The organism is Caulobacter sp. S45, assembly GCF_009765965.1.
Lineage (GTDB): Bacteria > Pseudomonadota > Alphaproteobacteria > Caulobacterales > Caulobacteraceae > CAHJWH01.
In genome coordinates this window covers 1,040,337-1,267,668 of record NZ_LMUL01000014.1, presented here as the reverse complement: position 1 = coordinate 1,267,668, position 227,332 = coordinate 1,040,337, and the positions used below count along the sequence as shown (strand labels likewise).

Sequence of the window (227,332 nt, the reverse complement as noted above, 5' to 3'; positions counted from 1 at the left end):
CAGAATAGCCATCCGTGGATTTGGCTTTTTTGCCCGGCTTTTCGCTAATGGCCGCCCGGCTCGGGTGCGCAAGATAAGTCGGACCCGGCTTGGGCTTGGGTGTGTTGGCATGCGTCTGCGCGATGGCCGCGCCGCTGAAAAGCAATACGGCCGTCCCGAAGAGGGCGGGGAGGGTCTTGGTCATCGCTTTGCCTTTCCTATAGCAAATTACGTCCTGGCCGGCGGTTCTGCGGCCCCGATCTATCGCGCTCAGCGCGAGCCGCCCGATGCGAACAGAACCTCGCCGGTGACCCACTTGGCCGCATCGGAGGCCAGGAAGAGGACCGGTCCCACAAGGTCTTCCGGCTGTCCGAGACGGCCCAGCGGCGTCGTCGCCACCAAATGCTTGACCATGTCGCCGTCGAGAACGCCGATGGCGTGCGCGCCTTCGGTTTCTGTTGCGCCGGGGCAGACGACATTGACGCGGATTCCGCGCGGACCCAGCTCGTTGGCGAGGACGCGCGATAAGGCGACCAGGGCCGCCTTCGAAGAGGTGTAGGTGGAGCTCATCGGTCCCGCGTTTGAGACGCCGGCGGTGGCGATGTTGACGATCACGCCGCCCGTCGTTCCAAACTGCTTGACCGCTTCCTGCATCGTCAGGACCGGCCCAAGCACATTGGTGTCGTAGATGCGACGAAACTCGGCTTCCGTAACGACCTCGAAGGGCTCGAAGCGATAAAGACCGGCGTTGTTGATCAAGATATCAGGCCGACCGAACACCTGAGCGGTCGTCTCGAACAGTTGCTGGACATCCGCCGGTTTTGAGACGTCCGCACCGAAGGTCGTCGCTTCGCCGCCAGCGTCCGCGATCGCGGATGCGACCCGCTCCGCCCCGGCGCGATCCGCCAGGTAGTTCACGACGACTTTCGCCCCAGCCAGCCCCAGCCCTTTGGCTATCGCAGCGCCGATGCCTTTGGAGGCGCCGGTGACGATCGCGACCTTGCCGGTGAGTTGAGCCATTTCGCACGCCTTTTGATTGCCTGTCTGCGCAGTGGTATCAGACAGAAACCTAGTGTAAATTAGGCACTTTATTGGCACTTAGTGTCTTCGAGGTGACCCCGTTGGCCAGTCTTGACGTGAGAAAGATCCGAGGCGACCGCATACTGCTCGACCTTCTGTCAGATAAATGGACGATGTCCGTGCTCGGGTCCCTGTGCGATCACGAGTATCGGCGAAGATTCAACGCGATCCGTCGGGACGTTCCGGATATTTCCCAGAAGAGCCTTGTTCAGTGTCTTCGCCGGCTTGAGCAAAATGGGTTGATCGCTCGACGTGTGCTGACAACCCGTCCTCTCGGGGTGGAATACGTCTTTACGGAATTGGGCATGACGCTAGAGCATCCCGTTGCGGCGCTGTTCGATTGGACTCTCAGGTATGGCGACGCCGTCTTGGCGGCCCGGGGGGAAGCGGAGGCCGCTCCATCCGACGCCGTCATCCCCGAGCTCGACGGATGAGGTCCACGCTGCCGGAGGGGGCGGCTGTAAGCGGCCTCCCATCACCGGCGCATCTGTCTCCTCACCCGCCGGAGAACGCCAGCACCGCCTCTCTGATTTTGGCCTGAGCGAAGTTTCCGACTTGAGCCAGCTCAACGTGGGGCAGATTGGGCATTTCATCGGCCGCCACAACCGCATCCACGATGACAGGACCGTCGCAGGCCAGCGCCTGGGCGATGACGGCCCGCAGCTGATCGGGGCGATCGACCTTGAAGCCGCGACCGCCGCAGGCTTCGGCCAAGGCGGCGAAGTCGGGGTTGGGAAACTGAATGCCCTTCTCGTACGGCGGCAGGCCGATGGATTCGGCCTCCAGGTGGATCAGGCCGAAAGCGGAGTTGTTGTAGACGACGACCTTGATCGGCAGCTTGTGGTGCACGGCGGTCATGAACTCGCACATCAGCATGTTGAAGCCGCCGTCGCCGCAAAGGGCGATGACCTGCCGCTTGCGGTCGTGGACCTGGATGCCATTGGCCTGGCCCAGCGCCGTCCCCACGGCGGCGTTGTTGAACGAGCCGATGATCCGCTGCGATCCACTCTGGCGGATCCAGTTGGCGGACCAAAGCGTGTTCAGCCCGGTGTCGAACACGAAGACGGCGTCGTTCGCGGCGAGGTCTCCCACCGTCCGCGCGACCGCCTGCGGATGGATGCGATCCCGGCTGCGCGCGGGATCGGACTGCTTGTCCAGCATTGCATCCCACTTGTGGCGCGCCCGGGCGGTCGCGTCGAAGAAGCCGGCGTCGGCTTTGCTGGCGACGCGGTCTAGGAGCAACCTGAGGGTCGGCAGCACCGACCCCACCGCGGCGAAGGCCGTCGGCGCGCGTCGCCCCAGCGCCTCGGCGCGCTCGTCGATCTGCACCACCACAGGCTTGGTCGGCAGGAAGTTCGAATACGGATAGTCACTGCCCAGCATCAGCAGCAGGTCGCAGGCCATGACCGCGTCGTACACCGCCTTGGTGCCGATCATGCCAATGCCGCCCATCCAGCGCGGGTCGTCATAGGCCATAATGTCCTTGCCCTTGACGGAATGGATCAGCGGCGCTCTCAAGCGGTCGGACAGCGTCCGCAGCTCATCGGCTGCCCCGTGGCAACCGGCGCCGCACAGGATCACCACCTTCGTCGCCTGATTGATTAGGCGGGCGATCTCGGCGATGTCGTTCTCAGTCGCCGCGATCTGCCCGCGCGGCTTCAGGGTCGCGATGCTCGCCACCTCGGCATGGCCACGGCTGCTCAGCACGTCCTGCGGCAGCGTCAGGTGCGCGACGCCGCGGCCGGCGTAAGCCGCCGCGATCGCCTGATGGATCAGCGCCGGCGCCTGCCCCGCGGACAACAGGGTCTCGGTGTAGAGCGCCACGTCGCGGAACAGAATGTCGGGCTTGGTCGTCTGAATATAGTCTGTGCCCTGGAACTGTAGCGGCATGTCGCCCGAAAGCGCCAAGACCGGCGCATGATCGCGGCTCGCCTCGTAGAGGCCGGCGACCAGGTGGGTGCTGCCTGGTCCGGTGGTGCCGGCGCAAACGGTCAGCCGTCCAGTGAGCTTGGCTTGGCCCGCGGCCGCGAGCGCGGCCCCTTCCTCATGACGCACGCCGATCCACTCGATCGAGCTGCGCCGGACCGAATCGGCGAGCGGATTGAGAGAGTCGCCGATCAGGGCGAAGATCTGTTGGACGCCGACTTGTTCGAGCGTGCCGACGATCATGTCTGCGACAGTTTCAGACATCGTTGTTTCCTGTGGCGGTCATGGGGGGGGGACGCTCCGTTAGACGAACGTATTGCGCAGTGTCCCGAGGCCCGCGATCGTCACCACGACCTCGTCGCCAGGCCGGAGGAACTGTGGTGGGTCGAGGCCTAGTCCGACACCCGCCGGGGTGCCGGTGGCGATCACGTCGCCCGGCCGCAGCATCATGCCCGCCGATAAGGTCTCGATGAGGCTTGGGATGTCGAAGATCAGGTCCCGCGTGTTCGCGTTCTGGCGGAGCTCACCGTTGACCCAGGTCTGAAGCAGCAGGTCGACGGCCACAACCTCATCCGCGGTCGTGATCCACGGCCCCATGGGACAGAAGGTGTCGAGCGCCTTGCCGAGGAACCACTGGCGATGTCGCTTCTGACGGTCGCGCGCCGTCACGTCGTTGACGATGGTGTAGCCCCAGACGTGGGCCATGGCGTCGCTGCGAGCGATGTCGATCCCGGGTCGCCCGATCACGACGGCCAATTCACCCTCGTAATCGACCTCCGAGGTCACTGACGGATGGGTTTGGACGGCCGCGCCGGTGCCGACCACGCAGCTCGCGGGCTTGGTGAAGACCGCCGGGTAGTCGTTGTTATCTCCGTCCTTGGCGGGGCCGTCGTAGCCGCTTCGGGAGAACTCCTGAGCGTGGTCCCGGTAGTTCTTTCCGACGCAGAAGATGTTTCGCCGGGGCCGCGGAATCGGGGCGACCAAGCGTACGCCATCGAGGGCGACGCCGACGCCGCGCGCCTGCAGCGAAGGGCCGAGCTCGTCGTACCGGGTGATCAGATCCACCATGTCGGCTGCGGCGATCGGATGTACGGTGTGGTCGTCTTCGATCCAGCCGACTTGCTCGCGCCCGTCATCGTCGAAGGTGGCGAATTTCATGATCGACCCTTTCCTGGAGAGTTCGAGCTCAGGCGAACAGAAGCCGGCGATCGACGCCGAAGAGGGCCCTTAGACGCGGTGGAGTTCCAGGCGCCGAGCCGCGATCGCCGCCACGCCGTCATTTGGGCCCATACTGCATCTCGCCGTTGCCGAACGACCAATCCTCGCGGTTGGCCTCGACCAGATTGATCCAGATGTCCTGCTTCCGCACGCCTTGCTTGGCGTGAATCTCGTCGGCGATGTATTGGAAGAATTGCTTCTTGACGTCGGTTGAACGGCCAGCCACCCACGTGATCTGGATAATAATCAGGTCGGGCGTGTAGTCGATCCCCAGGTAACCCTCCTCGGGGTAGATGATCTCGTCCGGCTCGTGGCGGGTGATCATCTGGAATTTGTCCGATGGCGGCACTCCGCCAACGGCGACCATGGCGTTGTACACAGCTGCACTGACATCGCGCACGCGGTCACGCGATGCAGTCTTGCTGATATCAATTCTGGCTAGCGGCATGACGGGGGCTCCCGTGGTTTAACCTGCCTAACCTAGGCTCGACAGCCGGCCGCGTAAAACGCATAATACTGGATATTAGTATGAGGCGTGAGCATCATGATCGACAACCTCAGGGCCCTGGCCGCCGTCGTCGACAGCAAATCGGTGACCAAGGCGGCCTCGAGGCTGCACCTGACCCAGTCCGCAATCTCGCGCCGCATTCAACAGCTGGAGGAGGCGCTGGGCGGGGCGCTCCTGGACCGAACGCAGCGGCCGCCGAGCGCCACGGCTTTGGGACGGCGGGTCTATGAGCAGTCGCTGCCGATCCTGCGCGGGGTCGACGAATTGCTGACGCTCACCCACCAACACGCGGAGCCGACCGGGATGCTGCGGTTCGGCATCTCGCAAGCGATTGGTGACGCCATCCTGGTCGATGCGGTGGAGGAGTTTTCCGGGCACTTCCCGGCGCTCGACCTGCGGGTCCGCGCCGGTTGGGGAGCCGGACTCGCGGCCCTAGTGGCCTCCGGCGAGATGGACGCCGCGATCATCATGCTGCCGAGCGGCGACCGGCCGGCTGCGCCCTTGATGGGATGGACCATCGCCACAGTGGATGTCGTCATCGTTCAGAGCCGGCGCCGACCGCGGGTGGGCGAGGCCGTCAGCTTGGCTGACTTGACCGGGCAAAATTGGATCTTGAACCCGGTCGGGTGCGGTTATCGAGCCGGTCTCGAGCGAGCGATGGGCGAGCGGGGGGGCCTGCGCGTCGCCATCGACACCTATGGAACGGAGATTCAGCTTCGGATGATCGCGTCCGGCTTAGGGTTAGGGATGGCGCCGCGAAGCGTTCTGCGGGCCAGCGCCAACCGCGACGAAATCTCGGTGGTCGACGCGTCCGGGTTCGCGATGCAGCTCGACCTTTGGGTGGTGCATTTGCGCGACCTCGGCAATCTCAAGCGCCCGATCGAGATGATGGCGACGATGGTGGCGGACGGCTTCGCGCGCTACGCGGCCCCATAGCCCGGATCGCCGGAGCAAGGCGCCGCCAGGGCGAAGGCTTATTAGGCGGCGTCGGGAGGACGCACGGCGGCCTTGCGCATGACGATCTCGGTGCGTCCCAGCACGCGCATTTCCTCCGGGGCAGGCGCGTCGACAAAGCCCATCCGCCGATAGAGACTCAGCGCCACCTCCAGGCGGTTGAAGGATTGCAGGTAGAGCCAGGGACCGCCGCGCGCTTCGGCGAACCGTAGGCTCGCCACGACGAGCGCCCGTCCCGCGCCATGCCCCCGCGCGCGCTCCGTCACCACAAGTTTGCAAAACTCAAAGCCGGCCGCGCCCAGTCCCTTCACCGCAACGGCGCCGACGACGACGTCGTCCACTCTGGCCAGCAACGCACAGCCCCCGCTTTCGCCATAAAAGGTCTGAGGATCCGCCATCGCTCGCAGATCCTCAGGTTCAGGCGCGACGCCGACGGTTGATTTCAGCCAAGGGATCCAGAGCGCGCCAAACGCCGCGGTCTGATCCGGTCCGACGGGGTCGATCTGGAGCGCCATCGTTTGACCTCGTTCCCCCAATCCGGGACCGGCACCCTGCGTCGCCGGTCGGACTAGGCGGCGACGAGCAAGACGTCGATGGCGTGGACGAACGCGGCCAAATCGATGGGCGCACGGGCGGTGACGATCTTGCCGTCGGTGACCGCTGGTTCGTCGACAAATGTCGCGCCGGCGTTCTCCAGATCCGGCTTGATCGTCCACCAAGCCGCGGCGCGCTTTCCACGGAGGAGCCCGGCATCGGAAAGCACCCAGGGACCGTGGCAGATTGCGGTGACGATCTTGCCTGCAGCCGCAGCCTCCTGAACGAAGGCGATCACCTTGGCGTCGTTGCGGAGCGTATCCGGATTCCAGACGCCCCCTGGGATGACCACGACATCGTAATCCGTCGCGGAGGCACCCTCCAGATCTCGATCGAATTTGATCCAGCCGCCGGGCGCGATGAAAGTTATCGTGAAGATGTGGGTCGCACGCATGGCCGGGACCTGGAGGCCAAGATACTCCGGGTAACTGGGCATCTTGGGTGCGATCAAGTCCACTTGCGCACCCCGCGACCGGAAGTAGTGCAGCACAGTGGTCAACTCGATCTCCTCGACCCCGTCCGTGGCGACGACGGCGATCTTTCGGCCGGCATGTAAGGTCGGGTCGTCGGGCGCCAACACCCAAATATCGCGGATCGCGCCGTTTTCCGGCGCGTCGAGCATTTGAGCGTTAGACAAGCCGGGCAGCGCAGGCGACGCCGCAACGTTCAGAAGCGCCTTCAAAGGTGAGGTGGTTTTTTGCGAGCTCAAGTGCATCTCCTGGGGTAACGATGATCACCGACGGCGGCTGCGCCCGCCGAACGGCAGTGCGGCTCGCAGCCTTAGGCTCGCGCCGCCGCCTTTTGATTTAGCCAATAGTGCGGCTGGCCGACGAGCGACCTCAGCCGGCCTTGGAGCATATGCGGTTGCAGCGCCAAGTATTGTTGACGTCTAGGAAAACACTACGCCGCCTTTGGAATCGCGACAAACGTATAGTTCTCATGCATAGCATGAGCGATGAGCGTTCCTACGGGGTCGACGCCGAGGCGTTCCCGCGACCCCGTCGATGCATTCGAGATTGAGGCGCGCTCGAGGTCGCCGATCGCGATCAGCGCTTAGCCGCCGGTCGGGCACCGCCCGGAAGCTCATGGTCCATGCGCATTGAGAGCGCATACCCAACCGCTCGGCTGCGCTCACGGGCGCGATGGGTCATTTTGGGGATGCCACGATTGAGGCGTGCTCTGGTGTCTAGGCTAGTGAGGCGACGATCCGTTCGCCTCAGCGTACCGCGCTTGCGCGTACAATGTCAGGCTCGACCGTTGACCCTGTCGATCACGGGCCTTTTGGTGGATCTCGTCGGCCAACTGGCGAAGTTCGGTTTGACCGAGCTGCTCGCAACCCGCCAGCACATATAGCCTGAAGTTTGCGGCTTCGCTGGTTTCGAAGTTTCGTTGCAAAGTAAGTGCATGGCCCATGTCAAATCTTCCGCGAGATAAACAGGACGGCACGCGCTTTGGTTGCGCCCAGCTGCTCGAAAGGTTGTTGACCATGGGGTTGGTTGAGCCGGGAGGTTCTAGTCACTATGGCTGTCGAGGATCAACAAGAGAAAACCCATGTCGGCTCAACCGCCGGGATCGACGCCAAATCCCAGCTTCACGCCGCCGGCAATAGCTTCGCTCGTCGCCCAAAGGACTGAAGCGGCGGCGTTATCTTGGGCTGTGGGGCTGGGACTGATGGGCTTGCGCTTGTAAAAGTAGAGGCCGGTCTTATCAGCGACGTCTGGCGAAGCGGTGAGATAGATGATGGTGTCCGCCCCTTGTTGTGGGGTGACGGCGAACAGTTTCGCCAGCGGCGCCAGGGCTTGGATAAGGCCGCCGGACTGGCTGGCGAAGCGGGTGGCGACGAACCCGGGATGGAGGCAGTTCGCTGTAACGCCGGTTCCCATGAACCGCCGCGCCAACTCGCGGGTGAAGAGGATATTGCAGAGCTTTGATGTCCCGTACGCACGAATGCTGGAATACGACGTCGTAGATTGAAGGTCGTTGAAATCCAGTTTTCCAGACGTGTGAGCGGCTGAAGCGGTGCTGACGACACGCGCGCCCGGCGTCGCGACGAGTCGATCGCGCAGGGCCTGGGTCAAGACGAAGTAGGCCATGTGATTGACCGCAAACGTCATCTCTAGGCCGTCAACGGAGACCTCGCGGCGGCCGAAAACCGCTCCGGCATTGTTAATAAGGACATCGATCCGGGACTCCGACGCGGCGATCGCCGCACCGACCCGGCGCGTCGCTTCGATGCTGGAAAGATCGGCGAGATGCACACTGTGCTGAGCGTCCGGACCGGCGACCTTAAGCTTCGCGAGGGTTCCGGCGGCCCGCTGCGGCTCACGCGCGATCAGGACAATTCGGGCGCCCCGGTTGGCCAAGGTCTCGGCCGCCACCTGTCCGATGCCCGACGTGCCCCCGGTCACCACCACCACATCGCCCTGCATCGTCATTCGCCCTCGAGCCCATACGCTCGTGCTAGAGCATGAGGGCCTGCCGAAGAATTAGCCATAGCTCAACCGCAAGGGAGGTTGGGCTCGTGTGAGGCCGATTCGTCGTTCTCGCACGGCTTAACGCGGGCTTTGCATCGGCGCGGCGTCCCGGTGCTGGCGCTGGAGCGCCGGGACGGCCGTAGTGACTCTGGACTGGCCATAAATTTGCCCGGGAACGCGATCCGCGCGTTGACGGGCCTTGGGCTGGGCGATGCGCTATATCTAGGCGCGAGGTAAGTCATCCGTCGTGGCAGACGCGCCAATGCCTACGCGGTGAAAAGATTTCGCGCGCCCTATGAATCGCCGCGTCAGCGGGGCCTATGAGTCTACCGGGTGGGCGTTTCGGCCCCCGCTTCTGTCTCTGGCATCCAGACATCACCGATGTCGCTGACATAACGTTCCGCTCCCGGCGTGCCCTCCTCGCCTTCGCGTAGATATCGTACGGTCGGTTGACGCAGCGCCTCGAGCGCCTGAAGCGCTTCCGCGACCCTGCCGGCCACATAGCGACAGTCGTTCTCACCCGGGCCGCGATCTCGTCGTCCTGAAGGCCGCCAACCCCGGTGTGGAACGCGGAAAGTTCATCGGTAAATTCTTCGAGGAGAATTTTGGCGATGCAATCAGCGCCTCGGCCATCTCGTTCATCCGTGTGGGTTAGCATGAATGCTTCATTAAGTCTCAGAAGCCCGTAGTAAACTTTCGCACCGACTCGGCGGCGAGCCCCACGCCGGAACCAGAAGCGTCTGAGGCCCCTTTCTGTACGGGGCGGAGAGCAAAAATGACCGCATCGGTTGAGGGGAAAGTCCCCAAATTCTTCTGATCGTGGAAGATCAGGTCTTGCTGGCGATGGTGCTCAGAGACGAACTCGAAGACGGCGGTTACCGTGTCCTTGAGCTAGCCGTTCGCCACCAGGAGGCGATCGCTTTAGCGCAGGAGATGAAGCCCGGCCTAGCCCTGGTGAACATCGAGCTTGCCGATGGTGATGATGGCGTAGCGCTTGCGTGGGACTTGAAGGCTCTCAATATCCCCGTCCTATTTATCAGCGGGCAAACAGATAAGGCGCGACTCGCAAAGGCCGTGGCGATCGCGTCGCTTGCCAAACCCTATAGCCCGGAGGACATGGTCGAGGCCGTCGATTACCTGTTCCGTCACGAGCATGGCGATGAGTCCCGCCCAGGTCCTTTAGGCCTAGAGATGTTCGATATCGTCTCCAAGGATAGCGCTCCCGCCATGATCTGATGGACCCGGTTGGGAAAATCGTCGGATATTTTGAATTTGTCTGACGCCCCGTCTCGAGGCGAGAGCTGTCGCGCGATCTCATCTCTACCGTTAAGCTTGTGAACACTGCTGACGAGCCCATTTCAGGGGCAGGGAAGTCAGGGGTGCGGCCGGGTTCTCGGCGCTCCTCGTGTCATCCGTTGTCTTCTCGATCCGCTCACCAACCAAGCGATGGTCGTCGCGGACGTCCTACCCTGCCGAGGGCTGGACCTTAATCTGTGCCGTGTCCCGGCAATGGAGTGCTGGTCATGTCGTCCGATATCCGCGTTCAGGGAGCGTCTGCCGACATCGTGTATCCCGCGGCCATCCCATTCGCTTTGGTGCACCTCAGCTGTTTTGCGGCGATCTGGACGGGCGTCACCTGGCGCGCCGTCGCGATTTGCGTGGCGCTCTATTGGCTGCGGATTTTTGCGGTCGGCGCCGGATATCATCGGTATTTCTCCCATCGCGCCTATTCGACCAGTCGGACCTTCCAGTTTCTCCTCGCGTTTCTGGCCCAGAGCAGTGCGCAGAACAGCGTCTTGTGGTGGGCTGCAAAACACCGCCACCACCATCGTTACGCAGACACCCTGGAAGATTTACACTCGCCGGTTCGCAGGGGCTTTTTCTACAGCCACGTCGGGTGGATCTTCGATCGAAAGCATGACGGAACGGACTTCGTCAAAATCGAGGATTTCGCCCGCTACCCCGAGCTGATGTGGCTGCACCAGCTTGAGCTGGCGCCTGCCGTGATTGTCGGAATTCTCTGCTTTCTCTTCGCCGGTTGGTCGGGCGTGGTGGTCGGGTTTTTTTTGGAGCACCGTTCTTGTCTACCACTCGACCTTCTGCATCAATTCGCTCGCGCACGTGAGCGGCAGGAGACGATATCTGACGGGAGACGAATCTCGCAACAACTGGGCCCTCGCAATCTTCACCATGGGGGAGGGGTGGCACAACAATCATCACGCCTATCAAAGCAGTGTTCGCCAGGGTCTTAAGTGGTGGGAGTTCGATCCAACCTTTTACATCTTGTGGATACTGTCACGCCTTGGCGTCGTGTGGGATCTGAAAATGCCGCCGTCTGAGGCGCTGCGTAAAGAGCAACGTCTCAGCGCCCGTGTCATCGAGCGGACTGCAGAGCGGCTTGTGGTTCACTTCAACGCCGATCGGATCGCGAGCGGCATCGTGGCGGCGCTCCACGATCTTGAGCTCGTGCAACTTCGCGTCGTCCTGACCGACGCGCACCGCACCTCAGCCGAGGTCCTGTCGACGCTGCACCTGTCTGTGGTGCCCAAACGCGCGGAGATCGACGCCTTGGCGAAGACGATGTACTCCAAAGCCAGAGCCTCAGACGAGGTCGTGGACCGCGCCTACGAGCTCCTGCTTACCGCCGTGGGGGCCCGTCTTGCTCTCCAGACCGAACTGCCGATCTGAACGCACGGCGTGCCCGCGGCGTGGCTACGCGGCCAGCTGAATCGCATCTGTGAGCACGACCTCAGGAACGACCTTCATGCTTCGCAGCCACATGGCGACTGGGTGGTTGCCCTTCTTACCGATGCTCTCTTCGACGACCTTGGAGATTCGTTCTTGCTGCGCTCGAAGGTGGCCCTCAAGCAGCGCGCCGCGCGTGATGTAGCCAGCGTTCACGCCAGGCAGCGAATGGTTCATGAGGAGATGGATGTCCAAGTCCGGAACTTGAGCGATCTGCGCGAGCGTTCGATAGCTCTGGCGAAGATCGTTGCCCCACTTCGATAGGTCCGAGCGATCCTCCTTGTGCTCGACGAGGTGCCCCGAGGCGCTGTCGGCAGGGAACAGCCAAGCCAGCGCCTGCTCGGGGTGTAGGGTCCGCCCGAGGCGCAGAGTGCGGACGACGCATCGGACCATCGCTCGCGACAATGGAATGTCGAACGCCTTTATCTCGCCGCCCTTGGGCTTTGGGATGTGAATGATCCTCCGGCGCAGATCCACGTGTTCGATCCGGACCGTCTTCAACGCCGTCGGCCGTGAGCCGCTGAGCAGCAACAGCAGGTGGTACTCGCGACGTATCGGGTTATCGAGCGCGTACGCCTCCTCAAGCCATTTTCCTGCAGCGCGATCGGACATCCCCGTGTCACGGCGGTGTTCCTTGTTCCAGTCCACAGCGGTCACCGGATTGACCGGGGGAAGGTCGGGATTTGATCGGTAGGCGTGATTGTAGATCGCGCGAAGGCTCCGCATCGCCCCGTTGGCCATATAGGGCCCGTGTTCGGCCGTGATCTTCTCATGGCGCTGGGAGACCAGCGCCGGCTGCCTGCCGAGGCGGCCCAGCGGCTGATCCAGCCAGTCCTTGAACAGGCGCTCAACGTGATCCTTGTAGTTGGCGATGGTGCCTGGGCTTCGGCCCTTTCTGACCATGTGCGCGTCGCGGTACTTGTCCCAGGCCTCGCGAAGGGTGACGGCGCCCCGTTTCGGCTTGGCGTCGTCGCCTGGCCGCTGTCCGCGCGCGATGCTGCCGAGGGCCTCCTTCGCCTTCGACCTGGCGTCACGAGTCGAGATGTCGCCAAACTCGCCAAGTTTCGTCATCGCCCGCAGTTCGCGCACCCCATCCCGCCAAAACTCGCCCTCCACGAAGAACGTTTTGGACCGTTTTCCGACTTTGACGAAAAAGCCTTTCAGCTCGGTGTCGCGCGCTGAGTATTGGCCGGCCTCAGCGTACGCGAGGCGGGCGACCACCTTATCGTTGAGCGACAGACTCTGGTTTGGCATCACGATCTCGCTTTTTTTGCGCCTGAAATTAGCCGGGGATTAGCCGGGGGAACCTCCTCGATGCGGATGTTTCGGGCCTAGTCACGCTAAAGTAACCGAAACTACGACAAAGCACGAAAAACCGTAGTTGAGACAATACATTAAGTGACGGAAAAGATCAATATCGGTTATGATGGCGTAGGTGCGGATATTGTACTTGGTAATACTACGAATCTGAGGGTCGGACGTTCGAATCGTTCCGGGCGCGCCAACTTCCCGCCGTACGCCGCCAAAAACCGAATCCTACCGCCGCGGGTACAAGCATCAAAAATTCGATGGTGGCTGTGTCGTAGGTGCGGCGGTTTAGGATGGCGTTTTCGTTCGCATCGTTTGGGGGTCTTGGCGCGACCGCATGGGGCTAGATTGCGCCATGAGCGGACTCTCACCGGCCGGCAGAATGTAGACATCCATAAACGACAATTGAGACGTTTAGGGCCCTATTGGTGGGACCTTGCGTGACGCCTTCAGTCGATGTCATACAGCCTCGGTAGGCCTCAACCCGCAGAGACGCCGCGATATCGCTCGACCGCCCAGTCGATGAAGACGCGCAGACGTGGCGAAAGCTGACGGGAGCCGGAATAGAGGATGTGGACCGGCAGGGGCGTCGGCGGAAAGTCCGGCAGAACCTCGACCAGGGCGCCGGACGCGAGCTCCGCCTCGACCCGATAGCGCGGGACCTGGATCAGACCCAGCCCCAGGCAGGCCGACGAAACATTGGTCTCGGGCCCTGTCGCCGTCACCACGGCCGGCAGGAGCAACTCGCAGACCTTGTCCGCTGAGCGAAAGACCAAAGGGATGATCTCGTTGGCGTGCGGCGACATCAGGCCGACCATCTGATGGCCGTCGAGGTCGTCGGGACTGTGCGGCGCGCCGAACTGGCCTAGGTATCCCGGGCTGGCGAAGGTGCCCCGCTCCAGCGTGGCCAGGCGGCGTTGGATCAAGGCGCTGTCCCCCAAGTCGCCGGTGCGCAGGACGCAGTCGAACCCCTCTCGGATCATATCCAGCGGCTGGTGCGCCTCGCCGATATGCAGGCGGATGCCGGGATACATCTGCAGGAAGCCGGGCAGGCCCGGCAGCAGGAAATACCGCGCCTGGGTGCCGTGGACGTCGATGCGGATCAGGCCTGACGGCTTGGCTCCGGCGAAGGCCCCCTCCGCCTCCTCCAGGTCGGCGATCAGGCTGACGCAGCGCTGGTAGTAGGCCTCGCCGTCCAGCGTCGGACTGACCTGGCGCGTCGTCCGCTGCAGCAGCCGCACCCCAAGGCGCGCCTCCAGGGCCTTGACCGCGTCGGTAACCGACGAGCGGGGCAGGCCCAGGTCTTCGGCCGCCTGGGTGAAGCTGCGCCGCTCCACGATGCGGGTGAACGCGCGCATGGCGTCGAAACGATCCATTGTTCGCACTTTCGAATAGTGATGGCGGATCGTGGAGGATTATCCGCGCCGATGGAAGGCGTAACCTGCCTTCATCAGCTGCCGATGACCGGCGGCTCGCACCAAGGAAAAGCATCATGACAACCCAGTCCAGCAAGGTTGCGATCGTCACCGGCGCCGCCGGCGGCATTGGCGCGGCGGTCAGCGCGCGCCTCGCCCGCGACGGTTTCACAGTCGTCGTCAACTACGCCTCCAGCGCCGCCCCGGCGGAGGCCCTGGCCGCCGCCATCCAAGCCGCTGGCGGCCGCGCCATCACCGCCCAGGCCGACATCTCCGACGCGGCCCAGACTGCCCGCATGTTCTCCTCCGCCGAGACCGCGTTCGGCGGGGTGGACGTGCTCGTCAACAACGCGGGGATCATGCAGCTGGCCACGATCGGCGACAGCGACGACGCCTTGTTCGACCGTCACATCGCCGTCAATCTGAGGGGCACGTTCAACACCCTGCGCGAGGCGTCCCGGCGTCTGCGCGACGGTGGGCGGGTTATCAACTTCTCGTCCAGCGTCACGGGCCTGCTGCAGCCGACCTACGGCGTCTACGCCGCCACCAAGGCCGCGGTCGAGGCCATGACCAGCATCCTCGCCAAGGAGCTGCGGGGGCGGAACATCACCGTCAACAGCGTGGCTCCTGGGCCCACGGCGACCAAGTTGTTCCTCGACGGCAAGCCGCAGGCGGTCGTCGACCACCTGGCCAAGCTGGCCCCGCTCGAACGCCTCGGCCAGCCGGAAGACATCGCTGATGTCGTCGCCTTTCTGGCCGGCCCGGATGGGGCTTGGATCAACGGCCAGACCTTGCGCGCCAACGGCGGGATCATCTGATCCGAGCCCGGCGTCCCGCCGCCCATTCCCTCCAAGCTGCAGATCAAAGGAACCACGCCATGTCTAAGCAAGTCATCCTTGTCACTGGCGCCTCGTCGGGCTTCGGCCTGATGACCGCCCAGTCGCTGGCCCAGGCGGGCCACACCGTCTACGCCTCCATGCGCGAGACTGAGGGTCGCAACGCGCCCCAGGTCGCGGCTATCGCCGCCTGGGCCGCCGAGCAGAAGGCTGATCTACGGACGGTCGAGCTCGACGTGCAATCCGAGGCCTCCGCCCAGGCCGGTGTCGCCGCCGTCATCGCCGATACCGGCCGGCTGGACGTCGTTGTGCACAACGCCGGCCACATGGTCTTCGGTCCGGCGGAAGCCTTCATGCCCGACCAGTATATCCAGCAGTACGACGTCAACGTCATGGGCGCGCAAAGGGTCAACCGCGCCGCGCTGCCGCACCTGCGTGGCCAGGGACGGGGCCTCCTGGTCTGGGTCGGCTCGTCCTCGACCCGCGGAGGGACGCCGCCGTTCCTGGCGCCTTATTTCGCGGCCAAGGCGGCGATGGACGCCCTGGCCGTCTCCTACTCCACCGAGCTGGCCCTATGGGGGATCGAGACCACGATCATGGTCCCCGGTGCATTCACCAAGGGCACCAACCATTTCGCCCATGCCGGCGCTCCCGCCGACAAGGACCGGGTCGCGGAATACGAAGCCGGCCCCTATGCCGGGATCGCCGATCGGGCGCTGAAGGGCCTCGCCGGCCTGGAGCCCGCCGACGCCGATCCGTCGGAAGTCGCCCGCCAGATCGTGCGCGTCATCGACATGCCCTTCGGCAAGCGGCCATTCCGGGTCCATGTCGATCCGTCGCAGGACGGGGCCGAGGTGGTGAATGCGGTGGCCGACCGCATGCGCCGCGAGATGTACCGCAACATCGGCCTTGAGGCGCTGCTGTCGCCGCGCCTCAAAGGATAGGGAGTTGGGGACCGGCGATGCGCTTTGCGGCCGCATCGCCGGAAACCGGGCTTTAGCGGAGCTTTGCCTGGCTTGCGCAAGCGCCGCGACAAAGCGCCGATACTCCTCCGAGTGCAGCGCGGTCACGGACTGCCCATCGCCGCTGAGGTTGCGACCGGGGCGTAGAGCCACCGTTCAATGATGCTAAGTTGGCGTCATTTCGGGGGCTGATCGTCGATTTCCAACACGCTGCTCAGAGTCCTATGGCGCGCTGCAAGAGTCCGCAACGGGTCGCCGGCACGTATGAGCATGACTCCAGAAACTCGCCCTTTGGCTAGGTCCGCTATGCGGCCACGGTGGCGAGTCCGGTTGACCTCCAGCTGTGGACATCAGGCTGTGGTCTTGGGCCATCTTCACGCCCGCCAGATGTCGTCTTTCTGGCAGAAGGCTGATGGCGGCTATGGGCGCCAAACGGCCGTTACATTTCGAATCTCGCCCGCACCTTCCCAAGGCCAAGGCGTTACTGGGCACAAGGTCTACCACGCAGACTGGTTCCGCCAGGCCCTGAGCAGGCTCGGCATCACCCCGCGCATTCCGTCGAAGGCGAACCGTAAAATTCAACTCGATTACGACAAGACACTCTACCGCCCGCGCCACAAGATCGAGAATATGTTCGGCAGGCTCAAGGATTGGCGGCGCGTCCACACCCGCTACGATCGATGCGCCCACATCTTCATGTCCGACACCTGCATCGCCGCCGCCGTCACCTTCTGGCTCTGATCAATGAGTGCTGATCCTAAGCAACCGTCAAAGGGATTCATTTTTGCTCGGTTTGAGTATGAACAAGAATGGACTGCAGCCCGACACGACCCGGACCCGTGAGGCGGTTGAAGATGAAGTTCGTGTTGGACCCCAACAAGCCGCTTGTGAACGTGTCGCTGTCCGTTTCCATTCGGACGGAAGGATCCTTGTAGAGCCAACCAAGCGGTTGGACCTCGATGGACTCGCCCTCCGCGAGCGTCTTCTCAAATACGTTGCCGTGCCCGTGCAGCCAGACGACGCCCTCTTCTGCACCAGCGCTGAATCGATCGAGGAAGGTTCCTGTTTCACCCATGGCCCTGTTCAGGAGTCCGGAAACCATCTCGAAGCCGTAATCGACAGTGTCCGTTGCGGCCAGAAATTGGTGGGCTCGGACATGCATGGTCTGACCCGGAGCCAAGCGGATCGGGACGATGTGGCCGACGGCGCTCCGGCTGAAGGCGATGCACCCTGGCCCGCTGGCCTGAAGGATGAACATCTGGACACCTGCGACGAACCGCTTGAGGATTCCATGCATCGGCTTGAGGCTGATGTGGATATCGGGGTGCTTCCAAAAGAGGATGTGCTGTTCGAAGAATACCGGGCGCTGGCTTACGTCGACGGTCAAGACGGGCGCGAGTTCTCCATCCAAATGATAGCTCACGCCTGCAGCGACATCCGCACCGACTTTTGTCACTATAAGTTCAGGCAATTGCGACACAAACATTTCTCCTGCGGCGATCACTAATTTTTACAACAAGCGCCGTCAGAAGCTGAACGTGACGCGACTTTCCAGACGAGCATCGCCGGAGCGGGTGTAGCCAACGCTTCGTAGCGCCCAGGCGCCGTCGAGGGTGGCGGTCAGGTGGGTGGTGAGCTGATAGTCTGCACCCAGACCCGTCGAGATCGGGGCCGCATCGATCTTGGTGCTCCGATCCTTGCCGTAGCCGGCGTCGAGGAAGACATAGGGGGACAGCTGGTCGGAGACCCGGCCAGTTCGTCCGAGCAGAGCGAAACTGGGTGCGCGCAGCTCGTTACGGCTGACCACGCCGGCGTCGAAAGCGCCATCATCCAGCGTGTAGCCTCGAACCAGGCTGTTATTGCCAAGGCCGATCTGCTCGGTCAGCGGCAGCGCTACGGCTGAATACTGACCGATGAGGGTGTTGGAGAGGCTGAACCCAGCCAGGCCGAACACCGGCGGCAGTAGGGTGTATCGGTTGAGATCAAACGAGAGATAGGCGTACCGGGCCTCATCGAACCGGCCCTGAGAGAAGCTGGCGAAGGCGGCGGCGGTGTTCTGATCGTTGACCGAACCCGGGCTGATATGGGCGGTGATGTCGCCGGAGGTTCGGCCCCACGCGTCGGTCTCCTGCTGGGCATATCCGACCGTGACCTGGAACACGTCGAAGGACGATCCCGCCTGGACTGCGCCGTCGAACAGGGTGCGGCTGGTCTGGCGCTTGGCCTCGACCCCGATCACGCCTTCGCCGGGCAGCACGCTCCAGATGTCGGAGAGGGCGCTCCGATAAGCCAGGGTTCCTTCATAGGTGGTCTGGCGGACCAGGAAGTCCTGGGCGGGCTCGGTGGACTGGACATAGCTGACCGAGGCCTCGATGTCCTGACGCGCCAGGGTCGGGATGATCAGTCGGCCGGCATGGCTGACATAGGCCGGATCTGGGGAGGTGTTGAACAGGCGCCCGCCGTCGAACAGCTCGTCGTTGGAGCCGGTGAACTGGTAGGAGACCAGGATGTCGCGGGTGTTGGGCAAGAGCGCTTGAAAGCCCGTGAAATAACGGTCCATACCGGTCCGGGGACTGCCGGAATCGCTATAGCCCACATAGGCCGACCAGGGTTTCGACGGTGTAGTCTGCAAGGCGAGGTCCGTGCCGCCGAGCGTGGTCGCCGGGGTGAACATGGCCTCCGTCTTCCTGAAGGGGAAGCGGTTCAGCCAGTCGAGATCCTGGGCAAGGCGGTTGGTGTCGATCGGCTGGCCCGGCTCTGCGCGCACCCGGCTTTCGATATAGAGCGCATCATTCGCTTCTGCGCCCGGCGCGGTCTTCTGGGCCAGGCGGAACTCCAGCACCCGGATCTGGAGCACGCCCGAGGTGATCTCCTGGGGCGGCGTCGCCAGGTTGACGAAGGGAAAGCCGGCGTGGCGGTACCGATTGGCGATCTCGGCCTCGATCTGCGCGATCAGCTTGCGTGAAATCGGCTGACCCAGGAACCCGGCCAGGTGGCCGGCGTCGCCGTTCAGCCGGGCTGCGCGGCTGACGTCCACGCCCGTCGTCGTCGGCTCGGAGAGCGCCGGGTCATTCGCGCCCAATATCACAACGCCCTTCAGCATCGCCCCGATCGGCGTGGCGTCCTGATCGGAGGGGATCAGGTTGGCGGGAGCGATCAGAGGCGTCGCCGGCTGGGGCGCGGGCGGCAGGTTACGCTCGATCGCCTGGGCCAAGACCCGGCTGGGCGAGGCGAGCAGGCCGGTGGCCAGCACGACGGCGAGCGAGGCGCCGCAGAAGTGCGTCTTGCTTTGAATCGTCATGGATCTGGCGCTCACTTCGAGGCCACGAAGCGAATGCCGGGGCCGACTTGCAGGTTGGTTGGGTAGGGTGCGCCGGGACAGCCGACTGACGACGATGCGCAGGCTGGCGCTGTCTGGTCGGGTGTTTGGGCAAGAGAGATTAGACGCAGCAATCCTATCTGTGGCGTCACACCCGGGACCAATCCGTTCAGGGTGGTGAAGCCGCCCGTCTCCGGCAGGACCCCCGCAACCGTCGTCAAGGTTGGGATCGGGCCGACTGAAGCCGCAGCGGCGGACACGGTCCACGCTCCCGGGGAGGTGGAGGCGACCGTGTAGTTCGGGTCCGTCAACGCGCCGAGCACCGTCAGGACATAGGCGCCCGCCGGCGTGCTGGAGGTGATCCCAAAGCTATTGCTGAGGCCGCCCAGAGCGGTGGTCGTATCGCCGTTTTGAAGGCCCGCCACGGAGAGGCCTGGATTGGCCGGGCTTGCGCCGCTCGTGGAAATGCCGCCCAGGGCCGCGACCGTGATCGACGCCCGGTTCACGGTGAGCGCGCCGGGCGTGTAGCTGATCGCGTAGTTGCTATCGACCGCGCCGGAGGCGGTGACGGCGTAGGTCCCGGCGTTGGAGCCCGAGCCGGCGGTCCCATTGTAGGCGGTTGCGGTGGTGGCGAGGTTCGGCGCGGTGCTCAGGTTTGAGGGCGTGTCGCCGTTGGCCAGGCCGGTATAGCTGGCCGACAGGGCGGGCAGGGTGGAGGCGCCGTAGGTCGTCGACGCGTTGTTGGCGGCGATGGTCAGGGCGGCGGGGTTCACGGTGAGCGAGCCGGGCGTGTAGCTGATCGCGTAGTTGCTATCGACCGCGCCGGAGGCGGTGACGGCGTAGGTTCCGGCGTTGGAGCCCGAACCGGCGGTTCCGTTGTAGGCGGTCGCGGTGGTGGCGAGGCTCGGCGCGGTGCTCAGGTTCGAAGCGGTGTCGCCATTTGCCAGACCGGTATAGCTGGCCGACAGGGCGGGCAGGGTGGAGGCGCCGTAGGTCGTCGAGGCGTTGTTGGCGGCGATGGTCAGGGCGGCGGGGTTCACGGTGAGCGAGCCGGGCGTGTAGCTGATCGTGTAGTTGCTATCGACCGCGCCGGAGGCGGTGATGGCGTAGCGCCCGGCGTTGGAGCCCGAGCCGGCGGTTCCGTTATATGCCGTCGCCGTGGTGGCCACAGTCGGTGCGGTGGCCAGGCTTGAAGCGGTGTCGCCGTTGGCCAGGCCGCTGTAGCTGACGCCCAGCACTGGCAAGCTGGAGGCTCCATAGGTCATCGACGAACTGCTTGCGGCGATGGTCAGGGCCGCTGGGGTCACGGTGAGCGACCCAAACCGGTAGCTGATGGCGTAGTTGGAGTTGGCGCCGCCGTCGGGGACAACGGTGTAGCTCCCGACGTCGGAGCCCGAGCCTGCACGTCCGTTATAGGCGCCTGCCAAGATGGTCACGAACAGATCCGCGATGAACTTGGAGGGCGTGTCGCCAGCCACAAGGCCGATGTAGCTGGCGCCCAGCGTCGGCAGCCTGGAGCTGCCGTAGGTTACCGACCCGCTGTCGGCGGTGATGGTCAGGGGCGCCGGGTTCACGGTCAGGTGGCCGCCTGCGGCGATGGACAGCGCGTAGCCGTCCTGCACCGCCAGGGTTCCGGCGGCCGCGACGATGGCGTAGGGGCCGCCGGCCACCGAGGCCGTCTGGCCTGAACCGGTGGAGCTGATGGCGGGCGCGCCGGAATAGACTGCGGCTGCGGTGTCGCCCAGATAGGCGCCGCTCACCCCCGGCTCCAAGCCGGTGATCGTATAATGGGATTGCAGGTCCGCGCTGTCGTCCTGACCATAGGTCTTGCTGTCGCTGGTGGCGGTTAGCGTCAGGGTCGGCGCGAGGGCGAAGACGTAGCGGTCGCCCGAGGCGGTCACCGGGGCTCCGGCGGCGGTGTTCCAGACCGCCGTATTATTGCTGTTCAGGCCGTCGAACGTGTCTCCGGTCGGGTTGGCGGAATAGACCAGCCAGTTCCCGCCGCCCGAGGTGGTGAGGGCCGCCGCGCCGGCTTGGTTGACGAAGCTGCCTGGGGTGCTGAGCGAGATGTCGGCGCCCGACCCCGCTGCGATCGATCCGGCGGCGGCCAGGGTGAGCGGGCCGGCGGCGGTGAGGCTGAAGCCGCCCCCGGCGCTCACCGCCTGATCGACGGTGAAGCCACCGGTGTTGGTGGAGGTCAGGACCACAGGCGTGTTCGCGAGCGCCGTCTGCAGGGTGGAGAGCGCGCCGGCCCCGAAGGTGGCGGCGAGGTCGGTCTGGAGCGCGCTGTAGCTCGCGTCCCCGGTCGTTTCGCTGACCGTACCGGCGGTGAAGGCCGGCAGGGTCAGGACCCCGCCGCTGACCGTGGCCGCGTCGGTGTAGCTGAGCGCGCTGACGGCGGCGACCGTCACGCCGTTTCCGGCGGTGGTGGGCGGCGCCAGGCTGTCGCCGACCCTGTTCGGGCCGGCGGTCGAGAAGGTCCCCGCCGGCACGGCCAGGTAATAGGAACCGTCCGCCCCTACCGAGGTCGTCCCCTGGCCCAGCAGGACCCCGCCGGAATACAGGCCCACCTGCGACGCCGCCGCCGCGCTCAGGGTTCCGGCGACCGCCTGGACGCCGTTGGGGAAGAAGGCCGTGAGATAGGGAAAGAGCCCGCCCGTCCCTCCGCCGAAAGCGGCGCCCAGGTTGGACATGTAGCTGCCGGAATTGCTCTTAAACTGCGCCGTCGTCAGGCCCGTCCCGCCTTCCGGACTGGCGCTCTGGCCCGTGGTCTGAGTATCCCAATAGCTCGTCGAGACCGTGCCGCCGGCGTCCCCGACCAATCCGCCGAGGTTGCCTAAGTTGCCGCTCTCCGAGACCGGGCCCGTGGCGTAGCTCGTCAAGACAGCGCCTTGGTTGGCTCCGACCAACCCGCCAAGGAAATTCGCTCCCGAGACCGCGCCTGTAGCGTAGCTTGTCGAGACCGTGCCCGAGGCTACGTTGGCTCCGATCAGGCCGCCGACGGTTTCAGTTCCCGAGATCGCGCCTGTAGCGTAGCTCGTCGAGACTGGGCCGCCATTGATTCCGATCAGGCCGCCCATACCGACGCTCCCCGAGACCGCGCCTGTGGCATAGCTCGTCGAGACGGCGCCGAGGTTCTCCCCGACCAGCCCGCCGAGGTCACCCGTCCCCGAAACGGTCCCTGTGGCGTAGCTCGTCTCGGCCGTGCCCGCGTTGGCCCCGATCAGGGCGCCGACGCCAACGTCGCCCGAAACACCACCGCCCACGAGGCCGAGGTCGCGCACCAGCCCGCCGCTGTTCACTGTGCCGATCAGGCCGACATCATCATCGCCCGAGTTGATGGTCAGGCCGGTGATCGTCTGGCCCAGGCCCTCCAGCTTGCCGCTGAAGCTCGAGACCACTGGGTCGGTGAAGGTCGTGGTCGAGGTCAGCGGCGTGGCCAGGGCGTAGGCGGTCGTATTGCCCGCAGGGGCGTAGGCGCCGCCGATCCCGGCCAGGTCGGTCATGCTGTAGACCAGGTTGTAGGCTTGGCTGTTGATGGTCAGCGCCTGGCCGGAAACGCCTTCGCCCGTTCCGACCGCATAGCTGAGCGAACCGGTGAAACCGGCGGAGGTGAGGCCGAAGCTCAGACCGCCGGTCTGGGCGCCGGTGGTGTTCGAGGTGGGGCTGGTGCTGAAGCCGAGGACGACCTGGCCGCCGCCGGTGACATTGATCCGCGCGTCGATGTTCAGCGCGTCGGCGGCGTTCAGGGTCAGGCTGTTGGAGCCTGTCAGGGTGATCGGCGCGCTGACGGTGATCGGCGCGCCCGTCGCCGTCGTGGCGATGGTCAGGCTGTTGGCCAAGGTCAGGCTTTGATCGACGGTGAAGCCCGAGGCGTGGGCGGAGGTCACGGTCACAGGCGCGTTCGCAAGCGCCGTCTGCAGGGTGGCCATTGCGCCGGCGCCGAAGGTGATGGCGAGGTCGGTCTGCAGCTGGCCGTAGCTCGAGTCCCCGGTGGTCTCGCGGACCGTACCGGCGCTGAAGGCTGGCAGGAGCAGGATCCCACCGCTGACCGGGGCCGCGTCGGTGTAGCTGAGCGCGCTGACGGCGGCGACCGTCACGCCGTTTCCGGCGGTGGTGGGCAGCGCCAAGCTGTCGCCGACCCTGTTCGGGCCGGCGGTCGAGAAGGTCCCCGCTGGCACGGCCAGGTAATAGGAACCGTCCGCCCCTACCGAGGTCGTCCCCTGGCCCAGCAGGACCCCGCCGGAATACAGGCCCACCTGGGACGCCGGCGCCGCGCTCAAGGTCCCGGCGACCGCCTGGACTCCGTTGGGGAAGAAGGTCGCGAGGTAGGGAAAGAAGCCGCCCGTCCCTCCGCCGAAAGCGGCGCCCAGGGTGGACATGTAGCCGCCGGAATTGCTCTGAAACTGCGCCGTCGTCAGGCCCGTCCCGCCGTCCGCGCTGGCGCTCTGGCCCGTGGTCTGGGTGTCCCAGTAGCTGCTTGAGACCGTGCCGCCATCGTCGGCCCCGATCAGTCCGCCGACGTTGCTGGCGCCGGAGACCGCGCCCGTTGCGAAGCTCGTCGAGACCAGGTCCCCCAAGCCAGAACCAATTAGCCCGCCGACAGAGTCGCTTCCCGAGACCGCGCCCGTGGCGTAGCTTGCGGTGACCGAGCCAAGGCCGTTTTCCCCGATCAGCCCGCCTACAGAGCTACCGCCCGAAACCGCACCCGTGGCGTAGCTTGCTGAGACCGAGCCAGCGTCGTTGATTCCGAGCAGCCCGCCTACAGTGCTACCGCCCGAAACCGCGCCCGTGGCGTAGCTTGTCTTGATCGTGCCCTCCTGGAACCCGACTAGTCCGCCGACGTTGCTGGCGCCGGAGACCGCGCCCGTGGCGTAGCTCGTCTCGACCGTGCCATTGTTGCCCGCGACGAGCTCGCCGACGGTTACGGCGCCCGAAACCTCGCCGCCGACAAGGCCGAGGTCACGCACCAGCCCACCGCCGGTCAGCTCTTGGATAAGGCCGGCGTTTGTATTGCTCGTGACGATCGTCAGGCCAGTGATGGTCTGGCCCAAACCCTCCAGCGTGCCGCCGAAGTTGGAGACCACGGCGCTGGTATAGGTCGTGGTCGAGGTCAGCGGCGTGGCCAGGGCGTAGGCGGTCGTATTGCCCGCGGGGGCGTAGGCGCCGCTGATCCCGGCCAGGTCGGCCATGCTGTAGACCAGATTATAGGCCTGGCCGTTGATGGTCAGGGCCTGGCCGGAAACGCCTTCGCCCGTTCCGACCGCATAGCTCACCGAACCGGCGAAGCCGGCGGAGGTGAGGCCAAAGCTCAGGCCGTCGGTGGCCGAGGCGGCGGTGTTGAAGTTGAGCGTAAGCTGGCCCGCCCCCGCGACGGTGATCGGGGCGTTGATGGCCAGGGCGCCGACCGCGTTCAGGGTCAGGCCGAAGCCGCTGGACCAGGTGATCAGGGCGTTGACGGTGATATTGCCCGACCCGCCGGAGCCGGTGCTGGTGTCCTCGACCACATTGCCGGTGGCCAGCGAGGCTTCCAGCGTCCCGACATTGGCGCTGGTGATGGTGATGTCGCTGGGGTCGAGCAGCCAGGTCCCGCCGTGGGTGTTCACGCTTGCCTGGCCGATGTCCAGGGTCTGGCCCGAGGTCTCGATCTGGCCGGGCTTTGCGCCTGCGCCCTGGGCGTCCAGGGTCCCGGCTATGCTTGCGGTCCCGCCCTGGCTGACCAGCCAGATCCGGCCGCCCTTGCCATCGACGCCCGTGGCCTCGATGGCGCCCCCGGTATTGCCGGCCAGGGCGAAGATGTTGCCTTGCTGGGCGCGAAGCTCCGCCGCCGCCGCCTGGATCAGGCCCGAGGTGGTGACGCTGCTCGCGGGTCCGCCGAGCTGGACCGACAGCAGGCCGCCGTCGTCGTTGGCCGAGTCCGTCAGGGTGACGCTCGATCCCGCCGCCAGGCCGACCGTGCCGTTGGCCGCGGTGAGCGCGCCGGAATTGGTCACCGTCGTGGCGATCAGGGCGATATTGCCGCCGAGCGCGCCGACCTTGCCGAGGTTCACCACGCTGGCGGTGGAGCTGCCCGTGAAGCCGAGGGGGCCGCCGGCCAGGAAGCTCGAATTGGCCACGTCCAGGGTAGAGGCGACGAAGCTGCCGCCCGTGTTCACCACGCCGGTCTTGCCGATGATGATCCCGTTGGGATTGATCAGATAGACCGAGCCGGTGGCGCTGAGCAGGCCGTCGATGGACGAGACGCTGGCGCCCGTCACCCGGTTGAGGGTCGCGCCCGAGCCGTTGTTGATCCGGACCGCGCCGCCCTGGCCGATCGAGAAACCCTGCCAGCTGATGACACCCTTGGCCGAGGTCTGATTGACGGTGAGGGTCGAGGCGGTCGAGCTGATGCTGGCCGAGCCCGCCGTCACGACACCACCCGTCGGCAGGACCGGAGCCGACCACGCCGAACCTGCAGCAGTGCTGAGGGCGAGAACAGAAGTGGCCAAGAACAGAGCGCCGCGCCCGCCGAGACGTTTGCCGATAATTGTCATGCGAACCCCATACGTCGGCGGCATGCCTCCGCCGAACGCGCTAAAACTACGATTGGGATTTCTGACGTCTTCAAACGCGACCCAGTTGCGGTCAAGCTAGACCGCTTTCCGCTCAGGTTGGGCGCGTTTTGGAGTAGGGTTGACCGCCCCGTGGAGTAGGTGGGCGGCCCCGGTCAGGTCGGATGCGCCGTGTGGTGAGCGCGGTCGTGGGTAGGGAGGGGGCATGCTCGGCCGGAAAACCCCGTCCCAACCCGTTCAGGCGATGCTCGCTTAGAAAATCGCGTCACGTTCAGATTTCTGTGTCGGTTGGGCGTTCGAGCTGGCGACCTTCTAATGTATTGCACACTTCTCATAAACATTATGGATATCATCAATAAATTCGCATTTGAAAGATATGTAAAAATTGGCTCCTACCTGAATTTATACATCGAGCTACTCTATGCGATGTTCCACCCTACCCTAAAACGGCCCCGACGTAGGCGCAAAGGCGGTTACATTCAACGCAGCCTTTGGGGGGCGTTGAAGGAATTCCTATGACCAAACTGCTTATTCCGCTTGTCTCGCTCGCCGGCGCTCTGGCCTTGGCGCCGACAGTGCAGGCTCAGACCTATTCGAACCATATCTATAACTCCACCTCGGCGCCGGATAAGTGCATGGGCGTGAAGGAAACCGATCTCAGCCATCCGTTCATGGCCAAGTGCGCCGGCTACCCGGCCGAAAACTGGGCGACCGGCCCTGCCAACGGACATGGCTTCGTTCGCCTTCAGAGCCAGCGCACGGGTCCCGGCGTTTGCCTGGGCGTGGCCGCGGCGGACACCAGCACCGTGAAAATGGCGTCGTGCGCCAGCGTGAAGAACCAACAATGGATGCTCACGCCCACGGACCAGCCCGACACCTACACGGTCACCAGCCAGCTCCTGGGGCCCGGCGTCTGCCTGGGAATTCGCCCGAACACGGACACCACCGAATTGAATATGAACGCTTGCCACAACTATCCGGGTCAAATCTGGGTCATCCACCAATAACGGCGGAAATATTCGATAATTCGCCCTTAAACGGAGTTCGGCAACGTGTCATATACTTTCAAGATCACCCAAGCTCGCCTTTTCGCCGCCGTTCTGCTGATGCCGCTGCTTTCGGCTTGCAGCTACACCATGAACCAAAACCCCTTCATGGAGAGCGTTGTGCAATCGGCGCCGCTGGGCAATGGCAATGTCCTCAACGTGGGGTACAAATTGCCGGATGACGCCGCACAGTGTCAGCTGGTCAACGAAACCAGCCGTAACTGGGCCATGGCGGGAGCGGAGGGGCAACTCAAAATGGGCGGCGGTCGCCAAGTCTTGCAGGACGAAGCGGTTGATTCCGTCAAGCAGCGGCCTCAGGACGGCATCAACTACGTCGCCCTGACGATCCCCAACGGAGCGGGCCTCGGTATCGTCAACGTCACCGCCATGCGGGACGCTAAAACCAGCTACTTCCACTGCACCAATCCCCCGCAACCGCACTAAACAGCCTATTTCCACCCTCTCTTGAATGCCGATAGCGGGGCGTTATCGCACGCCGATTGACGCCCCGAAGTCGGCAGCCGAGCGCGACCCCCGCCGACCGCACCGCTGTTAGCGGCGCGATGTCTTCGGCACGACTGACACTATACTGAAATCCCTCTTGCATCGCCCCGGCCACCAGCGGCCGAGCTTCAGAAGAGCTCCCTGTCATGTTGAAGACATTCACGGTGATCGGCATCGCCACGTCGGTCGCGTTCACCTCGATCGTTCTCGCACCAATGGCCGCGATGGCCCAAACCGCATTGCCAGCGGACACTACGGGTCGCCCCTCGCCGGGAATTTCCGGGCAGTTGATCAGGCCGGCCCGTGGCAACCCGATGGTGAGCGCAGTGGGCCCGGCGATAAAGGCAAAGGCCAAGAAGCACACGACGAAGCATACGAAGGTGAAGTCGAAGCACGAAAAGTAAGTGCTGGACGAGACCCGCGACGCGGCGCCCGCGATGACGCCCACCAAGGAAAGATTCAGCGCGCTCGACGCCTGCCGAGGCTTCTGCGCCGTGGCCGTCGTATTCTATCACATGGACGCGCTGACCCATTTCCATGGCTGGTCGGTGGTCAGGAACGCGTTCCACGCCGTCGACTTCTTTTTCGTGCTGAGCGGTTTCGTGATCGCCAGCGCCTACGGCCATAGGCTCCGAACCGGCGCGCAGCTACGCCGGTTCTCCATCCGGCGGTTCGGCCGGCTCTATCCGCTGCACGCCGCCGTGCTGGCGGCCTATGTCCTCATAGAGCTGTGGGCGCTGGCCCATCAACAGGACGCCTTCGTCGACGACCACAGCATCCCTGGCCTGCTGGCGAGCATCGCGCTGCTCCAGGGGTTCGGCTCTCTGGCCCTGACCTGGAACTATCCGGCTTGGAGCATCAGTGTCGAACTTTGGATCAATCTTGCGTTCGGCCTCTACGTCTGCTGGCTGGGGCGACGCTCGGTCTGGGTTTCGGCCGCAATCATGCTGATCGCCGGGGGCTACGTCATGATCGCCAGGCAGATCAACGCCCCCCTGCTCCACACGGAATCGGTCGCCGCCTTTACGGATGTGGCGCAATCGGTGTTCGGCTTCGTCGCGGGAACCTTTGTCTACGGCGCCTATCTGCGGATCAAGCAGACCCAGTGGCGCCCCGGCCTGGCGTCGGAGTGCCTCGCCGTGGCTGTGGTGGTTCTGGAGTTCGGTTTCGGCGAGAGGTTTCCCGCGCCCTACGCGTCGCCGCTGTTCTGCGCCGTCGTGCTGATCTTCGCCTTCGAGTCCGGGCCGATCAGCGCGCTGCTGCGCCACCGCGCCTGCATCGGCTTGGGGACCGTCTCCTATTCGGTTTATCTGACCCACTCGCTCTATCTGCTGGGCATGGGGGCAGTCGTCCAGACGATCGCCAGCCACCTCGGGCAGCCGGGGAGCGTCTCGGTAGACGGCTCCGACCTGCTCAACCTCGGCGGTCCGTGGGCGATGGACGCTGCAGGCCTTGTGTGCGTGGCCATGACAATCGCGGGCGCGACCCTGACCTATCGTTTTATCGAAGAGCCGGCGCGGCTTTTCTTCAACGCGCTCTCTGATGGGCGCCGGCGGACTTCTATTCCCGCCCAGGCCGAAGCTGTGACCACGGCCGCCTGACCACTAGAAAGAGACAACCATGAGCCGAACAATCATCTCAGTTTCGTTGAGCAAACTTGCCATGATCGGCGTCGCGACGTCGGTCGCGTTCGCCCCAGTCGCTCTCGCGCCGATGGCCGCGACGGCTCAGCCAGCGGCGGAGGCGGCGCCGAAGCTGGCGAACAAGGCTGCAGCGGCCAAGGTGTTGGAATGCTCCAAGGAGGCTCGCGCGAAGGGCTTGCACGGCAAGCCAAGCCAAAAATTCGTCCTCAAATGCGAGAAGGGTCAAATGTGACGGCGCCTTGCCGTCTCTGAAAATCTGTCCTCGATCGTCGCCTGATCAGCTCAGGAGGTCGAGCTTTTCAGCCATGGTCACGGCCATGCCTCGGCCGGCGACCCCCAGCTTGCGGAAGATGTTCTTCAAGTGGAACTTCACGGCGTTCTCGTTGAGGTCGATCGCCCGGGCGATCACCTTGTTGGAGCCGCCACGGACCAGCTCGCGCAGAATCTCGTGCTCGCGCGGGGTCAGGGTGGCGAGAAGGCGGGTCTTCGCATCGCCGGGTGTCAGCTCTCCAAAGCCGCTCAGCAGATCGGCGACGTGTTCAAGCGTCGCGGGGGAGAGGTGCGCCACGCTGCGCCGGCGGACGAGATCGCGCAGCCGTTCGGCCATGGCCGGGCCCTCGTCGATGAACATGCGCCGCTCGCCTTCGCCGCGGGTGCGTTCGACGAGGCCAAGCAGGGTCTGCGCGGCGGCCTCGTCCTGGCCCTGGGCGGCCAGGGCCAGGACCCTCAGCGTCTCGGCGCGCAGCTCCGAACGGATTCTGCCCTGCCGGCGTGCTTCACCGACCACACTCTCGAGTCCCTTCAGAGCCTGGTCCGGCAGGCCCTCCATGATGTTCAGGCGCGCCCTGGTGATGGCATGCTCGTCCCGCACCGCCCAGTTGGCGGCGAGGCCAGTCACCAGGCCGGCTTCGACCTCGGCCAAAAGGGCGCCAGCATCGGCAACCCGGCCGGTCCGGCCCAGGAGGTTTGCGCGGCAAGCCGTCAGGAACAGGTTCAGCTGCGGCAACGCCCTTGAGTGCAGGAGTTCGGTCGCTGTGACGAAGGTGGCCTCGGCGGCTTCGTCATCACCTCGGGCTAGCCAAAGCAGGGCCGATGTACTGTAGCCGCTCGCATAGAGCTCGGACCATCCCTCCGATGTCGAGATAGTCGTCAAGTTCTCGGTAAGCAGATCGGCCGCCCGGGTGAGGTTGTTTCGTGCATAGGCTATTTGAGCCATCAGGGTCTGGACGATGGAGGGCAAGGAAACGTTGCCACGGAAGTGATCGAAGACCAGTTCCTCGGCCGTGTGCAAATGATTGCTTGCCTCCGACAACCGCTCTTCCACTATGGCGATGGATCCCAGGTGTATGTGCATGAAAACACACCCGTACGGATTAAGGGCCTCGCGGAAGTATCCTAACGCTTTCTGCCCGCAGAGCTTGGCGGACTCGATTTCACCTCTACGCAGGTCGATCACGCACTGGAGGTTATTCACAATGGCGCTGAACCAAGGGTCGGTGTCCAGGCTGCGTGAGCACAGCGCCTCCAACGCCTCCTGCTTCTCAGCGGACAGGAGCTCATCGCTGTAGGTGGCGCGAAGCGCCTCGACCACCAGGAGATCGCTCCTAAGCCCCTCGTCGCTCAGCGCCCCGTCTTTCACCATGCGCCGCACCTGCTCGAGCTTGCGGTCGCCGGCTGGAAATTTGCCGGCCTGGAAAAGCGCAAGGGCGTCGACCAGGCGCAGACGGGCGGAGGCTTCGATTTCCGCAGGGGTCAGGAGGGCGAAGAGGGCGCGGGCGCGCGAGAAACCTTCCTCGAGACACAGGCGCACGCAGCCGGCGTCTTCGATCAGAGCGACCATCCGCTTGCGGTCCTGGGCGGCGCGGGCATGGCGGACGGCGTCAAGCAGCGAACCCTCGGTCTCGAACCAGGCCGAGGCGCCCTCGTGCATCTGCACAAGTCTCGCCGCCCCGAGCTGGCCGCGCCGAGACGCGAGGAATTCGGCCATCAGATTATGATGCCGCCACCAGGTGCGCGCCTTGTCCACTGGAATGAGAATGATATTGAAGCGCCGCAACTCCTCCATCATCAACGCCGAGTCCATGGCGCCTCGCGCCGCGTCGGCGGCGCTACTGTTGAAGCGGTCGAAGATCGAGGTCTCCAGCAGAAATGTCTGCAGGTGAACCGGCAGCTGCGCGAGCACCTGGGTGGCCAGGTAGTCGCCCATGTCGTCTACGGAGCCGGAGAAAGCCTGGAGCAGGCCCGCGCCACCGCCGTGATTACGCACCCAGACGGCCGCCAGTTGGAGGGCGATGGGCCATCCCTCCAGGCGCGCGGTGAGATCGACGATCTCCTCATCGGGCAGGTCTTCGCGGAGCAGATCGAAAGCTTCGTTTAGTGAAAAGCGCAGCTGTTCGGACCCCACCTCGCGGATCTGGCCCTGGGCGCGCAACTGCGGCAGCGCCAGCCCCGGTCGCGAACGGCTGGCCAGCACCAGATGCACGCTCTCCGGCATCCGGCGGACGAACAGGTCGAGCAGCGCGTCCGTCTGGCTGTTTTGGGCGAGATGATAATCGTCGAGGATGAACACCACCGGCGTCCGGTCGCGGTCGAGCTCAGCCAAGAGGGCGGTCAGGGTGGAACGCAGATTCGGCGCTTCGGCCGACTGAAGCCTCGTGACTTCCAGGGCTTCGACCCGAACGCCGGCGAAGGCGGCGGCCAGGATGACGGCGGCCAGAAACTCGGCGGCCGCCCCGCAGTCTTCATCCAGGGTCAGCCACACCGCCCGCACGCCGCGAGCGGCCATGCTGTCTCGCCATTGGGCGAGCAGGGTGCTCTTGCCATAGCCGGCGGGCGCCTGGACCAGGACCAGGCGACGGTGCAGCCCCTCTTCCAGCGCGCCCGTGAGCGCGGGACGTTGGATCAGGTGCACGTGCTGCTGCGGCGGGCTAAAGCGGGAATCGCCAATTCGCGCCGCTGAATCCATCCGCTTGTCGTCCACCGCCAATGACCAGGACGATCTTATGGGGATTACCTCGTGGTATGTGAAGGCACGGGGATCGCACATGCGACGCTGCGACCGCGACACCGACGGCGGAGCGGAGGTAAAGGTAGATCGTTTTCCGACCAGATTGGACGTGATTTGGGGTAGGACCGACTGAGCTGTGGAGTAGACTCGCGATTTGGATATGGGTAGAAGGACCCCGACCCTGGCTTCACCTCGGCCAGTTTGGTGTGCTTTTTGAAGTTATTGCGACGACCCGACCTACGAGGTCATTTTAAAAAATATGGGTCTCGTACTTTAGCTGGCCTTAAAGATCAGCGGATTTGTAATATTTAAATTGTTATTTAAGGCAATGATCAATTGGTTATTGCGAAACCGCAGCATCGCCATTTCGAGGTATAGTTTAGTGCCACTCCATATCAGGATCATTACGCCTATCGTCACCGAGGGCGTGCGGACGCTCGACGATATCGAGAGCCTGCAGAGCGATGATCTGCGTGTCTCCCAAACCCTGATCGACATCGGCCCAGCCTCCATAGAAAGCGAGTTCGATGGGGCCCTTTCGGTGCCGGGACTGCTCGCCCGGGCCATCGAGGCCGAACAGGAGGGCGTGGATGCGCTGGTCATCGACTGCATGGGCGATCCAGGCCTGAAAGCAGCGCGCGAGGTCCTGTCCATCCCTATCCTGGGACCGAGCGAGACCAGCATGCACATCGCCGCCATGCTCGCCGGACGCTTCAGCCTGATCACCGTGCTGGAGAGCGTTCGACCGATGCTCTCCGACCTGGCGAAAATCTACGGCGTCTGGGAAAGACTGGCCTCGATCCGGGTCGTCGATATTCCCGTGCTGGAGATCGGCGCCGATCTGGGCCGTCTGAACGCCGCCTTGGCCCATCAGGCCGCCGAAGCCGTGGCGCATGACGGCGCCGACGCGATCGTGTTGGGATGCACCGGCTTTTTCGGCTGCGCTGAGTTCATCGCCGCCGAGCTGGCCGCTCGGGGCCTTTCCGTACCGGTGATCGATCCGATTCCCGCGACGGTGCTAACTGCGGCTGCGCTGGTCCGCGCCGGGCTGACCCACAGCAAGCGTACCTATCCAACCCCACCGCAGAAGCAGCTGAAGGGCTTCTCACTGCCGGAGTTCCGGCGCTGACCGCAGCGGTTTCGGCGCTTCGGCGATGGCCCCGGGCAGAATCGCGTTCCAGCCGGCCCAACAATGGGGGGCGGGACCTCTGTATCATCTCAACGCTCGTGATCAATCAACCAGGATCTCGTTGAGCTCAATACAGTACAAATGAGGCGTCGACACAGAACGAAATTCAAAGGAAGCTTTGCGGAGCGACTGCCCTCCGTCGGCTTGGCGTTTGCCGCCTTAGGCGCGGCGCATGGCGCCCAAGCGCAGACGAATGCAACGCCAACACCGCAAGATTCAACGGTGGCGCCCGCGTCCGGGTCCAGCGCCTCGGTGGCTGAAATCATTGTCACGGCCCAGCGGCGGGAGGAAAACCTTCAGCGCGTACCCGTCGCCGTCACCGCCTACGACGCCAAGGCGCTGGAGCAGCGGCAGCTCGGCAGCGTGGCGGACGTCGCGCAGACGGCGCCCAACGTCCAGTACACCGCAGGCGTCCTAGGGTCGGGAGCCTCGGCCAACATCACCATCCGCGGCATCGGCCAATACGACTCCATCACCACGACCGACCCGGGCGTGGGGGTCTATCTGGACGGCGTCTATCTGGCCCGCACGACCGGCGCCTCGCTCGACCTCGGCGACGTGGAGCGCGTGGAGGTTCTGCGCGGCCCCCAGGGCACGCTGTTCGGCCGGAACACGATTGGCGGCGCCCTGAACATCACCACCCAGCCGCCGACCGACACCTATGGCGGGCAGGTCGAGGTCACGGTCGGCAATCTGGATCGCTACCAGGGACGCGGGACCTTGAACCTGCCCCTGATCGACGATCGTCTCGATCTGCGCGTCAACGCCCTCTACACCCAGAACGACGGCTACGGCAGAGCCACAGTCGACAACGGCGCGACGGCTGACCTGGGCGAGCAGCGCGAGTTCGCCGGACGGGCCGAACTGCTGATCAAGCCGATGGCCACCACCCAGGTCCTGGTCAGCCTCGATGGCACACGTTCGGTCGGGACCACCGACCCGGTGGCCATGGTCGCCTTCAACCCGGCTCAGGTGGTCGCCTACCCGTTGAACGGGACCGCTCCCATCGGTCCGCAATACGTGACCACCAACCTATACAATCTCCACTACAATATCCCCCCGACCGACGACCTGAACGTGTTCGGAATCTCGGTCGCCATCACCCAGGAACTCGGCGCCGGCCTGACGCTCAAGTCGATCAGCGCATATCGCCGGCAGTCGGAGGTTTCAGGCCAAGACTATTCCGCTTCACCAGCGCAGTATCTCAGCCAGTTCATCCACGAAACATCCGGGCAGGTGAGTCAAGAGTTTCAGCTGCTCGGAACCTCCCTGGGGGGCAAGCTTTCCTGGGTTGGAGGCATCTACTTCTTTACAGAATCCGACACCTTCGACAGCGCTCTGATCGAATTCGACACGCCAGCCGACATCCCCGTGAGCAACCGCACCGACAGCTACGCCGCCTATGGACAGGCGACCTATCGTATCACCGACAAGCTCTCCCTGACGGCGGGTCTGCGCTTTACCGACGAGAGAAAGTCGATAGAGGCCACAAATGTATTCGGCGGCTCCGTGCTCGTTCCCCCGTCGTCCCGCGCGGTCGTCTATACGAATGTTTCGCCTAAGGGCGCCATCGCGTATCAGTTCACAGGCCAGTTCATGGCCTACGCCTCGATTTCACAGGGATTTCGAAGCGGAGGATTCAACGGCCGCCCCTTCTCGATCGCCGATCTGGTCCCCTATGCGCCGGAGACCACCACCGCATACGAGGTGGGGCTGAAGAGCGAGTGGTTGGACCAACGACTGCGGCTGAACCTGGCCGGATACTTTACCGACTATAGAAATATCCAATTAACCGCGACCGAGCGGGAGGGAAACAACTTCACAGTTGTCACGGGCAATGCAGCGACAGCCCAAATCTATGGTTTCGAGGGCGAGTTCGAGGCGAGGATCAGTACGTCGCTGACGCTGTTGGGCGGTCTCGGTCTGACCAACGACACGCTGCAGCAAAACCCAGGCTTCAACTTCGGCTCCCGGATCTTGCCGAACGCTCCGAAGGTCACCAGCAGCGTCGGCTTCAACTATGTGAAGCCAATCGAGCGCCTGGGGAATGCGGCTTTGTATATGACTGCAAGCTACCGCTCCAGCACGCTGCCTCAATTCGATCCGACACCCAGGACGCCAGCCTATACTTTGGTCAACGCCGAGATGACCTTCACCCCGACTGGCAGCCCCTGGAAGTTCACCCTCTATGGCAAGAATCTCGGCGACGCCCGCTACTGGGTTTTCGCCGAGACCACGGGGGTCGGTCCGACGGTGGCGTGGTTCGGCCGCCCTCGCGAGTTCGGCGCGAAGCTGGCCTACAAGTTCTAGCGGCTCCGTCATCTGCGGACGAAAGCAGGCGCGACAGGTCCAGCACGATGGCGGGCGGCGCGGCCGAGAGGGGGGCGGCCTCCAACGCGAACGCCGCCTCCGTCGCCCGGATGGGGACGAACTGGTTCATCTCGCCCGATGGGCGCCGGGGGGCGTTCGGTGAGGGGGAGCAGGGAGGCGGAACATGCGGTCAGCTCACGTCGACAGCCTTGTGTGACAGAGTGCGCCGGGGCGTGACCCTGTGAAAACCCACAGGTACGGGAGAGGGCGGCGGCTTCTAGTCTTGCAGCGTCGTCGCAGCCTGTTTCGGGAGAGGGGGATGTCGTTATCCGACCAACCGCCCGAGCGAGCCGCCCTGACGGCCCGCGAGGCCGAATGCATGCGCCTGGCCGCCTTGGGCCTGACCACAGCGGAGACCTCCCGCCAACTCAGCGTGGCCGAGCGCACGGTCGAGTTCCACCTGTCCAACGCCATGCGTAAGCTCGGCGCGCCGAACAAGATTCGCGCGGTGGTGTTGGCTGTGCAGCAGAAGCTGATCATCTTGTGACAATCGGGCCGCGACGGCCAGTCGCCGCTCAAGCTGCCTCACAGCCCTGCGCGCCGCCTAGGGTAGGGGCCATCACCGTCCAGACCGCAGCGCTCGAGCACCCCAGGCTCCCGGCCTCATGCTCAATGGGCTGAAGCGCGAGAAGCCGATCGCTGATCAGATGGCTACCCCGGCTACGTCTGTGCGGGCTGATCACCTATAGATTTCGCTAGAGGCCCCGCGCGTATTCGGGACTCGCCCCGTCACGCTTGCAGCCATCGCCACCCGCGCAGAAATTTCGGGCTCCGGCTTAACCTAAGGGGCCACCTCAAAACCATTGCGCTCCAGCTATTTACAGCAATTCCAACCAACCAAGCGGCGTGGTTGACGCGATACAACTTGGCCTTTACCGTTTCGAGGTCTCCGCTGGATGAGCCTACATATGATCGGCGTTCTCGCGACCTATATCGCCGTAGCAACCACTCTTGCCGCGGCCTTAGGCGGGGCCGGCGTGTCTCCGAGCGCCGAGCCGCCGCCTCCAAAGACGACCCTCCAGGGCGTCACAGTTACGGCTGCAAAGCCGTCAGCCCCCAATGCTGATGTCCGTGGTTCAATCGACCAGTTCAGTGGGGCTGCCGGCGACGGCAGAATCGCTCGCTGGGCGGCCCCGGTTTGCCCGTTGGCCCGCGGCCTGCCGAGCGGCTTCAACGGTTTCATCGAGGACCGTATCAAAGCCAATGCGACATCCGTCGGCGCGCTTGCGGGCGGCCGCCGTTGCGAAACCAATATATTGATCCTGTTCACGCCTAGTCCGAACGCCCTTGCCGCCGCCTTGGTCAAAGAGAAGCGCATCGTCCTGACCGGCGCCGGGGATCGGTCTTCGACCGGCAAGCTGGACAGGTTTGTCAAGGACGAGGACGTGGCGAGGGTCTTTAGGGAGACCGAGGTGGCGCCCGCCACCGCCGGCGGAGGCGGCGCGGGCGAAGCGGTGGACATGTCGGCCGCCCTCAGCCTGTCATACGGCTATCTCGCAGGCGCAACCGGGACATCGGGTGGTTCGGCTAATCAGACCACAGGAGCCCGCCAGTTCGGCGGCGGGATCGCATCGCGGCTCGACGGTGCGGGAAATGCCGCGCTGGAGCGGGTGATCATAATCGTGGACAGCCGCAGGACGGCTAATCTGACAGCGGGCCAGATCGCCGATTATCTCAGCTTGGCCGCTCTTGCGGATGTACGCGAGCCCAAGACGCCCTTCCAGCCGAAGACCATCGCTAATCTTTTTCTAGCCCCCAACGACGTCGATGCACTTACGAACTGGGACCGCGCCTATCTGAAGGCGCTCTACGCCGGCGCCGGCGGCGCGCTTAACCGCAGCATCCAGATCACCCGCATGGCCTCTTACGTGAAGCAGCATTAGCAGAACGCCGCCGTACGGGCCCGTTCCTCAAATCTGGTCCGACGGTCCCGATCGGCGTAAGCGATCGCCCAGCATGGTTTGGGAGAGCGAGATCGCATGACATTGCCCCGGGGTCTGGTCGCCTTTCCCATCACGCCCATGGACGTGGACGGCCGCGTGGATTGCGTGACGCTTCGGCGGCTGGTGCGCCGGCTGGTGGACGCGGAGGTCGACGCGATCGGCGTGCTGGGCAGCACGGGCTCCTATCCTTATCTCACGCGCGAGGAACGACGCCGCGCCCTGGACGCCGCGCTTGCCGAGGCCGATGGGCGAACGCCGGTGATGGCGGGCGTAGGTGCGTTGCGGACCAATGACGCCATCGCCCTGGCCCAGGATGCGAAGGCCGCCGGAGCGCACTCGGGCCTGCTGGCGCCGGTCTCCTATACGCCGCTCACCGAGGACGAGGTGTTCGTCCACTTCCAAGCTGTCGCGCAAAGCACGGATTTGCCGCTGTGCATCTACAACAACCCTGGCACGACTCACTTTTCCTTCAGCGAGGCGCTGATCGAACGCCTGAGTTGGACGCCCAACATCGCGGGGGTGAAGAACCCGGCGCCCGAGGCGGTCGCGGCGCCGGATAGCGTAGCCTCGCTCCGCGGCCGCGTTCCCGCGCATTTCTCGATCGGTTACAGCACCGACTGGAATGCCACGGAGGCGCTGATCGCGGGTGGAGACGCGTGGTACAGCGTCCTTGCTGGCCTGTTCCCCAGCCTATGCATGGATATCCGTCGCGCTGTTCAGCGTGGCGAGCTGGAGCAGGCCCGTCGTCAAAGCCAGCACTTGGAGCCGTTCTGGTCGCTGTTCAAGGCATATGGCGGCCTCAGAGTGGTCTACGCGGCGGCGAACATGATCGGCGTCTGTGACGCCATCCCGCCGGCGCCAATCCTGCCGTTGTCGGGGGAAGCGGCGCGTCAAGTCGCCGATGCGCTGAGAGGCGCGCTTCTGCGGCCCAACTGAGGCCGGCTGGCGATCGAAGCGTGGGCGGCGGTATGGGGTCCCGCCTATTGCGACTCGTAAGCCGGATCGGGGAGAGAGTTCGCGTGTTGAGCCGGGGCGGTCCGGGCGGTATTCATCACCATCGCAAGTAAGGTGTAGTATCCGCATATGCCAATTAGATCGACAAGACCCTGCTCGCCGAGAAGTAATGCAGCCTGCTCATATGTCCTGTCTGAGATCGCCCGCTTAGCTGTGAGTTCATGGAACAGGTCGTAGGCGATCTCCTCCTCGGGGGTGAGCTCGGTGGGTCTTCTGCGGTTGGCTATCGCGTCGATTTTCGCTGTCGATAGGCCGGCGGCGAGCGCCGTTGGTTGATGGATCGCCCATTCCACCGGTGAATTCCATTCACGCGCGACAAGAAGAATGACGAATTCACTGAGATGTGGGGCAAGCGTGCTTCGGTATCTGAGATGATCGCCCATCAACTTGGCGTTGATCATGAGTTCCGGGCTACGCAACAACGGCACGAATGGCCCGAAAACGGGAACGCCCCGTGTGCGCAGGAACTCAGCCGCGGCGTCTCGTTGAGGCGGGCTCATCCGATCGTCCGCGATATGGGGCAATCGGTCTGAAGGCGGATCGTTGTCTGGCGATCTGATGTGCGATTTCCCAACGCCGTCGATTTTGGAAGCCGATCGAATGGTAGCGCGAGTCGGGCGCGCGATCTCACCGCCTTTGTAAGGCGAAACGAAAGTCGAGCGCAGTCTAGATCGAACCAACCAAACAAGCTCGCCAACGCCGGATCCGACGCGGACGGTTGAGCTCGAGGCCCACCTCGCCTGAGTCATGAAAGGTACGTGTCAGGAAGTACCGTCACACTTGTGTCAACGGGGGGAACTTCCCGGTCTTTTGGGCGGACTTCAGGCGAGGGGGACCAAATGATATTCCGGGGACACAAGACTTTATTGGCGGCTCTAGCGGCGACGACCGCGCTGACCGCGATGGGGAGCGGGGCGTGGGCGCAGGCGGCCGCGGCGTCGGAAGGCGCGCCTTCGGCGGGTCAGCCTTCGCCGACACCCGATCCTGCTGCGTCGCCCACGGCGGCGACGCCGCCCGCCAACGACGCGACGACCTCAAACGCCGCCGCCAAGGGGCCGGCGACGCTCAGCGAGATCGTCGTCACCGCCGACCGCAAGAACAGCTATAGCGCCGACTACGTGCAGGCCGGCAGCTTCCGCGGCGCCCGCGCCCTCGATACGCCTCTGACCATCAGCGTGGTGCCGCGCGAGGTCTTGGAGAGCCAGCAGGCCCAGAGTCTGCTCGACGCCCTGAAGAACACCGCCGGCGTGACCCAGGACCAGACCTCGACCGTGGTCTACAGCAACATCGCCATCCGCGGCATCAACGTGGACAACCGGGAAAACTATCGCCTGAACGGCAGCCTGCCGATCCTCAACCTCACCGACCTGCCGTTGGAGGATAAGGACCGGGTCGAGGCCCTGAAGGGCGCATCGGCCCTGTACTACGGCTTCACCACGCCTTCGGGCATCATCAATCTGGTGATGAAACGTCCGACAGCCCAGCCCTATCTGGAAGCCGACGCCTTCGGCAACGATCACGGCGAGGTCGGGGCCCACGTCGATATCGGCGGCACCTACGGCATGTTCGGCGCGCGGGTGAACGCGGTCTACGCCGACGTCGATTCCGGCCAGCAGTTCACCTACGGCCACCGTTCTCTTTTGTCGGGGGCATTCGACTTCAAGCCGACCAACCGGCTGACGATCAGTTTCGACGCCGAACATATGGAGAAGTCGGTCAACGAGCCGGGCGTCTATCGCTTCACCTCGATCCCGGCCTCCACCTTGAACAACCTGTATCCCAGCGTCAGCCTGCCGCAGCTGCAGGACCCGTCGAAGAATATCGGCCAGAACTGGGCCCTCAACCGCACCATGGAGAACAACGTCCTTGGTCACGTCGAGTACAAGCTATCCGACGCCTGGGTCGTGACCCTGGACGGCGGCGACTCCTATCTGACCCGCGACCGTCATTTCAACACCATCAATCCGATCAATCTCACGACGGGCGCCGGTCAGGCCACGATCAGCCTCCAGCATTCCTATCTGGAGAACAAGAACATCCGTGGCGAGATCGCCGGCACCTTCTATACGGGCCCGTTCCTGCACGAAATCCTGTTCGGCGCCGCCGACAACTACAAGACGCAGTTTGCCCCGACCTCCGATATCGCCGACTGTAAGGGCGGCGTCGCGCTGAACGCGACGGGGGGGCTGGCCTCGACGTCGCCTGCGAGCTGCGCGACGAACTTCTTCAATCCGACCCAGTTCCCAGCGACGCCATTCCCGAACCAAGTGCAGTCGTCGCCGGGCGGAGACACCACCTTCATCTCCGACATCGGCTACTATGTGTTCGATCGGATCTCCTACAACAAGTGGCTGACGGTTCTGGGCGGTATCCGTTACTCCGACTATACCGAGGGCGACGCCATCACCGGCGTGAACACCTTCCACGCGACGCCGACGGCCTATTCCTGGGGCGTGGTGTTGAAGCCGCAGCCCTGGGCCAGCATCTACGGCACCTATATCGAGGGGCTGGAGACCACGCCGCTGGCCCCCACCACGGCCGCCAACCCCGGCGCGCAACTTCCACCCACCACCAGCACCCAGTATGAGGGCGGCTTGAAGCTGGAGCCGATCCGGGGCCTGCTGTTCCAGGCGGCCTATTTCGACATCACCCGTGGCGCCAACTTCGTCAACGGCAGCAATGTCTACGTCCAGGACGGCACCTATGAGTATAGGGGTGAAGAGTTCAGCCTGACGGGCGAAATCAACCGAAACGTATCGATCTACGCCAGCGCCCTGCTGCTCGACGCCCGCCAGGTCACGGGATCTCCCACTCTGTTCACCTACAAGTCGGGTGGCGCGACCTTCACCAACACCTCGATCGCGCCGCCAGCAGGGGTCACGCCAACTTCCATCTCGCCGACCACGGTGGGCAAGGTGGTCGAGAACACGCCGCGGGTGACGTTCTCGGTGGCGGGCGAGTACCGTTTCGTCAACTGGGTCCCGGGCCTCTCGGTGAACGGCGCGGTCTACTATGTGGATCGTCGTGCGCTGAACGCCCTGAACCAGGCGTTCGCGCCGGGCTACACCACGGTGAACCTGGGCGCGGCCTACGTCACGCGCCTGTACGACCACCAGACCACCTTCCGCATCAACGCGGACAACGTGGGCAACCGGCGCTACTGGGACTCTACCGGCGGCTCGCTGTTGTCGCAGGCGCCTCCGGGCGACGTGCGGTTCCAGGTCTCCTCGAAGTTCTGACATAGTTCATCCCCGATCAGGACAAGGACAGCGAAGTCATGAAGCGTTCCATCCCGGTTGCTGTCGTCAGCGGCATCTTGACCGTGATGGGCGCCCGTGGCCTCGCCGCCCAATCCGTCCCATCAGGTGCGGGTTCACCTGCGTCTTCAGGCCATGAGCCGCCGCCGCGCGAGATCAAGGCGGTGGGCGAGTTGAAGCTCCACGACTTCGCCGCCAAGTGGATGATGCAGCAGGACGACCTGCCGGAGGTCGGCCACTACGCCGCCGCCAATGCGGGCCTGTCGCCGCCGTCGCCCTCCAGGCCGCGCGTGGTGTTGATGGGCGACTCCATCACCTACCACTGGACCGCCGAGGACCTGCCGACGCCCCCCTGGATGGAGGTGGTCAACCGTGGCGTCGTCGGCCAGAACACCTCCCAGATGCTGCTGCGCTTCGAGGACGACGTGGTCGCCCTGAAACCCGCGGCCGTGGTGATCCTGGGCGGGGCCAACGATCTTCGGGTCTATGTCGGCGATCCGGCGGCGGCCGAGGCCGGGGTGCTGGCGCGGATCGAACGCAACGTCGCCGCCATGGCTGATATCGCCAATGCGAACGGGGTGAAGGTGGTGATCTGCGCCATCACCCCCTTCGGCGCCGATCACAGGGGGCTGCAGCGCGACCCGGCGACCCTCCGCGCGGCCAACGCCTGGCTGAAGACGTTCGCGGCCTCGCGCCATTATCCGTTCGCCGACTACTACGGCGTGCTGGCGGACGCGTCGGGCGACATGCCCGCCAGCCTGTCCAAGGACGGGCTGCACCCCACCGCCGAAGGCCACCACCGGATGTGGTCCCAGCTCCAGGCGGCCCTGGAACAGCTGAAGCTGCGTTGAGCCGTCAAGGCGTGCCCGTATGATCCCTTGCGCAGACCTGAGCCATGCCGGATCGACCTACCGCATCGTCGACCTGCCGGCGCTCGCGGGCGACGGCTTGGCGCGTCTGCCCTGGGTGCATCGGATCGTGCTGGAGAACCTGCTGCGGTGCTCGAGCGAGGATCCGGCGATGCGGGCGGTGGCGGCCGACTGGCTGGCGCGCGGCTCGAGCCAGGCGGAGATCGCGTTCCACCCCGGCCGCATCCTGATGCACGACACCACCTGCGGCCCGGCCCTGGTGGACATCGCCGCCTGCCGCTCGGCCGTGGCGGAAGCGGGGGGCGATCCTGCGCGGCTGAACCCGGGGTTGCCGATCGATATCTCCACCGACCATTCCCTGGCGGTGGACGCCTACGCCACGCCCGATGCGACCGCGCGCAACATGGCCCGCGAGATGGGCCGCAACGCCGAGCGCTACGCCTTCATGAAGTGGGCGACCAAGGCCCTGTCCAACCTCACCGTATATCCGCCGGGCGCCGGCATCATGCACACCATCAACCTGGAGCGGCTGGCCACGGTGGCCACGACCGAGGTGCGGGGCGGGGTCGCCTGGGCCTGTCCCGACACCCTGATCGGCACCGACAGCCACACCCCGATGATCAACGGCCTGGGCGTGCTGGGCTGGGGCGTGGGCGGCCTTGAGGCCGAAAGCGTCATGTTCGCCATGCCGGTGATGATGCGCGCGCCGAGCGTGGTCGGTGTGCGGTTGACCGGGCGGCTGGGGGAGGGGGCGCTGGCCACCGACCTGGCGTTGGCCGCGACCCACTTGTTGCGCGGCGTCGAACTGTCGGGACGGTTCGTGGAATTCTTCGGTCCCGGCGTCTCGACCCTGTCGGTGGGCGAGCGGGCGGTGGTGGCCAACATGGCGCCCGAGTACGGGGCCTCGTCCGGCTATTTCCCGATCGACGGGCGGTGCCTGGACTACCTCGCCGCCACCGGCCGGTCGGCCGGGCACGCAGCCTTCGTGGAGGCCTATGCGCGCCGCGCCGGGCTCTGGTTCGACCCGCAGGCCGAGCCTCGGTACGACCACGTCTTGCATCTCGACCTGGATACGGTCTGCGCGACCCTGGCCGGTCCGCGCCGGCCGCAGGACCCGGTGGCGCTGGACGGCATACGCGCGGCGCTGGGCCTGGACGCCAAGCCTGCAGCCACGGCGCCAGGGGCGGTCCCTCAGGGCGCCGTGGTGATCGCGGCGATCACCAGTTGCACCAACACCTCCGATCCCCGCCTGGTGGTGGCGGCAGGTCTGTTGGCGCGCAAGGCTCGGCGCCTGGGCCTGACGCCCAAGCCCTGGGTCAAGACCTCGCTCGCTCCCGGCTCGCCCACAGCCGAGCGCTATCTGCGCCGCGCGGGCCTGTTGGAAGACCTGGAGGCGGTGGGGTTCGGTATCGTCGGCTACGGCTGCACCACCTGCATCGGCAATTCGGGGCCGTTGGGGGCGCTGGCCCAAGCCGCGATCGAGGCGGGAGCTGTCGCACCCGTGGCGGTGCTCTCGGGCAACCGCAACTTCCCCGGCCGGGTGCATCCCCAGCTCGACCTGGCCTTCCTGGCTTCGCCGCCGCTGGTGGTGGCCTGCGCCCTGGCCGGCGATCTCGACCGCGACCTGGCGCGCGATCCGCTCGCCCACACCTCCAGCGGCGCGGCGGTCCATCTAGCCGACCTGTGGCCCTCGGGGGCGGAGATCGACGCCGCGCTGGCGCTTGCGCTGGACCCCGGCGATGTGGACGCCGCCTATGGCGCGGCGGAAGCCAGCGCCGCCTGGGCGCAACTCCAGGCGCCGGACACGGCGCTCTATCCCTGGGACCAGGCCTCGACCTACCTGCGCCGGCCGCCGTTCGCGAGCCTGTCCGAGCGCAGCCGGCTCGGCCGCTACACCGCCCATCCGATCCTGGTGGTCGGCGACGACATCACCACCGACCACATCTCGCCCGCCGGCGCGATCCCCCGCGCCAGCGCGGCGGCGGACTATCTGGTTGCGCGCGGGGAGGCGGCCGACGACCTGAACGTATTCGCCTCGCGGCGAGGCAATTGGGAGGTGATGCTGCGCGGCCTGTTCACCAATCGCAGCGTCAGGAACCTACTGGACCCAGCCATCCCTGCCGGCTCGACCGTGCACGCGCCCACCGGCGATATCCTGCCGCTCTGGCGCGCGGCGGCCCGCTACCGGGGGAACGGGGAGCCGGTGGTGCTGGTGGCCGGCGAGCGTTACGGCATGGGCTCGTCGCGCGACTGGGCCGCCAAGGGCGTGGCCCTATTGGGCGTGCGGGCGGTGCTGGCGTCGAGTTTCGAGCGCATCCACCGCTCCAACCTAGTCAACATGGGAGTGCTGCCCCTGCGCCTGCCGACCGGGATCACGCCGGCTACGCTGGGCCTGCGAGCCGGCGACCGGCTGGAGGTCCACGCCGAGCAGGTGGGCATGCATGGCCAGGCGCCGATCGCCATCCACCGTCGCGAGGGCGGCGTGGAGCGTTTCGTCGCCCAGATCGCGGTCGAGACTTCGCTGGAGCTGGAGACCCTGGGCATGGGGGGGATACTGCCGATGATCCTGCAGCGCGTGTTATCCGACCGGGAATCGCATCAGCGCGGCTGAGCGGCCGGCCGCCATTTCCGAAGCAACCGCGCTCGGCTTTGCTGGTCCATGTCGACCAGCATTCCGGGACCTACCCGGATCGTCCTCACCCGTCCCGGGTCGACGGCGAACTGGTGGGTCGTGGCCCTTACGTCGGTTCGCACGGGCGTCATCTCATGGCGACTGAGGATGGTCTGCCCCTCCTGCGATAGCAGGAAGTCCAGGAAAAGCTTTGCCGCGTTTGGATGTTTCGCGGATTTGGAGATGATCGCGACAGGCAGCGCCGACAGAAGATAATCGGAGGGGAGGATGACGCCTACGGCCGCGTCATGAGCCTCGCGCTCCATCGCCGAGGAGCCGACTATATTGTAGCCGATCAGGACTTCACCTTTGGCTATGGCGTCCAGCATATCGTAGGAATTCGCATATAGGCGGACGTGAGCGCCTGCCATCTGATGTACGAGGTCCCAGGTTTCGGGCGTAGCCCGCACATCGTGGGATAGCACCAGCAGCCCGATTTCGCTCGAATTGGGGTCGTAGGTCGCGATCCTCCCATCGTAGATCTTCGGCTTCTCCTTCAATAGGCGGGCGAGCTCGAAATGGTTTTTCGGCACGTCCGACAGGGGGACCTCCCGGCGATTGTAGGCGATGACGAAGGGTTCGACGGAGGGGGCGTATCCCTGATCGTTCCAGACCGCCCAGCCGGGGATTCTGGTCTTTTCGGGTGACGAATAAGCCTGGGCGTATCCGTCGTTGATCAACTTGGCTTGGAGATCGACCGCCGTCGTCCAGATGACGTCGGCGCTCGGCTGATGTTTGGAGGTTTCATGGAGGAAAAGGTCTGTCAGCGCCGATGATCGTCCGTTGGTGTATTTGACGATCACGTGGGGGTAGAGCTTGTTGAAGGCGGTTATCAAGTCGCCGGCGACGTTCTGATGCAGGGTGGTGTAGAAGGTCAGTCTCGCCTCTTTGTCGGCGGCGGCGATGATCCTGTCGTAGGCTGCGGGATATCCGACGGGGCGCGAAAAGCCGAAGGTGGGGAACGCCCACACGAGCGCCAGACTCAAGGCGGCGCCGGTAAGGTGTAGGCTCGCCCCCAGTCGCGTCGGCCACATGCCCGATCTCCTTGCGCCCTATGAGGCGGAGCCTAGGCTCGTTTCATGCCTGGGGCTGCTTTTCGCCAGGCCCACGGTGGCGAGATGGCGATGCATCAGCGCCGAGGCCTCTTCACGACGGTCTTCCAGCAGCAGGTCGATGATCGCGATGTGTTCGCGACAACGCTCCAGCGCATCGTCCCTGTTCAGCTTCTGGCGGTGCTCCATCAGGCGCCGCAGGCGGTTCAGCCGGATCAGGGCGTCGATGAAGAAGCGGTTGCCGCTGCATTCGATGATGGTCTCGTGCAGGCCGCTGTTCAACTCGAACACCCGCGCATCCGAGGCGGTGTGGATCTCGCCCCGGATCAAGGCGAGTTGCTGACGGCGCCTCTGCTCCAGGGCGGGCGCGTTGAGCACGAAGCCCGGTTCCAGGATGGCTGCGGGTTCGATCGTCAGGCGGAAGCGATAGCTGTCGCGGTAGCCGGTCATCGAGGTGAGCGTCGGCAGGAAGGCCCAGCCATGCCCGGGCATGCGCTCCATCCAGCCCTCGGCGCTCGCCCGGCGCAGCAGGACCGTCAGCTGCGCGCGCGTGGCGCCGTAGCGGCGGAGCAACTCGGTCTCGGTGATCCGATCCGGCAACCGTTCGCCCAGGCGATCCTCGATCAGTCTCGCATAGAGCGCGTCGTCCTGCGGCGGGGCGTCGGTCTGGGGTGGGGGAGGCTCGCCCCCGGCGACCACGAAGCCGCGTCCATCGGTCGGCCGAACCAGCCCCCTGCTCTCCAGCAGGTGCAAGGCCCCCTTCACCGGCGTACGCGACACCCGCAGCCGTTCGGCCAGGCCCCGCTCGGTCAGGCGGGCGCCTTCGCCCAAGTCCTCGTTGCGGATGAGGTCGAGGATCTGATCGGCGAGCCGGCGGGTCAGGGCCGTGGGCTGAATCTGCATCTGCGCGCTCATGACCCTCCCTGCTTGGCACGAACGATCAGCCAGTCAAGCCATTTTGGAACTTTTTGGATGTGAAATACCACACATGGTATATTTTTCTTGTTAAATGCCAATATTGCCATCATACGAGGCGCCGCGAGATGGAGGTGACCGGCAAATGCAAATCCTCGTGCTGCCCGGAGATGGCGTCGGCCCGGAGATCACCGAGGCGACCTTGCAAGTGCTCGCCCACGCGGACCGCGTGCTGGGCCTGGGCCTGGCGTTCGAACAGCAGGAGATCGGGCTGGCCAGTCTGAAGGCCGTTGGAACCACCTTGCCGCCGGCGGTGATGGCGCGAATCCCCCAGGTCGACGGCGTCATCCTGGGGCCCGTCTCGCACTACGAATACCCGTCGCGCGTCGAAGGCGGGATCAACCCTTCGGCCGAGCTTCGGACCTGTTTCGAGCTCTACGCCAATATCCGCCCGTGCCGGTCGCGACCGGACCTGACCGTCCTGCGCAAGCCGATGGACCTGGTGATCGTGCGCGAGAACACCGAGGGCTTCTATTCCGACCGGAACATGTTCGCGGGCTCCGGCGAGTTCATGCCGACGCCCGACATGGCGTTCTCGATCCGCAAGGTGAGCGCGCTCGGCTCCGCGCGGGTGGCGGGCGCCGCCTTCGAACTGGCGCGCGGTCGTCGCCGCAAAGTCACCGCCGTGCACAAGGCCAACGTGCTCAAGCTCTCGGACGGCCTGTTCCTGCGCGAAGTGCGTCGCGTCGCCGAGGCGTATCCCGATGTGATCCTGGACGAGATCATCGTCGACGCCGCCGCCGCCCTGCTGATCCGCACGCCCGACCGGTTCGACGTGATCGTCACCACCAACATGTTCGGCGACATCCTGTCCGACGAGGCGTCCGAGCTGACGGGCAGCCTGGGTCTGGGCGGGTCGATCAACGCCGGCGATACGGTGTGCGTGGCCCAGGCGCAGCACGGTTCGGCGCCCGACATCGCCGGCCAGGGTCTGGCCAACCCGACATCGCTCATCCTCTCGGCGGCCATGCTGCTGGACTGGCGAGGGAGACGCGACGGGAACGAGGCGCTTTACGGCGCCGCCCACCGCATCGAGGCGGCCGTGGAGCGGGTGCTCGACACGCCGTCCGCACGCACCCGCGACATCGGCGGCTCTTCCGGGACGAAGGCCTTCGCCCAGGCGGTGTGCGACGCCTTGGAGGCCGGGTGATGGGGCGTCCGCAATTCCACTCGATCAATCCGGCCACCGGCGCGGAGTGGGCCCGCTTCGACGGCCATTCGGCGGCTGAGGTCGAACGGGCGCTGGCCCAGGCCGCGACCAGCCAGGCGGCGTGGCGGGGCAGGTCCATCGGCGAGCGTACGCCGTTGCTCAGGCGTATCGCCGAAGTCCTGCGCGCGGAAAGCCAGCGGTGGGCCAGATTGATCAGCGACGAGATGGGCAAGCCACTTAGCGAAGCCGTCGGCGAGATCGAGAAATGCGCCTGGACCTGTGACTTCTATGCGGACGCGGCGCCGGCGTGGCTGGCCGACCAGACGGTGGCTTCCAACGCCACCCACAGCGCCGTGGTGTTCGACCCGCTCGGCGTAGTGCTGGCCGTGATGCCGTGGAATTACCCGTTCTGGCAATTCTTCCGCTTCGCCGCGCCCGCGCTGGCGGCCGGAAACGGCGTCGTGCTGAAGCATGCCGCCAATGTCCCGCAATGCGCCCTAGCCATCGGGGACATATTGGCGAAGGCGGGTTGTCCCGATGGCTTGGTCCAGGTCCTGCTGATCGAGCCGGCCCAGGTCGCCGGACTGATCGCCGACCCACGGATCGCGGCGGTCACCCTGACGGGCTCCACCGAGGTTGGCGCCATCGTCGCGGGCCAGGCGGGAAGCGCGCTCAAGAAGCAGGTGCTCGAACTGGGCGGGTCCGATCCGTTCATCGTCCTGGCCGACGCCGATGTCGAGCGGGCCGCCGAGGTCGCCGTCGCCGCCCGGTTCGTCAACAACGGCCAGTCCTGCGTCAACGCCAAGCGCTTCATCGTCGTGGACGCTGTCGCCGAGCGGTTCGTCGCCGCCTTCGTGCGCGGGGTTGCGGCGTTGAAGGTCGGCGACCCCCTGGCGGTCGACACCCGGATTGGCCCGATGGCGCGCGCGAACCTGAGGGAGCACCTTCACGACCAGGTCGTACGTACGCTGGCGGCGGGCGCGGAGCTAAGGTTGGGCGGCGCGCCGATCGACGGTCCGGGTTTCTTCTACCCGCCAACGGTGCTCGATCACGTGACGCCTGCCATGGCCGCGTTCAGGGAGGAGACGTTCGGTCCAGTCGCGGCCATCGTCCGCACGCCCGACACCGACGCCGCCATCGCCCTGGCCAACGATACCGAATTCGGTCTGGCGGCGGCGTTGTGGACCGCGGATGTCGAGGGTGGCCGTGCGCTGGCCCGTCGGATCGACGCGGGCGCGGTGTTCATCAACGGCATGGCCGCCTCGGACGCGCGCCTTCCCTTCGGGGGGATCAAGCGTTCCGGCTACGGGCGCGAGCTTGGCGAGTACGGCCTGCGCGAGTTCGTCAATGTGAAGACCGTGTGGGTGGGTCCCGCCCAGGCGGCCGCTCCGTCCATTTCGAAAGTCGATGCATGACCGACCTCGTCCGCCCCGCCATTCTTCGTCCCTCCGAACTGCCCAGTCGTGAGCGCGGCGGCGGGGCGAGGACGATCCCCTTGGTCAACGCTCGCCTGGGCTCGCGCAAGACGCTGAGCGGGATCACCGAGTTCGATCCCGGCGCCGCCATCGCCCTGCACATCCACAACTGCGAGGAGACGGTGATGGTGCTGGAGGGAAGCGCGGTCGCCGAGATCGAAGGCGTCGAGCATGCCCTGGCCGCGACCGATACGACCTGGATCCCGGCGGAGACGCCGCACAGGTTCCGCAACGCCTCGGACACCGCACGGATGCGGATCTACTGGACCTATGCCTCGATCGACGCCACGCGGACGGTCATCGCCACCGGCGTGACCACCCGCATCGACGAGGAGCACGGCGTCGCCCCCTGAACATACTTCTCAGCGGGCGGTCTGGCCGCCGTCGATGACCATGACCGTGCCGGTGATGTAGCTGGACGCGGGCGAGGCCAGCAGCAGGGCCAGGCCCTGGATTTCGCTGGGATCGGCGAGGCGCTGCTGGGGCACCAGTTCGGCGAACGACTTGGCGACCTCCGGTTCGCGGTGCAGGCGGCCGCCGGCGATGTTGGTCAGGAAGGGGCCGGGCGCGATGGCGTTCACGCAGATCTTGTAGGGCGCCAGGTCCATGGCCGCATGGCGCACCACATTGATGATGCCAGCCTTGGTGGCGATATAGCCGTAGCCGACATTGCCCTCAGAGCGCAGCCCGGCGATCGAGGCGGTGACGATGATGCGCCCGCTGCCCTGCTTCTTCATATGGACGGCGGCGGTCTGCATGGTGACGAAGATGCTGGTCAGGTTGATGTGGAGCACCTTCTCCCACATCTCAGACGGATAGACTTCCAGCCGCCACTCGGGGAAATGGAAGCCCGGCCCGGAGGTGATGCCGGCGTTGGCGAACACCGAGTCCAGCTTGCCGTGACGCGCCGCCACCTCGTTGATCACCGCGCGCAGGCGATCCAGGTCGCCGATATCGAGCTGTATGCCTTCCACCGAGCAGCCGCGCTCCGCCAGACGCGCGACGTGGATGTCCAGGTTGGCCTGGTCGATGTCGGTCATCACCACGTGGGCGCCGTTGTCGGCCATGGCCTCGGACATGGACAGGCCCAGGCCGCTCGCCGCCCCGGTGATGAAGGCCACCTGGCCCCTCACATCGAAGATCGCTTCCGCCTTCATGGCATCCTCCGGGTTCGCGACCGCTGCGGCCGTCTCTATTCCAAGCGGAGGCCGCGAGGGTGATCCCCCGCGGCCCTCCATATCGTCTTGGCCTCAGTGCGGCTGGGGCAGGCCGAACAGCACGTCGAAGCGGATCACGGCGCGCATGCCCACCGACCAGGCGTGGGTGTCCTTCGGGTCCGGCACCGTCTCGCCGAGCTGGTCCGGGTTCTGGACGTACTGGACGAAGGGGAAGATGTTCAGGCCAGGCGCCACGGCGACGCCATAGTTCACCTCGAAATCCGACTCGTCGCTCATCTTGTAGTCCGCGATCCCGTGAGCCTTGGCCAGGAGTTCGCGATCCTCCCGCTGCCGGTTGTCGATCACCTTATAGGAAAGCAAGACATTGAACGTGTCGGCGGCGCGTTGGGAGAATGGGCCGGTCAGAATGAAGCCGGCCATGTACTGTTGCTGATCGTCCTGCAATCCTGTCACGTCCCAGTCGCCGCTGAAGAACAGCGAAAGGCCGCGATTGCTTTTCGGATTGTCGGTGAAGCGCCAGACGGTCTGTTGCAGGCCGGTGAATATGCCGAAGGTTCCTTGGTCGAGGAACGGCGCGCCGGGATGGGTGGGAGCGGCCAACAGCTTGGAGTTCAGGAACTTGTCCGGGAACTTGCCGCTGTCGTAGTAGCCGCCGATGTGGAAGTTGGTCGGATACATGGAATCGACCGGCGACGTGACGTAGCCGAGTTGCACCGGGAAAAAGGCGCCAGACGCCTCGTTGAAGCCCCAGTCCCGACCGGGCCAGCCGAGGTGGGTCTCGCTGGTGGCTTCCAGCGGCTGGTTCTCGTAGACGCCGCCTTTGAAATACCAGTGATCCGCCGGGTGGATAGTGATGAACCCACCCCATGAGCCGACTTCATAAGGCGCCTTGTTGGAGTTCAGCGCGAACCCGTTGGAGTTGCCACAGGAAACGCTGAAGAAGTTACAGTACCACTGGGCCTGGTGAATGCCGGGCGAGAGATAGGGCGTGGCGGTATAGCCGGCTTCCATGCGGCCCAACGTGATCTGCAGGGCGTGATTGAAGAAGCTCTGGCTGTAGTAGAGGTTCACCAGGCGGACCTGATCGCCGAAGCCATAGGGCGTGAAGGTCTGCGAGCCGGTCATGTTCTCGCCAGCCAGCGTGCTGCCCAGCTGATGGCTGAAGGTGAAGTCGATCAGGCCGCCGTTGAGGCCGAAGGCCTTGCCGGTGTCGACGTCGGTGCCCCAGTAGCCCAGGTTGAAGATGCCGCTGCCGCCCTTGTGGCCGCCATCGACGACGCTGAGGTCCGACAGCTGGGTGGCGCCGTGCAGGTAGACGCCATGGCTGGCCAGCGACTGGCCCACGGGCGCGCCAAAGGTGGCGAGGTTGAAGAAGTAGCCGGGGTTTTCGCCGGCGACCTGGAAGGCCTGGCTGGTGGGGGTCGGCGTCTCGCCAGTGACGCGGACGTCGCTGAAGCCGCCTTCGGGCGTGGTCTTCTGGCTGGGCGTGGTCGCGTAGGGCGCTGTGGAGGCGGGGGCCTTGGACTTGTCGCCCTTAACGACGACGGGCGGCATCGCCTTGGACGGCATCGGCTGGGCCGCTTCCGGCGGCTGTGCCTCGGTCGGAGCGGTCTGCGCCAACGAAACGGCGGGCGCCGCCACCAAGGCGAGCAGGCTCATGGAAGCCGAGGCGAGAAGCCAGCGGGCCCTGAGGCGCGGACGATCGGATGCTGAGATGGACATGTAGTTCCCCCGTTTTATAATTATGAAGGCGATTTAAGCATCTTCATTTGTTGTCGTCAGGTTAATTCTGTCGCCGGGGCGACGCCCGCCATGGGTCGAGATCGGATCGAATAATTCACAACCACTTGATTAGCAGTCTTTTTTTCCGGATTCGGCCCGGCTGCTGAGCGGTGAATGGGACGATTCGACGCTTAAGATGTCGGCGGCCAGTCTCCCAGCCGCCGACTGTCTTCAGAGCGCTTCGCCCAGCATCAGGCCGCCGAGAGGCATCGACGCATCGGTATTGCTGGAGATCAGCGTCCCATTATCCGCCGCCAACACCTGCTTGCGATAGAGCGGCGTGATCACCGCGGCGACGACGACGCCGATCCCCAACGGGATGGTGGCGATCATGAACAGTTGCTGTGTCGGCAGGTGTTTGCTGATCAGGAAACCACCGGCCAGCGGCCCGATGGTGGCGCCGACCCGCGCCGCTGCGAAACAGAAGCCGACGCCGCGTCCGCGCACCGGCGGCGGAAACAGCGGCCCTTCCGCCGCGATCAGGCCGAACTGTAGTCCGTAGAGGCAGAAGCCGGCGATCACCACGATGGCCATCAGCATCGGCAGGGCCATGCCGGGTACGCCGATTGCGAACAGAGCGGCGACGCCGCAGAGGAACAGGATCGGCACCGGCAGGAAGCCCAGCCGATCGATCGGCGTCATGATGGCCAGGCCCCCGGCCACGCCGCCGAAGATGAACAGGCTGGTGGCGATCGCCGCGCCGCCCGGGCCGGCCGCAGAATGGATCAGCAGGGTCGGCAGCCAGGAGTTGGTGAAATAGAAGGTCATCAGCGACAGGAAGTTGGCGGCCCAGATCAGCGGGGTCAGCAGCTTAAGCCGGCCGGCGAACAGGGCCGAGGTGGGCATCGGCTTGACCGTGTGAGGACGCTTCGCCACGAAGGCGGTCTCAGGGCCGATCTCCACCGTGGGAGCGAAGCGGCGCAGGATCTTGACCAGCCGCTCCCGCGCCTTCGGCCGGAGCACCAAGTAGTGGATCGATTCCGGCAGCAGGAAGGCCAGGGCCAGGGCCAGGGCGATGGGGCTGAGGCCCGCAACCCAGAACAGTATCTTCCAGGTATAGATCGGCATGAACTTGGCCGCGACCAGTCCGGTCAGCGCCCCGCCGACCGGCGAACCGGTGAACATGATCGACACGACCCTGGCGCGGAACCGGCGCGGCGCGAACTCGGAGATATAGGCCACCGTGGTCGGCATCACCCCCGCCACTCCGATGCCGGCGATGAACCGGAGCACGATCATCTGCTGGAAGCTGGTGGCGATCACCGAGGCCAGGGTGAACAGGCCGAAGAAGACGCTACCCCACAGCATCACCCGCTTGCGACCGAACTTGTCGGCCAGGAAACCGAAGACCGGGGTGCCGATCAGGCCGGCGAACAGGGCGGCGCTGAACAGGGCGCCGAGCGCCGTCGGGGAAATGTGGAACGACTTGATCAGTCCTGGAGCTGCGAAGGCCGCAACCGTGATGTCGAACCCGTCGATCATCACCACCAGGAAGCACATGAAGATGATGCCGACGTGGAAAGCGCCGATCCGCTTCTCGTCGATCAGACGTTCTACGTCGACCACTTGGGAAGACATGTTATTTCCCTATCTCCCTATGACTTCACCCCGCACCGCAGGTCGCGCCGTTCGGCGTCTTTTTATTCTGTATTCTGTGCTGGCGAAGGTTGGGCCGCCGCTTACACGCATCGAAGTATGGAGGCTTCCAGATGCGCCCACGACCGTCTGTCCTCTAAGCGCGTGGACACACGCAATGCCGCACCCTGTGGGCGGGCGCGCTTCAGCCCGCCAGCAGGCCCGCGACGGCGGCGGGGGTCTCGACATGGAGGTTGTGGCCGCCAGGGAGTTGCGCCGCGGCCGGGTCGAAGGCGCGCATCTCATCCAGGCCGACCATGGGGTCCTCGGTCCCGCACACCAGATGTATCTCCGCTCCGGAGGCCTTGGCGGCGGCGATCAGGGCTGGGGTCTCTGGGCCGACCACGCGCACGGTCTCCGGGTCGCAGGCCAGCCGCCAGCGGCCGTCCTCGTCCTGTACGATCCCGTGTTCGACCACCAGCGCCTCGGGGCGCGCCGCCTTGCTCATGCCAGTGACCAGCAGGAAGCGTTCGGCGGCGGCTTCGCGCGTGTCGAACCAGCGGACGGGGTAGGGACGTCCCATCTTGGCCGTCTCCTCCGCCGTCCAACCCATCTTCATGCCGATGGTGACGAGCCTCTCCACGGTGATCCCGAACCAGCCCGAGGCCAGGATCAGGCCGACGGCCCCGCCCATGGAGTGGCCGAGGATGCGCACCCGCGCGCCGGGCGTCAGCAGCGCCGCCACGTCGGTGGCGTGGCGACCCAGGCTGTAGTTGGTCTCACGCGGCGAGCGGCCGTGGCCCGCGAAGTCCGGGACCACCACACGCAGACCTTCAGGCAAGGCGGCGCGCACGCCGTCCCAGGCCGCCCCGTTCACACCCAGGCCGTGCAATAGCAGCACGATCGGCGCGTCGTCGGGGCCTTGCTGCTCGGCGTAGAGCACTGCTCAGAGGCCCTTGAAGTCGGGTTTGCGCTTTTCCAGGAAGGCGTTCATGCCCTCCTTGTTGTCCTTGGTCTGGATCAGGATCGACTGGCCCAGGCGCTCCAGGATGCGGCCGGTCTCGGTGTCGACGTTCTGGCAGCTGTTGATGATGTGCTTGGCCACGCCCATGGCTTGGGGCGCGCGGGTGGTCAGCATGCGGGCGAAGGCCAGGGCCTCTTCCCACAGCGTCTCCGGCGGATGGACCCGGGTCACCAGGCCGATGCGCTGGGCCTCTTCCGCCTTCACCGGCAGGGCGGCCATGACCATCTCCTTCAGCCGGCCGATGCCGATCAGTTGGATCATGCGCGAGCAGGCGCCGGACGCCGGCAGCACGCCGAGCTGGTTCTCCGGCAGCAGGAAGCTGGCGTTGGTCGAAGCGATACGGAAGTCGGCCGCGATCGCCATCTCCACCCCGCCGCCGGCGGCGATGCCGTTGACCACCGCCACGATGGGCTTTTCGAGGTTCTCCATGTCGTCGAACATCTCGTGGTTGGCGCGGACATAGGCGCGGTACTGCGGCGTGGTCAGGTTGTTCTCGTAGTCGAGCCCGGAGATGTCGCGCCCGGCGCAAAAGGCGCGGCCCGCGCCCGTCACCATCAGCACCTTGATGCGTTCGTCGAAATTGGCGCGCCAGACCACGGTGCGCATCTCGCGGATCATGCGCTCGTCGAAGGCGTTGAGCTTCTCCGGCCGGTTCAGGGTGATGAGGGCGATGCCGTCCTCGACCATCTCGAAGGTGATGGCGCGCAGATCGTCGACCAGGTCCAGGAAGCCCTGAGGCTTGCCGTTCTCGTCGATCTCGACGGTCTGGGCGGGTTTGTCGGTCATGGGGCTGGGTTCCGTCAGGGTGCGGGCGGCTCAGGCCGCGCCGTTGATCATCTCGTAGCGGCCGTCGGTGGTGCGCTTCAGCTTGCCGGCGGCCATCAGGCCGTCGAACTGGCGCACGATCTCGCGCCCGTCGCGCGAGCCCAGGCCGGTCATCAGCTCCACGAAGCGCAGCGGGCCCTTGGACAACAGGCTTTCCAGGGTCTGCGGTTCGGCAGGTGCTGCGCCCAACACCGGGGTGGTGGGGATGGTGAACTCGAAGCTACCGCGCTGGGCGAAGGGGATGGTGCAGTCGAAGCCGGCCTTGGCCCCGGTGCGGCTGCCCGCCAGCGACGGGTCCAGCGGCACGGCGCGGAAGCCCGAGGCGGCGACGATGTCCTTGTCCGCCTGGAAGCGGGTGGCCAGCGCCCAGTCGATCTGTTCGTTGGAATTGACGTCGATGTCCTCGTCGACCACGAACACGTGCTTGACGTCGCCGATGGAGCAGAACACCGCCGCGATCGCGTTGCGCGCCTCGCCGGGATAGCGTTGCTTGATCGAGACGCGCACGTTGTACATGCCGCCCGAAGACGCGGTGGCGTGGACCGCCACCGGCTCGCGCACCGCCAGCCGCAACACGTCCCAGATCGCCGCCTCGGTCTTGGCCGAGCCGAGGTTGGAGGTGTCGGTGCGGCCGAGGTTCTTGCCGCCGATGGTCACGGTCTGGAACAGGGCGTCGTGGCGCTTGGTGATCGCGGTCAGGTGGAACAGCGGGTTGCGCTTGACCGAGCCGTAGTAGCCGATGAACTCGCCATAGGGACCTTCGGGCTCGACCAGGCCGCGCGGGTCGAGATAGCCTTCAAGCACCATCTCGGCGTCGGCCGGCACCCAGACGTCCTGGGTCACGCACTTGACGATGGGGACGGCCTGGCCGCGGATGGCCCCGATCACGTCGAACTCGTTCATCGGCACGGTGACCGCGACCGCCGCCAGGAAGTCGCTGGTGTGGCTGCCGACGGTGAAGGCGACGGGCATGTTCTCGCCCTTGGCCATGGCCTTCTGGTAGATGGCGCGCAGGTCGCTCGGCGCATTGATGTCGATGCCGGCGGTGGTCATGCCTGTCAGCATCATCCGGCGGCAACCCAGGTTGGTCCACCCGCTATCGGGGTCCACCGCATAGTCGATGCTGGACGAGATGTAGGGCGCGCCGTCCAGCTGGTGCTGCAGGTTGACGGGCAGGCTGGTCAGGTCGGCGTCGGCGCCGGTCAGCACCACCTGCTGCACCGGGGCCTGTTGGCGGGTGACCTCGATCGGCGCGATCGGCTTGGCCAGGCGGTCGCGCAGCACCTTGGGGAAGGTGAGGGGCGTGGCCTCCAGCGACATCGCCAGCCGCGAGCGCGAGCCCATGACATTGCCCACCAGCTCGGCGCGTTCAGGTCCCACGGCGGTGAACCAGACCGCCTCCTCGGTGGTGTCGAGCACCTCGGCCACGTCGCACAGGTCGATGGGGGCGTCGTGGACCAAGCATTCGCCCTGCTGGACCATCCGCTCGACCAGGGTGCGAAGGCGGAACTTCTCGACGTCGACGGTCATGCAACGGCTTCCTTCAGATAGGCTGCGCGGACCAGGGCCTTGGCGATCTTGCCGGGTCCGCTCTTGGGCAGGGGCTCGGCGACCAGGCCGATGGTCTTGGGAATCTTGTAGCCGGCGATCAGGGTCCGGCAGTGCTCGATCAGTGTAGGGCCGTCGATGGCGGCGCCGTCCACCGGCAGCACCACCGCGCGGACCTCTTCGCCCCAGCGCTCGCTGGGCACGCCGAACACGGCGGCCTCGGCGACGGCGGGGTGCAGCAACAGGGCGTTCTCGACCTCGGCGGGATAGACGTTCTCGCCGCCGGTGATGATCATGTCCTTCTTGCGTCCGACGATGGTGAAGTGGCCCTGGTCGTCGTAGACGCCCAGGTCGCCGGTCCGATACCAGCCGTCGTGCATCGCCTTGGCCGTAGCTGCTTCGTCGCGCCAGTAGCCGGCCATGACGTGTGCGCCGCTGACGGCCAGCTCGCCGATCACCCCGGCCGGCTGGGCGTTCCCGTCGTCGTCGATCACCTTCAGGTTCACGTGCAGGACTGGCTGGCCCACCGAGTTCTGGCGGGTCGGATTGTCCGGGTCCACGTCGTGGGGATATTGCTGGCAGACGAGGCCGGCCGCCTCGGTGATGCCGTAGGCCTGCACCAGATGGCAGCGCAGCGCGGTCTTGGTGCGGTCGTACACCGCGCGTGGCATCGGCGAGCCGCCATAGCTGATCAGGTCTAGCGACCCCACATCGTGGCGCGCGGTGTTGGGGTGCTTGGCGATCATGTCCAGCAGGGTCGGGGGCAGGCTGGCCTTGGTGATCCCCTCGCGCGCCACCGTCTCGGCGAAGGTCGCCGGCTCGAAATGCGCCGTGACGTGCAGGCCGCCGACCATCGACACCGCCCAGATCGCGAAGGCGTCCACCAGGTGGAACATCGGCGCGGAATGGAACCAGACGTCCTGGGCGTTCAGGTTCAGCGCGATGATGGAGTCCAGCGAGCTGGCGATCAGGTTGCGCTGGGTCAGGCAGGCGCCCTTGGGCTCGCCCGTGGTGCCCGAGGTGAAGAAGATCTGTGCGACATCGTCCAGCCCGCTGGGGACGGCCTGTTCAAGCACGATGTCGGCGCCGATCAGCTGTTCGTAGGCGGATTCGGAGCCCGGCGGTCGATCGTCGTCCCAGGTGATCGCTTCGACCCCCTTGGGCGAATAGGGCAGGGCCTGGAACAGCAATCGCGCCTCGACGCGCGCCAGGATGCTGTCGATCTCGGCCGAGGCGAGGCGGATGTTTAGCGGGACCAAGATTATCCCGGCCTGGGCGCAGGCGAGCGCCACCTCGATATAGCGGAAGCTGTTGCGCGCGAGGATCGCCACCCGGTCGCCAGGCCTCAGACCATTAGCCTGAAGGGCGCCGGCGAGGCGCACGACGCGTCCGGCCAGTTCGCCATAGTCCATCCGCGCGACGTTGTCGCGAATGGCGGGCGTCTTGCGATAGTGCAGGGTGGCGCGCTCCAGGATGCGCGCGAGGCCGTCCATCGATCGAAATCTCCCTGTCGGCGGAGCGTAGTCCGCCTGGGGAAGTCGGGTAAGCACTCGTCGCCTTCCGGCGCCGTCGCCCATGCACCGCTTCTTTTCAGCCATCACCTCTAGCCAGGGGGTCCGGAGCCGGATGTCCCTGAAAATGAGGGACATGAAATAACCAGGTCTTTGGACCAAGCATATTGATCAAATTGAATTTGACAAAAAATTCAAATCCGACCTGAATATTAAAGGTGCATCGGATTGGTGAATTAATTTCAAAATTTATCTCTGAATAAGTTCACGGTTTCGATCTGAGTGGAAGTGGCGTGCCGCAAATTCACTTAGATCGCGTTATGCGTGTGCACAATGACTTGTGATCTGCATATCCTGTTCACGCTCAGAAAATGCAAAGCAAATCCATCGGGATGTGAAGCGGATCGGTGATCCGGCCTAGCTGTCGGGTGGGCGGATACTGCGGTCACACACAGTTGCGACCATCCGTCATTGAGCGGTTCTTGCCATGCCGTTGGAAAGGGCGTTAGCTCACACTCACCTAAGCCCGACCTCGCAACAGAACGAGGCGGTGCGGTGGAGGAAGAGTGAGAATGCCCGAACTGACCCCCGCCACCCAATTCGCCTACTGGAGCCACAACCCGGCCGGTATGGCCAGCGTGATCGACGCGCTGGGGGAAGACGATTTCCCGGACGCGTTCGGGCGCACCCTGTCCTCGGTGGTGCCGGCCAAGCTGTTCTCGGTGTTCCGGCTCGATGACCAGCAGCGCATGCGCTACATGTTCGCCGGCGGTCATCTGGACGAGGACGACAACGACGAAGCCTTCGCCCGCAGCGCGTCCGCGCGCTACGCGGACAGCTATTGGAAGCTGGATCCGGCGCTCCGATCCATTCTCGACGACGGCGACTGGAACACCACTGTCCGTACCCAGGCGTGGGACGCCATACCGCCTTCGGAGTACCGGGCCTTCTGTTACGAGCGCGTCCATGTGCGCGAGCGGCTGCTGATCTGCCGCCGCTTCGGGGCGGAGACCATCATGGTCGGGCTCTACCGCACCAGCGACGAGGCGCCGTTCGAACCGGACTGCTTCGACCGCTTGCAGGGCGCGGCCGAGATGCTGACCAGCATATCCTGGAAGCATTCCAAGGTGATGGCCAACACCCACAGCCGCAACCTCCTGCCCGGCGACGGGGACGTGTCGCGCCAGCTGGCGGCCACCAACGGCCAGCTCAGCTCGCGCGAGGTCGAGGTCTGCACCGGCCTGCTGCTCGGGCGGTCGACAAAGGAGATCGCGCGCACCGTGGGTGTGATGCCGTCCAGCATCGTCACCTTCCGCAAGCGCGCCTTCCTGAAGTTGAAGATCGCCACCCGCCAGGACCTGGTGCGACTGTACGAGCGTTCGCTGGACGCCTGAGCGGTATCTGGGCTTAAGCCCAGGCGCGGCGGTACAGCGCGACCATCTCGTCCACCGACGGGACCAACGGGTTGTTGCCGGGCGACCCGGAGGCCAGGGCCTGCTCGGCCATCAGCGGCAGCAGGGCTTCCCAACGCGCCGGGTCGATGCCGTGGGCCTTGGGGCTCGGCACTTCCAGGTCGCGGTTCAACTGGTCCAGCTCGTCCACCAGCCGCGCGACCGCGGACTGGTCGCCTTCGCCATCGCGGGCGACGCCCATGGTCCGGGCGCATTCGGCGTAGCGTTGCAGGGCGGCGGGCGCGGAATAGGCGGTCACCACCGGCAGCAGCATGGCGTTGGACAGGCCGTGCGGCACGTGGAAATGCGCGCCGATCGGGCGGCTCATGCCATGGACCAGCGCCACCGAACTGTTGGAGAAGGCCAGGCCCGCTAGCGTGGCGCCCAGCATCATCGCCTCGCGCGCCGGCCGGTCGTGGCCGTCGCTGCACACCCGGCGCAGGTTGGGCGCGATCGCCCGCATCGCCTGCAGCGCCAGGCCGTCGGAGAACGGGTTGGCGCGACGCGAGACATAGGCCTCGATGGCGTGGGTCAGGGCGTCGATCCCGGTGTCGGCGGTCAGCCGGCGGGGCTTGGTCAGGGTCAGCTCGTAGTCGACCAGGGCGGCGAAGGGCAGGTAGGCCAACCCCGCGCACAGCATCTTCTCGTCGTTGGCGTCGTTGGCGTCGTTGGCGTCGTTGGCGTCGTCGGTGATGACGGTGAAACGCGTCGCCTCGGAGCCGGTGCCGGCGGTGGTGGGGATGGCGATGATCGGCAGGCCCGGCGTGTCCTGGAGGTGCGGCGTCTTGTAGTCGCGCATCCGGCCGCCGTGGGCCGCCAGCACCGCGATCGCCTTGGCGGTGTCCATGGGGCTGCCGCCGCCGAAACCGACCACGCAGTCGTGCTGGCCTTCCTTGAGCGCAGCCAGGGCGGCGTCCACGCAGGCCAGAGTCGGTTCGGGAACGGTGTCGGCGAAGACGCTGAACACCACGCCGCGTGCGTCAAGGCCTTCGGTCAGCGCCTGGACGCGGCCGCTGTCCTGCAGGAAGCGGTCGGTGACGATGAACGGGCGACGAAGGCCCAGGCTCTCCAACGTCTCGGCCAGCAGAGCCGACGCGCCCGCGCCGATCCGCAGCACCCTGGGCAAGGCGATAGAAGCCGCCATCGTCGTCCTTCCGAGATCGCGCTCCGCAGGTGGTGGAAGCGCTGGGGCCGAGTATACGTCTCAGCCGGCGGGGGCGAGCGCGCGTTCGGCCTTGGCGCGGGTCCAGTCGGCCAGCTCGGTATGAGCGACCCGGGCGGCGTGCTCGATGAAGCCGGGCTCCTCGGTGCGGGTGGTGATCTCCAGCCGCAGCCCATTGGGATCGAAGAAGTAGATCGACTGGATGAACTCGTGGTCCACCAGGCCGCGCACCTCCACGCCCGCCGCTTCCAGCTTCTGCTTGAACCCCAGCACGGTGTCGATGTCGTCCACCTCCATCGCGAAGTGCTGGACCCAGTCGGGGGTGTTGGGCGACGGCTTGGGCATTTCGCCGGTGCCCAGGTCGAAGAAGGCGACATAGGACCCGTCGCCCATCTCGAAGAAGATGTGGGCGTAGGGGATCGACTCCCCCGAACTCGGCACCGCGTCGGGCATCATGCAATGCACCAGCGGAAGACCGAGGATGTCTTCATAGAAGACCCGTGTTTCCTCTGCGTCCCGGCAGGGAAAAGCGAAGTGATACAGGCCGTTGATCTTTTGAAGTTTCGCCACGGTGCGTGAACTCTACGAAGCCTCGCCAGCGTCCAGAATAGGATTTTTCGCGACCGCTACCGTCCCCCTTGAGTGGGGACGCGCGCTTATTGCGCGGGCCGCCGAGCCTGGGTCGCGAGGATCGCGGCGATCAGTTCGGGGTGGGTTTGGGGAACGTCGTGGGCGGCGTCGACGGCCTCGACGCTCCAGCCCGGCGTGGTCTCAAGCCGGGCGGCGATGCGATGGAACACCGGTCTCGGGTTCTGCAGGCAGCGCACGAAGTGGCGATGCGGCCAGGTCTGGGTGGTGCGCGTGGAGGTCCAGGGCCGGTTGAAGGTCGCGAGCGGCTGGGGCGTGTAGGGCCGCTCCGGGTCGGCGATCTCGGCGAGGTGGTAGGGCAGCGTGCGGCCGCCGTCGTGGGCCTCGGCGGCGAGGCGCTGGTTCTCCGCGCCCTGAGGCCCGACCACGTCCCACAGCGACTGGCCGGGTTCGGGCAGGAAGGCGTCGAGATAGACCATCGCCCCGATACGCTCGATCTCGCGATCCGCCGCGCCGGTGACCACCATGCCGCCGTAGGAGTGGCCGACCAGCAGCACGTCCTTCAGCCGCTCGTAGCGCATCAGCGCCGCGACGTCCTCGATATGGGTGCCGAGGTCGACCACCTCGGCCGGGATGTGGTGGCGCGCGCCGACGCCGGAGAGCGTGGGGGTGTAGACCTCGAACCCATCCTTGCGCAGGCGCCGGGCCACGTCGCGCCAGACCCAGCCGCCGCCCCATGCGCCGTGGATCAGGACGATCGTGTCCATGCTCAGGCGGCCCGCCGCAGGGCCGAGGACTTACGGGCGAACTCCACCGTCTGGGCGGCGACCAGCTTGAGCTGGGCGGCCGCGCTGTCGTCCACACAGCGCCCTTCCTCGTCGAACAGGGGCAGGGCGGCGTTGATGGTCACGCCGAGCGGGGTCGGCCAGGCGCGCAGGGCGTGGGCGATGGTGCGCAGCGTCACCAGGGTGGTGCCGCAGGCCTGCCAGCCATAGGCGGTGACGATGCAGCCGAAGGCGCGGTTGTCCAGATAGACCGGCGTGGTCTTGGACAGCGCCTCCAGGGTGTCGAGCGCGTTCTTGATCAGGCCCGAGATGCTGCCGTGATAGCCCGGCGAGCCGACGATGATCCCATCGCAGCGCGAGACCGCGTCGATCAGCGCGTGCTGTTCGGGCGTGTGCACCGTGGTGCCCGCGCCGTAATGCGGCAGGGCGCACAGGAACGGGCCGTCGAACAGTTGGGTCGTCGCCCCCAGCGCCTCGGCGGCGTCCAGGGACAGTCTCACCGCCCGCTCCGTCGAGGACCCCGGCCGCGTACTGCCGCCGAGGCCCACGATGAAGGGCGCGTCTTCGCTCTTGCTCATCCCGTGGTCCTACGCCACGGGCGCGAGGTTGTCCTGCTTGGTCTTCTGCTTGGTTTCCTTGCGTGCCCGCAGCGGCTCCATCACCTGTTCGGCGAAGCGATGCATGTTGGCCTTGGTCATCTCGGCCGGCATGGTGCCGAACTGCAGGTTGGCCAGGAAGTGGCCGAAGCGGATGTTGTCGTGATGCTCGGCGAGCTTCTCGCGCACCGTGTCGGCGCTACCGCAGATGATGATGCCGTCCTTGATCGCCTCTTCCAGCGTCGGCGTATGGCTGACATTGCCACGGCCCATCAACCGCATCAGCGAGTTGACCGAGGTGTAGCCGGGCGGCAGCAGCATCGGCATCGGCATCTTGGCGAAGATGGTGCGGAAGGCGTCGAAGTGGGGACGCGCCTCCTTGATCGCCTGCTCGTCGGTCTCGCCGACATAGACCGGCACCGACCAGCCGAGCTGGCTGTCGTCGGCTTCGTAGCCGTAGGTTTCGGCCTGCTGGCGATAGGCGTCGAGGAACTTCTTCACCTGCACCGCAGGGCTGAAGGTCTGCAGGTAGGTGTACTTGTGGTCCGGGTGGGAGGCGAACTCGATGGTTTCCTGCGAGCCCTGCGACGGTATCCAGATCGGCGGATGCGGCTTCTGGTAGGGCGTCGGCCAGATATTCACATACTTGAAGTCGTAGTGCTTGCTCTCGTAGTGGAACGGGCCGGGCTGGGTCCAGGCCTTGATGATCAGGTCGTGGGCCTCGTGGAACCGCTCGTGCGACTTGGCCGGGTTGGTCCCGAAGGCGTGGTATTCCGCCCCGATGCCGCGCACCATGCCGGTGATCAGGCGCCCTTTGGAGATGGTGTCGATCATCGCGTGCTCTTCGGCGAGCGTCAGCGGGTGATCGCGCAGGGGGATGGCGCTGCCCAGGATGGCGATCTTGCAGTTCTTGGTCTCGCGGGCCAGGATCGAGGCGATCACGATCGGCGAGGGCATCATGCCGTAGGCGGTCTGGTGGTGCTCGTTCACGCACACGCCGTCGAAACCCAGCTGGTCGGCGCGGACCAGGTCGTCGATGTATTCCTGGTAGAGGCGCGCGCCTTCCTTGGGATCGTACAGGCTGTTGGGCAGCGTCACCCAGGCCGAGTCGTACTTGAGCCGTTCCGCCTGATCGATGGCGGCGTAGGGCATCAGGGTCATGAAATAGTATTTCATCACGCGGCTTGCTCCATGATGAAGGATTGAACGGCCTGGCTGAACGCCTGGGGTTCGTCCAGGTGCAGCAGATGCCCGGTCTTGGGCACCACGGAGAACTTGGCGCCCTTGACCAGCGCGGTGATCCCTTCGCCGTAGGGTCGCGGCATGACCACGTCGTCGTCGGCCCAGATCACGTGGGTCGGCACGTCGATGCGATGCAGCCACTTGTCCAGGTTGGGATCGTACATGCGCGGCTCCCAGGCCAGCAGGGCCAGGGTCTCGTTGTTGCGCAGCATAGCCTTGAGTTGGTCGGGCGAGGGCTCGTGGGCGGCGAAGGCCTTGGCGACCTCGGGATTGCGGAACATGTGGCGCACGAAGTCGTCGCGGGTCCACAGGAAGATGTCTTCCTTCTTGATCCCCTTGAGCCGCAGGCCGGCCGCGCCCGCCACCGTCAGCGAGGCGATGTCGGAGGTGTCGCGCACCGCCATCTCCAGCGCGATCCAGCCACCGAGCGACTGGCCGACCACGTGCACGCCGCCGAGGTCCAGCCCCTTGAGGTAGTCCAGGTAGAAGTAGGCCATGTCGTGGATGTTATCGAGCCAATCGGGGCGTTCCTTGACGCCGAAGCCCGGATGCTCGGGCACGATCACGCGGAAGGACTTGGCGAGCTCGATCAGGAACGCCGCGGGCTGCTCGCCGGCGAACATGTTGGCCGCGCCGCCGGCGCCGTGCAGGAACAGCAGCGGCGGACCCGCGCCGAGTTCCCAGGTGGTCAACGCATAGCCCTTGTGGGTCTCTTCCTTGACCGTGACTTGACTGGTGCTCACGTCGTCTCCCGCTATGTTCCGGATCTTGGCGGCCAGAAACTCGAAAGCTCTGGCCGATCCTTGGCGTTGCGGCCGCCGTGCAGGTCGAGATCGGCACAGGCGACCATTGTCAGGAAACCTATGCGCATAGGTTGGCCGCCTCTGTCCTCCACAGGCGGGGACAGTCCCCAAGCGAGGAGGACAGCACCGCTTTCCGCCGTCGGCCTAAGGTTGGCGACAACGAGATGACCGGTTCGCGCGCCATGCGACGGACGGCGTGGGAAGGAACCATCCAGGATGCGTGTACTGGCGTCTGGCCTGCAGTTTCCCGAGGGACCCGTGGCCATGCCCGACGGGTCGGTGCTGCTGGTGGAGATGGCGCGCGAGACGCTGAGCCGGGTGAGGCCCGACGGCCGTGTCGAGGTGGCGGCCAAGGTCCCCGGCGGTCCGAACGGGGCGGCGGTCGGGCCGGACGGGCGCATCTATCTCTGCAACAATGGCGGTATGGGTTGGGTGCGCGACGGCGCCTTCCTGCGGCCCAAGCTGACCGGGGCGAGCTTCAAGGGCGGTTCGATCGACGTGGTCGACCTGTCGACCGGCAAGCTGGAGCGGCTGTATGACCGCTGCGGCGCGCACCTGTTGGGTGGCCCCAACGACCTGGTGTTCGACCGTCACGGCGGCTTCTGGTTCACCGACAACGGCAAGCGCCGCGAGCGCGACCTGGACTTCGGCTACATCTACTGGGCCAAGGCCGATGGTTCGGAGATCCGCGAGGTGGTGGGCGGGCTGATGACGCCCAATGGCGTCGGCCTCTCGCCCGATCACAAGACGCTCTACATGTCGGAGACCATCACCGGTCGGCTGATGGCCTGGGACGTGACCGGCCCGGGCGAACTGCGCAAGCGGACCTGGCCAGCTTTGCACGGCGGCGACGTCGTGGGGTCCGATGGCGGGCGGGGCCTGTTCGACAGCCTGGCTGTCTCGGCCTCGGGACGGGTGTGCGTGGCCACCCTGTACCGCGCCGCCGTTTCGGAGTTCGACCCTGCCACCGGCCTCGTGCGGCGCGAGGCGGTGCCCGACATGCTGCCCACCAACATCTGCTTTGGCGGGGCCGACATGTGCACGGCCTGGATCACCCTGTCCCACGAGGGACGGCTGGTGGAGACCCAGTGGCGCGAACCTGGCCTGCGGCTCGAACACCAGACCCTTCCCGGCGAATAGGAAACTAAGGACCCGACTCATGATCAAGGACCTGAAGGGCAAGACCGCCGTGGTCACCGGCGCCGGCAGCGGCATCGGGCGGGGCATCGCCCATCGCTTGGCCGAGCGCGGGGTGAACATCGCCCTGGCCGACATCGACGCGGGCCAACTCGACGCGGTGAAGGCCGAGGTCGAGGCCAAGGGGGTGACGGCGCGGACCTATGTGCTGGACGTGTCGGACCGCGCAGCCGTCTACGCCGCCGCCGACGCGATGGAGCGCGACTTCGGCAAGCTGCACATCGTCTGTAACAACGCCGGCGTCGGCTATCCGGGCCGCCCGCTGGACCAGACGCCGGACAACGACATCGACTGGGTGTTCGGGGTCAACGTGTTCGGGGTGATGAACGGCATCAAGGCCTTCACCCCCAAGCTGCGCGCCCATGGCGAAGAGGCGCACATGGTCAACACCGCCTCCACCGCCGGGCTGCAGAGTCGGCCGGGGATGCATCACGGCCTCTACTCGGCCAGCAAGATGGCGGTGGTGGCCCTGTCCCAGGGGCTGGCGGAGGCGGTGGACGGCAGCAAGGTCGGGGTCTCGGTGCTCTGCCCCCAGGCGGTGGACACCGAAATCTACCGCTCCCACCGCGTGCGTCCCGACCGCTTCGGCGGCGCCACGGTCATGCCCGAGGGCCAGGTGATCGCCGCCGCTCTGAAGCAGGGGCTGAGCGGGGATCAGGTCGGCCTGTTCGTGGTCCACGCCATCGAGCACGGCGAGTTTTTCATCCTGACCCACCCTGGGTTCCGCACTCGGGTCGCCGAATGGCACCAGCGGGTCATGGACGGTTTCGACGCGGCGGTGGGCATAGCCGACGAGGTCGGCGTACACGCCTGACCACTGTCGAACCCCGGTCCGCCCTCGGGGTCGGGCGGGCCGGGCTTTTTATTGGCGCCTTGAACGAGGCGTGAGGCCGGCCGACACGCGTCGATGCTCGATCGAACGCGTCACGGACGAAGCCGAATATGTGTAATGTTATATCATCGCATCGCCTCGGCGTCAGGTCGACGCCACCGAGCTTGGCCTTTGGCCGCGCCTCTGTTAGCGCCTGGACTTCCGCAGTAGGGAACAGGGGTTCGGCATGTCGCGTACGCTTCGGGCTTTTCTAGTCACGACGGTCCTGTCCTGCGGCGCGATCATCGGTCCTGGGGCCTTCGCCGCGACCGCTTCCGTCTACGATCCGGTACGCGCCTTCGCGCCCATCGACCTGCCCGGGCCGGTGAACGCTTACCGTTCGTCCAACGGCGCGCCGGGACCCAGCTACTGGCAGAACCGCGCCGACTACGACATCCACGCCACCCTGGACACCTCGACCAAGCAGATCCACGCCAGCGAGACCATCACCTACACCAACAACAGCCCCGACGTGCTGGCGACCCTGTGGGTGCAACTGGACCAGAACACCTATCGCCGCGATGCGCGCGGGACCCTATCCAACGATCATCGCCGCCACGCCGAGTTCACCGACGGCTACGCCATCGACTCGGTCGAGGTCGAGCGCGACGGCCAGCGGGTGAAGGCCGACTGGCTGGTGTCCGACACCCGCATGCAGGTGACGTTGCCCGAGGCGCTGAAGGGCGCGGGTGGCAAGATCAAGCTGCACGTCAGCTACCACTACACGGTGCCCGGCCTGTTTGGCGGCCGTACGGCCTGGATGGCCACGCCCAAGGGCGAAATCTACGACATCGCCCAGTGGTATCCGCGCATGGCGGTCTATGACGACGTGCGCGGCTGGGACCCGCTGCCCTACCTCGCCCAGGAGTTCTATCTGGAGTACGGCGACTTCGACTACGCCGTGACCGTTCCCGCCGACATGCTGGTCGCCGGCACCGGGCTGCTGACCAACGCCGACGAGGTGCTCACCCCCCTGCAGCGCCAGCGCCTGGCCCAGGCGCACGCCAGCGATAGCACGGTGATGATCCGCACACCGGAGGAGGTGGGGAGTGGACCTGCCGCCTTCGGGACCAAGACCTGGCGCTACCACATGAGCAATACCCGCGACGTGGCCTTCAGCGCCTCCAGGGCCTTCGTCTGGGACGCCGCGCGTATCAACCTGCCGGACGGCAAGACCGCGCTGGCGGAATCCTTCTACCCGGTGGAAAGCGTCGGGCCGGGCAATTGGGGCCGGTCGACCGAGTACCTGAAGGATAGCGTCGAGCACTTCTCCAAGCGCTGGTATCCCTATCCGTATCCCGCTGCGATCAACATCGCCGGCGGCGCCACGGGCATGGAATATCCGGGCATGGCGTTCGACGGGATCGACGACAAGGGCAAGACCCTGTTCTGGATCACCGCCCACGAGATCGGCCACACCTGGTTCCCGATGACCGTCGGCTTCGACGAGCGCCGGGACGCCTGGATGGACGAGGGCTTCAACACCTTCATCGACACCTTCGAGTCCGACGATTTCGCGAACGGGGTCTACGGCCCCAAGCGCGACAGCGAATACGCGCCGGGCGGCGGCAATCCGGTGGACGAGATCCTGCCCATCCTGGCCGATCCCGACGCGCCGCCGATCCTGACCCGGGCGGACTCCATCCAGGAGAAGTACCGCCATCCGGTGACCTACTTCAAATCCGCCCTCGGCCTGCGGCTGCTGCGCGACCAGATCCTGGGGCCGGAACGGTTCGACCCGGCCTTCCGCAAGTTCATCCGCGACTGGGCCTTCCGCCATCCCAAGCCATCGGACTTCTTCCGCGCCATGAGCAGCGAGACCGGCGAAGACCTGTCGTGGTGGTGGCGCGGCTGGTACTTCAACAACTGGACGCTGGACCTGGCGGTGACCGGGGTCCGCTACGAGGGCGGCGATCCGGCCAAGGGCGCGCACGTCACCCTGGCCAACCTGGACCGGCTGATCATGCCCGCCACCCTGGAGGTCAAGTTCCAGGACGGCCGCACTCAGCGCATCGCTGTGCCGGCCGAGACCTGGATCCAGCGTGGCGATGCGATCGTGAGCCTGGACAGCACCACGGCCATAACGTCGGTGACCATCGATCCCGACCATGTGCTGCCGGACAAGGACCGCAGCAACAACGTGTTCAAGCCGGCGGCGGTGGGGAAGGTTGGAGGCTGACGACCCAATATCTCCTCCCCTGCGAAGCGGGGGAGGAGAAGGTCGATGAGGCGTCGCGTCGCCACTAGCTCGCCGGTTTCGCCATCCCGCTCTTCGCCACCTTGGGATGCGGCTGAAGCTCCGCCGTCGTCCAGCCGCCGCCGAGCGCGCGGACCAGGTCGATGCTGGCCACCAGGCGCTGGGTGCGGATCTGGATGTCGGCCTGCCGGGCCTGGAGTTCGGCCGTCTGGGCGGTGACCACTTCGAGATAGTCGGAGGCGCCTTCGACATAGCGCCGCGTGGCCAAGCCATCGGTCTGGACGGCGGCGTCGACCGCCTCCTGTTGGCGGGCCTCGGCGCTGGCCAGGCGGTTGGCCAGGGTCAGCTGGTCTTCGACCTGCTGGAAGGCGTCCAGCACGGTCTGGCGATAGTTGGCCGAGGTCTCGGCGAACACTGCCCGGGCGCGGACCACGTCGGCGTGCCGCCGGCCGCCGTCGAACAGCGGGAGCGACACGGAGGCGGGGCCGACCGCCCAATAGCCAGCGGCGGCGTGCAGGGCGGAGCCGATGCTCTCGTAGCCGCCAGCGCCGGCCAGGGTGACGGTTGGGTAGAGGGCGGCGCGGAATACGCCGATATTGGCGTTGGCCTCGGCGACCCGGCGCTCCGCCGACGCGATGTCGGGACGGCGTTGCAGCAGGCTGGACGGCGCCTCCACCGGAACGTGAGGCGGGGCGAGTTGGTCCTTCTGCTCCGCAATGGAGAAGCGCGAGGCGGACTCGCCGACCAGCACCGCGATGGCGTGCTCGAGCAGCGCTCGGTTGGCCACGGTCTGTTCGAACTGCGCCTGCACGTCGCCGAGCTGGGTCTTGGCGCGGCCGACATCCAGTTCGCTGGATGCGCCGCCTTCGTAGCGTTGCGATGTCAGCGTCAGCGCCTGGGTGTAGTCGTCGATGGTCTGGCGCAGGACGTCGATCTGGGCGTCGAAGCCGCGAAGGTTGAGATAGGCGTCGGCGAGCTGCCCCTGCAGGCTGAGGCGGATCGAGGCGAGATCGGCGGCGCTGGCCTGCGCTTCCGACTGGCTGGCCGAGACCATATTGCGGACCCGGCCCCACAGGTCGAGCTCGTAGCCGGCCGAGGCGCCGAGGGTGAAGTCGTGTTCCGGAAGACTCGGGTAGTGGGCGTGCTCTGCGGTTCCGCCGAGGTCGATCTCCGGCAACAGGCTGGCGCTCGCACGCTTGGACAAGGCGACAGCCTGGTCGTAGCGCGCCAAAGCCGCGGCGAGGGTGAAGTTGTCGTGGTCGATGCGGTCTTCCAGCGTGTCGAGCTGGCTGTCCTCGATCACGTTCCACCAGCGGCCGCGCGGGGTCGCATCCGCCGGGGCGGCCGGAGTCCACGGGCCGACGTCGCTATAGGCCTCGGTCGGCGCCGCCGTGGTCGGCGGGACGTAGGGGGGCGCCAGGTTGCAGCCAGACAGCAGGCTCGCCAGCAGCCCGGAAGCCAGGAGCGGGAGGGGGAAGGCCTTACGCATTGGGGGCCTTGCCTGCTGCGTGCGCCGGCTTGACGTGATCGCCGGTCGCGATCGCGTCCGAGGGGCTGTCGATGACCGTGTCCTGGTCGCTCAGGCCCGCGCCGATGGCCAGCTCGGCGCCGAGGTCCTGGGCGATCTGCACCGGGCGGATGGCGACCTGTCCGTTGTGGTCGACCACGGCGACCGCGGTGCCTTCCTTACGGAACAGCAGGGCGCTGGCGGGGATGCGCACGGTTGTGCCGGCGGTGGCGGTCTTGGCCTGGGGGATGTTGAAGTTCACCTGGGCGTAGGCACCCGGCTTCAGCAGGCCGTCCTTGTTGTCGAACAGCAACTGGATCAGCATCGCGCCCGACTGGGCGTTCACTGCACCGGCGAGGCGGACGACATCGGCGGTGAAGGTCTGGCCCGGACGATCGGGGACGGTGAACTGGGCGGTGACGCCCGGCTTGATCGCGGCGGCGTAGTTCTGGGGCACGCTGACATAGAGGCGCAGCCGGCTGTTGTCGGCGACCGAGAACAACGGGGTCGCCCGCGCGTCTCCGGCCACGATCAGGGCGCCGATGTCGGTGGAGCGGCTGGTGACCACTCCGTCGAACGGCGCGACGATGTGCTTGAAGTCGGTCAGGGTCTGGAGCCGGCTGACGTTGGCGCGGGCCTCGTTCTCCTCCGCCTGGCGGGCGGCCAGCGCGCCACGGTTCTGGTCGGCTTCCTGCTGCGAAACGGCGTGGACCTTGACCAGGCGGTCCCAGCGCTCGGACGTGGTGGAGGCCAGCGAGCGCTGGGCGTCGGCGGTGGCCAGGGCGGCGGTCGCGGCGACCAGCTGCTGATCGACGTCGGGCGTCTCGATATCGGCCAGGACCTGGCCGGCTTTCACGTGATCGCCGATGTCGGCGTACCAGCGGTGCAGGTAGCCGTTGGTGCGCGCATAGACCGGCGCGTCCGCCCAGGCCTGTAGCCGGCCCGGCAGCGACAGCGAGCTGGAGATGCTGGATTTCGGGTGGACCACCACGACCGTGGGGATGGCCGACTCGGTGTTGATGGCGGTGAGATCCTTGTGCGCCGCCAACCGGCTGCTGGCGCCCAGGACGATCACGACCAGCAACAGGCCGCCGACGCCCAACCCGACGAGCTTCAGCCGCCCTGAGCTTATGGGCGTCTGTTGCACGGCGGCGTGGCCGGGCGGGAAGCCGCCATGGGTGTCGTCGGAGGAGATGTGGGTATTGGGGGACATGGGTGCGTCAAGCATGGGCCAATCCTTGGATCGGAGCGGTGCGCGTCCGGCGCTTGCGGCTGTGGACGACGGCGAACACGGTGGGCACGAAGATCAGGGTCGCGATGGTGGCGAAGGACAGGCCGCCGATCACGGCGCGTCCGAGCGGGGCGTTCTGCTCGCCGCCGTCGCCCAGGCCAAGCGCCATGGGCGCCATGCCGATGATCATCGCCAGCGCGGTCATCAGCACCGGGCGGAAGCGCACGGTTCCGGCTTCCAGCGCAGCGAGTGCGGCGTCCCCGGTCGCGGCTAGCCGCTCCCGGGCGAAGCTGATCACCAGGATGGAGTTGGCGGTGGCCACGCCCATGCACATGATCGCCCCGGTCAGGGCCGGCACCGACAAGGTGGTGCCGGTGGCGAACAGCATCCAGGCGATCCCGGCGAGGGCCGCGGGCAGGGCCGAGATGATCACCAGCGGGTCGGTCCAGGACTGGAAGTTGATCACCACCAGCAGGTAGATCATCACGATCGCGCCCAGCAGGCCGAAGCCCATGCCGGAGAAGGCGGTGTTCATCGTCTCGTACTGGCCGCGCAGCACCACCTTGACGGTCGCTGGGCGCTGCTTGTCGAGCTTGGCCAGCACCTTCTTGACGTCGGTGGCGACGGCGCCGAGGTCGCGGCCCTGCGGCGTGGCGTAGACGTCCACCAGCGACTGGATGTCGTACTGGGAGACGACCGCCTGGGCCGATCCACGGGAGAGCGAGCCCAAGGCGCCGAGCACCTGCGGATCGAGGCCGCCGACCCGTCCGGTGACGGGGATGTTCTGCAGCTTCTGCAGGCTGTCGACCATGTATTCCGGCGTCTGCGCCACCAGGGGGTAGGACACGCCGTTCTTGGGGTTCAACCAGAACACGGGGTTGGTCGTGGCTGTGCCGCCGATCGAGGTCGCCACGCTGGAGGTGACGTCGTTCTCGGTCAGGCCGAGTTCGTTGATCCGGGTCCGGTCGACCTCGAAGTCCAGTTCCGGATAGCTGGCCGGCTGCTGGATACGGGCGTCGGCCACGCCGTTGATGTCGCGGATGCCCTTGAGGATCTTCTGGGCGTAGGCCTGGTCGGCGGCCAGGTCGTTGCCGACCACCTGGACGTCGATCGGCGAGGGCGAACCGAAGTTCAGGATCTGGCTGGTGATGTCGGCGGGCAGGAAGGCGAAGTTGGCGGTGGGGAACATCCGCGGCAGCGACTGGCGCATCCGCTTGACGTAGTCCGCCGTCGGGCGATGGCCTTCCTTCAGGCTGATCAGGATGTCGCCGTCGTTCGGGCCGATGGTGCCCGAGGCGTTGTAGATGGTGTTGATGCCGCTGGTGGACAGGCCGATGTTGTCGACGATGGCGCTGAGCTCGGACGCCGGGATCTGCTTGCGCACCTCGTTCTCGACCCGGATGAACAGGGCCGAGGTTTCTTCGATGCGCATGCCCACCGGCGCGCGGACGTGCATGGCGATCGAGCCGGAATCCACCGTCGGGAAGAAGTTGCGGCCCAGGAACGGCACTAGGCCCAGGCTGGCGATCACGAAGATCATGAAGCCGATGATGAACACCTTGCGTGCGCCGAGCGCGCGGGTCAGCAGGCCGGCGTAGACCGAGCGCACCTTCTCGAAGTTACGTTCGAACCCGTGCTGGAAGATCACCAGCGGGTTGCGCGAGCGGGTGTTGACCTGACCCGGGCCCGAGTGCGGCTGGTGCGGCTTCAGCAGGTATTTGGCCATGGTCGGCACCAGCGTCCGCGAAAGCAGAAACGAGGCGATCATGGCGAAGATCACCGACAGCGCCATCGGCACGAACAGGAAGCCGGACACGCCCGGCAGGTAGAACATCGGCACGAACACGATGCAGATGCAGAGCAGCGACAGGAAGGCCGGGACCACGATCTGGTCCGCGCCGTCCAGGATGGCGGTCTGGACTTCCTTGCCCTGCTCCAGGTGCCAGTTGATGTTCTCGATGGTCACGGTGGCTTCGTCGACCAGGATGCCCACGGCCAGGGCCAGCCCGCCGAGCGTCATCACGTTCAGGGTTTGACCGAAGGCCGACAGCGCCGCGATCGCCGCAAGCACCGACAGCGGGATCGAGGTGGCGACGATCAGGGTCGAGCGCCACGAGCCCAGGAACAGCAGGATCATCAGCGAGGTTAGGGCGGCGGCGATCACGCCCTCACGCATCACGCCCTCGACCGCCGCCTTCACGAAGATCGACTGGTCGTTCAGCGGGGTGATCGTCAGGCCCTTGGGCAGGCCGGGGGTCAGCTCGGGCAGCATGGCCTTGATGCCGGCGACGATATCGATGGTGGAGGTGGCGCCGGACTTCAGCACCGTCATCAGCACCGAACGCTGGCCGTCCACGTGCACCACGTTCTGCTGGGGTGCGGAGCCGTCGCGGACATGCCCGACGTCGCCGATGCGGATCACCGCGCCGTTGACGGTGCGGATCGGCAGGGCGTTGAGCTGGGCGACGGTGCCGGGCGCGTTGTTGAGTTTCAGATTGTACTGGAACGCGCCGATCTTGACGAAGCCGGCGGGGGTGATCTGGGTCTGGGCCGAGATGGCGCTGCCGACGTCCTGGGCGGACAGGCCCTTGGATTGCAGTGCGTGGGGATCGAGGTCGACCTGGATCTGGCGAATCCGGCCGCCGAAGGGCAGCGGGATGGCCGCGCCCGGCACAGTCACCAGGCGCGTGCGGATGAAGTTCAGGCCGGAGTCGTAGAGCTGCTGCTCGCTAAGACCCTTGCCGGCCAGGGCCAGTTGCACGATCGGCACGGTGGAGGCGTTGTAGTTCAGCACCAGCGGTGGGGTGGTGCCCTGGGGCAGCTGGCGCAGCAGGGTCTGGGAGATGGCGGTGATCTGGGCGTTGGCCAGGCGGACGTCGGCGCCGGGTTGGAAGTAGATCTTCACCACCCCGATGCCCTGCAGCGAGGTCGCCTCGATATGTTGGATGTCGTTGACCGTGGTGGTCAGCGAGCGCTCGTAGGGCGTGACGATCCGGCCGGCCATGTCGTCGGGCGACATGCCCGTATAGGTCCAGGCCACCGCGACCACGGGCACCTTGATGTTGGGGAAGATGTCCGTTGGCGTATGCATCGCCGCCAGCACGCCGACGATCAGGATCATCGCCGCCATGACGATGAACGTATACGGCCTCGACAGCGCAATGCGGACGATGGCGGTCATGGGCAGGCTCGTTCCACTGGTGGTCGCGGCGGCGGGAGTCGATCGACTCCAGCGCTCGGCGTCGACGCGTTTGGTCCATCTCGACGACGATGTAAACCTGATATTGCACCGGCAGGTGGGCAATCGGCCCACTCAGCGGTCATTTGTGGGCGGCCGGGCACAGGGCTGCGGCGACGGCGCCTATACGCGACGAAGATTGCGCAATAGTTGAGCAACCGTCTGTTTGTCGGACCAAGAGGCGCGTGGATCGGTCGGCCCATGGGATGAAAAAGGGGGTTACTTCGCCCCGAGACTGGCCTCGATAGAGCTGACGCAGCGCAGCAAGGTCGCCCGCAGCGCCTCGCGACCGCGCTCGAAGCGATGGGTCGGGGCGCCTATCGACAGGGCGTAGCGGTCGACGGTTCCCGTCCGGATGACCGTGCCGACGCCGCACACGCCTTCGGTATGTTCCTCCAGGGACTCGGCGACGCCGGTGGGCCGGATGGCTTCGATCTGGGTCAGCAATTCGGCGATCGAGACCGGGGTGCGCGGCGTGCGAGCTTCGAAGGGGGCGTTGAAACAGCGCGCGATCTCGTCGTCGCTCAACTGCGCCAGCATGGCCTTGCCGTGGGAGGTGCAATACATCGGTAGGGCCGCGCCCACCCTGAACACCACGCGCAGCATCTGGTCGGATGGACATTGCTCGACCAGGATCGAGTTCTCCCCCCGCATGACCGACAGATGCACGGTCTCACGGGTGTGGCGCGCGGCCGCTTCCATGTGGGGGCGGGCCAGGGTGAGTACGTCGGTGTGGGCGGAGGCGGCGAGGCGCGCCAGGGCCGGTCCCAACCGGACCCCGTCGGCGGTGGAACTGACCAGTTGCTGGGCCTCCAGGGCCTGGACCAGCCGCTGCACCGTGGTTCGTGGCAATCCGGTGTCGCAGGCGATCTGCGCGTGGGTCCGGCCGCTGTCGCGGTTCTCCAGCGTTCGGAGCACGGCGGCGGCGCGGGCGATCACCTGCTTGCCCGTGTTCGTTTCGCTTTCGTCGGCCATGAGCGTCCCCAGGAGGCGACCAATTATTTGCGTCCTGACATCTGCCTGACATCTAGCGGCCCTAAACTCAAGCCCGAACGATGGGCTATATGCCCGCACAGTGGGCGGCTTCGTTCTCCCAATCCGCGATGGGCCGGTATCCATCGCGCGCGTTCCGGTCGTGTGGGTGTCCTGGTCGTCCGGTCCTGCACGTGGAATGGTGCCCCCACACCGAGGGCCGCCAGGCGTGAACGCCGCCATCCATACGATCTGCGACGCGGCCGGCGCCGACGCCTCGGCGTCGGAGCATGAGACGCGGCATCCGCGTCTGGTCCTGGCGACCACCATCCTGGCCTCCAGCCTGGCGTTCATCGACGGCTCGGTGGTCAATGTCGGGCTGCCCGCGATCGGCCACAATCTCCACGCCGCCGCCGCCGACCTGCAATGGGTGATCAACGCCTATCTGTTGCCGCTCAGCGCCCTGCTGCTGTTCGGCGGCGCGCTGGGCGATCGGTTCGGCCGGCGGAGGCTGCTGGTGATCGGGACCGCGTTGTTCGCCATCGCCTCGGCCGCCTGCACCTTCGCGCCGAGCCTGCCCTGGCTCTTGCTTGGACGAGGCTTGCAGGGTGTCGGCGCGGCGCTGCTGATGCCCAATAGTCTGGCCATCCTGGGCGGGGCCTTTTCCGGGGAGGCGCGCGGCAAGGCGATCGGGACCTGGGCGGCGATCGGGGCGGTCACCGCCGCCGCCGGCCCGGTGCTCGGCGGCTGGCTGATCGACACGGTGGGCTGGCGCTCGATCTTCCTGTTGAACCTGCCCCTGGCGCTCGCCGCCATCGGTCTCGCCCTGCGTTATGTCCGCGACCCGCCGCGTCAGCGGGAACGCCCGCCGCTGGACCTGCTCGGCGCTCTGCTGGCGACAGCGGCGCTGGGCGGCCTGACCTGGGGCCTGACGGTCGGCTCGGGTTCCAGGGGCTGGACCCTTCCGGCGATTGTCGCGGCCGTGGCCGGCGGCGCCCTGATGCTGGCCTTCCTCAAGGTCGAGCAGCAGAGGGGGGAGCGGGCGATGATGCCGCTCGCCCTGTTCGCCGCGCCGAGCTTCGTCGGGCTCACCGCGCTGACCTTGCTGCTGTACGGCGCCCTGAGCGGCCTGCTGGTGCTCGCGCCCTATGTGCTGATCCGGGCGGCGGGCTATTCCGCCACGGCCGCCGGCGCATCGCTGCTACCGTTTCCGCTGGTGCTGGCGTTGACCTCGCCGGCGATGGGCAGCTTGGCCGGGCGCATCGGATCGCGCATCCCGTTGACCGTCGGCCCGCTGGTGGTCGCGGTCGGTTTCCTGCTGGCCCTGCGGATCGGCGCGGGTGGGAGTTATTGGACCACTGTGCTGCCCGCCATCCTGGTCATCGCGTTCGGCATGGCCGGGGCCGTCGCCCCCCTCACCACCGCCGTGCTCGCCGCCGTCGATCCGGCCCATACCGGCTCGGCGTCCGGCTTCAACAGCGCGGTGGCGCGTACCGGCGGCCTGGTGGCCACGGCCCTGCTAGGCAAGGTGCTGGCGTCCCAGGGCGCCGGCCTGACCGGGGCGTTCCATGTCGCGGCCGTGGTATGTGCGGGGGCGTCGCTCGCGGCTGGGGCGAGCGCGTTCCTGCTGATCCGGGGGCGGTCGTGATATCCTGCACCAGAGGCGCCGCCGGTCGGGGGAGTGAGCCGATGAGCTATTGTTCGCACGAGGGCGGCGTCCGCGACGTGAAGCCCAGCGCCAAGGGCTGCGAGGAATGCCTCAAGCTCGGCGAGGTCTGGCTGCACCTGCGGCTGTGCCGGACCTGCGGTCACGTCGGCTGTTGCGACGATTCTCCGAACCAGCACGCCACCAAGCATTTCCACGCCACCCGTCACCCCATCATCGAGGGTTACGATCCGCCCGAGGGCTGGGGTTGGTGTTTCATCGACGACGTGATGCTCGACCTTTCCGACAACATGACCCCGCAGGACGGCCCGATCCCGCGCTACTATTGAGGTCATTCGGGCAGGAGGCCCTCCCATGCCGACGCCGGCCAAGATCCTGCTGCAGACCACCATTCCCACGACCGAGGACGACTGGTCGATCGGGCGGTTCAGCCTCCTGCAGGCCTATCTGAGCGGGCTTGCGGACGAGGCGGGCGAGCCGTTGTTCGAGGTCCACGCCCGCGACCGCACGCCGCCCGGTGCGCCGGACCCGATGCTCTCCGCGCTCGACCGTTCGGACTACGCGGCGATGTGGCTGTTCGCGGTCGACACCGGCGCCGGCCTGACCCAGGAGGACTGCGAGGCGATCTCCCGGTTTCGGCGCCGGGGTGGCGGGCTGATGGTCACCCGCGATCACATGGACCTGGGCTCTTCGGTCTGCAATTTGGGCGGGGTGGGGGCGGCGCACTTCTTCCACTCCACGCACCTCGATCCCGACGCGAGCCGGCGTCGGATCGACGATCCCTATACGACCGCCATCTCGTGGCCGAACTTCCACTCCGGCGCCAACGGCGACTATCAGGAGATCGCGCCGGAGGGGCCGTTGCATCCCGTGCTGGCCGCGCCGGACATGGCGGAGGGGCGCGTCCGCTTCCTGCCCTCGCATCCCCACGAAGGCGGCGTCGGCGCGCCGCCGGACGATCCGACCGCGCGGGTGATCGCCGTCGGGACCAGCCTCGCGACCGGCAGGCCGTTCAATATCGCGGTGGCGTTCGAGCGCTCGCCGGACGGCGGACCGGCCGTCGCCCAGTCCACCTTCCACCATTTCGCCGACTACAACTGGGACCCCTCGCGGGGCGCGCCCAGCTTCGTCGGCGAGCCGCCGGGAAACACGCTCGCCGGCTCACCCGAAGCCCAGGCGTCCGTCAAACGTTATGTGAAGAACCTGGCCCTGTGGCTGGTTGGGCGCGATCTCGGCTGAGCCTAGTCAGTCCGGCATCTCGATCCAGGCGAACGGGATGTCGCCGGCGGTCAGCATCTCGTCCTGATCGGACTCCTCGCTCCAGATCCATTCGCCGAGTTCGAAGGCGCTGACAGCCACGATCACCGCGGCGTTTCTCGGTCTTCGATAGGCGACGACGATCTCCTTGCCGTTACGCGGTGCGGTATCGATCGGCTTCCAGGACACGAGCTACCTCCCGACGGGCGGGGACTGGGCGTTCACGCCCTTATGTTCCGAGCATTGAACTCAACCGATTTCGGCGCGGTTCGCAACCGTGATACCATGTGGAGGGTTCTGACGGGCGTATCCACGAGGACTTGGCGATGTTGCGACCTCTACGCGGCCTCCTGATCGGTGCGGCCTGTCTCGCCGCCGGATCGGCCAGCGCCAAGGATCAGCCCGACCGCAAGCCGAGCCAGTGCTTCCGCAGCCGCGACTACCAGGGTTTCCGTCCAATCGACGCGCACGCGATGTATATCCGGGTGAACGTGCGCGACATCTACCGGATCGAGTTTCAGGACGAGTGTCGCGAGATCACCTATCCCGACGCCCGGCTGATCACGGTGATCCGGGGCAGCGACCAGATCTGCGGGCCGCTGGACTGGGACCTGAAGGTCGGCCAGAGCCCGCCCGACATCCCCGTCCCCTGCATCGTCAAGAGCCAGACCCCGCTGACCGCGGCCGAGGCGGCGGCCATACCCGCTAAGCAGAGGCCGTAGGCGCTGCGCGCTCTTTGGGACATCGGTTCAGCAATTGGACGCGCCTAACTTCGGAGATGGATGGGGAGCGGACCTTAGGTTAGCTTGAAACTGATAAAGTCGAGATCGACTAAATCCTGGCCACCCAAATCATCCTCGCCATATGTCGTTGCTTCGATGGTGGATAGGTAACCGCCGTCACCCCAGAGTACGACCATCATACCGTAGCGCGTTCCAGGCACCTCGAAATGCGCGCCTTTGTGCGTGATAGTTAGCGGCTGTGCTACGGCCTTATCCACGGTAGTTCGGGTGTAGAAGCCGACAGTCGTGTTGACGCGATCAACGACACGGCAGGCGTCAATCTGACGTCTGAAATCACTCGCGTCGGAGCCAAATCCTTCTGCTATGGCGCTCAACGCGCGGCGTTCAAAGTTTGTGAGTTGAGGGAAGGGCGGCACCGCCGGAGAGCTTGCCAAGGGTTCGCTAAGCCATCCACGGCGGTCGGGGAGGTCGATCATCTCCCTATTGTTTATTATGCGCCGAATGTCTGCAACGGGTCGAAACCCGCCATCGCCATCCCGCCCAGAAGCTGACAGTACCTGGCTTATGGGTCACGCCCTAGCCGATGCTCTCGCGCACGCGGCCGTAGTCGGCGCCCCAGGCGTCGGTCATCTCGCAGCGCACGTCCCATAGCGCGGGAAAGAAACGGTGCTTCACCCCAGCCTGCAGCAGGTCGACCGAGCGGCCCTTGAGCGAGGCCGAGCCCATCCCGATCGAGCGGTGGATCAGGAAGATGTGGTGGGCGCGGAATTTCTGGAACAGCTCGTCGAACTCGATCAGGCTTTCAGCCACCACATAGGCGTCGTCGTGGGCGTAGCCGGCATCGTAGATGTCGCGAACCGTGCGCCCTTGCAGGTAATGCTGCTCGAAGGTCGGCCAGAGCAGCGGCGGCATGTTCAGCAGCACACGGAAGCCCGGCGATTCCTGGCCGCTGCCGTTGCCGAGCTGCAGCCGGATCTGCTGGTATTCCTTGGGCGACATGGTCTCCAGCAGGTCCAGCTGCTGGGTCATCAGCCGCACGATGCGGTTGCAGCGCCCGAACAGGGTCACGACCCGGTGGGTCTCGCGCGCGGCCATGTGGTCGTCGATGTCGAGCAGGGTGGAGGCGACGAGCTTCATCCACAGCTCTTCGACCTGATGCACGATCTGGAACTGGAGTTCGTCGGGGTTGACCAGGTCCTGCGGCGACTTCTGGCACTTCAGCAGCGCATCGGTGCGCAGGTAGAGTTCGTAATCGAGCTCCGCCGGCGCCGCCATCATGCGGTGGAACTTCTCCCGATCCATTTCGAACCCTCGCCACCGCCGTGGGCTTTTCGCCCGTTGGTGAAAACGTAACATCCACGCGTGGAAACATTGGTCCAAAGGTCTGGGTGGACGAGAGACTGAGGCGCTATCGTTCTGCATAAATTGGATTTGGAGAAACGCCGTGGATCGCCTCGACCATGCGCTGCTGCTGGCCCTCGAAGCGGAAGGGCGTCTATCGTTCGCCGATCTCGGCGAGCGGGTGGGGCTGTCCAAGTCCCCCTGCTGGAAGCGCGTCCACGCCCTGGAGCAGACCGGCGTCATCTCGGGCTATAGGGCGGTGATCGATCCGCTGCGACTTGGGCTCGACACGGCGGCCTTTGTCCAGATCGTTGTCGCCTTCGACCAGCACGACGCCTTCGAGCAGGCGGTGAGAAAACATCCTCGCATCCTGTCGGCCCACGCCACCGTGGGCGAGGCGGACTATCTGCTGCAGGTGCTGGCGCCGGGGATGGCCGCGCTGGACGACTTCCTGCGCCAGGAACTGTGGCGTCTGCCCGGCGTGCAGCGCTTCACCACCACCATCGCGATGCGGACCATTAAGCCGATGGGCTCGATCACGGCCAATGCGCCGCCGGCCAAGGCGCAGAGGGTCTAAGCTTCCACTCCGCCCAATCCAGCTAGTTGATCGGGCGACGCGTCCTGGTGATTTCCTCGAGGGCCTGGCGCCCGGCCGCTGTCAGCATGAAGCCGTCCGAGGTCTTGTAGGCCCACTGGATGGTCTGCGCCGCCGCAAGCCAGCGGTCGCACTCAGGCAGCTCGGCCAGGATGCCGCGGTCGATCGCATCGAGCACGGCGAAAGCCTTGTCTTGGTCTTGCATCCGCATCCATCAGGCCCGCGGAACGATCCCCGGTCGTTCGTCCGACAATAGCGTGATGGTTTGATTTCCGCCAGATGACGGTTTTGCGACCAAATCCTAGCCGTGATCGCCTGAGTTGTCGGTCAGGTGGACCGTCTTCAGCCCCAGCCGGGCGCGCATCTTGGTCGCCTGCCCGGCCGTGACCGCCGAGGCGCGGTTGCCCCAGGCGTTGCGGATATAGGTGGCAACGTCGGCGATCTGCTGGTCGGTCAGCTTCCAGGCGAAACTGGGCATCGACAGGGGTGTCGGGCGCGTCGGCGTCGGCGCGGTACGGCCGCCGGCCAGGATCAGATGCAGCAGGCCGTTGGGATCGCCCTGCTGGGCGACCGCGTCGTCCTTGAGCGGGGGGAAGATGCGCGGCTGGCCGCCGCCTTCCTGCAGGTGGCAGGAGGCGCAGGCGTCGCTGTAGATCGCCGCGCCGCGCTTCATCGCGCCCGGATCGGGATCGTAGGCCGCCGCCGATGGGCTGGCCGGCTGGTCCTTGAGGTAGGTGGCGATGGCGTGCAGGTCGGCGTCGTTCATCAGCGAGGTGGAGTAGGACACCACCTCGCCCATCGAGCCGCCGGCGTTGGCGTGGGCGTTGCGGCCGGTCTTCAGGTACTCGACGATGTCGTCGGAGCTCCAGCGCCCCAGCCCAGTGCGCATATTGGAGGTCAGGTCCGGCGCCACCCAGTTGTCCAGGTCGCCGCCGTGCAGGGGCACGCCGGTCTTGTCGCCGGCGAGCGCGTTCTTGGGCGTATGGCAGGCCCCGCAGTGGCCGAGCCCAGTGACGATGTAGGCGCCGCGATTCCACTCCGCCGACTTGGCCGGCTCCGGCTTGAAATCGCCGGGACGGAAGAACAGCAGGTTCCAGCCCCGGATCATGAAGCGGATGTTGAGCGGGAAGGGCAGGCCATTGGCCGGGGGCCGGTAGCTGACGGCGGGCACTGTCTTCAGATAGGCCAGCATGGCGTCGGAGTCCGTGCGGGTGGCGCGGGTGAAGTAGGTGTAGGGCAGGCCGGGATAGAGCCGCATCCCGTGCGGGCCGATCCCGCTGTGGATGGCCTGGTAGAACTGGTCCGGTGTCCAGGCGCCGATCCCGGTGTCGGGGTCGGAGGTCAGGTTCTCGGTGTAGATGACGCCGAACGGGGTGTTCAGCCCATAGCCGCCGGCCAGGGGCTCTCCGCCGTCGCGGGTGTGGCAGGACACGCAGTCGCCCATCTTCACCAGGTACTGGCCCTGGCGGATCTGGTCGATGTTCGGCGCCCCGTCAGGGATGGGCTGGGTCAGCAGTTGGGTCGGTGTCGCGACGCCGGGTGCGGTCGAAGAAGCGTTGATACGCCCCTGGCTGAGCGCCAGGCTTGCGACGCCGGCGCCCGCCAGCCCGATCGTCGCCAGGCCGACGACCGCCGCGATCCTGTTCATGCGCGCCATCGTCCCCTCCTCAGGCCTGGACCAGCGGGCCGGGGTTCTTCAGGTAGTCGGACTTGATCTTGTCGGCCGCCATGTAGGCCAGAGCCGCCAGGGTGCCGGTGGGGTTGTAGCCGGCGTTCTGCGGGAAGGCGCCTGCGCCCATGACGAACAGGTTGGAGACGTCCCAGCTCTGCAGGTACTTGTTGACCACGCTGGTCTTGGGATTGTCGCCGGTGATGGCGCCGCCGGTGTTGTGCGTGGTCTGGTAGGGGACCACGTTCCACGAGCCCTTGCGGTAGTTCTTCTTGATCCCCGAAGCGCCGTCCATGGCCAGCCCGACCTCGGCGGCCTTGTCGACCATGTAGGCCGACATCTTCCGCTCGTTGTCGGTGAAGTCGAAGGTCATGCGCAGCATCGGCCGGCCCAGGCTGTCGCGATAGGTCGGGTCCAGGTCCAGGTAGTTGCCCCGGTGCGCCATCACCGAGCCGTGACAGCTGATCAGCGAGGAGCGCAGGTAGTTCTGCGCCGCCGCCTTCTTCCACTCCATCCCCCATTTGGGCGTGCCGTCGGGGGTGTAGATCATCTCGATCGGGCGTCCGCCGGTGGTCATGCTGGCGATATAGCCGCCGCCGATGAAGCCCAGGCCCGAGTGATCGAAGTTGTCGCCGTTGAACTCGTCGATCACCGAGGCGAGCGCGCCGGCGCCGATGAAGGGGTTCATGATCTTGTCTTTGTAGAAGACGTTGACCGAGCCCATGGTCTGGTAGGCGTAGTTCTTGCCGACCACGCCCTCGCCGGTCTTGGGATCGTAGGGCTTACCGATGTTGGAGAGCAGCATCAGCCGTACGTTGTGCAGGATGTAGGCCGACAGGATCACCATGTCGGCGGGCTGGAAGAACTCCTCGCCCGCGCTGTTCACATAGGTGACGCCGGTGGCGTGCTTGCCGTCGGAGGTGGTCTCGACCTTAAGCACCTCGCACTCGGTGCGCAGGGTGAAGTTCTTCTTGGCCATCAGGTAGGGCAGGATGGTGGTCTGCGGGCTGGCCTTGGAATAGTTGCCGCAGCCGAATTTCTCGCAGAAGCCGCAATAGGTGCATTCGCCGAGCTGCATGCCCAGCGGATTGACATAGGCCTTGGACACGTTGCCGGTCGGGTGCGGGAAGGGCTTGTAGCCGAGTTTCTTGGCGGCTTCGGCGAACATGGCCGGGCTGGCGGGCCACGCCAGGGGCGGGTTGGGGTATTCGGCCGAGCGCGGTCCCTCGAACGGATTGCCGCCGTCCTGGATCTTGCCGTTCAGGTTGCCGGCCTTGCCGCTGGTGCCGCAGAGCTTCTCGAACGTGTCGTAGTGCGGCTCCAGCTCCTCCCACGAGACCGGATAGTCCTGCACGGTCATGTCGTTGGCGGTGACGGCGGCCTTGCCGTAGCGTTCCAGGTTGTGGCTGTAGGCCTTCAGGTCGCTGGGTAGGAAGCGCCAGATCTGGCCGTTCCAGTGCGCGCCGCCGCTGCCCACCCCAGTCCCGAGCAGGAACGAGCCCAGCCGGCGCATCGGCAGCGCCTGCTGGTCGGTATTGTTGCGGATGGTCAGGGTGTCGTCGGCGACGTTCTGGAACAGGTGGTGGCGCCACATGTAGCGCAGCTCGTCCTGGGCGAAGGTCGGGGCGAACTCGGTGGGCGTGTCGCGCCAAACGCCGCGTTCCAGGGCCACCACGTTCAGGCCGGCGTCGCAGAACTGCTGGCCCATGATCGCGCCGGTCCAGCCGAAGCCAACCAGCACCGCGTCGACGGAGGGGAGTCGGGTCGCCATCGCTCAGGTCTCCGACCAGCCGGGCCGGCCCTTGATGCTCACAGGGGGATAGGGGACGCGCTCGTTATGGCGGCCGACCCATTCGCGGTAGTCGTAGTGTGCGCCGGGGAAGCCGATCATCTTCCAGGCGCCCATGTCCTTGTTGCCGCCGTAGATCGGATCGGAGAAGTAGCCCTCCATCGCGTTCTGCAGGAACATGGTGAAGAACATTTTCCCGTCGGCGCTATCGAGCTTGGCGTCCCCGCTCTCCAGGCTTTTCAGCACCTTGTCCTGGTCCTCGACGGCCAAGTCCTTGAACAGCTTGCCGTTGTAGGCGCCGCGCACGTGGCCCTCGATGGCCGGGATGGTCAGGCGATAGACCTGGGCTGGGGACAGGCGGCTCTGATAACCCTGCTCGGCCACGCCCTTGGGCCAGGGGCCGCCGAGGAAGTAGTGGTCGCCCCGGCCGTAGGGGCCGGCGAGCTGGCGGTCGATGAAGATGTGGACATTGGCCTGGGTGGCGCTCGGGCCGGCCGGGTCGGGCGGGATCAGCCGATCCAGGGCCGGTTCCAGGAACGCTTGTTCCAGCGCGTTGAAGAAGGTGTAGCCCGTGCCGCCCTCCGCGATCGGAGGGGCGTCCGCCGCGCCGCCGCGCCAGGGCATGGTCCCGCTATAGGTCCGAGGGTCCGCGCCACGCTCGCCGTCGTGAAGGGTGACTGCGCCCGCCGCGCCCGCGGCGCCGGTCAAGGCTCCGGCCACGAGCAACCGACGCCGGTTGATGCCGTTGTCGCTCATAGCCCCCTCCCAATTTTATACGTTCCTCGCCCAACGCACGACTAATGCTTAGGTTCCCGGTCGCCGCGACTGCATGGACGCTAGATGAATTACCGACACGCTTTTCACGCTGGCAACTTCGCCGATATCGCCAAGCACGCTATCCTGCTGGCCGTCCTGGCGGCGATGAAGCCCGAGCGGGTGTTGGACACCCATGCCGGAGCGGGGCTCTACGACCTGGACGGCGAGGACGCCCGACGTACGGGTGAGGCGGAGTTGGGCGTGGCGCGGCTGATGGCCGACGTCGGGACGCCGGAGGTGTTCGCGTCGCTGAAGGCGGCGGTGGCGCGGGTCAATCCGGATGGCGGCCTGCGCTGGTATCCCGGTTCCCCGCGCCTGGTCGTAGACGCGTTGGCGCCCGGTGCGAGCTACGCCGGCTTCGAGCTGCATCCCGACGCCCATGCCCAGCTCGCCCACGCCCTGCGCGCGCCGCCAAAAGGCGTGCGGGTCGAGACGCTGAAGCTGGACGGCTACGACGAGGCGGCTCGACGTACGGCGGCGGATGGCGGGCGCACCCTGCTGCTGGTGGACCCGCCGTTCGAGCGCGCCGACGATTACGAGCGTGTGCTGGCGCTCACGGCCGCTCTGAACCCGGCGACTGGCGCGCTGATCTGGCTGCCGCTCAAGGACCTGGAGACGTTCGACGCCTTCCTGAGCCGGCTGGAGGCGCAACGACCGCCGTCGTTGAGCGCCGCCCAGGTGCGGATCAAGCCGCTGGACAATCCCATGCGCATGAACGGCTGCGCCCTAGTGGCGGTGAACCTGCCCGATGTGGATGGGGCGACCGGGACGGTGTGCGCATGGGTGGCGGACAGGCTCGGCGGCCCGGGCGCTCGGGGGCTGGTGGAGCGGCTGGCGGGCTGAATGTGAACCATCGCCACCGTGTCCGCGTTACACTTCCCCTGGCGCGGTTTTGGCGCCACAAGCGGTGTGTCATGCCCGGTTTCAAGTTCATCGACATACTGCTGGACAAGCTGTTCGAGCCGCCGAAAGGCAGGCGCGGTCATGTCGCGCGCGCGGCGCCCGCGGCTCTGCTGCTGGCGACCGGCGCGGGGGCTGCGGTCTGGTGGTGGACCCAGTGGGCCCGCGGCCGGGCCGAAAGCGAAGCCGCCGATCGCGCCGCCCACCCCGAACGCGAAACCCCGACCGACGAGTGGACCGGCCCCGAAGGCTGAGCGGCTAGGCCGGACGCGTCGTTTTCGCGCCGTTCTTTGCAGTCGAGTCCTTCAGCTCCCATCTAGGTCTGGAAAGGCGGGCTCGTGTCCGTCGCGAACGGAGGTCGGTCGTGGGTCGACGCAGCGTTTCCGAACTTGAGGCCATCCGTGTCCGCGTGGCGCGCATCGGCAAGCTTTCCGACGGCATTGTGCGCCTGGGGCCGTTCAGCCTGGGTCTGGACGGGGTGCTGGCCTGGGCGCCGGGGCTGGGCGAGCTCTACAGCGCCGCCGCCGGGACCTATATCATCGCCCAGGGTGTGCGCGCGGGCGTGTCCGTACCGGTGCTCGCCGCCTGTGGCGCGCTGATGTTCGGGCGCACGGCGGTCAGCGCCATCCCCTTCGCCGGTCCGCTCGCCGCCGACCTGCTCACCACCCACAAGTGGTCGACCCGGTTGGTGATCGCCGCCATCGACCGTAAGATCGCGCGCGGGGACGTGGCGCAGGACGCCGTCTCGCCGATCGTACGCAAGGGCTGGTGGGCGCGGCGGCAGGCCCCGATCGTGGCCATGGCTTAGGCCTCCCTTCCTGCGTGCTTCGAGACGCGCTACGCGCTCCTCAGCATGACGCAGGTTTTTGGAAGCCGTCCCTAACGCTCGTCATCATGAGGAGCCCGCCTCGGCGGGCGTCTCGAAGGACGCAGCACGCCTGAGCCTTCCTCACGCCGCCGCCTGTGAGTAGCCCAGCTTCGCGTTGAGCTTTTCCAGCAGTTCGATGGCGGCTTGGGCGATAACGGTGCCCGGGGGGAAGATGGCGGCGGCGCCGGCGTCGCGCAGCGCCTGGAAGTCGGACGGCGGGATCACGCCTCCGACCACCACCATGATGTCGTCGCGCCCGGCCTTGGCCAGCTCGGCCTTGAGCTCGGGGACCAGCGTGAGATGGCCGGCGGCCAGCGAGGATGCGCCGATGGCGTGGACCTTGGCGGCGATGGCGTCGTGGGCGGTCTCGCCGGGGGTCTGGAACAGCGGGCCGATCTCGACCTGGAAGCCGAGGTCGCCGAAGGCGGAGGCGACCACCTTCTGGCCCCGGTCGTGGCCGTCCTGGCCCATCTTGGCGATCATGATGCGCGGTGGAGAACCGTCGGCGGAGCGGAAAGCTTCGACCATGGCCTTGGCGCGGTTGACGGTGAAGTCGTCGGCCCCGGCCTCGCGCAGGTAGACGCCCTTGATGGCCTTGATCTGGGCCTTGTGGCGACCGAACACCTTTTCCAGCGCGTCGCTGATCTCGCCGACCGTGGCCTTGGCGCGGGCGGCCTGGACCGACAGTTCCAGCAGGTTGGCGTTGGAGGCCGCGCCCCTGGTCAGGGCGTCGAGCGCAGCCTGCACCTCGGCCGGGTCGCGTTCGGCGCGCAGGCGGCGAAGCTTCTCGACCTGCTGCTGGCGCACGGAGGTGTTGTCGACCTTGAGCATGGGGATGGTCTCCTCATGCTCGGGCTTGTAGCGGTTGACGCCAACCACGCTCTGGCGGCCGCTGTCGATGCGGGCCTGGGTGCGGGCGGCGACCTCCTCGATGCGCAGCTTGGGCGCGCCGGCCTCGATGGCCTTGGCCATGCCGCCAAGCCTTTCGACCTCCTCGATATGGGCGAGCGCGCGCCAGGCTAGATCGGCGGTCAGCCGCTCGACATAGTAGGAGCCGCCCCAGGGGTCGATGGTGCGGGTCAGCCCGCTCTCGGTCTGCAGGAACAGCTGGGTGTTGCGCGCGATGCGGGCCGAGAAGTCGGTCGGCAGGGCCAGGGCCTCGTCCAGGGCGTTGGTGTGCAGCGACTGGGTCTGGCCGTTGGCCGCCGCCATCGCCTCCACGCAGGTACGCGCCACGTTGTTGAACACGTCCTGGGCCGCCAGCGACCAGCCCGAGGTCTGGGAGTGGGTGCGCAGCGACAGCGAGCGGGGGTCCTTGGGATCGAACTGGCGCATCAGCCTGGCCCAGAGCAGGCGGGCGGCGCGCATCTTCGCCACCTCCATGAAGTAGTTCATCCCCACCGCCCAGAAGAAGGACAGGCGGGGCGCAAAGGCGTCCACGTCCATCCCGGCGGCGACGCCGGCGCGCACGTACTCGATTCCGTCGGCCAGCGTGTAGGCCAGTTCCAGGTCGGCCGAGGCGCCAGCCTCCTGCATGTGGTAGCCGCTGATCGAGATCGAGTTGAACTTGGGCGTCTCCTTCGCCGTGTAGGCGAAGATGTCGGCGATGATCCGCATCGAGGGCGTGGGTGGGTAGATGTAGGTGTTCCTGACCATGAACTCCTTGAGCACGTCGTTCTGGATCGTGCCGGTGAGCTTGGAATGGGGAACGCCCTGCTCCTCGGCGGCGGCGATGTAGAGCGCCAGCACCGGCAGCACCGCGCCGTTCATGGTCATCGACACGCTCATCTGGTCGAGCGGGATGGCGTCGAACAGGGTGCGCATGTCCAGGATGGAATCGACCGCCACGCCCGCCATGCCGACGTCGCCGGCCACGCGCGGATTGTCGCTGTCGTAGCCGCGGTGGGTGGCCAGGTCGAAGGCGATCGACAGGCCCTTCTGACCCGCCGCCAGGTTGCGGCGATAGAAGGCGTTGGACTCCTCGGCCGTGGAGAAACCGGCGTACTGGCGGATGGTCCACGGGTTGGTGACGTACATGGTCGGGTAGGGGCCGCGCACGAACGGCGCGATCCCGGGATAGCCGTCCAGGAAGTCCAGTCCCGTCAGGTCGGGCGGGCCATAGGCCGGCTTGACCCCGATCCCTTCGGGCGTCTCCCAGGTCGCGCCTGTGGGCGTGGATGCCGGCGGCAGGACCAGATCGTCGAAGCCGAGCCGGGTGAAATCGGGCGTCATTCGACCTCCGCCTCGTCCTCAGTGAGATCGGCTTCCAGCAGGGCCAGCCAGTCGGGGTCGGCGGCGTCGACCTCCTGCACGTCGTCGGTGAAGGCGATCACGGTGCGGCCCTGGGGCAGCAGCAGGCCCAGCACCTGGAGTTGTTCGCCTCGCTCGGTCTCATGCTGCTCGGCTTGGACGATCAGGGCGGCGAACTCCTCGTCCGCCTCCTCGTCGGTCCAGATCACCGGCTGGGGTAGGGGCTCCTCGAACGCGACCGCGTTATGGGTGTCGCCTAGCGCGAACACGGCGCGGCCGGCTTCCACATCGGCCTGGGTCGCCACCCGGCCGTGGAAGGTCCGGGCCTTGGCCCAGGTCTCGGCGGTGAAGCCCTGAGGCTCGGGAACGGCTTCGCTCATGGAGTGGCTCCCTGTTGCGCCTGGCGCTCGCGCTCGAACGGTTCGGCCGCTCGCCACGGATGCAGGGCTTCGCAGACGTCGTCCTCGCCAGCCAGGCGCACTTCGGGGCCGGGCTTGGCGAAAGGGCTGGGATCGACGTGGAGCGTCTCCACATCGGTCTCCGACAGGTTGGGGAACAGCGACACGCCCACCATCCCGGTCTTGCGGCTGGCGAGGTCGGCCTCGCGCTGGGCGCGGGCCTGGGCGGCGGTCCTGGCCACCCAGCCGGACCGGAGGGTCGCGGCCATCCCGCCCCGGCGCTCGATGTCCTGCAGCACCTCCCAGCCGGCGCGGGCGAGCTGGTCGGTCTGGGCTTCCAGGAACCAGCAGCCGCCGGCCGGGTCCTCGACGCGGGCGAGGTGGCTCTCCTCCATCAGCACCAGCTGGGTGTTGCGGGCCTGGCGACGGGCGAGGGCGCCGGCGCGGCCGAGCGGCTGGGTGAAGGGCTCCAGCACGATGGCGTCGGCTCCGCCCACCGCCGCGCCGAACCCCGCGGCGGTCAGGCGCAGCAGGTTCACCCAGGGATCGAGCCTGGACAGCATCCGACGGGAGGCCCGGGCCTCGATGCGGATCGACGCACCGCTCCCGAACGCCGCCGCCAGCCGGGTCCAGATCGCGCGGGCGGCGCGATGCTTGGCCAGGGTGGTGAAGTACTCTGCGTCCGCCGACAGGCCGACGACGATGCGGGGCAAGGCCTTGGCCGCGCTCAGCCCCTCGTCGATCATGGCGCGGACATAGGCGACGATGCTGGCCGCCATCATGCCCAGCTCCAGCGCCTCGCCGCCGCCGGCCTCGTGCGCGACGCGGCCGGACGCCAGGAAGAAGGTCGCTTCAGTATAGGTGGGGGCGAGGCGGGCGGCGGTGCGCGCGGCGAGCCGCACATGGTCGGCCAGCGGACCGGGGCTGGAGCCCTGCTCGGCGAACGTCCCCAGCGGATCGAGATGCAGCGCCAGCCTGGCGCGCGGGGCGGATCGGGCCAGGGCGTGCAGCCAGTCGCCGGCCTGCGGGCCGAGCCAGCCGGCGTCCAGCGCTGTCGGCGCCAAGTCTATCTCCACCTCGGCCAGCACCCGCGCCAGATCGGCGGCGGACGCGACCGCGACGCCCGTCCCGCCTGTCGGATCGATGCGCACGAGCAGAGAGTTGGCGCCGTTCTGTAGGTCGCGCAGCGCGTCGGCGTTGGCGCTCACCGGGTCGGAATGGTCGATGATCGTGCGCACGTCCCAGCGGCCGGGCCCCTGGCTGCGCACGGCGTCGAAGCGCGCCGCGTCGTCCAGCGAAGCCCCGTCGTCTTGGGCGGTGTAGAGGGGCCGGGTCTCAAGGCCGCCCGGCGCGTGCGTGGTCAACCCGTCCAGGGGGGCGCCTTTCAGCGTCTTCTCCACCAGCGCCAGCCACGCTTCCGGCGAAGGTTCGGGGAAGTCGGCGGCGAGGGGGGGATGAGCGTCCAAAGGCTAAGGTCCGGTCGAATTTGTCCCGGCCTAATCATACCTCCGGCCATCCATCGTCAAGTTCGACGGGAAGTTGGAAGAGTTTTCCCCGAACGGGGGGGCGCGAAAGGCGGTCGCCTCAGCGCCGCTTGGATCGCTTCAGCAGCGGCTGGAGCTGGGAGTCGACCATGGTGAAATCCCATTCCTTGCCCGGCGCCTGGGCCAGCTTCTTGCCATTGGCGACCAGGGTGGGCGTGCTGTCGATCTTGTCGACATTGGCGGCGTGGTCGACCCGCGCGTTGAGCGCGTCGGCGGCGGCCTTGTCGGAGATGCAGGCGTCGAACTGAGGCTCGTTCAAGCCGTTGGCCTTGGCGATGCGGACGAAGATGGCCTTCAGGTCGCCCTTGCCGCCGTAGATTTCCGGCTGGGCGCGGAACACCTGTTCGACCACGTCGAAATACTTGTCCTTCCCGGCGCAGCGGGCCATCAGGAAGCCGATGGCGGCGACGTTCTCGGGCTCGGTCAGGAACTCGCGGAAGACGTAGCGCACCTTGCCGGTGTCGACGTACTTGGCCTTGATCTGCGGGAAGACGTTGGCGTCGAAGCGCGCGCAGTGCGGGCAGCTCGCCGAGGCGTATTCCACCAGCGTCACCTTGGCCGTGGGCGAGCCCATGACATATTCCGAACCCATCCACTTGTTGGGCAGTAGGGCGGCGATCTGGGCCGGCGACAGCGTTGGCTCCGGCTTTGCCTCGGGCGGCTTTGCCACGGGCGGCTTGGCCGAAGAGGCGGGCGCAGGAACGGGCTCGATGGCCTGGGCGCTCGTCACCAAGCCAGCAAGGGCGAAGGCGGTGAAGGCGGCGAGGGCGAAACGGGGCGCGCGCATACTTGGGGGTCCTTGCGATCCTCAGCGGCTCATAGCACTCGCAGGCCCGCGGTAAAGCCGGGGCGTGTGGGAAAGCGCAGGCCGTTTCCTTTTCGCCGCTTTGCCAAGCTGGATCGAAGCCGCTAACCCGCCGCCATGATGTCGGACGAGATCTCGGATCGGGGCAGGATCGTGCGCGGGCAGGCCCGGCCGGAGATCGGCGAGCTGTTCGTCTCGTCGAGCGGGCGGATGTCGCATGCGCCGTTCATTGCGGGGCTAGCCGTCCTGATCGGGCTATTCTGGCTCTACGACCTGCATGTGGGCGGATGGATGCGCACGGCCACCGGGTGGATGGTCGACCTGTTGCTGTTCTTCTCCGCCTGCTGCCTGCTGTCCAAGCGGCTGCATGATCGCGGACGCGCGGGCTGGTGGGCGGGGTTGGCGCTATTGGCGTTCCACCTGGCCTGGCCGAGGCCCGAGGGCGTGGTGGGCTGGGTCGCCCTGGTGCTTGTCGCGGCGTTCGCGGTCGATCTGGTCGCGCTGCCGGGGCAGGCGAGCCACAATCGCTTCGGGCCGCCGCAACCCTAGAGCGGCGCCTCGGCGTCCTGGACGGGCCCGAACACGCGGTTGAAACTGGACTTCAACGCCGCGTCGGCCTCGTCCAGCGTCACCGGCAGGCCGAGGTCCACCAGGCTGGTGACGCCATGCTCGCGGATGCCGCAGGGGACGATGCCGTCGAAGTGGCCGAGGTCGGGCTCCACGTTCAGGCTGATCCCGTGAAAGGAGACCCAGCGCCGGAGCTTGACCCCGATGGCGGCGATCTTGTCCTCGCGCGCCGGCACGCCGCCTTCGCGCCGCTCGACCCAGACGCCGACGCGGCCGGGCCGCACCTCGCCCTTGACGTTGAATTCGCCCAGCGCCCCGATCACCCAGCCTTCCAGGGCGCGGACGAAGGCATGCACGTCGCGCTGGCGGGCCCGCAGGTCGAGCATGACGTAGGCCACCCGCTGGCCCGGCCCGTGATAGGTGAACTGGCCGCCCCGCCCGGTGGCGAACACCGGAAACCGTTCCGGCGTCAGCAGGTCGTCGGGCTTGGACGACACGCCGGCGGTGTAGAGCGGCGGGTGCTCCAACAGCCAGACCAGCTCGCCCGCCCGTCCTTCGGCGATGGCGGCGACGCGCGCTTCCATCGCCTCGACGGCCTCGGGATAGGGGACATAGCCCTTCGAGACGGCCCAGCCTGCCGGCGCATCATCGGTCCGCAAAAGGGTGGGGGAAACGAACGGGCTTAACTCGGAAGCAATCATAACGCTGCAGTTTGGCGCCACGTCCTGTCGGCGCAAGGCCGCAGGGTGTGGGGTAGGCGTACTTTGAGCCAGATCGAATCGGTCCAGGTCGAGATTTCGGTGCTGCTGGGACGCAGCACCCTGCCGATGCACCAGTTGCTGCGCATGGGCCGCGGGGCGGTGATCCCGCTGGACGCCCACGAGTCCGACGAGGTCTGGATCCTGGCCAATAATCACCCCGTCGCGCGGGGCGAAATCCAGATCAGCGAGGACAAGATCGCTATCAGCGTCACCCGCGCCGCCGATGTGTACGACTTCATCGCCGGCGGTTCCGGCTGATCCAGCCCGTCCAAAGGCGCGGCATCTAGGCCGCGCCCCTTCACACGGGCGGCGGGGTTTGCTACTGGCCCCGCTCCGAAACGCGCGGTCGTGGCGGAATGGTAGACGCGCAGCCTTGAGGTGGCTGTGGGGCAACCCGTGGAAGTTCGAGTCTTCTCGACCGCACCAATTCCGGACAGTCTATCCCTGACCCAGCGGCCTTTTGGCCCTGGGCAGGTGCGATAGCCAAATCGACCCCTCCCCTTCCTGTGGCGGGCTTCTTGCTCCGATGCGGTCGGCGATGACGCCACCGTGCCAAGTTGGGTCGAATGAAGCTGCATCCGCGACTTTCCCGGGCTGCCGTGGAACTGGTCAAACGGTTCGAGACCTTCGAACCGCAGGCCAAGCCGACGGCCCATGGGGGCTGGACCCTCGGCTACGGCCACACCCGCACCGCACGGGAAGGAGCCAGCGTCTCGCGCCAGGACGCCGAGGCGCTGCTGCTCTATGATCTGAGCGCGGCGGCGGAGCTCGTTTCCCAAACCGTGTTCGCCCCGCTCAACGTCGTCCAGTTCGACGCCCTGACCGCCTTCGCCTTCAACGTCGGGCCTGAAAATTTCCGTGGATCGAGCGCCCTGGCGCGGGTCAACGCCGGCGCCTATCTGGACGCCGCCGACGAGATCGAGCGCTGGCGGCTGGCCGAACTTGGGACCGGCGCCCAGGTCGTCGACACCCTGGTGCGCCGCCGCGCGGCGGAGAAGGCGCACTTCCTCAGCCTGCCGCCCGGCGCCTCGACCTCGCCTTCGGCCATGCTGCGTCCGCTGACCGGCCCGGACGCCGGCCCGATCGTCTCCGGCGATCCCGACGCGGTCCAGGTCGCCGCAATCCATGGGGGGGGCGTCGCGCCCGAAGCCGCCAGCTCTCCCTCGGCCGTGTTGACCGCCGCCAACAGCGTGCAGGCCCGCCTGCGCGAACTGATCCCCGATGCTCCGTTCGAGGCCGTCCACTCCGCGCCGCCGCCGCCCAAGCCTGCGGCGATCCTGGAGCCCCATGAAGCTCCCGCCCCATTCTTGACCGCGCCCTTGGCGGAGGTGATCGGCGTCGCCGCTCCCATCCTCGCCGCCGGCGGTCTGGTCGAGCACGCCGAGCCCCCGCCGCCGCCGTTCGCCAACGACCATGGCCCGGCGACTGTCGATCCGCTTTCGGAGGACGGGCTCGACGGACCAATCCAAGGCGAGGCGTCCGCATCCGAGCGCGCAGTCACGCCCCCGGCCAAGGCCAGCGTCAAGGCGCGGCCCCCGCTGCTCCGCTTTGCACCGCATATCGTGGCCCTGATCGGCTTGGTCCTGTTCGCAGGCGCGGTGGCGATGATCCTCAAAGGGCAGCCGAACCTGGTGAGCCTGGGTATGGGGCTGGTGGGCGCCGTGGGCATGGCCGGCGCGCTCTACACGCTGATGGGCCGATCAAGTATTTGATATACCAAAGTTGTTTTGTGTCGCTTTGGCGACACGCAGAGGAAAGCTTCAAATGTTGCAGGGGCGCGTCTGAGAAAAACTAGCTTCCTCCCCTTCGTGCATGGCTTAGCTTGCACTGCACAACAGACGCATCTCGCAACGCTATTGCGGGAAAGCGGCGAGGGGAAAAGGCTTTGACTCGAACTCTGAAGGCGACGGCCGTGAGCGCCCTGGCGCTCGGCATCGCTACGTCCGCGGCGGCGGCGGAATCCAATGCGCCCGCGTCGTCCAGCACCTTGTCGGAGGTGGTCGTCACCGCCCAGCGGCGCGAACAGTCCGCCCAGGATGTGGGGATCGCCATCTCCGTCATCAGCGGCGAACAGCTTGCGCTGCGGGGCGTGACCACGGTCGCAGGCCTGCAATACCAGACGCCGGGGCTGGAGATCACGCCCGCCTTTGGCGGCGGCCAGCCCAACTATCGCCTGCGCGGCGTGGGTTTCGACGACTACGCCTCCAACAATTCCTCTCCGGTCGGCGTCTATGTCGACGAGGTGGCCTATCCGTTCCCGCTGCAGACGACGGGCCAGGTCTTCGACGTCTCGCGGGCGGAGGTGCTGCGCGGGCCGCAGGGCACGCTGTACGGGCGCAACACCACCGGCGGCGCCATCAACTTCATCACCAACCGGCCGAGCGACGCGCCATCCTTCGGTATCGACGGCGAGTACGGCAGCTATGGCTACAGCCGGGTGGAGGGGTTCGTCTCCGGTCCGCTGACCGACACGCTGAAGTTCCGCATCTCCGGCGTTTCCGAGCAGGGCGGCGGCTTCCAGCAGAACCGCACGACGGGCCAGGAACTGGGCGACCTGAACCGCTCGGCCCTGCGCGGTCAACTGGACTGGACGCCGACCTCCAGGCTGGATGTGCTGCTGGCGGCCAACTACGGCTACGACCACTCAGACGGTCAGGGGCTGTACCGCTTCGACAATGCGGGCGGGGTCCAGGCCGACGCCAATCCCTACAAGACCGGCTGGGGCGCATCGCCCGCCTTCGCCAACCTGATCGGGATCAACACCGACACCAAGCCTTTCAAACACAACGAGAACGCCGGGATCGACCTGCACGTCGGCTACGACCTGGGCTTCGCCAAGCTGACCAGCATCACCGCCTATCACGCGCTGACCCGGCGCGAGTACGAGGACTGGGACGCCACCACCGCCGCAGACGCGGACACTTTCTACAACACCCACGCCAAGGTGTTTTCCGAGGAGCTGCGCCTCAGCTCGGAGGGGCATGGGCCGTTGAAGTGGGTGGGAGGGCTGTATTTCTCGAAAGAGGACCTGCGCGACACCTTCCTGTCGGACTTCGTCGACTTTCCGGGCCTGAACCTGATCGCCGACACCGCCTACGCCCAGCACGCCAACACCGTCGCGGGCTTCGGCCAGCTCGACTACCGGCTCACCGACCGGCTGACGATCACGGGCGGCTTGCGGCTGGAATACGAGCGGCGCACGCTGGACAACTTCTCCACCTCCGTTCCGGGCGGCCCGGTGTTTGCGGCCTTGGCGGCGGAGGCGACCGACTACACCCGCCTGTCCGGCAAGGCCGAGGCGGACTACCGCCTGATCGACAAGACCCTGGTCTACGCCAGCGCCAGCCGGGGGGTGAAGTCCGGCGGTTTCACCGCCTACAACACCACCAACCTCGGCCAGCTCGCCCCGTTCAAGCCGGAGTCGCTGTGGGCCTATGAGGCGGGGATCAAGAGCCAGCTCCTGGGCGACACCCTGCGGGTCAACGCCGACGGCTTCTACTACGACTACCGTGACGAGCAGGTGCAGGGAGCGGTGTTCGACACCTTCTCCAACGGGCCGATCGGCAAGATCGTCAACGTACCCAAGTCCCATATCTGGGGCGTGGAGGCAGAGGTGCAGTGGAAGCCGATCCCGCGCCTGGAGATCGACCAGGGCGTCAGCCTCAAGCGCGGCGAGTTCGACGACTATCAGGGCCTGGACGTGGCCAAGAGCACGGCGGCGGGCGCGGCGGTGAACGACAACCGCGACGGCCAGGACCTGGGCTTTCCCAAGTGGAGCCTGAACGGGTCGGCCAGCTACACCCAGCCGGTGGCGGGCGCCTACAAGCTGGTCGCCGAGATGGACTACGCCTATCGCGACAAGCTGATGCCGGTGCTGCTGGGATCGACCTACAATGTCAGCGCCTACTGGCTGGCCAACGCCACCCTGACCTTCTCGCCCAACGACGGGCCATGGTCGATCGGGTTGTGGGGGCGCAACATTACCGGCACGCGTTACGACCTGACCCGCAATTTCTTCCTGACAGGCATCGACATCGCCGCCCCCGGCGCGCCCGCGACGTTCGGCGGCCGGGTGAGCTATCGGTATTGATCGGGAGCGGCGCTGCGTGCTTCGAGACGCGCTACGCGCTCCTCAGCATGACGAGGGTTTGTGCAAGCCACCTCCATCCGTCATCCTGAGGAGCCCCGGAAGGGGCGTCTCGAAGGACGCACGCGTTCGATGCGCGCCATGACTGCGGCAGGCGAACGGACTAGAACATGACGGCCATGCGGCGCGACCTGCTCGGCAATCCCGTCTCCACCGACAGCGATGCGACGCTGCAGGGCGTAGACGACTTTGTGGGCGGGATGCTGGCCTATGAGACTCGTGCGGTGAACGTGCTGGCGGTCGCCGACGCTGATCCCAGCGCGTGCTTGATCAACGCCTACGCCGCCGCCCTGCACCTGCTGATCGAGGCGCCGGAAGGAGCGGCCAACGCCGAGCCCTACCTGCGCCGGGCTGAGGCCGCGGCGCCGTCGGCCACCGGGCGCGAGCGCGACGTCACCGCCTTCGTCCGCGCCTGGGCCGGCGACGACATCCCCGAGGCCATGCGGATCGGCGAGGCGGTGCTGCGGGCGCACCCGCGCGACCTGCTGACGCTCAAGCTGCTGCACTACCACGCCTTCAACGTCGGTCGGTTCGCCGAGATGTTGCGGCTGGCCGAACTGGTCGCGCCCGCCAACGAGGACGTGGCCTGGATGCATGGCATGGCCGCCTTCGCCTACGAGCAATGCCACCTGCTGGACCAGGCCGAAGCCGCCGCCCGGCGCGCCCTGGCGCTGCGCCGCCAGGAGCCGTGGGCCCAGCACGCGCTCGCCCATATCATGCTGACTCAGGGCCGGATCGAGGAGGGAGCCGCGTTCCTGGAGCAGGCGCGCGACACCTGGACCGGGCTGAACTCCTTCATGCTGACCCACCTCTGGTGGCACCTGGCCCTGTTCCGCCTCAGCCAGGGGCGCGAGGCGGAGGTGCTGGAGATCTACGACCGCCACTGCTGGGGCGTGGCCAAGGACTACTCCCAGGACCAGGCCGGCGCGGTCTCGCTGCTGGCGCGGATCGAGCTGTCGGGCGTGGAGGTGGGCGGACGCTGGGATGACTTGGGCGTCTATCTCGCCGCGCGCGGGCCGGACACGACCCAGCCCTTCCTGGCCTTGCAGTACCTCTACGGACTGGCGCGGGCGGGGCGGAGCGAAGCCGACGCCCTGATGACGGCCATCGCCGAGCGGGCTCACACCGCTCCGGATCACGCGCGCGAGACCTGGGCCGAGGTGGCGCTTCCCGTGGCCGAGGGCCTGCTCGCCCACGCCCGGGGCGATGCGGAAACCGCCGTGCGCCGCCTGACCCCGGCCCTGCCGCGGCTGATCGACATCGGCGGCAGCCACGCCCAGCGCGACCTGTTCGAGCTGATCCTGCTCGACGCGGTGATCCGCAGTGCTCGGCTGGAACGCGCCCAGCAGATGCTGGAGTTGCGTCGGATGAGCGATCCCCAGGGCGTGCCGATGAACCGGGCGCTGGCGGCGGTGTATGCGGGGCTGGGTCTGCACCGCGAAAGCGCTGCGGCGGCGGCGCGGGCGGTGGCGCGGTGAGGGGGATTGAGTTCCCTTCTCCCCTTGCGGGAGAAGGAAGGGGCCCGCGCGTCGATAGGCGCGTGGGAAGGTTGAGGGGTCTTGCTGCGCTATGCGGCAAGCGTCCTTCGACCCCTCACCCTCCCAGCTTCGCTGGGCCCCTCCCTCTCCCGCAAGGGGAGAGGGGAATGTGGCGCGCCTCCCTTTCTTTTGCCCTCCTCGCCCTCTGTCTTCTTGGCTCCCCGCACCTCGCCCGCGCCGCCCCCGCCAACGCCATCACCGTTGGCCTCCAGCTCGAACCGCCTACCCTCGACCCCACCTCCGGCGCGGCGGATGCGATCAAGAACGTGGCCTTTCCGACCCTGTTCGAGGGGCTGGTGAAACTCGGCCCTGGCGGCGTTGTCCAACCCTTGCTGGCGCAGAGCTGGACCGTTTCGCCGGACGGCCAGACCTACAGCTTCCACCTGCGCCGGGGCGTGCAGTTCTCGGACGGCGAGCCGTTCGACGCCACCGTGGTCAAGTTCAGCCTGGACCGCGCCCGCGCGCCGGGCTCGACCAACGGCCAGCGCAGCCGATTCGAGGTGATCGACCAAGTCCGCATCCTCGACCCGTACGAGGTCGAGCTGCACCTTAAGCGCCGCTCCGCCACCCTGCTGCAGGTGCTGGGCTGGGGCGACGCGGTGATGGTCGCCCCGGGATCGGCCAAGACCGACATCACCCGCCCGGTCGGCACCGGCCCGTTCGTGCTGGAGGACTGGCGGCGGGGTTATTCGGTGAGCCTCAAGCGCAATCCCGCCTACTGGGGTCGCCCGGCCCGGCTGGAGCGCGTGACCTTCACCTTCATCGCCGACCCCTCCGCCGCCGAAGCCGCGCTAAGGGCCGGCGACGTCGATGTCTTTCCCAATTATCCGGCGCCCGAGGGCCTGAAGCGGCTCGCCGCCGATCCGCGTTTCGTGGTGCGCTCGGCGCCGAGCGAGGGCGAGACCCTGGTGGCGCTGAACGAGCGGATCAAGCCGCTGGCCGACGTCCGTGTGCGCCGCGCGCTGGCCTACGCCATCGACCGCAGGGCGGTGATCGAGGGGGCCATGTACGGCTTCGGCACGCCGATCGGCAGCCATTATCCCCCGCAGGACCCCGGCTATGTCGACCTCACCGGCCTGTATCCGCACGACCCGGCCAAGGCCCGCGCCCTGCTGGCGCAGGCGGGCTACCCGCACCTCGGCCTCACCCTGACCCTGCCGCCGCCGACCTATGCGCGGCGCAGCGGCGAGATCGTCGCCGCCCAGCTCGCCCAGGCGGGCGTGAAGGTGAAGATCGTCGACATGGAATGGGCGCAGTGGCTGGCCCAGGTGTTCGGCCGCCACGCCTACGACATGACCATCGTCGATCACGTCGAGCCGTTGGACTACGACATCTACGGCCGCGACGACTACTATTTCGGCTATTCCAATCCGAGGACCAAGGTCCTGCTCGCCGCCGCCGAGGATGCGACCGACCCGGCCCGGCGTACGGCCCTGCTCGGTGGCATCCAGCGCCAGATCGCCGGCGACTCCGTGAACCTGTTCCTGTTCCAGTATCCGATCCTGGGGGTCTGGAACGCCCGGTTGAGGGACGCCTGGGCGCCGACGCCGGTAGCCATCCTCGACCTGAACGACGCCTACGTGGCGGGCGGCGGCGCGGGCGACGAGCAGGGCGGTTCGGGGGCGACGCCGGCCTGGCTTTGGGTGCTGACGACAGCGCCGTTCGTACTTGCGCTGATTGCGGCGGGACGGCGCGCGCGTCCGGCTTATCTCGCGGGCCGGCTGGGCGTGCTGGTGGGGACCTTGCTCGCGGCCAGCCTGGTGATCTTCCTGTTGCTGCAGATCGCGCCGGGTGATCCGGCGCGCTACATGATGGGCTTCAGCGCCGATCCGGCGGCCCTGCACGCGGTGCGGCTGGAGCTTGGCCTGGAGGGGCCGGCTTGGCGGCGTTACCTGAGCTGGATGGCGGGGCTGGCCCATGGCGACCTGGGGCTCAGCTACACCTATCGCACGCCGGTCGCGGCCCTGGTGGCCGAGCGGCTGGCGGTGTCCTTGCCGCTGGCCCTCTACGCCCTGGTCCTGTCGACAACGGCGGCCTTCGCCATGGGGCTCGGCGCGGCGATGCGACCGGGCGGGACCGTGGACCGCATCGTCGGCGGCCTGACCCAGCTCGGCGTGGCCGTGCCGGGGTTCTGGCTCGGCATGATGCTGGTGATCGTGTTCGCCGAGCGGCTGGGCTGGGCGCCGGCAGGCGGCTTTCCCGGCTGGGCGGGCGGCGTGGGACCGGCGCTCGGTGCGCTAAGCCTGCCAGCCATCGCCCTGGCCGCGCCCCAGGCGGCGGTGTTGACCCGCGTGCTGCGGGGCGAGCTGCTCTCGGCCATGGGCGCCGACTATGTCCGCAGCGCCCGGGCTCGGGGGCTCAGCCGACGCCAGGCCCTGATCCGCCACGCCCTGCCCAACGCCCTGGGCCCGACCCTGACCATCCTGGGACTCCAGTTCGCCTACCTGCTCGCTGGCGCGGTAGTGATCGAGAACGTGTTCAACCTGCCGGGCCTCGGCCGGCTGGTGTTCCAGGCGCTGGCCCAGCGCGACCTGATCGTGGTGCAGAGCGTGGTCTTGGTCCTGGTGGTCGCCGTGGTCGCCGTCAGCTTCCTTACCGACCTGGCCGCCGCGGCGGTGGACCCGCGGTTGTCGGAGCGGCGGCGGTGAGGCGGGCGGAGATATCCTGCGTCCTTCGAGACGCCCCTTCGGGGCTCCTCAGGATGACGTATGTGAAGAGCTGCAAAAACCTCCGTCCTGCTGAGGAGCGGCGCGAGCCGCGTCTCGAAGCACGCAGGAGGACCGCCGCGTGAGAGCGTCCGGGAACGCGCCGCTCATCGCCGGCGCAGCCATGGTGACATTGCTAATCGCCACCGCCCTCCTGTCCCTGATCTGGACGCCCTATCCGGCGGAGGCGATCAACATCGCCATCCGTCTCGCGCCGCCGTCGCCGGCCCACCTGTTCGGGACCGACGCCTATGGCCGCGACGGGCTGAGCCAGGCGATGGCGGGCGCGCGCACCGCCCTGCTGGTGTCGGGCGCGGCCTGCCTGCTGGGGATCGGAGTGGGGACGCCGCTGGGCCTGCTCGCCGCCGCTCGGAGAGGCTGGGCGGACGAGCTGACCATGCGCTTCAGCGACCTGGTGTTCGCGTTTCCGGCCCTGTTGCTGGCGGTGCTGGCGGCGGCGACGCTGGGGCCGGGCGCGCTGGACGCGGTGATCGGCATCGGCGTCTACTCCATCCCGGTGTTCGCCAAGGTCGTGCGCACGGGTGCGCTGCGGCTATGGAGCCTGGACTACGCCCTGGCGGCGCGGGCGGCGGGCAAGGGCGGCCTGCGCATCTCGTTGGAGCATATCCTGCCCAACCTGTTGGCCCCCCTGGCGGTGCAGGGCGCGCTGCAGCTGTCGCTGGCGGTGGTGGCCGAGGCCGGGCTGGCCTATCTCGGCCTCAGCGCCCAGCCGCCGGCGCCCAGCTGGGGCCGGATGCTGGCCGACGCCCAGACCCTCTACGCCCAGGCGCCCTGGCTGGCCCTGTTCCCCGGCGCCGCCATCGTGGTCGCAGTGCTGGGCTTCAGCCTGCTTGGCGAGGGTCTGCGTCGCCGCTTCGAGGGCGAGGGGCGGGCGTGAGCGAGCCCCTGCTGCAGGTGGAGGGATTGCGCGTCGCCTTTGGCGCGGTCGAGGCCGTGCGTGGCGTGGACCTGACGCTAGGTGCGGGCGAGGTGCTGGGTCTGGTGGGGGCGAGCGGCTCCGGCAAGTCGCTCACCGCGCTTTCGATCCTGCGTTTGCCGCCGAACGGGGCTCGGGTCCAGGGCCGTATCCGCTTCGATGGCGGCGCGCTCGACACGCTCGGTGAACGGGAAATGTGCGCCGTGCGCGGGCGTGAGATCGCCATGGTGTTCCAGGAGCCGGCCACCGCGCTCGATCCAGTCATGTCCATCGGCGCCCAGGTGGCGGAGACCGTGCGTATCCACACCCGCGTTTCCCGCAGCGAGGCGATGCGGATCGCGCGCCAGACCCTGGACCGGGTAGGGCTGGAGGGCATGGCCCTCGACCGCCGGCCGCACCAGCTTTCCGGCGGCCAGCGCCAGCGGGTGGCGATCGCCGCCGCCATCGCCTTGAAGCCTCGCCTGCTACTCGCCGACGAGGTGACCACTGCGCTCGACGCCGTCACCCAGGCCAGGATCGTGGAGCTTCTGCTGCGTCTGGTGCGCGAGGACGGCATGTCCCTGCTGCTGGTCAGCCACGACCTCGCCCTGGCGGCGGGCGTGGCCGACCGGATCGCGGTGATGTGCGAGGGGGAGATCGTCGTCACCGGCTCCGCCGTGGAAGTCCTGCGGAGCGCCCATCCCTATGTCGCCGCCCTGCGCGAGGCATCGTCGCCGGCGCCCGTGACCTCGATACGGGACCCCGTCGGGTCGCCCTTGCTGGAGGCCAAGGGACTGGTGCGCAGCTACGCCAATCGGCGGGTCGGCGCAGCCGCGCCGGGCAATGCTGCGGCGGTGGACCGGGTGTCGCTGACGCTGCACGCGGGCGAGACCGTTGGCGTGCTGGGCGAGTCCGGCGCGGGCAAGTCTACCCTGCTGCGCCTGTTGCTGGGGCTGGAGCGACTGGACGCCGGCGAGGTGTGGCTTGCGGGCGAGGCCTTCTCCAAGGTTTCCGCCGCGCGCCAGCGACGACTGCGCGCGCGCATCCAGCCGGTGTTCCAGGACCCCTACGGCAGTTTCGACCCCCGCTGGACGGTGGCGCGGTTGGTGGCGGAACCGCTGGCCCTGCTCGAGCCTCCCTTGCCGCCGGCGGAGCGGCGCGCGCGGGTGGAGGCGGCGCTGGCCAAGGTGGGCTTGCCGCCGGACGTGGCCGACCGCTTTCCGCACGCCGTCTCAGGCGGCCAGCGCCAGCGCATCGCGCTCGCCCGCGCCCTGGTCGTTCGGCCCCAGGTGCTGGTGCTGGACGAGGCCACCTCGGCGCTGGACGTGATCACGCGGGCGGAGATCCTGAAGCTGCTCGCCACGCAAAAGGCCGAATTGAACGCCGCCTGCCTGATCGTCACCCACGACCTGGCGGTGATCCGCGCGGCGACCGACCGGGTGCTGGTGATGCAGGCCGGCCGTATCGTCGAGCAGGGCGAGACGCAGGCAGTGCTCTCGGCCCCGCGCCATCCCTACACCCAGGCGCTGCTGGCCGCAGCGCCTGATCTGGAAGCAGTGCTGGCGGGACAGATTCCCTCTCCCTCGCACGGGGGAGGGCGGGCCCCGTTGCGCTAGCAATGGGAGGGTGGGGGTGGACGGCGGCGCCTATCTAGAAAGGTAGCGCTTCCACCCTGATCCTCTCCCCTGCAAGGGAGAGGGAGCAGAGGCTAGCGGTTGCTCTCGTAGACGCCCCGCGCGATCGCCCGCGCCAGGCAGTCCGCCGCCGCCGAACCGATACGGGCCACGTCGGCATGCCGGTCGACCGGTGCATCCCCCTTGGCCACGGCGAACACGATGTCGCCGTCGAAGGGCGTGTGGGCGGGATGGACCGCGCGGGCCATCCCGTCATGGGCCATGATCGCCATACGCTTGAGCTGGGGCCCGGTCAGCGCGGCGTTCACCGCCACCACCGCCAGCGTGGTGTTGGCGCCCTTGTCCACCCGCCCGGCGGTCATAAGCCTCGAAAGGGCGGGGAAGGGTTCGTGCGAAACGACGTCCGGTCCGGGGCGCGCGCCGCCGAACTCGCCGTCCATCTCGAACGGCCAGGCCCAATAGGTGCGCCTGTCCGGCATGAACACCGAGCCCAGCGGGTTGACCGCCGCCAGCGCGCCGACCACCAGCCCGTCCTCCAGCATTGTCGAGGCAGAGCCGATCCCGCCGGGGACCAATCCCGCCTTGGCGCCCCGACCGGCCCCGACCGGTCCGAGCGCGAAGCTCTCCCCTGCCGCCTGCACCGCCTCGATCCCCAGTCGGCGATAGGGCGGCTCCAGCCCGAAGGCCTTGTCGCCGCCGTTGCCGAGGTCGTGCAGGATGGCGGTGGGCACGATGGGCAGGAAGGGCGAGGCGGGGTGCAGCTTCAACCCCTGGCCCATCAGCGACAGGGCCGCCGTCGCCCCGTCGCCAGCCCCCAGGCCGAACACCGAGCCGCCGCTGAAGACGATGGCGTGGGCTTGGCCCACCAAGCCCTCCAGCGCCAGGGCCGACACTTCCCGCTCGCCCGGGCCGCCGCCGCGCACGTCCGCCGCCGCCGCCCAGCCGCCCGGGCACAGCAGGGCCGTCACCCCTGAACGCACCCGCTCGTCGGTCGCGTGCCCGACCCGGAGGCCAGGGACGTCGGTGATCAGGTTCAGCGGACCCGGACGGACCATGGGGACTCCAGAAGCGATCCTGCTTGATACGGCTTTGGCCACCAAGGCGAAACCCGTATGGCGTTGGCCCGTTTGATCGGGCGAGGCTTGTTGATTCTCTTGATAATATGGGAACGCCAGGACCTGAGTTGGTCAGGTGCGTTCCCTGGCGCTCCTAATGTAGGCGACGGAGATGTTTTCGGCCGGATGTTTAGCTAAAGTTGAATCCTCAACCTTGACCTGAAAGCGAACGGCGAATTAACCCGGCGCCGCGTATGCGAAGCGCTCGCGGGTGGAGGTCGATTCGACGATGAGGGGTACGGTTCAGGAGCTGGCGACCTTTTTCGAAGTGTCCCTCGACATGCTCTGCATCCGCGACATGGACCTCAGGTTCGTGCGGGTGAACGGGGCCTGGGAAACCGTCCTGGGATATTCGATCGCGGAGTTGGAAGGCGCGCCCATGCTGCCGCTGATCCATCCCGACGATATCAAGGCTTCCAGCGGGCACATGGAGCGGATGCGCGAGGAGGAGGAGGTCATGGGCTTCGTCAATCGCTACCGCCATCGCGACGGGCATTACCGGAACCTGGAGTGGCGGGCGCGGCGGGTCGGTGATCTGGTGTTCGGCGTGGCGCGCGACGTCACCGAGCGGCTGGCGATCGAGGCCGAGATCAGGGAGGCCAAGCTGGCCGCAGAGGCCGCCAACCAGGCCAAGAGCGATTTCCTGGCCAATATGAGCCACGAGATCCGCACCCCGCTCAACGGGGTCATCGGCGTGGTCAGCGCGCTGAGCCAGACGGAGCTGACGCCAGCCCAGAGCGAGATGGTCGGCCTGATCCAGAGTTCGGGCGTGACGCTCGAGCGGCTGGTCTCCGATATCCTGGACGTCTCCAAGATCGAGGCGGGCCAGCTCGAGATCGAGATGCACGTGTTCGATCTGCGACACGAACTCGAGGGCTTGCTGGACATGAATCAGCTCCGCGCCCAGGAGAAGGGTCTCGGCTTCGCGGTCGATTACGGCGAGGCGGCGCGCGGCGACTTCCATGGCGACGTCACGCGGATCAAGCAGGTGCTGGGCAACCTGCTGTCAAACGCCGTGAAGTTCACGGCCGAGGGCGAGGTTCGGATCAAGATCGAGGTGGTCGATTCCGATCAGTCGGAGGCGCCGGCCGTGGCCACCTTCGAGGTGCATGACACCGGCGTCGGTTTCGAGAACGATTTCGCCGCGACGCTGTTCTCGCGCTTCACCCAGGCGGACAGCACCATCACCCGCCGCTTCGGGGGCACCGGGTTGGGCCTGTCCATCTGCAAGTCCCTGATCGAGATGATGGGAGGCGAGATCGTCGCCGAGTCGCGTCCCGGCTTCGGCAGCGTGTTCCGCTTCACCCTTCCGCTGATGCGCGAGAGATCCCTGTCCGAATTCGATGCGGGCGGCGCGCACGCTCCGGAAGCCACCCTCGACAGCGGCGATTTCGCGCGCGAGGGCCATGCTGCGCTGCGCGTCCTGCTGGCGGAAGACCACCCGATCAACCAGCGGGTCATCCACCTGATCCTCGCCCCCTACGGTGCGGAGGTGACCACCGTGGAGAACGGCGCCCTGGCGCTCGACGCCTTCAAGGACGGGGTGTTCGACGTGGTGCTGATGGACATGCAGATGCCGGTCATGGACGGTCTGGCCGCCACCCGCGCCATCCGCCGTTACGAGGCGGAGCACGCCGTCAGCACACGCACGCCGATCATCATGCTCAGCGCCAACGCCATGTCCCAGCATCGCCAGGAGGCGCTGGCGGCCGGCGCCGACCTGCACATCGCCAAGCCCGTCAACGCCACGGCCCTGATTGTCGGGATCGCCGCGACCCTGGAGCCGACGGACGAGATGCGGCAGGCCCCGGCGGACATCGCCCAAACCCAAGTCGCCCAGACCCAGGTCGGCTGATCGATTCCATCTTCCGTGTCCGCTCAGCCACATGCGATTGACAGGCGCCGCCCCGCGCGCTCCAAGCCAGGCATGAGCGACGCGCCGCACGCCATTCATACGCTGGAGATGGGCGGCGGGACCCTCAAGCTCGGTCCCGACCGGCCCTTGCGGCTGGACTCCGGCGGGCGGCTGGACGGGGTGGAGATCGCCTATCGCACCTATGGCCGGCTGAACGCGGACGCCTCCAACGCCATCCTGATCTGCCACGCGCTCACCGGCGACCAGCATGTGGCCTCGCCCCATCCCCTGAACGGCAAGCCCGGCTGGTGGACCCAGCTGGTGGGACCGGGACGCCCGATTGACCTGGACCGCTACTTCGTCGTCTGCGCCAACGTGCTGGGCGGCTGCATGGGCTCCACCGGGCCGTCCTCGATCGATCCGGCCACTTCGCGTCCCTACGGCCTGAGCTTCCCGGTCATCACCATCGCCGACATGGTGCGCGCCCAGGCCGAGCTGATCGCCGCGCTCGGGATCGAGACCCTGTTCGCCGTGGTGGGCGGGTCGATGGGCGGGATGCAGGTGCTGCAGTGGGCGGCGGACTATCCCGACCGGGTGTTCTCGGCCATCTGCATCGCCTCGGCGGCGCGGCATTCGGCCCAGAACATCGCCTTCCACGAGGTGGGCCGCCAGGCGATCATGGCCGACCCGGACTGGCGCGGCGGGGACTATCTCAAGCTCGGCGTTCGGCCCGAAAAGGGGCTGGCGGTGGCCCGGATGGCGGCGCACATCACCTACCTGTCCGAGCCGGCCCTGCAGCGCAAGTTCGGGCGCGAGCTGCAGCGCGACGGTCTGTCATGGGGCTTCGACGCCGACTTCCAGGTGGAGAGCTACCTGCGCCACCAGGGCTCCAGCTTCGTGGATCGGTTCGACGCCAACGCCTATCTCTACATCACCCGGGCCATGGATTATTTCGACCTGGCGGCCTCGCATCGCGGCGTGCTGGGCGAAGCGTTCCGGCGCGCGAGGGACGTGCGGTTCTGCGTGCTGAGCTTCACCTCCGACTGGCTCTACCCGACGCCGGAGAGCCGCAACATCGTGCGCGCGCTCAACGCCGCCGGGGCGCGAGCCAGCTTCCTGGAGATCGAGAGCGACAAGGGCCACGACGCCTTCCTGCTGGACGAGCCGGTGATGGCGGGCGCGGTGCGGGGCTTCGTCCTGGCGGCGGCCGAGGCGAGGGGGCTTGAAGCCACTGTCCCGGCGGTGGACGCATGAGCCTCGATCCCAACCTGCCCGTACGGGAAGACTTCCGCGAGATCGCCCGGCTGGTGCGCCCCGGCGCCCGGGTGCTGGACGTGGGCTGCGGCGAGGGCGACCTGCTCGACCTGCTGCGGCGCGAGAAGCAGGTCGACGGGCGCGGGCTGGAGATCAGCGCCGACGGCGTGGGCGCCTGCCTGGCGCGCGGGCTGTCAGTGATGCAGGGCGACGCCGACCGCGACCTGGCGGAGTTCGCGCCGGACGCCTTCGACTACGCCATCCTGTCCCAGACCCTGCAGGCGGTGCGCCAGCCGCGCCAGGTGTTGTCGGACCTGCTGCGCCTGGCCGAGCGGGCCATCGTCTCGTTCCCCAATTTCGGGCACTGGCGGGTGCGGTGCTCACTGCTGGCGCATGGACGGATGCCGGAGACCCACGCTCTGCCGGTGCCCTGGTGGGCGACGCCCAATATCCACCTCTGCACCCTGCGCGACTTTGTCGAACTCTGCGACGACCTGGGCCTGCGGATCGAGGCGGCGGCGGCGCTGCGCGAGGGCGAACCCGCCCGGCCGATGGATTCCTCCCACTGGATCGAGAACTGGCGCGCCGAATCGGCCCTGTTCCTGCTCAGCCGCACCCGCCACGCCGCCGAGCCGGCTGAGCGGGGCGATCTGTTCGGGTAGTTTCCTTCTCCCCCTTGCGGGAGAAGGAAGGGGCCCGCGTGTCGATAGACGCGTGGGAAGGTTGAGAGGTCTTGCTGTGGCGGCGGCCGAGGTCCGTCGACCCCTCACCCTCCCATTGCTTATGCAATGGGCCCCTCCCTCTCCCGCATGGGGAGAGGGGATGAATGCGCCCCGACGCCTACCGGCACGGGATTGAGCGCCTTGGCGCGGCGCAGAGCCGGGGCGACGGCCCCCCGAGGCTTGACGGCGAAGGTCTGCTTCACCGCCTCCATCAGGATCAGGCCCGAGATCGGCGTCCATAGCTTGGCCCCCACCTGCTCGAAGGGGTCGGCATAGGGGGCGAAGACGGTGTGGGGCGGCAGATACAGGCAGCGCGACCAGGCGGTGGGCTCCAGGCCCGCATCACGCACCGCCTCTTCGAGCTGGGTGCGGGAGAACGGGCGACCGTAGCCGAAGGGCGTCGCTTCGGTGCGCGCCCAGGGGCCGCTGCGGTTGGCCACCACCGCGATCAGCCGGCCGGAAGGCGCCAGCACCCGCTTCACCTCGCTCAGCAGCGCGGTGGGGTCGTCGCTCTCCTCCAGGGCGTGGGTCAGTAGCACCCGGTCGAACAGCGCATTCTGGAACGGCAAGGCCAAGTCCGCCGACAGGCAGGCGAGGTTGGCCCCGCTGGCCGGCCAGCGGTCCACCCCCTGGCCGGCGGGCATGGCGGCCACTACCCGGCGGGCGTCGACACGGAACGGCTCCAGGAACGGGGTGGCGTAGCCGACACCCAGCACGTCCAGGCCCCTGACCGAGCCCCACGCTTCCGCCAGTTTGTCGCCGAGCACGCCGATCGTGGCGCGGCCGAGCGGACCGCCGTAGAAGGTGCGGAGATGTTGAACGTCGCGGCGCATCAGACCTGAATATAGGTTTCAGCCCAGATATATAAGCACGCGCACGCGCTGCGAAGAGAGAGGCCCAACGCCATGCCGATCCAGGTCCGTCAGTTCGCCTGCCTTTCCGACAATTACGGCTACCTGGTGCGCGACGGCGCGACGGGGCTGGCGGCGGCGATCGATACGCCGGACGCGGGGGCCGTGCTGCGGGAACTGGAGGCGAGCGGCTGGAAACTGTCGCTGATCCTCAACACCCACTGGCACCCCGACCATGCCGGCGGCAACGCCGAGGTCAAGGCCGCCACCGGGGCCGAGATCGTCGGGCCAGGCGAGGTGCGGCGCATATCCGAGCTGGACCGGCAGGTGGGCGAGGGTGACGAGGTGCGGCTGGGCGAGACCACGTTCCGGGTGATCGACACCCGCGGCCATACCGCCGAGCACGTCAGCTATTACGATCAGGCGGATCAGGTGGTGTTCGTCGGCGACACCTTGTTCGCGCTGGGCTGCGGGCGGCTGTTCGAAGGCACGCCGGCGATGATGTGGGACAGCCTGTCTAAGCTGGCGGCCCTGCCCGATGCGGTGAAGGTCTACTGCGCCCACGAATACACCGCCGCCAACGCCCGCTTCGCCCTGTCGGTGGACCAGGGCGAAGCGATCCGGGTGCGGGCCGACCAGGTGTTCGCCGCCCGCGCGGCCGACCAACCCACGGTGCCCACCACCATCGGGGCCGAGAAGGCCGCCAACCCCTTCCTGCGCGCCCCGCTGCTGGCGGCGGCGGTCGGCGCGCCGGCCGACGATCCGGTGGCGGCGTTCGCGGCGGTGCGCGCGGCCAAGGACGTGTTCAAGGGATAGGGCTGCACGGTCTGACGGTTTTCGTTGCTCGTGTTAACCTCCTGGAGGCTGTTTGGAGGGACGCGGATGAAGGGTTTTGTCGCGCTTGCATTGGGTCTGGCGCTGGCGGGGCCGTGCGCCGCCGAGGTCAAGAGCCAGAACCCGCAGGGGTTCATCGTGGTGGACACCGCAGTGGTGAATGTCGCGCCGGCCAAGGCCTATGCTGGCCTGAACCAGATCGGGCGCTGGTGGAGCGGCGAGCACAGCCTGTCGGGCGACGCCGCCAACCTCAGCCTCGAGACCCATATCGGCGCCTGCCTTTGCGAGAAGCTGAAGGACGGCGGGGCGGTCGGATGGATGCTGGTGGTGATGAGCCAGCCCGACCATCTTCTACGCCTGCGCGGCGCGCTGGGACCGCTGCAGGGCGAGGGCGCGGACGGGGTGATGACCTGGTCCTTCAAGCCGACCGCCGGTGGGACCGAGATCACCCTGTCCTACATCGTGAGCGGCTTCGCCCGCGCCAACGCCGAGACCTTTGCGGCGCCGGTCGACGCGGTGCTCGGCGAACAACTCAAGCGCTACAAGCGTTATCTGGAGACGGGGGCGGCGGCGCCCTGACGGGCGGGCCGAGCCGACGGGCTCAGCCGTGCGTGAGCGCGGAGGCCAGCACCGTCAGGGTCAGCGCCGAAATCAACGTGGAGATCGCCACCACCCGCGCCGAGCCCTCGGCGAATACGCCGGCGCTGCGGGCCTGGACGAATACGGTGACGGCGGTGGGGCAGGCGGCCATCAGGATGGCGGCGGCGCGGAAGGCTGTGGGGGCCCCGATCAGGGTGGTCGCCACCGCCACGCAGGCGGGGCCGATCAGCAGCTTCAGCCCGACCGCGATCCAGATCGGCGCGCCCTGGCGCTTGGGCTGGTCCGGCGCGCGTCGGGCCGCCAGGGTGGCGCCGAGGGCGACCAAACCTACCGCCGTGGCGCTGATCGCGCAGGTCGTGATCGCCTGATCCACCGGCGTCGGCCAACGCCAGCCGACCAGCATCTGCGCCACGCCGATCGCCGCGCCCGCCACGATGGGGTTGAGCAGGCCATAGGCCAGGGCCTTCAGCAGGCTGTTTGCGCCCGAGCCGGCCGCCTGACCCTTGGGGGTGGCGCGGTGCAGGGCCATGCCGGAGAGGGTGGCCATCACCACCCAGTCGATGGCGACGATGGCGGCGGCCCAGCCCGCCGCCGTAGGTCCCAGCAGCGAGGCGACCAGGGGAAGCCCCAGGAAGCCGGTGTTGCCGAGGCCCGCGCACATGGGCAGCCCGGCCTGGACATTGGTCGACCACCTGGCCCATCGCGCGATCAACGCCGCCAGCAGGAACGGGATCACCGCGCCCAGGCCGTAGCCCAGCAGGCCCTTGAGCACCTGCGGCGAGGGCGGATGGGCCGCGCCCAGGCCGTGGATCAGCAGGGTGGGGAAGCCGATCCAGTAGACGTAGCGTGACAGGCCCAGCACGCCGTTCTCATCGATCAACTTCGCCCGCGCCATGACGGCGCCGACGATCATGATCAGGAAGAAGGGCAGCACCTTCTCGACGACGAGCACGGCGACAGGTCCGGGTTCGAGCTAGGAAAACGCGCGGATCAGCGCGTAGGGACGGGCGTCTCGCCGCGATAGTCGTAGAAGCCCCGGCCGGTCTTGCGACCGAGCCAACCGGCCTCGACGTACTTCACCAGCAACGGGCAGGGCCGGTACTTGGAATCCGCCAAGCCCTCGTACAGCACGTTCATGATCGCCAGCACGGTGTCCAGGCCGATGAAGTCGCCGAGCTCCAGCGGCCCCATGGGATGGTTGGCGCCCAGCTTCATGGCGGTGTCGATGGCGTCCACCGTGCCGACGCCCTCGTACAGGGTGTAGACCGCCTCGTTGATCATCGGCGCGATGACCCGGTTGACGATGAAGGCCGGGAAGTCCTCGGCGTTGGCGGTGGTCTTGCCCAGCGACTTGGCGAAGGCGACGACCGTCTCGTAGGTGTCGGTGTCGGTGGCGATGCCACGGATGATCTCGACCAGCTTCATCACCGGAGCTGGGTACATGAAATGCAGGCCGATGAAGCGCTCGGGCCGGTCGGTGGCCGAGGCCAGACGGGTGATCGAGATCGACGAGGTGTTGGACGACAGCAGGGTGTGGGCGCCGAGGTGGGGGACCAGGCTGCGCAGGGCGGCCTTCTTGATCTCTTCGTTCTCGGTGGTGGCCTCGATCACCAGGTCGCACATACCGATCACGGCCAGATCGTCGGTGCGGTGGATGTGGGGCAGGGCGGCGGCGACCTGACCGGGCTCGATCGAGCCCTTGGCGGCCTGCCGCTCCAGGTTCTTGCCGACCAGGGCGAGGGCGACATCCACCCGCTCGCCGACGACATCGTGCAGTCGGACGTCATAGCCAGCCATCGCACAGACCTGAGCGATCCCGGCGCCCATCTGCCCTGCGCCGACGACGCCGACCGTCTTGATCTCCGCCATGCACCTGCCTCGAAATGGCCCGACAGCGCCATCTTTGCGCAGTGCTGCCGTCATATCTCTGATTCATGGATAGGACTTTGCTGCGTTGCACACAAGCGTCGGTGTCTGCGGCCCTAAAGTCACGGTGTGTCAATGCAATCTAAAATTGAATTGCGGAGGTGTTACGCGCCCGTAAGCGCGTTCAGCCGCGCATAGGCTCCGCCGCGCGCGACGAGTTCGCCATGGCCGCCCTCCTCGATCACACGGCCTTCCTGGAACACCAGGATGCGGTCGGCGGTGCGGATGGTGGAGAGGCGATGGGCGATGATGATGGTGGTGCGTCCGGCCATCAGCGCCTCGCTGGCGGCCTGGACCTGGCGCTCGGTCTCCACGTCCAGCGAGGAGGTGGCCTCGTCCAGCACCAGGATCGGCGCGTCGGCCAGGAAGGCGCGCGCGATCGCCACCCGCTGGCGCTCGCCGCCGGACAGCTTCACGCCCCGCTCGCCCACCGGCGTGTCGTAGCCCTTGGGCAGGCGCAGGATGAAGTCATGGGCGCGGGCGCGCCGAGCGGCGGCGATGATCTCGTCCATGGTCGCGTCGGGTTGGCCATAGGCGATGTTCTCGGCCAGGCTGCGGTGGAACAGCGCCGGGTCCTGCGGGACCAGGGCGATCGCCTGGCGCAGCGAGGACTGGGTCACCCCGGCGATGTCGGTCCCGTCGATCAGGATGCGACCGCCCTCCAGGTCGTAGAGGCGCTGGATCAGCTTGACGAAGGTGGACTTGCCGGCTCCCGTCGGCCCGACCAGCGCCACCCGTTCGCCCGGTGCGATCTGCAGTGAGAACCGGTCGTAGAGCGGCGTCGGCGCGCCGCGATAGCGGAAGCTCACCCGGTCGAACACGATCCCGCCGCGGGGCCCGTCGGCCGGTGGGTGGAAGGCGGGGGCGTCCGGCGCGTCGGCCACCTCAGGCTCGGTCTTCATGTAGGCGGCGACGTCCAGCACGTCGTCCAGCCCGCGCTGGAGTTGGCGGGCGGTCTCGGAGAAGTTCCTCATATAGCCGCTCATCAGCATGAACGAGGTGATGGCGAAGCCCACGTCGCCCGGCGTCGCCCGCCCGTGCGCCCAGGCCCAGACCAGCATCCCCGTCAGCCCGGCCTGGAGCAGCATCAGCAGCGCGTTCTGGCCGACGCCCGCCCAGGCGAAGGTGTTCCAGGTGCGGATGGTGGCGCTGCGCCAGGCGGCGGTGACCCTGGCGAAGCGGGCGGTCTCGCGGTCCTCGGCTCCGAAGCTCTTGACCACCGCATTCCCGCCGATGGCGTCGGCCAGCGAGGCGCCGATCTGGGTGTCCAGCGCATTGGACTTCAGGTTCACCGGGCGGATGAAGCGGGCGGCGACAACCAGGTTGTAGCTCATGAACAGCACCACCACCGCCCCGCAGAACAGCCCCGCCAGCGGCCAGCGCAGCGACATCGACACCGCCAGCCCGAACAGCACGATCAGGCTCGGCCCCAGCATCAGGAAGATGGCGTCCGACGCGGCGTCGTAGCCCTGCATGGCGCGGCTGACCCGCCGTACGGTGGCGCCGGCGAAGGTGTCGGCGTACCAGTCCGACGAGAAGGACTGCACCTTGGCGAAGGCGGCGTTGGTCAGCTCCTCCATGTTGCGGGCGGCGAAGGTGTTCATCAGCCGGAACCCGACCGTGCGCAGGGCGTAGAAGCCCAGATACAGCAGCGACAGCATCGCCCAGGCCCGCCACGCCTGGGTTGTCACCTGCGCCGGACGCGACACCGCCTCGATCAGGCCGCCCGCCGCCCAGGGGATCGACAGGTCGCACAGCGTGCCGGCCAGCATGAAGCCGATCATGGCGAAGAAGCGCTGGGGCCGCTGCACCCAGCGGGCGGCGATGAAGCGCATCACCTGCCAGTTGGATAGCGCTCGCGACCTGCGCTCTGTCCCTTCGTTGCTCTCCGGATCGTCCATGGGACTGCAGATAGGCGAGCTTCGCCTTCAGGGCGAGTTCGGCTTCAAGTTTTTGGCGTGCGATTCATCTGTTGCAAAGCGAGATGCCGTAGCTTGCAGATAGGCCGGCGTAGCGGCGGATGAGTGCGTTGCGATGTTCAAGCACTTGGTGATCCTGGCGATCGCCGTGGCCATCTCGCTCGGCGCGGCCCAGGAAATCATGAAGATGAGCGGCGCGCGCGCGGAGGCGGCGCAGGCCCCGGTCATGCGGGTCGCTTCCGCCCAGCTCGTATCCGACGAGCCGACGACACCGTCCTCGGACGCCGAAGTGTCCAAGGCGCGCGACGGTCACTACTGGGCCGAGGCCGAGGTGAACGGCCACTGGATCCATTGCCTGATCGACACCGGCGCCACCGAGGTGGCCCTGACCCCCGCCGACGCTCAACGGCTGGGACTGGATGCGGCGAACCTGAAATACGATGCGCCGATGAACACCGCCAACGGCGTCACCCACGCGGCCAGGGTGGAGCTGGACTACGTCTCGGTGTCCGGCGCGCGGGTGGAGCGGGTGCCTGCGGTGGTGATCCACGACGGGCTCACCGCTTCGTTGTTGGGCATGAGCTATCTCGGCCGACTATCCAGGTTCGAGGCCACGCCCGGCGCGCTGATCCTGCGGCCGTAAGCGTTGTGCGTCCTTTGAGACGCCCCTTCGGGGCTCCTCAGGATGGCGTATGTAGGCGGACTCCAAAAACCTTCGTCATGCTGAGGAGCGTAGCGCGTCTCGAAGCACGCACGCCATTTCAGATCAGCGCCTCGACATCGTCCTTGCCGCTCTCGTGCAGTTCCAGGGCCGGGGTCCGCCAGCCCGACCGCACGCCCCAGACGAAGAAGCCCAGACCGATCAGCGCCACCAGAACTAGATCGAAGCCGAACGGCAGCAGGCCGATCCCGCCGAACTGGCGGCTGCCGAGGAACGAGACCAGCGCCAGGGCCGGCAGGTAGACCACCAGCCACCAGGCCGCGTGCAGGTGGCGGCCGAAGTCGCGCCAGCCGGCCTTCATCTCGGCCCAGATGTAGATCGGCGCGGCGATCAGGATCAGCAACAGCACCTCGCCCGTCAGCGGCCATCGCGCCCAGTACAGCAGCAGGGTCGACAGCACGAAGGCGGCCCCGGCGGTGAACTTCAGCGCCGGGGTGCGAAGCGGACGCTTCATGTCCGGCGCGGTGCGGCGCAGGGCGGCCACGCTGACCGGACCGGCCAGGTAAGAGATGATGCAGGCCACCGAGATCACCCCGGCCAGCGATCCCCAGCCCCGGAAGAAGATCAGGAACAGGAACGAGACCGCCAGGTTCAGCCACATCGCCGGGCGCGGCGCGCCGGAGGCGGTGTGGATGTGTCCGAAGATCTTGGGCAGGGCGCCGCTACGCTCCATGGCGAAGATCATCCGCGCTGTGGTGGCGGTGTAGGTGGCGCCGGTGCCGCTGGGGCTGATGAAGGCGTCGGCGTAGAGCAGCAGCGCCAGCCAGTTCAGGTTCAGCGCGAAGGCCAGTTGGGCGAAGGGCGAGGAGAAGTTCACCGCGGCCCAGCCGTTCTTCAGCATGGCGGGCGGGGTGGCGCCGACGAAGGCCACTTGCAGCAGCACGTAAATGATCGTCGCCAGGAAGATCGAGCCGAACACGCCCAGCGGCACGTTGCGCCCCGGATTGCGCGCCTCGCCGGCCATGTTGATCGGGCTCTGGAAGCCGTTGAAGCTGAACACGATGCCGCTGGTGGCGGTGGCGGCCAGGATGGCGGAGATGTTCAGGGCCGAGTGGCCGGGGTGCAGGCCGACGCTGAAATTGCCGGGGTGGAAACCCGCTGCGATCAGCGCGATCCCTGTGGCCGCCGGCACTACCAGCTTGAAGGCGGTGATCGCCCCGTTGGTGAGGATGTAGAGCTTCACGCCCCAGTAGTTCAGCAGGAAATAGCCGATCACCAGCAGGCCGGCGAGCGCCAGTCCCGGCGGGCTGAGCTCCTGGCCGACATAGAGATGATGCGCCCAGGCGTAGGGCCATGAGGCCATGTACTGGACCGAGGCCTCGGCCTCGACCGGGATCACCGAGACGATGGCGATCCAGTTGGCCCAGCCGGCGATGAAGCCCACCAGCGAGCCGTGGGAATAGTAGCCGTAGCGCACCATGCCCCCGCTCTCGGGGAACATGGCGCCCAGCTCGGAGAAGGCCAGGGCGATGATGGCGATGATCGCCGCGCCCAGCAGCCACGCGTAGACCGCGCCGGGGCCGGCGAGCTGGGCGGTGTGCCAGGCCCCGAACAGCCATCCCGAGCCGATGATCGAACCGAGGCCTGTGAGCATCAGCGCCAGGGGGCCGATTTCTCGGCGGACTTTGGGTTGGGGCACGCGCACTCCAAGACTGGGACGGGATTTGCTAGTCGCTCGCCGGATCGGCCGCAAGCGGAGAGGAACACCGTGCCGCACGCCCGAGACCCTGCACGGTCCAGCGAGCCGCCGGTCACGCTCAGCTGGAGCGCCGTTCTGTCGTTTCCGTCAAATTTCTAGGCCTGCGCGACATGTTTTGACGCCAGCGAGAAACTCTGCTCGATTTTCGACGTTTAGTATTATTGTAGTGGTTCGCACCCCGCCGAAGAGCGGAGGGCGAGGGAGAACGACAGGAGGCGTCCTATGATTTGCGCAATGAAGCTCACTATAGCCGTCGGCGGCGTGATGCTGATCGCCGTACCGGTCGTGCGGCTTGCTACCGAGAGCCTGTTCCGACTTTTCGGGATCTAGGCTCCCGGATTTAAGCCCTCTGGCTTATTTCATGCCGCCGCCCAACGTCTGATAGAGCGTTATCAGGTTGGTGGCGCGGGTCAGTCGGGCGGAGATCAGGTTCAATTGGGCGCTGTACGCGTTTACCTGAGCGGTCAGCACGTTCAGATACGTATCGCTGCCCCGTTGGTAGCGCGCCTGGGACAGGCTCAACGAGTGTCCGAACGCGTCGGCCTCACGCTCGTTCGCCGAGACGAGATCGGTGATCTGACCCCTTTGAGCAAGCGCGTCGGCGACTTCGCGGAACGCCGTCTGGATTGACTTCTCGTACTGCGCCACAGCCACGTTGCGTTGCGCCTTGGCGTAACGCAGGTTCGCCGCATTCAGCCCTGCATCGAAGATCGGCAGGGTGATGGCCGGCGTGAAGCTCCACGAACCCGTACCTGATCCGAACAGGTTGCCTATCGAAAGAGCGGTGCTCCCGCCCGAGCCGGTCAGCTCGATGGTCGGGAAGAAGGCGGCCCGGGCGGCGCCGATATTGGCGTTGTAGCCCTTGAGCTGGTCCTCGGCCTCCATCACGTCCGGTCGACGCAGCAGGACGTCGGAGCTCAATCCGGCGGGCAGGTCCGCCATGGTGGGCAGGTCGTTTTCCAGCGGGGACGGCAGCAGCTCCGCCGGCACCGGCGCCCCGACGAGCAGGGTCAGTGCATTCACATCCTGGGCGACGGTCGTAGTGTAGGTCGCAACCCCCGCCTTGGCCTGTTCGAGCGCGCTCTGGGCCTGGCGGACGTCCAGCTCCGAAGCGACGCCGCCGTTGAAGCGCGATTGGGTGATCGACAGGCTGCTCTCGTCGGCCTTCACCGTTTCCTGCGATAGGTTCAGCCGCGCCAGATCCGCGGCGTAGGTGACATAGGCTGTCGCCACCTGGGAGATCAGGCTTATCTGCTCAGCCCGGCGCGCCTCTTCCGTGGCGAGGTACTGCTCGAGCGCCTGCTTGGAAAGGCTGCGAACGCGTCCCCAGAGGTCCAGCTCGTAGTTGCTGATCCCGAGAGTGGCCGAGTAGTACTTAAGGGTGACGGACTTGCTGGCGCCGCCCCCGGTCGACACCCCGGATTCCGCCCCCAGGACGGCGCCGGGCAGGTATTCGTTCGTGCCGGCGCCGGCCGCATCGACATGGGGGAACAGGGCCGCACGCTGCACCCGGTACTGGGCGTGGGCCTCGGCGATGTTGAGCACCGTCACCCGCAGGTCGCGGTTGTTCGCTAGCGCGAGGTCGATGACCTGGTGCAGCTTAGGATCGACGACGAAGTCCTTCCAAGCCACGTCCGAAGCGGGCGTCGCGGCTTGGGCCGCCGGGTAGGCGGCGCCCTGCGGCCATGCTTGCGGCACGGGGGCGGCCGGACGCTCGTACTTCGGCGCCATGGTGCAGCCGGCCAGGACCGTAAGCGAGGCCAGGCCCAGCAAGGCGCCCTTCAACGTAGCGCCCTTGAAGGGTGGCAAGTTACGCGCGGGCATCTATGCGCCCTCCACATTGGTATGGTCGGGTCCGCCCGCGGGCGGATGGGCGTGGGAGACCGGCCGGCCTTTGGCCACCTTGCGCACCAGGACATAGAACAGCGGCACGAAGAAGATGGCCAGGACGGTGGCGCCGATCATGCCGCCGATAACACCGGTGCCGATGTCGTTCTGGCTACCCGATCCGGCCCCAGTGGAGATCGCCAGGGGCATGACCCCGACGATGAAGGCGAGCGAGGTCATCAGGATCGGGCGCAGGCGCAGTCGGGCCGCTTCGATGGCCGCCTCGACCGCGCTCTTGCCCTGGCGCATGGCCAATTCGGCGAACTCCACGATCAGGATGGCGTTCTTCGCCGCCAGCCCCATGGTGGTGAGCAGGCCGACCTGGAAGAACACGTCGTTGCTCATCTTGCGCAGCGAGACCGCCAGCACCGCCCCGATGATGCCGAGCGGCACCACCAGCAGCACCGCCACCGGCACCGACCAGCTTTCGTACAGGGCGGCCAGCGACAGGAAGACCACGATGATCGACAGGCCGAACAGCATGGGGGCCTGGGCGCCGGCGTTGCGCTCCTCGTAGGACAGGCCGGTCCATTCCAGGCCGATACCGGCCGGGAGCTTGGCGGCCATGGCCTCGATCTTGGCCAGGGCGACGCCGGAGCTGACGCCGGGAGCGGGCTGGCCCTGGATTTCCAGCGACGGCACGCCGTTATAGCGCTGCAACTGGGAGGGCCCGATCAGCCAATGGCTGTTGGCGAAGGCCGAGAAGGGGGCCAGCGAGCCGGAGGTCCCACGGACGTACCAGCGGTTCAGGTCCTCGGGCTTGGCGCGGAAGGGCGCGTCGCCCTGGACGTAGACGTGCTTGACCCGGCCGCGATCGGTGAAGTCGTCGACGTAGGACGATCCCCAGGCGGTGCCGATGGTGTCGTTCACGTCCGCGATCGACAGGCCGAGCGCGGTGGCCTTGGGCTGGTCGATGTCGACCTTGAGTTGGGGCGTGTCGGGCAGGCTGTTCGGGCGCACGGCCACCAGGGCCGGGTCCTTGGACGCCATGCCCAGCAGTTGGCCCTGGGCCGCCAGCAGGGCGTTGTGACCGAGATTGGCTTGGTCCTCGAGCTCGAGGTCGAAGCCGGTCGCATTGCCGAGTTCCTGCACGGACGGCGGGATCAGCGGGAAGATGAAGGCGTCGCGGACCTTGGAGAAGGCGCCGAACGCGCGCGCCACCACCGCCTGCGCCTTGTTGGCCGCGCCATGGCGCTGGTCGAAGGGCTTGAACAGGACGAAGCAGGTGCCCGCGTTTTGACCCTGGCCGGCGAAGCTGAAGCCGGCGATGCAGAACACGCCGTTGACGGCCGCCTTCTCGTTGACGAGGAACTGGTGCTCCACGGTGCGTTCGGCGTCGATGGTGCGCGACATGGCGGCGCCCGGCGGGAGCTGGACCAGCACGAAGGCCACGCCCTGGTCTTCGTCGGGCAGGAAGCCGGTCGGCAGGCGGGCGAACAGCAGGCCCATGCCGATGACGATCACCAGATAGACCAGCGCGTAGGGGACCCAGCGCTTGATCATGTGGTGGAGCGCGCCCTCGTAGTCCTTCACGCCCTTGTCGAAGGTGCGGTTGAACCAGCCGAAGAAGCCGCGCTGCTGGGCGTGGCCGCCAGCCTTGCGGGGCTTCAGCAGGGTGGCGCAGAGCGCGGGGGTCAGGATCAGGGCCACCAGCACCGACAGCAGCAGGGCCGAGACCAGGGTGACGGAGAACTGGCGATAGATCACCCCGGTCGAGCCGCCGAAGAAGGCCATCGGCAGGAACACCGCGACCAGGACCAGCACGATGCCGACCAGGGCGCCGGTGATCTCGTCCATGGATTTGCGGGTGGCCTCGACGGGCGAGAGGCCTTCCTCGTCCATGATACGCTCGACGTTCTCCACCACCACAATGGCGTCGTCGACAAGCAGGCCGATGGCGAGCACCATGGCGAACATGGTCAAGGTGTTGATCGAGTAGCCGAAGATCGCCAGCACCCCGAAGGTGCCCAGCAGCACCACCGGCACCGCGATGGTCGGGATCAGGGTGGCGCGCCAATTCTGCAGGAACAGGAACATCACCACGAACACCAGGATGATGGCCTCGAAGAGGGTGCGGACCACGTCCTCGATCGACAGCTTCACGAAGGGCGAGGTGTCGTAGGGGAAGGCCACCTTGACGTCGGGCGGGAAGGTCTTGGCGATCGAGTACACCTTCGCCTTCACCGCCGTCACGGTGGTGAGCGCGTTCGCGCCCGGGGCCAACTTGATGCCGAGGCCGCCGGCCGGATGGCCGTTGAAGCGGGCGAGCACGGAGTAGGAGTCCTGGCCCAGTTCGACCCGCCCGACGTCGCGCATGTAGACCGAAGAGCCGTCGGCGTTGGTCTTCAGCAGGATGTTGCGGAACTGCTCGGGCGTCTGCAGGCGCGACTGGCTGGTGACGACCGCGTTGAGCTGCTGGCCGTTGACGGAGGGCAGGGCGCCGAGCTGGCCGGAGGCGATCTGGGCGTTCTGGGCGGCCAGGGCGACCTTAACGTCCCCAGTGGTCAGATTGTAGTTGTTGAGCTTGAAGGGGTCGAGCCAGATCCGCATGGCGTACTGGGCGCCGAACAGCTGGGTGTCGCCCACGCCGTTCACGCGGCTCAGCGGATCGAGCAGGCGGCTGTTCACCAGGTCGGCGAGGTCGGAGCTGTCGTGCTGGCCGGTGGTCGAATAGACCGCCATGCCGAGCAGGAAGTTCTTGGTCGCCTTGGCCACCACCACGCCTTGCTGCTGCACTTCCTGCGGCAGGACCGGCGTGGCCAGTTGCAGTTTGTTCTGCACCTGCACCTGGGCGATGTCGGGGTTGGTGCCCTGGGCGAAGGTCAGGGTGATGACCGAGGTGCCCGAGGTATCGCCGGTGGAGGAGATGTACTCCAGGTGGTCCAGCCCCTTCATCTGTTGTTCGATGGGCTGGGTGACGGTGGTGGTCACCGTGTCGGCGTCCGCGCCGGGATAGACCGCGGTGATCGACACCGAGGGCGGTGCGATGCTGGGATATTGTGCGATCGGCAGGGTGGCGATGGCCATGCCGCCGGCCAACATCACGATGATCGCGATGACCCAGGCGAAGATCGGCCGGTCGATGAAGAAACGAGACATGATGGGTCGGTCCTGGCCTCAGTGGGCCGCGGGAGCGGTGGGGGGCGTGGTCGAGCCTGCGGGAACGGCCTTCACGGCGGCGCCGGGCTGGACCTTCATCAGGCCCTCCACGATCACCCGGTCTCCCGGGTTGACGCCGCTGGTCACCAGCCATTTGTCGCCGATGGCGCGATCGGTCACGATCTGGTGCGCCTGGGCCTTGCCCTGGGCGTCGACCACGAACAGGGACGCTTGGCCCTTGGGGTCGTGCGTCACGCCCTGTTGAGGCACCAGCAGGCCCTGGGGCGCGGTGGCCTGGGTCACGGTCTCGCGCACGTACATGCCGGGGAGCAGGGTCTTGGACGGGTTCGGGAACACCGCCCGCATCGTCACCGAGCCCGTCGTCGGGTCGACCAGGGCTTCGGAGAAGCGGAGCTGGCCGTCCTGGGAGTAGGCCGTGCCGTCCGAAAGCGTCAGCTTCACCCTGGCGCTGTCGGGACCCGCGGCGCCGATGCTCTTGTCGGAAAGCGACTGCTCCAGCTTCAGCAGTTCGTCGCTGGACTGGGTGACGTCGACATAGATCGGGCTCAGGGCCTGGACGGTGGCGAGCGCATTGGTCTGGCCGGCGGTGACCAGCGCGCCGGCGGTGTAGGCCGAGCGGCCGATGCGGCCCGAGATCGGGGCGCGGACCTTGGTGTAGCCGAGGTTGATGGCGGCGGCCTCGAGCGCGGCTTTATCCTGCTGCACGGTGGCGGCGGCCTGCTTGTACAGGGCGTCGGCGTCGTCGAAGTCCTGCTTGCTGACGGCGTTGATCTTCACCAGGTCGGCGTAGCGTTCCGACTTCAGCTTGGTGGTGGTGAGGTTGGCCTGGGCGTTGGCCAGCGTGCCCTTGGCCTGGTCGTAGGCGGCCTGGTAGGGCGCGGGATCGATCTGGTAGAGCACCTGGCCGGCCTTGACGTCGGTGCCTTCCACGAACAGGCGCGCCTTCAGGATGCCGTTCACCTGCGGCCGCACGTCGGAGACGGTGAAGGCGGTAGTGCGGCCCGGCAGGTCGGCGGTCAGCGGCACCGATTGCGCCTGCAAGGTGATGACGCCCACTTCCGGCGGCCCGGGCGGCGGCGGTGCGGCGGGCTTCGAACAGGCGGCGAGCCCGGTCGCGATTGTAAGGTTGGCCAGCACGAAGTATCGCACGGCGCCGGGGAGGCCAGATCTCGCCATCACGGTGTTGCGCCCCTGATATGGTATATCTAAAAATTGAGAGTGAACGTTCACTCTCATATCGAGGCGTGATATGGCTAGGCTTGCCCCGCGTCAAGCGCGCAGTTCAATCGGCGCAGCGGACAGCGTAGATGGAAGGATGATGGCGAGGCCGATGGACACGCGGTGTACGGAGAGATGGACCCCCGAGCGGCGGCGCGAACACGTGCTGGACGCGGCGGAGCAATGCTTTCGCAAGTACGGCTTCCATAGCGCGTCCATGGCCCAGATCGCCCAGGCCGCTTGTATGAGCGTCGGCCACATCTATCGCTATCTCCCGAACAAGGAAGCGCTCATCACCGCCATCGTGCAGCGGGACGCGGCGGTGGCCCTGGCCAATGTCGAGGCGCTGGAAAGCGACAACCGGCCGATCCGCCAGGCCCTTCAGGCTTATGCGCGGCGCACCATCGACTACCTGGCCCAGCCGGCCCGCGCGACCATGATGCTGGAGGTGATGGCCGAGGCGTCCCGCAACCCGCAGGTGGCCACGATGGTGCGCGAAGCCTTCTCGGAGGTGCAGGCGCGGATGGTCGGGCTGCTGCTGCGCGCTCGGCCTGTGGGCTTTTCCGAACAGGACATGCGCCAGCGCATCCAGATCCTGGACCTGCTGTTCGCCGGCACCATCATCAAGATGGTCAAGACGCCCGACTTCGACCGCGAACCTCTAGCGGCGCTCGTGACCGAATGCATCGCCAAGATGGTGGAGGGGGATTCCGACGCCGGCGCCCCTGAAGACGGAGCGAGGGAACGGCTGGCCGCCGTCGGCTGAAGCCGTTCAGCTGTCCGGCAGCGCCTGGGCCAGCCGCAGGAATCCGTCGACGTCGATCGTCTCGGCGCGGGCGTTTGGATCGACTCCGGCCGCCAGCAGCAGCGCCTCGCCACCCACCCCCCTGAGGCTGGAGCGGAGCATCTTTCGGCGCTGGCCGAAAGCATGGCGGGTGATGATCTCCAGCTTCTGCGTCAGGGCGTCGGAAGGCCGGTCCTCGCGCGGGTCCAGCCGCACCACCGCCGAATCCACCTTGGGCGGCGGGGTGAAGGCGCGGGCGGGCAGCTTCATCACCACCGAAGCCTTGGCCAGCGCCTGGGCCAACACCGAAAGACGGCCGTAGGCGTCTGAGCCCACGGGCGCGGCGATCCGGTCCGCCACTTCGCGCTGGAACATCAGGGTCATTGAGGCTGGGCGGAACGGCCCGGTCAGCCATTTGATCAGCAGGGGCGTGGCGACATTGTACGGTAGGTTAGCGATGATGCGCACCGGCAGGCCGCGTCCATGATCGGCCAGCAGCGCGCTCTCGTCCACGTCCAGGGCGTCGGCCTCCACCACCGTCAGCCGACCTTCGGCGATGGCGGCGAGATCGGCCAGGTGCTCGACGAAGCGGGGGTCCTTCTCCACCGCCACCACATGGACCGCGCCGCTCTCCAGCAAGGCGCGGGTCAGGCCGCCGGGGCCGGGGCCCACCTCGATCACCACCGCGCCCTCCAGCGGGCCCGCCGCGCGAGCGATCTTGCGGGTGACGTTGAGGTCGAGCAGGAAGTGCTGGCCGAAACTCTTCTTGGCGAGCAGTCCGGCGGCCGCCAGCCCGTCGCGGAGCGGCGGCAGGGCGGCGATGCTCATGACGCCGACGCCAGGAGGGCTCCCGCGCGCGAGGCGGCGATGTCGCCGGCGGTGCGGATTGCGGCGATCAGGCTGTCGGGGCGGGCCAGGCCCCGCCCGGCGATGTCGTAGCCCACGCCGTGGTCGGGCGAAGTGCGCACGATCGGCAGGCCGAGCGTGATGTTGACCCCGCCCCAAAAGTCCACGGTCTTCACCGGGATCAGCGCCTGATCGTGATAGAGGCAGATCACCGCGTCGTAGCCACGTCGGGCGTCGGCATGGAACAGGGTGTCGGCGGGGCGTGCGTCGGAGCAGCTGATCCCTTCGGCGCGCAGACGCGTGGCGGCGGGGTTGACGATCTCGATCTCCTCGCGCCCGAGCGAACCGCCTTCGCCCGCATGGGGGTTGAGGCCAGCCAGGGCCAGGCGCGGATTGGCGACGCCGAAATCCTGTCTGAGCGCCTCGGCGGTGATCCGGCCCACCTCGACGATGCGCTCCACGGTGAGCGACGCCACCGCCTGGCTCAGCGAGACGTGGATGGTGGCCAGCGTCACGCGCAGGTCCTGGGCGGCGAGCATCATCACCGGGCCGCGGACGCCGGCGTAGGGAGCGCCGGCTGTAAGCTCGGCCAGAAACTCGGTGTGGCCCGGAAAGCTGAAGCCGGCCTCGTAGAGCGGTTTCTTGGCGATGGGGGCGGTGACGAGCCCGGACACGGCGCCCGAGAGCGCCAGCCCGGTCCCGGTTTCGATCCAGCGCAGGATGCTTGGCGCGTATTGAGGTGAAGGTTTGCCGGCCACCACGGGGGTGAGCAGCGGCAGGTCGAGCACGGGCAGGGCGTCGCTGAAATAGGCCTGGGCTTCCTGGGGCGAACCCACCCGCCGGACCAGCCCGGTGCGCCCGGAGGCGGCGGACAGCGCGTCGTGGTCGCCCACCACCATGAAGCTCGGCCCCGTGTCGCGCAGGACGCTCCAGGCCTTGACGATGATCTCCGGCCCTATGCCCGCCGGATCGCCGAGGCTGAGCGCCAGGGGCGCGGACTTAGGGGAGGGCGTCACCGGGTCTCGATGGTTGCCGAGTTGCGCAGGTCCCGCAGGAACCGGCGGGCGAACATGGAGAGCTGCTCGCCGCGCAGCCGGTCGGTGATGTCGGCCTTGGTGATGGCGGCGACGCCGCTGGCATGGCGCGAGCAGACGGCGATCAGGTGCAGACCGACGTCGGTGCGGATCGGCTGGCTGACCTCGTCGATCGTCAGGTTGTCCACCGCCTTCTGGAAAGCCGGCCGCAGGTCCTTGACCTCGGTTTCGCCGAGATCGGCCGCGACCACGCCCGAGACCTTGCTCGATTCGGCCACCAGGGTTTCGCAGCTCACGGCCCTCTTGCGCAGCTCTTTGAGCTTGGCTTCGGCCTGGTTGAGCTGCTCGGCGGAGGCGTCCTGAGGCAGGCTGATCGCGGCCTGCTTCAGGTTCACCACCGTGGCGCCGGTGCCGACGCGCTTCTGGCGCAGCATGACGATATAGACGCCGGCGGAGGTGGGGATCGGCTGGGACATCTGGCCGGCGTGCATCTGCTCGACCGCCGCACGGACCTCGGGGCGAAGTTCAGCTTCGGACACCCAGCCCGCGTCGCCGCCGGTGGCGGCGGTCGGCAGGGCGGAGAACTGGTGCGCCACCGCGGCGAATGGCGCGCCCTGCTGCATCTGGGCGATGAGCTGCGCGGCGCCGTCCTCGGCCTGCTTCTGGCCACCCACGTGCCCGGCGTCGAGGAAGATTTCGCCGAGCTGGTATTGGGGCTTGAGCGAGGCGGCGTTGGCCTCCTCGAGGGCCGATTTGACCTGGTTGTCGCCGACGGCGACCGCATCGCGGAAGCGCGCGCCGATGTAGTGGTTCCAGCTCATCTGCGCGCGGATCTGGGAACGCAGGGTGGACAGGTCGACCCCGTCGCTCTTGAGCGTGGCGATCAGCTTCTGGCGGCTGATGCCGGATTGCTTGGCCATTTCGCCGATGGTCTGGTCGATTTCGGCGTCGGTCGGCTCGAGCTTGAGATCCTTCTGCTTCTTCTCGATGTCCTTGACCTCTTCCATCTCCAGCTGCTCGTCCACCAGCGAGCGCATGGCCTCGCGCTCGATCTGGGGGATGTTGTCCTGGCTGGGCTGCACGCCGGTGGTAGCCACCAGCAGGCGCATCCGCTGCTTCAGGTCGTAGCTGGAGATGATGTCGTCGTTGACCTTGGCGGCGACGCTCTCGCTCATGCCGGGCGTCTTGTTCGCGGGCTGGACGGCGACAGACTGGTCCGGGACCGCGGGCAGGCCGAGGTTGATACCCTGTGCGTGGGCGGACGAAACCGCCGTGAGCGACGCTCCCAGGAGCAGCGCGCCCAGGAGGGGAGCCGCCAGCGGACGGGAAACGGGCCGTTGGATCATGGGAGAGGTCCGCAAGCTACTCATCAACGATGGTTCCTATGCCTCGCCGTTACCGGCTACCACGCCCGGTGTTGGCCGGGGTGAGCGGTCCGTTGTCGCCGAAGGTGGCGAGGGTGACTCGGAAGGACACGGAGTTCGAGGTCCCGATCACGTTCGAAAAGGTTTCGTCCTGAGTATACAGGATATCCACCCGAATGCATTCGTCGCGGTATATCAGGCCGATCTGGGCGTATGGGAAGATGTCCTGCTGCATGTCCCGCGTCACATTGGCGCTCACGCCCCAGTGCTGGGTGAAGAAGACCTGCCCGCTGACCGCGATGTCCTCGGTCCGGCCGACCACGGTCGTGCCGATCTGATTGGTCAAGGTCGTGCTGGTGGTCTGAGACAGGCCGCTCTCGTTCAGGTCGTAGCGGACGTTCAGGAACAGGTTCCCGTTGTTGTAGCCGACGCCGGCCTCTTCACGCTCAACGTTGAAATCGTTGGCGTTTAGGCGAGAGCGCGTGAACAAGGTAACGCCGGTTATGGGCGAGGTCGTGGCGGCCACCACCCAGTCCGATGCAGTGCCGGCCAGGCCCGACAGGGCGGTGAACTGCGGATCGTCCTCGGCGCGGAAGGTGCGGCCGACGACGAAGGTGGCGTTGTGACTGGCGCCCCAGTCCACCGTGGCGCGACCGCCGACGTTCAGTCGCTCGCCGCCTTCCAGCAGATCGAAGCCAGAGAAGCGGTTGGCGTCGAACAGGTTGGTCTCGTCGTATTCGAACGAGGCGCTGTCCTCGTTGGGGATGTTCGGGTTCACCTTCTCGGTGGGCGAGACGGCGACCTGGGCCATGGGCTCCAGGACCACGCTGGCCCCGCCGATGGGTTTGATGAACGGCCAACTGACGGTCGCGCCGGCGGTGCCGTAGACGCGCTCCACGTTGTCCTTGCCCTCGACGAAGGCGCCGGTCTGCTGGTCGTAGACGTGTGCGTCCGAGATCGAATAGGCGTCCGCCCGACCAAACAGGAACGGCTCGATCTTGATGCCGCTGTTCATAATGAAGTCGGTCCGCCAGTCGACCTCGGCGCTGGCGCGCCGGCTGCTGGTGTATTCGAGGGCCGAGACCTGCTTGAGCCCGCTTGGGCTCAGCTGCGCAGTAACGGCGCCCAGGGGACCCGACGCGGGGTTGAATTCCTGAGGTCCCTGCGGGATGACGCCGCTGGGATCGTAGATCGAGACCACTGGCCGGTTGCGGCTCAGCGCCACGGCGGTGCCCCGAATTTCCAGGGCGCCCCCGAACACCGGTTCGGTGGGGTCGTAGCGCGCCTCGATCAACGGTCCAACGATGGGGAAGGAGGCGCTGCTCTCGAAGACGCCGCTGGGGTTGGCTGTCGTCGCGCCCGACACGGCGCGCAGACTCTGGAAGTCCATCGTCGCTACGGAGATGTAGCTCTGCTGGTCCGCGCGCACGGTGTAGAGCTGCGAGATCAGCCGGTCGGTGTCGGCGGGGAACGGCCCGCGGTCGGTGTAGACGTCGTGGACGCCGTAGCGCGCGAAGAAGGTCGGGTCGCTGACCCGCTCCGCCCCGAAGCCCCAGACCCAATCCGGGGCGATGTCGAACAGGCCGCGTCCCAGGATGTAGCTGCGCGAGGTGTCGTTGCCGAAGAAGTTGTGATTGTCGAACAACTGCTCGTGGGTGTAGCCCGCGCGAATGTCGACCATCCCCGAGTAAAAGCGCTCGGTGTAGCGCAGGTCCAGGAAGGGGTTCACCCGCGTATTGAACTGGGGCGATACGATCAGGTCGGTCGAGGGGCCGAGGGTGATCAGATAGGGTTGCTGGTAGGAGAAACCCCGCCGGCTCGAGTCCTCGAGCTTGGGCGCGAGCAGGCCTGAGCGGCGCGGCAGCGTCGGGTCCGGGTGCCAGAAGATCGGGCTGTAGAACACCGGGATGCCCAGTATCCGCACCACCGCATTGCGGTAGTAGATCACATGGTTTTCGCGGTCTTCGGTGATCCGCGTCGCCTGGATCGACCAGGAAGGGTTCTTGGGCGCGCCGTCATCCGCGCAGATGTTGCAGGTGGTGTAGACAGCGTTGTTGAGCTGGTTGACCGTTTCGGTTCGGCGAACGGCTGCGCCGGCGGCGATGGTGACGTTGCCCGGCTCGTGGGCGGCGAAGCCGATGGCGACCGCGGCGCGGAACTGGTCGTCCAGGGTGACGTCGTCGCCGTACTGGGTGGTGCCGTCGGCGTTGGAGATCACCGCGTGGCCCAAGGCATGGGCGGCGCCGGTGACGCTGTTGTAGTCCAGCCGGTCCGCCCGCAGGGTGCGGCCCTGATAGCGGGCCTGGACGTGGCCGATGGCGGTGACGGTGTTGTTCGGCTTGTCCTGGATCAGGGTGTCCGCTTGCAGCGTCATCTCGTGCTGGCCCAGGCCGTCGTCGGGCAGGGGCGCGCTCGGGGTCTTCAGGCGGCTGCCGATCTGGGCGAAGGCCGGCGTGGTCGCGACTAGGCAGACCGCCGCGACCGCGACGCCGGCCAGCAGCAGCGCCCGTCCGGTCCGTCGCGTCAGCTTGCTGGCGGCGACGAGGCTCGAAGGCCGGGCTTGACGCATTCGCTAGACGACCCTTGATCGGTGGCCGCAACGGGCGGACTCAGGCGGAAGGTCGAGCTTCCTCCAATGGACGCGCGGCTGCGTCAACCGTCTTCAGTGTAACAGAGCAGGGTGAAGCCCCCGAGCAACGCTATCAGCGGCGGCGCCCACGCGGCCAGCAGGGGTGGGATGATCTCCGACTTGCCGAGCGCGTTGCAGAACTGGTTGAAGAAGAACAGCACGAAGCCCAGCGCCACGCCCGAGCCGGCGAAAGCCGCCAGCCCGCCCAAGCGCAGCAGGCGCAGCGAGAAGGCCGCCGCCAGCACCGACATGCCCGCGAACATCACCGGCGTGGCCAGCAGGTTGTCGAACTGCATCCGATACAGGGTGGCGGAAAAGCCGGCTCGCTCGGTGCGGGCGATGATGAAGGGCAGTTTCCAGAACGGCGCCGCCTGGGCGGAGGAGAATCGCTCCAGCGCCGTGCGCTCGCTCAGCGTCGAGGGCAGGGTGACGCTCTCCACGTGCAGGGCCTGACCACCGGGATTGGCTTCCTTGACGCCGGTCAGCCGCCACATCTTGCCGTCGAGCCTGGCCTTGGTCGCGTCGATGCGGCGGGCGAAGTGGGTCGTGCCGGTCCTGTCCAGCTTGTAGAGGAACAGGGTCACGTTCCTCAGGTCGACGCCGCCCCCGACCTGCGAATCGGCGCGGATGATGATCTGGCTGTGCTTGTCGCCCTGACGCAGCCAGATGGTCTTCTGCGGGTTGTAGCCCGGGATGGCGTTGGCCTTCTCGTAGAGGCGGGCATAGGCGTCGTCCATGCTCGAGGCGAGCGGGTTCAGGACCAGGATCGTCACCACGCCCACGGCCAGCGCCGCGCCCGCCGCCGGGAAGATGAAGCGCCACGCCGACACGCCAGCGGCCCTGAGCGCCACCAGCTCGCTGCGCCGGTTCAGGTTCACATAGGCGCCCAGCACCCCGAACAGGAAGGCGAACGGCAGGAGCTGGACGATCTTGGACGGCGCGCCCAGCAGGGTCAGGGCGAAGATGTCGCCGAGCGAGGCGCTGTGGGTCTTGTTGCCGACCGTGCGCGACAGCTCCACGAAGTCGATCAGCATGACGATGGTGGCCAGGACCGCCAGGGCGCCGAACACCCCGGCCAGGGTGCGGGTCAGCACGTATTGCTCGACACGAGTGAGCTTGAGGCGACGCCGTTGCATGCCCGGCCCACGGTCGTGGGCGCGATCCGGGCGGAAGCTGGCGAAGCGCACGGCGCGCAGCCGGTCGAGGCGGGGACGGCGGATGGGCTGGGCGAAGGACATGGGGCGGGTGGGGACCCAGGGGCGGCGACCGGACAGGTCGGGGCGGGAAAGGTCGTTCTCTGTACATGCACCGGCCGAACCGTCCAAGGACCCCGCGTCGAGAAGCCTCGCAGACCCGGCGGATTTGGCTTAATCGGTTCGGTCTGGTTTCTCAGTATCCGCCGCCTTGCAGGGATCGCGCATGAACATCGACTTCGCCGCCGCCGGACAGGCGCCGTCCGCAGAGACCGCCCTGGCGCTGCTGGTTTTCGAAGGCGGCGCCCTGGCCGGCCCCGCCGCCCAGCTCGACACGATCACCGACGGCGCCCTCACCCGCGCGATCGCGGCCAGCCGGTTCAAGGGCTCCAAGGGCCAGACGCTGGAGCTGGTCGGGCCGGCCGGCTCGGCCGCCGGCCGTATCGTCCTGGTGGGCGCGGGTTCCCGCGATACGCTGGACGAGCGGATCGTCGAGCAGGCGGCGGCCTCGGCCTATGCCGCGGTCAAGATCAGCGGACTGAAGACCCTGGTCGTCGACGTCTCCGACCTCGCCCCCGAACAGGCGGCCCACGCCGCGTTCGGCGTGCGGTTGGCCGCGTACCGCTTCGACCGCTACCGCACCAAGGAGAAGCCCGAGCAGAAGCCCTCCGTCGAGACCCTGCGGGTGCTGGCCGCCGATGCGGCGGTGGCGCAGACCGCGTTCGGCCCGCTCGAAGCCCTGGCGGATGGGGTGAGCTTCACCCGCGACCTGGTGTCGGAGCCCGCCAACATCCTCTACCCCGAAGAGTTCGCCCGCCGGGTCAAGGCGCTGGAATCGATGGGCCTGACGGTCGAAATCCTGGGCGAGGCCGAGATGGAGAAGCTCGGCATGGGGTCGCTGCTGTGCGTGGGCTACGGCAGCGCGCGCGAGAGCCAGTTGGCGGTGATCCAGTGGAAGGGCGCGGCCGACCCCGACGCCCAGCCCATCGCCTTCGTCGGCAAGGGCGTCTGCTTCGACACCGGCGGCATCTCGATCAAGCCGGCCGAGGGCATGGAGGACATGAAGTGGGACATGGGCGGGGCGGGCGCGGTCGCCGGGCTGATGCACACGCTGGCGGGGCGTAAGGCCAAGGTCAACGCGGTCGGCATCCTGGGCCTGGTCGAGAACATGCCCGACGGCAAGGCGGTGCGCCCCGGCGACATCGTCACCTCCATGTCCGGCCAGACCATCGAGGTGATCAACACCGACGCGGAGGGCCGCCTCGTGCTGGCCGATGCGCTCTGGTATTGCCAGGACCGCTTCAAGCCCAGGTTCATGATCGACCTGGCGACCCTGACGGGGGCGGTGATCATCGCGCTCGGAAACGATTATGCGGGCCTGTTCTCCAACGACGACGACCTGTCCGACCAACTGCTCGCCGCCTCCAAGGCCACCGGCGACAACCTGTGGCGGATGCCGCTGCACGCGGGCTACGAGAAGCAGTTCGACAGCCTGGCGGCGGACATGAAGAACGTCGGCGGCCGTCCCGCCGGCTCGATCACCGCCGCCCTGATCCTGCAGAAGTTCGTCAACGGCCTGCCCTGGGCGCACCTGGACATCGCCTCCACGGCCTGGAAGAAGCCGTCCTCGGTCTCCACCATCCCCGAGGGCGCGACCGGCTTCGGCGTGCGCCTGCTCGACCGGCTGGTGGCCGACAACTTCGAGGGCTGAGGTCTCTTAGGAAGGACGGGGGATGGCCTGCGAGGTCTGGTTCTACCACCTGGAGCGCACCGGGCTGGACCAGGCCTTGCCCGAGCTGCTGGAAAAGACCCTGGCGCGGGGCTGGCGCGCCCTGGTGCGCAGCGGCGAGCGCGACCGGATGGAGCACCTGGACGGCTGGCTGTGGACCTATCGTCCCGACAGCTTCCTGCCCCATGGCCGCGCCGACGAGACCCACGCCGAGCGCCAGCCGGTGCTATTGTCCCTGACCGGCGAGAACCTGAACGGGGCCCAGGCCCTGTTCCTGCTCGACGGGGCCGAGCCCGGTGCGCTGGACGCCTATGCGCGCTGCATCGTGCTGTTCGACGGTCGCGACGAGGCGGCCCTGGCCGGCGCGCGCGAACGCTGGCGCGAGGTCAAGGCGGCGGGGCACGAGGCGGCCTACTGGCGGCAGTCGGAGGAGGGGGCGTGGCGCAAGCAGGCTTGATGCGTGCGGCGGCCGGGGGGCTGGTGTTCGCGATCGTCGGGGCGGTGCTGGCGGGATGCGCGGCCAACTCCATCGACGGCGCCCTGGGCTCGCCCTCGGCCAAGCCGGTCCTGCCCATTGGGCCGGTGGCGCGGGCGGCGGTCGAGGTGGAGACCGGCCAGGTCCCGGTTCCCCCGCCCTATCCCCGGATTTCCAACGACACCTGCGGCGCCAATGCGCTGGCCTATCTGATCGGCCGCCCGAAGACGGAGATCCCGATCCCCACGGACCTGTCCCACCGCCGCGTCGCCTGCGCCGCCTGCCCGGTGGCGCCCGACGTGCGCCTGGACCGGCTCAACATCATCTACGACGCCGAAACCGGGAAGGTGACGCGACTGAGCTGCGGGTAGCGCTCCGCGCTCCTCAGCATGACGAAGATGGGGGATAGCCGTCTCGGCACGGCGCTTCTTTTCCGTCCCAAAAACGCCCGTCATGCTGAGGAGCCCCGAAGGGGCGTCTCGAAGCACGCACGCTCCGCCGCCCACTTTCACACCAAATTCGGCGTCGTATCCTTGAAGCTCGGCAGCGCCTGCACCCTGGCCCACCAGTCCGCGAAACCCTCGACGTCGAACGCCGCGTCCTTGTCGGGCGTCAGCGAGACGTAGAAGGCGATGGGCGCGAGGTAGAGGTCGGCCAGGCTCAGCTCGCCGGCGATGAAGGGCGAGGCGCCCTTCGCCCGCATGGCCAACTCGATCACCTTGCGGCCGTTCTCGATTCCGCCCGCGCGCATCGCCTCGTTCTTGCCGCCGACGAAATCGGGGAACAGGTGGTAGGCGGCGAGGCCGAGCAGGGCGCCGTAGCCGTAGGAGTCGATCAGCCCGACCACCATGTCCATCCGCGCCCGGTCCCTGGGCGTGGCCGGGACCAGCGACCGGCCTGGCAGCACGTCGTTGAGATAGCGGGCGATGGCCGAGGTCTCCAGGATGCGCATCCCGTCGTGGTCGAGCACCGGCACCTTGCCGAACGGATGGCGTTCCAGATGCTCCGGCTCCTTCGGCTCGCCCTTCAGCACGTTGAGCGGCGCCTGCTCGAATGCGGTGAAGCCCTTCTCGGCCAGCACCATCTTGACGGTGCGCACATAGGTGGAGCCGTCGAAGCCCCAGAGGGTCATGTCGGACATGGATAGGTTGTTCCTATGAGCGCGAAGGGGTGACGGAGAACGGGTGACGCCAATATAAATTCGGTTTGTGAACCTACGAGGATACGAGAGGCTGCGGATCGACGCTGCGTTCAGCCTCAATTCGGAGGGGAGGGTGAATAGGTGACAGTCGATAGCGTTATTTTTGATGCTCGCAGCGATCAGTCGTCGTTGGTCGAGCCCGGCGGCGTGGTGATGCTGGCGATTGTCGCCGTTTTCCTCGTCGTCGCGATTCGCAGTCCGAGGTTTTTTCGGCGAGGCGATTCGACGCTGAACCGCGCCATCGCCATCGTAGCGCTTGTGGCGGTCGGGGCCATAATGCTGACGGCGTCGCTGTCCTTCTGGACGTCCTTAAAGTCGAAGGAAATTTTGAGTCGCAACGGTGGCGTCGTCATTCAAGGATGTGTTCGCGATTTTAGGCGAGATGTGCACCAAGGTGAACACAATATCGCCGATACTTATTTCTCAATCGGGGATCAAAGCTTTCATTTTAACGCCAGTCCCTGGATTTCGGGTTTTCACAACGAGGACGATGCGATCAGACCGGACGACCGGCTTCGGATTACGATGAAGGGCGCGAGTATTCTCCGCATCGAGCGCGCGCCTAACGCCTGTCCAAGGCCTCTACGCCCATAACGCGCCCTGTTCGAGCGCCGGCCAGAATCTCCCGAACCCTCAAACCCCCGCCTCGGTCTTCGCCGTCTCGTAGGCCTCCGCCGCCTCCATCCATTCCATCTCCGCTGTTTCCAGCTGGTCGGCGGCTTCGGCGCGGGTCTTGCCGAGCGCCACGGCCTTGCCGGCGTCGCGGGTGAACAGGGCGGGGTCGGCGAGCAGGGTGTCGGTGTCGGCGATCTTGCGGGTCAGGGCCTCCATCCGCTTCTCCACCGCCTCCACCGCGCGCTTGAGCGGGGCGATGCGGGCGCGGGCCTCGGCGGCGGCCTTGCGGGCGTCCTTCGCCGAATTGGCGGCGCCGTTCGCGCTCGCCCCGGCGCGGGCCTCGCTGTCGGCGCGGGCGGCGGCGCGGGCGCGGTCGAGCACCAGGCGGGTATAGGCCTCCATGTCGCCCTCGAACGGGGCGATGGTCCCGTCCGCCGCCAGCCACAGCCGATCCGCCACCATCTCCATCAGCGAGCGGTCGTGGGTGATCAGCAGCACCGCCCCCTCGTAGTCGTTCAGCGCCTCCATCAGGGCGTGGCGGCTATCGATGTCGAGGTGGTTGGTCGGCTCGTCCAGGATCAGCAGGTGCGGCGCCTCCATGGCCACGAGATGCAGCAGCAGCCGCGCCCGCTCGCCGCCGGACAGGTCGGCGGCGGTGGTCTCCATCTTGTTGGACGACAGGCCGAACTGGGCCAGGCGCGAGCGGCGGCGGGGCTCGGTCTCTTCGGGCAGGGCGCGGCGGATCATGTCCAGCGGCGTGTCGGCCGGGTCCATCGCCTCGATCTGGTGCTGGTTGAACCAGCCGACCCGCATCCGCGGCTGGCGCGCCACTTCGCCGGCCATCGGCGTGAGGGCGTCGGCCAGCAGCTTGGCGAAGGTGGACTTGCCGGCCCCGTTCACCCCCAAGAGGCCGATGCGGTCGTCCACATCGAGCCTGAGCGTCATGTTGCGCAGGATCGCCCGGCCGTCGTAGCCGACCGACGCCTTCTCCAGCCGCACCAGGGGCGGGTTCAGCGCGCGCTCGGGCGAGGGCAGGGTGAAGGGCGCGACCCCGCCCTCGACCGAGACGGTGATGGTCTGCATCTTGGCCAGCCGCTTCATCCGCGACTGGGCCTGGGCGGCCTTGGTGGCCTTGGCCTTGAAGCGGTCGACGAAGGCCTGGAGCTTGGCGCGCTCGGCCTCCTGCTTGACCGCCTGGGCGCCGATCAGGCGCTGTTTCTCCGCCCGCAGCCGCTCGAAGTCGTCGTAGCCGCCGGTGTAGAGGTCCAGCTTGCCGTCGTGCAGGTGCAGGATGTGGTCGACGGAATTGTTCAGCAGGTCGCGGTCGTGGCTGACCACCAGCGCCGTATGCGGATAGCGCTTCAGCCGCACCTCCAGCCACAGGGCGCCTTCCAGGTCCAGATAGTTGGTCGGCTCGTCCAGCAGCAGCAGGTCGGGCTCGGCGAACAGGGCCGAGGCCAGCGCCACCCGCATCCGCCATCCGCCGGAGAACTCCGACATCGGCCGCGCGAGGTCGGCGTGGGAAAATCCAAGCCCGCTGAGAATCTCTGCGGCGCGGGCGGGGGCGGCGTCGGCGCCGATGTCGAACAGCCGCGCATGGATCTCGCCCAGCCGCTCGGGCGCGGCGACGTCCAGCTCGGCCAGCAGGGCGGCGCGCTCCACGTCGGCGGCCAGGATGGTGTCGAGCAGGGGGACGGGCGTGGCTGCATGTTCCTGGGCCACGGTGGCGATGCGGCCCGAGCGGGGGACCACGATGTCGCCGGTCAGCGGCGACAGCTCGCCCAGGATCAGCTTGAACAGGGTCGACTTGCCGATCCCGTTGCGCCCGACCAGGCCCACCTTGGCCCCGTCGGGCACGCGCGCCGTCGCGCCCTCGAAGAACTTGCGCCCCCAGGCGTTGAAAGAGAGGTCGTTGATCTGCAGCATGTTGGGGCGGCTTATGTCGTGGAGCGGGGCCGCTGAGAAGCCGGTGCTTCCATTTCAGCTATCGGCCTTCACCACTTCCGCTCATCCCGGCATTCGCGGGATGAGCGGAAGGGGGGGGAGCATAGTTCCTGCACCGCGCTGCAGGGCTCTATCTTCCCCAAAGTGCGCACAGCCGTTGGCGGGACACGATCGCATGGCTATAAGCCCGCGACCTCCCATCCGAACCAAAAGATAAAACCCATGACCGAACGTACGTTCTCGATCCTGAAGCCCGACGCCACCGCCCGCAACCTGACCGGCGCGATCAACGCCGTGATCGAAGGCGCCGGCCTGCGCATCGTCGCCCAGAAGCGCATCCAGATGAGCCGCGCCGACGCCGAAGCCTTCTACGCCGTGCACAGCGCGCGTCCCTTCTTCGGCGAACTGGTCGACACCATGACCTCGGGTCCGGTGGTGGTTCAGGTGCTGGAAGGCGGCAACGCCATCGCCAAGTACCGCGAGATCATGGGCGCGACCAACCCGGAACAAGCCGCCGACGGCACCATCCGCAAGCTCTACGCCAAGTCGATCGGCGAGAACTCGGTCCATGGTTCGGACGCGCCCGAGACCGCCAAGGTCGAGATCGCCCAGTTCTTCTCCGAAGCCGAGATCGTCGGCTGAGGCTGGTTTCCGCCTCCGGGGGACGGAGGCGGAACGCGCCTGCGTCCTTCGAGACGCCCCTTCGGGGCTCCTCAGGATGACGAACGGGGTTAAGCGCACCCAGGCTCGTCATGCTGAGGAGCGCTCCAACGGAGCGTGTCTCGAAGCACGCACACCCCATGCGAACCGCGCCCGGTTCTGCTAAGGCGGCTGATCATGGCAGTCCCCGACGACGCGCTGGAGCGATACCCGCCGCGCCCCTATCATGAGATCAAGCACGAGATCCGCACGGGCGACCTGATCCTGTGTTCGGGCGACGCCCTGTTCTCACGGGTGATCCGCCTGGTCACCGGCAGCCCCTGGAGCCATGTGGCGCTGGTGGCGCGGGTGGACGCCATCGACCGGGTGATGGTGCTGGAGAGCGTCGAGCGCCTGGGCGTACGTGCGGTGGCGCTGCGGGCCTTCCTCGCCAAGGACAGCACCGGGCGAAAGCCCTATCCCGGCCGCCTGCTGCTGGTGCGCCACAGCGAGTTCGAAGCCAAGGCCACGCCGCGCCGGCTGATCGCCATGGCCGATTTCGCCGTCGACCGCTTCGGCGCCCCGTTCAGCCTGCGCGAGGTGCTGAAGATCGGGCTGCGGATCTTCTGCGGGGCGATCAACGTGCGTATCCCTGGCCGGCTCAATCCCAAGACCGATTACATCTGCTCGGAATACGTCGGCAAATGCTACGAGCGGATCGGCATCCTGATCCCCTGGGATGGGCGAGGCTTCATCGCGCCGTGCGACTTCGCACGCGATCCCAAGATCGAGGTGGTGGCCCAGATCGCGCCGGTGTGAGCTTAGGCCACCCTTAAGCTTAAGCGCGTATGCGGGACCCCATCGTCCTGCGGAACGCCCGGAATGACACGCACCCTTTCCATCCTCGCCGCGCTGGTCCTGGTCGCAGGCGGCGCGCCGGCCCGGGCCCAGAACCCGGCGCAGATCGCCCATGCGCGATCGGGCGCGAGTTGTCCGGGCTGCAACCTGTTCCAGGCCGACTTCGCCAATGTGGAGTTGAAGGGCCGCAGCTTCGCCCACGCCCGCCTGCGCCAGGCCGACATGTCCACCGCCGTGATGAACCGCACCAGCTTCGCCGGGGCCGACATGCGCGACGTGAACGCCTACGGCGCGGTGTTCGGCGGGGCGAGCTTCGCCGGGGCCGACCTGACCAACGCCACCTTCGTGGGGACCTTCCTGGAGGGCGCGAACTTCAGCGGGGCGCACCTGGCGGGGGTGAACTTCTCTGGGGCCGAGATGGGCCGGGCCGTGGGCCTGAGCCAGCGCCAGCTCGACCAGGCCTGCGGCGACGCCGCCACCGTGGTTCCGCGCGGTCTTCGCCTTGCGTTCTGCGTCAAGCCCTGAGGTGACGCGCCTTAGAATTACCAAGGTTTAAGTGGCGCCCAGGGAGCGCTTGCCCGACATTATGGCTTATAGACCGTTCAGGTCTCGGAGTATTCGTGTCGTGCGCACCCTCGCCGTTCTGTTCGTCTCTGCGGTCGTGAGCTTGGGCCATACGGCCGGAGCTTCGGCCATGGACAAGGACGTAGCCCGGCGGGTGGCGCTGGGCGGGTCCTGCCCGGGCTGCGAGTTCTCGGGCCGCCAGCTGGTGGGCGCCAACTTCATGGGCGGCAACTTCGTCAACGCCGCCCTGGTGGGGACCGACCTGCGCGGGGCCAAGGTGATGGGCTCCACCTTCAACGGGGCCGACTTCACCCGCGCCGACCTGCGTGGGGCTTCGGTGGTGGCCGCCAGCTTCGTCAACGCCAACTTCTCCAACGCCCAGCTCGAAGGGGTGGAGGCGCAGGGCGCCAACTTCTCCGGCGCCAACCTGACGGGCGCGCGGCTGAAGTCTTCCACGATGGAAGCGGCTGTGTTCACCAACGCCCGGCTTGGCGGGGCGCAGTTCCACAGCGCTTCGCTGGAGGGCGCGCGGCTGAACGGGGTCCAGGCCCAGGGCGCCGATTTCAGCGATGCCGGCCTCGACGCCTCGGATTTCACCAATGCCCGTCTGCAGCACGCCTCGTTCCGCAACGCCGAACTCCATGGCGCTCGGTTCGCTGGAGCTCAACTGGATGGAGCCGATTTCCATGGCGCGGAGCTGGAGGCGGCCGATCTTCGCAACACCGACCTCTCGGGCGTGCACGGACTGACCCAGGATCAGCTCGACGACGCCTGCCTCAGCGGGCCCATGCGCCTGCCGCCGGGGCTGAAGGCGCGGGGATGCAGCCAGGTCGCGATGCACGCGCCGCCCGTCCACATCCATATCCCGCGGATCGATGTGCACGCCTCGGGGGTGGACATCCATGTGCCTGGCAGGGACGTACACGTCTCGGACGGCGACGAGGGCCCCCGCTAAGCCGCTTGTCCGCGCTGGCTTCGGGCGCCGATCAGCGACAGCAGGATCAGGCTCAAGGACAGGAGCGCGGCGACCGCGCCGGCCATGAAGGGTGCGGCCAGTCCCGCCACCTGGGCCACGCCGCCAGCGATGGGGCCCGCCAGCGCCAGGCCGAGGTCGAAGCAGGCCAGATAGGCGCCTAGGACCAGGCCCCGGCTCTCGGGACCGACGCGCCGGATCGCCTCGACGCCGAGCGACGGGAAAATCAGCGAGTAGCCGAGCCCGGTCAGGGTCGCGCCGACCAGCGCCTCGAGTCCCGATCCGGCCCGCCAGATCAACAGCAGGCCGGCGGCCTCGATCAGCAGGCAGACGATGGCGCTGCGATAGCCGCCGATGCGGTCCGGCAAGCCGCCCAGCACCAGGCGCACGCCGATATAGGCGACGCCGAAGCCGGTTAGGGCGAAGCCGGCGCCGCTCCAACCCTGGGTCTGGTAGCGCAGGGCGAGGAAGGTGACGATCACGCCCACCCCCAACGAGGCGAGCGCCATGCCCAGGCCCGGCGCCCAGATCAGCCGCAGCACACCCAGGAACGCGGCGCACCGGCTGGGCGTCAGCGGCGCGTCGGTCCAGCGGAATGCTACAAGAGCGCCCAGGGCCGGCAGGACGATGGCGCAGGCGGCCACGGCGGCGAAGCCTCCGTACCGGGCGACCGCCAACCCCGCCGGCGCGCCGATGGCCAGGGCGCCGTACATGGCGATGCCGGACCAGGCCATGGCCCGACCGGCGTTATGAGGGCCGACCCGCGCTATGCTCCAGGCCGCCAGCGCGGTGATGAACAGGCTTTCGCCCAGGCCCAGCAGCAACCGTCCGCAGATCAGCACGGCGAGCGCCGCCAGCGGCTGACCTGAGCAGGCGCTCGAGGCGAGATACAGCAGGCCGGTCAGCGACGCGCATCCCAGGCCAAGCAGCGAGGCGCGCTTTGGGCCACGGGTGTCGCAGAGCCGGCCGGCGTACTGGCGGGTCAGCAGCGTGGTCAGCGACTGCAGCCCGATCACGCAGCCGACCACCACCGGCCCGAAGCCCAGGCTGCGGTTCACGAAGGACGGCAGCACCGGCAGTGGAACGCCGATCGCCAGGAAGCCGAGGAAGGCGACCAGGCTGAACGGGATCAGCTGGCCGACGACGTTCGGGCGCGCGTCGCCGCCGGCCGTCATGCTCAGGTCGCGTGGGCGGGGACGGTTGCGGCGTCCTTGGAGTGGGCCTTCCCGGTGCGGAGCCGGTCGAGATAGATGTAGATCACCGGCGTGGTGAACAGGGTCAGGATCTGGGACACCGTCAGGCCGCCGATGATCGCCCAGCCCAGCGGCTGGCGGAACTCGGACCCGGTCCCGTGGCCGACCACCATAGGCACGCCGCCCAGCAGGGCGCAGGCCGTGGTCATCAGGATCGGCCTCAGCCGCTGGTGCGAGGCCTTGGCCACCGCGTCGCGCGCGCTCATCCCCTCCTCGCGCTCGAAGCGCAGGGCCACATCGACGATCATGATGCCGTTCTTCTTGACGATGCCGATTAGCAGGATGATGGCGATGATGCCGATGACGTTGAGATCCTGGCCCACCGCGATCAGCGCCAGCAACGCGCCCACCCCCGCCGACGGCAGGGTGGACAGGATGGTGATCGGGTGGATGTAGCTCTCGTAGAGCACGCCCAGGATGATGTAGACGGCCAGGAGCGCCGCCGCGATCAGGATCGGTTCGCTGGACAGCGACTGCTGGAACGCCTGGGCGGTGCCCTGGAACGCGCCGGTCAGGGTGGCGGGGGCGCCGAGCTTCTCGCGGGTGGCCTCCACGGCCGCGGTGGCCTGGCCCAGCGATGCGCCCTGCGCCAGGTTGAACGACAGGGTGGCGGCGGGGAACTGGCCCTGATGGCTGATCGTCAGGCTGCCGGTCGCATTGGGATCGACCCTGACGAACAGCGACAGCGGCACGGTCTTACCCGTCAGCGGCGACAGCAGATAGACCGAGTTGAAGATGCCCGGGGTGGCCTGGAGGTTGGGCGGTCCCTCCACGATCACGTGGTAGCTGTTGAGCTGGGTGAAGTACTGGGCGACCTGATGCTGGCCGATCTGGTTGTAGATCGCCGTGTCGATGTCGGCCGGCGCGATGCCGAAGCGCGCGGCGGCGTCCCGGTCGATGGTCAGCTGGACCGAGGCGGCCTGCGACTGCTGGTCGGAGCTGACGTCCCTCAGTTGGGGCAGGCCCTGGAGCGCGGTCAGCAGCTTTGGCGCCCAGGTGTTGAGCTCGTTAAGGTCCGCATCCGCTAGCGTGTACTGATACTGGGCCTGGCCGGTGCGGCCGCCGACGTTGATGTCCTGGCGCGACTGCAGGAAGGTCTGCACGCCTACCAGCTTGGCCAGCTTGGGCCGCAGCCGGGCGATGATCTGGTCGGCGTTGGCGGTGCGCGCGTCGCGCTCCGACAGGCTGATGTTGAGGTTGGCCTGGTTGGTGCTGGTGCCGCCGACGAAGAAGGCGACGCTGGTGACGTCGGGGTCCTGGCGCAGCACGTTGGCGACGGCCTCGATCTTTTCGTTGGTCTTGGCGATCGAGGCGTCCTGGGAGGTGATCATCAGGCCGCCGAGGAAGCCGGTGTCCTGCTGCGGGAAGAAGCCGGTCGGCACGGTGGCGTAGAGGATGCCCGCCCCCACGGCCGTGGCGATGAACACCGCCAAGGTGATGCGCATGTGGCGCAGCACGACGTCCAACGCATTGGCGTAGGCGGTCTCCATGTTGATGAAGCCCTGCTCCAGCGCCTTCATGATCCGGCTGGTGGGCGGCTTGGGCTTGCGCAAGAACTTGGCGCACAGCATCGGGGTCACGGTCAGCGACAGCACGATCGACAGCGCCACGGCGGCGCTGAGGGTGAGGGCGAATTCGCTCATCAACCGCCCGACCACCCCGCCCATGAACATCAGCGGCGTGAACACCGCGATCAGCGAGATCGAGATGCTGAGGATGGTGAAGGCGATCTCGCCCGATCCGGCCATGGCCGCGTGGAAGGGTTCCTCGCCCTCCTCGATGCGTCGCCAGATCACCTCGACCATGACGATGGCGTCGTCGACGACGAAGCCCACCGCGATCGACATGGCCATCAGCGACAGGTTGTCGAGGCTGAACTTGAGCGGCAGCATCACCGCCGCCGTCGCCAGCAGCGACAGCGGGATCACCACGCTGGGGATCAGGGTGGCGCGAATGTCGCGCAGGAACAGGAAGATCACCGCCACCACCAGCGCGATGGTGATCAGCAAGGTGATCTCCACGTCCTTGACCGAGGCGCGGATGGTCTGGGTCCGGTCGGCCAGGATGTGGATGCCGATCGAGGGCGGGATGTTGGCCTGCAGCGCGGGCAAGGCGGCGTTGATCCGGTTGACCGTCTGGATGACGTTGGCGCCGGGCTGCTTGTAGACGAGCAGCAGGATGGCCTGGCCGTCCTTCAGGCTTTTGTCGGTGTTGGCCTTGCCCGCGGCGACCCAGCCGCCGATCTGGTTGTTCTCGACGTCCTGGACGGCGTCGCCCATGTCGCGGATGCGGATCGGCGAGCCGTTGTGATAGCCCACCACCAGGTTGTTCCAGGTCTTGGGTTCAAGAATCTGGTCGTTGGCGTAGACGTTATAGCTCTTGCCGGTCCCGTTGATCGTGCCCTTGGGGGCGTTGACCGTGTTGTTGGTGATCGTGGTGCGGATGGCGTCGAGCTGCACGCCCAGCGCTGCGGCCTTGCGCGGGTCGATGCGGATACGCATCGCCGGCTTCTGCTGTCCGCCGATGGTGACCAGGCCGACCCCGTCGATGCGGGAGATCTGCTGGGACAGGATGTTGTCGGCGTAGTCGTCGACCGTGGTGATCGGCAGGCTGTCCGAAGCCAGCGAGATGATCAGGATCGGCGCGTCGGCCGGATTGACCTTACGGAAGCTTGGCGCGGCCGGCAGGTTGCTGGGCAACTGGGCGCTGGCGGCGTTGATCGCCGACTGGACGTCCTGGGACGCCGCGTCGATGTTGCGCGACAGGTCGAACTGTAGGGTGACGCTGGTCGTGCCGCTGGCGCTGACCGAGGTCATCTGGGTGATGCCGGTGATCAGCGAGAACTGGCGCTCCAGCGGCGTGGCGACGTTGGACGCCATGGTCTCGGGGCTGGCGCCGGGTAGGGCGGCGCTGACCTGGATGGTCGGGAAGTCCACCTGGGGCAGGGCGGCGACGGGAAGGTTGAAATAAGCGACCAGTCCGAAGACCAGGAAGGCGGCCGCGATCAGCGAGGTCGCGACCGGACGACGGATGAACGGTGCGGAGAGGTTCACGCGGCGGTCTTCTTGTCGGTCGACGGCTGGTGGATGCTGACGACGGAGCCGGGCTTCAGCGACAGCTGGCCGTCGGTGACCACGGTGTCGCCGGGGCTGACGCCGGACTTGATCACCGCCAGGTCGTCCTGGGTGACGGTCACCGTGACCGGCCGCTGGACCGCCTTATGGTCGGCGCCGACCAGATAGACGAACGCGCCCTTGGGGCCCTGGTTGACGGCGGCGGCGGGGATGGTGGTCACGTGCTGCAGGGTGTTGAGGGTCAGCTTCACGTTGACGAACTGGCTGGGCCACAGGCTGCGCGACGGATTGGGGAAGCGCGCCTTCATCAGCACCATGCCGGTAGTCTGATCGACGTGGTTGTCGGCGATGCTCAGTTCCCCGGAGCCGAGCTCCGCGCCCGTCTCCTGGCCGAAGGCCTGGGTGGTCAGCGGTCGCGTGAAGCCGTCGGAAACCTGCGACAGGCGCTCGAAGTCACCTTCGGGAATAGTGAAGGTCACCGCGATCGGCGAAATCTGGTTGACGATGAGCAGGCCCGTCGTGTCGCTGGTCGACACGATATTGCCGGGGTCGACCAGGCGCACGCCGACGCGGCCGGTGACTGGCGAGGTAATGCGGCAGTAGTCGACGTTGACCTGGGCGGCCGCGACCGTCCCCTTGTCGGTCATCACCACGCCCTCGTCCTGCTTGACCAGGGCGATCTGGGTGTCGCGCTGCTGCAGCGCGATCGAGTCCTGGGCGGCCAGGGTGACGAAGCGCTTGAGGTCCAGGCGGGCGTTCTCGAGCAGGGCCTCGTCGCGCTTGAGCGCGCCCTGGGCCTGCAGCAGCACTGCGCGATAGGGGGCCGAATCGACCTCGGCCAGCAAGGCGCCCGCCGTGACGTAGCTGCCTTCCTTGACCGGGACCCGCAACAGCTTGCCGTTGACCTGGGTGCGGATGAGCACGCCCTGCCATGGCAGGGCCGAGCCGATGGCCGTGACGGAGACCGGGACATCCTGGACCACGGCCTTGGCCGCGGCCACGGCGACGGTCGGGACCTTGGTGGTCTTGGCGGGCTTCTGCTTGCCGAACACCAGCCACAGGATGAGCACCAGCAGCAGCGCGCCCAGCAGCGCAAAGCCCCATCGGAACCGTCGAGGTCTCGCCAATTCAATCATCCTCTTTGTTCCGGCGGAGGCGATGGGCCGAGGCCAAGGCCCCAGCGAACGACGCATCCCCCCGGGCGCGAAGCCCAGCCATCATCCAATCCGGCGATTGCGGCCAGTAGCTAGAGGCCAAATTGTACTGGTGTGTTGCAGGCCGTACATCCTTGCGAGTTCGCCACCGCCGTGGGGGTCCTTAATATCCCAGCGATTCAAATTTCAAGCGCCTGTGTCCGCCCCCGAAATAATACGGCAATGTTTGTTGTCGCGCGCCGATTCGTCGGGCGGCGATCGGGTTTTTGGGGCGCGGGATCGCCCTCATGAGCGGTGGAAGTGGGCTAGGTGGCGAAGAGCTGGACACATATCATGGCCGCAGCGGTGGTCACCCCGCTGATTGGCACGGGGATAACCCCAAACCACCTGACCACGCTCAGGCTGGCGACCGGGATCGGCGCCTGCGCCGCGGTGGCGCTGGGTAGCCATGCCGGCATGCTGTGGGGCGGCGGCCTGTGGCTGCTGTCGGCCTTCCTCGATCGCGCCGACGGGGAACTGGCGCGGATCGGCGACATGATGAGCCCTGGCGGCCACAGGTACGACTACATCGCCGACGTTCTGGTCAACTCGCTGTTGTTCGTTGCGGCCGGGATCGGGGTGCGACACGGCTGGCTCGGCGTCTGGGCCATGCCGCTGGGCCTGCTGGCGACCGTCTCGATGCTGGTGTGCTGGGTGACCGGCGAGGCCTACCAGCAATTGGAAGGCTCCGGAGCGAAAGCCTATGCCGGCCGTTGGGGATTCGACATAGACGATGGGCTTTATCTGATCGCGCCGCTGATCTGGTTCGGCCTGATGAGCTTCGTCGTGCTTGGGGCCGCCATTGCGACCTCCATCATGGCGGTTATCATATTGGTGCGCTTGCAGCTCCTCAGGTCACGACTCGCCCAATCGGGGGCGGCGGGGTCGGCAAAACGCGACAAGGCCCAGCCGATGTGATCGGCCCGGCGACATAAGGAACGTTGATGCTCGGGATCGTCATGGCCTTCGTCGCGGCGACCGCCGCCGTCCAGCCGGCCACGGCGGCTTCGATAGAGTTGGCGTTCGGAAACACCATCGTATCGACCTATCCCGATGGCCGCATATCCAAGCTCTGGCTCGAGCGGGACGGGACCTTCACCGCCGAGGGGCGGACGCACAAGATCCAGGGAGGGCGCTGGACCCTGAAGGGCGACAACGTCTGCATGAAACAGCTGAAGCCCTTCCCGATCCCCTTCGCCACCTATTGCGCGCCCATTCCCCAAACCGGGATCGGCCAGAGTTGGCCCGGCAAGGCGGCGTTCACCGGAGAGCCGATCGTCAACCGACTGGTGATCGGGCGGTGAGGCTCAGTCCGCTCCAGGCGTGACGCGGTCCCCGACCGGCTCGCCCTTGAGGAATGCGACAAGTGCGGCGGCGACCTGTTGCGGCTCCTCCTGCTGGAGCCAGTGGCTGGCGGTTTCGAAATAGAGCAGCCGGGCGTCGTCGCAGAGCGCCGCGCTGGCCGCCGCCAGGCCGCGTCCCAGAAAGGCGTCGCGCGCACCCCACAGCACCAGGGTGGGGACGGCGATGCGGCGCGACCTCGGTGTCCGGGGGCTCGGGGCCGTCGTTCGCTGCTTGAGCCGCAGGGCGCGATACCAGTTCAGCATGGCGGTCATCGCCCCTGGCGCCGCCCACGCCTGGCGGTAGCGCGCCAGGTCCGCCGCGCTGAACGCGCCGGGCCGGCTGGTGCGGACCAGGACCCGGGTCAGCAGTGCGAAATTCCCAGCGCCCAGCGCCGCTTCGGGTAGGGTCGGCAGCTGGAAGGCGGCCATGTAGAGACTGCGCAGCGCCTGGACCGGGACGCGTCGCATATAGGCCTGCATGGCCTTGGGATGCGGCGCATTGAGGATCGCCAGCCGAGCGAGGCGCTCGGGATGGCGCACGCCCACCCACCAGGCGACCACGCCGCCCCAATCGTGCCCGACCAGGTCGAAGCGCTCACGGCCAAGCGAGGCGGCGAGCGCAATGACGTCGGCGGCCAAGGTGTCGATGAGGTAGGCCTCGATCCCGGCCGGCTTGTCGCTGGCGCCGTAGCCGCGCTGGTCGGGCGCCAGCACCCGGAAGCCGGCCGCCGCCAGGGCCTCGACCTGCGGGCTCCAGCTCTGCGCGTCTTCGGGAAAGCCGTGCAGCAGGATCACCAGGGGGCCGTCCTCCGGTCCGGCCTCGATGCAGCTCAGGGTCACGCCCGCGGCCGGGCGCAGGCTGCGGCGTTGCTCGCTCATGGCTGGGGCCTCTTTCCTGTGGGCGACGGCGGCGGGGACGACGTATGGGTGCGACCGATCCGGTCCATGTGACGATACCGGGTTTCGCGGCATAAAGACGATTATGACCAGTACGCACCATCTCGCCCGCCTCCGCCATGGTCCTATGGCCGCGCGGGGCGTCTGATCGTGTCGCGGGCTTTGGCGGACGGCTCTATCGAATCAGCGACCTCGGAGCCGATCCGGATCGATCACGAGGTCGGGATCGTCGGCGCGGGGTTCGCCGGCCTGATCGCGGGCCTGGAGTTGCTCGAAAGCGGCCGCTCGTCGCTGGTGGTGTTCGAGCGCGCGGCCGAGGTCGGCGGGGTGTGGCGCGACAACGTCTATCCAGGATGCGCCTGCGATATCCGCTCGCACCTCTATTCGATTGCGGCCCGGCCGAACCCGGATTGGACCTCGAGCTACGCCAGCCAGTCCGAAATCCTCGCCTACCTGAAGGGTGTCGCTCGGGACGGCGGGCTGCATGCGCATATCCGCTTCAATTCCGAAGTGATCGAGGCGTGCTATCTGGAGATGGCGGCCTGTTGGCGAGTGGAGCTGCGCGACGGGGCCGTACTGCACGTGCGCGCCCTGATCGTGGCGGCGGGACCGCTCAACCGGCCGTTCACCCCGGCGTTCAAGGGGCTGGAGCTGTTCGAAGGGACGACCGGGCATTCCTCGGCCTGGGACCCGACGCTCGATCTGGCGGGCAAGCGGGTGGCGGTGATCGGCGGGGGCGCCAGCGCGGTGCAGATCGTGCCTAACATCGCGGGCGTGGTCGGCCATCTCAGCGTGTTCCAGCGCTCGGCCCCCTGGGTGATGCCGCGCGGCGACCGGCCCAGCAGCGCGTTCGAGCGATGGCTGTTCCGGCGCGTCCCGGCCGCCCAGGCGTTGGCGCGGGCGGCGATCTTCTGGGGGCTGGAGGCGGTGGGGTCCGCCTTCTTCGGCAATGCGGCGATGAACGGGCTGTTGAAGTGGGTCGGCCTGCGCAAGCTGCGCCGCGAGGTGCGCGATCCGGCGACGCGCAAGGCGCTGACCCCGGACTACGCCATCGGCTGCAAGCGGCTGACGGTGTCGGACGACTTCTACCCGGCCTTCAACCGGCCCAATGTGACCCTGACCACCGACCCAATCGTGGAGATCGCACCGACCGGGGTGCGCACCCGCGACGGGACGCTGCACGCGGTCGACCATATCGTCTTCGCCACCGGGTTCGTGGTCGCCGACCCGGACGCCTTCCTGCGCGTGGTGGGCGCCGGCGGGCGGGTGCTGACCGAGCAGTGGGCGGTGGAGGGAGCACAGGCGTTCCGGGGGATGACCGTCGCCGGTTATCCCAACCTGGCCATGCTGCTCGGGCCCAATTCGGGGCTCAGCTACACCTCGGCTGTGCACGTGGTGGAGTCCCAGGTCCGCTACCTGCTGCAGTACCTCGACGCCCTGGGCGCGGCGGGAGAGGGGGCCGCGCTGGACGTGCGAGTCAAAGCGCAGGACGCCTACAACGCCGACGTCCAGTCCAGGCTGGCCGGCACGGTCTGGGCCAGCGGCTGCAGCAGCTGGTACATCAGCCGGAGCGGGCGCAACACCACCCTGTTTCCCGGTCCCGCCAGTCGCTACCGCCGCCTGATGTCCCGCTTCGATCCCGGCGCTTACGAGGTGCGCCGAAGCGCAGGCTAGGCCGCGTCCTGCTCGGCCAGCACCGTTGTAGGCAGCTCCACCAGCCCGGTGCGCTGCATGAATCGGAGCATGCCGGCCACCGTGTCGTGAAGCGAGGGGTCGGGCATGCCGCAGGCGGCCGCTCCCCTGGCGCGCTGGTATTCGGAGCTGTCGTAGCGCTTGAACTCCATCGCCGAGATGTTGTCGACCGACCCCACCAGGAAATCCAGCAGCGGGAACAGCAGGTCCTCGCGGGTGCAGCGCTTGATCACCTCCGGCACGAAGCTGGGCAGGTCGAACGGCTCGAACTGGCGGCCGGTCATCTCGGTGACGATGTTGGTGACGTCGATCATGTTGGCGTAGTCGTCGCGCGTCACATGGAACGTGCCCTGCGCCGTATGGGGCAGGTTCGAAATGGCCACGATGTTGTTGGCGGTGACGTCGGCCGGCATGAAGCTGACCTGGTTCAGCGCGTCCACGCCGATGCCGTACTTGATCATGAAGGCCAGCAGCCTGAGCGTGATGTCGAAGTTGGCCCCGTCGCCGTTGACCGCCGGTGTGACCAGGGCCGGTCGGAAGATGCGGGTGGTCAGGCCCCTGCGCTTGGCGTCCACCACCACCTGCTCGGCGGTCCACTTCGACTGGCTGTAGCCGAAGTCGAGCAGCTCCATGTCGTCGTTGGCGTCGCTCTCGCGCAGCACGTCCTTGGTCGCCCAGCCGTAGATGAAGGTGGTCGAGACGTAGTTGAACACCTTGGTCCGGCCGTCGAAGGCGAGCTTCAGCACCTCGTTGGTGCCGACCACGTTGGCGGTGCGCATCCGCTTGTAACTGAACAGGTAATTCACCATCGCGCCATTGTGGTAGATGGTGTCCACGTCCTGGGCGAGGCTGTCCCACACCTCGGGCTCCAGGCCCAGGCGCGGCTCGTCCAGGTCGCCGCAGACCGCGATCACCCGGCTGTCGAACGCCCGCCAGAAGGCGTCGTCCCGGCGCGAGGTCTCGGCCACCGCCGTGCGCAGGCGCTTGGCCGCATGTTCGGGACAGGTCCCGCGCACCAGGGCGTAGATCTTGGCCGGGGTCTGCTCCAGCAGGCTGGTTAGCAGGAAGGGACCGAGGAACCCGGTAGCGCCGGTCAGCAGGATTTGGCGCGGAGGATAGAGTTCCTCGCTCTTGACCTGGGGGGCCGGCTCGAAGGCGAGATGGCGGTCGGCCGCCATCATCACGTTCTCTTCGCTGCGCCGGGTCTCGTCCAGCGTGGTCAGCGACAGCCGCACCTGGGCGACGGCGGTTTCCGGCGCCTCGTCGAAGCGGGCGGCCAGGCGGAACAGCTCGGCGATGCTCAGTTGCTGGACTAGGCGGATGTCGACCTTGTCGGCCAGGTCTCGCGCGCCCTTCTTGGCCAGCAGCTCGGAGAATTCGTGCAGCAGCAGGACCAGGTCCATCGAATCCAAGCCCGCGTCGGTCAGCGAGTGGGGCTCGTCGCCGCGCAGCCGGTACTTGGCCTTGAAGAAGCCGAACGCGCCGGCCTCGGCGGTGGAATGGGCCTCGGCGTCGGTGGACTTGTCGCGGGTGAACTCACCCAGCACGCGGAACTCGCCGGCTTCCCACAGCTGTCTGGAGCGCTGGCGCATCAGCTTGCCGGAACTGGTCTTGGGCAGCGACTTGGGCGCGATCAGCACCACGCGCCCGATCTCCAGGTTCAGCCGTGCGCGGACCCGGTTGGCGATGGCCATGGCGTCGGGATTGGCGCGCATGTTGGCGGCCTCGGCCAGGATGACGATCTCCGCCTCGCCGTCGCCGCAGGTCTCCACCGCCGCCACGCCGCTCTTGCGGATACCGCTCGCCTGCTCGACGATCGCCTCCACGTCCTGCGGGTAGTAGTTCTGGCCGCGCACGATCAGCATGTCCTTGCGCCGGCCGCAGACATAGAGCTCGCCGTCGCGCATGAAGCCCATGTCGCCGGTGCGCAGGAACGGACGCGCCGGATCGGCGACCGTATCGCCGACTATGTTGGCTTCGAAGATCTCGTGGGAGACCTCGGGCCGCTTCCAGTAGCCGACGCAGCGGCTGGCGCCGGTCACCCAGATTTCGCCGACCTGGCCTTCCGCCACCCTATGCAGGCTGTCCGGATCGACGATGGCCACCTCGTTGTCGCCGAGCGGCCGGCCGCAGCTCAGGATGTGGGTGGCCGAGCCGACCTCGGAGACTTCCTCTGTCGGGCGCACCTGGCCGCACGCCAGCGCCGTCTTGTTCAGCGACAGGATGTTGCGGCCATAGGCGGACACCGCCAGCGTGTTCTCCGCCAGCCCGTAGGCGACCACAAAGCTCTCCGGCTTCAGGCCGTAGGGCTGGAAGGTCTGGAGGAATGTACGATAGACGCTCGGCTTGATCGGCTCGGCCGCGGCCATCAGGATCTTGAGCGAGCTCAAGTCCAACTGCTCCAGGATCGCCTGGGAGATGCGGCCCGGCCGCAGGCAGTGCTCATAGGCGAAGTTCGGCGCGGACGAGGCGGTCGCGCGGTACTTGGTGATGGTCTCGAGCCACAGCGCCGGACGCTGGATGAAGCTCGTGGGGGAGAAGCCGTACAGGGTGCCGCCGCCGATGGCGGTGTTCAGGTAGTAGCCGATCAGGCCCATGTCGTGGTGCTGGGGCAGCCAGGACACCGTGACGGGATCGGGATGGTCCAGCACCAGCTTCGAATTGGCCAGGATGTTGTCGTGGCTGACCACCACCCCCTTGGGATCGCTGGTCGAGCCCGAGGTGTACTGGAGGAACAGCACGTCGGAGGGCGGGGCTTCGCGCCCCTGAGGCATGGCCTCATGCATTTCCTCGGTGATGATCCAGGCCAGCGCGGTCAGCGGGTCGGCCTGCGCATCCTCGTGGGCGAGCATCTGCTCCATACCGGGGCGCGAGATCAGTACGCCCGCCGCCTGGCAGTCGCGGGCGACATGGCGCATGCGGAACAAGGCCGCGCCGCCCGAATGGGACGAGGGGGCCGGGACCGGCACGGGGATGAGGCCCGCCTTGGTGCAGGCGAAGAAGGCGCAGATCATCTCCAGGCCGGGAGGGTAGGCGAGCAGGAGGCGGTCGCCGGGAACCAGGCGATCGTCCGATCCCAGATGGCTTGCGATGACCCCCACGCGGTCCAGGAAGGTCGCGTAGGTGAGGCTGCTCACCGGTTCGCCGTGCGCGTCGAGAAAGACGTAGAGCGGCTTGTCCGGCTGCCTGTCCGCCCAAAGTTGGACGGTCGCAAGAACATTACCCATAGATATCTCCGCCCCGCACATAGGCTACGCTTCATTTGCACGTGGCAGGCGCAAAAGCCTAGCAAGCTTTCCCGTCGGTCGGCCAAGGCGCCGAACTGAGGCGAATCTGGGCCGGGATCGACCATTCATAGTGCGCTTATCGGCCATGGGCCAACGCGGCTTATGGCGCACCCCACGATCGCGGATGCTGCTCGGGCGATCGAAGCCCCAAATCCGGTGGCTTCAATGGGGTGCGAAAGGGACGAGCATGGGTGCGCGCGCTGTGCCGCGAGATACCAGGTGACGAGCGGACCACAGGGTGTAGGCGCTCTGCTCGAATGTCATCCGCCCATCCCCGCGCCAACGCTCAACATGAACACGGCCGAAGTCTACGGGCCGCTACTCCGCGTACTGGGCTACGCCGTCGCCGAAGGACCAATTCTCCTTCTTCACCTCGATCAGGTTGATGAACACGTCCTGGCGGCGCAGGCCCAGCGACGCGTTGAGGCCGTCGGCGATCGCCTTGTAGAGGGCGCGCTTCTGATCGATGCTGCGGCCCTCGTTCAGCGAGATCTGGATCATCACCAGGTCGTCGGTGCGCTGGACGCCAAGATAGGTCGGGTCGTAGACGAAGCCGTCCTTGTCGTGCTCGGCGATGAGCTGGAAGCGGTCGTCCTTGGGCACGTTGAAGGCCTGGCCGAGCGCGTCGTAGACCACCTGCCCGATCTGGCGGCGATATTCGGCGCTCTTGCCCTTCAGCAAATCGATGCGGACCTGCGGCATGGGGAGTGTCCTCTTCCTGGGGGCGAGGCTTCGATGCCTGAGCCTCATGTATATACATCGATATGTCCCCGCGAGGGGCGCAGGCGACGCCGAGGAGATCGCTTCCTCTCCACAAGCCATTGGCCTCGCCGCCGGCGTTGCCCGCCAAGGCTCCGTCGCATTCAGGCCGCACGACGGTTGTCCGCCTGGGGCGGGAAGCGTAGTCCCTTGCCGACATGGCCGCTCCCTCCGACTCCGGCGCCCCGCTCACCGCGGTGGAGCGCAACCCGAACCTGCGCCTGCTGATCCCGGGGATCGTGGCGATCGGCTTCCTGATGGAGATGCTGGACACCACCATCATCACCACCGCCATCCCGGCCATGGCCAAGACGCTGCGGGCGACGCCTCTGGCCATGAACCTGGCGGTGACGACCTACGTGCTGACGCTGGCGGTGTTCATCCCGGTCAGCGGCTGGTTCGCCGATCGCTTCGGCGCGCGGCGGATTTTCGCCCTGGCGCTTTTGACCTTCACGCTCGGCTCGGTGCTGTGCGGCCTGGCGGTCGACCTGCCCATGCTGATCGCGACCCGGGCGCTGCAAGGGTTGGGCGGGGCGATGATGACACCGGTCGGCCGGCTGATCCTGATCCGCAGCTTCCCGCGCAACCAGCTGGTCAAGGCCATGACCTATATGACCTTGCCGGCCATCGTCGGGCCGGTGGTGGGGCCGGTGCTGGGCGGCTTCCTGACCACCTACGCCTCGTGGCGGTGGATCTTCTTCATCAACATCCCCTTCGGCCTGCTGGGAACGGTCCTGGCCTTGCGCTTCATCGAGGATGGCGAGGGCGAGGCGCCGAAGCCCTTCGATGTTCCAGGGTTCGTGCTGTTCGGACTAGGCGTCGCCTTGTTGCAGTATGGCCTGGAAGGCGTCGGGCGGGGTGGCTCGCCTCTGCTGGTGGCGGCGATCCTGGGCGGGGCGGTGGTGATGCTGCTGGTCTTCGCGGTCCACGCCCGGCGGATCGCGGCGCCGATGGTCGACCTCACCCTGTTCCGCAACCGCGCCTTCAGCGTCGGAACGCTGGCGGGCGGGCTATGTCGCATCGGGATGAACGGCACGCCCTTCCTGCTGCCGCTGATGTTGCAGATCGGTTTCGGCCTCAGCCCCTTCAACTCAGGCCTGCTGACCTTCGTCAGCGCGATCGGGATATTGGGAATCCGCCCCGTCTGCGGGCGCCTGCTGGCGACGTTCGGCTTCGACCGGGTGCTGATCGGCAGCGCCGTCCTGGCGGCGATGGTCACGGCGGGATTCGCCCTGTTCGGTCCCCATACGCCGCACTGGATCCTCGCCATCTATATGCTGGCGTTCGGCATGGTGCGGGCCACCCAGTTCATGGCCTCCAACAGTCTGTCCTACGCGGACCTGCCGCGAGGGCAGCTCAGCGGTGCGACCAGCCTCGGCGGGGTGCTCCAGCAGCTCAGCGTCAGCTTCGGCGTTTCGGTGGCGGCGACGCTGCTTGGGCTGTTCGCCGGCCCCGCCCACCTGCTCACGCCGACGCGTTTCCACGAGGTGTTCCTGGCCATGAGCCTGATCCCGCTGCTGGCCCTTCCCGGCTTCCTGACGCTTCGCCCGGAGGACGGCGTCCAGGTCAGCGGCCATGTGCGTGGCCGGCGTCGAGACCCCCTGTCCCAGGCCGCGCAGTGAAGCTAAACTAAGGCGAGTTCCGCGCCGCCAAGGAATTCGTGCTAGGTGCGCGGCTCCGCGGTCTTTCGCGCGTTCATATCCAACGGCACAGTGCGCCGTTCAATTCAGATGGAGATACCCTGCATGCCGACTGGGACGGTCAAATGGTACAACCCCGAGAAGGGTTTCGGATTCATCTCGCCGGTGGACGGCGGGACCGACGTGTTCCTGCACGTCAGCGCGGTTGAAGCCGCTGGTCACGGCGACCCCTACGAGGGCGACCGGATCAGCTACGACCTCGAGAAGGACCGGAACAACCGCTCGTCGGCTGTGAACCTGCGGAAAGCCGAGAGCTGAGGCATAGGTGGCGCATAGGCCAGGTGGGTCGCGAGACTGCATTTGGCCTCCCGCTCATCCTGCAAGACAAGGGAGCGGTTGGTCCTAGACCATGAGCGTCGCCTTCACCCGCGAAGAAGACAGCGAGGCGGCCGCCGCCGATCTTCCCGATCGGCCGATCTCCCCGCATCCCAACCTGGTCACGCCCGGGGGGCTAGTTCAGCTTGAGGCGGCGCTTGCGAGCGCACGCGCAGCCTATGCCGCCGCCCAGGCCGGCGGCGAGGTCAAGGCGGATCGCACCGCCATGGCGCGGGCCACGCGAGACCTGCGCTATTATGGGGCTCGGCGCGCCTCGGCCCAGCTGGTGGAGCCGCCGGCGGAGGGCGATCGCGTCGCGTTCGGGTGCAGCGTCACCTTCGAGCGCGAGGACGGCCGCACCCAGCGTTTCCGCATCGTCGGCGAGGACGAGGCCGATCCGGCGCACGGCAGCGTCTCCTACCTCTCCCCGCTCGCCCGCGCCCTGCTGGGCAAGGCGGTGGGCGAGTTGGGAACGCTGGCCGGCACCGAGGTCGAGATCACCGCCATCGCCTGTTGAGGACCAGGGCCGCCTTGACCCCGGCTGCGTGCTTCGAGACGCGCTCCTCAGCATGACGAAGGTTGGCGGAAACCACTCCCGTGGTCATCCTGAGGAGCCCCGCAGGGGCGTCTCGAAGGACGCAGCACGCTTGCGCTAGATCTTGATCGGCGCGACCACGCGGATGTGCAGGTCCTTCATCTGCTGGTCGCTGACCGGCGAGGGCGCCTGCATCATCAGGTCCTGCGCCTGCTGGTTCAGCGGGAAGGCGATCACCTCGCGGATGCTCGACGCGCCCGCCAGCAGCATGACGATGCGGTCCACCCCCGGCGCAATGCCGCCGTGGGGCGGGGCGCCATAGCGGAAGGCGTTCAGCATGCCGCCGAACCGCGCCTCGACCTCCGACGCCGCATAGCCGGCGATCTCGAAGGCGCGCAGCATGATCTCGGGCTTGTGGTTCCGGATCGCGCCGGACGACAGCTCCACGCCGTTGCAGACGATGTCGTACTGGTAGGCCAGGATATCCAGCGGGTCCTTGCCGTTCAGCGCCTCCAGCTCGCCCTGGGGCATCGAGAAGGGATTGTGCGAGAAGTCGACCTTCTTCTCGTCCTCGTTCCACTCGTACATCGGGAAGTCGACGATCCAGCAGAACTTGAACTGGTTCTCGTCCACCAGGTTCAGGTCGGTCCCGACCTTGGTGCGCGCCAGGCCCGCGAACTTGTAGAAGGCGTCCGGCTCGCCGGCGGCGAAGAAGACTGCGTCGCCGGTCTTCAGGCCCAGTTGCGCGCGCATCGCCTCGACCCGCTCGGGACCCAGGTTCTTGGCCACCGGACCCGCGCCGCCGTCCTCGCCCTCGCGCCAGAAGATGTAGGCCAGGCCCGGCTGGCCCTCGCCCTTGGCCCAGTCGTTCATCCGGTCGCAGAAGGCGCGCGATCCGCCGCCCGGCGCCGGGATGGCCCAGATCTCGGCCTTGGGGTTGTCCAGGATACGGGCGAACACGCCGAAGCCGCCGCCGCGGAAGTGCTCCGACACCGCCCGCATCTCGATCGGGTTGCGCAGGTCGGGCTTGTCGGAGCCGTACTTGCGCACAGCCTCGCGGAACGGGATGTGGGGGAAGGCGCCGCTGGTCACCGGCCGCTCGCCGCCGAACTCCTCGAACACGCCGCGCATCACCGGCTCGATGGCGGCGAACACGTCGTCCTGGGTGACGAAGCTCATCTCCATATCGAGCTGGTAGAACTCGCCGGGCGAACGGTCGGCGCGCGCCGCTTCGTCGCGGAAGCAGGGCGCGATCTGGAAGTAACGGTCGAAGCCCGACACCATCAGCAGCTGCTTGAACTGCTGGGGCGCCTGGGGCAGGGCATAGAACTGGCCCGGATAAAGGCGCGACGGCACCAGGTAGTCGCGCGCGCCTTCCGGCGAGGAGGCCGTCAGGATCGGGGTCTGGAACTCCATGAAGCCCTGGTCGATCATCCGCCGGCGCAGGCTGGCGATCACCTGGGAGCGCAGCACGATGTTGCGATGCAGCGTGTCGCGGCGCAGGTCGAGGTAGCGGTACTTCAGCCGCAGCTCTTCGGGATAGTCCGGCTCGCCGAACACCGGCACCGGCAGCTCGGCGGCTTCGGACAGCAGCTCCAGGTCCTGCACCCGGATCTCGATCGCGCCGGTGGGCAGGTTGGGGTTCACCGCCTCGTCGGAGCGCGCCAGCACCTCGCCGTCGATGCGGATCACGCTCTCGGCGCGGGTCCGCTCGGCGATGGAGAAGCCCGGCGTGGTCGGCGACAGCACCAGCTGGGTGACGCCGTAATGGTCGCGCAGGTCGATGAACATCAGCCCGCCATGGTCGCGCTTGCGATGGACCCAGCCGGACAGCCGGACCTTGCGGCCCACGTCGGAGGCGCGCAGCGCGCCGCAGGTGTCGGATCGATAGGCGTGCATGGCGTTTCCGCACGCAGGGCGCGCGGTCTTCTTCAGCGAAACGGGAGGGCCGGAAGGGCCATGCGCGCGCCGCCTTGTCAAGGCGACGGGGCCAGCGGTCGGTTTGCGCGAGAGCGACGCATCGGCGGTGAAGCCTTTCGGTAAAAGATGCGTTCCTGTGTCACCGGACGGCGCGCGATCTGCTACACTGTCCACTTTCAGAGGACCCGCGATGCTGAAGGATCGGGCGAATCCCCTGCACCCCGGCGCGCTGCACGCCGACCGGTCCGAGCCTCCGGCCCCCTGCGGCCGCTGCGGCAAGCTGGTCGACGCCCACACCATGCTGCTCTGGTCGGAGCGGCGGCGGCTGAAAATGCCCGCCGACGAGGCCGGCGGTTTCCGCTACGAGCATCGCGACCACCACCACGCCGTCTGCCCCACCTGCTACGGCCAGCTCGCCAGCGGCGGCGAGGTGCTGGAACTGAGGCGCCGGCGGGGGATCGCCATTCTGCTGGCGATCATGCTCGTCGGCATCCTGGTGGTGCTGACCATGCCCATCCTCATGCCCCACCTCCTCGCCGCCTTCTGGCAGAACGGGGCCGGCGGGCGGTAGGCGTCGCGCGTGCTTCGAGACGCCCCTGCGGGGCTCCTCAGCATGACGAGGGTTGTAGTTTCAGGAAGATTCTCGTCAGCGCACACCCAGATGCGTCATGCTGAGGAGCGGCGGGAGCCGCGTCTCGAAGCACGCAGGACTGAGCCGCCGCCCCTCGCGCAACACCACTAGCGTTCGACCGCTCCACTCACCGGCTGTCCCGCGCGCAAGCCGTCCAGCTTCACCAGGATCTGTCGGATCGCCGGCTCGGGCAGGGTGGACGCTGCGACATGGGGCGTTAGCAAGACGCTCTTGCACCGCCAGGCGGGACTGTCGGCCGGGAGCGGTTCGGCGGGCAGGACGTCGAGCAGGGCGCCGCGCAGGCGGCCGGCGTCGATCCGGGCGCACAGGGCCTCGATGTCGATCAGGTCGCCGCGCCCGACATTGATCACGCCCGCGCCCTGGGCCAGCCGATCCAGCCGCGCCCCATCCAGCAGGCCCCGCGTGGCCGGGGTGGACGGCAGCACGGCGGCCAGCACGTCGGTCTTGGGCAGATGCGCGTCCAGGGCGTCCAGGCCGTGGATGCAATCTACGCCCTCGATTTCGCGCGGCGAGCGCGACCAGCCCGTCACCGTGTAGCCGAACGCCGCCAGGGCCCTGGCCACCGCGCCGCCGAGCTCGCCCAGGCCCATCACCGTCACCCGCACCTCGGACGCCGACCGGGGCGACTGCGCCCGCCACAGCGCCTCGGCCTGCTGGGCCGCATAGGCGTCGAAGTCGCGCTGGAAGCGCAGCACGCCGAACAGCACGTACTCGACCATCTGCTGCGCCATGCCGGCGTCGGTCAGGCGGATCAGCGGGACGTTGTGCGGCAGGTCCGTCCGCGCCGCCAGGTCGTCCACCCCCGCGCCCAGGGCGAACACGCCCTTAAGGTTCGGAATGGAGTCGAAGAACCCCACGGGCGGCCGCCAGACCAGCGCATAGACTGCCCCATCCTGCGGCGGCGGTTCCGGCCAGACCCGCAGCTCCAGCCCGGGTGCGAGCCGGCGCACGGCCGCCGCCCAGGCGTCCGCATTGGTCGGGTGGTGCAGGTAGAAGGCGGGTTGGGTCATCCGGCGGTCATTACCGGGCCGCCCTGTCGACGCAAAGCCTCAGCCTTTGGCCTTGATCTCCGCGCGCACCTTCTTGCGCGTATCGCGCCGCACCCGATGCAGGCGTAGCGCGTCGTAGGCCGCGAAGGTCATGGCCACCGCTGCGCCGGCTGCGAACAGGACGGCGGCGGTGGTCTGGGGCTTCATCTGGGCGGTGGTGAACAGGCTGGTCTGGCGCACGGCGAAGTAGGGGACCCGTTCGCGCAGGCCACGGCCGGCCTTGTACAGGGCGTCGCCGCCCACCGCCGCGCTTTCCTCGCCGCCGCGGCTGAGCAAGGGGATCGCCCAGGCCAGCATCGGCTCGGTCAGGGCCGGTGCGACCAGTCCCAGCACCGCCAGCGCCCAGCCGGCCCCGCCCACGGTGATCTCCCGCGTTGGGGTGGCCGCGGCGTAGAGGATAGCCTCGGCGGCGATAGGCGCGGCGTAGACCGGCGGCGGGTTCTTGGTCGGTGCGCCCAGATAATTGCGGGCGTGCTCGCGATAGGGGGTGTCCAGCGCGCCGGGCTTGATCAGGGTGACGACGATCTGGGGCGCGTCCCTGGACAGTTCCATCCGGAGCGCATTGGTGAAGCCCTTCACCGCGTGCTTGGAGGCCGAATAGGCGCCCTGGATCGGGATGGCGAAGTCCGACAGCACAGAGCCGACATTGATGATCGCCCCGCCGCCGGCCCGCGCCTTCAGGTGCTCGGCGGCGACCAGCGAGCCGTTGACCACGCCCCAGTAGTTGGTCTCGAACAGGCGGCGCTGGTCCTCCAGCGGCGTCTCCTCCAGCTTGCCGTAGATGCCCACGCCCGCATTGTTGATCCAGGTGTCGAAGCCGCCGTACAGGCTGTCGGCCTTGGCCGCGACCGCGCGCATCTGGGCCTCGTCGGCCACGTCGGCGGGCTCGTAGGCGGCGACCCCGCCGCGTGCGTGCAGTTCCTCGCACAGGGCGCGCAGGGCCTGTTCGTTGCGCGCGGTGAGCAGCAGCTTGGCCCCGCGCCCGGCCGCCAGCCGCGCGGTCGCCAGGCCCAGGCCCGAGGTGGCGCCGGTGATGACGATGGTCTGGGCCGACACGGGCTTGAGGGTGGGGCGCATGGCGGGCTCCTTGGGATGTTGAGGATCAACGGGGGCGTGCGAAGCGGGGTTCCGCGCAGCGGAGTCGCAGTTGACCTCGACCTTGGCTGCTGGCTACCACGGTGGGCGAGTGGTGCGAGCGAGGTATTCGGGTGGCGGCGTCTCCGCGCATCAACAAGGTGCGGCGATCGCCCGCCCGGCCCGGCGGCGGCCCGCGCGCGCCCAAGCCTTCGAAACCCCGGACCTGGCGGCCCAAAGGCGGCCTGAAGTCCTCGCGTCCCGGACGCGGCGCACGACCGCCCCGACGCTGGGGCCGCTGGGCGGCCATCGCCCTGGCGGTGCTGCTGCTGGGACCGATCGTCGTGACCCTGGCCTATCGCTTCATCCCGCCCCCGATCACTTTGCTGATGGTCCAGCGGCTGGCCGAGGGGCAGGGGCTGCACAAGGCCTGGCGGCCGCTGTCGCGCATCTCGCCTACGCTGGCGCGCTCGGTGATCGCGGCGGAAGACGCGGGGTTCTGCACCCACCACGGCTTCGACATCGCGGCGATGCAGAAGGCGGCGGCGCACAATGCGCGCGATCCCGGCCGTATCCGCGGCGGCTCGACCATCAGCCAGCAGACCGCCAAGAACGTCTTCCTCTGGCCCCAGCGCTCTTACGTGCGCAAGGGGCTGGAGGCCTATTTCACGGTGCTGATCGAGACCCTGTGGGGCAAGCGGCGCATCCTGGAGGTGTACCTGAACGTGGTGGAGTGGGGCCCTGGCGTCTATGGCGCCGACGCCGCCGCCCAGCGCTATTTCCATCACGGGGCCGAGGCCATCACCCCGCTGGAGGCCTCGCGCCTGGCCGCCATCCTGCCCGACCCGCTGAAGTGGAAGGCGGTGCGGCCCGGCCGCTACGTCCTGCGCCGCAGCCGCCGCATCGGCGCGGGCGCCGAGACCGTGCGTGCGGACGATATGGCGGGGTGTGCGCTTGGGGGTGGGTAAAGGGGGCGGCGGACGCGCCTTGAAGGCTTCGGGCTGCCCTTGCAGCCTTCTGGCACGCTAAGAGGCGGATCGACTTCTTAACCGCTCATCCCGGCGAATGCCGGGACCCAGATCGTATCGCTGCACGTGATGGGGACGATCTGTGGCAGAACCTCAAAATCTGAAGCCGCGCCCTATGATCTGGGTCCCGGCATTCGCCGGGATGAGCGGATCAGAATTTGAGTCAGGCTCAGTTCCCGCCGGTCAGGCCCAGCGAGGTGGCGGCCGAGGAGTCGGTGACGGCGGCCGAGCTGGCCGAGGCGGCGGCGCCGGAGGCGATGCGGGTGGCCACGTTGGCGGCCTGCTGGGCGGCGCGATAGACGAAGCCGTAGGTCGGATAGATGGTGGTGCCGAGGTTGTGGTTGGGGTCGTACCAGACCTTCACCTGGCTCCAGTCGCCGGTCGGCGAGACGTCGACCACGGTGACGTCCTTTTCGATCTGGCCGCGATGGCCGTTGATCATCGACCAGTTGGCGTGGGTTACCTGGATGATCCGGTCGGTCAGCACGTGGCTGACCACCGCCACATGGCCCTTGGCCATCACGCCGGAGGCGCGGAACACCAGCACCGAGCCGGTCTCGGGGGTGAAGCCGCGGGCGTACTTGCCCATGGCCTGGCGCCACCAGCTGGCCGCGTCGCCGAAAATCTGGATGCCGGAGAAAAGCCGCGCGAACTGGGCGCACTGGAGGCTGGACGATTGGGCGTGGGCGGCGGGTGCAAGGCTCGCACCTGCGAGGGCGACCGACACGAATACGGCCGACAGACGCTTGCGCATAAAAGGAATTCCCTCGCCGCCCTTACACACGTGTGAGAGTGAAGGTGACGGCGAAGGGTGAAAAGATACTTACCAGTCGCGCTTGCGCGGTGTTTCGTCACGGATACTCAGACGACACACAGTCGCGCCTGGGGGGACACATATGGCCACAATCCAGACTCACGCTGGCCCGCCTGAGGCGTTGACCCGTCGACCGGTTCCGGCGGTGGGGGTGGTGTGTCTTCGCGGCCGCGAAGTGCTGTTGGTGCGGCGCAGCAAACCCCCGCGTCAGGGCGAGTGGAGCCTGCCGGGCGGCCGAATCGAGTGGGGCGAACGCACCGCCGACGCGGCCTTGCGCGAACTGGTCGAGGAAACCGGGGTGGAGGCCGAGTTGACCGGCCTGATCGACGTGGTCGACGGCGTGTTCGGCCCCGACACCCACTATGTGCTGATCGACTACGCCGCCCGCTGGCTGTCGGGCGAGCCCCGCGCCGGCGACGACGCCGCCGACGCGGCCTTCCACTCGCTCGACGCGCTGGAGGGGCTGGGTCTCTGGGACGAGACCCGGCGGATCATCCTGATGGCGGCGGTGCTCGACGCGGGGTGAGGGGCGCCGTCTGCTTTCGACCCAATGCGGACTTTCCGCGCCGTCCGAAGGCTGGATTGATGCGTTGCGCGCCAACCGCTACCTTTCAGGCTCGACGCTTGCCATGGTGGTCATCCGATGACGCTTTCCTGCCTTTGCGGTCACGTCCACGTCACGGTGGATAGACGGCCGGAGTTCATCAATGAATGTAATTGCACGCTGTGCAGTAAAGCGGGCGCTCGCTGGGGATATTTTCCGCCATCTGAAGTGAGCATCGAGGGCTCGACGAGAGGATACTGCCGAGCGGATAAGGAAGATCCGAATGCGGAAGTCCATTTCTGCGCCGAATGCGGTTCGACAACCCATTTCGTCCTGACCAAAGGCGCCGTGTCGAAGTTCGGGAACACGCTCATGGGCGTCAATATGTGGCTGGCGGATGAGCGCGACCTGTGCGGCGTCGAAGTGCGTTATCCCGACGGACAGGCTTGGTCCGGCGTCGGCGGCTTTGGCTATATCCGGGAGGCTCGAATCATCAGTTGAGAAGCGGCACGAGATTGACCGCTTTCCACCCAGAGCGGACATTCTCGCAAATGAGCGGATTAGGGGAGTGGGGGCGTTCAGTCCTGACTAATCCGGCCGCGTCGAGATCGCACCGTTGCAACCGCCCTCAGGTCGCGAACAGCTGGTCCATGTCGGCAAAGGCCTTGAACTCCAGCGCGTTGCCGGCGGGGTCGAGGAAGAACATGGTGGCCTGCTCGCCGACCTGGCCCTCGAAGCGGATGTAGGGCTCGATCACGAAGGCCGTTCCCGCTGCGCGCACGCGCTCGGCCAGGGCGCGCCAGGCGTCCATCCCCAGCACCACGCCGAAATGGGGCACCGGCACGTCGTAGCCGTCGACGGGGTTGTGGTGGGCGTCCGCCGCCGCAGCCGTCCGCCTCTCCTTCAGGTGGGCGACGATCTGATGGCCGAACAGGTCGAAGTCGATCCAATGGTCGGAACTGCGCCCCTCCGGACACCCCAGCACCTCGCCGTAGAAGCGCCGCGCCGCGGCCAGATCGTCCACCGGGAAGGCGATATGGAAAGGGGTCAGGGTCATGTCGCTATGGATAGCTCACGGCGTGCGGGCTTCAAGGGGAAAGCGCAGGAGCCGCCGTTCTGCGTGCTTCGAGACGCGGCTCACCCCTACTGGAACGGCGTCGCGGCCAGCACCGCGCCCTGGCCCGACGCCTGCAGCCGCGCGCGGCCGAGTTCGGACAGGGCCATGCGCGCACGCGGGTCCTCCAGCAGCCAGAGCCCGGTGGAGACCGCATTGGCCGAGGCGGCGCTGAGGCCCATGGCGCGCTGGAGCGTCTCCAGCGGCGAGCTCTTGCCCGGCAGCACCTTGAGCACCACCCGCTCGCCCGCCGGCAAGCCGGCCAGGCGCTTGGCCTCGCCCACCGCCACACCCAGGCCGCCGAGCTTGTCGACCAGGCCGAGCTGCTGGGCCTGGGCGCCGGTCCAGACCCGGCCCTTGGCGATCTCCTGCACCCGCGCCACCGGCAGCTTGCGGCCCGTGGCCACCCGCTGGACGAAGCCGTCGTAGATGCGGTCCATCCAGGCCGAGATCGACGCCTTCTGCTTGGGCGTGAACGGCTGGGCCGAACCGTAGGCGCCGGCGAAGTCCCCGCCCACCGTCAGGTCGCGCAGGTCCAGCCCGAACTTGGCCAGGGCAGGTCCATAGACCAACTTGCCGCCGAACACGCCGATGGAGCCGGTCAGAGTGGTGGGCTCGGCCACGATCTCCGAGGCGTTGGACGAGATCCAGTAGCCGCCGGACGCTGCATAGGTGCCCATGCTGACCACCACAGGCTTGTGCGCGGCCTTGGCCGCCAGCACCGCCGACAGGATCTGCTCGGACGCGGTGTCCGAGCCGCCGGGGGAGGAGACGCGGAACACGATGGCCTTCACCTGGTCGTCGTGGATGGCGTCCTGGAACGCCTTGGCCACGTCGTCGGAATAGACGTCGGAATGGGTGGCGGTGATCGACTGGCCGCTGGCGGTGCCGGTGACGATGTCGCCTTCCGCCCCGATCAGGGCGATGGCGGAGCCGGCGGGGGCGGCGTAGGTCGTCGGGCGCGGGCTGTTGCGATACTGGGCCAGCTCGATGAGCTTGGCGTCGGCGCCGGCGCGGGTCTTCAGCGTGTCGATGGCGTCCTGCACCTCGCCCACCCGGTCGATCAGGTGGTGGGCCAGCGCCTCGTCGGCGCCGTAGGGGGCGCCGGCGATGAGGGTCTTCAGTGCGGCGGGGTCCTGCTTGCGGTCCTGGGCGGCGGCGGTCAGTTCGGTGTCGTAGACCGAGGACATCCAGCCCAGCTCCGCCTCTTTGTGCGCCGGAGTGTAGTCGTCATAGAGCATCGGGTTGACCGCGTTCTTGTACTCCTTGCGCTGCTGGTAGTCGGCGGTGACGCCGTACTTGTCGAAGAAGCGCTTGAGGAACAGGTCCTCCGCCGTGATGCCCGAGGATTGCAGCGAGGCGCCCGGCTGCATCCACAGCTGGTCGGCCGATGCGCCCAGCATGTAGGTCGCGGTCGAGACGCCGGAGGGGTACAGCCCCTGGCTTTGGGCGATCACCATCTTGCCCGAGGCGCGGAAGCCCTTGATCGCCAGGCGCAGCTCGTCGGCTTGGGCCGGCGGCAGGCCGCCTTCGGGCAGGCGGATCAACATGGCCTGGACGTTGGGGTCGTGGCTGGCGCGGCTCAGGGTCTCGGCCACGGTGATGACCGACAGGCTGCGTCCGTTCAGGAACGACAGCGGGCTGTTGGGCTCCTGGTCGCTCAAGGCCTGGCGCAGGTCCAGCGACAGCACGGTGTGCGCGGGCGGCGGTGCGGGCCGGGCGGCGGCCGCGATCAGGCTGATCAGCACCAGCGGCAGGCCGACGAAGAACAGCAGCAGGGCCGAAAACACCCCGGCGATAGTGATCAGAAACTGCTTCATGCCGGCTTGGCGCTCCCGCCCGTGGTCGCTGCCGGAAACGATGCGGCGGGACCGGCGGGCCTAATCCCCGAGCCTATACCAATCCGCACCCGATTCTCCCAATGCGGGGTTGGCGTGGGGGTTTGCCTCAGTCCAGCGCCGCGTTCAGCACCGCCGCCAGCCGCACGCCGGCCTTGGCCAGTTGCTGGCGCACCAGGGGCAGGGCGGCGCCGAAATAGCCGCGGTCCAGCGCCTCGACGTCGTCGGGAAGGCGACGGCAGGCCGGGGGCTTGGGCAGGCGGCCATAGACGACGGACACGGCGAGCTGGTGGGTCTCCGCCACCCAACTGTCCACATCGCCCTTGGCCCACTCGGCCCCGTGCACGGCGGCGAGCGCGCGGACATAGGGCAGCCCGGTTTCGGCGTCGCCGATGGCGCTGACCGGCATGTCCTCGTCCCAGACACTGTAGAGGCTGACCTTACGGTTCCCGGTTCCGGGCAGGGTGACGCGCACCCGGTCGCCGCTGCGGTCGTTGTTGTCGGCGGTGTGCAGGGGCTGGTGCAGTTCCGACACCAGATAGGCCGTCGCCATCAGGGCCAAGGCCTTGGCGTCGGACGGCGCGGCGGGGTCCTTCAGCACGGCGATGTTCAGTTTCAGCGCCGTGCTGGCGCAGCGGCCATCCGCGCAGGGTGGCTTGGTCGGCGGGACCGCGCAGATCGGCAGCGGATCGTAGACCACGTTATGCATGAAGTCGGCGCCGCGCCGGTCCTTCAGGCAGACCGCCAGGCTGGCCCCATCGGCCAGGGACGCGGCCTCGCAGGGCGTCTTCGCGACCTTGAAGCCTCCTGCGCCAGCGCCGAGCAGTGCGTCCACCTTGGCCTTGGCCGGCGGGTCGAGCCGCTCATAGGCCAGTCGCGCCACCAGCTTGTCCGCCTCCTGATCCCAGGCGCGGGCGCGGGCCGGCAGGACCAGCACGGCCAGGATCAGCATCAGCGCCGCCAGGGGCGCGGGTACGCGAAAAAGGGCAGGGTGCGGCATGGCCGATATACAGCACGCGCGGAGCGGTTCGTCACCTCGGTCGCGGGCCGCTCCGAATATAAGGGGATAGGTGCGTGCGGCGGGACGCGGTGCGCTCACCTCGAGCCGCCGGTCCCCGCGAAGGTCTCTCGCCATAGCTTCTGCAGGGCGGCGGTGTCGACGCCGTTGGCCGCGCGCATGTCGACGTCGCGACGGATCGACAGGCCGACATAGGGATAGGACTTCCAGACGACCCGCGCCTCATAGGCCCGTCCGGTCGCCGCCGACAGCAGGGTCACATCCCCAGACACGGGCGTCTCGCTTTTGAGCCGCAGGCGCAGGCCGGACATGGAACGGTCGACGATCTCCACGTCCAACGGCGTCCTATTGGAGTTCAGGACGAGCTTGGCGGAAACCTGAGTCGGGACGCGGGGATGCTCGCGCCTTTCGTCGACGGAAGCGCCGGAACCGTGGTGGGAAATCAACGCCATCTTACGCCGCACTGCGCGCCCGGAAGGGAAAACAGAAAGGCGCGTAGCTTCAGGTAGTTCCGTACGCCACCGACCGCCATGACGCGCGACGCGCGGACGCAGGGCGGCGGACGCTCTTAGAACGCGCCTTCCCAGCGTAGCCGGTCCACCAGCTTGTCCGGGTTGGACACGGCGCCCGCCTCGTCGCCGCCGGTCAGGCTGGCGTAGGCGGTCCACAAGGCCAGCGGGGTGAGCGCCGCTGCGGCCAGGGGATCGCGCCGGGCCAGCAGGGCGACGGCGGCGCCGGTGGCGACCCCTTCGGCCAAGGTGGCGGCCTCGGCGCCCGCCAGGCTCCTGTTGCGGAACAGGGTGGGGGTGGCCACGGCCGACAGCAGCCAGCTCGTCACCCGCAATCCCACCAGGGCCTTGCGATCCGGCGCTTCCCGGTCGTTGAGGATGCGCAGGTCGGCCCAGAGCTGGATCACGTTTAGCGCCGTCCAGACCGAAGGGAACACCCACGGCGGCGGCGCCTTGGACGAGCGCTTCAACCCGCGCCAATAGCTGCGGGCGTCGCGCGAGGACGACACGGCGGATACGGCGCCGATCGCGGCCAGGAAGGCGGCGGCGTGCCAGGTGCGGAAGCGGAATGTCTCACTCATGCATGCCCGAACGTTTCTAGGCGGCGGACGCTCCCGACCGTCGGCGGCGTCGCACTGTCGCAGTGAAGCATAGGGCGGAGTCGCGCGCTACGTCCGCTGCGGACTTCCGTGATCGGACGTAGCGAAAGGTGCATGAAGCCCGATCGCGGCGCTGGAAGGCTTGGAGGGGGAGCGCCTGGAAATAAACCGCCGGTCGCTGAAGCGACGGCATGGCGCGCGATCCGGGAAATCGCGGGATAGATGGTCGGAGTAGCAGGATTCGAACCTGCGACCCCCGCGTCCCGAACACGGTGCTCTACCAGACTGAGCTACACTCCGACACGAAGAGCGCGGGTGTATAGAGCAGCCTGCGCGCGCCCGCAAGCGGCCCTGGACCGACGATCCGACGGCGGTCCGCTGGACCGGTGTGGGGCGGTGGGGAAGAGGCTGCATCCTTAGGAATTGGGGCGTTCGAACTTGGGCGGGCGCGTTCGTCGCATCGAAGGCTGAAGCGGCGTGTTGCAAGCCCCACCGCCTTAGGCTATTTCCACCGCCTCCCGCGTGACGGCCCCTTCAAGGGCAGGTCTGGGCGGCCATCCTGGGGGATGGTGTAATGGTAACACTGCGGTTTTTGGTACCGTCATTCAAGGTTCGAGTCCTTGTCCCCCAGCCAGTTTGGCGCAGCCACGGCGAACCGGAATTCTGTCGGGATTCTGATTCAACCCTTAGGCGAGTGACGTGGTGGGCGGTAACCATTCCGTTTACTCTTGGGCCATGGACCGAAAATCCAGAAGCCTCGATCTGATCGCCCACGCCGAGGACATCTACAGGCGTTCTCCGCCCTACGCCCGGGAGATGATCCTGCATTGGATCGACCATCTCAGTTCCGAGCACATGCAGCAGACCCGGACGTCCAAAGCTTCCAAGCGTCGGCGGATGCGGGAGCACGAGGCCTAGGCGCTTCGCTCGGATATCAATTGCGCTTGGAATGATTAGGCGCGTTTTGTCGAACGTTCTTTCCGGCGTCCGACCTTGAGGTCGTTGCGGCAAGGGTGTGGCGATGCAATCCCTCTTCGAGCGCGCTCTGGAGCGAAACGACATCGAGGCCGTGCGGCGGTGCGCTAAGGCCGATCTCCACACCCATGGCGTGCTCGGCGGGGATGCCGCCTATATCGCATCTAGGACGGGTCGGACCATCGCGCCGGTGTCGTCTCCGCTACCATCCATGGACGGCATGCATGCCTGGGTAGGCGCGCAGATCGGTGAGCTGTTCTCGGGCCCGCAGGGGCGGCGTCTGGGATTGGAGGCGGTGTTCGTCCGCGCCCTGAACGACGGAGTCAGCCGGATCGTCTTCGGCGACGATGTGTGGATGATCACCCAGCAACAGGGTTCCGCAAGCGACCTCCTCGCCTCGGTCGAAGAGGTCCGCGCGCGTATCGCCCCGGCGGTGCAGTGGGTTCCGCAGCTCGACATGTCGCGGCATTGCAAGCCGGAGTGGCTGGAGCGGTGGATCGCGCCGTTCCTGGAATTGGGCGCCTATCGCCGCCTGGACCTTTCGGGCGACGAACTGGCCCAGCCGATCGAGGTGTTCCGGCCCCTTTACCGCGCCGCCAAGGCTCACGGTCTGGGGTTGAGAGCGCATGTGGGCGAGTGGGGGACCGCCGACGACGTCTGGCGGGCGGTCGAGACGCTGGAGTTGGACGAGGTGCAGCACGGGATCGCCGCGGCTCGATCACCACAGGTGATGCGCTTCCTAGCCGATCAGGGAATCCGCTTGAATGTATGTCCGACCTCGAACCTGATGCTGGGTCGGGTGGCGCGGCTCGAGGAGCATCCGATACGCGCGCTTTTCGACGCCGGGGTGAAGGTGACGGTGAACACCGACGACGCCCTGGTGTTCGGCGTGGGCGTGTCGGAGGAGTTCCTGTCGCTTTATCGGGCAGGCGTGTTCACGGCGGCGGAGCTGGAGGTTATCCGTCTGTGGGGGCTCGAAACCTAGGCGTCGGCGCGGCCGAACGCCGAGCTCTATCTGACGCTGTCGCTCCAGACCCCACGCAGGCCGACAAGCCCAGGCTCGTCAGAGCGAGCGCGGCGGCGAGGCGCGCCGGTAGACGCCTCATGAGCCTCTCTCGCTCAACCCTCCGCCGCGATGCTGCGTAGCGCCTGCTCGAAGGCGGCGGCGGGCTGGCCGCCCGAGATCAGGTAGCGGTCGTTGACGATGACGGCGGGCACCGCGTTGATCCCCTTGACCCGCCAGTCGTGCTCGGCGGCGCGCACCTCGTCGGCGTAGCGGCCCGAGGTCAGCACCTCGCGCGCGGCGACGGGATCGAGCCCGACCGCCTCGGCCTTGGCGACCAGCACGTCGTGATCGCCCGGGTTCAGCCCTTCGGTGAAATAGGCTTCGAACAGGGCGTGCTTCAGCGCCGCCTGCCGCCCCTCCAGCCCGGCCCAGTGCAGCAGGCGATGGGCGTCGAAGGTGTTGTAGATGCGGCTCTGGTCGGTCATCGCCATCTTGAACCCGACCTCGCCGGCGCGCGCGCGGATCGCCTCGCGGTTGGCGCTCATCTGGTCCGGCGAGGAGCCGTACTTCTGGCTGATGTGCTCGACGATGTTCTGCCCCTCGGCGGGCATGTCGGGGTTGAGCTCGAACGGTTGGAAGTGGATGTCGGCCTGGACCAGGTCGCCGACATTGTTGAGCGCCTGCTCAAGCCCGCCCAGCCCGATGATGCACCAGGGGCAGGATACGTCCGACACGAAGTCGATCTTCATTGGCTTGGTCATCTGCACGCCCCGCACCGCTTGGTCGGGAGGGATATGGCTCCGTCAGCGCGCCCATTCCAGTGCGAAGGCGCTCCGGCCAACGCCGCGCTGGACTTGAGCGCGGGTCTGCCTCTATTCGCCCAATCCGCCATTGGGGGCGGACCCGGCGCCGTTCGATGCGCCGATCGGGGCGTTTTGGCTTGAACCAGCAAGATAGTTTCTGCGTCTACGGCGCGCCCTCGGTCGAGCTGGCCACGGTTCCCGCGGGCGCCGTCCAGGTCTCGCCCCTGATTCCCGGCGCCGCCGTGCTGGAGGACATCGCCCCCGCCAGCCTGTCGGCCATGGTGGTCGCCGCCCCGCCCGGCACGGTGGAGCGCCGCTATGTCCTGGCCCAGGCCCTGCGCGCGCTGAAGCCCGGCGCGCCGCTGACCGTCATGGCTCCCAAGGAAAAGGGCGGCGCTCGCCTGGCCAAGGAGCTGCAGGCGTTCGGCTGCGCGGTGGAGGACATCGGCCGTCGCCACCAGCGCATCTGCCATAGCGTGCGTCCGGAGGCGCCGACCGGCCTGGACGCCGCCATCGCGGCCGGCGCCCCCCGCCTGGTCGAAGCCCTGGGCCAATGGAGCCAGCCCGGCGTGTTCAGTTGGGATCGGCCCGACCCCGGCACGCTGCTGCTGATCTCCGCCCTGCCGGCCCTGTCGGGGCGCGGCGCCGACCTGGGCTGTGGCGTGGGTCTGCTCGCCGCCCCGGTGCTGGCCAATCCGCAGGTCGCCCATCTCGATCTGATCGACATCGACCGCCGGGCGATCGAGGCGGCGCGGCGCAACATCGACGATCCCCGTGTCGCCTTCCACTGGTCCGACGCCCGCAGCGCCCCCGCGCTCGAAGGGCTCGACTTCGTGGTGATGAACCCGCCGTTCCATGACGGTGGGGCCGAGGACAAGACGCTCGGGCAGGCCTTCGTGCGCCGAAGCCACCAGATCCTGCGCAAGGGCGGGACCGTGTGGCTGGTGGCCAACCGCCACCTTCCCTATGAAGGCGTGCTGACCCCGCTGTTCGCCAAGGTGGCGCTGAAGGCGGAGGCCGGAGGCTTCAAGGTCTACGAGGCGCAGACGTGAGCACCACCTTCCGGCTCGACCGCCTGCTGGCCAACATGGGCTACGGCTCGCGCCGCGAAGTGCAGCAGCTGGTGCGGATGGGCGCGGTGGTTCTGGATGGGACGCCGCTCGCCGATCCGGATATGCGCCTGGCCGCCACCCCCGACCTGGCCCAGCGGATGCGTATCGACGGGGTGCGCCTCGATCCGCCGCCGGGCATGGCCATCATGTTGCACAAGCCGCTGGGCGTCACCTGTTCGCACAAGGAGGCCGGCGCGCTGGTCTACGAGCTGCTGCCGACGCGTTGGCGGATGCGCGAGCCGGCGATCTCGACGGTCGGGCGGCTGGACAAGGAGACCACCGGCCTGCTGCTGCTTACCGACGACGGCGACCTGCTGCACCGGATCATCTCGCCCAAGCGCCACGTGGCCAAGCGCTATGTCGCCACCCTGGCCCGGCCCTTGCGCGGCGACGAGGCCGCCCAGTTCGCCACCGGCGAGTTGATGCTGGAGGGCGAGGACAAGCCCCTGGCCCCGGCGGTGATGGAGCCGCTGTCCGACACCGTCGCCCGCCTGACCGTCACCGAGGGCCGCTACCATCAGGTCCGCCGCATGTTCGCCGCCGTCGGCAACCACGTCGAAGCCCTCCACCGCGACCGCGTCGGCGCCCTGGACCTGCCCGCCGACCTCGCGCCCGGCAAGCACCGGCTGATGGGCGAGGGGGATATCGCGGCGGTGTTTGGGTAGGGGGGCGTAGGAGATAGGTCTCGCTCACCCTCAAACCTGGGTCTTGTTGTGAACGATGATAAGCTGCGTGATCTGATCGCCACGGACGCTGAAGTAGAAACTCAGGATCAACGGATCCGGTAGGCCGGTCTTGTCGTAGGCGCCATCGAGCTTGGCATGGACAGTAATGTCTCCATGGCGATTCCAGGCGCGTTGGACGGCCATCGTCACATTGTCCCCGAAAATCTCCTTGTCGCCAAAGCCGCGGATCGCATCGGTCCCAATGAACTCCCGCTGGATATCGTTGAGCATGGCGTCCGGCGCAAAGGTCGCCATCCAGGCTTGAACGTCATGGGCGTTGCAGGCCGCAATATGGTCGGCGACGACCTTGGGAAGATTGTTGGTGATCTCGGTTGTCACGGCGATCTCCTTCGTACTGAGTGTGCGAGGACTTTAGCCGATGCTCCTGTCAGTTTCCGTCAGGAGAGATTTTTCAGTTCGCCAAGCTGTCGAGGTGGGCGCGGAGCCGACGCACGAGGTCTGTGCGTTGTGTCGGGTAACGGTCCAGCCTCGTCATTGCGACGATACGATCTGTGCGGAAGGTGCGGAAACCCTGCCGCAACTCGCACCACGTGCACAACACTCGCGCCTGATCCATGAAACCGAGTTGTATCGGCCAGACGATGCGTTCGGTGCGCCGCTCCTGTTCGTCCCGATAGCGGATGTCGAGCCGGACTTGGTCGCGGATTGCGGTGCGTAGCTCATCGAGCGATGTAGCATTCTGCGGAAAGGTCCGGGGCGGTCCAGGCAAGGAAAGTGGATTGGTCATTTGCGCCTGGGCCTGAGGCGACAATACCGCGCCGATTTTCGTCAAGGCGACGGACGCAGCCGCTTGCAACACGTCGTCGCCACGCTGATCGACGTAGCGCAGGCCCAGCATGACCGCCTCGACCTCGTCTTCCGACAGCATGAGCGGCGGCAGGAAGAGGCCGGGCCGCAGGATGTAACCGACGCCGGCCTCGCCATCGATCGGCGCGCCTTGCCCTATCAGATCGGCCACGTCGCGATAGATCGTTCGTTCTGACACCTCCAACACTTCGGCCAACCGCGCGGCGGTGACCGGCTGGCGGCGGCCGCGCATAACTTGGAGCAGACGAAGGAGGCGGGTGGAGCGGGACATGGATCAGTTGGACCTTAGATGTCCTTCTACACCTCAATACTGACAATATACGTTAGGAGGGATGTCGAATGAAGGTCGAGCCGAACCAGCGAGCCGACTGGCCTATGGGCCTACGCCCTAACCCCGCGCCGCCGCGATAGCCTCGCGCACCCGCGTCAGGGCGGCGTCGACCGGGGCGGTTTCGCCTAGCATGCTGAAGGTCATGTACAGGGTGAAGACGCAGTGGCCGTGCACGGTGGCGACTAGCGAGCGGGCCAGGGCCAGGAGCGCATCCGGCTCCGCCTCGGGCAGGACGGCGGCGATCTCGCCGACCACCACGCCCATCAGATCCGCGGCGATCGCCTGATACCAGTCCGGCGCGGCGCCGCCGTCGGCCAGATGGTGCTCGTAGATGGCGATCCAGGCCTTGGGGTTGTCGGTGGCGAACTCGAAATAGCCGCGCACCAGGGTGGCGATGCGGTCCTCGCCCGACGCCGCCAGCCGCTCGCGCAGGTGCGCCGCCCACAGGGTCAGGGTGCGGGCGTTGATGGCCAGCATCAGCCCGTCATAGCTGCCGAACACATTGTACAGCGTGCCGATCGAGTAGCCGATCCGCTTGGCCACATCGCGTGCGGAGAACCGCGCCAGCCCGACCTCGGCCAGTTGGCGGCGGCCCTCGGTTACGATCAGCGCTTCCAGTTCGCTGCGGCTGTGATCGGATCGGCGACCCATCTTCCCTCCAAATGAACACTGTTCAGAATTTTATTGAACGGTGATCAATTTTGGTGTTTCCTGTCTCTTGCGTCAAGTGGAATGGTCCGGTCGACGCCTGGAGCCGCCGTCATGGCCAAGCCCGCCTCTGAACTTTCGCTGCTGACCAAGCGCCGGTTCGCGCCTCTGTTCCTCACCAACCTGCTCGGCGTGTTCAACGACAACCTGTTCAAGACCGGCCTGCTGATCATGGCGAGCTACGGCCTTTACCGGGCCGATCCGTCCAAGGCCGCCATGCTGGGGACCGTCGCCACCGGGGTGTTCATCCTGCCCTTCTTCCTGTTCTCCGCCCTGGCCGGCCAGATCGCCGACGCCTGGGAGCGGGCGCGGCTGGTGCGGATGGTCAAGGTGGCGGAGGTGGCGATCATGGCCCTGGGCCTGGCCGGTTTCTATTGCCAGTCGATCGGCCTGCTGCTGGCGGCCCTGTTCCTGATGGGGGTGCACTCGACCGTCTACGGGCCGCTGAAGTACGCGATCCTGCCCCAGCATCTTCGCGACGGCGAGATCCTGGGCGGCACCGGGGTGATGGAGGCGGGCGGCTTTGTCGCCATCATCGCCGGCCAGCTGCTGGCCGGCCTGGTCGCGCCGCCGATTGCGGGCCTGATCGCCTGCGGCCTGGCCAGCGTCGGGTTGGCCGCCAGCCTGGCGATCCCTTCCGCGCCCCTGGCCGCCAGCGGCGCCAGGATCGATCTCAACGTGCCGATGGTCAGCTGGCGGCTGGTGCGCATGGCCATGGCGGTCAGGCCCGTGTGGCTGTCGATCCTGGCCATCGCCTGGTTCTACGCGGTCGGCGCGGTGCTGCTGGGCGAGCTGATCCCGCTGGTGAAGGGCATGCTGCACGCCCGCCAGGAAGTGGCGGTGCTGTTCCTGGCCATCTTCTCGCTGGGCATCGCCGCCGGTTCGCTGCTGGTCAACCGCCTGCTGAAGGGCGAGGTCTCGGCCCGCTATGTGCCGGTCTCGGCCCTGCTGCTGGCGGCGATCCTGCTGGACCTGTCGTTCGCGGTCGGCGGTTTCCATGCCAAGGCCCACGCCCAGGACATCGGCATCGCCGCCTTCATCGCCACGCCGGGCGCCTGGCGGGTGGTGTTCGACCTGGCGGCGGTTTCCATCTGCGGCGGGGTGTTCGTGATCCCGCTCTACGCCATCCTGCAGACCGAGAGCCCGCCCGAGCAGCGCTCGCGCATCCTGGCCGGCAACAACATCGTCAACGCCGGGGTCACGGTGGCGGCCATCGTCGTGGCGGGGCTGCTGCTCAAGTTGGGCGTCGGCATCGGCGCCCTGATCGCGCTGATGGGTGTGTGCACCCTGGTGGTCGCCGGAGCCGCCTGCGCCCTGTTGCCCGAGACGGTCATCAAGTCGGCGGTGCGGGCGATGCTGAAGCTGCTCTACCGGGTCGAGCTGGTCGGGGCCGAGAACATGCCCCAGCCGGGGCAGGGGGCGGTGGTGGTGGTCAACCACGTCTCCTACCTCGACGGCCTGCTGCTCGCCGCCTTCCTGCCGGGCCGCCCGACCTTCGCCATCCACACCCGGATCGCCCAGGCCTGGTGGATGCAGCCGGTGCTGCCCTTCTTCGACGCCTTTCCCGTCGACCCGACCAACCCGATGGCCGCCAAGGCCATGGTCAAGGCGGTGAAGGAGGGACGCACCCTGGTGGTGTTCCCCGAGGGCCGGATCACCGTCACCGGCGCGCTGATGAAGGTGTTCGCCGGTCCCGGCATGGTCGCCGACAAGGCCGACGCGCCGATCATCCCGGTGCGCATCGACGGGGCCCAGCACACCGGCTTCTCGCACATGAAGGGCAAGGCGCGGCTGCGTCGCTTCCCCAAGATCCGCCTGACCGTGCTGCCGCCGCGCCGCTTCGACCTGGACGGGGTGGCCTCCGCCCGCAAGCGCCGCGCGATCGCGGCCGAGCGCCTCTACGACGTGATGAGCGAGATGATGTTCGCCACCTCCGACATCGACCGCACCCTGTTCCAGGCCCTGCTCGACACCCGCACCGTGCATGGCGGCAAGGCGGCGGCGGTGGAGGACGTGAAGCGCCAGCCGCTGTCCTACGACCGGCTGATCGTCGGCGCCCGTCTGCTGGGCCAGCGGCTGAAGCCCGGCACGGAGCCTGGCGAGGCGGTCGGCGTGATGCTGCCCAATGTGAACTCTGCGGTGGCTACCTTTTTCGCCCTGCAGTCCACCGGTCGCATCCCGGCCATGCTGAACTACACCTCGGGCCCGGCCCAGATCGCCGCCGCCTGCGATGCGGCCAAGGTCTCCACCGTCGTCACCGCCCGCGCCTTCGTCGCCCAGGCCAGGCTAGAGCCCGTCATCGCCCGGCTGGAGATCACCGGTCGCCGTATCGTCTGGCTGGAGGACCTGGCCGGTCAGATCGGCGGCGGGGCCAAGCTGCGCGGGCTGATCGCCGACCAGTTCGCCAAGCGGTTCGCATCCCTGTCGCCGCGCAAGGTCCAGGACGCCGACGCGCCCGCGGTGATACTGTTCACCTCCGGTACGGAGGGGACGCCCAAGGGGGTGGCGCTCACCCACCGCAATATTTTAGCCAACTGCGCCCAGGTCGCCGCGCGCATCGACTTCAACCCGACCGACCGGGTGCTCAACGCCCTGCCGATCTTCCACAGCTTCGGGCTGACCGGCGGCCTGCTGCTGCCGCTGCTGAACGGGGTCAGGACGCTGCTTTATCCCAACCCGCTGCACTACGGGACCATCCCGGCCTTCGCCTATGACGCCAGCGCTACCATCCTGTTCGGGTCCGACACCTTCCTGGCCGGCTACGCCCGCATGGCCCAGAGCTACGACTTCTACAGCCTGCGCTACATCTTCGCCGGGGCCGAGCGGGTGAAGCCGGAGACCCGCGCCGTGTTCGCCGAGAAGTTCGGCCTGCGCATCCTGGAGGGCTATGGCGCCACCGAGTGCTCGCCGGTCATCGCGGTCAACACGCCGATGTATTTCAAGGCCGGTTCGGTCGGGCGGCTGCTGCCGGGGATCGAGGCGCGGATCGAACCCGTGCCGGGGATCGCGGAAGGCGGACGGCTGTTCGTGCGCGGCCCCAACGTCATGGCCGGCTACTACATCGCCAGCGCGCCCGGCGTGCTGCAACCGCCGGAAGGCGGTTGGCACGACACCGGCGACATCGTCTCCGTGACCGGGGAGGGGTTCGTCACCATCAACGGCCGCGCCAAGCGCTTCGCCAAGATCGGCGGCGAGATGGTGTCGCTCGGTGCGGTCGAGGGTTACGCCGCCGCCCTATGGCCCGACGCCGCCCACGCCGTGGTCGCCCGGCCCGACGCGCGCAAGGGAGAGCAGTTGGTCCTGTTCACCACGGCGCGGGAGGCGAGCTCTCAAACCATGCTGGCCTGGGCCCGGAGCCGGGGCGTGGCGGAACTGGCCCTGCCCAGGGAGGTGCGCGTGATCGAGGCGATCCCGGTGCTCGGGACCGGCAAGACCGACTACGTGACCCTGAACGCCATGGTGCACGAAGACGAACCGGTGCTCCAACCCGCGTGAGGCGTCAGGCCGCGTGGCCAGCCTCTTCCATCCGCCCTTTCGACCCGGTTTTGGAGCGTGACATGAGCTATCTGCGGCCTGTCTATATCACCGGGACCGGCGCCTTCCTTCCTGGCGAGCATATCGGCAACGCGGATATGGAAGCCTTCCTCGGCGCCGTGGGCGGACGGCCTTCGCCGCTCGGCCGCCGGGCGCTTCGGTGGAACGGCATCGCTGGACGGCACTATGCGCTGGAGCCCGATGGGCGTTGGCTGCACTCCAACGCCTCGATGTGCGCGGATGCGGTGCGGTTGGCGTTGGGATCGGCGGGGCTGGGACGCGAGGACCTCGACTGCCTGACGGCGGCGACCACCCAGGGCGACCTGCTGGCGCCCGGCCACGCCAGCGCCGTGCACGGCGAACTGGGCGGCGGCGGGTTGGAGGTGGCCAGCTTCCAGTCGGTCTGCGCCTCGGCGCTGATGGCGGCCAAGTACGCCTGGATGGCGGTCGGCGCGGGCGACGCGGACTGTGCGGCGACCACGGCCGGCGAGTTCTCGTCGCGCTGGTTCCGTCCCGAATTCTACGAGGGCGGCGCGCTGGTCGACGCCAAGGGCCGGCTGTCCATGGCGGCCGACTTCCTGCGGTTCACCCTGTCGGACGGGGCGGGTGCGGTGGTGATGGAGGGCCGGCCGAAGCCCGACGGGCTTAGCCTCAAGGTCGAATGGATCGATCTCGTCTCCCTGGCCGGCCAGTTCGACCCCTGCATGTGGGCCGGCGCGACGGCGGGGAATCGGACCGAGCGCGAGGGCGCCTGGAGCCGGCACGGTCCCGTCGCCGCCCACGCCAGCGGCGCGCTTGCGCTCCAGCAGGACTTCCACCTGCTCAAGACGGTGATCCGCGCCTGGATCGGGGTCTATCTCCAAAAGGTCGACGCCGGCCGGATCGACCCCAAGGCGGTGGACCATCTGCTCTGCCACTACTCCGCCCGCTCGCTGCGCGAGGAGATCGTGCAGATCCTCCAGACCACCGACGCCATGATCCCAGAGCCGCGCTGGTTCACCACGCTCGCGGAGAGCGGCAATGTGGGGTCCGCCTCCATCTGGATCATGCTCGACGCGCTGATGCGCGCGAATCGGGTGAAGCCCGGCGAGCGGATTTTGTGCATCGTGCCGGAGAGCGGGCGCGCCATGGTCGGTTTCATGATGCTGCAGGTCGTAGGAGCAACCCGATGAACCACATGCAGGGCCTGATCCCGGAGGCGGTTCCGGACGCCGCGGTTTCCGACGTGCTGCGCAAACTGGCGGTGGTCTGGACGGGGTTCGAGGCGCGACTGGAGGCGACGCCCTTGATCCGCAAGCTGACGCGCGGCCGGTTCGAGCTTGCGGACTATCACGCCTTCCTGATCCAGCTCCGCCAGCAGGTGCAGGACGGCGCTCTATGGATGTCGCGGGCGGCGTCCAACATCGACGTGGCGCATCTGGAGCTGCGCTCGACCCTGATGCGCCACGCTGTGGCCGAGCATCGCGATTTCCGGTTGCTGGAAGCGGACTTCGTCGCGTCCGGCGGGGCGTTGGAAACCATCCAGGCCGGCCGGAAGAACATCGGCTCCGAAGCCCTGTCGGCCTGGATGTTCCACCAGGCGTCCATCCCCAACCCGTTCGGCCTGCTGGGCGCGATGTTCATCATCGAGGGGCTGGGTTCGATCAAGGCCGCCGAATGGGGCCGCCGGGTGCGCGAGCGCCTGTCCTTGCCGCCTCAGGCCGTCAGCTTCCTGCTCTATCACGGCGAGAACGACAGCGAGCACATGCAGACCTTCGCCGAGATGCTCGCGCCGGTGGCGACCTGTCCTGCGACGGCGGCGCGTATCGTCCGCTGCGCCGAAGTCACCGCGCGCCTCTACGCCCTGCAGATCGAGGAGATCGTCGCATGAGCCCTGCGCCCGACCCGTTCGACATCGCCCGCTTCGATCCCGCCGATCCCGATCCCTGGCTGGCGCTCTATCTGGACCACAGCCTGCCGATCGACGATGGGGCCAAGCGGGCGTTGCTGCTGGGCAATCGTTCCTTCAGCCGGCGCTGGCTGTTTCCCGTCGTGCGGCCGTTCATCTTCGCCGCCTTCGTCCTGATCAAGCTGTTGCGCGCCATTTCCCCGCGGGCGCCGAACCTCAACGTGACGCTGCACCGGCTGATCCACTGGGGCCTGAAGACCTTCGCCTCGCCCCAGGCCAACGCCCTGATCATGCGCCACTTCCATATCGGCACCGAGATCCTGGCCTTCATCCGCGCCAACGCAGGGCCGGTGGCGGCGGAGACTATCGCGCTGCGCCCTGTCCGACTGAAGGACCTGGAGGACAATGTCTTCCTCCAGCACGACCTGAACATCTACAACTTCATCATCCGGCTGAACGCCGAGCTGCGCGCCCAGGACCGCGACCTGGCGCCGGTGGAGCACCCCGATTTCTCGATGATCTCCGACAGCTTCGAGCTGGAGGCCTTTCCAACCGGCCGGCTCAACATCATCGACGTGCAGACGGCGGTGGAGGCCTACACCCCGCTCTACGCCCTGCTGCTCCCACGCGCCGATTTTGTGCGCGCGGCCAATTCGCTGCAGCTTGACGAGGTGATCGCCGTCTATATCGCCCAGATTCTGGGCACGTCCTACCACCTGGCCTTCATCAAGAACGGTCATCCGCTGGTCCAGCTCTCCACCCTGCAGGCCGGCTACCGGCTGATGATGCATGGGCTGGACTGCGAGTGCCTGCACGGATGGCTGCGGGTGCTGAAGCAGCGTCAGGCCATGGGCCTGCCGGTCGATCCGCGCGTCCCCACCGCCATCGGCCGCGTCTCGCCCGCCGTCTTGCCGGCTTGAGGCCCAGGGTCGTGAGCCCGGACATGGCCTCCCATATCGACCGGCTCGTCCCGCATCTGAATGTGGTCAAGCCTGCGGGTCCGGGGCCGTTTCCGGTCGTGGTGCAGATGCACGGCTGCGGCGGCGTGCAGCCGATGCAGACCCGCTACGCCGAAGCCGCGAGCGAGGCCGGGGTTGCGGCGGTGATCGTCGACTCCCTGGCGCCCCGCGACATCGGCCGCCGCGAGGCGCAGCTCACCGTGTGCACGGGGTTGAGGCTGCGCGGCGCGGAACGGGCGATGGACCTGCTGGCGATCCTGCAATGGCTCGAGGGCGAACCCTGGGCCGACACCACCCGCCTCGGCGCCGCCGGCTGGAGCCACGGCGCCTGGGCCATCATGGACGCCCTGGCCGCGCCCGGAGCATCGGTCGATCCCAGGCTCGCCGCCCTGAAGCTGGCGGTGCTGTTCTATCCCTACGCCGGGCCGCCGACCCGCACGCACCGCCACGGCTGGGGTGCGAACCGGCCCAAGGTGTTCGCCTGCCTGGGGGGCCGCGATGCGGTGGTGGGAAACGTCGCGCCCCGGCGCGCGCTGAACCGGCTCGGGGCCGACGGCCTGGACGTGCGCATCCTGGACCTCCCCGACGCCACCCACTGCTTCGACGACGAGTACGCCAGCGATCCCCGCACCCGTTACCGTCCCGACCTCGCCGCCCAGGCGAGGGGCTTCTACGCGGCGGCGCTGTCGGAGGTGCTGATACGGAGCGGAGCTTCCTGAGCTTCAACGCGTTTGGTGGGGATGTGGCGCAGCCGTCATTGGCGCGCAGCACGTTGTTGACATAAAGGCTGTGTAGCCCGACGCCCTCCACTAAAGCGTGGGTGTGGGGCCGGGCGGTCTGATCGGCTTCGCCTAAACTTCGGACGGCAGAATTACATGGCTCGACTTTTGCGCATCTTCTGCCTGGTGCTTTTATTCGTCGCCCCCAGCACAGTTTTCGCTCAGCCTGCCCAGTTCGATCTGGTTGGGCCGACGCTCGAGGTCAAGGTGACTCACGCGGGCGTCACCTTGCCGATTTCCCAGACCCCGAACCTCGCCGCCGGCGATGAGTTGTGGATCAAGGCCGACCTGCCGCCGGGCCAGTCCGTGCATTATCTGCTGGTGGCGGCCTTCCTGCGCGGATCGACCAATCCGCCGCCGGCAAACTGGTTCTACCGGCTGGAGACCTGGGGCCGTAAGGGCCAGGACGGGCTCAAGATCACCGTTCCCCAGGACGCCCAGCAGGTGTTGGTCTTCCTCGCGCCTTCGACCGGCGGCGACTTCGGCACCCTGATCGGCGCCGTGCGCGGTCGCCCGGGCGCCTTCGTGCGCGCCTCCCAGGATCTCAACCAGGCCACGCTCGACCGCTCCCGGCTCGACACCTTCCTAGCCTCGGTCCGCAAGGCCAATCCGGGCGATCCCGACTACCTGAAGACCATCTCGCCGCTGCTCGCGCGCAGCCTGGCGGTCAAGCTCAACCCCGACTGCTTCCAGAAGATGCCCGAGCTCCAGGCCGCCTGCCTGATGCAGGGGCAGGACTCGCTGGTGTTGAACGACGGGCACAGCACCTCGATCGTCCAGGCGCTGACCTCGGGCAATCCGGCCGACCTGGCGATGCAACTCAGCGCCAGCCCGCAGGCCGGCTTCGGATACTACAGCCCCTACGTCGCGGCGGCGTTCGATATCGCCCGGATCATGGATTCGCTGCACACGGCGCAATACCAATACATTCCGGCCCTCGCCACGACCCAGGGCGACCAGCTCTCGCTGCTGCTCAATACGCCGCCGTCTTTCCACAATCCGATGTCGGTGCTGGTGGCGGCCCTGCCGGCCGTCGAGCCGCCCCAGGCCCCGCCGCTGCAGCCCGTCGATCCCAAGGAGGTTTACTGCGCCGAACGCAAGGATCTGGTGCTGCCGGTCGTCGGCGCCCCATTGGCCTTCTCGACCGACTACGCCCACGACATGGTCCTTCGCCTCAAGGGCAAGGACGGCAAGACGGTCGACCTGCCGGTCAAGGCCGATGCGGAGAAGGGCGGTTTCATCGCCGACGCCTCCGCGATCAGTTCGGACAATTTCGAGGGCGCGGTCACCGGCTCCCTGCATGGCTTTTGGGGTTTCGCGCCGTTCGACGGCCCCGAATTCCAGCTCCAGACCGTCCGTCCCCAGCACTGGCAGGTGGTCGCCGACGACGAGCAGTCGCTGATCGTGGGCCGCGACGACGTCGTGCATATCGAGTCCCAGGGCGCCGCCTGCGTCGACAGCGTCATGGTCCAGCAAGCCTCGGGCGAACCCGAGGCGGCGGTCTGGAAAGCGGTCCCGCCGAACCAACTGGCGGTCACCGTGCCGCTCAAGTCGGCCGAGCCCGGTGGCGTGACCCTGCTGGTCAAGCAGTTCGGGGCCAAGGATGCGGACGTGGTTCCCTTGCAGGCCTTCGCCCAGGCCGGCCATCTCGACAGCTTCGACTTCCATGCCGGTGATGTTTCTGGGGTGCTCAAGGGCACGCGCCTGGACGAGGTCGCGGGCCTGACCCTCAGCGGGATCGGCTTCAAGCCCGGCCAACTCACCACCGCCCATGGCGGCGATGAACTCACACTGGCCACCTCCGACCCGCAGGCCGCCGACAAGTTGAAGGCGGGAAAGACCGTCAACGCCAAGGTGGCGCTGAAGGACGGGCGCACGGTCAGGCTCGAAGTCTCGGTGGGATCGGGTCGCCCAGGCGCCATCCTGATCAGCAAGAGCGTCCAGCCCCAGGCGTCGAGCCCGCCGAACCTGATCCAGCTGACCGGCCAGGACGAGGTCCCGCAGGGCGCGGTTCTGACCTTCTCGATCCACGCCCAGGGAACCACGAGCTTCTCGGGCGATGCGAAGGTGGAGGTGGCGGCCGCGGACGGAACCTTCCTGACCACCCTCACGCCCACCAGCGGCCTGGTGCTCGAGGATTCCCACGTCGCCCTGGCCACGCTCGACACCGGCAAGGCCTTCAACGTCTCCGCCTTCGGCCCGCTGCGGTTCCGCATCGTCGACGACCAGGGCGCGAGCGACTGGCAGCCTCTGGCCACCCTGGTCCGGTTGCCGACGGTGCATGATCTGAAGTGCCCGGCCGGGCGGGATCAGCCCTGCCAGCTCAGCGGCGCCAACCTGTTCCTGATCGACTCGCTGTCGAGCGACGCCGGCTTCGACCATCCGGTCAAGGTTCCGGAAGGCTTCACCGGCTACGTCCTGGCAGTCCCCCATCCCTCCGCCGCCGGCCGGCTGCACGTGAAGATGCACGACGATCCCGTGGTGGTGAACCTGATCAGCTCGGAAAAGTGAGGAAAACCGCCGGTCGTCGCCCTTGATCGGGCGGAAGCTTGTGTGTGCCGGTTCGCGCCGGTAGCGTTTCCAATCTGGACCCGCTCAAGGAACGCCCATGCGCCGTCGCGACCTCCTCAGCTCCGCCGCCGCGGCGGCGGCTGTATCCGCTTCGCTTCCGACCGGAGTGTTCGCGCAGGCGGTCTCCGGGGCGAGGCGGTCCGATCACCTGGACGCCCTGTGGAGTGGGTTCCTCGAAGAGCAACTTCGTCGCAAACCCGAAGAGGCGACGTCGCTCGGTCTCGACAAGGGCGAGAACGCCGCCCTCAAGTCCCGTCTGAACGACCGCTCGCCTGCCGGCAAGGCGGCGGATCGGGCCGCGACCGCCGACCGCTTGCGCCGACTGGCCCAGGTCGACCGCAAGGCCCTGAGCGGCCTGCCCGCCATCGACTACGACACCGTGCTCTACCAGGCCCGCTCGGTCGAGCGGCTGCTGGCGTTCGACTATGGGGCCGACGACGGCTTCGGCGCGGCGCCCTATGTGCTGAGCCAGCTCAACGGCGCCTATCGCAGCGTCCCGGACTTCCTCGACAGCGAGCACCGGATCGACACCGCCGCCGACGCCGACGCCTACCTGGCGCGGCTGGAGGCCTTCGCCGTGGGGATCGAGGCCGACACCGACCACTTCCGCCGCGACACCGGCGTGGGCGTGGTCCCGCCCGACTTTATCATGGACACCCTCCTGGGGCAGCTGAACAAGGGCCGCGCCACGCCGGAGACCGCCGACGTGGTCGTCGCCCTGGACAAGAAGCTGAAGGCCAAGGACCTGCCCGCGAGCTATGGCGAGCACGCCCGCAAGCTGTACGCCGAGCGCATCGCGCCCGCACTCGACCGCCAGATCGCCGCGGTGAAGGCGGTGCGCCCGAGCGCCGGGCACGAGGCGGGCGTCTGGCGGCTAAAGGATGGCGAGGCGCTCTATGCGGCCGGCCTGCACAGTTCCACCACCACCGACATAACGCCCGAGGAGATCCATAGGCTGGGCCTGGATCAGGGGGCGGAGATGTCGGCCCGCATGGACGCGCTGCTGAAGCAGCAGGGCCTGACCCAGGGCAGCATCAGCGAACGGGTGCAGTCGCTCTACAAGGACCCGACTCAGCTCTACGCCAACACGCCTGAGGGCAAGGCCCAGCTGCTCGCCTACCTGGAGCAGAAGCTGACGGCGATGAAGGCCAAGCTGCCCATGGCGTTCGGCCATATCCCGCACTTTCCGGTCGAGGTGCGCCCGGTGCCGCCGGCCATCGACGCCGGTTCGGCCCACGCCTACACCAACTTCCCGGCCCCGGACGGTTCGCGGCCGGGCATCATCTACTTCAACCTGCACGACACCTCGGAGTGGCCGCGCTTCACCCTGACCTCGACGCTTTATCACGAGGGGCTGCCCGGCCATCAGATGCAGGGCGGGGTGGCGCTGGAGAACACCAAGATCCCGCTGTTGCGCCGGGCCACCTTCTTCTCCGGCTACGGCGAGGGCTGGGCCCTGTACGCCGAACGGCTGGCCGACGAGTTGGGCGCCTATTCGGACAATCCCCAGGGGCGGATCGGCTATCTGCGCTCGGAGCTATACCGCTGCGGGCGGCTGGTGGTCGACACCGGCATGCATCACTTCAAATGGAGCCGGGAGAAGGCCAGGGCCTATCTGACCGAGCTGGACGGCGACGCCTCGGCCTCCACCACGCGCGAGATCGACCGATATATCTCCACGCCGGGGCAGGCCTGCAGCTACAAGATCGGGGCGGTGCAGTGGCTCAGGCTGCGCGAGCGCGCCCGTACGACGCTGGGGCCGAAGTTCGACCTCCGCGCCTTCCACGACCACGCGCTGGAGCTGGGCGCCATGCCGCTGGACGTGCTCGGTCGGGCGGTCGCCGACTGGACGGAGACGCAGAAGACCTGATCCGCGGGCCGCTTCAGGCTGCGCGCCGGGCCTGCAGGATCGGGACCGGGACCGCCAGGATCTGCCCGCGCATCACCGGGTTGCGCGCCTCGCTCGAGGTCGGCATGGCCAGGATGGCGCGCACCACATCCATGCCCTGCAGCACCTGGCCGAACGCGGCGTAGCCGGCGTTGTCGCCCGGTGTGTCCGGGTGGGCGTCCAGGTAGGGCGCGTCTCCGCAGCAGATGAAGAAGTCGGCTGTCGCCGTGCCCTCGGCCTCGCGCGCCATCGAGATGGTCCCGTCCTTGTGGGCCAGTCCGGTCAGCAGCGTGCTCTCATGGGCGATGGGCTTGAACAGCCGGGCCGGATCGTTCTGCAGGCCGCCTTCGACTAGGCCCACGTTTGGGAAGCCGGGCGGGTGCGCCGCGCGATAGAAGCTCGCCCCGTCGAAATGCTTGGCGTCGACGTAGCGGAGGAAGTTGGCCGAGGTGATCGGCGCCTTGTCCGGCCGAAGCTCCAGGACAATCAGGCCCATCTGCGTCCTGATCTCGACCTTGATCCTCCCGTCGACGGGTTGGCCGTGCGCGGACCCCGCAACGAAAACGCCCGCGGCGGCGAGAAGACTGCGCCGGCTCCAGGGATCGCTCATGCTCATGGGCCTCCGGGTGGGTTGCTGCGTTGATGTCTTACGTCGAATGGCGAACGGATGGCGAGATTGTCGCGTTTTAACCTTATCGTTTGCTGCGAACTCGAATTGGCGCGCGCCAGCGACGTCGAAGAGGAACCCGGATGACCGAGGCCAAGCGCGTGGCGCCCGTCGAGACGGAGCTGAAGTTCGATCTCGTTCCCGACCGCGTGGATCGCCTGTGGTCCTACGCCCTGTTCTCGAACCCGTCGACGACGACCCAACTGACCTCGACCTATTTCGACACCGAGGATCGCAAGCTCCAGCGCAACACCATCGGCCTGCGCGTCCGGCGGCAGGGGGAGGGCTTCGTCCAGACGGTCAAGGGCGGCGGCGGGGGCATGATCCGCCGCGACGAGTGGGAGGCCGCCATTGCGGGTGAAGCCCTCGATCCGGCCCAGCTTCGCGACACCCCCGTCTGGAAGCTGGTGGACGGAGACACCTCCGCCCTGCAACCGGTCTTCACCACCTCGGTCGAGCGTATCAGCCGGCTCTGGACCCGCGGCGCCGATACGATCGAGGTCAGCCTGGACCGGGGCGAGATCACCGCCAGCGGCGAGCGGGTGGAAATCCATGAGCTCGAACTGGAGTTGAAGGCAGGCGCGGTCGAAGCCCTGTTCGATCTGGCGCGCGAGTTGTCCGCCGACGGCGCCATCCGGCTGGCGTTCGAGAGCAAGGCCCATCGCGGCTATCGCCTGGCCGACGGGCGAGGTCAGGAGCCGATGCGTGCGGGACGAGTGGCGATCTCCCCCGATCTCACCGCCGGCCACGCTTTCCAGCGGATCGGCCTGGACTGCCTGGCCCAGGTCGCGGAGAACGCCCGTCTTTTGTCCACAGCCCACAATCCTGAGGCCGTGCATCAGCTCCGTATCGGCATTCGCCGCTTCCGCGCCGCCCTGAGCGCCTTCGAGCCGATCGTGCTGGGCGAGGGCGCCGCGCGGGCCAGGATCGAGACCAAGTGGCTGGCCACGGAAATGGACGAGGCCCGCGACCTCGACGTCTTCATCCACGACACCTTTCACGCCCTCGCCTCGGTGGTGGAGACGCCCGAGACGGCGGCGGGGTTCGAACGTCAGCTCCTGGAGGCGCAGTCGCGGGCCTATGCGCGCGCGGTGGCGGCGCTGAACTCGGATCGCTATGCGGCCCTGCTGCTCGAGACCGTCGCCTGGCTGGAAATCGGCGACTGGACCCGCTCCGAAGACCAGGTGGCCGCCGCCCTGCGCGACGGGCCGGCGAGCGTATTCGCGCCCGAGGCCCTGCGCCACCTTCGCAAGGCGGTGCGCAAGAAGGGTAGGCGGCTGGCGCACCTGGACGCCCATCAGCGCCACAAGCTTCGGATCAAGGGCAAGAAGCTGCGCTATGCGGCGGAGTTCTTTTCCGGGCTTTGCGACGCGCGCCCCGCGCGGCGGCGAAAATTCCTTACGCGCCTGAAGCGGTTGCAGGAGCGGCTGGGCGAACTGAACGACCTTGCCGTGGCCCGCGAGAAGGCCGCTCAACTGGTGCAGCATGGCTCCGCCGACATCGCCTTCGCCGCCGGTCAGATCGTAGGCGCGCGCCAAGCCGAGGAGAAGGCGCTGGCCCGCAAGGCGGCCGACGCCTACGCCGATTTCGCAGCCGCCCGGCGTTTCTGGGCAGGATAGCGATGACGGGTTTCGACCCTGAGCTGACTCCCGAGCGGACGCAGCTGTCGTTGTCGCAGCCCGGGAATATTTTATCTACGAGTAGTGACTAAACGGATCGACTATCTCTATCCCGGTCACAATTCGCCGTTGATCATAATCGAAATTGTAACTCCACTGATAATGGATCATCACAGTGACCGCTTTTACCGGCTTGAAGGAGCTACAAGATAGGATCGGGCGGAGTGGTTGATTCGCGCCTGCCCAGTTCAGAAAGTGACAGGCGTATCCTGCTTGTTGCATCGTTAGCTCGGCAGCCTCTATAGAACTACCGAGCGCGATGCGCCGGCGAACCTGTGCGAGTGCTACTTGCGAGCTATGCTCCCCGCCTAAAGACGGCCCATTCGCGATCAAACAAGCGTTAAGGCCGAGGCACATAAACGCGACCAAGAAGGCTTGAGCTGGTTTCCAAGCTATTCGCTGCTGGGGAAACATGGATGGGGCCTCAGTAAATTTTTGGTAGTGAGTGTCCGTCGGAGTGTGGCGGATCAATGACAGCTCTCCACCCTTCTCCGACATTCAGAACGTCCGCTTGCTGGACCGTTGCGTCGCCTCCGCGTCCGCATTGAGCCTTGGCTCTTAGGAAGTGCACGGCATAGACGCCGGTCGCTTGCATGCAGGACGGTTCATCCTTCGTTCCGACTCTGCTATGTGTTTCCGGCCATGAGCGCGTCGGTTCGCAAGATCATCCACATCGACATGGACGCCTTCTATGCGTCGGTCGAGCAGCGGGACAATCCGGCCCTGCGCGGTCGCCCCGTCGCGGTCGGCCATGGGGCCAAGCGCGGGGTGGTCGCGGCGGCGAGCTATGAGGCGCGGGTTTTCGGCGTGCGTTCGGCCATGCCCTCGACCACAGCGGCGCGCAAATGCCCGGAGCTGGTGTTCACCCCGCCGCGCTTCGAGGTCTACCGGTCGGTGTCGCGCCAGATCCACGCCATCTTCGCCGAGTACACGCCGCTGATCGAGCCACTGTCGCTGGACGAGGCCTATCTGGACGTCAGCGCCAATCTCAGGGGCCTGCCGACGGCGACCGAGACGGCGGCCGAGATCCGGCGGCGCATCTTCGAGGAGACCGGCCTGAACGCTTCGGCCGGGATCTCCTACAACAAGTTCCTGGCCAAGCTGGCCTCCGACCATCGCAAGCCGAACGGCCAGTTCGTGGTGACGCCGACGATGGGGGCGGCCTTCGTCGAGGCGCTGCCGGTCGGCAAGTTCCATGGGGTCGGCCCGGTGACGGCGGCCAAGATGAACGGGCTCGGCATCTTCACCGGCGCCGATCTGCGCCGACAGAGCATCGAATTCCTGCGCCGCCATTTCGGCAAGTCGGGCGGCTGGTATCACGATATCTCGCGGGGCGAGGACGAGCGGCCGGTCAACCCGGATCGTTCGCGCAAATCCTCCGGCTCCGAAACCACCTTCCGGGAAGACCTGACCGAGCCCGCCGACATCGAGGCCGGCGTGATCGCCATGGCCGACGAGGTCTGGGCCTGGTGCGAGAAGGCCCAGGCCTTCGGCCGCACCGTCACGGTCAAGGTCAAGTACGCCGATTTCCAGCAGGCCACCCGCAGCTTGACCCTGGCGACGCCGGTTGCCGACCTCGAACGCCTACGCCGGGTCAGCGTCGATCTGGTCCGCACCGTTTATCCGCCGGCGAAGGGCATCCGCCTGCTCGGCGTCACCCTGTCCAAGTTCGGCGAGGGGAGGGAGGATGAGGCCCAGCAGCTGGACCTCGCCCTGGCGCCGTGACGCCTGTCGGACCCTAGAAGGGGCTGATGTGGCGGGTGCGGCTGTAGTCCAGATAGCCGACATTGGCCCCGGCGCGACCGCCGACGCCGGTGCGGATCGGGGCCAGGGTGATGTTGTCGGCGCGCTGATAGTTGATGCCGAAGCCGGCCACGAAGTAGATCGAGCCGTCCACGCCCGGGAAGCGGTGGTAGATCTGGTCGGGCCGTTCGATGCCGTAGCACAGGGTGAACACGCGCGAGCCGTTGGCGCCAAGGTCGAAACCCGCCGACGGGCCCTGCCAGAACACCTGCTTGCGGGGGCGATGCTTCATGTACAACTCGCCCTTGCCGTAGCGTAGGCCGACAACCACCGCGCCGGAGACTTCCGTCCCGGAGATGTATCCGGTCGGCTGGCCGTTATCGCGGAAGGCGCGCTCGATCACCCCGGCGATGCCTTGCGACGCGGCCCCGAAGAAGTCCGAGGCGGCGTGGACGATCTCCTCCTTGGAATAGGGCTCCGCATTGGGGCCGGGGCTATAGGGGCGCGTGCCCGGGTTGACGGGGCGCATGGCGGGTTGGGCCTGCGCCCACTGCGATGCGGACGCCGCGGCGAAGGTCGCGCCCAAGCCCGCTGCGAAAAGATGGCGACGGTCCATGTTCATGGTCGATGTCCTCGATATGGACGGCGCCACGTTTGCGCCGTGTGGTCTGGGGCGTAAATTTCCAAGAGGCGATCGGGTTCCGAAGACGGCGCATCCTCCAACGGGGTGGGCGCTCCGTCGCGAAACCTTTCTCAGCGGTGCTGTGCACCTACGGTCAGCACCACCTTTCCGCGCACATGATCGTTCTCCAGGTGGGTCTCGGCCTCGGCCGCGGACGCCAGTGGGAAGACCTTGTCGAGCGTGACCTTCACCTCGCCCGCGTCGATCATGCGGGCGATCTCGCGCAGCTGCTCGCCGTTGGGTTGGGCGGTGTAACGGCTGGCCTGGACACCCGCCTTGGCCGCCTTCTCCGCATCGGGTTCATGCACGGTCGAGATCAGGGCGCCGCCGCGCTTGAGCACCTGCCAGGAGCGGTCCTCGGTTTCGCCGCCGATCAGGTCGTAGACCAGGTCCACGTCGTGCACGATGTCCTCGAACCGCTCGGCGCGATAGTCGATCGCCCGGTGCGCGCCGAGCCCTTTGACGAACTCGATCCCGTCGCTGGATGCGGTGGCGAACACCTCCGCGCCCTTCGCCCGGGCGAACTGGACGGCGAACGGGCCGACGCCGCCCGTGGCCCCGTGGATCAGCACCCGCTGGCCCGCTTTCAGGCCGCCGTGGTCGAACAGCCCCTGCCAAGCCGTCAACGCCGCTAGCGGCACGGAGGCGGCCTGGACCATGTCCAGCGAGGCGGGCTTTAGCGCACAGACGTTTGCGGGGGCGGCGACCCACTCGGCGAAGGCGCCGCGATCCTGCGGCAGCATCGTGAACACCTCGTCGCCCTCGACGAAATCAGAGACGCCGATCCCGAGCTTTTGAACGATTCCGGCGATGTCGCGTCCGAGCACGATCGGTAACTGGTCGGCTTTGACGGCGGGGTAATCGCCTTTGCGGATCTTGTAGTCGACGGGATTGGCGCTGGCCGCCTGGACTTCGATCAAAAGCTCGCCCGGCCCGGCCTCGGGTTGGGGAAGCTCTTCCAGCTTCAATACTTCCGGGCCGCCAAATTCGTGAATGCGCACCGCTTTCATGATTCCAACCCTTACTTTTCTGGCGGCCTCCTGCAGCCGGTTGAAGGTCAAAGCCTTGGGCGAGCGGCAAGTTTCAGCTTGACCGGAGAAAGTTGTACGGTGGCGGCGCATCCTGTGGTCCGCAGGCGACCGGCGCTCGGGCGGGTGACTTAAAGGGGCTGCACGGAGCTATCGGTGTGTTAAACTGGCCCCATGTCGGACCAGAACGATCAACCTGAAAAAAAGACCGCAACGCAGACCCTCGCCGAGCTTGTCGCACGCCGTAAGGCCGGTGCGGGAAATGCCGGATCGCAGGGCTTCGGCGCCGGCAAGCGGCAGGACGAACGCGCCGCCGCCGCCAGGTCCGCCGCCAAATCAAAACCGGCGATGCGGAAATAACCACGCGTCTCGACGCGATAAACTGCTAATCCTCATAAGCGGCATGCATCGGTTCTCCGCGTGCGTGTCGTTCAAGGTCGATGAGGAAAATACTGAAGTGAAAGAAACCAAGGGAAAGCCGAAGAAGGCCGGGGGCTCGAAGCCGAATGCTTCGCAACCCAGCCTCAAGGGTCTCACGTCCACGCCGACCAAAAACAAGTAAAGCTCGCCAAATATTTTCTGAAGATCATATTTGGGTCGGCGAGGCGTTTCCGCGCTCGTCGGTTTAGGAGTTCGCCGTGAACCCGATCTCGCTGTTTCTGGCTATCGTGCTGCTTTTCATCGGCGCCGGGGCCGGGACGGTGAAGCCTTACCTGGCGGCGCCGTTCGCGGTGGCGGCGCTGCTGGTCGCCCTGTCGCTGAAGATGGCCAATACCTGGCAGAAATTCGTGGTGCTGCGCGCCGGCAAGCTGCAGGGCGTGCGCGGGCCGGGCCTGTTCTGGATCCTGCCGGTGCTCGACAGCGTGACCGCGGTGATCGACGAGCGCATCCAGACCACCGCCTTCAACGCCGAGCAGGCGCTGACCCGCGACACGGTTCCGGTGAACGTGGACGCGATCATCTTCTGGCACGTCCATGACGCCCGCAAGGCCGCCCTGGAGATCACCGACTACCGAATGGCGATCGACCGCGTGGCCCAGACCTCGCTGCGCGAGATGATCGGCTCCTCGATGCTGTCGGCCCTGCTGTCGGATCGCAAGACCGCCGACGAGCAGCTCCGCGCCGGCATCGGCGACAAGACCCTGGCCTGGGGCGTCACCGTCTCGTCGGTGGAGATCCGCGACGTGGCCATCCCCGAGGCGCTGCAGGACGCCATGTCCCGCCAGGCCCAGGCCGAACGCGAGAAACAGGCCCGGGTGATCCTGGGGTCCGCCGAGGTGGAGATCGCCAACCAGTTCGTCGAGGCCGCCAAGCTCTACGCCGATAATCCCGAGGCGCTGCAGCTGCGGGCGATGAACATCATCTATGAGACGACCAAGGAGCGGGGGACCACCATTCTGATCCCGAGCTCCATGGTCGATAGCATGAACCCGGCGTCGGCCCTGGCTCTGGCTTCCCAGGCGAAGCGGAACGGCTGAAAAGCGCGTCCAGCTTGGCTGGACACGCCTTGGCCGCGCTTTGGCTCATGGGTGCAGAATCCCGCGCCGCCCTTAGTGGGCGCGCGCGGTGCGGGCGCGCAGCAGCGCGGCGGCGAGAAAGGCTTCGGCTTCCGCCAGGGTCTGGGCTACGCGGGCGCGCCGTTCGCCGGTCTTGATGGCGAAGTGCTGGGTGGTCTCGGTGACCGTGGTCCAGAGCTCCATGCCCTCGACCCGCTTCAGAAGTGTCGTCCGCGCCATTGTGGACTCCAACGGTGATTATGAACCGAACCTTAATGCGGGCCCTGGCCTGAGTCCCATCATCATCTCGTGATGCGCCGGATCGGTCGGGGGATATCTGCTGCGAGGTGGCCGTCCACGCAAAAAAAAAGGCCCCGCCGAAGCGAGGCCAAAGTCATAGGGAGGAAACGCCCAAGAAGGGCGCGGTTTCTTTTGGTCATATGGTCGACCAAAATCAATGCGACGTTTTGGTGCGCCTCAAGCCAGCAAGCGCAGTTTGGGCTCTCGGTCCCACTGCCGGGTGGCGGCGGCCTTCAGGAACGCCTTGGTGTCGGACAGCTCCATCACGCCGGCGTCCGGTTCTACGCCGGCCTTCTGCAACAAGGGTTTGCAGTCGGCCGTGTGGCCGATGGCTTTGAGGTGGGCGAAGGCGTTCATCACGAAATCCAACGCCGCGCTCTCCTTCACCAGGGAGGCGCAGCCGCCCTCAGACAGCACCAGCGCCACCGCATCGAAGATCATCGACGGCGCCCCGGCGAGCTGGGCGTCCGCGGTTAGGCTGGAGCCGTCCTTCAGCGTCACCTTGATCTTGGGCGCGATGATCGTCGCGTCCGCCCCGGCCTTCTCCACCGCCGAAGTCACCGTCTGGACCATCGCCCCGTCGGAGCCGTCGGCCACCAGCACGCCAACCGCGCGCCCCTTCAGCGTCTCGGGATACTTGCCGATGATCCGCAGCGCAGGCGACAGGTCCATGTCGATGGGCGCCTTGGCGGGCTTTGACGCCTTGGGCGCATCGTCGAGCCCCAGGCCCGCCGCCACCCGCTTGGCCAGCTTGGGGTCGACGTTCTGCAGGTTGGCGATCACCCGCAGGCGCACATGCTCGAACGTCACCTTGGACAGCTCGAACACGATGGCGCTGGCCAGGTGGGCCTGCTCCGGCTCGCTCTGCGAACGGAAGAACAGGCGGGCCTGGCTGTAGTGGTCGGCGAAGGTCTCGGCGCGGATGCGGACCTTTGTCTCCTCCACCGGGACCGCGGCGGTGCGGAAGCCGCGGTCGGGGCATTCGCGCGGTCCCCCGATCTCGCCCGCCTCGGCCAGCGAGTTGGGCTCGTAGTTGGCGCGGCCCTGGGGGACGTTGTGCTGCATGTGCCCGTCGCGCTGGAAGTTCATCACCGGGCAGCCCTTGGCCTGGTTGATCGGCAGCTGGTGGAAGTTGGTGCTGCCCAGCCGCGAGAGTTGGGTGTCGAGATAGGAGAACAGCCGGCCCTGCAGCAGCGGGTCTTCCGAGAAGTCGACGCCGGGCGGGACATTGGTCGGCAGGAAGGCGACCTGCTCGGTCTCGGCGAAGAAGTTGTCCGGGTTGCGGTCCAGCACCATCTTCCCGACGATCTCGACCGGGTGCAGTTCCTCGGGGATCAGCTTGGTGGCGTCCAGGATGTCGAAGGGCAGGACGTCCGCCTGCTCCTGGGTCAGCAGTTGCACCCCGAACTCCCATTCCGGGAAGTCGCCGGAGTCGATGGCGTTGTAGAGGTCGCGCCGGTGGAAGTCCGGGTCCGCCCCGGCGATCTTCACCGCCTCGTCCCAGCAGGTGGATTGCAGGCCAAGCTTGGGGCGCCAATGGAACTTGACGAAGGTGGCCTTACCCTTCTCGTCCAGCAGGCGGAAAGTGTTGACGCCGAAGCCCTCCATCATCCGCAGCGAGCGCGGGAGGCCCCGGTCCGACATGGCCCACATGATCATGTGGGTGCTCTCCGGCGTCAGGCCGATGAAGTCCCAGAAGGTGTCATGGGCGGTCGCCGCCTGCGGATAGCCCCGGTCGGCCTCCATCTTGGCGGCGTGAATGAGATCGGGAAATTTGATGGCGTCCTGGATGAAGAACACCGGGATGTTGTTGCCGACTAGGTCCCAGTTGCCCTCCTTGGTGTAGAACTTCACCGCGAAACCGCGCACGTCGCGCGGCGTGTCCACCGAGCCCGCGCCGCCCGCGACCGTGGAGAAGCGCACGAACACCTCGGTCTTCTCGCCGACCTCGGTCAGGATCTTGGCGTGGGTGACGTGCTTGAGCGACTTGGTCAGCTCGAAATGGCCGTGGGCGCCGGAGCCGCGCGCATGGACGATCCGCTCTGGGATGCGCTCGTGGTCGAAATGGTGGATTTTCTCGCGGAGGACGAAGTCCTCCAGCAGGGTCGGGCCGCGCGGGCCGGCCTTGAGCGAGTTCTCGTTGTCGCCGACCGGAACGCCGTGATTGGTCGTCAGTCGGTTGTCAGGGCCGGATGCTGTCTGGTGCAGCTCGCCCCCGTTGCCGATCCGGGCTTCGGGGCGGGGCGGGCGGTCGTTTGCCATGGCGGGCCAGTCTTCTTTTGCTGAGCGCGCGCGGTCTCGAGGCGTCGAAGCCGAGGTGTTGAGCCGCTGTCTGCGAGGTGACGACTCAACCCGCGCCGCACGCGCTAAGTTCCTGCGCCCGGGCGCTCCGCTCGACGCTGGGAGCCCGCAAGCTCCGCCTACGGTGAGCGGCCGCAGGTGGTCTCAGGCCGCCGCTTCGGCGCGGGCGTTGCGCCGGATCACCTGCGGCGGCTGGCCGAAGGCGCGCAGAAAGGCGCGGCGCATCCGGTCGGGGTCCGCGAAGCCGGTCTGCTGGGCGACGGCGTCGATGGGGTGGCGGCTCTGCTCCATCATCAGCCGCGCGGCTTCCAGGCGCAGGTTCTCCACCGCCTTGGCCGGGGACTGCCCGGTCTCGGCGTGGAAGGCGCGGCTGAACTGGCGGGGGCTGAGATGGGCCGCCTCGGCCAGGTCGGCGACCGTCAGCGGCGTTGTCAGGTTGCGTCGCGCATAGGCCAACGCGCTCTGAATGCGGTCCGATTTGGGGTCCAGCTCCAGCAGGGCGGAGAACTGCGACTGGCCGCCGGCCCGGCGGTGATGGACCACCAGCTTCTTGGCCACCGTCCGCGCGGCTTCCAAGCCCAGGTCCTTCTCCACCATGGCCAGGGCCAGGTCGATGCTCGCGGTCATCCCGGCGGAGGTCCAGATCGGACCGTCGACGATGAAGATGCGGTCTTCCTCGACCTTCACCTTGGGAAAGCGGGTCTGCAGATCGCGCGCGTAGAACCAGTGCGTCGTCGCGCGGCGCCCGTCGAGCAGGCCCGCCTCGGCCAGGACGAAGGCGCCGGTGCAGGTCGCCGCGATCCGCCGGCATTGTCCGAGCGATCGGCTCACGAGCGCCAGCAGGCCGGGTGTCGACGGCTCGATCTGCGCGCCGCCGCCGACGATCAGGGTGTCGAAGCCATCGGTCTGGAAAGGCTCAGTTTCGACCCGAAAGCCCATCGAGGTCAGCACCGATCCCCCGGTCTCCGATAGCAGGCGCACGTCGTAGACCTGCTCGCCGGCCTGCATGTTGGCCATCTCGAAGGCGGAGATCGCCGCCAGGCTCATCACCTGGTAGCCGGGGAAGGCGACGAAGCCGATCCGTTGCATGTCGATCTCCGGGTTGTGGCCTAAAACGCCGGATATATGACATTTGGGACGCCGTTCGCCAAGCCTATACCGGGCCTCAGCAAACGCCGCTTCCCGGCGTGCAGAGGAGATGGACCATGAGCACCAACGAAACGAAGGGAACGGCCCTGGTCACGGGCGCGTCCTCGGGTATCGGCGCGATCTATGCCGACCGCCTGGCCAAGCGCGGCTACGACCTGATCCTGGTCGCCCGCAACCGCGACCGGCTGACCACCTTGGCCCAGCGGATCACCGACGAGACCGGCCGTTCGGTCGAGGTCGTCGCCGCCGATCTGAATGACAAGGCCGACCTGGCCCGGGTCGAGAGCACGCTGCGGACAGACGCCAGCATCACCCTGCTGGTGAACAACGCCGGCGTCGGCGGCGCCGGCCCGCTCCTGTCTTCGGACGTGGAGAAGATGGATGCGATGATCCAACTCGATGTCGTTGCGCTCACCCGGCTGACCTACGCGGTCGCGCCCGCTTTCGTCGCGCGGGGCGCGGGGACGATCGTCAACATCGCTTCGATCGTGGCGATCTCGCCGGAGATGCTGAACGGGGTCTATGGCGGCGCAAAGGCCTTCGTGCTGGCGTTCAGCCAATCGCTTCAGCACGAGTTGGGCGCCAAGGGCGTACGCATCCAGGCGGTGTTGCCGGGCGCGACGGCGACGGAGTTCTGGGACATCGCCGGCCTGCCGGTCCACAACCTGCCGGCCGCGATCGTGATGTCGGCCGAGAACCTGGTGGACGCCGCCCTTGTCGGGCTCGATCAGGGTGAAGTCGTCACCATCCCGCCCTTGGCGGACAAGGCCGGCTGGGACGTCTACGAGGCGGCGCGTCTGGCGATGGCCGGGAAGCTTTCGAGCGCTCAGCCTGCCGCACGCTATGGGATCGCACCTGCCAAGGCGGCCTAAGCTGCCCTAGCCGCGACATGTCGCAGGAGGCTGGAGCGCCCGACCGGGGTTCCAGCCTCTTGCGCTGGCTGGGAGCATCCCTCGCCGTTAACCGACGCTGTCGAGCACCTTGTCGATGGCGGAAAACAGGTTCTCGACATCGATCGGCTTGGTGACCACGCCGTCCATGCCCGCCGCTCGGTATGCCGCCTGCTGATGCGCCATGGCGTTGGCGGTCAGGGCGATGATGGGCGTTCGTCGTCGGCCGGAGCGAAGCTCGCGTTCGCGGATGGCCGCTGTCGCGCTCGGCCCATCCATGACCGGCATCTGCACGTCCATCAGGATGATGTCCCAGGCGCTCTCTTCCCAGGCCTGAACCGCGCGCTGGCCATTGTCGACGATGTGGACCTCCGCGCCGACCTGAAGCAGCAGGGTGCGGATGACGAGCTGGTTCACCGCATTGTCCTCGGCCACCAGGACCTGGAGGTTGTGGTTCTGCGGCGAGGGTTGGACGTCGACGTTCTTTTCCGGCGCACGGGCCTCCGGTCGCGGCGCTTCCATCAGCGGCAGGACGGCGGTGAAGACGCTGCCTTGGCCGACGCGGCTGGAGACCTCGATCCGGCCGCCCATCAACTGAGCGAATTCCTGCGAGATCGCCAGGCCCAGGCCGGTGCCGCCGATCTTGCGCGTGGTGGAGCCGTCGAGTTGGACGAACTTCTCGAACAGGGCGGCCATCTTGTCGTCGGGGACGCCGAGGCCCGTATCGTGGACCGCGATCCTGACGCCGTCCGTCTGCCGCGTGATCTCGATATACACGCTTCCCGCTTCGGTGAACTTCACCGCGTTGGAGATCAGGTTGTACATGATCTGCCGGATGCGCGTGGAGTCGCCCCGGAAGAAGCCCCTGGCGGACGGTTGGACGATCAGGCTGAAGTCCAGGCCCTTGCGCTCGGCCATCGCGGTGAAGGCGGCGTGGGCGCCCCGCGCCAGGGTTTCCAGGTCGAAGATGTCTTCTTCAAGCTCGAGCCTGCCGGCCTCGATCTTGGAAAGGTCGAGGATATCGTTCAGCAGCGCCAACAGCGTTTGACCGGACTGGCGGATCACCTCCAGCCGGCCGCGCTGGATGTCGGTCATTTCCCCGGCCGCCATCGCCTGCACCATGCCCAGAACCCCATTCAAGGGCGTGCGGATTTCGTGGCTCATGGTGGTGAGGAATTCGGACTTGGCCTGATCGGCGACCTTGGCCTTCTCGCGGGCGTGCTCTGCGATTTCCCGTTCCCGGACCGCCTCGTCCCGCGCGCGCGCGAGATCAGCGAGCAGGTTCGCGTTCTGGCCGCATGCGGCGGCCCAGCTCAGCCATAGCTTCTGGGTCTCGTAGGCGATCAGCACGACGATACAGGCGAGCATGCCCAAGGCGGCCAGCATCGCCACGCCGTGGGCGGAGCCGTAGAACGGGGCCAGGCCGCTGGCGATCGCGGCCACCAGCGGGAACATCGCCCGGCGGAACAGTCGAGGCGCCGCGATGAACTGGACCATCGCCACGCAGATCGACCAGCCCTGCATCAGCAGCAGGACCGCGATGGTCTCCACGCTTGGATGCAGCAGGGCCGCGCCCAACGGGCCGACCACGCCTAAGGAAAATCTGAGCAGAACGATCCAACCGAGGCGGCGTACGCCCGTTTCCGGATCGATCTGATCGACACGAAGCAGCCGCCGCCGCAGGATGTGCTGCAGGCGGGTGTCGACCCCTAGGCCGACCGTGGCGGATGCGATTCCTAAAATGGGAAAGCCAAGCAGGGCGACGATGACGCCTGCGGCCGCCCAGGACAAATAGAGGATCCACCAACTGGTGATCATGCTCTTGAGCGTGATCTGATAAGCGTTCGGGGGCTCGACACCCACCTCCAGGGCGGGCGGGATAGCGAAGACGCTGGGTGCAGTACTCATCTATGCCTCGAGCTACTTCGCTGGGCCGGTCCCTTTTTGAGCCGGACTTACAGTGCAGTTTCCAATCATTAGGCAATATTGGGGCCATTGCAGTCTACGGTTGTGTGGCGGTTCCCTTCCTATCCTTTCGGCTGAGCAGTTCCCATATCCGTCATGAGAGCGCTACCAGACGTACGGTCGCGCCATTGAAACCCACTCGATCCGAATTCCGCGCCTCACCTCCATTTTTGAGGTGAACGTCCCTTGTGGCGGTTTGATGCAATCCCGTTAAGCAATGGACTACCGAAGGTCCGGCTGCGGCTGGCTGCTGCAGTTTGTCACGTAAGGGTTGCGTCGGGGCGTCCGTTCAACCGTCCGATGGCGGTTGCGCCTGACGTCGTGGCCTGTCGGCGTTGGGTTGGGGCGATTTGAGGCCTAGACCTCGATCACCGTCTTACCGACCGGGGCCAGGGAGATCAGGGCGAGCTTCACGTGCTGGATGGCGAAGGGGATGCCAATCAGCGTCACCACCAGCAGTACCGCCAGCACGAGATGGTGCAGCGCCAGCCACCAGCCGGCGAACACGAACCAGACGATGTTGAGCAGCAGGCTGACCTCTTGCCCATGGTAGCGGGAAACGACTGCCCGACCGAACGGCCACGCCGAGAACGACGCCAGCCTCAGGGTGGCGGGAACCCAGGGCAGGCCGATGATGGTGATCGCCAGGATCACGCTCGCCAGCAGCCAAAGCAGCCCCGAAATCCAGCCGCCCAGAACAAACCACAACAGGTTCAATAGTGTGGACATGGCGGTCTCCGGGCGGGGCGTTCGGCCTATATGGCCGCGCCGTGACGGGAGAAGCCTAGGCGCTCGGCCGCGATTTATTCAATGGCGAGCGTCGGGCGAAACGGATTTTTCGAGCTTCCCCACCTGCCTGATGCTCCTAATGGACGCATCGTTTTGCAAGCTTGAGCGTTAGAGGCTTATGATCAGATTTCGTAAGCCCCTGATTCCGCTGGTTGGCGAAGGCTCGCTGAGCTGTGCGAGGATCGCCCAGCCCGTCACCTACAGCATCACCTCGACCGACGCGATGAAGAGCGGAAAAGGCTCGGTCACCGGCGCCATAGAGCATATGCACGCGGCCTTCTCGAGCGGACTGGCGAGCCTGACCATAGAGACAGGCGCCGCCATTTCCGTGATGTTCGTCGGTTATACGCGCGGAAGCGACACGGCCTATTTCGAGATTACCCGCCGATAGCCGGACGGGCGTCCGGCGCGGGCGCCTTCACCGCTTATCCAAGCATCTCGGCCACGAGCTGACGGAGTTCTTCACGGCTCAGGCTTGGGCCCAGGTTGCGGGATTCCGGCGGCCGGAGCTGGGTTTGATCGCGACGTTGATCGAAGGAGGAGAAGGAGGGGCGCGAGAGCGCCTTGCGGGTGGATTCAATATGGATGTTCATTTAGGTCCAAGATGGTCGTCGACGCTTTTGGCGTGACGAGGCGCGTCGATGAAATCGCGCGCACATGTAAGATCACAGTGGGAAAACCGCACCGCGATCAATCTTCATGAAGTCTCGGTAGAAAGCTGCTTGGCTCTATGAGCCCTTGGCAGAAGCCGAACTAAGGTCGGATTGATTTCGGCTATATGCCATCTGTGGCGGATATTTGCAATAGCCGATCTTTTCGGCTCATCGAGCGCAATTTTTTTGCGGACATCGGGAATTCGAAAGGCCTTGCCTGGGGTCACTAGCGGCAGTTGGGATCGATCCCCATATCACAGGGGTACAATTCTGCTGCGCGACGGCCATCTAGCTTATTTCTCAATATGGTCACGGTGCGGGGCGTCCTTTCTTTTTGATCAGCACCGGAGCGGAATAAATGATGTCGCGTAGAGGTGGTGGCTCGATGAAGCTACTCGGGTCCTCGCGAGGCGAGGGCGCTTTGCGTACCGAGGACGCCCAGTTTGCTGTGAGCTACAGCCTGGACACCTTTCAGGAGCGGGATCGCACCACGGTCAGCGGCAGCCTCGACGGGGACGCAAGTTCGGTCGAAGACGGTGCGGTCGGTTATCTGAAGCTGGAGTCGGGGGAAGAGATCAAGATCGCCTTGATCAAGCCCGATACGGAAGGTGCGGACTTCAAGTCGGTCTAGGGAGGCCATATGGATATCCCGGAATACGGGCCGGCTGAACTGCTGCACGAGATCGAGTTGGCCTATGACGATATGGCGCCGCTCTCTTCGGAGATGAGCATCAGCATCGTCGATGCAAATGATCAACCGCTTGTTGTCATCCTGAGTTCGGACGCTATGCGGCAGATCGGAGCCTTCCTCGAAGCCGCAAAACTTCAATTTCCAAAGATTTTTCAGGTCCAATGAGGCTTGAATATTTAATCCTTGATTCTCACCTGCTTTAAATCGACCAAAGGTTTTCCAGACCGTCGTCTGGGAATGTGGTAACCTGACCTTTCACCGCGCCTTTTTGCGCTGAACGGTTGGCCTGTCCTGCTGTCCAAGGCTGGCCTACCGGTCTGGAAAGAGTTGCATGACCACTGTATCCGACGACCGCCGTAGCGAAATCCTGGCGCTCGAGCCCAGCCTGCTCGATTGGGCCAACGCCCTGACCCACGACGAGGCCGAAGCCCACGCCCTGCTGGGCCGGACCCTGCTGGCCGCCATGGACCCCAGCCACGCGCCGAAGGGCGATCTGAGCACGCGGGCCTGGCTCCACAACCTGCTCCGGCGCTCCTTCCACTCCGTGGAGCGGGACCGGGACAATCGGCGCTTCAGGAGCGCCGCCGTCACCCAACTTGGCCGCACGCAAAAGCGTGACCAGCAATTGCGGGCCGCGGGAGGACTGGCCGATGTCGGCTAGTCCTGCGCCCGCGCCCGTCTTCAGCAGCGTCGGCTACGAAATCTGCGATGAACGTTTGGCGGCGCTGCGCGAAATCACGATCCGCTCCAGCAACGATCCTGTCCCGCGCCTTGGCGACCTCTTCACCATCGTGAGGGCCGCCATGCTGCACGACCTCGTGGTCCTGGACGTGCTGAAGTGCGGCGCGGACTGGGCGGCGCGCTGCCGTGTCATCGGCGTCGGCTAGGTTCGCGCGCTCACTCGGCGCGGCGGGTATAGACCGAGAGCGTATCGCGCCGATCCTGCCGGCGGGCGGTCTTGCGGACCTTGCGGTCCAGGCGCTTGGCTTCCAGCGCTTCGTGTTCGGTTTTGGCGACCAGGGCCGCCGCCGCCCTGATGGCGTCCGCGCGCGCCTGCAACGCGGTCTTGCGCTGATCCGCCCTTTCGGTGCGGACGTTTTCCAGTTCGAGCGCCTGCTGAGCTTTGCGGCTGTCGAACGCGGGATCGACAATCGTGGCCTTGGGCTGAAATTTTTCGAGCCGGGTCTTCTTGGCCGCCGCCGCAGTTTTCAGGCGGTCCGCAAAACTGGGGTCATTTGAAATATCGAGCTTCTCTGCTGATTTTGGCGCAAGGGTGCGCGGGCAAGCCCGTACAATATTGTACGAAACCGGCTCTCGATTTCGCATAAATCCGCGCTTTACGCTAGAAGTTGGCGTAGCTCGCTGCCGAGAACTTGACGCATTCCTGGGTCTGAACGTCTGCCTGGGTCGTGGATGCAAACCCTGCGGAGCGGCCGTGGGGCCCGTCGCGCGATGCGGCTTTGCAGTCGCCGCTGGCTGATCTACCAAGGTCGGCTAGACCGATCCGGGGGCAGTCCATGCGCTACACCACCAAAGCCGCTCTGTTGGCGGCCGTCAGCATCGTTTCGTTCGCGGTCCAGCCGGCGCTGGCTGGGGCTCAGGGCCGGGGCGGTGGCGGCAAGCCGGCCATGGCGGCAGGCGAGCAGCATCCCGACGGCGACGAGAAAACCGACTTCGCGCCGTTTCCCGCCGATGTGAGCATCAAGCAGGTTACCCATGTGGCCGGCAAGACCTTGAGCTACACCGCCACCGTCGGCTCGCTGCCGGTGCGTGACGCCGAGGGCAAGAAGACCGCCGAGATCGTCTTCACCGCTTACACCCTGGACGGCCCGCGCGATCCGGACCGGCCGGTGACCTTCGCCTTCAACGGCGGTCCCGGCGCCTCGTCGGTCTATCTGAACCTGGGCGCTATCGGGCCCAAGCGTATCCAGTTCGGGGCCCAGGGCGACAGCCCGTCCGACCCCGTGCGGCTGCACGACAACCCCGGCACCTGGCTCGACTTCACCGACCTGGTCTTCATCGATCCGGTCGCCACCGGCTATTCGCGCTCGCTGGTCAAGACCGAAGAAACCAACAAGCAGTTCTTCACCATCGAGACCGACATCTCCTATCTGTCGCGCATCGTCTACGACTGGCTGTCCAAGAACGGGCGCATGGGTTCGCCCAAGTATGTGGTCGGCGAAAGCTATGGCGGCTATCGCGCGCCGGCGATCACCCACTATCTCCAGACCAAGATGGGCGTCGGCGTTTCGGGCGTGATCATGGTGTCGCCGGCCCTGGACGGCCGCACCGCCAGCGACCCGGACCTGTCGCCGATGTCTTGGGTCGAGACCCTGCCGTCGATGGCCGCCGCCAACTACGAGCGCCAGGGCAAGACGCTGACGCCCGATCAGATGTCGGAGGTCGAGACCTACGCCCGCACCGATTTCATCACCGACCTGTTGAAGGGCCGCCAGGACCAGGCCGCCGTCGACCGGCTGGTCAAGCGGGTCTCGGCCTATACCGGCCTGGACGAGACCGACGTGCGCCACATGGGCGGCCGGCTCGACAGCCGCGCCTTCCTGCGCGACCTCTACCGCGACCAGGGCAAGCTCGGCAGCTGGTACGACTCCAACGTCACCGCCTACGACCCCTATCCCTGGTCGGCGCAGCAGCGCACCGGCGATCCGATCCTGGACGGCATCTATGCGCCGGCGACCTCGGCCATGGTCGACTTCATCACCCGCGAGGTGGGCTGGAAGGTCGACGCCCATTACGAGGCGCTGAACGGCGAGGTGAACCGGCGCTGGGAGAAGAACTGGTTCACCAGCATCGAGTCGGCCTCCGATCTCAGGCAGGCCCTGGCCATCGACCCGAAGATGAAGGCCTTGATCGTCCACGGTTACGACGACCTGTCCTGCCCCTATTTCGAGTCGAAGATGGTGGTGGCCCAGATCCCGACCATGGGCGCGCCCGATCGTCTGCAGGTGAAGGTCTATCCGGGCGGCCACATGTTCTACTCGCGCCCCGACAGCCAGGCTGGGCTCCGGCGCGATGTGATGACGCTGTACGGCGCGCGCTGACCTGCGCGGGCGGCTTTGGGAGCGGTCCTTCAAGGGGCTGCTCCTGAAGGCTTCTTTTCGCCGCGCATTCGGCGCAACCTGCCGCAAAACGCAGGGAGGCGAGGATGGCTGACGATCAGGGCGCGCCAACGAAGGATGCGAGGGCGGAGGCCGAGGCGAGGGCTTGGTCCATGCCGATCGAGCAGATCAACGTCGCCGACCCCTACCTGTTCGCGGCGGGCGACGAGCTGCCCTACTTCGCCCGCCTACGCCGCGATGCGCCGGTGCACTATCAGCCCGAGCACGAGTTCGGCCCCTACTGGTCGGTGACCCGCTACCAGGACATCATGGCGGTGGACACCGACCACGAGACCTTCTCGTCCGAACCGGCCATCACCATCGCCGAACCGGAGGACGACTTTCGCCTGCCGATGTTCATCGCGATGGACCCGCCCAAGCACGACGTCCAGCGCAAGACGGTGAGCCCGGTCGTCTCCGGTCCCAACCTACAGACCCTGGAGCCGCTGATCCGCCAGCGGGCCGGCGCGATCCTGGACGCGCTTCCGATCGGCGAGGAATTCGACTGGGTGGACAAGGTGTCGGCCGAGCTGACGGCCATGACCCTGGCCACCCTGTTCGACATCCCCCAGGAAGATCGCCGTAAGCTCACCCGCTGGTCCGACGTCGCCACCGCCAGGGAGGATAGCGGCGTGGTGGAGAGCCAGGCGGCCCGCAGGGTCGAACTGCTGGAGTGCGTCGACTACTTCACCCAGGTCTGGCAGGATCGGCTGAAGGGCGAGCCCCGCAACGACCTGATCTCCATGCTCGCCCATGGCCCCTCCACCCGCGACATGTCGCGGATGGAGTATCTCGGCAACCTGGTGCTGCTGATTGTCGGCGGCAACGACACCACCCGCAACACCATATCCGGCAGCGTCTTGGCGCTGAATCAGAACCCGGAGCAGTACGACCGGTTGAAGGCCGACCGCGAGCTGATCCCGGGCATGGTGTCGGAGACCCTGCGCTGGCAGACGCCGCTCGCCCACATGCGCCGGATCGCCAAACGTGACGTCGAACTGGGCGAAAAGACCATCCGCCAGGGCGAGAAGGTGGTCATGTGGTACGTCTCCGGCAACCGGGACGAACGCATGATCGAGCGGCCGGACGACTACTGGATCGAGCGGCCTCGGGCACGCCAGCACCTGTCGTTCGGCTTCGGCATCCACCGCTGCGTCGGCAACCGGCTGGCCGAACTCCAGCTGATGGTCATCTGGCAGGAGATCCTCAAGCGGTTCTCCCACGTGGAGGTGCTGGCCGAGCCCAAACGCGTGCACTCCAGCTTCGTGCGCGGCTACGAGCGCCTGCCGGTGCGCCTTCACGCCTGACGCTGCGGCGTTTTGTAGATTTGTCTACGGTATACGCTGTCATTTGCGATTAGCCGGTGGTCTCACAGACCTAGTTCGAGGTATGGCCCTGCGACGCAGGGTCGAATCCCCGACCTTGACGCGCGCGCCATCTCCGAAAAACGCCCGGACTCCGGTCCCGGCAGCAGATGGCCGGGCGAGGCGGAAGGAAAGACGCGATCTATGCAGCCGCATCTTCTGGTGCATAACAAGTCCGACAATGTCGGCGTGGTGGTGGTCGAGGGCGTAACGGCCGGCATGGAATTGCTGGGCGTCCAATTGGAGGACAACAGCGACTTCCGCATCGTGGCGCTGCAGGACACGCCGATCGGCCACAAGGTCGCCCTGACCCAGCTGACCAATGGCGGCGACGTGATCAAGTACGGCGAGGTGATCGGCCGTCTGGTGGCCGACGTCCCCGCGGGCGATCACGTCCATACCCAAAACCTCAAGACCAAGCGCTGGTAGGCCGATCATGAGCACCCAAACCTCCGACATGGCCGCCGCCACCGCCCTGCACGCCGGCAAGAAGATCATGGCCTGGCGCCGTGAGAACGGCCGCGTGGGCGTGCGCAACCACGTGGTCATCCTGCCGCTGGACGACATCTCCAACGCCGCCTGCGAGGCCGTCGCCGCGCACATCCAGGGCACCATGGCCCTGCCGCACGCCTATGGCCGCCTGCAGTTCGGCGAGGACCTGGAACTGCACTTCCGCACCATGATCGGCACCGGCGCCAACCCCAACGTGGCCGCCTGCATCGTCATCGGCATCGAGGCCGGCTGGACCCAGAAGGTGGTCGACGGCATCGCCAAGACCGGCAAGCCGGTCGCCGGTTTCTGGATCGAGGGCAATGGCGACATCGCCACCGTCGCCAGCGCCTCGCGCAAGGCCAAGGAATTCGTCCACTGGGCCGGCGAGCAGATGCGCGAACCGTGCGACCTGACCGAGCTGTGGGTCGCCGCCAAGTGCGGTGAGAGCGACACCACCACCGGCCTGGCGTCCTGCCCCACCGTCGGCAACATGTACGACAAGCTGGTCCCGGCCGGCCTGTACGGCTGCTTCGGCGAGACCAGCGAGTTGACCGGCGCCGAACACCTCGCCGCCAAGCGCGCCGCCACCCCCGAGGTGGCCGAGAAGTTCATGCGCGTCTGGCAGGCCTACCAGGACGACGTGATCGAGGCGCACAAGACCAGCGACCTGTCCGACAGCCAGCCCACCAAGGGCAATATCGCCGGCGGTCTGACCACCATCGAGGAGAAGGCGCTCGGCAACCTGGAGAAGATCGGCAAGAACATCTCCTATATCGACGTGCTGGAGCCGGCCGAAGCCCCCGCCAAAGGCGCGGGCCTGTACTTCATGGACACCTCCTCGGCGGCGGCGGAATGCTGCACGCTGCAGGCGGCGGCGGGCTATGTGGTGCACATCTTCCCGACCGGCCAGGGTAACGTGATCGGCAACCCGATCATGCCGGTGATCAAGGTCACGGGTAATCCGCGCACCGTCCGCCAGATGAGCGAACACGTCGACGTCGACGTGTCGGGCGTGGTCAAGCGCGAGATGACCATCGACCAGGCCGGCGACGTGCTGATCGACATGATCGTCAAGACCGCCAACGGCCGTCCCACCGCCGCCGAGGCGCTCGGTCACCGCGAGTTCGTGATGACCAAGCTCTACCGCTCGGCCTGATCGGACTCTGCTCTCTCTAATTCGCTCATTCCCGCCAAGGGCGGGGATGAGCGGTTAGGGGGCGCCGTTAGCCGGAACATCTGAATGACCGACACCGCCCACCTGACCCTGGACGAGGCCCAGGCCCTCGCCGTCCGCGCGCTGCAGTCCGCGGGGGTGGACGCGGCCAACGCCGCCAGCACCGCCCGCGCCCTGGTCGCCGCCGAGGCCGACGGGCAGAAGGGCCACGGCCTGTCGCGCGTCCCGTCCTACGCACTGCAGGCGCGCGTAGGGAAGGTGGACGGCCATGCCCGCCCGACGCTGGAGCGCGCAGCCCCGGCCGCCGTACGCATCGACGGCGCCTTGGGCTTCGCCTATCCAGCGCTGGACATGGCCATCGAGGCCCTGGTCCCATTGGCCCGGACCAACGCCATCGCCGCCGCCGTCATCCGCCGCTCGCACCATTTCGGTCAGGCCGGCGCCCATGCCGAGCGGCTGGCCGAGCAGGGGCTGATCGCCCTGGTGTTCGGCAACTCGCCCAAGGGCATGGCCTTCTGGGGTGCGGCCAAGCCACGGATGGGCACCAACCCCATCGCCTTCGCCAGCCCCTTGCCGGATCAGCCGCCGCTGGTGATCGATCTCGCCCTGGCCCAGGCGGCGCGCGGCCGCATTCTCGCCGCCCAGCAGGCGGGCCACTCCATCCCCGAAGGCTGGGCGGTGGACGCGCAGGGCCAGCCCACTACCGACCCGAACGCAGCGCTGAAAGGCGCCATGCTGCCCATCGGCGGGGCCAAGGGATCGGCCCTGGCCCTGATGGTGGAGATCCTGTCCGCAGCGCTGGCCGGCGCCGCCTTCGGCTGGGAGGCGTCCTCGCTGTTCGACGACCAGGGCGGACCGCCCGACCTGGGCCAGACCTTGCTGGCGCTCGACCCAGAGGCCCTGTCCGGCGGCGCCTTCATGTCCCGCATGGCCGCGATGGTCGCCGCCATCGACGAGGACGACGGCGCGCGCCTGCCGGGGACGCGACGCCTGACCGCGCGCGCCAAGGCCAAGGCCGAGGGGCTCGTCATCCCAGCCGTCTTGCATGCAGAGATTGTGGCGCTGGCGGAAGGCTGAGGCCGGCGTTCAGGCGTTTGCGCCCGCCTCCAGGCGTGTCTCGATCTTCGCGCCCTCGCTTAGCGTGCGATGCACCGGGCAGCGTTCGGCGATCTCCAGCAGGCGTGCGCGTTGCGCCTCGTCCAGGGCGCCATGCAGCCGGATCGTGCGCTCGAACCGCGTCGGGCCGCCCGCAGCCCGGCTCTCCGCCACGTCGACCTCGATCCGCTCCACCGGCCAGCCCTTGCGATCCGCATACATCCGCATGGTCATCGCCGTGCAGGCGCCCAGGCCCGCGCTGACCAGCTCGTGCGGGGTCGGGCCCGTATCCATGCCGCCCACGCTCACCGGTTCGTCGGCGAAGAAGCGCGACGGGCCGGCCTGGATCTCCACCTGCAGCGGCGATCGCCGCGTCTCCGCCACGCGCACCACGCCGGTTCGGGGCGGCGGCGCGGGCTGATCGGGGGGCGTGTCCATGAGGGGGCTCTCCTTCCATCCGGGATGGATGATCCTGGCGGCGTCCTGGCCTCCGGTCTAACACGATCCCATGACCCTGGAGCAGCTCCGCATCTTCGTGGCCGTGGCCGAGCGCCAGCACGTCACTCGGGCTGCGGCCGAGCTGAACCTGACACAGTCCGCCGTCAGCGCCGCCATCGCCTCGCTGGAGACCCGCCACGACGTGCGCCTGTTCGACCGGGTCGGCCGCAACATCGTGCTGAACCAGGCCGGCGAGATGTTCCTGCAGGAGGCGCGTGGCGTGCTCGCCCGCGCCGCCGCCGCCGAGGCCGCCCTGGCCGATCTGGGCGGGCTCAAGCGCGGTCGGCTGTCGGTCCACGCCAGCCAGACCATCTCCAACTACTGGCTACCTGAACGGCTGGTGGCGTTCCAGGCCGCCTATCCCGGCGTCGAGGTCGAGGTCGCCATCGGCAACACCGCCGAGGTGGCCAGGGCCGTGCACGAGGGCTCCGCCGAACTCGGCCTGGTCGAGGGCGAGGTCGACGATCCGGCCCTGTCGCGCGAGCCGGTCGGGGTGGACCGCATGGTGGTGGTGGTCGGCCGCCGCCATCCCTGGGCCGAGCGTCGCCCGACGCGGGCGGAAGAGTTGCTGCAGAGCCCCTGGGTGCTGCGCGAGCTGGGCTCCGGCACGCGGTCGGTGTTCGAGGCGACCCTGGCCCAGTCCGGCGTCGATCCCGCCGCCCTCGACGTGGTCCTGACCCTGCCGGCCAACGAGGCGGTGTTGTCGGCGGTGGAGGCTGGGGCGGGGGCGACCGCGATCTCGGCCAGCGTGGCGGCGGCGGGCCTGCGGGCCGGCACCCTGCACCAGATCGCCTTCGACCTTCCGGCCCGCAGCTTCTACCTGCTGCGCCACGAACAGCGCTACCGTAGCAAGGTCGGCGACGCCTTCGTCACCCTGGCGCGGTCGATGGCCGGGGTGGTTGCAGGCGACTGGGCGACGGGAGATGGGGCGCTGATCTAGGGGCGTTGGCTGCTGAGCGGACCATTTGAAGGTCGGCTATGTGGGTGGATTGCGTAAGTTGCCACGAGTAAGCTCGCCTTCGGAAAACGCTGGGGTTCGATATGTCTTTCATTCTGACGGGCGTGCCCTCTGAACCGGCGCAAGTAGTCCACTCTCACACGAAGCCCGATGCCCGTTCCGCGCTTCATCTTCATACGGGTTTGGGGCGAGATGGCTTTCGAGAGATCAAAATTATAGGTCCGGATGGGGCTCCTGGTCTTTGCGACGCTTGATTGACGCCGCTAAAGCCGAGCCTGATGCTGATGTGGTACGGAAGTAATATATTCGCACTCATCTGCGTCGCCACGAACCGCTTAGAGCTACGCTTCTACTCAGGGTTGCTACGGCCGTTGGGAACGTTCCGGAAAGCGGACGTATCCATTTCGCCTATGGTGTTGGTTTTCACACCGTTCATCACCGCTCATCCCGGCGAATGCCGGGACCCAGATCGTATGGTTCCCCACGAGTGAATGGTCCCGCGTGGATCAATCTGCACGAGACCGTCAGCAACTTACCAAGATCGCGCCCTATGATCTGGGTCCCGGCATTCGCCGGGATGAGCGGAGAAGGGGCGCAATCCCTGGGCAAGCCCCGTCCAACCGCGCTATCCCATCCCCCACCACCCAGGCCCACCGCCCAAGGAACAATCCGTGCCCGCCGCCCGCATCCTGACCATCGAGGATGACGACACCACCGCCGCCGAGATCGTGCGCGATCTCGCCGCGCGGGGCTTCGAGGTGGAGCGGACCGGGGACGGGGCGGAGGGGCTGCGGCTGGCCTCCACCGGGCGCTACGACGTGATCACGCTGGATCGCATGCTGCCGGGCGTCGACGGCCTGACCATCGCCTCGACCCTGAAGGACAAGGGGATCGACACCCCGATCCTGATGATCAGCGCCCTCAACGACGTGGACGAGCGGGTGCGCGGACTGCGCGCCGGCGGCGACGACTACCTGACCAAGCCCTTCGTGCTGGACGAGATGGCGGCGCGCATCGAGGTGCTGCTGCGCCGCCGCCGCGCGGACGCCGACCGGCTGTTGCTGCGCTACGCCGACCTGGAGCTGGACCTCGTCGCCCACGCTGCGCGCCGGGGCGGGCGCGACCTGCGGCTGTTTCCCAAGGAGGTGAAGCTGCTGGAGATGTTCATGCGCAATTCCGAGCAGATCCTGACCCGCTCGATGATCTTCGAGACCGTCTGGGGCTACAGCTTCGATCCCGGCACCAACCTGATCGACGTGCACATCCGCGCGTTGCGCAAGAAGCTGGAAGCGCCGGGACTGCCGCTGTTGCTGCATACGGTGCGCGGCGTGGGATACAGGCTCGGTGCTGAAGCATAACATCTGGCGCACCACCACCTTCCGCCTGACCATCGCCTTCGGGGCGGTGTTCGCGGTCGGGATCGTGCTGCTGCTCGGCCTGGTCTACCTCCAGACGGCGGGATATCTCACCCGCCGCGTCGACCACATCCTGGTCGCCGAGCTGGACGCCTTCAGCCGGAGCCGCCCCGAGGCGCTGCCCCAGGTGCTGAAACAGGCCGCGTCGCGCGATCCCCTGAGCACCTCGGGTCTGTTCTCCGCCACCGGCGAACTGGTGGCGGGCGACGGGCGGTTGACCCCCGCCGATGTGCCCCAGGACGGGGTGGTGCGCGAGTTCCGCCGCAGCGGCGGCTTCGCGCCCCAACGCGCGCTCGGCGAGCGGCTACCCTGGGGCGAGATCCTGATCGTCCACCGCGACTCCAGCCAGTTGGTCGAGCTGAGGCGGATCGTGCTGCAGGCCCTGGTCTGGAGCGGCGCCTCGATCACGGTGCTGGGGCTGGCCCTGGCCGTCCTGCTCAGCGCCCGGCCGCTGGAGCGCATCCGGGCCATGCGCGGCGCCAGCGAGGCCATCGTCGCCGGGGACCTGGCGGTGCGCTTGCCGCTGGACGGTAGTCGTGACGAGCTCGACGAGCTGGCGCGCATCGTCAACGCGATGATGGACGAGGTCGAACGGCTGATCACCCAGGCCAGGACCGTGGGCGAGGGGGTCGCGCACGAGCTGCGCACACCGCTGACCCGCCTGCGCGCCACCCTGGATCACGCCACCCAGGGGCTGGCGCCGGGCGATCCGCGCAACGCCCTGTTGGAAGCCTGCGTGGCCGAGACCGACAGCGTGCTCGCCCGCTTCCGCGCCCTGCTGCGGATCGCGGCGGTGGAGGCGCGTAGTCGCCGCAGCGGGATCGAGCGCGTGTCGCTCGGCGCCATTGTCGAGCAGGTGGCCGAACTCTACGCCCCGCTGGCCGTCGAGCGGGACGTGGCGCTGGAGGTGTCGATAGCCTTGGTCCCGGACGTCCGCGCCGATGCGGAGCTGATGTTCGAGGCGCTGTCCAACCTGGTCGACAATGCGCTCAAGTTCACACCAGCCGGGGGGACGGTGCGGCTGAGCCTGATCGCAGACGTCGCCGGGCTGGTGGTGGTGGAGGTGCGCGACGACGGCCCAGGCATTCCGCAAGACGAACGACCGCTGGTGACCAAGCGCTTCTACCGCAGCCGAAGCACATCGGTCGCGCCGGGCCACGGGTTGGGCCTCAGCCTGGTCGCGGCGGTGGCCGACCTGCACGGATTCGCGCTGACCATCGAAGACGCCGAGCCGGGGACGGTGGTGCGGCTGGCGTGCGGGGTGCAAGTCTAGGGCGATGGTCCTTCCCCCTCGTACGGGGGAGGGAAGGGCCCAGCCGAAGGCTGGGAGGGCGGGGGTGGCGGGCGGCGCCTATCCGGAAGACATCCAGCGTCCACCCTCACCCCGACCCTCTCCCGTTCGAGGGAGAGGGAGCCCTGCTATGTCCCTGGATGGCTCGACGCCACCTTATCGATGCGCGGCAGGTCGGTCTCGGTCCAGCCGCCGCCAAGTGCGCGCACCAGGTTGACGCCCGCCTGCTGGCGGCGCGTCTCCAGGGCGAGCGCGGTCTGCTCGGCCTGGAGTTCGGCGGTCTGGGCGGTGACCACGTCCAGGTAGTTGGTCGCGCCCTCGCGATAGCGGGTCAGGGACAGGTCGGTGGTGGCCTGGGCCGACTTCACCGCGTCCGCCTCGTCCCGGGCCTCGTCGGCGAAGTGGTTGGAGAGCGCCAGCTGGTCTTCGACCTGCTGGAACGCCGTCAGCACCGTGGCCCGGTAGTTGGCGCTGGCGAGCAGGAAGCCGGCCTTGGACGCCGCCACGGTCGCGCGCCGCCTGCCGCCGTCGAACAGGGTCAGCGCCAGTTGCGGCCCGATGGTCCAAAAGGTGTTGGGGGCGACCAGGAAGCTGTTGCCGCCGGTGTTCTGGAACCCGCCCTGGGCGTCCAGCGTGATGGTCGGGAAGTAGGCGGCCTTGGCCACCCCGATCTGGCGGTTGGCCGCGAAGGCGCGTCGTTCGGCGGCGGCGATGTCGGGGCGTCGCTGGATCAGCACCGAGGGCACGCCCGCCGGCATCACCGGGATCGGCAGCTTGGTCGCCACCGCCGCGATGGAGAAGCTTGAGGCCGGCTGGCCGACCAGGCTGGCGATGGCGTGCTCGAACACCGCGCGCTGGGCGGCGACATCGGACACCTGGGCCTTGGCGCTGGAGAGCTGGGTCGCGGCGCGGTCCACGTCGAGGCCCGAGGCGACGCCGCCATCGTGGCGGGTCCGGGTCAGGTCCAGCGCGTGGGTGTAGGCGGCGACGGTGTCGGTCAGCAGCTTGCCCTGGGCGTCCAGCCCGCGCAGCTGCAGGTAATCGTTGGCCAGTTCGGCCTGGAGGCTCAGCCGGGCGGTGGCGAGGTCCGCGGCGGTGGCCTGGGCCTGGGCGCCGGCGGCGGCGACCAAGTTGCGTACCCGGCCCCAGAAGTCGAACTCGTAGTCGATCTCGCCGCCGAGCTGGTTGTTGGCGTACTCGTCGGGCTGGCTCGCGCTACGCAGCGGCCGCTCGGCGGACTGGCGGTTATAGGTGTTGCTGTCCAATCCCTTGACGGTGGGGACCAGGTCGGACCTCGCCTGGGCGGCGAAGGCGCGGGCCTGGTTGTAGGCCGACAGGGCCGCCGCGAGGGTGGGGTTGGCGCTGTCGACGCGGCCTTCCAGATCGTTCAGGGTCGGATCGTCATAGCGCGTCCACCAGGGTCCCTTGGGCAGGGTGTCGCCGGGCTGGGCCTCGGTCCAGGGGCCGGTCTCCTTGTAGGTCGTCGGCATGGTCAGGTCGGGCGGGGCGTAGGCCGGTGCGAAGTTGCAGCCGGCCAGGCTCGCCGCGCACAAGCCGGCGGCGCCCAGCCCGGCCCATCGGGCCGGACGGCGACCCGTCCTGGCGGCTCGGGGGTCAACCCGCGGCATGGGCGCTTTCCGCCGAGGGCTTGGCGCTGGACGAGATCACCCGCACGAGCTGTCCGTCGCCGATGGAGTCCGGCGGGTTGTCGATCACCCGATCCGACGGCTTCAGCCCGCCGGCGATCTCCATCACCGTTCCAAGGTCGCGGCCGACCGTGACCCTTTGCAGCCGCACATGGTCGTCGGGTCCGACCACCGCCGCCTCCAGCCCGGTCTTGCGGAACAACAGGGCGCTGGAGGGCAGGCGGAGCATGCCGCCGCCGCCCGCGCCGCTATTGGGCAGGTCGAACTTCACCTGCGCGTAGTCGCCCGATTTCAGCGCGTCGTCGGGATTGTCGACCGCCATCTGCACCAGCAGGGTGCCGGAACTGTCGCTGACCGCATTGGCGGTGGTGGTCAGGGCGGCGGTGAAGGTGCGGCCCGGATATTCGGGCACGGTGATCACGGCCTTGGTTCCCGGCGTGATGCGGGCGGAGTAGCTCTGAGGCACGCGCACATAGAGGCGCAGCTTGTCCACCTTGGCCACGTCGAACAGTTCCGAACTGGGCGTGGCCCCGGCGCCGGCGTTGACCAGGGCGCCGATGTCGGTACGGCGAGCGGTCACCACGCCTTCGAACGGAGCCACGATCCGCGCGAAGCCCTTCATCGCCAGCAGGCGGTTCACATTGGCCTGGGCGGCGTGCACCAGGGCCGACTTGACCAGATAGTCGCCGCTCTTCTCGTCGCTCTCTTGTTTCGACACCGCGTCCTTGGCCAGCAGGGTGCTCCAGCGCTTGGCGGTGGTGGAGGCCAGCTGCATGGTGGCCTGTGCGCTTTCCAGGTCGGCGCGGGCCTGGATCAGTTGCTGGTCCAGTTCGGGGGTGTCGATGGTGGCCAGCAGCTGGCCAGACTTCACCCGCGCGCCGATGTCCTGATACCAGCCGTGGACGTAGCCGGAGACGCGCGAATAGATCTGGGCGTTGTAGAAGGCCTGCAGGTTTCCGGGCAGCACCAGGGCCTGAGCGCCGGTCTCCACGGTTGGGCTGATCACGCTCACCGCCGGGATCGCCTGGGCGGAGGTCCAGGTCTTGACCTGGGCGTGCTCGTGGTTGCGGCCCAATATGCCGGTGATCACCACCACGGCGGCGATGCACACGCCCGCCACGGCCGCGATCTTCAGTCCCCTGCGCGATGGCGCGGGCTTGGCGGCGTAGGGCGGGGAGGCGTGCGGCGCGCCTGACGACGCGGGGACGTCAATGGGCATGGGCTGGCTCTTCCGGCAGGGAGGGGTTGGCGGCGGTTGCGGCGGTCTTGCGTCCATGGACCAGGCTGAACACGACCGGGACGAACATCAGGGTGGCGAAGGTGGCGCAGATCAGGCCGCCGATCACCGCACGGCCGAGCGGCGCGTTCTGCTCGCCGCCCTCGCCGAGCGCCAGCGCCATCGGCCCCATGCCGATGATCATCGCAAGAGCTGTCATCAAGACCGGGCGGAAACGCGTGAAGCCGGCCTCCAGCGCCGCCTGGATCGGGTCGCCGCAGATTTCCAACTGCTCGCGGCAGAAGCTGACCACCAGGATGGAGTTGGCGGTGGCCACGCCCATGCACATGATCGCGCCGGTCAGGGCCGGCACCGACAGCGGCGTGCCGGTGGCGAACAGCATCCACACGATCCCGGCCAGGGCGGCGGGCAGGGCGGTGATGATCACGAACGGGTCCAGCCACGACTGGAAGTTCACCACCACGATCAGATAGATCAGCACCACCGCGCCCAGCAGACCGAACAGCAGGCCGGCGAAGGCCGCGTTCATGGTGATCACCTGTCCGCGCAGGGTGACGGTCGCGCCCTTGGGCAGGTCCTTGGCGGTGTCCTTGATGATCTTGTCGATGTCGCCGGCCACAGCCCCCAGGTCGCGGTCCTGGGTGGTGGCGAAGACGTCGTAGGCCGGCTGGATGGCGTAGTGGGTCACCACCCCCGGCACCGTCTCGCGCCGCACGTCGGCCAGCCCGCCCAGCACCTGGGACGTCGATCCGCGTGCGCCGGTGAGGGGCACGTTGTCCAGGTCCGACAGGGTGTCGACCTTGTACTGCGGGGTCTGGGCGACGATCGGGTAGGAGACGCCGTTCCGGGGATTGAGCCAGAAGGCGGGGGCGGTCTGGCCGCTGCCAGCGAGCGTGGTGGACAGGCTGTTGGTCACGTCGCGTTCGGTCAGGCCGAGCCGGTCGGCGCGGGTGCGGTCCACATCCACCGCCAGGGCCGGATAGGTCGAGCCTTGCTGTAGGCGCACGTCGGCGATGCCCGACACCCCACGCAATCGGCCAAGCAGTTCGTTGGCGTAGGCGCGGCTCTGCTCGGGATCGGGGCCGCTGACCTGCACGTCGATGGGGGCGGGCGCGCCGAAGTTGAGGATCTGGCTGATGATGTCGGAGGGCAGGAAGGCGAAGTCGACGCCGGGGAATTCCTTCGGCAGGCGCTCGCGCAGCGTCTTCACGTACTCCGCCGTGGGGCGATGACCTTCCTTGAGGCTGACCAGGATGTCGCCGTCCTGGGGTCCGATGGTCCCGGTGTTGCTGTAGGCGAGGTTCAGGCCGCTGAACGGCAGGCCGATATTGTCGACGATCGAGTCCAGATGATCCGAAGGCACGACCTGGCGGATCGCATCCTCGACCCGGTCGAACTGGGCGGCGGTCTCCTCGATGCGGGTGCCGAGTGGTGCGCGCACATGCAGGCTGATCTGGCCGGAATCGACGCTGGGGAAGAAGTTGCGGCCCAGGAACGGGATCAGCCCGAACGACAGCACGACCACCACCATGAAGCCGACGATGAACTTGCGCTGGTTCTCCAGGGCCAGGACCAGAAGATCGCGATAGCCCAGCCGGAACTTTTCGAACCCCTGTTCGAACCCATGTTGGAAACGCACTAGCGGATTGCGCGACTTGAGTTGGCCAGCCTGGGCGTCGTGGCTCTGCATCACCTCGCGCTCGTGGCCGCCGACATGGGGTTTCAGCAGATAGCTGGCGAGCGTCGGCACCAGGGTCCGCGACAGGATGAAGGAGGCGATCATGGCGAACACCACAGCCTCCGCCATGGGCACGAACAGGAAGCCCGCCACGCCCGGCAGGAAGAACATCGGCACAAACACGATGCAGATGCAGAGCAACGACACGAAGGCCGGCGTCACGATCTGGCGCGCGCCGTCCAGGATCGCGGTCTGCACCGGCTTGCCCTGCTCCAGGTGCCAGTTGATGTTCTCGATGGTCACCGTGGCGTCGTCGACCAGGATGCCCACGGCCAGCGACAGGCCGCCCAGCGTCATGATGTTCAAGGTCTGGCCGAGCGCCGACAGCGCGGTGATGGAGCACAGGATCGCCAGCGGGATCGATACCGCGATGATCAGCGAGGATCGCCACGAGCCTAGGAACAACAGGATCATCAGGCTGGTCAACGCCGCTGCGATGACGCCTTCGCGGATCACCCCGGAAACCGCGGCCATGACGAAGATCGACTGGTCGTCGAGCGGCACGATCTTGAACGACGGCGGCAAGGTCTCCTTCAACCTTGGCAGGATGGCCTTGACGTCGGCGACGATGGACAGGGTCGAGACCGATCCGCTTTTCAGGATCGTCGCCAACACCGAGCGGCGACCGTCGACCCGTACCACGTTGGTCTGGGGCGGCGAGCCGTCGCGCACGTGGGCCACGTCGCGCACGTAGATGGTGGCGCCGTTCACGGTCTTGATCGGCAGGTTGTTGAGTTCGTCAAAAGCTTCGGGACTGTCGTTCAGCTCCACGTCGTATTCGAACTGGCCGATCTTGGCGCTGCCGGCCGGCAGGATCAGGTTCTGGTTGGAGATCGCGGTCTCGACATCTTGGGCGGACAGGCCCTTGGCCTGGAGCGCGTTGGAGTCGAGGTCGATCTGGATCTGGCGGATCTTGCCGCCATAGGGCGACGGGGTCGCCGCGCCAGGCACGGTGGCGAGCGCGGGACGGATGAAGTTCTGGGCAGTGTCGTAGATCTTCTGCTCGCCGAGCGACGGGCTGGAATAGGCCAGTTGCAGGATCGGTACGGTCGAGGCGCTGTAGTTCAGGATCTGTGGCGGCGTGATGCCGGGCGGCATCTGCTTCAGCACCGTCTGCGAAATCGAGGTGACCTGAGCCGTCGCAGTGCGGATATCCACGCCGGGCTGGAAGAAGATCTTGACGATGCCGACGCCGTTCAGCGATTGGCTCTCGACATGCTCGATGTCGTTGACTGTGCCGGTCAGCGTGCGTTCGTAATAGTAGATAATCCGCCCGGCCATGTCCTGCGCCGGCAGGCCCTGGTATTGCCAGACCACCGCGATCACCGGGATCTTGATGTCGGGCAAGATGTCCGTCGGCGTCTGCGTCGCGGCCAGCGGGCCGATCAGCAGGATGAGCATGGCCATGACGACGAATGTCAGCGGGCGTCGGAGCGCAATACGGACAAGCTGAAGCATTCAGGGCGACCCGCTGGCCTTACGCCGACGCGCTGGATTACGCTGCGGTGCGGCAAGACCACGGGCTTGATAAGAACCCCCGCCTCTGGAGGCGAGTGAAAACTTTCTCATGTCTCGCGCGATGTTCATGCAGCGCATGGTGCATGAACAGAGTTCGATCCGCAGCGTCCGCGCCTTGGGGCGAGCAATCTTAAAGGCGCAGCTCGATATTCCCGAGATGGGCCGAGCGGCGGAGCGCCGCCCGGCTTTCCGGTTTAGGCCTTGACGGTCTTGCGACGGCCGCGCGTCGCCTTCACGGGTTCGGGAGCCGGGGGTGGCGCGGCTTTGCGGCCGAGGCCAAGGCTCTTGGCCAGGCTGGAACGCTGCGCCGAGTAGCTGGCGGCCACCATAGGATAGTCCTTCGGCAGGCCCCACTTGGCGCGATACTCGTCGGGTGTCATGCCCCGGGTCGCTAGGTGCCGCTTGAGCGACTTGTACTTGCGCCCGTCTTCCAGGCTGATCAGGAAATCCGAAGTGATGGATTTCTTTACCGGAACCGCCGGGGTGGGGGCGGGTTCGGGCATAGGCGCGCCGGCATTTTGCAACGCCTTGTGCACGCTGGAGATCAAATCAGGCAACTCGCCGATGGACAGCTTGTTGTTGCCCACATAGGCGGCGACGATATCGGCGGCCAGCGCGGCGGTTTCTATAGCTTCGGTCATGAGCGTTTTCTGTTGGAGGGAGGGGTGGGGTTGAAAACAACAGTCTTCGCCGAATAATCCTAGAATCGGAGTGTGTCTAGTATCTACGATGATTCATTTCGATTTTATAAAATAAAACAATCCAAGCGAGTGCTGAATTTAGAGCCGTGAGCGCGGGAAGTGAATCTCAAAAGTGAAGATTGTCGGCGACACTCAGCCCCCGCCAGCCTTTCGCGGCCACGAAAGTCACCTTTGCGCCCTTAACCTTGTAATGGCTTGGGCTTTCCACGCAGATCAAGCGACCGTTGCACCCCATAAGAATTCGCGGCTGCAACATAATTTTCGGAGGCCGATGTGACAGGGAGATCGGCTGGAATTTATCTTGGCGTATTGATCGCGACCTGTCTCCCGATGGAGATGGTCTGATTGTATGGTCGGAGCCTTTCATCTTTCCTGCACCGTTTCAACAGCTGGGCGGATAATTATATGTGGATTTAGCGGTTGGGGTTCCGTTTACGGGCGTGGGTGTTCGCAGATGCGATAGGGTTGGCTCCAGTCGAAATGAGCGCGGCTGATCTCAAAGGCGGTCATGAAGCGGCGCGGGGCTCGCGCTTGAGTTCGGATTCCAGCATCGGTCGATGGACTTGTGCGGTTCTTCGAGATGAGATGCGGCGCGGCAATCTTCCATGAGGCGCTATGACTGGGTTTGTGGAGCGGAGCTGGGCCACGCCCGACGGGCTAAGGCTGTCCGGACGGGACTACGCGGGCGAGGGCGGCGAGGCGCATCTGCCGGTGATCTGTCTGCACGGCTTGACCCGCAACGCGCGTGATTTCGAGGACGTCGCCCCGGCCTTCGCCGCAACAGGCCGGAGGGTTCTGGCGCTGGACGTGCGGGGCCGGGGCGGTTCAGGCTGGGACCCCGATCCGATGAACTACGTGCTGCCGGTCTATGCGCGCGACGTGATCGGCTGGGCGCGGGCGCTGGGCGTCGCGCGGGCCGCGTTCGTGGGCACTTCGATGGGCGGCTTAATCATGCTGGCCCTGGCGGTCGCGGCGCCGGAGTTGATGGCGTCGGCGGTGTTGAACGACATCGGCCCCAAGATCGCGCCGGAGGGGCTGGCGCGGATCGCGGGCTATGCGGGCGGGAGCGCCGCCGTAGCCGACTGGAGCGAGGCCGCCGCCTATGCGCGTAGGACCAATGGCGCGGCGTTTCCGGATTATGGCGAGAGCGATTGGCAGGCCTTTGCGCGCCGCCTGTTCCGCGAGCAGGGCGGCCGGTTGTCGCTAGACTATGATCCGGCCATCGCCGTTCCCATGAAGACCCCGCCGCCGCAGCCCGCGCCCGACCCGTGGGCGCTGTTCGACGCCCTGGCTAAGGATCGGCCCCTGCTGCTGGTCCGCGGCGCCCTGTCCGATCTGCTGGCCCCCGCAACGCGCGATGAGATGCAGGCGCGGGCGCCGCATATGCGCGTGGCGGAAATCGCCGACGTCGGTCACGCCCCGATGCTCACCGAGCCCGAGGCGGCGAGGGCGATGCACACGTTCCTGGGCGAGGTGGACTGACCCCGCCCTGGATCACCGGCGGTCAGACCTCAGACGCCTCCCTTGCTGTTGCGACCCAGTCCTATGCTCGAGAGAGTGAGAAAATCGGGGCAGGCCAATATCCGCCATCCCCTTTGGCAGGCGGTGACTTCTTCGGGCGCCTGCGGAGCGAGCGAGCTCTCGCGCCATGGGTCTGACGAGCCCGGAACGCCTCGATGGAACGCAACGCCCATTGTCTGGCCCTCCCGGCCGAAGATCGCAGGGCGTCATAGGCCGCGCGAAACCGGACGGTCGCGGCGACAAGCGCGATAAGGGCGATCACATCGATATATGTGGCCACATCGAACATCGTGAACCAGACGAACCCTTCGGGGAGCCCCTGGGCGACCACGAACATCCCTTCCGTTTTTGCGTATGTGATCACGCCCGCAACCACGATGACCGTGACGAACCCGACCGCGAGATGCGTCGGCGTGATCCGATCAAGCTTGTGGGCGGGGAGTTCGATCAGCAGGCGCCGCAAGAGCTTGCCGACTGGCGTTTCGGGAAACAGCACAGCGACGCCCAAGGCTGCACAAAGCCAAATGATCGGCATCTATCCCTCCAGCTTAGCCTTTAGATGGTCCGGCAACGCGTGGTTGCAAGGTGCAGCCAAAGGTCTGGCCGACAAGCGGCCGTAGCGGACTTCGGCTCAGAGGCCACCTACGGTTCCGAGCGCCGCGCTTGGAACTCGCGGTTTCGCTTGTCTGAGCCGTGCTACCTAGAAGTGGACATCTGCAACAGTCGAGATGGGTGGATAGCGGACGCAACTCAGTCCCGAATTTGCCAAAATGTCAGCTCATAATCGAGTAAATCGAGATCCGGTTCGTCTTGGAAAGTAGCTTGGAAGGTTCGATCTGGAAAATCCAGATGCAGCTTAACCTCATGTATCTGCTTAAGGATGCGCCCCAGATAACGGAGTTGTGCCTCATCTATTTCGCGCGGCCCGATGTGGATATCGGCAATATGAAGGTGGTTGATCACGGCCTCGACAGCCCTACGGTCTCCCCTCGTAGCCTGTTCCCAGGCGCGGAGATTCGCCTCTGTCGCGCCGTTACGCAGGACGTAGCCATCGATTAAAACGAACCTTGGCCAAAAGATCAGGCTGTACCCAACAGCAAGTTCATAGTTTCCTACGCAGGAAATCCACCCTTCTGGGCTGATGCCTGCCCCGTCGTTCCAAGCCTTCATCTCGGGGATGAGCGCGTTGAAATCGCCCTCGGGCGTTGCTGTCGTCATGGGCGTTGAGCGTGCCGGAAAGGCCAAACGTCCGCAATGGGGCGTTAGCGGTCGCTGCTGGTCGTCCGCAAAGCTTCCCGAGTAAAACGTGCAGGGGACCGCAGCCCCCGCCTCAGTCCGCCCCGTGCAGCAGGCCCTCGACGTCCTCCAACCGGCAGAGCTTCTGCGGGCCGGTGGCGCAGCGGGGCGTCAGCACCTGCATCGTCGGTGGTTGGCGGAAGCTCAGCGGCGTGAGCGCGCGAAGCTGGTCCGCCGACTGCGCCTGATAGAAGACCCGCACGTAACGCTCGCCCGAACGCGCATTCTTCAGCACCTCGAAGCCGAGCGCACCGCCGAGCGGCGGGTCGTCCAGGCCGTAGCCGGGGATCTGGAAGTGGGCGCCCAGGATGGCGGTCAGCGCGGCGATGTTGTTGTCGTGGCCGACCAGCAGGTTGACCCTGGGTCCGTCCTGCCGGCCCAGCAGCATCGCGATCCGGGGCGCCATGGCCGCCGAAGTGCGATGCGCCATCACGCTGGAACGGTCGAACACGTCGAACAGCAGGGCGTGGAGGCGGGAGACCTCGGCCAGCCGTTGCGGCGTCGCTCGGCCCCAGCCGACCTGGGCCAGCGGCATGCCCTCGAGGTACTCCAGCATGAACACCGAGGCCGTGCCCGAGGTGGTGTCGATCGGGCCGCGCAGCTTCACCCCATGACCGTCGGCACTGACGCTCAGGGACGCCGGCTCGGCGGCGAGGTCGCACGCCTGGGCGGGGTGGGCCGGATCGCGGCAGCCCAGGATGGTCTCGAGCGTGCGGATGGCCTCGGCGTGCGGTGCGATGATGGCGGCGGGACCGCCGGTCTCCGCATTGATCACGCCTACCGCCTTGGCCGCGTCGAAGTCGGGGATCGTCGCGGCGGAGTCGAACAGCGGGTCGTGCTCGCCGGGTTTCAGGTGATCGACCGCGAGCTGGCAGCCGGGCGCCAGGCCCTCCGCGAGTTCTTCGCCGCTGGAGATGGTCCGCGCCTCGCTATTGGTCCAGAGGCTCGCCTGGCCGGGGCCGGGACAGCTATCCGCGGGCAGCAGGCCCTGGGCGGCGAACAGGGCGCGGTCGTACAGGCCGAGCTGGCGCATGCCCTCGCGCCCGTGCGGCGTCAGCAGGCTGGGCGGCGTGGACCAGACCGGCCAGGGTTGGCGGGCATAGGCGCGAGCTCCGATCTCCTCGGTC

General features: G+C 67.1%; 197 protein-coding genes, 3 tRNA genes and 1 pseudogene (1 of these 201 running past the window's edge). 102 read left to right on the top strand and 99 right to left on the bottom strand.

Annotated elements, in window-relative coordinates; genetic code table 11:
- Positions 1 to 184 carry the 5' portion of a hypothetical protein gene (locus GSQ87_RS12780; RefSeq protein WP_158915807.1) on the bottom strand. The gene continues 44 nt to the left of window position 1, outside the view, so 184 of the gene's 228 nt are visible here — the first part of the coding sequence; it begins with the start codon at positions 182 to 184; its stop codon lies off the left edge, out of view.
- A 65-nt stretch (positions 185 to 249) separates the two neighbouring features.
- Entirely contained in the window at positions 250 to 999 is a 750-nt protein-coding gene (locus GSQ87_RS12775) for an SDR family NAD(P)-dependent oxidoreductase (RefSeq protein ID WP_158915806.1), read from the bottom strand.
- 92 nt (positions 1,000 to 1,091) lie between these two features.
- Here GSQ87_RS12775 and GSQ87_RS23115 point away from each other — a divergent pair, with 92 nt between their 5' ends.
- Positions 1,092 to 1,493, top strand: a complete 402-nt coding sequence (locus tag GSQ87_RS23115; RefSeq protein ID WP_371416668.1) for a winged helix-turn-helix transcriptional regulator — start codon at positions 1,092 to 1,094, stop codon at positions 1,491 to 1,493.
- Positions 1,494 to 1,554: 61 nt separating this feature from the next.
- On the opposite strand, the gene GSQ87_RS12765 is transcribed toward GSQ87_RS23115, so the two are convergent.
- The 3 genes from GSQ87_RS12765 to GSQ87_RS12755 all read right to left on the bottom strand — a co-directional run bounded on the left by GSQ87_RS12765 (position 1,555) and on the right by GSQ87_RS12755 (position 4,651).
- The gene (locus GSQ87_RS12765) at positions 1,555 to 3,228 is read right to left on the bottom strand and encodes a thiamine pyrophosphate-dependent enzyme (protein WP_216839271.1); all 1,674 of its coding nucleotides are present in this window, start codon (positions 3,226 to 3,228) and stop codon (positions 1,555 to 1,557) included.
- A gap of 60 nt (positions 3,229 to 3,288) precedes the next feature.
- A complete protein-coding gene (locus GSQ87_RS12760; protein ID WP_158915804.1) occupies positions 3,289 to 4,143 on the bottom strand; it encodes a fumarylacetoacetate hydrolase family protein in 855 nt (284 codons plus the stop codon).
- Positions 4,144 to 4,261: 118 nt separating this feature from the next.
- Positions 4,262 to 4,651, bottom strand: coding sequence for a tautomerase family protein (locus tag GSQ87_RS12755; protein ID WP_158915803.1), 390 nt, complete (start codon positions 4,649 to 4,651; stop codon positions 4,262 to 4,264).
- 96 nt (positions 4,652 to 4,747) lie between these two features.
- Between GSQ87_RS12755 and GSQ87_RS12750 the strand changes: the two genes are divergently transcribed.
- On the top strand, positions 4,748 to 5,647 hold the full coding sequence (locus tag GSQ87_RS12750) for a LysR family transcriptional regulator (protein WP_158915802.1): 900 nt from the start codon (positions 4,748 to 4,750) through the stop codon (positions 5,645 to 5,647).
- 41 nt (positions 5,648 to 5,688) lie between these two features.
- Here GSQ87_RS12750 and GSQ87_RS12745 read toward each other — a convergent pair whose 3' ends face one another.
- From GSQ87_RS12745 to GSQ87_RS12735, 3 genes are all read right to left on the bottom strand, one after another.
- Positions 5,689 to 6,180: an N-acetyltransferase gene (locus GSQ87_RS12745; RefSeq protein ID WP_158915801.1), complete on the bottom strand. Its 492-nt coding sequence runs from the start codon at positions 6,178 to 6,180 to the stop codon at positions 5,689 to 5,691.
- Between the two features lie 53 nt (positions 6,181 to 6,233).
- Complete coding sequence (locus tag GSQ87_RS12740) at positions 6,234 to 6,968, bottom strand: type 1 glutamine amidotransferase domain-containing protein (protein ID WP_158915800.1); 735 nt, start codon at positions 6,966 to 6,968, stop codon at positions 6,234 to 6,236.
- An 850-nt stretch (positions 6,969 to 7,818) separates the two neighbouring features.
- A complete protein-coding gene (locus GSQ87_RS12735) occupies positions 7,819 to 8,694 on the bottom strand; it encodes an SDR family oxidoreductase (RefSeq protein ID WP_216839269.1) in 876 nt (291 codons plus the stop codon).
- 858 nt (positions 8,695 to 9,552) lie between these two features.
- On the opposite strand from GSQ87_RS12735, the gene GSQ87_RS12730 reads away from it, so the two are divergent.
- The 4 genes from GSQ87_RS12730 (at position 9,553) to GSQ87_RS23110 (ending at position 12,172) form a co-directional block, all read left to right on the top strand.
- Complete coding sequence (locus tag GSQ87_RS12730) at positions 9,553 to 9,969, top strand: response regulator (RefSeq protein ID WP_256375886.1); 417 nt, start codon at positions 9,553 to 9,555, stop codon at positions 9,967 to 9,969.
- A gap of 287 nt (positions 9,970 to 10,256) precedes the next feature.
- Positions 10,257 to 10,985, top strand: coding sequence for an acyl-CoA desaturase (locus tag GSQ87_RS22485; protein ID WP_254062916.1), 729 nt, complete (start codon positions 10,257 to 10,259; stop codon positions 10,983 to 10,985).
- Positions 10,986 to 11,058: 73 nt separating this feature from the next.
- Positions 11,059 to 11,421 (top strand): hypothetical protein, encoded by a 363-nt coding sequence (locus GSQ87_RS22480; RefSeq protein ID WP_216839486.1) that lies wholly within the window; start codon positions 11,059 to 11,061, stop codon positions 11,419 to 11,421.
- A 511-nt stretch (positions 11,422 to 11,932) separates the two neighbouring features.
- Positions 11,933 to 12,172, top strand: a complete 240-nt coding sequence (locus GSQ87_RS23110; RefSeq protein ID WP_371416696.1) for a hypothetical protein — start codon at positions 11,933 to 11,935, stop codon at positions 12,170 to 12,172.
- Between the two features lie 278 nt (positions 12,173 to 12,450).
- Here the strand turns inward: GSQ87_RS23110 and GSQ87_RS23105 are convergent.
- Together GSQ87_RS23105 and GSQ87_RS12715 are read right to left on the bottom strand one after the other, a co-directional pair.
- A pseudogene (locus tag GSQ87_RS23105) lies at positions 12,451 to 12,732 on the bottom strand (integrase arm-type DNA-binding domain-containing protein); the annotation flags it as partial.
- 533 nt (positions 12,733 to 13,265) lie between these two features.
- Positions 13,266 to 14,162: a LysR family transcriptional regulator gene (locus tag GSQ87_RS12715; protein WP_158915797.1), complete on the bottom strand. Its 897-nt coding sequence runs from the start codon at positions 14,160 to 14,162 to the stop codon at positions 13,266 to 13,268.
- Positions 14,163 to 14,278: 116 nt separating this feature from the next.
- On the opposite strand from GSQ87_RS12715, the gene GSQ87_RS12710 reads away from it, so the two are divergent.
- The 3 genes from GSQ87_RS12710 (at position 14,279) to GSQ87_RS12700 (ending at position 16,740) form a co-directional block, all read left to right on the top strand.
- Positions 14,279 to 15,019: an SDR family oxidoreductase gene (locus tag GSQ87_RS12710; RefSeq protein WP_158915796.1), complete on the top strand. Its 741-nt coding sequence runs from the start codon at positions 14,279 to 14,281 to the stop codon at positions 15,017 to 15,019.
- Positions 15,020 to 15,078: 59 nt separating this feature from the next.
- The gene (locus tag GSQ87_RS12705; RefSeq protein ID WP_158915795.1) at positions 15,079 to 15,981 is read left to right on the top strand and encodes an SDR family oxidoreductase; all 903 of its coding nucleotides are present in this window, start codon (positions 15,079 to 15,081) and stop codon (positions 15,979 to 15,981) included.
- 381 nt (positions 15,982 to 16,362) lie between these two features.
- Positions 16,363 to 16,740 (top strand): transposase, encoded by a 378-nt coding sequence (locus GSQ87_RS12700; protein ID WP_158915794.1) that lies wholly within the window; start codon positions 16,363 to 16,365, stop codon positions 16,738 to 16,740.
- 37 nt (positions 16,741 to 16,777) lie between these two features.
- Here the strand turns inward: GSQ87_RS12700 and GSQ87_RS12695 are convergent, their stop codons facing one another.
- From GSQ87_RS12695 to GSQ87_RS12685, 3 genes are read right to left on the bottom strand one after another with little or no spacing between them, the layout of a single operon-like run.
- On the bottom strand, positions 16,778 to 17,503 hold the full coding sequence (locus GSQ87_RS12695) for an AIM24 family protein (RefSeq protein WP_216839265.1): 726 nt from the start codon (positions 17,501 to 17,503) through the stop codon (positions 16,778 to 16,780).
- A 21-nt stretch (positions 17,504 to 17,524) separates the two neighbouring features.
- Positions 17,525 to 19,300, bottom strand: a complete 1,776-nt coding sequence (locus GSQ87_RS12690) for a ShlB/FhaC/HecB family hemolysin secretion/activation protein (RefSeq protein ID WP_158915793.1) — start codon at positions 19,298 to 19,300, stop codon at positions 17,525 to 17,527.
- A gap of 11 nt (positions 19,301 to 19,311) precedes the next feature.
- Positions 19,312 to 25,806, bottom strand: coding sequence for an MBG domain-containing protein (locus GSQ87_RS12685; protein ID WP_158915792.1), 6,495 nt, complete (start codon positions 25,804 to 25,806; stop codon positions 19,312 to 19,314).
- Between the two features lie 578 nt (positions 25,807 to 26,384).
- Here GSQ87_RS12685 and GSQ87_RS12680 point away from each other — a divergent pair.
- The 5 genes from GSQ87_RS12680 (at position 26,385) to GSQ87_RS12660 (ending at position 29,294) form a co-directional block, all read left to right on the top strand.
- Positions 26,385 to 26,876: an RICIN domain-containing protein gene (locus GSQ87_RS12680; RefSeq protein WP_158915791.1), complete on the top strand. Its 492-nt coding sequence runs from the start codon at positions 26,385 to 26,387 to the stop codon at positions 26,874 to 26,876.
- A gap of 45 nt (positions 26,877 to 26,921) precedes the next feature.
- Entirely contained in the window at positions 26,922 to 27,359 is a 438-nt protein-coding gene (locus tag GSQ87_RS12675; protein WP_158915790.1) for a hypothetical protein, read from the top strand.
- Positions 27,360 to 27,565: 206 nt separating this feature from the next.
- A complete protein-coding gene (locus tag GSQ87_RS12670) occupies positions 27,566 to 27,823 on the top strand; it encodes a hypothetical protein (protein WP_158915789.1) in 258 nt (85 codons plus the stop codon).
- On the top strand, positions 27,824 to 29,020 hold the full coding sequence (locus GSQ87_RS12665) for an acyltransferase (RefSeq protein WP_158915788.1): 1,197 nt from the start codon (positions 27,824 to 27,826) through the stop codon (positions 29,018 to 29,020).
- Positions 29,021 to 29,039: 19 nt separating this feature from the next.
- The gene (locus GSQ87_RS12660; protein WP_158915787.1) at positions 29,040 to 29,294 is read left to right on the top strand and encodes a phosphate starvation-inducible protein PsiF; all 255 of its coding nucleotides are present in this window, start codon (positions 29,040 to 29,042) and stop codon (positions 29,292 to 29,294) included.
- Between the two features lie 45 nt (positions 29,295 to 29,339).
- Here the strand turns inward: GSQ87_RS12660 and GSQ87_RS12655 are convergent, their stop codons facing one another.
- Positions 29,340 to 32,027 carry a LuxR C-terminal-related transcriptional regulator gene (locus GSQ87_RS12655; protein WP_158915786.1) on the bottom strand — a complete coding sequence of 896 codons (2,688 nt, stop codon included), beginning with the start codon at positions 32,025 to 32,027 and terminating at the stop codon, positions 29,340 to 29,342.
- Positions 32,028 to 32,451: 424 nt separating this feature from the next.
- Between GSQ87_RS12655 and GSQ87_RS12650 the strand changes: the two genes are divergently transcribed.
- The 5 genes from GSQ87_RS12650 (at position 32,452) to GSQ87_RS12630 (ending at position 38,507) form a co-directional block, all read left to right on the top strand.
- Positions 32,452 to 33,198: an aspartate/glutamate racemase family protein gene (locus GSQ87_RS12650; protein ID WP_254062915.1), complete on the top strand. Its 747-nt coding sequence runs from the start codon at positions 32,452 to 32,454 to the stop codon at positions 33,196 to 33,198.
- Between the two features lie 282 nt (positions 33,199 to 33,480).
- Positions 33,481 to 35,568, top strand: a complete 2,088-nt coding sequence (locus GSQ87_RS12645; protein WP_158915784.1) for a TonB-dependent receptor — start codon at positions 33,481 to 33,483, stop codon at positions 35,566 to 35,568.
- 319 nt (positions 35,569 to 35,887) lie between these two features.
- Complete coding sequence (locus tag GSQ87_RS12640; protein ID WP_158915783.1) at positions 35,888 to 36,115, top strand: helix-turn-helix transcriptional regulator; 228 nt, start codon at positions 35,888 to 35,890, stop codon at positions 36,113 to 36,115.
- 658 nt (positions 36,116 to 36,773) lie between these two features.
- The gene (locus GSQ87_RS12635) at positions 36,774 to 37,511 is read left to right on the top strand and encodes a hypothetical protein (RefSeq protein ID WP_158915782.1); all 738 of its coding nucleotides are present in this window, start codon (positions 36,774 to 36,776) and stop codon (positions 37,509 to 37,511) included.
- Between the two features lie 96 nt (positions 37,512 to 37,607).
- Positions 37,608 to 38,507: a dihydrodipicolinate synthase family protein gene (locus GSQ87_RS12630; protein ID WP_158915781.1), complete on the top strand. Its 900-nt coding sequence runs from the start codon at positions 37,608 to 37,610 to the stop codon at positions 38,505 to 38,507.
- 44 nt (positions 38,508 to 38,551) lie between these two features.
- On the opposite strand, the gene GSQ87_RS12625 is transcribed toward GSQ87_RS12630, so the two are convergent.
- Entirely contained in the window at positions 38,552 to 38,986 is a 435-nt protein-coding gene (locus GSQ87_RS12625; RefSeq protein ID WP_216839263.1) for a carboxymuconolactone decarboxylase family protein, read from the bottom strand.
- 438 nt (positions 38,987 to 39,424) lie between these two features.
- Here GSQ87_RS12625 and GSQ87_RS12620 point away from each other — a divergent pair, with 438 nt between their 5' ends.
- From GSQ87_RS12620 to acnA, 3 genes are read left to right on the top strand one after another with little or no spacing between them, the layout of a single operon-like run.
- Entirely contained in the window at positions 39,425 to 41,824 is a 2,400-nt protein-coding gene (locus GSQ87_RS12620) for a TonB-dependent siderophore receptor (protein WP_158915779.1), read from the top strand.
- 38 nt (positions 41,825 to 41,862) lie between these two features.
- Positions 41,863 to 42,693 (top strand): GDSL-type esterase/lipase family protein, encoded by an 831-nt coding sequence (locus GSQ87_RS12615; RefSeq protein ID WP_158915778.1) that lies wholly within the window; start codon positions 41,863 to 41,865, stop codon positions 42,691 to 42,693.
- A gap of 19 nt (positions 42,694 to 42,712) precedes the next feature.
- A complete protein-coding gene (gene acnA / locus GSQ87_RS12610) occupies positions 42,713 to 45,322 on the top strand; it encodes an aconitate hydratase AcnA (RefSeq protein WP_158915777.1) in 2,610 nt (869 codons plus the stop codon).
- On the opposite strand, the gene GSQ87_RS12605 is transcribed toward acnA, so the two are convergent.
- Together GSQ87_RS12605 and GSQ87_RS12600 are read right to left on the bottom strand one after the other, a co-directional pair.
- Positions 45,310 to 46,218, bottom strand: a complete 909-nt coding sequence (locus GSQ87_RS12605; protein ID WP_158915776.1) for an ABC transporter substrate-binding protein — start codon at positions 46,216 to 46,218, stop codon at positions 45,310 to 45,312. The genes acnA and GSQ87_RS12605 overlap by 13 nt on opposite strands.
- 216 nt (positions 46,219 to 46,434) lie before the next feature.
- The gene (locus tag GSQ87_RS12600; protein WP_158915775.1) at positions 46,435 to 47,349 is read right to left on the bottom strand and encodes a GntR family transcriptional regulator; all 915 of its coding nucleotides are present in this window, start codon (positions 47,347 to 47,349) and stop codon (positions 46,435 to 46,437) included.
- A gap of 145 nt (positions 47,350 to 47,494) precedes the next feature.
- Between GSQ87_RS12600 and GSQ87_RS12595 the strand changes: the two genes are divergently transcribed.
- From GSQ87_RS12595 to GSQ87_RS12585, 3 genes are read left to right on the top strand one after another with little or no spacing between them, the layout of a single operon-like run.
- Positions 47,495 to 48,559, top strand: a complete 1,065-nt coding sequence (locus GSQ87_RS12595; protein ID WP_158915774.1) for an isocitrate/isopropylmalate dehydrogenase family protein — start codon at positions 47,495 to 47,497, stop codon at positions 48,557 to 48,559.
- The gene (locus GSQ87_RS12590) at positions 48,559 to 49,974 is read left to right on the top strand and encodes an NAD-dependent succinate-semialdehyde dehydrogenase (protein ID WP_158915773.1); all 1,416 of its coding nucleotides are present in this window, start codon (positions 48,559 to 48,561) and stop codon (positions 49,972 to 49,974) included. Before GSQ87_RS12595 ends, GSQ87_RS12590 begins: the two co-directional genes overlap by 1 nt.
- Positions 49,971 to 50,387 carry a cupin domain-containing protein gene (locus GSQ87_RS12585; RefSeq protein ID WP_158915772.1) on the top strand — a complete coding sequence of 139 codons (417 nt, stop codon included), beginning with the start codon at positions 49,971 to 49,973 and terminating at the stop codon, positions 50,385 to 50,387. Before GSQ87_RS12590 ends, GSQ87_RS12585 begins: the two co-directional genes overlap by 4 nt.
- Positions 50,388 to 50,396: 9 nt before the next feature.
- On the opposite strand, the gene GSQ87_RS12580 is transcribed toward GSQ87_RS12585, so the two are convergent.
- The 7 genes from GSQ87_RS12580 to GSQ87_RS12550 all read right to left on the bottom strand — a co-directional run bounded on the left by GSQ87_RS12580 (position 50,397) and on the right by GSQ87_RS12550 (position 59,459).
- Positions 50,397 to 51,191 (bottom strand): SDR family NAD(P)-dependent oxidoreductase, encoded by a 795-nt coding sequence (locus GSQ87_RS12580; RefSeq protein WP_158915771.1) that lies wholly within the window; start codon positions 51,189 to 51,191, stop codon positions 50,397 to 50,399.
- 93 nt (positions 51,192 to 51,284) lie between these two features.
- Positions 51,285 to 52,934 (bottom strand): carbohydrate porin, encoded by a 1,650-nt coding sequence (locus GSQ87_RS12575; protein ID WP_158915770.1) that lies wholly within the window; start codon positions 52,932 to 52,934, stop codon positions 51,285 to 51,287.
- A gap of 231 nt (positions 52,935 to 53,165) precedes the next feature.
- Entirely contained in the window at positions 53,166 to 54,572 is a 1,407-nt protein-coding gene (locus tag GSQ87_RS12570) for an MFS transporter (protein WP_158915769.1), read from the bottom strand.
- Positions 54,573 to 54,774: 202 nt separating this feature from the next.
- Entirely contained in the window at positions 54,775 to 55,512 is a 738-nt protein-coding gene (locus GSQ87_RS12565) for an alpha/beta fold hydrolase (RefSeq protein ID WP_158915768.1), read from the bottom strand.
- A 3-nt stretch (positions 55,513 to 55,515) separates the two neighbouring features.
- Complete coding sequence (locus GSQ87_RS12560; RefSeq protein WP_158915767.1) at positions 55,516 to 56,379, bottom strand: enoyl-CoA hydratase/isomerase family protein; 864 nt, start codon at positions 56,377 to 56,379, stop codon at positions 55,516 to 55,518.
- A gap of 30 nt (positions 56,380 to 56,409) precedes the next feature.
- Positions 56,410 to 57,948, bottom strand: coding sequence for a UbiD family decarboxylase (locus tag GSQ87_RS12555; protein WP_158915766.1), 1,539 nt, complete (start codon positions 57,946 to 57,948; stop codon positions 56,410 to 56,412).
- A complete protein-coding gene (locus tag GSQ87_RS12550; protein WP_158915765.1) occupies positions 57,945 to 59,459 on the bottom strand; it encodes a class I adenylate-forming enzyme family protein in 1,515 nt (504 codons plus the stop codon). Before GSQ87_RS12550 ends, GSQ87_RS12555 begins: the two co-directional genes overlap by 4 nt.
- Positions 59,460 to 60,049: 590 nt before the next feature.
- Between GSQ87_RS12550 and GSQ87_RS12545 the strand changes: the two genes are divergently transcribed.
- Positions 60,050 to 60,871 (top strand): helix-turn-helix transcriptional regulator, encoded by an 822-nt coding sequence (locus tag GSQ87_RS12545; RefSeq protein ID WP_158915764.1) that lies wholly within the window; start codon positions 60,050 to 60,052, stop codon positions 60,869 to 60,871.
- 13 nt (positions 60,872 to 60,884) lie between these two features.
- Here the strand turns inward: GSQ87_RS12545 and GSQ87_RS12540 are convergent, their stop codons facing one another.
- From GSQ87_RS12540 to GSQ87_RS12515, 6 genes are all read right to left on the bottom strand, one after another.
- Entirely contained in the window at positions 60,885 to 62,072 is a 1,188-nt protein-coding gene (locus tag GSQ87_RS12540; RefSeq protein ID WP_158915763.1) for an iron-containing alcohol dehydrogenase, read from the bottom strand.
- A 60-nt stretch (positions 62,073 to 62,132) separates the two neighbouring features.
- A complete protein-coding gene (locus GSQ87_RS12535; protein WP_158915762.1) occupies positions 62,133 to 62,660 on the bottom strand; it encodes a VOC family protein in 528 nt (175 codons plus the stop codon).
- Positions 62,661 to 62,746: 86 nt separating this feature from the next.
- On the bottom strand, positions 62,747 to 63,445 hold the full coding sequence (locus GSQ87_RS12530) for an alpha/beta fold hydrolase (RefSeq protein WP_158915761.1): 699 nt from the start codon (positions 63,443 to 63,445) through the stop codon (positions 62,747 to 62,749).
- A gap of 2 nt (positions 63,446 to 63,447) precedes the next feature.
- The gene (locus GSQ87_RS12525) at positions 63,448 to 64,041 is read right to left on the bottom strand and encodes an NADPH-dependent FMN reductase (RefSeq protein ID WP_158915760.1); all 594 of its coding nucleotides are present in this window, start codon (positions 64,039 to 64,041) and stop codon (positions 63,448 to 63,450) included.
- A gap of 9 nt (positions 64,042 to 64,050) precedes the next feature.
- Positions 64,051 to 65,235, bottom strand: a complete 1,185-nt coding sequence (locus GSQ87_RS12520) for an LLM class flavin-dependent oxidoreductase (protein ID WP_158915759.1) — start codon at positions 65,233 to 65,235, stop codon at positions 64,051 to 64,053.
- Positions 65,235 to 66,044, bottom strand: a complete 810-nt coding sequence (locus GSQ87_RS12515; RefSeq protein WP_158915758.1) for an alpha/beta fold hydrolase — start codon at positions 66,042 to 66,044, stop codon at positions 65,235 to 65,237. Before GSQ87_RS12515 ends, GSQ87_RS12520 begins: the two co-directional genes overlap by 1 nt.
- A gap of 276 nt (positions 66,045 to 66,320) precedes the next feature.
- On the opposite strand from GSQ87_RS12515, the gene GSQ87_RS12510 reads away from it, so the two are divergent.
- The 3 genes from GSQ87_RS12510 to GSQ87_RS12500 all read left to right on the top strand — a co-directional run bounded on the left by GSQ87_RS12510 (position 66,321) and on the right by GSQ87_RS12500 (position 70,351).
- On the top strand, positions 66,321 to 67,244 hold the full coding sequence (locus GSQ87_RS12510; RefSeq protein ID WP_158915757.1) for an SMP-30/gluconolactonase/LRE family protein: 924 nt from the start codon (positions 66,321 to 66,323) through the stop codon (positions 67,242 to 67,244).
- Between the two features lie 19 nt (positions 67,245 to 67,263).
- Positions 67,264 to 68,115, top strand: coding sequence for an SDR family NAD(P)-dependent oxidoreductase (locus tag GSQ87_RS12505; protein WP_158915756.1), 852 nt, complete (start codon positions 67,264 to 67,266; stop codon positions 68,113 to 68,115).
- 244 nt (positions 68,116 to 68,359) lie between these two features.
- Positions 68,360 to 70,351 carry a M1 family metallopeptidase gene (locus GSQ87_RS12500; RefSeq protein ID WP_158915755.1) on the top strand — a complete coding sequence of 664 codons (1,992 nt, stop codon included), beginning with the start codon at positions 68,360 to 68,362 and terminating at the stop codon, positions 70,349 to 70,351.
- Between the two features lie 64 nt (positions 70,352 to 70,415).
- Here GSQ87_RS12500 and GSQ87_RS12495 read toward each other — a convergent pair whose 3' ends face one another.
- The 4 genes from GSQ87_RS12495 to GSQ87_RS12480 form a co-directional block, all read right to left on the bottom strand.
- Entirely contained in the window at positions 70,416 to 71,858 is a 1,443-nt protein-coding gene (locus GSQ87_RS12495; protein WP_158915754.1) for an efflux transporter outer membrane subunit, read from the bottom strand.
- Entirely contained in the window at positions 71,851 to 73,104 is a 1,254-nt protein-coding gene (locus GSQ87_RS12490) for an efflux RND transporter periplasmic adaptor subunit (RefSeq protein WP_174241430.1), read from the bottom strand. The genes GSQ87_RS12495 and GSQ87_RS12490 overlap by 8 nt, the downstream gene beginning before the upstream one ends.
- Positions 73,097 to 76,288 carry an efflux RND transporter permease subunit gene (locus GSQ87_RS12485; RefSeq protein ID WP_158915753.1) on the bottom strand — a complete coding sequence of 1,064 codons (3,192 nt, stop codon included), beginning with the start codon at positions 76,286 to 76,288 and terminating at the stop codon, positions 73,097 to 73,099. The genes GSQ87_RS12490 and GSQ87_RS12485 overlap by 8 nt, the downstream gene beginning before the upstream one ends.
- 276 nt (positions 76,289 to 76,564) lie before the next feature.
- Positions 76,565 to 77,320, bottom strand: coding sequence for an IclR family transcriptional regulator (locus GSQ87_RS12480; RefSeq protein ID WP_158915752.1), 756 nt, complete (start codon positions 77,318 to 77,320; stop codon positions 76,565 to 76,567).
- A gap of 226 nt (positions 77,321 to 77,546) precedes the next feature.
- On the opposite strand from GSQ87_RS12480, the gene GSQ87_RS12475 reads away from it, so the two are divergent.
- Genes GSQ87_RS12475 through GSQ87_RS12465 form a run of 3 tightly spaced genes read left to right on the top strand, consistent with a single transcriptional unit; the run spans position 77,547 to position 80,222 of the window.
- Positions 77,547 to 78,965, top strand: coding sequence for an MFS transporter (locus tag GSQ87_RS12475; RefSeq protein ID WP_216839257.1), 1,419 nt, complete (start codon positions 77,547 to 77,549; stop codon positions 78,963 to 78,965).
- Between the two features lie 41 nt (positions 78,966 to 79,006).
- Positions 79,007 to 79,312 (top strand): UBP-type zinc finger domain-containing protein, encoded by a 306-nt coding sequence (locus GSQ87_RS12470; protein ID WP_158915750.1) that lies wholly within the window; start codon positions 79,007 to 79,009, stop codon positions 79,310 to 79,312.
- Positions 79,313 to 79,337: 25 nt separating this feature from the next.
- Complete coding sequence (locus GSQ87_RS12465) at positions 79,338 to 80,222, top strand: hypothetical protein (RefSeq protein ID WP_158915749.1); 885 nt, start codon at positions 79,338 to 79,340, stop codon at positions 80,220 to 80,222.
- Between the two features lie 6 nt (positions 80,223 to 80,228).
- On the opposite strand, the gene GSQ87_RS12460 is transcribed toward GSQ87_RS12465, so the two are convergent.
- Positions 80,229 to 80,429, bottom strand: coding sequence for a hypothetical protein (locus tag GSQ87_RS12460; protein WP_158915748.1), 201 nt, complete (start codon positions 80,427 to 80,429; stop codon positions 80,229 to 80,231).
- Positions 80,430 to 80,566: 137 nt separating this feature from the next.
- On the opposite strand from GSQ87_RS12460, the gene GSQ87_RS12455 reads away from it, so the two are divergent.
- Positions 80,567 to 80,962, top strand: coding sequence for a DUF6491 family protein (locus GSQ87_RS12455; RefSeq protein WP_158915747.1), 396 nt, complete (start codon positions 80,567 to 80,569; stop codon positions 80,960 to 80,962).
- Between the two features lie 74 nt (positions 80,963 to 81,036).
- On the opposite strand, the gene GSQ87_RS12450 is transcribed toward GSQ87_RS12455, so the two are convergent.
- Positions 81,037 to 81,459: a hypothetical protein gene (locus GSQ87_RS12450; RefSeq protein WP_158915746.1), complete on the bottom strand. Its 423-nt coding sequence runs from the start codon at positions 81,457 to 81,459 to the stop codon at positions 81,037 to 81,039.
- A 100-nt stretch (positions 81,460 to 81,559) separates the two neighbouring features.
- Entirely contained in the window at positions 81,560 to 82,285 is a 726-nt protein-coding gene (locus GSQ87_RS12445) for a tryptophan 2,3-dioxygenase family protein (RefSeq protein WP_158915745.1), read from the bottom strand.
- Positions 82,286 to 82,427: 142 nt separating this feature from the next.
- Here GSQ87_RS12445 and GSQ87_RS12440 point away from each other — a divergent pair, with 142 nt between their 5' ends.
- A complete protein-coding gene (locus GSQ87_RS12440; RefSeq protein WP_158915744.1) occupies positions 82,428 to 82,901 on the top strand; it encodes an Lrp/AsnC family transcriptional regulator in 474 nt (157 codons plus the stop codon).
- Between the two features lie 22 nt (positions 82,902 to 82,923).
- Here the strand turns inward: GSQ87_RS12440 and GSQ87_RS12435 are convergent, their stop codons facing one another.
- From GSQ87_RS12435 to GSQ87_RS12420, 4 genes are all read right to left on the bottom strand, one after another.
- Complete coding sequence (locus GSQ87_RS12435) at positions 82,924 to 83,124, bottom strand: hypothetical protein (protein ID WP_158915743.1); 201 nt, start codon at positions 83,122 to 83,124, stop codon at positions 82,924 to 82,926.
- A 96-nt stretch (positions 83,125 to 83,220) separates the two neighbouring features.
- Positions 83,221 to 84,576 carry a cytochrome c gene (locus GSQ87_RS12430; protein ID WP_158915742.1) on the bottom strand — a complete coding sequence of 452 codons (1,356 nt, stop codon included), beginning with the start codon at positions 84,574 to 84,576 and terminating at the stop codon, positions 83,221 to 83,223.
- Positions 84,577 to 84,586: 10 nt separating this feature from the next.
- Positions 84,587 to 86,359, bottom strand: a complete 1,773-nt coding sequence (locus GSQ87_RS12425) for a GMC family oxidoreductase (RefSeq protein WP_158915741.1) — start codon at positions 86,357 to 86,359, stop codon at positions 84,587 to 84,589.
- A gap of 3 nt (positions 86,360 to 86,362) precedes the next feature.
- Positions 86,363 to 87,133 carry a gluconate 2-dehydrogenase subunit 3 family protein gene (locus GSQ87_RS12420; protein ID WP_158915740.1) on the bottom strand — a complete coding sequence of 257 codons (771 nt, stop codon included), beginning with the start codon at positions 87,131 to 87,133 and terminating at the stop codon, positions 86,363 to 86,365.
- An 84-nt stretch (positions 87,134 to 87,217) separates the two neighbouring features.
- On the opposite strand from GSQ87_RS12420, the gene rlmJ reads away from it, so the two are divergent.
- The 3 genes from rlmJ to GSQ87_RS12405 all read left to right on the top strand — a co-directional run bounded on the left by rlmJ (position 87,218) and on the right by GSQ87_RS12405 (position 88,901).
- A complete protein-coding gene (gene rlmJ, locus GSQ87_RS12415; protein WP_158915739.1) occupies positions 87,218 to 88,036 on the top strand; it encodes a 23S rRNA (adenine(2030)-N(6))-methyltransferase RlmJ in 819 nt (272 codons plus the stop codon).
- Between the two features lie 71 nt (positions 88,037 to 88,107).
- A complete protein-coding gene (locus GSQ87_RS12410; RefSeq protein WP_158915738.1) occupies positions 88,108 to 88,347 on the top strand; it encodes a hypothetical protein in 240 nt (79 codons plus the stop codon).
- A 110-nt stretch (positions 88,348 to 88,457) separates the two neighbouring features.
- Complete coding sequence (locus tag GSQ87_RS12405; protein ID WP_158915737.1) at positions 88,458 to 88,901, top strand: DUF4112 domain-containing protein; 444 nt, start codon at positions 88,458 to 88,460, stop codon at positions 88,899 to 88,901.
- Positions 88,902 to 89,042: 141 nt separating this feature from the next.
- Here GSQ87_RS12405 and scpA read toward each other — a convergent pair whose 3' ends face one another.
- The 4 genes from scpA to GSQ87_RS12385 all read right to left on the bottom strand — a co-directional run bounded on the left by scpA (position 89,043) and on the right by GSQ87_RS12385 (position 93,940).
- Positions 89,043 to 91,193: a methylmalonyl-CoA mutase gene (gene scpA / locus GSQ87_RS12400; RefSeq protein ID WP_158915736.1), complete on the bottom strand. Its 2,151-nt coding sequence runs from the start codon at positions 91,191 to 91,193 to the stop codon at positions 89,043 to 89,045.
- A complete protein-coding gene (locus GSQ87_RS12395; protein WP_158915735.1) occupies positions 91,190 to 91,591 on the bottom strand; it encodes a hypothetical protein in 402 nt (133 codons plus the stop codon). The genes scpA and GSQ87_RS12395 overlap by 4 nt, the downstream gene beginning before the upstream one ends.
- Entirely contained in the window at positions 91,588 to 93,075 is a 1,488-nt protein-coding gene (locus GSQ87_RS12390; protein ID WP_158915734.1) for a methylmalonyl-CoA mutase family protein, read from the bottom strand. Before GSQ87_RS12390 ends, GSQ87_RS12395 begins: the two co-directional genes overlap by 4 nt.
- Before the next feature lie 118 nt (positions 93,076 to 93,193).
- The gene (locus GSQ87_RS12385) at positions 93,194 to 93,940 is read right to left on the bottom strand and encodes a thioredoxin domain-containing protein (RefSeq protein ID WP_158915733.1); all 747 of its coding nucleotides are present in this window, start codon (positions 93,938 to 93,940) and stop codon (positions 93,194 to 93,196) included.
- A 138-nt stretch (positions 93,941 to 94,078) separates the two neighbouring features.
- Here GSQ87_RS12385 and GSQ87_RS12380 point away from each other — a divergent pair, with 138 nt between their 5' ends.
- Positions 94,079 to 94,507 carry a DUF805 domain-containing protein gene (locus GSQ87_RS12380; protein WP_158915732.1) on the top strand — a complete coding sequence of 143 codons (429 nt, stop codon included), beginning with the start codon at positions 94,079 to 94,081 and terminating at the stop codon, positions 94,505 to 94,507.
- Here GSQ87_RS12380 and lipB read toward each other — a convergent pair.
- Entirely contained in the window at positions 94,504 to 95,226 is a 723-nt protein-coding gene (gene lipB / locus GSQ87_RS12375) for a lipoyl(octanoyl) transferase LipB (protein ID WP_158915731.1), read from the bottom strand. The genes GSQ87_RS12380 and lipB overlap by 4 nt on opposite strands.
- Before the next feature lie 63 nt (positions 95,227 to 95,289).
- On the opposite strand from lipB, the gene GSQ87_RS12370 reads away from it, so the two are divergent.
- The 8 genes from GSQ87_RS12370 (at position 95,290) to GSQ87_RS12335 (ending at position 106,208) form a co-directional block, all read left to right on the top strand.
- On the top strand, positions 95,290 to 95,544 hold the full coding sequence (locus GSQ87_RS12370; RefSeq protein ID WP_158915730.1) for a FliM/FliN family flagellar motor switch protein: 255 nt from the start codon (positions 95,290 to 95,292) through the stop codon (positions 95,542 to 95,544).
- Positions 95,545 to 95,628: 84 nt separating this feature from the next.
- A tRNA-Leu gene (locus GSQ87_RS12365) sits at positions 95,629 to 95,712 on the top strand.
- A gap of 140 nt (positions 95,713 to 95,852) precedes the next feature.
- Complete coding sequence (locus GSQ87_RS12360) at positions 95,853 to 96,998, top strand: lysozyme (RefSeq protein ID WP_158915729.1); 1,146 nt, start codon at positions 95,853 to 95,855, stop codon at positions 96,996 to 96,998.
- Between the two features lie 200 nt (positions 96,999 to 97,198).
- Entirely contained in the window at positions 97,199 to 99,376 is a 2,178-nt protein-coding gene (locus GSQ87_RS12355; protein WP_158915728.1) for a TonB-dependent receptor, read from the top strand.
- Between the two features lie 167 nt (positions 99,377 to 99,543).
- Positions 99,544 to 100,911, top strand: a complete 1,368-nt coding sequence (locus GSQ87_RS12350; protein ID WP_254062909.1) for a tetratricopeptide repeat protein — start codon at positions 99,544 to 99,546, stop codon at positions 100,909 to 100,911.
- Positions 100,912 to 101,078: 167 nt separating this feature from the next.
- Complete coding sequence (locus GSQ87_RS12345; RefSeq protein WP_158915727.1) at positions 101,079 to 103,619, top strand: ABC transporter substrate-binding protein; 2,541 nt, start codon at positions 101,079 to 101,081, stop codon at positions 103,617 to 103,619.
- A gap of 139 nt (positions 103,620 to 103,758) precedes the next feature.
- Entirely contained in the window at positions 103,759 to 104,574 is an 816-nt protein-coding gene (locus GSQ87_RS12340; protein WP_254062906.1) for an ABC transporter permease, read from the top strand.
- A complete protein-coding gene (locus GSQ87_RS12335) occupies positions 104,571 to 106,208 on the top strand; it encodes an ABC transporter ATP-binding protein (RefSeq protein WP_254062905.1) in 1,638 nt (545 codons plus the stop codon). Before GSQ87_RS12340 ends, GSQ87_RS12335 begins: the two co-directional genes overlap by 4 nt.
- A gap of 92 nt (positions 106,209 to 106,300) precedes the next feature.
- Here GSQ87_RS12335 and GSQ87_RS12330 read toward each other — a convergent pair whose 3' ends face one another.
- Positions 106,301 to 107,281, bottom strand: coding sequence for a P1 family peptidase (locus GSQ87_RS12330; RefSeq protein ID WP_158915726.1), 981 nt, complete (start codon positions 107,279 to 107,281; stop codon positions 106,301 to 106,303).
- A 289-nt stretch (positions 107,282 to 107,570) separates the two neighbouring features.
- Here GSQ87_RS12330 and GSQ87_RS12325 point away from each other — a divergent pair, with 289 nt between their 5' ends.
- From GSQ87_RS12325 to metW, 3 genes are all read left to right on the top strand, one after another.
- Entirely contained in the window at positions 107,571 to 109,196 is a 1,626-nt protein-coding gene (locus tag GSQ87_RS12325) for an ATP-binding protein (protein ID WP_158915725.1), read from the top strand.
- 108 nt (positions 109,197 to 109,304) lie between these two features.
- Positions 109,305 to 110,450: a homoserine O-acetyltransferase gene (locus GSQ87_RS12320; RefSeq protein ID WP_158917607.1), complete on the top strand. Its 1,146-nt coding sequence runs from the start codon at positions 109,305 to 109,307 to the stop codon at positions 110,448 to 110,450.
- Entirely contained in the window at positions 110,447 to 111,112 is a 666-nt protein-coding gene (metW, locus tag GSQ87_RS12315) for a methionine biosynthesis protein MetW (RefSeq protein WP_158915724.1), read from the top strand. The genes GSQ87_RS12320 and metW overlap by 4 nt, the downstream gene beginning before the upstream one ends.
- A 119-nt stretch (positions 111,113 to 111,231) precedes the next feature.
- On the opposite strand, the gene GSQ87_RS12310 is transcribed toward metW, so the two are convergent.
- Entirely contained in the window at positions 111,232 to 112,005 is a 774-nt protein-coding gene (locus GSQ87_RS12310; protein ID WP_158915723.1) for a class I SAM-dependent methyltransferase, read from the bottom strand.
- Positions 112,006 to 112,077: 72 nt separating this feature from the next.
- Here GSQ87_RS12310 and gloB point away from each other — a divergent pair, with 72 nt between their 5' ends.
- Together gloB and GSQ87_RS12300 are read left to right on the top strand one after the other, a co-directional pair.
- Positions 112,078 to 112,839, top strand: coding sequence for a hydroxyacylglutathione hydrolase (gene gloB, locus GSQ87_RS12305; RefSeq protein WP_158915722.1), 762 nt, complete (start codon positions 112,078 to 112,080; stop codon positions 112,837 to 112,839).
- A gap of 66 nt (positions 112,840 to 112,905) precedes the next feature.
- The gene (locus tag GSQ87_RS12300; protein WP_158915721.1) at positions 112,906 to 113,436 is read left to right on the top strand and encodes an SRPBCC family protein; all 531 of its coding nucleotides are present in this window, start codon (positions 112,906 to 112,908) and stop codon (positions 113,434 to 113,436) included.
- Between the two features lie 22 nt (positions 113,437 to 113,458).
- Here GSQ87_RS12300 and GSQ87_RS12295 read toward each other — a convergent pair whose 3' ends face one another.
- The 3 genes from GSQ87_RS12295 to GSQ87_RS12285 form a co-directional block, all read right to left on the bottom strand.
- Entirely contained in the window at positions 113,459 to 114,409 is a 951-nt protein-coding gene (locus tag GSQ87_RS12295) for an AEC family transporter (RefSeq protein WP_158915720.1), read from the bottom strand.
- A gap of 38 nt (positions 114,410 to 114,447) precedes the next feature.
- Positions 114,448 to 115,326: a 3-hydroxybutyryl-CoA dehydrogenase gene (locus GSQ87_RS12290; RefSeq protein ID WP_158915719.1), complete on the bottom strand. Its 879-nt coding sequence runs from the start codon at positions 115,324 to 115,326 to the stop codon at positions 114,448 to 114,450.
- A gap of 161 nt (positions 115,327 to 115,487) precedes the next feature.
- On the bottom strand, positions 115,488 to 117,284 hold the full coding sequence (locus tag GSQ87_RS12285; RefSeq protein WP_158915718.1) for an ABC transporter ATP-binding protein: 1,797 nt from the start codon (positions 117,282 to 117,284) through the stop codon (positions 115,488 to 115,490).
- A 133-nt stretch (positions 117,285 to 117,417) separates the two neighbouring features.
- On the opposite strand from GSQ87_RS12285, the gene GSQ87_RS12280 reads away from it, so the two are divergent.
- Positions 117,418 to 117,945, top strand: a complete 528-nt coding sequence (locus GSQ87_RS12280; RefSeq protein WP_158915717.1) for a TIGR02281 family clan AA aspartic protease — start codon at positions 117,418 to 117,420, stop codon at positions 117,943 to 117,945.
- A 118-nt stretch (positions 117,946 to 118,063) separates the two neighbouring features.
- Here GSQ87_RS12280 and GSQ87_RS12275 read toward each other — a convergent pair whose 3' ends face one another.
- From GSQ87_RS12275 to GSQ87_RS12260, 4 genes are all read right to left on the bottom strand, one after another.
- Positions 118,064 to 119,662, bottom strand: coding sequence for an APC family permease (locus GSQ87_RS12275; protein WP_158915716.1), 1,599 nt, complete (start codon positions 119,660 to 119,662; stop codon positions 118,064 to 118,066).
- A 414-nt stretch (positions 119,663 to 120,076) separates the two neighbouring features.
- Positions 120,077 to 121,546, bottom strand: coding sequence for an efflux transporter outer membrane subunit (locus GSQ87_RS12270; protein ID WP_305764188.1), 1,470 nt, complete (start codon positions 121,544 to 121,546; stop codon positions 120,077 to 120,079).
- Entirely contained in the window at positions 121,547 to 124,711 is a 3,165-nt protein-coding gene (locus GSQ87_RS12265; RefSeq protein WP_305764193.1) for an efflux RND transporter permease subunit, read from the bottom strand.
- Between the two features lie 15 nt (positions 124,712 to 124,726).
- On the bottom strand, positions 124,727 to 125,905 hold the full coding sequence (locus GSQ87_RS12260; RefSeq protein ID WP_158915714.1) for an efflux RND transporter periplasmic adaptor subunit: 1,179 nt from the start codon (positions 125,903 to 125,905) through the stop codon (positions 124,727 to 124,729).
- Positions 125,906 to 126,059: 154 nt separating this feature from the next.
- Between GSQ87_RS12260 and GSQ87_RS12255 the strand changes: the two genes are divergently transcribed.
- On the top strand, positions 126,060 to 126,713 hold the full coding sequence (locus tag GSQ87_RS12255) for a TetR/AcrR family transcriptional regulator (protein ID WP_158915713.1): 654 nt from the start codon (positions 126,060 to 126,062) through the stop codon (positions 126,711 to 126,713).
- Positions 126,714 to 126,719: 6 nt separating this feature from the next.
- Here GSQ87_RS12255 and rsmA read toward each other — a convergent pair whose 3' ends face one another.
- From rsmA to lptG, 5 genes are all read right to left on the bottom strand, one after another.
- Positions 126,720 to 127,559: a 16S rRNA (adenine(1518)-N(6)/adenine(1519)-N(6))-dimethyltransferase RsmA gene (rsmA, locus tag GSQ87_RS12250; protein WP_158915712.1), complete on the bottom strand. Its 840-nt coding sequence runs from the start codon at positions 127,557 to 127,559 to the stop codon at positions 126,720 to 126,722.
- The gene (gene pdxA / locus GSQ87_RS12245) at positions 127,556 to 128,593 is read right to left on the bottom strand and encodes a 4-hydroxythreonine-4-phosphate dehydrogenase PdxA (RefSeq protein WP_158915711.1); all 1,038 of its coding nucleotides are present in this window, start codon (positions 128,591 to 128,593) and stop codon (positions 127,556 to 127,558) included. Before pdxA ends, rsmA begins: the two co-directional genes overlap by 4 nt.
- Positions 128,590 to 129,957 carry a peptidylprolyl isomerase gene (locus GSQ87_RS12240; RefSeq protein WP_158915710.1) on the bottom strand — a complete coding sequence of 456 codons (1,368 nt, stop codon included), beginning with the start codon at positions 129,955 to 129,957 and terminating at the stop codon, positions 128,590 to 128,592. The genes pdxA and GSQ87_RS12240 overlap by 4 nt, the downstream gene beginning before the upstream one ends.
- Positions 129,958 to 130,006: 49 nt before the next feature.
- Positions 130,007 to 132,544 (bottom strand): LPS-assembly protein LptD, encoded by a 2,538-nt coding sequence (locus tag GSQ87_RS12235; RefSeq protein WP_158915709.1) that lies wholly within the window; start codon positions 132,542 to 132,544, stop codon positions 130,007 to 130,009.
- A gap of 83 nt (positions 132,545 to 132,627) precedes the next feature.
- On the bottom strand, positions 132,628 to 133,929 hold the full coding sequence (gene lptG, locus GSQ87_RS12230) for an LPS export ABC transporter permease LptG (RefSeq protein ID WP_371416667.1): 1,302 nt from the start codon (positions 133,927 to 133,929) through the stop codon (positions 132,628 to 132,630).
- 94 nt (positions 133,930 to 134,023) lie between these two features.
- Here lptG and GSQ87_RS12225 point away from each other — a divergent pair, with 94 nt between their 5' ends.
- Genes GSQ87_RS12225 through GSQ87_RS12215 form a run of 3 tightly spaced genes read left to right on the top strand, consistent with a single transcriptional unit; the run spans position 134,024 to position 136,372 of the window.
- Entirely contained in the window at positions 134,024 to 135,508 is a 1,485-nt protein-coding gene (locus GSQ87_RS12225) for a leucyl aminopeptidase (protein WP_158915708.1), read from the top strand.
- Between the two features lie 22 nt (positions 135,509 to 135,530).
- Complete coding sequence (locus GSQ87_RS12220) at positions 135,531 to 135,983, top strand: DNA polymerase III subunit chi (RefSeq protein WP_158915707.1); 453 nt, start codon at positions 135,531 to 135,533, stop codon at positions 135,981 to 135,983.
- Positions 135,965 to 136,372 (top strand): proteinase inhibitor i78, encoded by a 408-nt coding sequence (locus GSQ87_RS12215; RefSeq protein ID WP_158915706.1) that lies wholly within the window; start codon positions 135,965 to 135,967, stop codon positions 136,370 to 136,372. Before GSQ87_RS12220 ends, GSQ87_RS12215 begins: the two co-directional genes overlap by 19 nt.
- A 137-nt stretch (positions 136,373 to 136,509) precedes the next feature.
- Here GSQ87_RS12215 and GSQ87_RS12210 read toward each other — a convergent pair whose 3' ends face one another.
- Positions 136,510 to 137,142 (bottom strand): glutathione S-transferase family protein, encoded by a 633-nt coding sequence (locus GSQ87_RS12210; protein ID WP_174241429.1) that lies wholly within the window; start codon positions 137,140 to 137,142, stop codon positions 136,510 to 136,512.
- Positions 137,143 to 137,283: 141 nt separating this feature from the next.
- On the opposite strand from GSQ87_RS12210, the gene GSQ87_RS12205 reads away from it, so the two are divergent.
- Positions 137,284 to 137,796, top strand: coding sequence for a hypothetical protein (locus GSQ87_RS12205; RefSeq protein ID WP_158915705.1), 513 nt, complete (start codon positions 137,284 to 137,286; stop codon positions 137,794 to 137,796).
- A gap of 39 nt (positions 137,797 to 137,835) precedes the next feature.
- On the opposite strand, the gene GSQ87_RS12200 is transcribed toward GSQ87_RS12205, so the two are convergent.
- Complete coding sequence (locus GSQ87_RS12200) at positions 137,836 to 139,743, bottom strand: ABC-F family ATP-binding cassette domain-containing protein (protein ID WP_158915704.1); 1,908 nt, start codon at positions 139,741 to 139,743, stop codon at positions 137,836 to 137,838.
- A 240-nt stretch (positions 139,744 to 139,983) separates the two neighbouring features.
- On the opposite strand from GSQ87_RS12200, the gene ndk reads away from it, so the two are divergent.
- The 4 genes from ndk to GSQ87_RS12180 all read left to right on the top strand — a co-directional run bounded on the left by ndk (position 139,984) and on the right by GSQ87_RS12180 (position 142,777).
- On the top strand, positions 139,984 to 140,403 hold the full coding sequence (gene ndk, locus GSQ87_RS12195) for a nucleoside-diphosphate kinase (protein ID WP_158915703.1): 420 nt from the start codon (positions 139,984 to 139,986) through the stop codon (positions 140,401 to 140,403).
- Positions 140,404 to 140,598: 195 nt separating this feature from the next.
- Positions 140,599 to 141,219 carry a YiiX/YebB-like N1pC/P60 family cysteine hydrolase gene (locus tag GSQ87_RS12190; protein ID WP_158915702.1) on the top strand — a complete coding sequence of 207 codons (621 nt, stop codon included), beginning with the start codon at positions 140,599 to 140,601 and terminating at the stop codon, positions 141,217 to 141,219.
- Positions 141,220 to 141,282: 63 nt separating this feature from the next.
- Positions 141,283 to 141,783, top strand: coding sequence for a pentapeptide repeat-containing protein (locus tag GSQ87_RS12185; RefSeq protein WP_158915701.1), 501 nt, complete (start codon positions 141,283 to 141,285; stop codon positions 141,781 to 141,783).
- A gap of 169 nt (positions 141,784 to 141,952) precedes the next feature.
- A complete protein-coding gene (locus GSQ87_RS12180) occupies positions 141,953 to 142,777 on the top strand; it encodes a pentapeptide repeat-containing protein (protein WP_158915700.1) in 825 nt (274 codons plus the stop codon).
- On the opposite strand, the gene GSQ87_RS12175 is transcribed toward GSQ87_RS12180, so the two are convergent.
- Genes GSQ87_RS12175 through GSQ87_RS12165 form a run of 3 tightly spaced genes read right to left on the bottom strand, consistent with a single transcriptional unit; the run spans position 142,774 to position 148,249 of the window.
- Positions 142,774 to 143,970 (bottom strand): MFS transporter, encoded by a 1,197-nt coding sequence (locus tag GSQ87_RS12175; protein ID WP_158915699.1) that lies wholly within the window; start codon positions 143,968 to 143,970, stop codon positions 142,774 to 142,776. The two genes, GSQ87_RS12180 and GSQ87_RS12175, sit on opposite strands and share 4 nt — an antisense overlap.
- Positions 143,971 to 143,972: 2 nt before the next feature.
- Positions 143,973 to 147,101 carry an efflux RND transporter permease subunit gene (locus GSQ87_RS12170; protein ID WP_158915698.1) on the bottom strand — a complete coding sequence of 1,043 codons (3,129 nt, stop codon included), beginning with the start codon at positions 147,099 to 147,101 and terminating at the stop codon, positions 143,973 to 143,975.
- Positions 147,098 to 148,249 carry an efflux RND transporter periplasmic adaptor subunit gene (locus tag GSQ87_RS12165; protein WP_158915697.1) on the bottom strand — a complete coding sequence of 384 codons (1,152 nt, stop codon included), beginning with the start codon at positions 148,247 to 148,249 and terminating at the stop codon, positions 147,098 to 147,100. The genes GSQ87_RS12170 and GSQ87_RS12165 overlap by 4 nt, the downstream gene beginning before the upstream one ends.
- 360 nt (positions 148,250 to 148,609) lie before the next feature.
- Between GSQ87_RS12165 and GSQ87_RS12160 the strand changes: the two genes are divergently transcribed.
- A complete protein-coding gene (locus GSQ87_RS12160; RefSeq protein ID WP_158915696.1) occupies positions 148,610 to 149,233 on the top strand; it encodes a CDP-alcohol phosphatidyltransferase family protein in 624 nt (207 codons plus the stop codon).
- Positions 149,234 to 149,259: 26 nt separating this feature from the next.
- Complete coding sequence (locus tag GSQ87_RS12155; protein ID WP_158915695.1) at positions 149,260 to 149,619, top strand: hypothetical protein; 360 nt, start codon at positions 149,260 to 149,262, stop codon at positions 149,617 to 149,619.
- A gap of 3 nt (positions 149,620 to 149,622) precedes the next feature.
- Here GSQ87_RS12155 and GSQ87_RS12150 read toward each other — a convergent pair whose 3' ends face one another.
- Positions 149,623 to 150,537, bottom strand: coding sequence for an alpha/beta fold hydrolase (locus tag GSQ87_RS12150; protein WP_158915694.1), 915 nt, complete (start codon positions 150,535 to 150,537; stop codon positions 149,623 to 149,625).
- Between the two features lie 168 nt (positions 150,538 to 150,705).
- On the opposite strand from GSQ87_RS12150, the gene GSQ87_RS12145 reads away from it, so the two are divergent.
- Positions 150,706 to 152,229: an NAD(P)/FAD-dependent oxidoreductase gene (locus GSQ87_RS12145; RefSeq protein WP_216839255.1), complete on the top strand. Its 1,524-nt coding sequence runs from the start codon at positions 150,706 to 150,708 to the stop codon at positions 152,227 to 152,229.
- Here GSQ87_RS12145 and GSQ87_RS12140 read toward each other — a convergent pair.
- Both GSQ87_RS12140 and GSQ87_RS12135 read right to left on the bottom strand, forming a co-directional pair.
- Positions 152,226 to 155,474, bottom strand: a complete 3,249-nt coding sequence (locus GSQ87_RS12140) for a fatty acyl-AMP ligase (protein WP_158915693.1) — start codon at positions 155,472 to 155,474, stop codon at positions 152,226 to 152,228. The two genes, GSQ87_RS12145 and GSQ87_RS12140, sit on opposite strands and share 4 nt — an antisense overlap.
- Before the next feature lie 378 nt (positions 155,475 to 155,852).
- Positions 155,853 to 156,236: a tautomerase family protein gene (locus GSQ87_RS12135; RefSeq protein ID WP_158915692.1), complete on the bottom strand. Its 384-nt coding sequence runs from the start codon at positions 156,234 to 156,236 to the stop codon at positions 155,853 to 155,855.
- A 215-nt stretch (positions 156,237 to 156,451) separates the two neighbouring features.
- On the opposite strand from GSQ87_RS12135, the gene GSQ87_RS12130 reads away from it, so the two are divergent.
- From GSQ87_RS12130 to greA, 3 genes are all read left to right on the top strand, one after another.
- Entirely contained in the window at positions 156,452 to 157,915 is a 1,464-nt protein-coding gene (locus GSQ87_RS12130; RefSeq protein WP_158915691.1) for a DHA2 family efflux MFS transporter permease subunit, read from the top strand.
- Positions 157,916 to 158,038: 123 nt separating this feature from the next.
- Positions 158,039 to 158,251: a cold-shock protein gene (locus tag GSQ87_RS12125; protein WP_158915690.1), complete on the top strand. Its 213-nt coding sequence runs from the start codon at positions 158,039 to 158,041 to the stop codon at positions 158,249 to 158,251.
- 91 nt (positions 158,252 to 158,342) lie between these two features.
- Positions 158,343 to 158,825, top strand: a complete 483-nt coding sequence (greA, locus tag GSQ87_RS12120; RefSeq protein WP_158915689.1) for a transcription elongation factor GreA — start codon at positions 158,343 to 158,345, stop codon at positions 158,823 to 158,825.
- 135 nt (positions 158,826 to 158,960) lie between these two features.
- On the opposite strand, the gene aspS is transcribed toward greA, so the two are convergent.
- The gene (aspS, locus tag GSQ87_RS12115) at positions 158,961 to 160,742 is read right to left on the bottom strand and encodes an aspartate--tRNA ligase (RefSeq protein ID WP_158915688.1); all 1,782 of its coding nucleotides are present in this window, start codon (positions 160,740 to 160,742) and stop codon (positions 158,961 to 158,963) included.
- 211 nt (positions 160,743 to 160,953) lie between these two features.
- Between aspS and GSQ87_RS12110 the strand changes: the two genes are divergently transcribed.
- Positions 160,954 to 161,334, top strand: a complete 381-nt coding sequence (locus GSQ87_RS12110; protein ID WP_158915687.1) for a hypothetical protein — start codon at positions 160,954 to 160,956, stop codon at positions 161,332 to 161,334.
- A 167-nt stretch (positions 161,335 to 161,501) separates the two neighbouring features.
- Here the strand turns inward: GSQ87_RS12110 and GSQ87_RS12105 are convergent, their stop codons facing one another.
- Together GSQ87_RS12105 and GSQ87_RS12100 are read right to left on the bottom strand one after the other, a co-directional pair.
- Positions 161,502 to 162,425 (bottom strand): glyoxylate/hydroxypyruvate reductase A, encoded by a 924-nt coding sequence (locus tag GSQ87_RS12105; RefSeq protein WP_158915686.1) that lies wholly within the window; start codon positions 162,423 to 162,425, stop codon positions 161,502 to 161,504.
- Positions 162,426 to 162,464: 39 nt separating this feature from the next.
- Positions 162,465 to 163,541 (bottom strand): SDR family oxidoreductase, encoded by a 1,077-nt coding sequence (locus tag GSQ87_RS12100; protein WP_158915685.1) that lies wholly within the window; start codon positions 163,539 to 163,541, stop codon positions 162,465 to 162,467.
- 305 nt (positions 163,542 to 163,846) lie between these two features.
- Between GSQ87_RS12100 and mtgA the strand changes: the two genes are divergently transcribed.
- Positions 163,847 to 164,506 (top strand): monofunctional biosynthetic peptidoglycan transglycosylase, encoded by a 660-nt coding sequence (gene mtgA, locus GSQ87_RS12095; protein WP_254063141.1) that lies wholly within the window; start codon positions 163,847 to 163,849, stop codon positions 164,504 to 164,506.
- 229 nt (positions 164,507 to 164,735) lie between these two features.
- On the opposite strand, the gene GSQ87_RS12090 is transcribed toward mtgA, so the two are convergent.
- A complete protein-coding gene (locus GSQ87_RS12090; RefSeq protein ID WP_158915684.1) occupies positions 164,736 to 165,320 on the bottom strand; it encodes a CHAP domain-containing protein in 585 nt (194 codons plus the stop codon).
- Between the two features lie 142 nt (positions 165,321 to 165,462).
- Here GSQ87_RS12090 and GSQ87_RS12085 point away from each other — a divergent pair, with 142 nt between their 5' ends.
- Positions 165,463 to 165,906 carry an NUDIX hydrolase gene (locus GSQ87_RS12085; RefSeq protein ID WP_158915683.1) on the top strand — a complete coding sequence of 148 codons (444 nt, stop codon included), beginning with the start codon at positions 165,463 to 165,465 and terminating at the stop codon, positions 165,904 to 165,906.
- Between the two features lie 117 nt (positions 165,907 to 166,023).
- Positions 166,024 to 166,425 carry a GFA family protein gene (locus GSQ87_RS12080; protein ID WP_158915682.1) on the top strand — a complete coding sequence of 134 codons (402 nt, stop codon included), beginning with the start codon at positions 166,024 to 166,026 and terminating at the stop codon, positions 166,423 to 166,425.
- A gap of 127 nt (positions 166,426 to 166,552) precedes the next feature.
- On the opposite strand, the gene GSQ87_RS12075 is transcribed toward GSQ87_RS12080, so the two are convergent.
- From GSQ87_RS12075 to GSQ87_RS12050, 6 genes are all read right to left on the bottom strand, one after another.
- Positions 166,553 to 166,981, bottom strand: a complete 429-nt coding sequence (locus GSQ87_RS12075; RefSeq protein WP_158915681.1) for a VOC family protein — start codon at positions 166,979 to 166,981, stop codon at positions 166,553 to 166,555.
- Positions 166,982 to 167,067: 86 nt separating this feature from the next.
- On the bottom strand, positions 167,068 to 168,858 hold the full coding sequence (gene sppA, locus GSQ87_RS12070) for a signal peptide peptidase SppA (protein WP_158915680.1): 1,791 nt from the start codon (positions 168,856 to 168,858) through the stop codon (positions 167,068 to 167,070).
- Positions 168,859 to 168,985: 127 nt separating this feature from the next.
- On the bottom strand, positions 168,986 to 169,876 hold the full coding sequence (locus GSQ87_RS12065) for a S1/P1 nuclease (protein ID WP_158915679.1): 891 nt from the start codon (positions 169,874 to 169,876) through the stop codon (positions 168,986 to 168,988).
- Positions 169,877 to 169,971: 95 nt separating this feature from the next.
- Positions 169,972 to 170,346 (bottom strand): PilZ domain-containing protein, encoded by a 375-nt coding sequence (locus GSQ87_RS12060; RefSeq protein WP_158915678.1) that lies wholly within the window; start codon positions 170,344 to 170,346, stop codon positions 169,972 to 169,974.
- 116 nt (positions 170,347 to 170,462) lie between these two features.
- On the bottom strand, positions 170,463 to 170,984 hold the full coding sequence (locus tag GSQ87_RS12055; protein ID WP_158915677.1) for a tryptophan-rich sensory protein: 522 nt from the start codon (positions 170,982 to 170,984) through the stop codon (positions 170,463 to 170,465).
- A gap of 241 nt (positions 170,985 to 171,225) precedes the next feature.
- Positions 171,226 to 171,302, bottom strand: a tRNA-Pro gene (locus GSQ87_RS12050).
- A gap of 260 nt (positions 171,303 to 171,562) precedes the next feature.
- Between GSQ87_RS12050 and GSQ87_RS12045 the strand changes: the two genes are divergently transcribed.
- The 3 genes from GSQ87_RS12045 (at position 171,563) to GSQ87_RS12035 (ending at position 172,962) form a co-directional block, all read left to right on the top strand.
- Positions 171,563 to 171,636: transfer RNA gene (locus GSQ87_RS12045), tRNA-Gln, on the top strand.
- A gap of 101 nt (positions 171,637 to 171,737) precedes the next feature.
- Complete coding sequence (locus GSQ87_RS12040) at positions 171,738 to 171,920, top strand: hypothetical protein (protein WP_158915676.1); 183 nt, start codon at positions 171,738 to 171,740, stop codon at positions 171,918 to 171,920.
- A gap of 103 nt (positions 171,921 to 172,023) precedes the next feature.
- On the top strand, positions 172,024 to 172,962 hold the full coding sequence (locus tag GSQ87_RS12035) for an adenosine deaminase (protein WP_158915675.1): 939 nt from the start codon (positions 172,024 to 172,026) through the stop codon (positions 172,960 to 172,962).
- A 134-nt stretch (positions 172,963 to 173,096) separates the two neighbouring features.
- Here GSQ87_RS12035 and GSQ87_RS12030 read toward each other — a convergent pair whose 3' ends face one another.
- The gene (locus GSQ87_RS12030; protein ID WP_158915674.1) at positions 173,097 to 173,744 is read right to left on the bottom strand and encodes a DsbA family oxidoreductase; all 648 of its coding nucleotides are present in this window, start codon (positions 173,742 to 173,744) and stop codon (positions 173,097 to 173,099) included.
- 179 nt (positions 173,745 to 173,923) lie between these two features.
- Here GSQ87_RS12030 and GSQ87_RS12025 point away from each other — a divergent pair, with 179 nt between their 5' ends.
- Together GSQ87_RS12025 and GSQ87_RS12020 are read left to right on the top strand one after the other, a co-directional pair.
- Positions 173,924 to 174,838 (top strand): class I SAM-dependent methyltransferase, encoded by a 915-nt coding sequence (locus tag GSQ87_RS12025; protein ID WP_254062904.1) that lies wholly within the window; start codon positions 173,924 to 173,926, stop codon positions 174,836 to 174,838.
- Positions 174,835 to 175,563 (top strand): RNA pseudouridine synthase, encoded by a 729-nt coding sequence (locus tag GSQ87_RS12020; RefSeq protein ID WP_158915672.1) that lies wholly within the window; start codon positions 174,835 to 174,837, stop codon positions 175,561 to 175,563. Before GSQ87_RS12025 ends, GSQ87_RS12020 begins: the two co-directional genes overlap by 4 nt.
- A gap of 30 nt (positions 175,564 to 175,593) precedes the next feature.
- Here the strand turns inward: GSQ87_RS12020 and GSQ87_RS12015 are convergent, their stop codons facing one another.
- The 3 genes from GSQ87_RS12015 to GSQ87_RS12005 form a co-directional block, all read right to left on the bottom strand.
- On the bottom strand, positions 175,594 to 175,962 hold the full coding sequence (locus GSQ87_RS12015; RefSeq protein WP_158915671.1) for a nuclear transport factor 2 family protein: 369 nt from the start codon (positions 175,960 to 175,962) through the stop codon (positions 175,594 to 175,596).
- Between the two features lie 73 nt (positions 175,963 to 176,035).
- Complete coding sequence (locus tag GSQ87_RS12010; protein WP_158915670.1) at positions 176,036 to 176,722, bottom strand: YafY family protein; 687 nt, start codon at positions 176,720 to 176,722, stop codon at positions 176,036 to 176,038.
- A gap of 117 nt (positions 176,723 to 176,839) precedes the next feature.
- Positions 176,840 to 177,433, bottom strand: a complete 594-nt coding sequence (locus GSQ87_RS12005; RefSeq protein ID WP_158915669.1) for a TetR/AcrR family transcriptional regulator — start codon at positions 177,431 to 177,433, stop codon at positions 176,840 to 176,842.
- Between the two features lie 111 nt (positions 177,434 to 177,544).
- Here GSQ87_RS12005 and GSQ87_RS12000 point away from each other — a divergent pair, with 111 nt between their 5' ends.
- From GSQ87_RS12000 to GSQ87_RS11970, 7 genes are all read left to right on the top strand, one after another.
- Complete coding sequence (locus tag GSQ87_RS12000) at positions 177,545 to 180,985, top strand: acyl-[ACP]--phospholipid O-acyltransferase (protein ID WP_216839253.1); 3,441 nt, start codon at positions 177,545 to 177,547, stop codon at positions 180,983 to 180,985.
- A 62-nt stretch (positions 180,986 to 181,047) separates the two neighbouring features.
- Complete coding sequence (locus GSQ87_RS11995; RefSeq protein WP_158915668.1) at positions 181,048 to 182,196, top strand: 3-oxoacyl-[acyl-carrier-protein] synthase III C-terminal domain-containing protein; 1,149 nt, start codon at positions 181,048 to 181,050, stop codon at positions 182,194 to 182,196.
- Positions 182,193 to 182,894, top strand: a complete 702-nt coding sequence (locus GSQ87_RS11990; protein ID WP_254062902.1) for an iron-containing redox enzyme family protein — start codon at positions 182,193 to 182,195, stop codon at positions 182,892 to 182,894. Before GSQ87_RS11995 ends, GSQ87_RS11990 begins: the two co-directional genes overlap by 4 nt.
- Positions 182,891 to 183,832, top strand: a complete 942-nt coding sequence (locus GSQ87_RS11985) for a hypothetical protein (RefSeq protein WP_158915667.1) — start codon at positions 182,891 to 182,893, stop codon at positions 183,830 to 183,832. The genes GSQ87_RS11990 and GSQ87_RS11985 overlap by 4 nt, the downstream gene beginning before the upstream one ends.
- Before the next feature lie 23 nt (positions 183,833 to 183,855).
- Entirely contained in the window at positions 183,856 to 184,590 is a 735-nt protein-coding gene (locus GSQ87_RS11980; RefSeq protein ID WP_158915666.1) for a dienelactone hydrolase family protein, read from the top strand.
- 156 nt (positions 184,591 to 184,746) lie between these two features.
- Complete coding sequence (locus GSQ87_RS11975; RefSeq protein WP_158915665.1) at positions 184,747 to 187,161, top strand: hypothetical protein; 2,415 nt, start codon at positions 184,747 to 184,749, stop codon at positions 187,159 to 187,161.
- 97 nt (positions 187,162 to 187,258) lie between these two features.
- Positions 187,259 to 189,091: a DUF885 family protein gene (locus GSQ87_RS11970; RefSeq protein ID WP_158915664.1), complete on the top strand. Its 1,833-nt coding sequence runs from the start codon at positions 187,259 to 187,261 to the stop codon at positions 189,089 to 189,091.
- A 13-nt stretch (positions 189,092 to 189,104) separates the two neighbouring features.
- On the opposite strand, the gene GSQ87_RS11965 is transcribed toward GSQ87_RS11970, so the two are convergent.
- Positions 189,105 to 189,719 carry a peptidylprolyl isomerase gene (locus tag GSQ87_RS11965; RefSeq protein ID WP_254062901.1) on the bottom strand — a complete coding sequence of 205 codons (615 nt, stop codon included), beginning with the start codon at positions 189,717 to 189,719 and terminating at the stop codon, positions 189,105 to 189,107.
- A gap of 140 nt (positions 189,720 to 189,859) precedes the next feature.
- Here GSQ87_RS11965 and GSQ87_RS11960 point away from each other — a divergent pair, with 140 nt between their 5' ends.
- Both GSQ87_RS11960 and dinB read left to right on the top strand, forming a co-directional pair.
- Positions 189,860 to 191,395, top strand: a complete 1,536-nt coding sequence (locus tag GSQ87_RS11960; RefSeq protein WP_158915662.1) for a CYTH and CHAD domain-containing protein — start codon at positions 189,860 to 189,862, stop codon at positions 191,393 to 191,395.
- 702 nt (positions 191,396 to 192,097) lie between these two features.
- A complete protein-coding gene (gene dinB, locus GSQ87_RS11955; protein ID WP_158915661.1) occupies positions 192,098 to 193,180 on the top strand; it encodes a DNA polymerase IV in 1,083 nt (360 codons plus the stop codon).
- A gap of 13 nt (positions 193,181 to 193,193) precedes the next feature.
- On the opposite strand, the gene GSQ87_RS11950 is transcribed toward dinB, so the two are convergent.
- Entirely contained in the window at positions 193,194 to 193,820 is a 627-nt protein-coding gene (locus GSQ87_RS11950; protein ID WP_371416666.1) for a DUF1134 domain-containing protein, read from the bottom strand.
- Positions 193,821 to 193,951: 131 nt separating this feature from the next.
- Positions 193,952 to 194,890 carry an NADP-dependent oxidoreductase gene (locus GSQ87_RS11945; protein ID WP_158915660.1) on the bottom strand — a complete coding sequence of 313 codons (939 nt, stop codon included), beginning with the start codon at positions 194,888 to 194,890 and terminating at the stop codon, positions 193,952 to 193,954.
- Positions 194,891 to 195,082: 192 nt separating this feature from the next.
- On the opposite strand from GSQ87_RS11945, the gene GSQ87_RS11940 reads away from it, so the two are divergent.
- Together GSQ87_RS11940 and GSQ87_RS11935 are read left to right on the top strand one after the other, a co-directional pair.
- Positions 195,083 to 195,268, top strand: coding sequence for a hypothetical protein (locus tag GSQ87_RS11940; RefSeq protein ID WP_158915659.1), 186 nt, complete (start codon positions 195,083 to 195,085; stop codon positions 195,266 to 195,268).
- A gap of 278 nt (positions 195,269 to 195,546) precedes the next feature.
- The gene (locus GSQ87_RS11935; RefSeq protein ID WP_158915658.1) at positions 195,547 to 196,386 is read left to right on the top strand and encodes a slipin family protein; all 840 of its coding nucleotides are present in this window, start codon (positions 195,547 to 195,549) and stop codon (positions 196,384 to 196,386) included.
- A 72-nt stretch (positions 196,387 to 196,458) separates the two neighbouring features.
- Here GSQ87_RS11935 and GSQ87_RS11930 read toward each other — a convergent pair whose 3' ends face one another.
- From GSQ87_RS11930 to GSQ87_RS11920, 3 genes are all read right to left on the bottom strand, one after another.
- The gene (locus GSQ87_RS11930) at positions 196,459 to 196,644 is read right to left on the bottom strand and encodes a hypothetical protein (RefSeq protein ID WP_158915657.1); all 186 of its coding nucleotides are present in this window, start codon (positions 196,642 to 196,644) and stop codon (positions 196,459 to 196,461) included.
- Positions 196,645 to 196,881: 237 nt separating this feature from the next.
- Complete coding sequence (locus GSQ87_RS11925; protein ID WP_158915656.1) at positions 196,882 to 198,966, bottom strand: catalase; 2,085 nt, start codon at positions 198,964 to 198,966, stop codon at positions 196,882 to 196,884.
- A 183-nt stretch (positions 198,967 to 199,149) separates the two neighbouring features.
- Entirely contained in the window at positions 199,150 to 200,094 is a 945-nt protein-coding gene (locus tag GSQ87_RS11920; protein ID WP_158915655.1) for a GlxA family transcriptional regulator, read from the bottom strand.
- Between the two features lie 116 nt (positions 200,095 to 200,210).
- On the opposite strand from GSQ87_RS11920, the gene GSQ87_RS11915 reads away from it, so the two are divergent.
- A complete protein-coding gene (locus tag GSQ87_RS11915) occupies positions 200,211 to 201,026 on the top strand; it encodes an SDR family oxidoreductase (protein ID WP_158915654.1) in 816 nt (271 codons plus the stop codon).
- A gap of 87 nt (positions 201,027 to 201,113) precedes the next feature.
- Here GSQ87_RS11915 and GSQ87_RS11910 read toward each other — a convergent pair whose 3' ends face one another.
- Positions 201,114 to 202,952: an ATP-binding protein gene (locus GSQ87_RS11910; RefSeq protein WP_158915653.1), complete on the bottom strand. Its 1,839-nt coding sequence runs from the start codon at positions 202,950 to 202,952 to the stop codon at positions 201,114 to 201,116.
- 414 nt (positions 202,953 to 203,366) lie between these two features.
- On the bottom strand, positions 203,367 to 203,738 hold the full coding sequence (locus GSQ87_RS11905; protein ID WP_158915652.1) for a YccF domain-containing protein: 372 nt from the start codon (positions 203,736 to 203,738) through the stop codon (positions 203,367 to 203,369).
- Between the two features lie 178 nt (positions 203,739 to 203,916).
- On the opposite strand from GSQ87_RS11905, the gene GSQ87_RS11900 reads away from it, so the two are divergent.
- The 5 genes from GSQ87_RS11900 to GSQ87_RS11880 all read left to right on the top strand — a co-directional run bounded on the left by GSQ87_RS11900 (position 203,917) and on the right by GSQ87_RS11880 (position 206,029).
- Positions 203,917 to 204,189, top strand: coding sequence for a hypothetical protein (locus GSQ87_RS11900; RefSeq protein ID WP_158915651.1), 273 nt, complete (start codon positions 203,917 to 203,919; stop codon positions 204,187 to 204,189).
- Positions 204,190 to 204,809: 620 nt separating this feature from the next.
- Positions 204,810 to 205,082: a hypothetical protein gene (locus tag GSQ87_RS11895; protein ID WP_216839251.1), complete on the top strand. Its 273-nt coding sequence runs from the start codon at positions 204,810 to 204,812 to the stop codon at positions 205,080 to 205,082.
- 9 nt (positions 205,083 to 205,091) lie between these two features.
- Positions 205,092 to 205,307: a hypothetical protein gene (locus GSQ87_RS11890; protein ID WP_158915649.1), complete on the top strand. Its 216-nt coding sequence runs from the start codon at positions 205,092 to 205,094 to the stop codon at positions 205,305 to 205,307.
- A gap of 166 nt (positions 205,308 to 205,473) precedes the next feature.
- On the top strand, positions 205,474 to 205,803 hold the full coding sequence (locus tag GSQ87_RS11885; protein WP_158915648.1) for a hypothetical protein: 330 nt from the start codon (positions 205,474 to 205,476) through the stop codon (positions 205,801 to 205,803).
- The gene (locus GSQ87_RS11880; protein WP_158915647.1) at positions 205,793 to 206,029 is read left to right on the top strand and encodes a hypothetical protein; all 237 of its coding nucleotides are present in this window, start codon (positions 205,793 to 205,795) and stop codon (positions 206,027 to 206,029) included. Before GSQ87_RS11885 ends, GSQ87_RS11880 begins: the two co-directional genes overlap by 11 nt.
- A 10-nt stretch (positions 206,030 to 206,039) precedes the next feature.
- Here the strand turns inward: GSQ87_RS11880 and GSQ87_RS11875 are convergent, their stop codons facing one another.
- Positions 206,040 to 206,468 (bottom strand): DUF6481 family protein, encoded by a 429-nt coding sequence (locus GSQ87_RS11875; RefSeq protein ID WP_158915646.1) that lies wholly within the window; start codon positions 206,466 to 206,468, stop codon positions 206,040 to 206,042.
- Between the two features lie 191 nt (positions 206,469 to 206,659).
- On the opposite strand from GSQ87_RS11875, the gene GSQ87_RS11870 reads away from it, so the two are divergent.
- The 5 genes from GSQ87_RS11870 (at position 206,660) to GSQ87_RS11850 (ending at position 212,368) form a co-directional block, all read left to right on the top strand.
- Positions 206,660 to 208,204 carry a S10 family peptidase gene (locus tag GSQ87_RS11870; protein ID WP_158915645.1) on the top strand — a complete coding sequence of 515 codons (1,545 nt, stop codon included), beginning with the start codon at positions 206,660 to 206,662 and terminating at the stop codon, positions 208,202 to 208,204.
- A 104-nt stretch (positions 208,205 to 208,308) separates the two neighbouring features.
- On the top strand, positions 208,309 to 209,568 hold the full coding sequence (locus GSQ87_RS11865; protein WP_158915644.1) for a cytochrome P450: 1,260 nt from the start codon (positions 208,309 to 208,311) through the stop codon (positions 209,566 to 209,568).
- A gap of 201 nt (positions 209,569 to 209,769) precedes the next feature.
- Complete coding sequence (locus tag GSQ87_RS11860) at positions 209,770 to 210,054, top strand: UxaA family hydrolase (protein ID WP_158915643.1); 285 nt, start codon at positions 209,770 to 209,772, stop codon at positions 210,052 to 210,054.
- Between the two features lie 7 nt (positions 210,055 to 210,061).
- On the top strand, positions 210,062 to 211,273 hold the full coding sequence (locus GSQ87_RS11855; protein WP_305764187.1) for a UxaA family hydrolase: 1,212 nt from the start codon (positions 210,062 to 210,064) through the stop codon (positions 211,271 to 211,273).
- A gap of 84 nt (positions 211,274 to 211,357) precedes the next feature.
- The gene (locus GSQ87_RS11850; protein ID WP_158915642.1) at positions 211,358 to 212,368 is read left to right on the top strand and encodes an Ldh family oxidoreductase; all 1,011 of its coding nucleotides are present in this window, start codon (positions 211,358 to 211,360) and stop codon (positions 212,366 to 212,368) included.
- A 9-nt stretch (positions 212,369 to 212,377) separates the two neighbouring features.
- On the opposite strand, the gene GSQ87_RS11845 is transcribed toward GSQ87_RS11850, so the two are convergent.
- Positions 212,378 to 212,824: an OsmC family protein gene (locus GSQ87_RS11845; protein WP_158915641.1), complete on the bottom strand. Its 447-nt coding sequence runs from the start codon at positions 212,822 to 212,824 to the stop codon at positions 212,378 to 212,380.
- Positions 212,825 to 212,894: 70 nt separating this feature from the next.
- Here GSQ87_RS11845 and GSQ87_RS11840 point away from each other — a divergent pair, with 70 nt between their 5' ends.
- From GSQ87_RS11840 to GSQ87_RS11830, 3 genes are all read left to right on the top strand, one after another.
- Positions 212,895 to 213,824 (top strand): LysR family transcriptional regulator, encoded by a 930-nt coding sequence (locus GSQ87_RS11840; protein ID WP_158915640.1) that lies wholly within the window; start codon positions 212,895 to 212,897, stop codon positions 213,822 to 213,824.
- Positions 213,825 to 214,513: 689 nt separating this feature from the next.
- Positions 214,514 to 215,200: a response regulator transcription factor gene (locus GSQ87_RS11835; protein WP_158915639.1), complete on the top strand. Its 687-nt coding sequence runs from the start codon at positions 214,514 to 214,516 to the stop codon at positions 215,198 to 215,200.
- Complete coding sequence (locus GSQ87_RS11830) at positions 215,187 to 216,530, top strand: HAMP domain-containing sensor histidine kinase (RefSeq protein WP_158915638.1); 1,344 nt, start codon at positions 215,187 to 215,189, stop codon at positions 216,528 to 216,530. The genes GSQ87_RS11835 and GSQ87_RS11830 overlap by 14 nt, the downstream gene beginning before the upstream one ends.
- Positions 216,531 to 216,676: 146 nt before the next feature.
- On the opposite strand, the gene GSQ87_RS11825 is transcribed toward GSQ87_RS11830, so the two are convergent.
- The 4 genes from GSQ87_RS11825 to GSQ87_RS11810 form a co-directional block, all read right to left on the bottom strand.
- Complete coding sequence (locus GSQ87_RS11825; RefSeq protein WP_158915637.1) at positions 216,677 to 218,176, bottom strand: efflux transporter outer membrane subunit; 1,500 nt, start codon at positions 218,174 to 218,176, stop codon at positions 216,677 to 216,679.
- Positions 218,163 to 219,413 (bottom strand): efflux RND transporter periplasmic adaptor subunit, encoded by a 1,251-nt coding sequence (locus GSQ87_RS11820; RefSeq protein WP_158915636.1) that lies wholly within the window; start codon positions 219,411 to 219,413, stop codon positions 218,163 to 218,165. Before GSQ87_RS11820 ends, GSQ87_RS11825 begins: the two co-directional genes overlap by 14 nt.
- A complete protein-coding gene (locus GSQ87_RS11815; RefSeq protein WP_158915635.1) occupies positions 219,403 to 222,627 on the bottom strand; it encodes an efflux RND transporter permease subunit in 3,225 nt (1,074 codons plus the stop codon). Before GSQ87_RS11815 ends, GSQ87_RS11820 begins: the two co-directional genes overlap by 11 nt.
- A gap of 254 nt (positions 222,628 to 222,881) precedes the next feature.
- Positions 222,882 to 223,328, bottom strand: a complete 447-nt coding sequence (locus tag GSQ87_RS11810; RefSeq protein ID WP_158915634.1) for a MucR family transcriptional regulator — start codon at positions 223,326 to 223,328, stop codon at positions 222,882 to 222,884.
- Positions 223,329 to 224,003: 675 nt separating this feature from the next.
- Between GSQ87_RS11810 and GSQ87_RS11805 the strand changes: the two genes are divergently transcribed.
- Positions 224,004 to 224,870 carry an alpha/beta fold hydrolase gene (locus GSQ87_RS11805; protein WP_158915633.1) on the top strand — a complete coding sequence of 289 codons (867 nt, stop codon included), beginning with the start codon at positions 224,004 to 224,006 and terminating at the stop codon, positions 224,868 to 224,870.
- A 61-nt stretch (positions 224,871 to 224,931) separates the two neighbouring features.
- On the opposite strand, the gene GSQ87_RS11800 is transcribed toward GSQ87_RS11805, so the two are convergent.
- The 3 genes from GSQ87_RS11800 to GSQ87_RS11790 form a co-directional block, all read right to left on the bottom strand.
- Positions 224,932 to 225,444, bottom strand: a complete 513-nt coding sequence (locus tag GSQ87_RS11800) for a hypothetical protein (RefSeq protein ID WP_158915632.1) — start codon at positions 225,442 to 225,444, stop codon at positions 224,932 to 224,934.
- 215 nt (positions 225,445 to 225,659) lie between these two features.
- Positions 225,660 to 226,127: a hypothetical protein gene (locus GSQ87_RS11795; protein WP_158915631.1), complete on the bottom strand. Its 468-nt coding sequence runs from the start codon at positions 226,125 to 226,127 to the stop codon at positions 225,660 to 225,662.
- Between the two features lie 112 nt (positions 226,128 to 226,239).
- On the bottom strand, positions 226,240 to 227,332 hold a 1,093-nt coding region (locus GSQ87_RS11790), incomplete at its 5' end, for a histidine-type phosphatase (protein ID WP_158915630.1).

Coding starts and splice junctions, on each gene's coding strand:
- GSQ87_RS12775 (WP_158915806.1), bottom strand. CDS start 999: ATGGCTCAACTCACCGGCAAGGTCGCGATCGTCACCGGCGCCTCCAAA.
- GSQ87_RS12765 (WP_216839271.1), bottom strand. CDS start 3,228: ATGATCGTCGGCACGCTCGAACAAGTCGGCGTCCAACAGATCTTCGCC.
- GSQ87_RS12760 (WP_158915804.1), bottom strand. CDS start 4,143: ATGAAATTCGCCACCTTCGACGATGACGGGCGCGAGCAAGTCGGCTGG.
- GSQ87_RS12755 (WP_158915803.1), bottom strand. CDS start 4,651: ATGCCGCTAGCCAGAATTGATATCAGCAAGACTGCATCGCGTGACCGC.
- GSQ87_RS12750 (WP_158915802.1), top strand. CDS start 4,748: ATGATCGACAACCTCAGGGCCCTGGCCGCCGTCGTCGACAGCAAATCG.
- GSQ87_RS12745 (WP_158915801.1), bottom strand. CDS start 6,180: ATGGCGCTCCAGATCGACCCCGTCGGACCGGATCAGACCGCGGCGTTT.
- GSQ87_RS12735 (WP_216839269.1), bottom strand. CDS start 8,694: ATGACGATGCAGGGCGATGTGGTGGTGGTGACCGGGGGCACGTCGGGC.
- GSQ87_RS22485 (WP_254062916.1), top strand. CDS start 10,257: ATGTCGTCCGATATCCGCGTTCAGGGAGCGTCTGCCGACATCGTGTAT.
- GSQ87_RS22480 (WP_216839486.1), top strand. CDS start 11,059: ATGCCGCCGTCTGAGGCGCTGCGTAAAGAGCAACGTCTCAGCGCCCGT.
- GSQ87_RS23110 (WP_371416696.1), top strand. CDS start 11,933: ATGATCCTCCGGCGCAGATCCACGTGTTCGATCCGGACCGTCTTCAAC.
- GSQ87_RS12715 (WP_158915797.1), bottom strand. CDS start 14,162: ATGGATCGTTTCGACGCCATGCGCGCGTTCACCCGCATCGTGGAGCGG.
- GSQ87_RS12710 (WP_158915796.1), top strand. CDS start 14,279: ATGACAACCCAGTCCAGCAAGGTTGCGATCGTCACCGGCGCCGCCGGC.
- GSQ87_RS12705 (WP_158915795.1), top strand. CDS start 15,079: ATGTCTAAGCAAGTCATCCTTGTCACTGGCGCCTCGTCGGGCTTCGGC.
- GSQ87_RS12690 (WP_158915793.1), bottom strand. CDS start 19,300: ATGACGATTCAAAGCAAGACGCACTTCTGCGGCGCCTCGCTCGCCGTC.
- GSQ87_RS12680 (WP_158915791.1), top strand. CDS start 26,385: ATGACCAAACTGCTTATTCCGCTTGTCTCGCTCGCCGGCGCTCTGGCC.
- GSQ87_RS12670 (WP_158915789.1), top strand. CDS start 27,566: ATGTTGAAGACATTCACGGTGATCGGCATCGCCACGTCGGTCGCGTTC.
- GSQ87_RS12660 (WP_158915787.1), top strand. CDS start 29,040: ATGAGCCGAACAATCATCTCAGTTTCGTTGAGCAAACTTGCCATGATC.
- GSQ87_RS12655 (WP_158915786.1), bottom strand. CDS start 32,027: ATGGATTCAGCGGCGCGAATTGGCGATTCCCGCTTTAGCCCGCCGCAG.
- GSQ87_RS12640 (WP_158915783.1), top strand. CDS start 35,888: ATGTCGTTATCCGACCAACCGCCCGAGCGAGCCGCCCTGACGGCCCGC.
- GSQ87_RS12630 (WP_158915781.1), top strand. CDS start 37,608: ATGACATTGCCCCGGGGTCTGGTCGCCTTTCCCATCACGCCCATGGAC.
- GSQ87_RS12625 (WP_216839263.1), bottom strand. CDS start 38,986: ATGATCAACGCCAAGTTGATGGGCGATCATCTCAGATACCGAAGCACG.
- GSQ87_RS12620 (WP_158915779.1), top strand. CDS start 39,425: ATGATATTCCGGGGACACAAGACTTTATTGGCGGCTCTAGCGGCGACG.
- GSQ87_RS12615 (WP_158915778.1), top strand. CDS start 41,863: ATGAAGCGTTCCATCCCGGTTGCTGTCGTCAGCGGCATCTTGACCGTG.
- acnA (WP_158915777.1), top strand. CDS start 42,713: ATGATCCCTTGCGCAGACCTGAGCCATGCCGGATCGACCTACCGCATC.
- GSQ87_RS12600 (WP_158915775.1), bottom strand. CDS start 47,349: ATGAGCGCGCAGATGCAGATTCAGCCCACGGCCCTGACCCGCCGGCTC.
- GSQ87_RS12595 (WP_158915774.1), top strand. CDS start 47,495: ATGCAAATCCTCGTGCTGCCCGGAGATGGCGTCGGCCCGGAGATCACC.
- GSQ87_RS12590 (WP_158915773.1), top strand. CDS start 48,559: ATGGGGCGTCCGCAATTCCACTCGATCAATCCGGCCACCGGCGCGGAG.
- GSQ87_RS12585 (WP_158915772.1), top strand. CDS start 49,971: ATGACCGACCTCGTCCGCCCCGCCATTCTTCGTCCCTCCGAACTGCCC.
- GSQ87_RS12580 (WP_158915771.1), bottom strand. CDS start 51,191: ATGAAGGCGGAAGCGATCTTCGATGTGAGGGGCCAGGTGGCCTTCATC.
- GSQ87_RS12575 (WP_158915770.1), bottom strand. CDS start 52,934: ATGTCCATCTCAGCATCCGATCGTCCGCGCCTCAGGGCCCGCTGGCTT.
- GSQ87_RS12570 (WP_158915769.1), bottom strand. CDS start 54,572: ATGTCTTCCCAAGTGGTCGACGTAGAACGTCTGATCGACGAGAAGCGG.
- GSQ87_RS12560 (WP_158915767.1), bottom strand. CDS start 56,379: ATGACCGACAAACCCGCCCAGACCGTCGAGATCGACGAGAACGGCAAG.
- GSQ87_RS12555 (WP_158915766.1), bottom strand. CDS start 57,948: ATGACCGTCGACGTCGAGAAGTTCCGCCTTCGCACCCTGGTCGAGCGG.
- GSQ87_RS12550 (WP_158915765.1), bottom strand. CDS start 59,459: ATGGACGGCCTCGCGCGCATCCTGGAGCGCGCCACCCTGCACTATCGC.
- GSQ87_RS12545 (WP_158915764.1), top strand. CDS start 60,050: ATGCCCGAACTGACCCCCGCCACCCAATTCGCCTACTGGAGCCACAAC.
- GSQ87_RS12540 (WP_158915763.1), bottom strand. CDS start 62,072: ATGGCGGCTTCTATCGCCTTGCCCAGGGTGCTGCGGATCGGCGCGGGC.
- GSQ87_RS12530 (WP_158915761.1), bottom strand. CDS start 63,445: ATGGACACGATCGTCCTGATCCACGGCGCATGGGGCGGCGGCTGGGTC.
- GSQ87_RS12525 (WP_158915760.1), bottom strand. CDS start 64,041: ATGAGCAAGAGCGAAGACGCGCCCTTCATCGTGGGCCTCGGCGGCAGT.
- GSQ87_RS12520 (WP_158915759.1), bottom strand. CDS start 65,235: ATGAAATACTATTTCATGACCCTGATGCCCTACGCCGCCATCGATCAG.
- GSQ87_RS12510 (WP_158915757.1), top strand. CDS start 66,321: ATGCGTGTACTGGCGTCTGGCCTGCAGTTTCCCGAGGGACCCGTGGCC.
- GSQ87_RS12505 (WP_158915756.1), top strand. CDS start 67,264: ATGATCAAGGACCTGAAGGGCAAGACCGCCGTGGTCACCGGCGCCGGC.
- GSQ87_RS12500 (WP_158915755.1), top strand. CDS start 68,360: ATGTCGCGTACGCTTCGGGCTTTTCTAGTCACGACGGTCCTGTCCTGC.
- GSQ87_RS12495 (WP_158915754.1), bottom strand. CDS start 71,858: ATGCGTAAGGCCTTCCCCCTCCCGCTCCTGGCTTCCGGGCTGCTGGCG.
- GSQ87_RS12490 (WP_174241430.1), bottom strand. CDS start 73,104: ATGCTTGACGCACCCATGTCCCCCAATACCCACATCTCCTCCGACGAC.
- GSQ87_RS12485 (WP_158915753.1), bottom strand. CDS start 76,288: ATGACCGCCATCGTCCGCATTGCGCTGTCGAGGCCGTATACGTTCATC.
- GSQ87_RS12480 (WP_158915752.1), bottom strand. CDS start 77,320: ATGGCCGACGAAAGCGAAACGAACACGGGCAAGCAGGTGATCGCCCGC.
- GSQ87_RS12470 (WP_158915750.1), top strand. CDS start 79,007: ATGAGCTATTGTTCGCACGAGGGCGGCGTCCGCGACGTGAAGCCCAGC.
- GSQ87_RS12465 (WP_158915749.1), top strand. CDS start 79,338: ATGCCGACGCCGGCCAAGATCCTGCTGCAGACCACCATTCCCACGACC.
- GSQ87_RS12455 (WP_158915747.1), top strand. CDS start 80,567: ATGTTGCGACCTCTACGCGGCCTCCTGATCGGTGCGGCCTGTCTCGCC.
- GSQ87_RS12450 (WP_158915746.1), bottom strand. CDS start 81,459: ATGATCGACCTCCCCGACCGCCGTGGATGGCTTAGCGAACCCTTGGCA.
- GSQ87_RS12445 (WP_158915745.1), bottom strand. CDS start 82,285: ATGGATCGGGAGAAGTTCCACCGCATGATGGCGGCGCCGGCGGAGCTC.
- GSQ87_RS12435 (WP_158915743.1), bottom strand. CDS start 83,124: ATGCAAGACCAAGACAAGGCTTTCGCCGTGCTCGATGCGATCGACCGC.
- GSQ87_RS12430 (WP_158915742.1), bottom strand. CDS start 84,576: ATGGCGCGCATGAACAGGATCGCGGCGGTCGTCGGCCTGGCGACGATC.
- GSQ87_RS12425 (WP_158915741.1), bottom strand. CDS start 86,359: ATGGCGACCCGACTCCCCTCCGTCGACGCGGTGCTGGTTGGCTTCGGC.
- GSQ87_RS12420 (WP_158915740.1), bottom strand. CDS start 87,133: ATGAGCGACAACGGCATCAACCGGCGTCGGTTGCTCGTGGCCGGAGCC.
- rlmJ (WP_158915739.1), top strand. CDS start 87,218: ATGAATTACCGACACGCTTTTCACGCTGGCAACTTCGCCGATATCGCC.
- GSQ87_RS12410 (WP_158915738.1), top strand. CDS start 88,108: ATGCCCGGTTTCAAGTTCATCGACATACTGCTGGACAAGCTGTTCGAG.
- scpA (WP_158915736.1), bottom strand. CDS start 91,193: ATGACGCCCGATTTCACCCGGCTCGGCTTCGACGATCTGGTCCTGCCG.
- GSQ87_RS12395 (WP_158915735.1), bottom strand. CDS start 91,591: ATGAGCGAAGCCGTTCCCGAGCCTCAGGGCTTCACCGCCGAGACCTGG.
- GSQ87_RS12385 (WP_158915733.1), bottom strand. CDS start 93,940: ATGCGCGCGCCCCGTTTCGCCCTCGCCGCCTTCACCGCCTTCGCCCTT.
- GSQ87_RS12380 (WP_158915732.1), top strand. CDS start 94,079: ATGTCGGACGAGATCTCGGATCGGGGCAGGATCGTGCGCGGGCAGGCC.
- lipB (WP_158915731.1), bottom strand. CDS start 95,226: ATGATTGCTTCCGAGTTAAGCCCGTTCGTTTCCCCCACCCTTTTGCGG.
- GSQ87_RS12360 (WP_158915729.1), top strand. CDS start 95,853: ATGAAGCTGCATCCGCGACTTTCCCGGGCTGCCGTGGAACTGGTCAAA.
- GSQ87_RS12350 (WP_254062909.1), top strand. CDS start 99,544: ATGACGGCCATGCGGCGCGACCTGCTCGGCAATCCCGTCTCCACCGAC.
- GSQ87_RS12345 (WP_158915727.1), top strand. CDS start 101,079: ATGTGGCGCGCCTCCCTTTCTTTTGCCCTCCTCGCCCTCTGTCTTCTT.
- GSQ87_RS12330 (WP_158915726.1), bottom strand. CDS start 107,281: ATGGTCCGTCCGGGTCCGCTGAACCTGATCACCGACGTCCCTGGCCTC.
- GSQ87_RS12325 (WP_158915725.1), top strand. CDS start 107,571: ATGAGGGGTACGGTTCAGGAGCTGGCGACCTTTTTCGAAGTGTCCCTC.
- GSQ87_RS12320 (WP_158917607.1), top strand. CDS start 109,305: ATGGGCGGCGGGACCCTCAAGCTCGGTCCCGACCGGCCCTTGCGGCTG.
- metW (WP_158915724.1), top strand. CDS start 110,447: ATGAGCCTCGATCCCAACCTGCCCGTACGGGAAGACTTCCGCGAGATC.
- GSQ87_RS12310 (WP_158915723.1), bottom strand. CDS start 112,005: ATGCGCCGCGACGTTCAACATCTCCGCACCTTCTACGGCGGTCCGCTC.
- gloB (WP_158915722.1), top strand. CDS start 112,078: ATGCCGATCCAGGTCCGTCAGTTCGCCTGCCTTTCCGACAATTACGGC.
- GSQ87_RS12300 (WP_158915721.1), top strand. CDS start 112,906: ATGAAGGGTTTTGTCGCGCTTGCATTGGGTCTGGCGCTGGCGGGGCCG.
- GSQ87_RS12290 (WP_158915719.1), bottom strand. CDS start 115,326: ATGGCGGAGATCAAGACGGTCGGCGTCGTCGGCGCAGGGCAGATGGGC.
- GSQ87_RS12285 (WP_158915718.1), bottom strand. CDS start 117,284: ATGGACGATCCGGAGAGCAACGAAGGGACAGAGCGCAGGTCGCGAGCG.
- GSQ87_RS12280 (WP_158915717.1), top strand. CDS start 117,418: ATGTTCAAGCACTTGGTGATCCTGGCGATCGCCGTGGCCATCTCGCTC.
- GSQ87_RS12270 (WP_305764188.1), bottom strand. CDS start 121,546: ATGCCCGCGCGTAACTTGCCACCCTTCAAGGGCGCTACGTTGAAGGGC.
- GSQ87_RS12260 (WP_158915714.1), bottom strand. CDS start 125,905: ATGGCGAGATCTGGCCTCCCCGGCGCCGTGCGATACTTCGTGCTGGCC.
- GSQ87_RS12255 (WP_158915713.1), top strand. CDS start 126,060: ATGGACACGCGGTGTACGGAGAGATGGACCCCCGAGCGGCGGCGCGAA.
- rsmA (WP_158915712.1), bottom strand. CDS start 127,559: ATGAGCATCGCCGCCCTGCCGCCGCTCCGCGACGGGCTGGCGGCCGCC.
- GSQ87_RS12240 (WP_158915710.1), bottom strand. CDS start 129,957: ATGATCCAACGGCCCGTTTCCCGTCCGCTGGCGGCTCCCCTCCTGGGC.
- GSQ87_RS12235 (WP_158915709.1), bottom strand. CDS start 132,544: ATGCGTCAAGCCCGGCCTTCGAGCCTCGTCGCCGCCAGCAAGCTGACG.
- GSQ87_RS12225 (WP_158915708.1), top strand. CDS start 134,024: ATGAACATCGACTTCGCCGCCGCCGGACAGGCGCCGTCCGCAGAGACC.
- GSQ87_RS12220 (WP_158915707.1), top strand. CDS start 135,531: ATGGCCTGCGAGGTCTGGTTCTACCACCTGGAGCGCACCGGGCTGGAC.
- GSQ87_RS12210 (WP_174241429.1), bottom strand. CDS start 137,142: ATGTCCGACATGACCCTCTGGGGCTTCGACGGCTCCACCTATGTGCGC.
- GSQ87_RS12200 (WP_158915704.1), bottom strand. CDS start 139,743: ATGCTGCAGATCAACGACCTCTCTTTCAACGCCTGGGGGCGCAAGTTC.
- ndk (WP_158915703.1), top strand. CDS start 139,984: ATGACCGAACGTACGTTCTCGATCCTGAAGCCCGACGCCACCGCCCGC.
- GSQ87_RS12190 (WP_158915702.1), top strand. CDS start 140,599: ATGGCAGTCCCCGACGACGCGCTGGAGCGATACCCGCCGCGCCCCTAT.
- GSQ87_RS12185 (WP_158915701.1), top strand. CDS start 141,283: ATGACACGCACCCTTTCCATCCTCGCCGCGCTGGTCCTGGTCGCAGGC.
- GSQ87_RS12180 (WP_158915700.1), top strand. CDS start 141,953: ATGGACAAGGACGTAGCCCGGCGGGTGGCGCTGGGCGGGTCCTGCCCG.
- GSQ87_RS12175 (WP_158915699.1), bottom strand. CDS start 143,970: ATGACGGCCGGCGGCGACGCGCGCCCGAACGTCGTCGGCCAGCTGATC.
- GSQ87_RS12160 (WP_158915696.1), top strand. CDS start 148,610: ATGGCCGCAGCGGTGGTCACCCCGCTGATTGGCACGGGGATAACCCCA.
- GSQ87_RS12155 (WP_158915695.1), top strand. CDS start 149,260: ATGCTCGGGATCGTCATGGCCTTCGTCGCGGCGACCGCCGCCGTCCAG.
- GSQ87_RS12150 (WP_158915694.1), bottom strand. CDS start 150,537: ATGAGCGAGCAACGCCGCAGCCTGCGCCCGGCCGCGGGCGTGACCCTG.
- GSQ87_RS12140 (WP_158915693.1), bottom strand. CDS start 155,474: ATGGGTAATGTTCTTGCGACCGTCCAACTTTGGGCGGACAGGCAGCCG.
- GSQ87_RS12135 (WP_158915692.1), bottom strand. CDS start 156,236: ATGCCGCAGGTCCGCATCGATTTGCTGAAGGGCAAGAGCGCCGAATAT.
- GSQ87_RS12130 (WP_158915691.1), top strand. CDS start 156,452: ATGGCCGCTCCCTCCGACTCCGGCGCCCCGCTCACCGCGGTGGAGCGC.
- GSQ87_RS12125 (WP_158915690.1), top strand. CDS start 158,039: ATGCCGACTGGGACGGTCAAATGGTACAACCCCGAGAAGGGTTTCGGA.
- greA (WP_158915689.1), top strand. CDS start 158,343: ATGAGCGTCGCCTTCACCCGCGAAGAAGACAGCGAGGCGGCCGCCGCC.
- aspS (WP_158915688.1), bottom strand. CDS start 160,742: ATGCACGCCTATCGATCCGACACCTGCGGCGCGCTGCGCGCCTCCGAC.
- GSQ87_RS12110 (WP_158915687.1), top strand. CDS start 160,954: ATGCTGAAGGATCGGGCGAATCCCCTGCACCCCGGCGCGCTGCACGCC.
- GSQ87_RS12105 (WP_158915686.1), bottom strand. CDS start 162,425: ATGACCCAACCCGCCTTCTACCTGCACCACCCGACCAATGCGGACGCC.
- GSQ87_RS12100 (WP_158915685.1), bottom strand. CDS start 163,541: ATGCGCCCCACCCTCAAGCCCGTGTCGGCCCAGACCATCGTCATCACC.
- GSQ87_RS12090 (WP_158915684.1), bottom strand. CDS start 165,320: ATGCGCAAGCGTCTGTCGGCCGTATTCGTGTCGGTCGCCCTCGCAGGT.
- GSQ87_RS12085 (WP_158915683.1), top strand. CDS start 165,463: ATGGCCACAATCCAGACTCACGCTGGCCCGCCTGAGGCGTTGACCCGT.
- GSQ87_RS12080 (WP_158915682.1), top strand. CDS start 166,024: ATGACGCTTTCCTGCCTTTGCGGTCACGTCCACGTCACGGTGGATAGA.
- GSQ87_RS12075 (WP_158915681.1), bottom strand. CDS start 166,981: ATGACCCTGACCCCTTTCCATATCGCCTTCCCGGTGGACGATCTGGCC.
- sppA (WP_158915680.1), bottom strand. CDS start 168,858: ATGAAGCAGTTTCTGATCACTATCGCCGGGGTGTTTTCGGCCCTGCTG.
- GSQ87_RS12065 (WP_158915679.1), bottom strand. CDS start 169,876: ATGCCGCACCCTGCCCTTTTTCGCGTACCCGCGCCCCTGGCGGCGCTG.
- GSQ87_RS12060 (WP_158915678.1), bottom strand. CDS start 170,346: ATGGCGTTGATTTCCCACCACGGTTCCGGCGCTTCCGTCGACGAAAGG.
- GSQ87_RS12055 (WP_158915677.1), bottom strand. CDS start 170,984: ATGAGTGAGACATTCCGCTTCCGCACCTGGCACGCCGCCGCCTTCCTG.
- GSQ87_RS12040 (WP_158915676.1), top strand. CDS start 171,738: ATGGACCGAAAATCCAGAAGCCTCGATCTGATCGCCCACGCCGAGGAC.
- GSQ87_RS12035 (WP_158915675.1), top strand. CDS start 172,024: ATGCAATCCCTCTTCGAGCGCGCTCTGGAGCGAAACGACATCGAGGCC.
- GSQ87_RS12030 (WP_158915674.1), bottom strand. CDS start 173,744: ATGACCAAGCCAATGAAGATCGACTTCGTGTCGGACGTATCCTGCCCC.
- GSQ87_RS12010 (WP_158915670.1), bottom strand. CDS start 176,722: ATGTCCCGCTCCACCCGCCTCCTTCGTCTGCTCCAAGTTATGCGCGGC.
- GSQ87_RS12005 (WP_158915669.1), bottom strand. CDS start 177,433: ATGGGTCGCCGATCCGATCACAGCCGCAGCGAACTGGAAGCGCTGATC.
- GSQ87_RS12000 (WP_216839253.1), top strand. CDS start 177,545: ATGGCCAAGCCCGCCTCTGAACTTTCGCTGCTGACCAAGCGCCGGTTC.
- GSQ87_RS11995 (WP_158915668.1), top strand. CDS start 181,048: ATGAGCTATCTGCGGCCTGTCTATATCACCGGGACCGGCGCCTTCCTT.
- GSQ87_RS11990 (WP_254062902.1), top strand. CDS start 182,193: ATGAACCACATGCAGGGCCTGATCCCGGAGGCGGTTCCGGACGCCGCG.
- GSQ87_RS11985 (WP_158915667.1), top strand. CDS start 182,891: ATGAGCCCTGCGCCCGACCCGTTCGACATCGCCCGCTTCGATCCCGCC.
- GSQ87_RS11980 (WP_158915666.1), top strand. CDS start 183,856: ATGGCCTCCCATATCGACCGGCTCGTCCCGCATCTGAATGTGGTCAAG.
- GSQ87_RS11975 (WP_158915665.1), top strand. CDS start 184,747: ATGGCTCGACTTTTGCGCATCTTCTGCCTGGTGCTTTTATTCGTCGCC.
- GSQ87_RS11970 (WP_158915664.1), top strand. CDS start 187,259: ATGCGCCGTCGCGACCTCCTCAGCTCCGCCGCCGCGGCGGCGGCTGTA.
- GSQ87_RS11965 (WP_254062901.1), bottom strand. CDS start 189,719: ATGAGCGATCCCTGGAGCCGGCGCAGTCTTCTCGCCGCCGCGGGCGTT.
- GSQ87_RS11960 (WP_158915662.1), top strand. CDS start 189,860: ATGACCGAGGCCAAGCGCGTGGCGCCCGTCGAGACGGAGCTGAAGTTC.
- dinB (WP_158915661.1), top strand. CDS start 192,098: ATGAGCGCGTCGGTTCGCAAGATCATCCACATCGACATGGACGCCTTC.
- GSQ87_RS11950 (WP_371416666.1), bottom strand. CDS start 193,820: ATGAACATGGACCGTCGCCATCTTTTCGCAGCGGGCTTGGGCGCGACC.
- GSQ87_RS11945 (WP_158915660.1), bottom strand. CDS start 194,890: ATGAAAGCGGTGCGCATTCACGAATTTGGCGGCCCGGAAGTATTGAAG.
- GSQ87_RS11940 (WP_158915659.1), top strand. CDS start 195,083: ATGTCGGACCAGAACGATCAACCTGAAAAAAAGACCGCAACGCAGACC.
- GSQ87_RS11930 (WP_158915657.1), bottom strand. CDS start 196,644: ATGGCGCGGACGACACTTCTGAAGCGGGTCGAGGGCATGGAGCTCTGG.
- GSQ87_RS11925 (WP_158915656.1), bottom strand. CDS start 198,966: ATGGCAAACGACCGCCCGCCCCGCCCCGAAGCCCGGATCGGCAACGGG.
- GSQ87_RS11920 (WP_158915655.1), bottom strand. CDS start 200,094: ATGCAACGGATCGGCTTCGTCGCCTTCCCCGGCTACCAGGTGATGAGC.
- GSQ87_RS11915 (WP_158915654.1), top strand. CDS start 200,211: ATGAGCACCAACGAAACGAAGGGAACGGCCCTGGTCACGGGCGCGTCC.
- GSQ87_RS11910 (WP_158915653.1), bottom strand. CDS start 202,952: ATGAGTACTGCACCCAGCGTCTTCGCTATCCCGCCCGCCCTGGAGGTG.
- GSQ87_RS11905 (WP_158915652.1), bottom strand. CDS start 203,738: ATGTCCACACTATTGAACCTGTTGTGGTTTGTTCTGGGCGGCTGGATT.
- GSQ87_RS11900 (WP_158915651.1), top strand. CDS start 203,917: ATGATCAGATTTCGTAAGCCCCTGATTCCGCTGGTTGGCGAAGGCTCG.
- GSQ87_RS11895 (WP_216839251.1), top strand. CDS start 204,810: ATGATGTCGCGTAGAGGTGGTGGCTCGATGAAGCTACTCGGGTCCTCG.
- GSQ87_RS11890 (WP_158915649.1), top strand. CDS start 205,092: ATGGATATCCCGGAATACGGGCCGGCTGAACTGCTGCACGAGATCGAG.
- GSQ87_RS11885 (WP_158915648.1), top strand. CDS start 205,474: ATGACCACTGTATCCGACGACCGCCGTAGCGAAATCCTGGCGCTCGAG.
- GSQ87_RS11880 (WP_158915647.1), top strand. CDS start 205,793: ATGTCGGCTAGTCCTGCGCCCGCGCCCGTCTTCAGCAGCGTCGGCTAC.
- GSQ87_RS11875 (WP_158915646.1), bottom strand. CDS start 206,468: ATGCGAAATCGAGAGCCGGTTTCGTACAATATTGTACGGGCTTGCCCG.
- GSQ87_RS11870 (WP_158915645.1), top strand. CDS start 206,660: ATGCGCTACACCACCAAAGCCGCTCTGTTGGCGGCCGTCAGCATCGTT.
- GSQ87_RS11865 (WP_158915644.1), top strand. CDS start 208,309: ATGGCTGACGATCAGGGCGCGCCAACGAAGGATGCGAGGGCGGAGGCC.
- GSQ87_RS11860 (WP_158915643.1), top strand. CDS start 209,770: ATGCAGCCGCATCTTCTGGTGCATAACAAGTCCGACAATGTCGGCGTG.
- GSQ87_RS11855 (WP_305764187.1), top strand. CDS start 210,062: ATGAGCACCCAAACCTCCGACATGGCCGCCGCCACCGCCCTGCACGCC.
- GSQ87_RS11850 (WP_158915642.1), top strand. CDS start 211,358: ATGACCGACACCGCCCACCTGACCCTGGACGAGGCCCAGGCCCTCGCC.
- GSQ87_RS11845 (WP_158915641.1), bottom strand. CDS start 212,824: ATGGACACGCCCCCCGATCAGCCCGCGCCGCCGCCCCGAACCGGCGTG.
- GSQ87_RS11840 (WP_158915640.1), top strand. CDS start 212,895: ATGACCCTGGAGCAGCTCCGCATCTTCGTGGCCGTGGCCGAGCGCCAG.
- GSQ87_RS11825 (WP_158915637.1), bottom strand. CDS start 218,176: ATGCCGCGGGTTGACCCCCGAGCCGCCAGGACGGGTCGCCGTCCGGCC.
- GSQ87_RS11820 (WP_158915636.1), bottom strand. CDS start 219,413: ATGCCCATTGACGTCCCCGCGTCGTCAGGCGCGCCGCACGCCTCCCCG.
- GSQ87_RS11815 (WP_158915635.1), bottom strand. CDS start 222,627: ATGCTTCAGCTTGTCCGTATTGCGCTCCGACGCCCGCTGACATTCGTC.
- GSQ87_RS11810 (WP_158915634.1), bottom strand. CDS start 223,328: ATGACCGAAGCTATAGAAACCGCCGCGCTGGCCGCCGATATCGTCGCC.
- GSQ87_RS11805 (WP_158915633.1), top strand. CDS start 224,004: ATGACTGGGTTTGTGGAGCGGAGCTGGGCCACGCCCGACGGGCTAAGG.
- GSQ87_RS11800 (WP_158915632.1), bottom strand. CDS start 225,444: ATGCCGATCATTTGGCTTTGTGCAGCCTTGGGCGTCGCTGTGCTGTTT.
- GSQ87_RS11795 (WP_158915631.1), bottom strand. CDS start 226,127: ATGACGACAGCAACGCCCGAGGGCGATTTCAACGCGCTCATCCCCGAG.